Annotated in this window: 174 protein-coding genes, 1 tRNA gene and 1 pseudogene (1 of these 176 running past the window's edge); 142 read left to right on the forward strand and 34 right to left on the reverse strand. The window is 55.0% G+C overall.

Annotation, left to right across the window (positions count from 1 at the left end; translation table 11 throughout):
* From A2V21_311430 to A2V21_311490, 13 genes are all read left to right on the forward strand, one after another.
* Positions 1-999, forward strand: the end of a protein-coding gene (locus A2V21_311430; protein OIJ74820.1) for a chemotaxis protein CheA. It extends 1,161 nt beyond the left edge of the window; 999 of the gene's 2,160 nt are visible here — the last part of the coding sequence; its start codon lies off the left edge, out of view; the stop codon is at positions 997-999.
* A gap of 101 nt (positions 1,000-1,100) precedes the next feature.
* Complete coding sequence (locus A2V21_311435; GenBank protein ID OIJ74821.1) at positions 1,101-2,774, forward strand: hypothetical protein; 1,674 nt, start codon at positions 1,101-1,103, stop codon at positions 2,772-2,774.
* Between the two features lie 9 nt (positions 2,775-2,783).
* Entirely contained in the window at positions 2,784-3,278 is a 495-nt protein-coding gene (locus A2V21_311440) for a chemotaxis protein CheW (GenBank protein OIJ74822.1), read from the forward strand.
* A gap of 11 nt (positions 3,279-3,289) precedes the next feature.
* Positions 3,290-4,168, forward strand: coding sequence for a chemotaxis protein CheR (locus A2V21_311445; GenBank protein OIJ74823.1), 879 nt, complete (start codon positions 3,290-3,292; stop codon positions 4,166-4,168).
* Between the two features lie 15 nt (positions 4,169-4,183).
* The gene (locus A2V21_311450; GenBank protein ID OIJ74824.1) at positions 4,184-5,080 is read left to right on the forward strand and encodes a hypothetical protein; all 897 of its coding nucleotides are present in this window, start codon (positions 4,184-4,186) and stop codon (positions 5,078-5,080) included.
* Between the two features lie 50 nt (positions 5,081-5,130).
* Positions 5,131-5,568 (forward strand): hypothetical protein, encoded by a 438-nt coding sequence (locus A2V21_311455; protein OIJ75167.1) that lies wholly within the window; start codon positions 5,131-5,133, stop codon positions 5,566-5,568.
* Entirely contained in the window at positions 5,552-6,625 is a 1,074-nt protein-coding gene (locus A2V21_311460) for a chemotaxis response regulator protein-glutamate methylesterase (protein OIJ74825.1), read from the forward strand. Before A2V21_311455 ends, A2V21_311460 begins: the two co-directional genes overlap by 17 nt.
* Before the next feature lie 141 nt (positions 6,626-6,766).
* Entirely contained in the window at positions 6,767-7,921 is a 1,155-nt protein-coding gene (locus A2V21_311465) for a hypothetical protein (GenBank protein OIJ74826.1), read from the forward strand.
* A gap of 11 nt (positions 7,922-7,932) precedes the next feature.
* Positions 7,933-8,562: a hypothetical protein gene (locus A2V21_311470; GenBank protein ID OIJ74827.1), complete on the forward strand. Its 630-nt coding sequence runs from the start codon at positions 7,933-7,935 to the stop codon at positions 8,560-8,562.
* Between the two features lie 79 nt (positions 8,563-8,641).
* Complete coding sequence (locus A2V21_311475) at positions 8,642-9,274, forward strand: cation transporter (GenBank protein OIJ74828.1); 633 nt, start codon at positions 8,642-8,644, stop codon at positions 9,272-9,274.
* Between the two features lie 8 nt (positions 9,275-9,282).
* Positions 9,283-11,163 (forward strand): ABC transporter ATP-binding protein, encoded by a 1,881-nt coding sequence (locus A2V21_311480; protein ID OIJ74829.1) that lies wholly within the window; start codon positions 9,283-9,285, stop codon positions 11,161-11,163.
* A gap of 336 nt (positions 11,164-11,499) precedes the next feature.
* Positions 11,500-13,482: a hypothetical protein gene (locus tag A2V21_311485; protein ID OIJ74830.1), complete on the forward strand. Its 1,983-nt coding sequence runs from the start codon at positions 11,500-11,502 to the stop codon at positions 13,480-13,482.
* 220 nt (positions 13,483-13,702) lie between these two features.
* Positions 13,703-14,410, forward strand: a complete 708-nt coding sequence (locus A2V21_311490) for a hypothetical protein (protein ID OIJ74831.1) — start codon at positions 13,703-13,705, stop codon at positions 14,408-14,410.
* Positions 14,411-14,495: 85 nt separating this feature from the next.
* Here A2V21_311490 and A2V21_311495 read toward each other — a convergent pair whose 3' ends face one another.
* Positions 14,496-17,189 carry a peptidase M1 gene (locus A2V21_311495; GenBank protein OIJ74832.1) on the reverse strand — a complete coding sequence of 898 codons (2,694 nt, stop codon included), beginning with the start codon at positions 17,187-17,189 and terminating at the stop codon, positions 14,496-14,498.
* Positions 17,190-17,417: 228 nt separating this feature from the next.
* On the opposite strand from A2V21_311495, the gene A2V21_311500 reads away from it, so the two are divergent.
* From A2V21_311500 to A2V21_311770, 55 genes are all read left to right on the forward strand, one after another.
* Positions 17,418-18,911 carry a hypothetical protein gene (locus A2V21_311500; GenBank protein OIJ74833.1) on the forward strand — a complete coding sequence of 498 codons (1,494 nt, stop codon included), beginning with the start codon at positions 17,418-17,420 and terminating at the stop codon, positions 18,909-18,911.
* Between the two features lie 633 nt (positions 18,912-19,544).
* A complete protein-coding gene (locus A2V21_311505) occupies positions 19,545-22,313 on the forward strand; it encodes a hypothetical protein (GenBank protein OIJ74834.1) in 2,769 nt (922 codons plus the stop codon).
* Positions 22,314-22,328: 15 nt separating this feature from the next.
* Entirely contained in the window at positions 22,329-23,327 is a 999-nt protein-coding gene (locus A2V21_311510) for an NAD-dependent dehydratase (protein OIJ74835.1), read from the forward strand.
* Positions 23,308-24,483, forward strand: a complete 1,176-nt coding sequence (locus A2V21_311515) for a hypothetical protein (GenBank protein OIJ74836.1) — start codon at positions 23,308-23,310, stop codon at positions 24,481-24,483. Before A2V21_311510 ends, A2V21_311515 begins: the two co-directional genes overlap by 20 nt.
* A 10-nt stretch (positions 24,484-24,493) precedes the next feature.
* Complete coding sequence (locus tag A2V21_311520) at positions 24,494-25,147, forward strand: hypothetical protein (GenBank protein OIJ74837.1); 654 nt, start codon at positions 24,494-24,496, stop codon at positions 25,145-25,147.
* Positions 25,144-26,175, forward strand: coding sequence for an N-acetylneuraminate synthase (locus A2V21_311525; GenBank protein OIJ74838.1), 1,032 nt, complete (start codon positions 25,144-25,146; stop codon positions 26,173-26,175). The genes A2V21_311520 and A2V21_311525 overlap by 4 nt, the downstream gene beginning before the upstream one ends.
* Complete coding sequence (locus tag A2V21_311530; protein ID OIJ74839.1) at positions 26,172-27,347, forward strand: UDP-N-acetyl-D-glucosamine 2-epimerase, UDP-hydrolysing; 1,176 nt, start codon at positions 26,172-26,174, stop codon at positions 27,345-27,347. The genes A2V21_311525 and A2V21_311530 overlap by 4 nt, the downstream gene beginning before the upstream one ends.
* A gap of 18 nt (positions 27,348-27,365) precedes the next feature.
* Positions 27,366-28,460, forward strand: a complete 1,095-nt coding sequence (locus tag A2V21_311535; GenBank protein ID OIJ74840.1) for a hypothetical protein — start codon at positions 27,366-27,368, stop codon at positions 28,458-28,460.
* Positions 28,453-29,202, forward strand: coding sequence for a hypothetical protein (locus A2V21_311540; protein ID OIJ74841.1), 750 nt, complete (start codon positions 28,453-28,455; stop codon positions 29,200-29,202). Before A2V21_311535 ends, A2V21_311540 begins: the two co-directional genes overlap by 8 nt.
* Complete coding sequence (locus A2V21_311545; protein OIJ74842.1) at positions 29,202-30,170, forward strand: hypothetical protein; 969 nt, start codon at positions 29,202-29,204, stop codon at positions 30,168-30,170. Before A2V21_311540 ends, A2V21_311545 begins: the two co-directional genes overlap by 1 nt.
* Complete coding sequence (locus tag A2V21_311550) at positions 30,163-30,861, forward strand: hypothetical protein (GenBank protein ID OIJ75168.1); 699 nt, start codon at positions 30,163-30,165, stop codon at positions 30,859-30,861. The genes A2V21_311545 and A2V21_311550 overlap by 8 nt, the downstream gene beginning before the upstream one ends.
* Complete coding sequence (locus A2V21_311555; protein ID OIJ74843.1) at positions 30,854-31,705, forward strand: imidazole glycerol phosphate synthase cyclase subunit; 852 nt, start codon at positions 30,854-30,856, stop codon at positions 31,703-31,705. Before A2V21_311550 ends, A2V21_311555 begins: the two co-directional genes overlap by 8 nt.
* Positions 31,702-32,376, forward strand: coding sequence for an imidazole glycerol phosphate synthase, glutamine amidotransferase subunit (locus A2V21_311560; GenBank protein OIJ75169.1), 675 nt, complete (start codon positions 31,702-31,704; stop codon positions 32,374-32,376). The genes A2V21_311555 and A2V21_311560 overlap by 4 nt, the downstream gene beginning before the upstream one ends.
* The gene (locus A2V21_311565) at positions 32,373-33,635 is read left to right on the forward strand and encodes an LPS biosynthesis protein (protein ID OIJ74844.1); all 1,263 of its coding nucleotides are present in this window, start codon (positions 32,373-32,375) and stop codon (positions 33,633-33,635) included. The genes A2V21_311560 and A2V21_311565 overlap by 4 nt, the downstream gene beginning before the upstream one ends.
* Positions 33,610-34,599, forward strand: coding sequence for a hypothetical protein (locus A2V21_311570; protein ID OIJ74845.1), 990 nt, complete (start codon positions 33,610-33,612; stop codon positions 34,597-34,599). Before A2V21_311565 ends, A2V21_311570 begins: the two co-directional genes overlap by 26 nt.
* Positions 34,596-35,324, forward strand: coding sequence for a cytidylyltransferase (locus A2V21_311575; GenBank protein ID OIJ74846.1), 729 nt, complete (start codon positions 34,596-34,598; stop codon positions 35,322-35,324). Before A2V21_311570 ends, A2V21_311575 begins: the two co-directional genes overlap by 4 nt.
* 90 nt (positions 35,325-35,414) lie before the next feature.
* Positions 35,415-36,437: a hypothetical protein gene (locus A2V21_311580; GenBank protein ID OIJ74847.1), complete on the forward strand. Its 1,023-nt coding sequence runs from the start codon at positions 35,415-35,417 to the stop codon at positions 36,435-36,437.
* Positions 36,434-36,994 (forward strand): hypothetical protein, encoded by a 561-nt coding sequence (locus tag A2V21_311585; GenBank protein ID OIJ74848.1) that lies wholly within the window; start codon positions 36,434-36,436, stop codon positions 36,992-36,994. The genes A2V21_311580 and A2V21_311585 overlap by 4 nt, the downstream gene beginning before the upstream one ends.
* 6 nt (positions 36,995-37,000) lie before the next feature.
* Positions 37,001-38,095, forward strand: a complete 1,095-nt coding sequence (locus A2V21_311590; GenBank protein OIJ74849.1) for a hypothetical protein — start codon at positions 37,001-37,003, stop codon at positions 38,093-38,095.
* Position 38,096: 1 nt separating this feature from the next.
* On the forward strand, positions 38,097-40,013 hold the full coding sequence (locus A2V21_311595) for a hypothetical protein (protein OIJ74850.1): 1,917 nt from the start codon (positions 38,097-38,099) through the stop codon (positions 40,011-40,013).
* Positions 40,010-41,539: a hypothetical protein gene (locus tag A2V21_311600; GenBank protein ID OIJ74851.1), complete on the forward strand. Its 1,530-nt coding sequence runs from the start codon at positions 40,010-40,012 to the stop codon at positions 41,537-41,539. The genes A2V21_311595 and A2V21_311600 overlap by 4 nt, the downstream gene beginning before the upstream one ends.
* On the forward strand, positions 41,536-42,312 hold the full coding sequence (locus A2V21_311605) for a hypothetical protein (protein OIJ74852.1): 777 nt from the start codon (positions 41,536-41,538) through the stop codon (positions 42,310-42,312). The genes A2V21_311600 and A2V21_311605 overlap by 4 nt, the downstream gene beginning before the upstream one ends.
* Positions 42,302-42,994 carry a hypothetical protein gene (locus A2V21_311610; protein ID OIJ74853.1) on the forward strand — a complete coding sequence of 231 codons (693 nt, stop codon included), beginning with the start codon at positions 42,302-42,304 and terminating at the stop codon, positions 42,992-42,994. Before A2V21_311605 ends, A2V21_311610 begins: the two co-directional genes overlap by 11 nt.
* On the forward strand, positions 42,987-44,036 hold the full coding sequence (locus tag A2V21_311615; GenBank protein ID OIJ74854.1) for a hypothetical protein: 1,050 nt from the start codon (positions 42,987-42,989) through the stop codon (positions 44,034-44,036). Before A2V21_311610 ends, A2V21_311615 begins: the two co-directional genes overlap by 8 nt.
* 7 nt (positions 44,037-44,043) lie before the next feature.
* Positions 44,044-44,985 (forward strand): hypothetical protein, encoded by a 942-nt coding sequence (locus A2V21_311620; GenBank protein ID OIJ74855.1) that lies wholly within the window; start codon positions 44,044-44,046, stop codon positions 44,983-44,985.
* Entirely contained in the window at positions 44,985-46,715 is a 1,731-nt protein-coding gene (locus tag A2V21_311625) for a hypothetical protein (protein OIJ74856.1), read from the forward strand. Before A2V21_311620 ends, A2V21_311625 begins: the two co-directional genes overlap by 1 nt.
* Positions 46,716-46,854: 139 nt before the next feature.
* Entirely contained in the window at positions 46,855-47,646 is a 792-nt protein-coding gene (locus A2V21_311630; protein OIJ74857.1) for a 2,4-dihydroxyhept-2-ene-1,7-dioic acid aldolase, read from the forward strand.
* A gap of 2 nt (positions 47,647-47,648) precedes the next feature.
* Positions 47,649-48,614 (forward strand): hypothetical protein, encoded by a 966-nt coding sequence (locus tag A2V21_311635; protein ID OIJ75170.1) that lies wholly within the window; start codon positions 47,649-47,651, stop codon positions 48,612-48,614.
* Complete coding sequence (locus A2V21_311640; protein OIJ74858.1) at positions 48,611-49,288, forward strand: hypothetical protein; 678 nt, start codon at positions 48,611-48,613, stop codon at positions 49,286-49,288. Before A2V21_311635 ends, A2V21_311640 begins: the two co-directional genes overlap by 4 nt.
* On the forward strand, positions 49,273-50,196 hold the full coding sequence (locus tag A2V21_311645; GenBank protein ID OIJ74859.1) for an NAD-dependent epimerase: 924 nt from the start codon (positions 49,273-49,275) through the stop codon (positions 50,194-50,196). The genes A2V21_311640 and A2V21_311645 overlap by 16 nt, the downstream gene beginning before the upstream one ends.
* Positions 50,197-50,206: 10 nt before the next feature.
* Positions 50,207-51,340 carry an aminotransferase gene (locus A2V21_311650; protein ID OIJ74860.1) on the forward strand — a complete coding sequence of 378 codons (1,134 nt, stop codon included), beginning with the start codon at positions 50,207-50,209 and terminating at the stop codon, positions 51,338-51,340.
* On the forward strand, positions 51,337-52,110 hold the full coding sequence (locus tag A2V21_311655; GenBank protein ID OIJ74861.1) for a glucose-1-phosphate cytidylyltransferase: 774 nt from the start codon (positions 51,337-51,339) through the stop codon (positions 52,108-52,110). The genes A2V21_311650 and A2V21_311655 overlap by 4 nt, the downstream gene beginning before the upstream one ends.
* Positions 52,111-52,133: 23 nt before the next feature.
* Positions 52,134-53,231: a CDP-glucose 4,6-dehydratase gene (locus A2V21_311660; protein OIJ75171.1), complete on the forward strand. Its 1,098-nt coding sequence runs from the start codon at positions 52,134-52,136 to the stop codon at positions 53,229-53,231.
* Positions 53,228-53,680 (forward strand): dTDP-4-dehydrorhamnose 3,5-epimerase, encoded by a 453-nt coding sequence (locus A2V21_311665; protein OIJ74862.1) that lies wholly within the window; start codon positions 53,228-53,230, stop codon positions 53,678-53,680. The genes A2V21_311660 and A2V21_311665 overlap by 4 nt, the downstream gene beginning before the upstream one ends.
* On the forward strand, positions 53,667-54,614 hold the full coding sequence (locus tag A2V21_311670) for a hypothetical protein (protein OIJ74863.1): 948 nt from the start codon (positions 53,667-53,669) through the stop codon (positions 54,612-54,614). Before A2V21_311665 ends, A2V21_311670 begins: the two co-directional genes overlap by 14 nt.
* Positions 54,604-55,578: a hypothetical protein gene (locus A2V21_311675; GenBank protein ID OIJ74864.1), complete on the forward strand. Its 975-nt coding sequence runs from the start codon at positions 54,604-54,606 to the stop codon at positions 55,576-55,578. Before A2V21_311670 ends, A2V21_311675 begins: the two co-directional genes overlap by 11 nt.
* 6 nt (positions 55,579-55,584) lie before the next feature.
* A complete protein-coding gene (locus A2V21_311680; protein ID OIJ74865.1) occupies positions 55,585-56,691 on the forward strand; it encodes a hypothetical protein in 1,107 nt (368 codons plus the stop codon).
* A 1-nt stretch (position 56,692) separates the two neighbouring features.
* On the forward strand, positions 56,693-57,667 hold the full coding sequence (locus A2V21_311685) for a hypothetical protein (GenBank protein ID OIJ74866.1): 975 nt from the start codon (positions 56,693-56,695) through the stop codon (positions 57,665-57,667).
* Positions 57,668-57,686: 19 nt separating this feature from the next.
* Positions 57,687-58,841, forward strand: coding sequence for an NAD-dependent dehydratase (locus A2V21_311690; protein ID OIJ75173.1), 1,155 nt, complete (start codon positions 57,687-57,689; stop codon positions 58,839-58,841).
* Positions 58,838-59,794, forward strand: coding sequence for a hypothetical protein (locus tag A2V21_311695; protein ID OIJ75172.1), 957 nt, complete (start codon positions 58,838-58,840; stop codon positions 59,792-59,794). The genes A2V21_311690 and A2V21_311695 overlap by 4 nt, the downstream gene beginning before the upstream one ends.
* A gap of 3 nt (positions 59,795-59,797) precedes the next feature.
* The gene (locus A2V21_311700; GenBank protein ID OIJ74867.1) at positions 59,798-60,886 is read left to right on the forward strand and encodes a hypothetical protein; all 1,089 of its coding nucleotides are present in this window, start codon (positions 59,798-59,800) and stop codon (positions 60,884-60,886) included.
* A gap of 95 nt (positions 60,887-60,981) precedes the next feature.
* Positions 60,982-62,187 carry a hypothetical protein gene (locus tag A2V21_311705; GenBank protein ID OIJ74868.1) on the forward strand — a complete coding sequence of 402 codons (1,206 nt, stop codon included), beginning with the start codon at positions 60,982-60,984 and terminating at the stop codon, positions 62,185-62,187.
* Entirely contained in the window at positions 62,184-62,813 is a 630-nt protein-coding gene (locus A2V21_311710) for a hypothetical protein (protein ID OIJ74869.1), read from the forward strand. The genes A2V21_311705 and A2V21_311710 overlap by 4 nt, the downstream gene beginning before the upstream one ends.
* Positions 62,810-64,030, forward strand: a complete 1,221-nt coding sequence (locus tag A2V21_311715) for a hypothetical protein (protein OIJ74870.1) — start codon at positions 62,810-62,812, stop codon at positions 64,028-64,030. Before A2V21_311710 ends, A2V21_311715 begins: the two co-directional genes overlap by 4 nt.
* Positions 64,008-65,450 carry a hypothetical protein gene (locus tag A2V21_311720; protein OIJ74871.1) on the forward strand — a complete coding sequence of 481 codons (1,443 nt, stop codon included), beginning with the start codon at positions 64,008-64,010 and terminating at the stop codon, positions 65,448-65,450. Before A2V21_311715 ends, A2V21_311720 begins: the two co-directional genes overlap by 23 nt.
* Before the next feature lie 16 nt (positions 65,451-65,466).
* A complete protein-coding gene (locus A2V21_311725) occupies positions 65,467-66,930 on the forward strand; it encodes a hypothetical protein (GenBank protein OIJ75174.1) in 1,464 nt (487 codons plus the stop codon).
* A gap of 1 nt (position 66,931) precedes the next feature.
* Positions 66,932-68,089 carry a hypothetical protein gene (locus tag A2V21_311730; protein ID OIJ74872.1) on the forward strand — a complete coding sequence of 386 codons (1,158 nt, stop codon included), beginning with the start codon at positions 66,932-66,934 and terminating at the stop codon, positions 68,087-68,089.
* The gene (locus A2V21_311735; protein OIJ74873.1) at positions 68,089-69,072 is read left to right on the forward strand and encodes a hypothetical protein; all 984 of its coding nucleotides are present in this window, start codon (positions 68,089-68,091) and stop codon (positions 69,070-69,072) included. The genes A2V21_311730 and A2V21_311735 overlap by 1 nt, the downstream gene beginning before the upstream one ends.
* The gene (locus A2V21_311740) at positions 69,069-71,060 is read left to right on the forward strand and encodes a UDP-N-acetylglucosamine 4,6-dehydratase (protein ID OIJ74874.1); all 1,992 of its coding nucleotides are present in this window, start codon (positions 69,069-69,071) and stop codon (positions 71,058-71,060) included. Before A2V21_311735 ends, A2V21_311740 begins: the two co-directional genes overlap by 4 nt.
* Positions 71,061-71,966 (forward strand): hypothetical protein, encoded by a 906-nt coding sequence (locus A2V21_311745; GenBank protein OIJ74875.1) that lies wholly within the window; start codon positions 71,061-71,063, stop codon positions 71,964-71,966.
* 525 nt (positions 71,967-72,491) lie between these two features.
* On the forward strand, positions 72,492-73,274 hold the full coding sequence (locus A2V21_311750) for a hypothetical protein (GenBank protein OIJ74876.1): 783 nt from the start codon (positions 72,492-72,494) through the stop codon (positions 73,272-73,274).
* Entirely contained in the window at positions 73,274-74,842 is a 1,569-nt protein-coding gene (locus A2V21_311755; protein ID OIJ74877.1) for a hypothetical protein, read from the forward strand. Before A2V21_311750 ends, A2V21_311755 begins: the two co-directional genes overlap by 1 nt.
* Entirely contained in the window at positions 74,839-76,638 is a 1,800-nt protein-coding gene (locus A2V21_311760; GenBank protein OIJ74878.1) for a hypothetical protein, read from the forward strand. Before A2V21_311755 ends, A2V21_311760 begins: the two co-directional genes overlap by 4 nt.
* Positions 76,619-77,539: a hypothetical protein gene (locus A2V21_311765; protein OIJ74879.1), complete on the forward strand. Its 921-nt coding sequence runs from the start codon at positions 76,619-76,621 to the stop codon at positions 77,537-77,539. The genes A2V21_311760 and A2V21_311765 overlap by 20 nt, the downstream gene beginning before the upstream one ends.
* On the forward strand, positions 77,536-78,675 hold the full coding sequence (locus A2V21_311770; GenBank protein OIJ74880.1) for a hypothetical protein: 1,140 nt from the start codon (positions 77,536-77,538) through the stop codon (positions 78,673-78,675). Before A2V21_311765 ends, A2V21_311770 begins: the two co-directional genes overlap by 4 nt.
* Before the next feature lie 171 nt (positions 78,676-78,846).
* On the opposite strand, the gene A2V21_311775 is transcribed toward A2V21_311770, so the two are convergent.
* Positions 78,847-79,026 (reverse strand): hypothetical protein, encoded by a 180-nt coding sequence (locus A2V21_311775; GenBank protein OIJ74881.1) that lies wholly within the window; start codon positions 79,024-79,026, stop codon positions 78,847-78,849.
* A 225-nt stretch (positions 79,027-79,251) separates the two neighbouring features.
* Here A2V21_311775 and A2V21_311780 point away from each other — a divergent pair, with 225 nt between their 5' ends.
* The 22 genes from A2V21_311780 to A2V21_311885 all read left to right on the forward strand — a co-directional run bounded on the left by A2V21_311780 (position 79,252) and on the right by A2V21_311885 (position 96,179).
* On the forward strand, positions 79,252-80,703 hold the full coding sequence (locus A2V21_311780; GenBank protein OIJ74882.1) for a hypothetical protein: 1,452 nt from the start codon (positions 79,252-79,254) through the stop codon (positions 80,701-80,703).
* Positions 80,700-82,088, forward strand: a complete 1,389-nt coding sequence (locus tag A2V21_311785; GenBank protein OIJ74883.1) for a hypothetical protein — start codon at positions 80,700-80,702, stop codon at positions 82,086-82,088. The genes A2V21_311780 and A2V21_311785 overlap by 4 nt, the downstream gene beginning before the upstream one ends.
* A gap of 347 nt (positions 82,089-82,435) precedes the next feature.
* Positions 82,436-82,651 carry a gas vesicle synthesis protein GvpA gene (locus tag A2V21_311790; GenBank protein OIJ74884.1) on the forward strand — a complete coding sequence of 72 codons (216 nt, stop codon included), beginning with the start codon at positions 82,436-82,438 and terminating at the stop codon, positions 82,649-82,651.
* A gap of 108 nt (positions 82,652-82,759) precedes the next feature.
* The gene (locus A2V21_311795) at positions 82,760-83,383 is read left to right on the forward strand and encodes a hypothetical protein (protein OIJ74885.1); all 624 of its coding nucleotides are present in this window, start codon (positions 82,760-82,762) and stop codon (positions 83,381-83,383) included.
* 52 nt (positions 83,384-83,435) lie between these two features.
* Entirely contained in the window at positions 83,436-83,921 is a 486-nt protein-coding gene (locus A2V21_311800) for a hypothetical protein (protein OIJ74886.1), read from the forward strand.
* A 52-nt stretch (positions 83,922-83,973) separates the two neighbouring features.
* Positions 83,974-84,975 carry a gas vesicle protein GvpN gene (locus A2V21_311805; protein OIJ74887.1) on the forward strand — a complete coding sequence of 334 codons (1,002 nt, stop codon included), beginning with the start codon at positions 83,974-83,976 and terminating at the stop codon, positions 84,973-84,975.
* A complete protein-coding gene (locus tag A2V21_311810) occupies positions 84,972-85,271 on the forward strand; it encodes a hypothetical protein (protein ID OIJ74888.1) in 300 nt (99 codons plus the stop codon). Before A2V21_311805 ends, A2V21_311810 begins: the two co-directional genes overlap by 4 nt.
* The gene (locus A2V21_311815; GenBank protein ID OIJ74889.1) at positions 85,272-86,018 is read left to right on the forward strand and encodes a hypothetical protein; all 747 of its coding nucleotides are present in this window, start codon (positions 85,272-85,274) and stop codon (positions 86,016-86,018) included.
* Between the two features lie 13 nt (positions 86,019-86,031).
* Positions 86,032-86,562 (forward strand): heat-shock protein Hsp20, encoded by a 531-nt coding sequence (locus A2V21_311820; GenBank protein OIJ74890.1) that lies wholly within the window; start codon positions 86,032-86,034, stop codon positions 86,560-86,562.
* Positions 86,559-88,706 carry an AAA family ATPase gene (locus A2V21_311825; GenBank protein ID OIJ74891.1) on the forward strand — a complete coding sequence of 716 codons (2,148 nt, stop codon included), beginning with the start codon at positions 86,559-86,561 and terminating at the stop codon, positions 88,704-88,706. The genes A2V21_311820 and A2V21_311825 overlap by 4 nt, the downstream gene beginning before the upstream one ends.
* 8 nt (positions 88,707-88,714) lie before the next feature.
* Positions 88,715-88,966, forward strand: coding sequence for a gas vesicle protein GvpG (locus tag A2V21_311830; protein ID OIJ74892.1), 252 nt, complete (start codon positions 88,715-88,717; stop codon positions 88,964-88,966).
* A gap of 13 nt (positions 88,967-88,979) precedes the next feature.
* A complete protein-coding gene (locus tag A2V21_311835; protein OIJ74893.1) occupies positions 88,980-89,243 on the forward strand; it encodes a hypothetical protein in 264 nt (87 codons plus the stop codon).
* Between the two features lie 10 nt (positions 89,244-89,253).
* Positions 89,254-89,619, forward strand: a complete 366-nt coding sequence (locus A2V21_311840; GenBank protein ID OIJ74894.1) for a gas vesicle protein GVPa — start codon at positions 89,254-89,256, stop codon at positions 89,617-89,619.
* Positions 89,616-90,644: a hypothetical protein gene (locus A2V21_311845; protein OIJ74895.1), complete on the forward strand. Its 1,029-nt coding sequence runs from the start codon at positions 89,616-89,618 to the stop codon at positions 90,642-90,644. The genes A2V21_311840 and A2V21_311845 overlap by 4 nt, the downstream gene beginning before the upstream one ends.
* Positions 90,645-90,667: 23 nt before the next feature.
* Entirely contained in the window at positions 90,668-90,994 is a 327-nt protein-coding gene (locus A2V21_311850) for a gas vesicle K (protein OIJ74896.1), read from the forward strand.
* Positions 90,978-91,766: a hypothetical protein gene (locus A2V21_311855; protein ID OIJ74897.1), complete on the forward strand. Its 789-nt coding sequence runs from the start codon at positions 90,978-90,980 to the stop codon at positions 91,764-91,766. The genes A2V21_311850 and A2V21_311855 overlap by 17 nt, the downstream gene beginning before the upstream one ends.
* Positions 91,767-91,773: 7 nt before the next feature.
* Positions 91,774-92,022 (forward strand): gas vesicle protein GvpM, encoded by a 249-nt coding sequence (locus tag A2V21_311860; protein OIJ74898.1) that lies wholly within the window; start codon positions 91,774-91,776, stop codon positions 92,020-92,022.
* A complete protein-coding gene (locus A2V21_311865; GenBank protein ID OIJ74899.1) occupies positions 92,007-93,791 on the forward strand; it encodes a hypothetical protein in 1,785 nt (594 codons plus the stop codon). The genes A2V21_311860 and A2V21_311865 overlap by 16 nt, the downstream gene beginning before the upstream one ends.
* Before the next feature lie 15 nt (positions 93,792-93,806).
* Positions 93,807-94,196 carry a hypothetical protein gene (locus A2V21_311870; protein OIJ74900.1) on the forward strand — a complete coding sequence of 130 codons (390 nt, stop codon included), beginning with the start codon at positions 93,807-93,809 and terminating at the stop codon, positions 94,194-94,196.
* Between the two features lie 22 nt (positions 94,197-94,218).
* Positions 94,219-94,599 carry a hypothetical protein gene (locus tag A2V21_311875; protein ID OIJ74901.1) on the forward strand — a complete coding sequence of 127 codons (381 nt, stop codon included), beginning with the start codon at positions 94,219-94,221 and terminating at the stop codon, positions 94,597-94,599.
* Between the two features lie 8 nt (positions 94,600-94,607).
* Positions 94,608-95,288, forward strand: coding sequence for a hypothetical protein (locus A2V21_311880; GenBank protein OIJ74902.1), 681 nt, complete (start codon positions 94,608-94,610; stop codon positions 95,286-95,288).
* 525 nt (positions 95,289-95,813) lie between these two features.
* Entirely contained in the window at positions 95,814-96,179 is a 366-nt protein-coding gene (locus A2V21_311885) for a hypothetical protein (GenBank protein OIJ74903.1), read from the forward strand.
* A gap of 35 nt (positions 96,180-96,214) precedes the next feature.
* Here the strand turns inward: A2V21_311885 and A2V21_311890 are convergent, their stop codons facing one another.
* The 8 genes from A2V21_311890 to A2V21_311925 all read right to left on the reverse strand — a co-directional run bounded on the left by A2V21_311890 (position 96,215) and on the right by A2V21_311925 (position 106,900).
* The gene (locus A2V21_311890; GenBank protein ID OIJ74904.1) at positions 96,215-97,141 is read right to left on the reverse strand and encodes a hypothetical protein; all 927 of its coding nucleotides are present in this window, start codon (positions 97,139-97,141) and stop codon (positions 96,215-96,217) included.
* A gap of 131 nt (positions 97,142-97,272) precedes the next feature.
* Positions 97,273-99,210, reverse strand: a complete 1,938-nt coding sequence (locus A2V21_311895; GenBank protein ID OIJ75175.1) for a UDP-N-acetylglucosamine 4,6-dehydratase — start codon at positions 99,208-99,210, stop codon at positions 97,273-97,275.
* A gap of 1,137 nt (positions 99,211-100,347) precedes the next feature.
* Positions 100,348-101,031: a hypothetical protein gene (locus A2V21_311900; GenBank protein OIJ75176.1), complete on the reverse strand. Its 684-nt coding sequence runs from the start codon at positions 101,029-101,031 to the stop codon at positions 100,348-100,350.
* Between the two features lie 200 nt (positions 101,032-101,231).
* Positions 101,232-102,458 (reverse strand): hypothetical protein, encoded by a 1,227-nt coding sequence (locus A2V21_311905; protein OIJ74905.1) that lies wholly within the window; start codon positions 102,456-102,458, stop codon positions 101,232-101,234.
* Positions 102,458-104,041, reverse strand: a complete 1,584-nt coding sequence (locus tag A2V21_311910) for a hypothetical protein (protein OIJ74906.1) — start codon at positions 104,039-104,041, stop codon at positions 102,458-102,460. The genes A2V21_311905 and A2V21_311910 overlap by 1 nt, the downstream gene beginning before the upstream one ends.
* Complete coding sequence (locus A2V21_311915) at positions 104,041-104,700, reverse strand: transferase (protein OIJ74907.1); 660 nt, start codon at positions 104,698-104,700, stop codon at positions 104,041-104,043. Before A2V21_311915 ends, A2V21_311910 begins: the two co-directional genes overlap by 1 nt.
* Positions 104,690-105,769: an oxidoreductase gene (locus A2V21_311920; protein ID OIJ74908.1), complete on the reverse strand. Its 1,080-nt coding sequence runs from the start codon at positions 105,767-105,769 to the stop codon at positions 104,690-104,692. The genes A2V21_311915 and A2V21_311920 overlap by 11 nt, the downstream gene beginning before the upstream one ends.
* Positions 105,770-105,778: 9 nt before the next feature.
* On the reverse strand, positions 105,779-106,900 hold the full coding sequence (locus A2V21_311925) for an erythromycin biosynthesis sensory transduction protein eryC1 (protein ID OIJ74909.1): 1,122 nt from the start codon (positions 106,898-106,900) through the stop codon (positions 105,779-105,781).
* A gap of 1,493 nt (positions 106,901-108,393) precedes the next feature.
* Here A2V21_311925 and A2V21_311930 point away from each other — a divergent pair.
* The 30 genes from A2V21_311930 to A2V21_312075 all read left to right on the forward strand — a co-directional run bounded on the left by A2V21_311930 (position 108,394) and on the right by A2V21_312075 (position 148,091).
* The gene (locus A2V21_311930) at positions 108,394-111,177 is read left to right on the forward strand and encodes a hypothetical protein (protein OIJ74910.1); all 2,784 of its coding nucleotides are present in this window, start codon (positions 108,394-108,396) and stop codon (positions 111,175-111,177) included.
* A 304-nt stretch (positions 111,178-111,481) separates the two neighbouring features.
* Positions 111,482-112,810 carry a hypothetical protein gene (locus A2V21_311935; GenBank protein ID OIJ74911.1) on the forward strand — a complete coding sequence of 443 codons (1,329 nt, stop codon included), beginning with the start codon at positions 111,482-111,484 and terminating at the stop codon, positions 112,808-112,810.
* 3 nt (positions 112,811-112,813) lie between these two features.
* Positions 112,814-114,007, forward strand: a complete 1,194-nt coding sequence (locus A2V21_311940) for a hypothetical protein (protein OIJ74912.1) — start codon at positions 112,814-112,816, stop codon at positions 114,005-114,007.
* A gap of 105 nt (positions 114,008-114,112) precedes the next feature.
* A complete protein-coding gene (locus tag A2V21_311945) occupies positions 114,113-114,979 on the forward strand; it encodes a hypothetical protein (protein OIJ74913.1) in 867 nt (288 codons plus the stop codon).
* 86 nt (positions 114,980-115,065) lie between these two features.
* A complete protein-coding gene (locus A2V21_311950) occupies positions 115,066-116,022 on the forward strand; it encodes a glycosyl transferase family 2 (protein OIJ74914.1) in 957 nt (318 codons plus the stop codon).
* Positions 116,019-117,470: a hypothetical protein gene (locus tag A2V21_311955; GenBank protein OIJ74915.1), complete on the forward strand. Its 1,452-nt coding sequence runs from the start codon at positions 116,019-116,021 to the stop codon at positions 117,468-117,470. The genes A2V21_311950 and A2V21_311955 overlap by 4 nt, the downstream gene beginning before the upstream one ends.
* Positions 117,467-118,660: a hypothetical protein gene (locus A2V21_311960; protein OIJ74916.1), complete on the forward strand. Its 1,194-nt coding sequence runs from the start codon at positions 117,467-117,469 to the stop codon at positions 118,658-118,660. The genes A2V21_311955 and A2V21_311960 overlap by 4 nt, the downstream gene beginning before the upstream one ends.
* A 141-nt stretch (positions 118,661-118,801) precedes the next feature.
* A complete protein-coding gene (locus tag A2V21_311965; GenBank protein ID OIJ74917.1) occupies positions 118,802-119,791 on the forward strand; it encodes a UDP-glucose 4-epimerase in 990 nt (329 codons plus the stop codon).
* Between the two features lie 10 nt (positions 119,792-119,801).
* Positions 119,802-120,617, forward strand: coding sequence for a hypothetical protein (locus A2V21_311970; GenBank protein ID OIJ74918.1), 816 nt, complete (start codon positions 119,802-119,804; stop codon positions 120,615-120,617).
* Positions 120,618-120,815: 198 nt separating this feature from the next.
* Positions 120,816-122,957 (forward strand): hypothetical protein, encoded by a 2,142-nt coding sequence (locus A2V21_311975; protein OIJ74919.1) that lies wholly within the window; start codon positions 120,816-120,818, stop codon positions 122,955-122,957.
* Positions 122,945-124,006: a hypothetical protein gene (locus tag A2V21_311980; protein OIJ74920.1), complete on the forward strand. Its 1,062-nt coding sequence runs from the start codon at positions 122,945-122,947 to the stop codon at positions 124,004-124,006. The genes A2V21_311975 and A2V21_311980 overlap by 13 nt, the downstream gene beginning before the upstream one ends.
* Positions 124,007-124,015: 9 nt before the next feature.
* On the forward strand, positions 124,016-124,930 hold the full coding sequence (locus A2V21_311985) for a hypothetical protein (protein ID OIJ74921.1): 915 nt from the start codon (positions 124,016-124,018) through the stop codon (positions 124,928-124,930).
* A 10-nt stretch (positions 124,931-124,940) separates the two neighbouring features.
* On the forward strand, positions 124,941-126,326 hold the full coding sequence (locus tag A2V21_311990) for a hypothetical protein (protein ID OIJ75177.1): 1,386 nt from the start codon (positions 124,941-124,943) through the stop codon (positions 126,324-126,326).
* A 27-nt stretch (positions 126,327-126,353) separates the two neighbouring features.
* Positions 126,354-127,472 carry a hypothetical protein gene (locus A2V21_311995; GenBank protein OIJ74922.1) on the forward strand — a complete coding sequence of 373 codons (1,119 nt, stop codon included), beginning with the start codon at positions 126,354-126,356 and terminating at the stop codon, positions 127,470-127,472.
* A gap of 17 nt (positions 127,473-127,489) precedes the next feature.
* Complete coding sequence (locus A2V21_312000; GenBank protein ID OIJ74923.1) at positions 127,490-130,168, forward strand: hypothetical protein; 2,679 nt, start codon at positions 127,490-127,492, stop codon at positions 130,166-130,168.
* Between the two features lie 11 nt (positions 130,169-130,179).
* Positions 130,180-131,421, forward strand: a complete 1,242-nt coding sequence (locus A2V21_312005; GenBank protein ID OIJ74924.1) for a hypothetical protein — start codon at positions 130,180-130,182, stop codon at positions 131,419-131,421.
* Positions 131,415-132,323 carry a hypothetical protein gene (locus A2V21_312010; protein OIJ74925.1) on the forward strand — a complete coding sequence of 303 codons (909 nt, stop codon included), beginning with the start codon at positions 131,415-131,417 and terminating at the stop codon, positions 132,321-132,323. The genes A2V21_312005 and A2V21_312010 overlap by 7 nt, the downstream gene beginning before the upstream one ends.
* The gene (locus tag A2V21_312015) at positions 132,308-133,351 is read left to right on the forward strand and encodes a hypothetical protein (GenBank protein ID OIJ74926.1); all 1,044 of its coding nucleotides are present in this window, start codon (positions 132,308-132,310) and stop codon (positions 133,349-133,351) included. Before A2V21_312010 ends, A2V21_312015 begins: the two co-directional genes overlap by 16 nt.
* Complete coding sequence (locus A2V21_312020; protein OIJ74927.1) at positions 133,342-134,484, forward strand: hypothetical protein; 1,143 nt, start codon at positions 133,342-133,344, stop codon at positions 134,482-134,484. Before A2V21_312015 ends, A2V21_312020 begins: the two co-directional genes overlap by 10 nt.
* Positions 134,484-135,425, forward strand: a complete 942-nt coding sequence (locus tag A2V21_312025; GenBank protein ID OIJ74928.1) for a hypothetical protein — start codon at positions 134,484-134,486, stop codon at positions 135,423-135,425. The genes A2V21_312020 and A2V21_312025 overlap by 1 nt, the downstream gene beginning before the upstream one ends.
* Before the next feature lie 7 nt (positions 135,426-135,432).
* Positions 135,433-136,992 carry a hypothetical protein gene (locus tag A2V21_312030; protein ID OIJ74929.1) on the forward strand — a complete coding sequence of 520 codons (1,560 nt, stop codon included), beginning with the start codon at positions 135,433-135,435 and terminating at the stop codon, positions 136,990-136,992.
* Positions 136,973-137,383 (forward strand): hypothetical protein, encoded by a 411-nt coding sequence (locus tag A2V21_312035; GenBank protein OIJ74930.1) that lies wholly within the window; start codon positions 136,973-136,975, stop codon positions 137,381-137,383. The genes A2V21_312030 and A2V21_312035 overlap by 20 nt, the downstream gene beginning before the upstream one ends.
* Before the next feature lie 85 nt (positions 137,384-137,468).
* Positions 137,469-138,392 carry a hypothetical protein gene (locus A2V21_312040; protein OIJ74931.1) on the forward strand — a complete coding sequence of 308 codons (924 nt, stop codon included), beginning with the start codon at positions 137,469-137,471 and terminating at the stop codon, positions 138,390-138,392.
* Between the two features lie 43 nt (positions 138,393-138,435).
* Entirely contained in the window at positions 138,436-139,959 is a 1,524-nt protein-coding gene (locus A2V21_312045; protein ID OIJ74932.1) for a hypothetical protein, read from the forward strand.
* Positions 139,960-140,054: 95 nt separating this feature from the next.
* A complete protein-coding gene (locus A2V21_312050) occupies positions 140,055-141,503 on the forward strand; it encodes a hypothetical protein (GenBank protein OIJ74933.1) in 1,449 nt (482 codons plus the stop codon).
* A gap of 26 nt (positions 141,504-141,529) precedes the next feature.
* On the forward strand, positions 141,530-142,810 hold the full coding sequence (locus A2V21_312055) for a hypothetical protein (GenBank protein OIJ74934.1): 1,281 nt from the start codon (positions 141,530-141,532) through the stop codon (positions 142,808-142,810).
* Between the two features lie 57 nt (positions 142,811-142,867).
* Positions 142,868-144,034: a hypothetical protein gene (locus tag A2V21_312060; protein OIJ74935.1), complete on the forward strand. Its 1,167-nt coding sequence runs from the start codon at positions 142,868-142,870 to the stop codon at positions 144,032-144,034.
* Positions 144,031-145,443: a hypothetical protein gene (locus A2V21_312065; protein OIJ74936.1), complete on the forward strand. Its 1,413-nt coding sequence runs from the start codon at positions 144,031-144,033 to the stop codon at positions 145,441-145,443. The genes A2V21_312060 and A2V21_312065 overlap by 4 nt, the downstream gene beginning before the upstream one ends.
* Positions 145,444-145,513: 70 nt before the next feature.
* Positions 145,514-146,938: a hypothetical protein gene (locus A2V21_312070; protein OIJ74937.1), complete on the forward strand. Its 1,425-nt coding sequence runs from the start codon at positions 145,514-145,516 to the stop codon at positions 146,936-146,938.
* 28 nt (positions 146,939-146,966) lie between these two features.
* Complete coding sequence (locus tag A2V21_312075) at positions 146,967-148,091, forward strand: hypothetical protein (GenBank protein OIJ74938.1); 1,125 nt, start codon at positions 146,967-146,969, stop codon at positions 148,089-148,091.
* 197 nt (positions 148,092-148,288) lie between these two features.
* Here A2V21_312075 and A2V21_312080 read toward each other — a convergent pair whose 3' ends face one another.
* Positions 148,289-150,652 (reverse strand): hypothetical protein, encoded by a 2,364-nt coding sequence (locus A2V21_312080; GenBank protein OIJ74939.1) that lies wholly within the window; start codon positions 150,650-150,652, stop codon positions 148,289-148,291.
* A 536-nt stretch (positions 150,653-151,188) separates the two neighbouring features.
* On the opposite strand from A2V21_312080, the gene A2V21_312085 reads away from it, so the two are divergent.
* The gene (locus A2V21_312085; GenBank protein OIJ74940.1) at positions 151,189-151,380 is read left to right on the forward strand and encodes a hypothetical protein; all 192 of its coding nucleotides are present in this window, start codon (positions 151,189-151,191) and stop codon (positions 151,378-151,380) included.
* Between the two features lie 95 nt (positions 151,381-151,475).
* Here the strand turns inward: A2V21_312085 and A2V21_312090 are convergent.
* The 3 genes from A2V21_312090 to A2V21_312100 all read right to left on the reverse strand — a co-directional run bounded on the left by A2V21_312090 (position 151,476) and on the right by A2V21_312100 (position 154,638).
* Positions 151,476-151,551, reverse strand: a tRNA-Glu gene (locus A2V21_312090).
* A 67-nt stretch (positions 151,552-151,618) separates the two neighbouring features.
* Positions 151,619-152,500 carry a hypothetical protein gene (locus A2V21_312095; GenBank protein ID OIJ74941.1) on the reverse strand — a complete coding sequence of 294 codons (882 nt, stop codon included), beginning with the start codon at positions 152,498-152,500 and terminating at the stop codon, positions 151,619-151,621.
* Positions 152,501-152,550: 50 nt separating this feature from the next.
* Positions 152,551-154,638: a hypothetical protein gene (locus A2V21_312100; GenBank protein ID OIJ74942.1), complete on the reverse strand. Its 2,088-nt coding sequence runs from the start codon at positions 154,636-154,638 to the stop codon at positions 152,551-152,553.
* A 116-nt stretch (positions 154,639-154,754) separates the two neighbouring features.
* Here A2V21_312100 and A2V21_312105 point away from each other — a divergent pair, with 116 nt between their 5' ends.
* The 4 genes from A2V21_312105 to A2V21_312120 all read left to right on the forward strand — a co-directional run bounded on the left by A2V21_312105 (position 154,755) and on the right by A2V21_312120 (position 156,953).
* The gene (locus A2V21_312105) at positions 154,755-154,943 is read left to right on the forward strand and encodes a hypothetical protein (protein OIJ74943.1); all 189 of its coding nucleotides are present in this window, start codon (positions 154,755-154,757) and stop codon (positions 154,941-154,943) included.
* 356 nt (positions 154,944-155,299) lie between these two features.
* Positions 155,300-156,199 carry a hypothetical protein gene (locus tag A2V21_312110; GenBank protein OIJ74944.1) on the forward strand — a complete coding sequence of 300 codons (900 nt, stop codon included), beginning with the start codon at positions 155,300-155,302 and terminating at the stop codon, positions 156,197-156,199.
* A gap of 115 nt (positions 156,200-156,314) precedes the next feature.
* Positions 156,315-156,611 carry a hypothetical protein gene (locus A2V21_312115; GenBank protein ID OIJ74945.1) on the forward strand — a complete coding sequence of 99 codons (297 nt, stop codon included), beginning with the start codon at positions 156,315-156,317 and terminating at the stop codon, positions 156,609-156,611.
* 36 nt (positions 156,612-156,647) lie between these two features.
* On the forward strand, positions 156,648-156,953 hold the full coding sequence (locus A2V21_312120; GenBank protein ID OIJ74946.1) for a hypothetical protein: 306 nt from the start codon (positions 156,648-156,650) through the stop codon (positions 156,951-156,953).
* On the opposite strand, the gene A2V21_312125 is transcribed toward A2V21_312120, so the two are convergent.
* The 4 genes from A2V21_312125 to A2V21_312140 form a co-directional block, all read right to left on the reverse strand.
* Positions 156,950-157,618: a hypothetical protein gene (locus A2V21_312125; protein ID OIJ74947.1), complete on the reverse strand. Its 669-nt coding sequence runs from the start codon at positions 157,616-157,618 to the stop codon at positions 156,950-156,952. The two genes, A2V21_312120 and A2V21_312125, sit on opposite strands and share 4 nt — an antisense overlap.
* Positions 157,619-158,026: 408 nt before the next feature.
* Positions 158,027-159,112 carry a hypothetical protein gene (locus A2V21_312130; protein ID OIJ74948.1) on the reverse strand — a complete coding sequence of 362 codons (1,086 nt, stop codon included), beginning with the start codon at positions 159,110-159,112 and terminating at the stop codon, positions 158,027-158,029.
* A gap of 426 nt (positions 159,113-159,538) precedes the next feature.
* A complete protein-coding gene (locus A2V21_312135; protein OIJ74949.1) occupies positions 159,539-160,888 on the reverse strand; it encodes a hypothetical protein in 1,350 nt (449 codons plus the stop codon).
* A 335-nt stretch (positions 160,889-161,223) separates the two neighbouring features.
* Positions 161,224-162,102 carry a hypothetical protein gene (locus tag A2V21_312140; protein ID OIJ75178.1) on the reverse strand — a complete coding sequence of 293 codons (879 nt, stop codon included), beginning with the start codon at positions 162,100-162,102 and terminating at the stop codon, positions 161,224-161,226.
* A 413-nt stretch (positions 162,103-162,515) separates the two neighbouring features.
* Between A2V21_312140 and A2V21_312145 the strand changes: the two genes are divergently transcribed.
* The 4 genes from A2V21_312145 to A2V21_312160 all read left to right on the forward strand — a co-directional run bounded on the left by A2V21_312145 (position 162,516) and on the right by A2V21_312160 (position 171,259).
* A complete protein-coding gene (locus A2V21_312145; GenBank protein OIJ74950.1) occupies positions 162,516-163,625 on the forward strand; it encodes a hypothetical protein in 1,110 nt (369 codons plus the stop codon).
* A 165-nt stretch (positions 163,626-163,790) separates the two neighbouring features.
* Positions 163,791-165,479 (forward strand): hypothetical protein, encoded by a 1,689-nt coding sequence (locus A2V21_312150; GenBank protein OIJ74951.1) that lies wholly within the window; start codon positions 163,791-163,793, stop codon positions 165,477-165,479.
* 1,267 nt (positions 165,480-166,746) lie between these two features.
* Complete coding sequence (locus tag A2V21_312155) at positions 166,747-170,718, forward strand: hypothetical protein (protein ID OIJ74952.1); 3,972 nt, start codon at positions 166,747-166,749, stop codon at positions 170,716-170,718.
* A gap of 151 nt (positions 170,719-170,869) precedes the next feature.
* Positions 170,870-171,259 carry a hypothetical protein gene (locus tag A2V21_312160; protein ID OIJ74953.1) on the forward strand — a complete coding sequence of 130 codons (390 nt, stop codon included), beginning with the start codon at positions 170,870-170,872 and terminating at the stop codon, positions 171,257-171,259.
* Between the two features lie 589 nt (positions 171,260-171,848).
* On the opposite strand, the gene A2V21_312165 is transcribed toward A2V21_312160, so the two are convergent.
* Entirely contained in the window at positions 171,849-172,082 is a 234-nt protein-coding gene (locus A2V21_312165; GenBank protein OIJ74954.1) for a redox-active disulfide protein 2, read from the reverse strand.
* A 9-nt stretch (positions 172,083-172,091) separates the two neighbouring features.
* Complete coding sequence (locus A2V21_312170; GenBank protein OIJ74955.1) at positions 172,092-173,393, reverse strand: permease; 1,302 nt, start codon at positions 173,391-173,393, stop codon at positions 172,092-172,094.
* A gap of 140 nt (positions 173,394-173,533) precedes the next feature.
* On the opposite strand from A2V21_312170, the gene A2V21_312175 reads away from it, so the two are divergent.
* The 12 genes from A2V21_312175 to A2V21_312230 all read left to right on the forward strand — a co-directional run bounded on the left by A2V21_312175 (position 173,534) and on the right by A2V21_312230 (position 182,985).
* On the forward strand, positions 173,534-173,887 hold the full coding sequence (locus A2V21_312175; protein ID OIJ74956.1) for a hypothetical protein: 354 nt from the start codon (positions 173,534-173,536) through the stop codon (positions 173,885-173,887).
* 158 nt (positions 173,888-174,045) lie between these two features.
* Positions 174,046-174,615: a hypothetical protein gene (locus A2V21_312180; protein OIJ74957.1), complete on the forward strand. Its 570-nt coding sequence runs from the start codon at positions 174,046-174,048 to the stop codon at positions 174,613-174,615.
* 30 nt (positions 174,616-174,645) lie between these two features.
* Positions 174,646-175,119, forward strand: a complete 474-nt coding sequence (locus tag A2V21_312185; GenBank protein ID OIJ74958.1) for a hypothetical protein — start codon at positions 174,646-174,648, stop codon at positions 175,117-175,119.
* Positions 175,109-175,621 carry a hypothetical protein gene (locus A2V21_312190; protein OIJ74959.1) on the forward strand — a complete coding sequence of 171 codons (513 nt, stop codon included), beginning with the start codon at positions 175,109-175,111 and terminating at the stop codon, positions 175,619-175,621. Before A2V21_312185 ends, A2V21_312190 begins: the two co-directional genes overlap by 11 nt.
* Before the next feature lie 18 nt (positions 175,622-175,639).
* Positions 175,640-176,110, forward strand: a complete 471-nt coding sequence (locus tag A2V21_312195; GenBank protein ID OIJ74960.1) for a hypothetical protein — start codon at positions 175,640-175,642, stop codon at positions 176,108-176,110.
* Between the two features lie 195 nt (positions 176,111-176,305).
* Positions 176,306-177,013, forward strand: a complete 708-nt coding sequence (locus tag A2V21_312200) for an ABC transporter (GenBank protein OIJ74961.1) — start codon at positions 176,306-176,308, stop codon at positions 177,011-177,013.
* A complete protein-coding gene (locus A2V21_312205) occupies positions 177,006-178,244 on the forward strand; it encodes an ABC transporter substrate-binding protein (protein OIJ74962.1) in 1,239 nt (412 codons plus the stop codon). The genes A2V21_312200 and A2V21_312205 overlap by 8 nt, the downstream gene beginning before the upstream one ends.
* A 7-nt stretch (positions 178,245-178,251) precedes the next feature.
* A complete protein-coding gene (locus tag A2V21_312210) occupies positions 178,252-178,983 on the forward strand; it encodes an outer membrane lipoprotein-sorting protein (GenBank protein OIJ74963.1) in 732 nt (243 codons plus the stop codon).
* Positions 178,984-178,988: 5 nt separating this feature from the next.
* Entirely contained in the window at positions 178,989-179,951 is a 963-nt protein-coding gene (locus tag A2V21_312215; GenBank protein ID OIJ74964.1) for a hypothetical protein, read from the forward strand.
* Positions 179,941-180,654: a hypothetical protein gene (locus A2V21_312220; GenBank protein ID OIJ74965.1), complete on the forward strand. Its 714-nt coding sequence runs from the start codon at positions 179,941-179,943 to the stop codon at positions 180,652-180,654. The genes A2V21_312215 and A2V21_312220 overlap by 11 nt, the downstream gene beginning before the upstream one ends.
* Entirely contained in the window at positions 180,627-181,946 is a 1,320-nt protein-coding gene (locus A2V21_312225; protein ID OIJ74966.1) for a hypothetical protein, read from the forward strand. The genes A2V21_312220 and A2V21_312225 overlap by 28 nt, the downstream gene beginning before the upstream one ends.
* A gap of 535 nt (positions 181,947-182,481) precedes the next feature.
* A complete protein-coding gene (locus A2V21_312230) occupies positions 182,482-182,985 on the forward strand; it encodes a hypothetical protein (GenBank protein ID OIJ74967.1) in 504 nt (167 codons plus the stop codon).
* Positions 182,986-183,072: 87 nt separating this feature from the next.
* Here A2V21_312230 and A2V21_312235 read toward each other — a convergent pair whose 3' ends face one another.
* The 12 genes and pseudogenes from A2V21_312235 to A2V21_312290 form a co-directional block, all read right to left on the reverse strand.
* A complete protein-coding gene (locus tag A2V21_312235; GenBank protein OIJ75179.1) occupies positions 183,073-183,633 on the reverse strand; it encodes a hypothetical protein in 561 nt (186 codons plus the stop codon).
* Between the two features lie 73 nt (positions 183,634-183,706).
* The gene (locus A2V21_312240; protein OIJ74968.1) at positions 183,707-183,913 is read right to left on the reverse strand and encodes a hypothetical protein; all 207 of its coding nucleotides are present in this window, start codon (positions 183,911-183,913) and stop codon (positions 183,707-183,709) included.
* A 247-nt stretch (positions 183,914-184,160) separates the two neighbouring features.
* Complete coding sequence (locus A2V21_312245) at positions 184,161-185,543, reverse strand: hypothetical protein (GenBank protein OIJ75180.1); 1,383 nt, start codon at positions 185,541-185,543, stop codon at positions 184,161-184,163.
* 251 nt (positions 185,544-185,794) lie between these two features.
* Positions 185,795-186,514: an ABC transporter gene (locus A2V21_312250; protein OIJ74969.1), complete on the reverse strand. Its 720-nt coding sequence runs from the start codon at positions 186,512-186,514 to the stop codon at positions 185,795-185,797.
* The gene (locus A2V21_312255) at positions 186,514-187,647 is read right to left on the reverse strand and encodes an ABC transporter permease (GenBank protein OIJ74970.1); all 1,134 of its coding nucleotides are present in this window, start codon (positions 187,645-187,647) and stop codon (positions 186,514-186,516) included. The genes A2V21_312250 and A2V21_312255 overlap by 1 nt, the downstream gene beginning before the upstream one ends.
* Complete coding sequence (locus tag A2V21_312260) at positions 187,644-188,810, reverse strand: hypothetical protein (protein OIJ74971.1); 1,167 nt, start codon at positions 188,808-188,810, stop codon at positions 187,644-187,646. The genes A2V21_312255 and A2V21_312260 overlap by 4 nt, the downstream gene beginning before the upstream one ends.
* A 136-nt stretch (positions 188,811-188,946) precedes the next feature.
* Positions 188,947-189,423 carry a hypothetical protein gene (locus A2V21_312265; protein OIJ74972.1) on the reverse strand — a complete coding sequence of 159 codons (477 nt, stop codon included), beginning with the start codon at positions 189,421-189,423 and terminating at the stop codon, positions 188,947-188,949.
* Between the two features lie 607 nt (positions 189,424-190,030).
* Positions 190,031-190,297 (reverse strand): annotated as a pseudogene (locus A2V21_312270) (transposase).
* A 133-nt stretch (positions 190,298-190,430) separates the two neighbouring features.
* Positions 190,431-190,907 carry a hypothetical protein gene (locus A2V21_312275; protein ID OIJ74973.1) on the reverse strand — a complete coding sequence of 159 codons (477 nt, stop codon included), beginning with the start codon at positions 190,905-190,907 and terminating at the stop codon, positions 190,431-190,433.
* 247 nt (positions 190,908-191,154) lie between these two features.
* Positions 191,155-191,502, reverse strand: a complete 348-nt coding sequence (locus A2V21_312280; protein OIJ74974.1) for a hypothetical protein — start codon at positions 191,500-191,502, stop codon at positions 191,155-191,157.
* A 123-nt stretch (positions 191,503-191,625) separates the two neighbouring features.
* Positions 191,626-191,880: a hypothetical protein gene (locus A2V21_312285; GenBank protein OIJ74975.1), complete on the reverse strand. Its 255-nt coding sequence runs from the start codon at positions 191,878-191,880 to the stop codon at positions 191,626-191,628.
* Entirely contained in the window at positions 191,873-192,844 is a 972-nt protein-coding gene (locus A2V21_312290; protein ID OIJ74976.1) for a hypothetical protein, read from the reverse strand. The genes A2V21_312285 and A2V21_312290 overlap by 8 nt, the downstream gene beginning before the upstream one ends.
* Positions 192,845-193,437: 593 nt before the next feature.
* Between A2V21_312290 and A2V21_312295 the strand changes: the two genes are divergently transcribed.
* Positions 193,438-193,821, forward strand: coding sequence for a hypothetical protein (locus A2V21_312295; protein OIJ74977.1), 384 nt, complete (start codon positions 193,438-193,440; stop codon positions 193,819-193,821).
* A 273-nt stretch (positions 193,822-194,094) separates the two neighbouring features.
* On the opposite strand, the gene A2V21_312300 is transcribed toward A2V21_312295, so the two are convergent.
* Entirely contained in the window at positions 194,095-194,964 is an 870-nt protein-coding gene (locus A2V21_312300; protein ID OIJ74978.1) for a hypothetical protein, read from the reverse strand.
* The gene (locus tag A2V21_312305) at positions 194,961-195,797 is read right to left on the reverse strand and encodes a hypothetical protein (protein OIJ74979.1); all 837 of its coding nucleotides are present in this window, start codon (positions 195,795-195,797) and stop codon (positions 194,961-194,963) included. The genes A2V21_312300 and A2V21_312305 overlap by 4 nt, the downstream gene beginning before the upstream one ends.
* Positions 195,798-196,206 lie beyond the last annotated feature (409 nt).

Genomic DNA, 196,206 nt, shown 5'->3' on the forward strand with positions numbered 1-196,206 from the left:
AGGGGGAGCGCCATGAAGGTCAGGATGGTGCCAATAGGCGATACATTCAGCCGCTTCAGAAGGGTCGTGAGGGACATAAGCCGCGACCTCGGCAAGGAGATAGAACTTGTGATATCCGGCGCGGACACGGAGCTCGACAAGAACGTGATCGAGAAGATAAGCGACCCGCTAATGCACCTGGTAAGGAACGCCGCGGACCACGGCATTGAAACGCCTCAGGAAAGAGGGGAGCGTGGCAAGAAGCCGTCCGGGACAATATGCCTTAACGCGTGTCATGACGCCGGGAGCATAGTAATAGAGGTCATCGATGACGGAAAGGGGTTCGATAGGGAGAAGATAGCCGCCAAGGCCGCCTCCCTCGGGCTCATCACCCCCGGCCAGCAGCTCACAGATTCCGAGGTATATAAGCTCATATTCGAGCCAGGCTTCTCGACCGCCGCCGAGGTCACGAAGTTCTCCGGCAGGGGGGTCGGCATGGACGTCGTAAGGAAGAACATAGAGGCCCTCCGTGGCACTATAGACATGGAGAGCAGCCTGGACGCAGGGACTACTGTCAGGATCCGCCTCCCGCTTACAATGGCGATAATAGACGGCTTCATGGTCGGCATCGGGGATTCCCCTTACATAATCCCGCTCGACATGGTCGTCGAGTGCATGGAGCTTTCGGAAGAGGACAGAAAGGCAGCTGGAAAGAGGAACTACATAAACCTCCGTGGCGAGGTTCTGCCATTCGTAAGGCTACGCGAGTTTTTTAACCAGTCCGGGGATTCGGCGAAGTACGAGAATATCGTCATAGTGCAGTACTCAGGGCACAAGATCGGGCTTGTGGTCGATGAGCTTTTTGGCGAGGTGCAAACGGTCATCAAGTCCCTTGGCAGGGCCTACAGGGAAGTCAAAGGCATCTCCGGGGCGACGATACTCGGCAACGGCAGGGTGGCGCTCATACTCGATGTGCCAAGGCTGATCCAATCCATAGAGGCGCTGCGGCTTTCAGCCTGACCCGGCGAGCCGTATGGGTCCTGAGAGAGCTGTTTGATTGTTTTTTAATATGGCTGTGGAACGATAACAAGTCTGGTTAACAAAAAAGTGGGGGTTTTCCAATGGGGTTTTTCAGGGATATGAAAACTAAGTCGAAGCTCTTCGTGAGCTTTGCGGTAGTGGTGGTCATTATCGTGGGATTTGGGGCGCTTAGCGTGAACCGCATCACCGATACCAGGGACAGCATGCATTCCATGTATGCCAACAGGCTCGTCCCGGCCATCGACCTGGGTGAGATAGGTCGGAACCTGTACGGCATAGCCAGGACGGCGCTGCGTATCTCGATGGAAAAGGACCAGGGCAAGAGGCAGGAATTCTTCAACAACACTGAGAGCAGCAAAAAAGAGATAGAGAGGCTTATTGAGAAGATATCAGCCGTGGAGATGGCCCCTGAGGAGAGGCAGGTCCTGGATGAGTTCAGGGGCGCGTGGCAGCAGTATATCGCTGTTACTATGGATACGTATAACTTCGCGGTACAGGGCAAGCTTGAGGAGGCTAAAAACAACGCCTTTGTCGTAGTGCCGCCCAAGTTCAAGGTCACAGACGAAAAGCTCAGGATGCTTATAGAGATTCAGGACAAGGTCGGCCAGGAGCTTTACAATAAGGCAAGCAGCAACGCTGTTTTTACGAGGAACACGGTGATCGCCGCTGCCGTGCTGGCCATAGCCGTCGCCGTAACCTTTGTCTTTTTGCTTACCGGTATCATAGCCAGGCCTATCGTAGAGGTGACCTCTCTTGCCAACAGGCTCTCCCAGGGCGATCTTACGGTTGACGTGCACGTCAGGGGCAGAGACGAGATAGGCCAGCTTACGGAAGCCTTCAGGAATATGGTCGTGAAGCTCCGCGAGGTTGTCACCAACGTAAGGGCGGTCTCTGATAACGTTGCCTCCGGCGCGCAGGAGCTCTCAGGCGGCGCCCACCAGATATCCCAGGGCGCAACCGAGCAGGCGGCATCTATCGAAGAGACTTCTTCTTCCATGGAGCAGATGACCGCGAACATAAGGCAGAACTCTGATAATGCCCAGCAGACCGAGAAGATAGCCCATAAGTCCGCCGCTGACGCGAAGGAGAGCGGTCAGGCGGTGACCGAGACGGTTAGCGCGATGAAGGAGATAGCCTCGAAGATATCGATAATCGAGGAGATAGCCAGGCAGACGAACCTTTTGGCCTTGAACGCCGCTATCGAGGCCGCCAGGGCCGGCGAGCACGGCAAGGGCTTCGCGGTCGTTGCCTCCGAGGTGAGAAAGCTCGCCGAGAGGAGCCAGACAGCCGCCGGGGAGATCAGTAACCTTTCCGCGTCGAGCGTTGGGATAGCTGAAAAGGCCGGCGAGATGCTCGCCAAGCTTGTGCCGGACATACAGAAGACCTCTGAGCTGGTGCAGGAGATAACGGCCGCGAGCGCCGAGCAGAACTCAGGCGCGGAGCAGATAAACAAGGCGTTGCAGCAGCTCGACCAGGTCATCCAGCAGAACGCGAGCGGCGCCGAGGAGCTTGCGTCTACCTCGGAGGAGCTCTCCTCGCAGTCCGAGCAGCTCCAGACGACGATAGCGTTTTTCAAGATAGCCGAATCGGAAGGCGCGAGGAAGGTAGTGCCGATGGTGAAGGCGAGGCCCCAGGCCAGGGTGAGGGCCCATCAGGCGCACGCCAGGCCGGTGAAGGCTGTGGCCAACGGCGGCGTCAAGATAGACCTCGGCGCTGGCAGGGACGACGAAGACGGCGAGTTCGTCAAATACTGAGCGGGAGGCATGAGTATGGCTGAAGTATCCGAGAGCATGCAGTACCTCACGTTCAGGTTGGACGACGAGGTCTTCGCAACCGACATAACGCAGGTAAGGGAGGTCCTTGATTTTACCGCGGTGACCAGGGTTCCGAGGACGCCTGATTTCATGCGTGGGGTTATAAACCTTCGGGGCAGCGTGGTGCCTGTGGTGGACATGCGCCTCAAGTTCGGGATGAGCAGGACCGAGCAGACTGTTAACACATGCATCGTCATAGTTGAGATAAAGGTAGACGGCGAGGCACTGGTGCTTGGCGCGCTGGCCGACTCTGTCCAGGAGGTCATAGAGCTTGAGCCTTCCCAGATAGAGCCTGCGCCGAGGATAGGGACAAGGCTCGATACCGGGTTCATAAAGGGCATGGGCAGGAAGGACGAGCAGTTCATAATCATCCTGGATATCGACAGGATATTCTCGGCGGATGAGCTGGCAGACTTTGGCGGCACGACCGCCCAGAGCGCGTAACGGAATAACTTATGGAATGCGCGGCAGACCTTCATGGTCATGAACTCTTTCAGGCTCCGGGCCTCAAAAGGCTCTCTGACGATGATTTCCAGCGCTTAAGCTCTTTTATCCATAAAGAGCTCGGTATAAAGATGCCGCCGGCGAAAAAGGCGCTCCTGGAATCGAGGCTTCAGAAGCGCCTGCGCGCCCTCGGGCTAAAGGGCTTTACAGAGTACTGCGACCTGCTTTTCAGCCCTGAGGGGCTCTCTCGCGAGCTGGTCCAGATGCTCGACCTGGTCACCACCAACAAGACCGATTTTTTCAGGGAGTCGCATCATTTTGATTTTCTCTCCCGCACCGTCCTGCCGGTGATCATCTCCGAGACGGGCCCTTTCGTCTCGGTCTGGAGCGCGGGGTGCTCAACAGGCGAGGAACCCTATACCATATCGATGGTCATGAGCGATTTCGCCTCAAGCCAACCTTCGATCGGCCTCGATTTCTCGGTCCTGGCTACCGATATTTCCACGAGGGTCCTTGAATATGCCTGCAAAGGCGTCTACAAGGAGGAGCGGATAGCGCCTGTGCCTGAGGCCGTGAAAAGGCGGTATTTCCTGAGGAGCAAAGACAGCTCCAGAGAGCTTGTGAGGGTCTGTCCTGAGATAAGGGGGAAGGCCAGGTTCACGAGGCTCAATCTGATGGACGAGACCTTTCCCATCGAGGGAAGGCTCGACATCATTTTCTGCAGGAACGTTATAATCTATTTCAACAAGGAGACGCAGGAGCGGCTCTTCAGCAAATTCTGTGAATACCTAAGGCCCGGAGGCTATCTTTTTCTGGGCCATTCAGAGACGCTCTCAGGGCTTGGGCTGCCGCTCAAGAAGGTGGCGGCGTCCGTTTACGTAAGATACTGATTCAAGGAGGAATAGATGGAAAACCTCTCGGATAAGGAGCTTCTGGAGGTAATAAGGCAGAGGCTCGAGGCCAAGGACAGGGCCTATGAGGAACTAAGGGATTTGACCGGCAAGCTCGAGGATCTCAACACCAAGCTGGTTGAATCCGAGAGGGTCAAGTCGAGCTTCCTTTCGAATATCAGAAACGAGATCAACAACCCGCTCACCTCTGTGCTTGCCATCTCTGAGCTTATTATCTCCGGTGATGACGAGCCCGACTACGCGACAGTCAGGTCCATAATAGGGCTTATACACAAAGAGGCGTTCAACCTGAACTTCCAGCTGAGGAACATCTTCGCCGCGGCCGAGCTCGAGGCCGGCGAGGCTGTCCCGGGTTTTTCCGGCGTGGACGTCGAATCTATCCTGAACGACGTTGCCGCCACCTTTGCGCATAGGGCTTCTGAGAGGAAGGTCGCCGTAAGGGTCATGCCGGGCGAGCTCTCCGGGGGTGTTTTCAGGACCGACGCGGAGATGCTGCACAGGGCTGTCTCAAACCTTCTTTCCAACGCCATCGAGTACAGTCCTGAGGGCGGCGCGGTGGTGATAGATGTGGCGAGAGAAGAGGGTTGCCTCAGTATCTCGGTAGCCGACCAGGGGCCCGGGATAGAGCGCTCCAAGCACAGCTCTATTTTTTCGAGGTTCAAACAGCTTGACAGCGGCTCGACCAAGCGCCACTGCGGACACGGCCTGGGCTTGAGCATCGTAAAGGCCACGGCAGATCTCCTCGGTGGTTCCATCGAGGTCGAAAGCGACATCGGAGAAGGCGCGCGTTTTGTCTTAAGGGTGCCTGAGGCGGACGCTGACATGTCAGCCGGGGCGATATCGATGGACGGGGCCGAGTTCTTTATCCCAGCCGAGGCCGAAAGGTTCTGACATTGCTTCAGGCAGCCACCATACAGCCGAATTATTACCTTTATCCAGGCATGCTCTTTGCCGAGCCAGGGAGCCACAGCGTCACCACCGTCCTCGGCTCCTGCGTCTCGGTCTGCGTCTGGGACCCGTGTGTATGCATGGGGGGGATCAACCATTATCTCCTGCCGTTCTGGAACGGAGACGGCCTCAAGGTGCCGAGGTACGGCAATATCGCCATCCCGATGCTTATAGAAAGGCTCCTTGATCTCGGGTGCCGCAAGGCCCGGATGAAGGCGAAGGTCTTCGGGGGAGGGAAGGTGCTTGAGAACTCCGGCGTAATGAACATCGGCGAGAAAAATATCCTGTTCGCGCAGAACGCCCTTCAGGAAGCCGGCATACCGATAATAGGCATGGACGTAGGAGGCACCCAGGGCAGGAAGATAACCTTCCTTACCGCCACCGGAGAGGTCTACGTCAGGAAGATAGGCAGGAATGACGACAAACGGTAAGATAAAGGTCCTCGTAGTCGACGATTCAGCGGTAGTGCGCAAGGTGCTCGCGAAGATAATATCAGCCGAGCCTGACCTCGAGGTCATAGGCACGGCCGCCGACCCGTATCTGGCCGCTGAGAAGATCGCCCATGAGCTTCCGGACGTAATGACCCTCGACGTCGAGATGCCTCGCATGGACGGGATCACTTTTTTGCAGAGGATAATGGAGCAGCACCCTATAGCCTCGGTCGTGATATCGAGCCTCGCTGAAAGCGGCTCGGAGACCGCGCACAAGGCCTTGGAGTGCGGGGCCGTAGAGATAATCCAGAAGCCGCAGCTCGGCACAAGGGAGTACCTCGAGGAATCTGGCATCATCATATGCGACGCGATAAGGGCGGCGGCCATGGCAAAGCTCAGGAAAGCGCACGCGCCGCTGCAGATAACACGCAAGCTCAACGCTGACGCCGTGCTCGCGAAGACGAAGCCGACGAAGGCGATGCTCCGCACGACAGAGAAGGTCATCGTGCTCGGCGCTTCGACCGGCGGGACTGAAGCTATAAGCGAGTTTCTCATGTCCATGCCCCTTGATTCGCCTGGTATCGTCATCGTCCAGCACATGCCAGAGCAGTTCACCGCCTCTTTCGCGAAAAGGCTCAATGACCAATGCGCCATCACCGTAAAAGAGGCGCAGGACGACGACACCGTCATAAGGGGCAGGGCGCTTATCGCGCCGGGGAACAGGCACATGCTCCTTAAAAGGAGCGGCGCGCGCTATTATGTCGAGATAAAAGACGGCCCGCTTGTCTCCAGGCACAGGCCTTCTGTAGACGTCCTTTTCCGCTCCGCGGCCATGTACGCCGGGAAGAACGCCGTCGGCGTGATACTTACCGGCATGGGCGACGATGGGGCCAAAGGCATGCTCGAGATGAAGGACGCCGGCGCATTCAACATAGCGCAGGACGAGCAGACCTCTGTGGTCTACGGCATGCCGAAAGAGGCTGTAAAGGCCGGGGCCGTTGACTGCGTGCTTCCGCTCGGTGAGATAGCCGCGCGGGCCCTCAGGGAATGCGCTTGAAGGCCCTTTGAATATTTCCACGTCCTATCGGTCCGTCCTCTCCTCTATCCTGCTTTAGTATTTGCTTGGGAAAAAGAAATCCTATATATTTATATATTGGTCAAAGTGCTTCATTGCTTTCACAATGTCCAAGGAGCCCTATTGCTCAGGATATTTGTTTTTACGCTCGCTATCGCCTTGCTGCCTCTTAAGGCACAGGCGCAGGAGAGCCTTCAGATCCTCTATACCGGCGCCATAAAGGGAGAGCTTGAGCCGTGCGGCTGTTCCCCGGAGACCCAATCCGGCGGGCTGGCAAGGCTTTCCGGCTTTCTCATGGAAGAAGGCGGCAGTCTAAAGCCCTTTATACTTATAGACGCGGGAAACTCGCTCGCTGAGGATACCGCCCAGGGGAGGCTCAAATCAGAGGCCCTCTTAAGGTCTTTCGCGGTAATGGGTTATGACGCTCTGGCCTTCTTTAAAAGCGCCGCCGTGCCGCCTGCTTCCCTCAATGTGCGTCCAGGCAAGAACGCTATCACCGATATCCCTGGGCAGCGCAGGTCTATTGAGACCAGGCGCGGTGAGATCAGGGTAAATATAAGCGCAGACCCAAAGGGGCTTAAAAAGGGGCCGCTGAACGTCCTTTTAACGGAGAAGCCTGTAACCGGGTTAAAGAACGTAAGTGGTTGGGACGTAGTGATCACCTCTTCCGGCGAGCTCCTGGACGAGCCTGTAAGGATAGAAGGATCTATTATCATCTCAGGCTATCCCAAGGGCGAGAAGCTCGGGGTGCTTAAGCTTTCTCTCGACAGCCATGGAAAGGTATCCGGCTTTAGCCACAGGTGGCAGCCCCTCGGCAAAGAGGTGAAAGAAGACGCGCGCGTGCGCGCCATACTCAAGGAATACGATACAAAGGTGGCAGCGCTTCTGGTTGAAAAAGAAAAAGAGGCCGCAAGCCTTGGGCCGTATCTCGGGGAGGCGGCGTGCGTTGAATGCCACGAGCCATTTTCCGAGAGCTGGAAGGCTACCAGGCACGCCAGGGCCTTCGAGACCCTGGAGAGGGTAGGCAAGTCAAAAGACCCCGAGTGCGTAGTATGTCATACTACCGGTTTCGGTGAGGCAGGCGGCTTCTACAGCAAGAAGGCCACGCCCGGGCTTGCCGATGTGCAGTGCGAGGTATGCCATGGCCCCGGAAAAGATCATGTCCGGGAGGGGAAGGCAACGATGGCTGTCGACAGATCATTATGCCTCAGGTGCCATACCGCGGCCACCAGCCCTTTTTTTGACTATGAAAGCTATCGTGAGAGGATAAAACATTGAGGAGAACGCATATGGCCAAAAAAATATTTCTGTTGCTTGTGGCAATCGCCCTGTTCCTGCCCGTTGCCTCTTTTGCCGCTGAAGAACCTGCTTTAAAGGGGGCCTTTACGCGCGTTCATGGTAAGGCGTTCAAGTTTGACGGGAAGACGGTAGAGGTCATGGAGTTCATGAGTTTTTTTTGCGGCGGCTGCTATAAATTCGAGAGCTCTGTCCCGGTGATAAAGGGTAACTTCCCTAAAAAGATAAAATGGAAGATAGTCCCGGTCAATTGGGGCGATTCTTCGCCAAAACCCGCCGAGGCTTTCTTTCTCGCTGAAGAGGCCGGGAAAGGGGAGGAGATGAAGAAGGCCCTCTTTAACGCCTACTTTGTCCAGAGGAGGGATATAGGCTCTTTCGAGGTGCTCGAATCGTTAGCCGCCGAGCTGGGGCTCGGATTTGACTTCAGCCGCAAATTGAGGGGCGGAGAGAAATCCGCTGAGGCCAGGAAGGCGTTGGAGATGGCAAGGGAATACAGGGTGGAAGGGACCCCCACCATTGTAATAGCCGGCAATCTGATGACAAACCCGCATGAGACGGGAGATAACCTTGACGCGTTCAGGAAAAACGCTATTACCATCATAAAGAGCATCCTGGAGAAATAAGCCGAAGAAGGCGCCGGTAGCGTATTAAAGGGCTGCAAAGCCTGAGGATCAAGGAACGTATCAAACGAAGGTGAAAAAAATGGCGGACTGCTGCGATGACAAGGCCTGTGAGATAGAGGCTTTAAGGGGTAGGCAGGGCTCGGTGCTAAAGGCGGTGCTGGCCATCAATGTGGTCATGTTCCTGGCCGAATCGGCGGCAGGGCTGATCGCTGCTTCTACCGCCCTTCTGGCCGACTCCCTCGACATGCTTGGCGACTCGCTCGTATACGGGTTCAGCCTCTATGTTATCGGCAGGGGCGCCAGGTGGCAGGGCGTGTCGGCTTTGCTCAAAGGCGCCATTATGGCGGGTTTCGGTCTTTTTGTCCTTGGGGAGGCGGCCTACAAGGCGCTTTACCCCGTCCTGCCATCAGCCGTCATCATAGGCTGGGTCGGCGCGTTAGCGCTATTCGCCAATACCGTCTGCCTGGGCCTGCTGTGGAGGCACCGCTCCGATGATATCAATATGCATTCGGTCTGGCTCTGCTCACGGAACGACATCATCGCCAATGTATCTGTCATCGCGACGGCCCCAGCCGTGTGGCTCTCAGGGTCGCGCTGGCCGGATATTATCGTAGGGGTTTTGATAGCTTTTATCTTCCTCCGTTCATCCATTTTTGTGACCTTCAGGGCCGTAAGACATCTCAATGATAAGTCCGTGAAGCATGAAGGCTGACCTTTTACATGGCTTTGCTCAACCTTAAAAAAGTGACCATGGGCTTCGGAAGCCCGTTGCTCATCGACGGGGCCGACCTGCAGGTCGAAAGCGGCGAGCGGCTCTGCCTCGTCGGGCGGAACGGCTCTGGTAAATCGACCCTTATGAAGCTCATAAGCGGGGTTCTTTTGCCAGACGGAGGCGATATCACGCGCGCCCCTGGGCTTAAGGTCACGATGCTGCCGCAGGAGGTCCCCGGCGAGCTTAACGGGAGCGTTTTCGATTGCGTAACCGGCGGGCTCGGCGATGTCCATAGGCTCGTCGCAAGGTATCATTCGGCTGTGAAGGCGCTGGAAGGCGGCGGGGAGAAGGCGATAGCCGAGCTGGAGCGGGTACATCATGAGCTGGAGAGCAAAGGCGGCTGGCATGCCAACCAGCGGGTCGAAGGCGTATTATCAAGGCTCAAGCTCCCGGCTGACGCGGAGTTCTCACAGCTGTCCGGCGGATACAAAAGAAGGGCTCTCCTCGGCAGGGCGCTCGTGGCTGAACCTGACCTCCTTCTCCTGGATGAGCCGACAAACCACCTCGATATCGAATCTATAAACTGGCTCGAGGAGTTCCTTCTCGGGTACTGGGGGACTATTTTATTCATCACGCACGACAGGATGCTCGCTAAAAAGCTCGCTACCAGGATAATCGAGCTCGACAGGGGCAGGCTCATGAACTGGCAGTGCGGCTACGCCGATTACCTTGAGCGAAAAGAGTCGCTGCTGCATTCAGAGGCAAGGCAGAACGCCCTTTTCGACAAGAAGCTTGCCGAGGAAGAGGCTTGGGTGCGCCAGGGTATCAAGGCCCGCAGGACCCGGAACGAAGGCCGGGTCAGGGCGCTTGAGGAGATGCGCAGGCTACGCGTTGAGCGTAGAGAGCTTGAGGGCACGGCAAGGATAAGGTCGCAGGAGGCCGAGTTTTCAGGAAAGCTCGTAATAGAGGCCAAGGGGATAGGCTTTTCATACGAAGGCAGCGCCGCCGGTCCGGCTATAAAAGACTTTTCAACGCTCATTATGAGGGGTGACAAGATCGGCATCATAGGCCCGAACGGCTCTGGCAAGACGACTCTTTTAAAGCTCCTTCTGGGAAAGCTTGCCCCGGCTTCAGGGAGCGTCCGCCTTGGCACCCGCCTTGAGGTAGCCTATTTTGACCAGCACAGGTCGGTCCTCGACGAGGAAAGGACGGTCCAGGAGAATATAGGGGATGGCAACAGCCAGATAATGATAGACGGCGAGGCGCGCCATGTCATAGGTTATCTACAGGATTTTCTCTTCTCGCCTGACAGGGCTCGGACCCCGGTCAAGGCGCTCTCAGGCGGGGAGAGGAACAGGCTTATGCTCGCGAAACTTTTCGCCAGGCCATCAAACCTCCTTGTAATGGACGAGCCAACGAACGACCTCGACGTCGAAACCCTCGACCTTCTCGAAGACCTCCTTGTGGAATATCAGGGGACGGTCCTCCTTGTAAGCCATGACAGGACGTTTTTGAATAACGTGGTAACGAGCACGATAGTATTCGAAAGAGGCGATTTGAACGAATATATAGGCGGATATGACGACTGGCTTCGCCAGAGGCCGGCGGAGTCGGACGCAGGCGGCGTAAAGAACGTCAAAAAGGAAAAGCCTAAGAAGGAACGGGGCGCTAAGCTGAGTTTTAAGGAAGAGAGGGAACTAAGCGAGCTGCCTGAGAGGATAGAGGCCATCGAGGCCGAGGAGCAGGCCCTTTACAAAGAGATGTCCGATCCTGCCTTCTACAGGCAGGGCGTCCAAACACAGGCCTCTGCCAAGGTGCGCATGGAAGAGATAGAGGAGCTCCTTAAGGCCTTATATCTGAGATGGGAGGAGCTTGAGGCCGTAAAATAATGACCGGTGGCCCATCTCTGGCGTATCTATAAATGAAAGATGTAAAAACAAGCACAAGCCTTTAACCGCTAAAGCCTGCCAAACCTTCCTGCCAATCCTCTTTTTCAACATAATCTGTATTCACCTTTGCCATCGCCATATGGTATTATCTCATGCTTTTAACAGGCATGAAATAAGTCCATCTGCTTCGTTGTCATCGTCGCGGCAGAAGCGGCGTACCAAAGAAGTACGCCTCATTCATCAAACGGCGAGAATCGCCTCGCATATGGTTTTTAGAGCAGCCTGAACAAAATCTGTGTTTTTTAACAACCCGTTAAATCCTGAAAGGCGAAATAGATGTACCTCAAGACACTCAACCAGCTGCAGCTCAAGGCGGCTACCTTCGGCAACGGCCCCCTGCTAATACTCGCCGGGGCAGGCTCCGGAAAGACAAAGGTCCTTACCTCGAGGATAGCTCATCTGGTACTCAACAAAAAAGTGCCGGCAGGCTCTATCCTCGCAGTCACCTTCACGAACAAGGCCGCGCGTGAGATAAAAGAGCGCATCGAGAAGCTTATAGGTGAAAGGACGGAGGATATCTGGGCCGGGACCTTCCATACGATAGGGCTTAGGATAATAAGGGAAGAGGTGAAGCTCCTGGGCCTTGATGCGAATTTTACAATCTATGACGAGGAAGAGCAGACGCTTCTCGTGAACTACGTGATGTCGGAGCTATCCATCAGCAACAAGGACCTGCCGTACAAGAGTGTCGTCTGGGAGATAAACCTCGCGAAGAACAACTGCCTTACCCCTGACGAGTATGCCAGGCGTGGGGAATCTGACCTGAGGGATGTGGTCGTCCCCGTCTACAGGGCCTACGAGAAGAAGCTGAAATCGATGAACGCCGTCGACTTCGGGGACCTTATCTGCAAGCCGATCCAGCTTCTGCAGTCCGACCCCGAGGTCCTCAAAAAATACCAGTCAAAGTTCGCCCACATACTCGTCGACGAATATCAGGACACCAATAAGTCCCAGTACATACTTACAAAACTCCTCGCGTCAGGGCAGATGAACCTTTGCGCCGTGGGCGACCCGGACCAGTCCATCTACGGGTGGAGGGGGGCGAGCATCGAGAACATCCTCAAGTTCAGGGAGGACTACCCGCACTCGGCCACGATAAAGCTGGAGCAGAACTACCGTTCGACAGGCAACATCCTCGGGGCGGCAAACTCGGTGATAACGAACAACGAGGACAGGATAGAAAAAAACCTCTGGACCGATAACCACGATGGGGAGCCGGTCTTCTTCGAGGAGTGCCTGAACGAATACGAGGAGGCCCGCTTTGCGGTCAGGCAGATAGCGAAGGCCATATCCGCGGACCCGAAGGTCAAGTACAAGGACTTTACCGTCCTTTACAGGACAAATACGCAGTCGAGGACATTCGAGGAATTGTTCTTCGAGGAAGGCATCCCTTATACGGTGGTCGGCGGTTTCAGGTTCTTTGACAGGAGGGAGATAAAGGACACGCTCGCCTACTTGAAGGCCATCGTCAACCCGGATGACTCCCTCAACTTCCTTCGCATCGTGAACGTGCCGCCGAGGGGCATCGGCAAGGCCACCATCGAGAAGGCTCACCGGCTGAGCGCAGCCCAGGACCTCTCGCTCTACGAGGCCTTCAGGAAAGGGAGGCGTGACGGTATCTTCTCCGAGAGCGTAAACGATTTTATCGGGACGTTCGAGATACTCCGTCAGGAGGCCTCTGAGATGCCTCTATATGAGTTCGCGTCAAGGGTCCTTGACCTCACCGGCTATACGGACTTCTGGGCGAGCAAAAAGACCGAAGAGGCCGATATCCGCGTAAAGAACCTTGATAGCCTTATAGCGGCGATAAAGAAATACGAGACAGGCCACCCGAAGGCGGTTCTTGCGGACTACCTGAACCTTGTCTCGCTCATGAGCGACGCCGACCAGTTCGAGGACAAGCACAACAGGGTCACCATGATGACGATACATTGCGCCAAGGGGCTTGAGTTCCCGGTCGTGTTCATGGCTGGCATGGAAGAGGGGCTCTTCCCCCATAAAAGGAGCATCGACGAGGAGACGGTCGAGGAGGAGAGGAGGCTCTGCTACGTCGGGATGACGCGCGCCAGAAAGCGCCTATTCCTGCTTTCCGCAAAGAATCGGAGCTCTGGCAAGGAGACCTCGCTGCAGCTCCCGTCGAGGTTTATCTCCGAGATAGACCCGCTCTTCATTAAAAAGAAGGAATTCGCCCCTGCCGGGACAGCGAGGGACCATATAGAGAGCATAAGAAGGCTCCTGAACCCGGCGGAAGGGTCGTGAAGGGCCTTAAGGCGCACTACGTCTGGAAGGCGTGACAACGTACTCTTTTTCTGAGATAATAATCTTTTTGGCACTCCGGAGCATTATCCCGCCGCCTGGCTTTTGAAGCCAGGCGAGCGATACAAATAGAAAAGTACTTCGAGGTGAAGCCCCCCGCCCGGGGTGCTTCAAGTCACCGTATGTGAACGAAGGAGGAAAGAAAGTGCCGGTAAATATTGTTATGGAAGGTATTACCGATCTAAGGGAAAAAGGCGCGGTCAAGGACGGCGAGCGCCAGGCGCTGGACAGGAGGCTCTTCATGCAGCTTCAGGTCTTCAGCGGATGCCGCGATACATCGGCTGTAGCAAAGACCCTGCGGGGGAGCGGGATCGATTCCGTGCTCTATGAGGACATCAACGACCCTCAGGGGGTAGCGCTCCTTACCATGAGCGAGGACCCCGATTTCTTTGTAACAACGCTCCGCCAGTTCCTCAACGGCAGGGAGTTCGCCGCTTTAGGGCTTAACTATGAGTACGCCATGCTCGGACGGACCTACGCCCTCGGCCATGAAGAGAACCTTGAGGACTGGCTTGTGCACCGTTCGAAGAGGGTGGTGACCAACCCGGCCTGGAAGTGGGCTGTCTGGTATCCGCTTCGCAGGAGCGGTGAGTTCGCCCTTCTCTCGCCTAAGGAGCAGGGGGAGATACTGATGGAGCACGGCATGATAGGGCGCGCTTTCGGGAAGGCCGACCTCGGCCACGACATCCGCCTTTCGTGCTTCGGCCTCGACAGGAACGACAACGACTTCGTCATAGGGCTCATAGGCAAGGAGCTTCATCCGTTGTCCGCCCTTGTCCAGGCCATGCGCAAGACCAGGCAGACCTCGACATATATACAGGAGATGGGGCCGTTCTTCGCTGGAAAGGCTGTCTGGCAGACCGGGGGTTGATCCCCTTTTCCGGTATTTCATGGATTGACAATAAAAAAGGGCCGGAAAAACCGGCCCTTTTTTATTATATGTTTTTATTCAGGCGTTATTTTTTTCCCCTGAGGTATATCTCGGCCTGGCCGTGGATGGTGGCGCATGCCTCTTTGGAGATAAGGCGGACGATCCTTTCCAGCGCCGATGTGACCTCCTCGCGGAGATGCGGCTTCAAGCTCTTTACATGCTGGAAGGTGTTCAGGAGGCGGCTGGCGGTCGTCGCGTTTACAGGCGCGAGGCTTACTACGGTATCCGCCGCCCATTTTATCCCCCTGTCGGTCCAGACCATCTTGTTGTTGGCGGCCATGGAGAGGAAGAGCGCCCGGCACCAGGTCGGCTGATTGACATCAAAGCTGCCGCGCCGCCTCTCGACCTCGATCATCTCAAATACATCCTCCCTTGTGCCGCTTGAGACCACCCGAAGGTAGTTGGCGTACCCGCTTAAATGCTTGTGCCAGCCCTTGTAGACTTCTTCAAGCACGCCCCTGCGTGAAGGCTCGGAGGAGCGGTTGAGGGCCGTCAGAGCGGCGACACGTTCGCTCGCGGTGGAGGCTGTATGGAAATAATCGAGTATAAGGCTGTGGCTCTCCCTGGAATCGTCTATCGTGATTAGCTCAAGGAGGACGTTCTTGAGCATGCGGTCCTCTATCCCGACTTTTGGCCCGTCCTTCTGTGAACTGCCTGTCGGAGCCTTCGCGTGTAGCCTCCTGAATTCAAGGAGCATTTCATCCCTGTATCTCGCGTTTACCGCTGACATGAGCCGTTCCCGGGCTGCTACCAGCTCCTGGTACCACGCGGAAAAGCTCCGGTCGACGGGCTGTTCTTCAACACGCAGGAAATATGCCTTCAATGAGGTCGGCAGGCTTCTGTCCCTCAGGAACTCACCGAATACGGCCAGCCATTCTTCGCTTATGGTCGAATCCGGGGTCTTAAGGAGTCTCACGCGTTCCAGGTCGGTAAGTTTTCTCATCGCGTCGACCCGGTTATAGGCGTTGGGGTCGTATCTTGCCTGCATCGACAATGTCGCTGTATCGGCGTTCGTATGCTGGAATGTCCCGTAAAAAGAGGAGTCGCGGTTCATTGAGGCGAAGGCAGGAGGCGCTGGAAGCTCTTCATAGACGATCTCCTCTTCTTCCTCCTTCATGGTGAAGATTTTTTTGGTTCCTGCCATGTCGCGCCCCTTTTTGTCGACCAGCGCGAGGCTCAAGGGCAGGCAGAAAGGCTCCATTCCCTGGGGCAGCTCCTGGCGTAGCTTTACGCGGAAACGTCTTCCGTCAGCCTCTGTCCTGGCAGAGAGCTTCGGGTAACCTATCCTGTATAGCCATCCGCTCTTGAACTGCCTTAAAGATACCCCTGAGACCTCCTCAAAGCACGCGAAGAACTCTTCCGTATTGGCGTTGCCACCCCGATAGCGTTCGAAATAAAGGCTCTTGCCGGCCTTGAAGGCCGCTTCCCCGATAATGAGGCGGAGCATCCTTATGACCTCCGCGGCCTTGACGTAGGTGACCCCGTCTATCAATTCCTCAGGGTCGTTGAAGCCGTCCCTCACGATGCGGCCGAAGTGGCCAGCGTCCTCGATGGCCAGCGGGCCGAGCAGAGGAGCCCTGATGGAATCCACCTGAAAGAGCCTCGCGAATGACGGGTCGAAGACCTCGGCCATGAACTGCCTCTCCACATCCACCGTATAGGCCTCGTTCAGCCAGACGTCAAAGGGTGTTTCCATGGTCGTATCGCTGCCGCACTGGTTGTGCTCGAATTCATGTACTATCACTGCATGCGCGTAGAGAAGGGTCGTATCGAGCGTGTGCTCGGTTATAAGGGCGGCGTCGGTCACGATGGTGGTGTTGCCGAGGTTCTCCATGCCGCCGAAGTTGGATTTTGTCATGCAGATCGTGCGGTAGGTGTCAAAAGGATATTCATAGCCCTGTTTCTTTTCGATCCAGAGCACCGATTCTTTGAGTATCTCCATCGGTATGCGGGCGTACTCGGTTGAGCCGGGCGGGACAAGGTATTCGAGACGGACCGTGCGCCCTGATGGATAGGTGACACTGTCGGCAAGGCTATCCCATGTGCCGGCGCACACAAAGAAGAGATACGGGGCCATCGGCACAGGGTTTCTATATGTGATGACCTGGCGCGCGGGGTCTGCCGGCTTAACCACTGGCTTCCCGTCCGGGTTTGAGGCGCGGTCCACGTTGCCGTTGCTTATGAGGTGGGTGTAGCGGCTGTCCGCTTCGATGGTAGTCGTCATGGTGCATTTGGCGCGGCAATCGTCGAAGATAGGCATGATGCGCTGAAAGCCCCACTGCTGGCACTGGGATATATACTGCTGAGGCGCGCCCTGGGGGGTCGTATCTTTGTATATGCCCTCAAGGATGTGCTCGGATGGGACGCACCTTGTAACCGTCCTTACGAAAAATCTCTGTCCGGAAGCTACCCTGCGGGGGAGCTTTATGGCGAGCTTGTTATTCTCGCGCGTGTATTCAAAGGCGAGAGGTTCTCCCTTTTTTTCCTCCGGCCCTTTGAGCCATTCGACGCTTTTGATCTCAAGGTCGCTGGCGTCGAGCTCTATCCTGTCGAGCCCTTCCACGGCCGTCATCTGAAGGCAGTTCGCGGCTTCGACCTCTTCCCCCAGAAAGTTTATGTAAATAGTAAGGTGCTCAAGCCTTACCGGAAGCTCCCCGAAGTCCTCTCTGGCGTATTTGAACTCTCTGGCAGATGTCTTGTCACTGGTCTCTGTTTTCACGGTCTCATGCCTTCCTTTTACAAGATGAGGTGATGTCGTTCGATGGGGCTTATTGCCGCGCACCATAATTATAACCATATTTAGAGAAAAGGGGAGGGGTTTTAAAGCAGTTATATTAAGCCTGTATGTCTAAAAACAGAGATAGCGCCATTTGTATAAAATCCGGATTCAATTATACTTATTCAAGAATCTCCTTCCGTTAGAGGATAAAAAGGAGCAGGTATAAGATTGAAAAAACCAGGGCAGTTCCTCTTCGCCCTTGCCATCGTTACCTCCTTCGCGTCGAGCGCGTTCGCCGGGTTTCCCGCCTCGTCCCATGTCCCTGTCGGAAGCTGGGTATATCCCGCGCTCGAAAGGCTCGAGGCAGAGGGCTTCATAAAGAGCGCTCTGCTCTCCAGTAGGCCGCTTACAAGGTCGGAGGCCTCGCGTCTTGTCGCCGAGGCCGAGGAGAACATGAGGGATGCCGATCCCGGCGTGCGCTCGCTCATCCTGAGGCTAAGGGCCTTTCTCGGCGGTGAAATGGAGGAGGAGAAGACGACCTATGTAAGGCCGCTCGCCTCGGCAAGGGGTTCTTACGCCTATGCCTCCGGCGCGCCGCATACACTCAACTACAACAACAGGGGCAAGGATATCGAGAGCGGCTCAAACTTCACAGCCGGGTTCGAATTAGACGGCAGGATAGCGCGCAATTATTCCTTCTACCTTAGCCCCCAGCTCCGGCACCCGGATGCCGGAAGCCCCGGAGAAGAGACAACAGCAGAGCTGCTTGAGGGTTATTTCTCTTTGACCTTCAGCAATATCGAGCTGACCATCGGGAGGGAGAGCATGTGGTGGGGCCCGGGCGACCACGGGGCGCTTCTTATCAGCTCCAACGCCAAGCCCTTCGACATGTTAAGGCTTGCAAACACAGAGCCTGTTAAATTGCCATGGATACTGGGAAGGCTTGGCCCCTTCAGGGGCACCCTCTTCCTTACACGGCTCGAGAAGGCGAGGGACCTTGCCAACCCATATCTCGCAGGGCTGAGATTCGATTTCAAGCCCTTCCCGTCGCTTTCTGTCGGCCTATCCAGGGTAGCCATGTTCGGCGGGGGTGGGCGAGCGGTGGACCTCGGAACGGTCAAGGACGCCTTTTTCAACCCCAACGAGGATTCGGTCTCTGACCCGAACAACCAGCTTGCCGCTGTTGATCTGAAGCTCATCGTCCCATGGAGTTTTCAGCCGTTCGTTGTATACGGGGAGGTAGGCGGGGAGGACGAGGCAGGTTATCTGCCTACAGACCTGGGATACATCGCTGGCATCTATCTACCGCGCCTGGCCGGGATTGCGTGGCTGGCGCTCCGAGGAGAGTACGCGGACAACTATATCAATGACAGCCCTGGCGTCTGGTATTCACACGGCGTCTACACGGACGGATACAGGTACAAGGGGGAGATAATAGGCCACCACATGGGCTCTGACGCGCGGGACCTGTACATAGAGGCCTCGTTGGACGCGGGGCGCGCCGGCGCCTTCACCCTCGCCGTTGATTCCGAGACAGCCGGGGCCGCCGGAGAGGTAAAGAGAAGGAACGGCTCTGCGATCCTCGCGTGGGAAAAGCCCTTCGCGGCAGGCCCCGCCATCTCCGCCGGTTACGCCTTCGACAGAAGGGAGAACGTGGACGGCGTCGATGGGAGCGACAGCGAGTCGCATCTGCTATGGGCCGCCTTTGAGCACAGGTTCTGAGGCTCAGCCTCTCTTTGGCATCACAGTATTTTTTCCCTCCCGTACCCCGCTCACCATGCGTATTCAGAAAAAACTTGCATTTCAAAATACGATGTTGTATGTTTGACATGTATCGTGGTAAGTAGAAATTAGAATAGTGCTTCATCCAGAGATATTCCAGCGGACCTACTTTCTCATCCTGCTTTCTCATCCTGCGTATTCATCCTGCTACATCCTCATTCTTCTTCCATCTTCATCCTGCTGCATCCTGCTACATCCTCATTCTTCTTCCAGACCACGACGCATGAATCCTATTTGAGCAATTGGCTTTTAGGATAACACCGGAAAAAAACATTGCCGAAATATTCAGGCCCAGACAGGCCTGAACGACCAAGCTGGACTAAAGTCCAGGGTATTCGGGAGCCGGGTTATGTAAGGGCTCCCACCGGGCGGGCGATTTTTCACCCAGTGCATAGAGCGCTGGGTCATCCGACCGGCTGGATAACTTCTACGTCTGAGCAGAGGAAGGTTTAAGTATATGCCTTCGATTTGTTTTAGGGGTTGAGTTAGGGGTTGAGGTTGGCAAGACTCACAAAATCAGTTCTATTCCTGTTTTTCGCTCTCCTTTTGAGTTTCGAATGCCTCGCGGATGATATGGGCGGCCTCGCCGGTGGCGCGGCCGCGCCGGACGGGCTTACCCCGGAAGGCGTCGAGGCCATCAGGAACGACCCGCAGTTCAAGGATATAAAGCCTGAAGAGGTGGGGGAAGGCAAGGCGCTCCTCAAGTCCAAAGAGGTCAAGGCGCCCGAGCCCGGCAAGCCGCAGGCCGCGCCCGGGGCACCTGAGGCGGCCAAGCCAGCTTCACTCTTCGAAAGATACCTCTCTGATTCGTCTGCCCTCGATGTATCAACGGCGCTCAAGCCTTTCGGTTATGAGCTCTTCCAGAACACTCAAGTAAACTCAGCCAATGACCTTCCGGTGGCCTCCGATTACGTCGTCGGCCCCGGCGACGAGGTCAATGTGCTGGTCTGGGGAAGGATTAACGGCCAGTATAGCCTGACTGTCAGCAGGGAAGGCGCCATCCAGTTTCCGAACATAGGCCCCATAAAAGTTAGCGGACTTACGTTCGAGGAGATGAAGAAGGTCATCTCCAGGCGGGTCAAGAACATCATAGGCACCGAGTTAAGCATCACCATGGGGAGCCTGAGGAGCATACAGGTCTTTGTCCTTGGCGAGGTGGCTCGTCCCGGGGCCTATTCCGTAAACGCCATGTCAACGCTTACGGGCGCGCTCATGGTCTCAGGCGGTCCTACGGGGATCGGCTCATTAAGGAAGGCCGAGCTCAAGCGGGCCGGCAAGACCGTCGCGAAAATGGACTTGTACGACCTCCTGATGAACGGTGACAAATCAGGGGACTTGAGGCTCCATAACGGCGACGTCGTATTCGTTCCCACTGTCGGCCCGCTTGTAGGAGTAGCCGGAAATGTGAAGAGGCCGGCGGTCTACGAGCTTAATGGACCATCCAACCTTGCTGGCGTACTCGCCCTCGCGGGGGGTATAACCCCGGCGGCATACACTCAGAGGATAGAGGTAGAAAGGCTGGAGGGGAACAGGAAACGGATAGTCGTCGACATAAACGCCAATGACACCGGGGCCGCGCTCGCCTTCAGGCTGCAGGACGGCGACCTCGTCAAGATAACCGCGATAAACGAGAAGGATGTAAACGCCATCTTCCTCAGGGGAAACGTGAAGAGGCCGGGCAAGTACGAGCTTAAAAAGGGGATGAGGCTCAGCGATATCCTCAGGGGGACAAACGACCTCGCCGCCGAGACCCACCTCGAGTACGGGTTCATAAAGAGGCTCAGGCCACCCACGATGGAGCCTGAGCTGATACCCTTCAGCCTGACCGGGCTATTTTCAGGCACCGGCGAAAACCCGGCGCTCGAGCCGCTCGATTCCATATATGTCTTCTCTAAGTGGTTCTTCAAGGAAAAGCCCAGGGTCACGATAGAAGGAGAGGTCAGGTGCAGTACCGACAACGGGCTTGTGCCGGTTTCCTCCGGCGCCGCTCCGGAAAAGAAAGGCAAGACGGACGGGAAAACATACAGCTCCTGCAGCTTCGAGCTGCAGGAGAACCTCACCGTCAAGGATCTCGTCCTCCTGGCTGGCGGTGTGACTCGCGAGGCCTCTTTCAGGGAGTTCGAGCTGTACAGGACCGACCCCGTGACCAGAGAGGTGAAGGTAATCATGCTCGACCTTGGCAAGGCGCTCGGGGCCGATGGCACGAACAACGTAAGACTCATGGAGCAGGACCGAATTGTGGTCCACTCGGTGCGGGAGAAATCCCCGAGGCAGTTCATCAGCATAAAGGGGGACGTAAACAGGCCGGGAGAGTACGAATACGCCTCTAACTGGAGGGTGAACGACCTGGTCTTCGCAGCCGGCAACCTGCTCGAGTCGGCCTATCTCGATGAGGCCGAGCTTTCCTCGGGCGTGGTCGACGGCGGCAAGAGCTATGAAATAAAGTACCGCAGGATAAACCTGGGAAAGGCGATGGAGGGAGACCCGGCGCACAACGTACAGCTCAAGCCGCACGACACCCTCTTCGTGAAGCGCATACCCGACTGGAAAAGCGAGATGTACGTGACCCTGTCGGGAGAGGTGGCGTTCCCTGGGCAGTACGTCATCAGGAAGGGCGAGACCCTTAGCTCACTCATCCAGAGGGCTGGCGGGCTCACCGGAAACGCCTATCTCAACGGCGCTGTCTTTACCAGGGAATCGGTAAGGGAGCTCCAGCAGAAGAACATAGACGAGGCCATAAACCGGTTCGAGCAGAAGCTGTTGGTAGAGTCGGCGAATTCAGTCAAGACCGCACTTACGCCGGAGGAGGCGAAGCAGGTGGAAAGCACGGCCCAGCAGAGGACGGCGCTCATCGCGAACCTCAGGACCGCGAAGGCGTCCGGCAGGATAAGCATCAAGTTCGACTCCGCTGAAAGGCTCAGAGGGTCGGTTTACGACATCGCGCTCGAAGGCGGGGACAGGCTCCATGTCCCGGACAGGCCTGAGCAGGTGCAGGTGATAGGCTCCGTCCACAACCAGACGGCCTTCGTATACGACCCCGAGGCTAGCGTGTCATCGTACATAAGGAAGACCGGTGGAATGACGGCCGACGCCGACAAGAAGGGCGTCTATATCCTTCAGGTGGACGGCACCGCGGTGAGCGGTAGTTCCGGGCTAAGGTGGGACAGCGCCACCAGGAGCTGGACGACAAACGCCCTGATGGCCAGGAAGCTGGACCCGGGAGACACGGTAGTCGTCCCCGAGAAGCTCGACAGGATAGCCTGGCTCAGGGAGACGAAGGACTTGACCCAGATACTGTATCAGATAGCGGTCACGGCAGGGGTCTTGTTGTTGGCGTTCTGATAAAAGGGTTCTCAGATGGAACTATCGAAGAAAAAGGCGCTTGTGACCGGGGCATGCGGCTTCATAGGAAGCCACCTGGTCGAAAGGCTCATCGAGGAAGGCTCCGAGGTAAGGGCGTTCGTCTGCTATAACTCCTTCAACTCATGGGGCTGGCTCGACTCTCTGCCTGAGAAGCTCGTTAAGGATGTCGATGTCTTCGCAGGCGATATAAGGGACCCCAATGGGGTGAGGAAGGCCGTGGAAGGTTCGGACGTGGTATTCCACCTCGCGGCGCTCATAGGCATACCGTTCAGCTATCATTCCCCTGACAGCTACATAGACACCAACATCAAGGGCACCCTGAATGTGCTCCAGGCAGCCAGGCATTGCTCGGTTGAAAAGGTCCTCGTGACATCCACCTCCGAGGTTTACGGCACTGCCCGCTACACTCCTATCGACGAATCCCACCCAAGGCAGGGGCAGTCTCCTTATTCGGCTACGAAGATAGCCGCCGATTTTCTCGCCGAGTCATTCGTGAGGAGCTTCGGCCAGGAGATTGTCATAGTAAGACCTTTCAATACATACGGCCCGAGGCAGTCGGCCCGCGCGGTAATACCCACCATCATCACCCAGCTGCTTTCAGGTGAAAAGGAGATAAAGCTCGGCTCTCTTTGCCCTACAAGGGACTTTGTTTATGTAAAGGACACGGTCGAGGGCTTTTTGAGGATCGCAGGGGCTGACGTGCATCCTGGCGAGGAAATAAACATCGCGACACAGAATGAGATTTCCATCGGCGCTCTTGTGGCCCTTCTGATAGAGCTCACCGATTCAAAGGCCGCCGTAGTTTCGGACGCCGAGAGGCTGAGGCCGGCTGAGAGCGAGGTCGAAAGGCTCCTGGGCAGCAATGAAAAGCTCAGGAGGCTTACCGGATGGGCCCCTGGGGTCTCACTTCGAGATGGACTCAGCGAGACCATAGAGTGGTTCTCTGACGCCAGGAACCGGAGAGGCTACAAGCATGGGATATACAATATCTAACCAACCCGTGGAAAAGGCCATTCCCCTTTCGGAGCCGGAGATCTCAGGCAACGAATGGAAGTATGTAAGGGAATGCCTGGATACGGGCTGGGTCTCCTCGTCGGGGGGTTACGTTACGCGCTTCGAGGAGATGGTGGCAGGGTACGTAGGGGGTGTGGCGGTTGCAACCGTCAACGGCACTGCGGCGCTCCATGTCAGCATGACCGCCCTGGGGGTTTGTAACGGCGACGAAGTCATAGTGCCGGCCCTTACTTTCATAGCGCCTGTAAACGCGGTGAGGTACTGCGGCGCGTCCCCCGTCTTTATGGACTGCGACCCCGATACCCTGTGCATGGACACAGCGAAGCTGGCCGAATTCCTGCATGAGGAGTGCTGCCAGGCTCATGATGGTCTCACTTACAACAGGTCTACCAACAGGCGCGTCAAGGCCGTTGTCGCTGTGCACGTCTGCGGCCACCCGGCCAGGATGGATGAGATAGCGAGCCTCTGCGCCGCCGGCAACATACATATCATCGAGGACGCAACCGAGAGCCTCGGGTCGGAATTCATAGGCAGCAAGACAGGGTCGTTCGGCTCTGTCGGGTGCTTCTCCTTCAACGGCAACAAGATATTAACCTGTGGCGGCGGTGGGATGGTGGTAACAGCTGACCGGCTCTTCGCCGGGCGGATAAGGCACCTTACCACCCAGGCGAAGAGCGACCCTTTTGAGTACGAGCACGACGAGGTCGGATACAACTACAGGCTTACAAACGTCCAGGCCGCCATCGGCGTGGCACAGATGGAGAGGATCGACGAGTTCGTCGCGACAAAACGGGCCAACGCATATCTTTACAGGGATGCGCTATCCGGCCTGGACCAGGTCCGATTACTCTGGGAGGGGCCGGGGGTCAGGAGCAATTTCTGGTTCTACACACTGAAGACGGCGAAGCTCCACAAGGCGGGCCTCATAAGCCACCTTCTGTCAGAGGGCATACAGGTAAGGCCGCTCTGGAAGCCGGTGAATTCACTTGGGATGTACACGGAGTTCCAATCGTACCGGGTTGAGCGCGCAGTCGAGGCCTACGAGAGCTGCCTGAACCTGCCCTGCAGCTTAAGCCTCACGCCAGAGGATATCTACCGCGTAACAGGGGCGATAAAGGATTACTTCAAAGGATGACCGTATCGATATGAATTTTCTTTTTCTTGCCAAGAACAGGCCCTTTGCAGGTGAAGCCGCAGAGCTTTTGAGGCTCAATTCGCCAGGCTCGGAGATAGTTTTCGGCGAAAGGGGGGAGGAGTTCCCTGCACGCCTCCTCGACATGGGGTTTGACTATACGTTCTCGTACATCTCTCCATGGGTCGTACCCGAAGCAGTACTCAGGAACACCAGGGCCGCGGCACTGAACTTCCACCCTGGCCCCCCTGAGTACCCGGGGACCGGCTGCACCAATTTCGCCATCTACAATTGTGAGAGGGAATACGGGATAACCGTGCACCACATGGAAAAGAGCGTGGATACAGGCGGGATAGTCCATGTGGAGCGTTTTCCAATATTCAAGGCCGACACCGTCCACTCGGTGACACAGAGGGCATACGCCCATCTGTACACCGCCTTCATCAGGATATCGGGGAGGATCCTCTCTGGACAGCCTTTGCCGGAAAGCGGCGAGAGGTGGAAGAGGAAACCCTACACGAGGAAGGAGCTCGAGGAGCTTTGCCGTATTACCAGGGATATGCCTGACGATGAGATAAAAAGAAGGATAAAGGCGACCAGCTATCCGGGGATGCCAGGGGCGTACATGGAGCTTGGCGGTGTTGCCTGCCAGCTGAAGGTCACATGATGGCCGTGGTTGCGTATAAGACGTTCATAATAGCCGAGGCCGGGGTCAACCACAACGGCAGCGTCGAGACGGCGCTTGAGCTTGTGGACGCCGCAGCCAGGGCAGGGGCCGACGCGGTCAAGTTCCAGACGTTCAGGGCCGCGGAGCTCGCCTCTCCTTCCGCTAAGAAGGCTGACTACCAGAGAAGGAATACCGGGGCGGGGGGGCAGTTGGAGATGCTAAGAAGGCTCGAGCTGGACAGGAAGGCGCATCTGAAGATCATGAGACGATGCGGCAGGAAGGGCATAAAATTCCTTTCGACGCCCTTTGACCTCGATAGCATAGACCTCCTCGCAGGCCTCGGCCTCGATATTTTCAAGGTCCCGTCCGGGGAGATAACGAACCTGCCGTACCTGAGAAAGATCGCTTCACTCGGCAGGCCAGTGTTTCTTTCAACAGGTATGGCCTCGCTCGGCGAGATAGAGGCGGCCATGGGCGTGCTGACGCGCGCCATCCCGAAGGAGAATATAACGGTCCTCCATTGCAACACAGGCTATCCAACGCCATTTGAGGACGTGAACTTGAGGGCCATGCTGACGATCAGGGAGGCCTTTCAGGTGAGGGTAGGCTATTCAGACCATACGCCAGGCACTGAAGCCGCCATAGCCGCCGTGGCGCTTGGCGCGGAGGTCATAGAGAAGCACCTGACCCTCGACAGGTCGATGGAAGGACCTGATCACATGGCCTCCATCGAGCCAGGCGAGTTCGGCTCGATGGTGCGGGCCATAAGGAATATCGAGAAGGCGATGGGGAGCCCGGTGAAGGGCCCTACACCTTCAGAGAAGGAGAACATCAACGCCGCGCGCAAGGGCATAGTCGCCTCCAGGCGGATAAGCGCCGGCGAGATATTTTCCGAGGCCAATCTCGCCGTTAAAAGGCCGCAAACGGGCTTAAGCCCGATGCTATGGGACCTCGTGGTGGGCAAACGCGCCAACAGGGGCTTTGAAAAGGACGAGCCGGTGGAGCTTCCGGGACTGGTGAGAAGATGAGGAAGATAGCAGTCATCACTGGGACCAGGGCCGATTATGGACTCCTTTACTGGATGATCAGGGGAATACAGGAGGATGACGACCTTGAGCTTCAGCTCATAGTAACGGGTATGCACCTGTCCCCGGAGTTCGGCCTTACGGTAAGGGAAATAGAGGGCGACGGCTTCCCGGTGGCCGAGAGGGTAGAGATGCTGCTCTCCTCTGACACCGAATATGCCATCTCAGCTTCAATGGCAATTGGCATGGCGGGCTTCGCGAAGGCGTACGACAGGCTCAGGCCTGACATAATAGTCATCCTTGGCGACAGGTTCGAATCGCTTTCGGCGGCAGCGGCTGCCGTGCCCTTCAGGATACCTGTAGCCCACATACACGGCGGAGAGTCGACAGAGGGGGCGATGGACGAGCAGATCCGCCACGCCATAACAAAGCTGAGCCATGTCCACTTTACATCGACGGAGAAGTACAGGATGAGGGTAGTACAGATGGGAGAGGCCGGCAACAGGGTCTTTAATTTTGGCGCTCCCGGTCTCGAAAATATCCGGAGGCTCCGCCTGCTCGATAAGGACGAGCTCGCCTCCGATCTCGGCCTTCCCGCAAACAGGCGACTGGGCATCGTCACCTTCCACCCTGCAACCCTTGACCCTCACTCAGCTGGTAAGCAGGTAAGCGAACTGCTAAGCGCCCTTATACGGTTCGACTCGGTATTCTGGGTCCTGACCATGCCTAACGCTGACACCGGCGGAAGGGTAATAATGGACATGTTCCGCGAGTTCGAGGCCGAAAACCCTGGCTTTGCCAGATGCTTCAGCTCGCTTGGGCGGCTTAAATACCTCTCTGCCATGAGGCACGCCTCCGTGATGGCCGGCAATTCCTCAAGCGCTCTCATAGAGGCGCCGAGCTTTGAGCTTCCGGCGGTCAATATCGGCGACAGGCAGGCCGGGAGGATAAGGGGGGCTAACGTGATAGAGGCGGAGCCATCGGCGCCCTCTATCAGCGGCGCCATAGAGAGGGCGCTCTCGACCGGCTTCAGGCTCTCGCTCAAGGGCTCCCTCAACCCTTACGGGGCCGGTGAGGCGAGCGAAAAGATCCTTGAAGTCCTCAAGGGCGTTCCCCTGGAGGGGCTTGTGAGGAAGAGCTTCAACGATATCTCCCAGCAGTGGAGCGCGGTGTAGAAAAGGGGTTTTAAGACCATGAAAAAAACAAGGCTCAAGTCCCTTCTCGCCGGCCCTGGCGAGACGGTAAAGCAGGCCATGCAGAGGATGACCGAGGCTGGCGAGAAGATAATCTTCGTCGTGGACAGGGCAGGCGCGCTCCTCGGCACGGTAACGGACGGGGACATCAGAAGGAGCATCATAAACGGCCTGGACATCTCGGCCCCTGTAAGCGGGGTGATGAAAGCGGCTTTCATCTCAATAGACGACGGCACACCATGCCTCAGGAAGAAGGCAAAGGAGCTGATGAAGAAGCACTTCATCGAATATGTTCCCGTGCTCGACGGCAAGCGCAGGGTGGTGGATATGGTCTCCTGGATAGAGTTCTTCAACGGCAACGGGAACGGAAACGGAAATGGGTGCGATAGGCAGGACACCCCAATAGTAATAATGGCCGGGGGCAAGGGCACGAGGCTCGACCCTTTCACCAGGATACTGCCAAAGCCACTCATCCCGCTTGGCGACAAGCCCATAATAGAGCACATCATGGACAGGTTCCACGAGAAGGGCTTCTACAGGTTCATGCTCGTCCTCAACTACAAGAAGGAGATGATAAGGATGTACTTCGGGGAGAACAGGCATCCTTATGAAATAGACTTCATAGACGAAGACGAGTTCTGCGGCACCGCCGGCGGATTGCACCTGTTGAGGGACAGGCTCCAGGGCACGTTCATAGTCACCAACTGCGACACCATACTTGAGGCCGACTACAGGGAGTTTTTCAGATGGCACAGGGACAAATGCAACCTCATGACCATAATCGGCTCCCACAGGGAGGTCGTCATACCGTACGGCGTCCTGCAGATGAGCAAAGGCTTGTTCGTGGACATACGGGAGAAGCCGAAGTTCGACCTTTTCATCAACACAGGCACCTACGTGGTGGAACCGGAGATACTGGGGCTTCTCAAGGGCGGCGCGTTCATCAATATGGACGAGCTTATCTCTTTGGCGAAGGACAGGTATTCTGACAGGGTAAGCGTTTTTCCCCACTGGGGAGGATGGTTCGACATAGGGCAGTGGGACGAGTACAGGCTAAGCGTTAAGCACCTCGAAGGCAGGGAGGGCGATGTATAAGGGGCTTTTCTCATGCGAGGGGAAGGTCGCGCTCATAACTGGCGGTAACGGCCTCATAGGAAGAGAGCTGGCGAGGGGGCTCGCCGAGCACGGGGCCAGGGTGGTTGTCGGCGACCTCGAAAGGCGCAGGCAAAGCGCTGCCGGGTTCGTAAGACTCGACATAGGCTCCGAGCGCTCGGTCGCCTCGGCGCTTGCCAGGGTGGCCGGGAAGTACGGCGCGGTCGATATCCTCGTGAACTGCGCCTACCCGAGGACGCGGGATTGGGGCGCGAAGTTAGAGGATATCCCCTTCTCATCGTGGAAGGAGAACGTTAATGACCATCTTGGCGGATATTTCCTCACATGCAGGCTGGCGGCAGAGCTCATGCGCAGGCGCGGCGGGGGCAGCATCATAAACCTGGGCTCCATATACGGGGTCGCGGCCCCGGATTTCTCGATATACGAGGGCACAGGGATGACCATGCCGGCCGCGTACTCCGCGATAAAGGCAGGGCTCTTAGGGCTCACAAGGTACATGGCTTCGTACTATGGCAGTTTTAACGTCAGGGCGAACTGCGTCTCCCCGGGCGGCGTCTTGGACGGCCAGCCCCGGAGGTTCGTAAAAAAATACTGCTCCAAGGTGCCGCAGGGCAGGATGGCCTCGCCGGGAGATATCGTAGGGGCGGTGGTATTCCTGGCCTCAGAAGCATCGTCATACGTGACGGGGCAGAACATAGTGGTCGACGGAGGGTTTACGATCTGATGCTCAACGCGCTCGTGGTCGGATACGGCTCAGCCGGCAAGAGGCACCTGCGAAACCTGCTCAGGCTGGAGTGCATAGGAGGGGTGGCGGTCTGCACCGGCATGCCAGGCGCTGAGAGCGACCCGAGGGTGAGGTTCATAAGCTCGCTTGGTGAGGCGGAATCCAGGGGTTCGATTGAAAATGGGTTTGACTTCGCCATCGTCGCCAATGAGACGGGCAGGCACATGGAGACCGCGATAGAGCTTGCTGGAAGGGGCATCGATCTCCTGATAGAGAAGCCGCTGTCTAATAGCCTCGATGGGGTCGAAGTCCTCGAGGACGCGGTCAGGCAGAGGGGGCTTAAGGTGGGAGTCGCGTACAACTTCAGATTTCTGGGAGCGCTCGGCAGGGTAAAGGAGGAGCTTCGAAAGAAGACTATCGGCGAGGCGCTCTTCGCGAGGATAGAGGCCGGCCAGTACCTCCCTGCGTGGAGACCGGGACGAGACTACAGGCGCTCCTACAGCGCGAGCAGGGCAAGGGGCGGAGGGGTGACGCTGGATCTCTCCCATGAGATCGATTACATGCGCTATCTCTTCGGGGAGCCGGTCGAGTGGAAGGTCATCAGGTCAAAGGCTGGCTCCCTCGACATTGACTCCGAGGACGTCTTCGAGGGCGTTTACAGGTTCACGAACGGCTTTGTCTGCAGCGTCCATCTCGACTACCTCCGCAGCGAGAAGAGGAGGATGATAAGCATAACAGGGAGTAACGGAGCGATCGAGTGCGACCTGGCTGGCGCGCGTCTGAGAGCTGTGAGGGAGGGCCGGAGCGAGGATATGGGCACGCCGGCGATCTTTGACCTTGAGCAGTCCTACATGGACGAGCTCGTCCATTTCATCGGTTCCGTTGACAACGGCAGGAACCCAGGGCCGGGCCTCGAGGACGGCATAGCCGCGCTCAGGCTCATTGAGGACTCTCATGTACATGGCTAAAAAGGTGCTTTGCGTAATACCGGCCAGGAGCGGCTCGAAGGGGCTTCCGGGGAAGAATATAAAAGAGCTTATGGGCAAGCCCCTGCTGGCCTACTCGATAGAGCACGCGAAGGCCTCGAAGTACATAGACAGGATCGTCGTCTCTACAGACGGCCTGGAGATAGCCGGGGTGGCCTTGAGGCACGGGGCCGAGGTGCCTTTCTTGCGCCCCAATGAACTCGCCGGAGACCAGAGCAGCACGATAGACGCGCTACTTCATGCGGTAGAAGAGGTCGAGGGGAGCGGATACGGCTTTGACTACCTGGTGCTACTGCACGTTACGACACCGCTCCGAAGCGCTGAGGACGTGGACGCCTGCATAGAGCTCCTCGCCGGGACCAACGCCGAGAGCGTTTTCTCAGTGACCGAGGCGCACAGGAACCCCTACTTCAACATGGTCGAGGTAAGTGACGGGAGGGTCAGCCTGGTAAAACCCGGTAACTTCGTCTCAAGGCAGACTGCTCCGCGGGTATTCGACATGAACTCTTCCATATACGTCTGGAAGAAGGACGCGCTCAAGGAGAAGAAGGCCGTGATCCTTGACAAGACCGCCATCTACATGATGCCGAGGGAGAGGTCTATAGACATCGACGACGGACTGGACTTCAGGATCGCCGAGATGATCCTCAAGGAGGGCGCGGAGGTTGCCTAAGATAGTAAGGATTATACCGAGGCTTGACATAAAAGGGCCGAACCTGGTCAAGGGGATACACCTTGAAGGATTAAGGGTGCTTGGCAGGCCGGAGTCCTTCGCGAGGCATTATTACGAGAACGGGGCTGATGAGATCATATACATCGACGTTGTGGCGAGCCTGTATGAGAGGAACAGCCTTAAGGATATTATCTCCAGGACCGCCAGAGAGGCATTCATACCGATCACGGTCGGCGGCGGTCTGAGGACTTTGAGCGACATCAGGGAAGCTCTGAGAGCTGGCGCGGACAAGGTATCGCTTAATACGGCTGCCATAAGAAACCCGCTCATAGTAAGGGAAGCGGCGAGGATGTTCGGCTCTTCGACAATAGTGTTGTCGATCGAAGCTATAAGGCATTCAGACGGGCGCTACTTCGCCTATACCGATAATGGCAGGGAGTTTTCCGGACAGGAGGCGCTGGCCTGGGCCAGGAGGGCGGAAGAGCTTGGCGCGGGAGAGATACTGTTGACCTCGATCGATAGAGAGGGCACGGGGGCAGGGTTCGACATTGAGCTTACGCGTTTGATCTCGGAGGCTGTTTCTATACCTGTGGTCGCCTGCGGAGGCGCCGGCGGCCCCTGCGATATAGCCGATGTAATAACCGAAGGGAAAGCTGACGCGGTGGCGATAGCGTCGGTCCTGCACTACGAATATATAGATAACGCGAATATGAGGGAACCGGCAGGCGTTGAGGGCAATACAGAGTTCCTTAAGAGCAATAAGGGGTTTTCGAAAATAAAGCATTCCGGTCTCATGGAGATAAAAGGGCTTCTTGCTTCGAAGGGGATAGAATGCAGGATATGACCGCATCAATCAACAGGCCAAAGGTCGCGATAGTCGATTTCGGGCTCGGGAACCTCTTCAGCGTAAAGCTGGCATGCGAGACGGCTGGATTGGACCATGAAATAACCAACGACCGACGCGTCATAGAGAGATCTGACGCGATGATATTGCCGGGTGTGGGCGCCTTTGGCGAGGCTATGGCAACACTTGAAAGCCACGGCCTCGTGACTTGCATAATGGATTTTATAGCCAGCGGAAGGGCGTTTTTAGGCATCTGCCTCGGCATGCAGCTTTTGATGAGCGAAAGCGAGGAGTTCGGCAGGCATAAGGGTATCGGGTTTATAGACGGCCGGGTAGTCAGGTTTAACAACTTGAACGGAGAGGAGCTGGTAAAGGTGCCGCAGATCGGGTGGAACAGGATCTTTAGCGAAGGACAAAGGTGGGAAGAGACACATTTGAACGGCATACCCGATGGGGCATACATGTACTTTGTCCACTCCTATTACGCGATACCGTCCGACCCTCGCAACGTCCTGTCAGTTACTGATTACGGAGGGCGGCGGTATTGCTCTGGCGTCTCAAAGGACAACGTGACCGCGTTTCAGTTTCATCCGGAAAAGAGCGGGGTCCAGGGGATCAAGATATATACCAACTGGGCATTGAACATAAAGAGGCAAATGGAAGCGATATGAGATTGGAAGCAAGATACGGACTCCCTTCAGAGGTGAAGTTCTGCAATAGGTGTGTCATCTCCAACCAGAGGCCTGCCTCGAGCATCGAGTTCAGGCATACTCCGGATAAAAAGCACAGGACCATGCACTTCGATGACGAGGGCATCTGCGACGCCTGCAGGGTAGCCGAGGTGAAGGAACAGACCGATTGGCAGAGCAGGGAAGAGGAATTGTTGAGGCTCCTGGACAGGCACAGGAAGACCGATGGGAGGTATGATTGCATCGTGCCCGGCAGCGGAGGCAAGGACAGCGTCTATGCCGCGCATGTGCTGAAGTATAAATACGGCATGAACCCCCTTACGGTTACCTGGCCCCCGATACTCTACACGGATTACGGTCACAGCAACTTCAAGAACTGGATAGAGGTCGGGGGCTTTGACAACCTGACCTTCAAGCAAAACGGCAAGGTCATGCGCTTACTTACAAGGCTCTCTATCGAGAATCTGCTGCATCCTTTTCAGACATTTATTCTCGGGCAGAAGAACCTGGCGCCGAAGCTCGCCGCCCTCTATAGGATCCCGCTTGTCATCTATGGCGAGAATGAGGCTGAATACGGGAACCCTATAGCGGACAACTCGAACTCTATTCGTGACAAGTCCTATTACACCATGAAAAACCTTGGAGAAGTCTGCCTGGGCGGGGTCCCCATGCCCAGGCTTGTAGATGATTACGGCCTCAGGCTATCAGAGCTGATGGCGTTCATGCCTGTTGAGGCCGCGGAGATAGAGAAGGTCAATTTAGAGGTCCATTATCTTGGATACTACCTCAAGTGGGTGCCGCAGGAGTGCTACTACTATGCCGTTGAGCATACGAACTTCCAGGCGAGGCCTTTCAGGACACAGGGCACATACAGCAAATACAACAGTATCGACGATAAAATCGACGACCTCCATTATTATACCACCTATATTAAATTCGGCATCGGCAGGGCAACATACGATGCCTCGCAGGAAATAAGGAACCGGCATCTGACACGCGATGAAGGGGTCGCGCTGGTTAAAAGGTTCGACGGGGAATTCCCGGACAGGTATTTCAAGGAAGTCATGGACTATATCGGGATGAAGCCTGAGAGGTTTTTAGAGCTGTGCGACACTTTCAGGTCGCCTCATCTCTGGAAAAAGACCGGAGGCGAATGGCGCCTGAGGCACACGGTCTGGGGCGGGGGCACGGACGATTATGACGAAAAGGGGTCTTATGAAAAACGTGGTCATACAGGCTGACTCGAACTTCCACAACATAGCGGGCGCTCAAACGCCGGGCGACGGCGCATACGCGGAGTACCGCAGGAAGTGGAGGGAGTGGCCGGAGCGGTTTTTCGTTGGGGACTTTCCGCTATTCATAGACGTCGAGGTCTCAAGCGGCTGCAACCTCAAATGCCCGTTCTGCGCTCATACGCACAAAAGGGGCGCGGTCGCGGCGGGGCTCATGGACCGAGTGGTCTTCGGGAGGATAATCGACGAGGGCGCGGAGAACGGGCTCTACGGGGTAAAGTTCAACATAAGGGGAGAGCCGCTAACGCACACGGAGGTAGCCGGGTTCGCGGCTTACGCCAAGCGCAAGGGCATGAGGGACGTATACTTCAACACGAACGCGATGCTTTTGACCGAAGAGGTCTCGCGCGCCCTCATAGACGCCGGCCTTGACAGGATCTCGGTATCTTTCGAGGGCTACAGCAAGGATGTTTACGAGAGTTACAGGGTCGGCGCCGAGTTCGACACGGTAGTGAGGAACGTAGAGGCCCTCCAGGGACTTAAAAAGAGGCTCAACGTCTCGCACCCGAAGGTAAGGGTGCAGACCGTGCTCTTGCCCGAGCTTGAGGGGCAGGTCGACGGCTACAGGGCCTTTTGGGAAGGAAGGGCGGACGAGGTCGCGTTCATCGACTACCAGGAGATGGGATTTAAGAGGAAGGGAGTGGAGTACCCATGGGCGTGCCCTCAGCTCTGGCAGAGGATGGCCGTATTCTGGGACGGCACCATACTGCCGTGCAACCACGACTTCGAGGCGCTGAACTCGCTCGGCAATGTGAACTCCACGTCCATAAGGCGGGCATGGCATTCCCCGGAGCTTAACAGGATGAGGGAGGCGCACAGGGCCGGGCTCGCCCACAGGATAGCCGCCTGCGACGGGTGCTACCTGAGGGACAGCGAGACCATCAAATTAAAGACTTTGGAGAAGGCAAGATGATAGTGGCCATCCTGATCGGGAGGAAGGGCAGCAAGGGGCTGCCGGATAAAAACGTCTACCCCATCCTCGGCAGGCCGTCCGCATATTATCCCATGATGGCCGCGAAGGGCTGCAAGCAAATAGACCGGCTGTACATCTCAACGGATGACGAGCTCCTGATGGAGCTTGGGGTCAAATGCGGCGCTGAGATAATACAAAGGCCGCAGGAGCTCTGCACCGACCAGGCCCTTGGCGAGCACGTATTTGTCCATGCCTATAACCACGTAAAGGCCGCTGCCGGCGGGGTTGAGATAGCGGTCCTTCTTATGTGCAACGCCGTGACCGTCTCGCCTAAGATACTCTCCGAGGGCATAACGGCCCTGAGGGAAAACCCCGAGCTCGACTCAGCTGTGACGGTATCGAGGTACAACATGTGGAGTCCCTTGAGGGCCCGGAAGGTCGGCCCCGACGGGCTGCTGCACCCCTTTGTGCCGTTCGAGCTCTTCGGGGACCCGGCCAAGCTCAACTGCGACAGGGACTCGCAGGGTGACGTCTGGTTCGCGGACATGGGCGCTTCAATAGTGCGTGGCAGGTGCCTGGAGCGCCTGGACGAGGGGCTCCTGCCGCAGAAGTGGATGGGAAGGAAGATATACCCTCTCAGGCAGTGGGGAGGGCTCGATGTCGATTTCGAGTGGCAGATACCCCAGGCCGAGTTCTGGCTCAGGAAGAACTGGTCCGGTTTATAGGGCGGGAAAGGAGTCTGCGTGCCGCGACTTAAAAAACACCTTGAGCGCTTATACAGGGTGAACCTCGATCATAGGTCGAGGAGGGGATATATGCGCCTGGATATGAACGAGGGCCTGCCCGGGCTTCCGGAGGGTGTCGTGAAGGAGGCGCTTTGCGGGATGGACGGTGAGTTCCTCTCATCATATCCGGAGTACGGGGAGTTCATCGGCAAGATCTCCTGTCATAACGGCATCGCGCCAGAGAATATCTGCCTGTCGAACGGCTCTGACGCGGCGATAAAGTACATATTCGACGCGTTCGTCTCGTCAGGCGACCGAGTCCTTCTGACAGACCCGTCATTCGCGATGTATAAGGTCTACTGCGAAATGACAGGAGCCGAGACGGTTACCGCAGAGTACGCCGGTTTCAGCTTTCCCATAGAGAATTTCATGGAGAAGCTCTCAGAAGGGGTCAGCATGGCGGTGGTCGTCAACCCGAATAACCCTTCGGGTTCCGTGATCGGAGAGGGCGACCTCGACATGATAATCGCTCTGGCCGAGAAGAACGACACGCTCCTGGTGATAGACGAGGCGTACTTTTACTTCCACCCGGAAACGGCGATCTCAAAGGCGGCTGTCAGCAAGAACGTTATCGTGCTGAGGACCTTCTCAAAGCTTTGCTCCATGGCGGCCCTGAGGCTCGGATATGCCGCTGCCTGCCCTGAGATAATAGATGGGCTCAGGCGGGTGAGGCCCACCTTTGACGTCAACGCCGTTGCCGTGAGGCTCGCGGATCGCATACTGGACGAGCCGGGTCTGATACCAGGGCTTGTGCGCTCGGCGGAGCTGGGCAAAGAGTATCTCCTCGAACGGCTCTCTTCGAAGGGGATAGAGTGCAGGGGAGGGCGCGCCAACTTCGTACTTATAAGGTGTCCCGGCATGGTCGGGCCACTCATGAAGGCCCTCGAAGAGAGAAAGATACTGGTCGGAGGCGGCTTCAAACAGCCATTCCTCCGGGATTATATAAGGGTGACGGTCGGGGACGCCGGGCTCATGGAGACGTTCTGCCGCGAGTTCCTCGAAGTCTGGGAGGCGGCCTCAGCTCCGTTCTGTAAAAAGGCGGTATGCGAATGAAAGACATTTTTCTGGAGGCCGCAGGCATATACCTCAGGCCGCCACGGGAGGAGGACCTCGAAGGGGACTGGTACGGCTGGCTTAACGACATGGCCGTCACCAGGTTCCAGAACAAGGGCATCTTCCCCAATACGAGGGAGAAGCAGAGGGAGTACTACAACTTTGTCATGGGCAGCAAGAACGACGTGGTATTCGCCATCGTCGAGAAGGAAGGCGACAGGCACATAGGCTCGGTGGGCCTCCACAAAATAGACTGGGTCCACAGGAGCGCGGAGCTGGGCATAGTCATAGGCGAGCGTGGCTCCTGGGGCAAGGGCTATGGCAAGGCCGCATGGGGCCTTATAACCGGGTACGGGTTCAATGTCCTCAACCTGCACCGGATCTACGCCATAGTGATGGAGGGCAACCTTGGCTCGGTCAGGTGCGCGGAGGAGAACGGGTTCAGGAAGGAAGGCGAGATAAGGGACTTCTTCTACAAGAACGGCGCGTATCACAGGGTCCTTTACTTCAACGCCATCAGGGAAGACTTCGAGAGAAAGGATGGCCGGAGGCCATAGAGGAATATGACGGAATTCGCCAAGCCATTGCGCATAGCGGAAGAGATCGTGATGGTCGACGGGCTGTGGAGGAGCGGGAAGGCCATCCTCGGGCCTGTGCTCGGGTGCTTTGAGAGGGTCGAGAGGCAGAGGCTGGAGCACGTCTATGAGTATCTGTGCACGATGCACATGAACGGGAAGATCGACACGGCAGCCGCCGTGACGCTCATGAGGATCTTCTCGGACCTGGCTGTCTACAACACCATGATCTCAAGGGAGGCAAACCTGAGGTTCTTCGACGAGACCGGCCTTTTCAACAACCCTGGTTCTCTTAAGTACATAGCGAGGCTTTTCCGCGACGACGGGGACGCGGTGATGGAGAGGATCAAGAGTGAAAGGCCGATACTTCAGCTGATGACCCACATGATCTTCCCCGGGGTGGACCTTGCCTTCAAGGCCTTCGGTAAAAGGCTCAAGGTCATAGAGATGGCTCGCCACCCGCTGTACATGATCGAGGGCTGGCATGGTTACATCGACAGATGCGGGAGCGACCCCCGCGAGTTCACGCTCTGGATAGAGCACGCCGGCAAGCGCATGCCATGGTTCGCGTCCGGGTGGGAAGAGCGGTTCATGAGTTTGGGAAAGGTAGACAGGGTAATCCATTCGATAAAGTGGTTCATGGACAGAAGCGATGAGGTCATGAACGCGCTCGGCCCGGCTGAAAGGGCGCAGGTGCTCGTTATCCCGTTCGAGAGGTTCGTCATAGACCCATATCCGTACCTGGTCGAGATCGAGTCCTTCCTCGGGACAAGGGCTACCCCGGCTGTCGAGAAGGCCCTCAGGAGGCAGAAATGCCCGAGGAAGCATATTTCAGAAGGCAGGGCTCACAGCAGGTGGGGCGGGAAACCGCCTCAAATGGACGACATCGATGACTACAGGAGGCGCGCACGGTTCGTAGGAGACAACGCCAGCGGCGAGGCCCTCGACGCGCTCGAAGAGATGTCGCTGAGATACGAGGAGAGATTCGGCCTCAAAAGGCAATCCCCGTGGAACCTGGTCAGGGGATCTTCCCTCGCTGAGGCCGCGCCAGTCCGCATGAATCTCGGGGGGTCAAAGGGTTAGGATGAGGGAAGAAGCCAAGGAAAAGACGCTGCTGGTCCTGCTCGAGAACGGGGCTGAATATGAGGAGTTCCGGAAGGCAGAGACAGGCTACGGCGGCTACAGGTTGGTAGTCTGCGCCCTGAACCCGTTCGCGGCGCATTACTGCGAGCAGGAGGGCATACCCTTCATCATGCCGGAGGAGTGTTTCACCGGCGACGATGCCGCATACCAGGAAGAGTCCGAGGCAAGGATAAAGAATCTTGTTGAACTGCTGAACAGGTACTGTTCGGAGAGGTCGGTAAAGGAGACGGGTTTCCCGCTGGAGATGGGAAATTATTTTTTCCTGCAGCTTTACGTCGTGATCGGCAGCCTGCATTTCAAATGCTATCTCGTAAGCAAGGTCGTGGAATGGGTGCGTCCCGATCTCATCGTCTCATTCGTGGCCGATGGACCGGGCGGCCTTTTTCTCGGCTTCAGGTCAAACCCGCTTGTGAATGCCTTTCACGGTCTCTTGCTCAACTCTCCATATAAGGACAGATGCATATTTATAAAGTACGCCATGCCCAGTAAGGACGGGGTAGGAACTGGGCTTGTGACAAGGGTTAGAAGCGCGGCCAGGGCCGCGCTTACGAAGGCCGCCCCTTTGCACAGGTATTATTATCTCAGGCGAAACGGGATAGACCCCTTCGCGGGGCTTCTGAGACTCAAGAAAAAAAGGGCGCTGGTCGTCGGCTCGCTATACAACTGGAAGCATGTGCTCGGCAGAGCGCCAGTAGCCGGGAACGTCCGGGTGAGCTGGCGAGGCGCCGAGGATATCCCCGGGAAAGGTGGCGGCCAGGACAGGGACATCTTCAGGGAATGGCTCGGCTGGGAGAACGAGTTCCTCGGCTTCGATCTTTCCCCGCTCTTGTCCGAGCAGATGAGGATGATCGAGGCTACCTTTGAAGAGCTGATGAGGTCGACCCAGCGAGAGCTCAGCGAGATGAAAAAGGTCGACATAGTCCTTTCATCCGCCTTCTCGTACCCGAGGCAGAACCATCTGGCGAGCGTGGCCAAGTTCCTGGGTAAGCCCGTTGTCCTCTACCAGCACGGCGAGATGAACCTTTACAGGGACGCCCTCTTTACCAGCGCAACCGAGTTGCTTTACTCCGACTATTATCTTTCTTTCGGGGAGGGTGTCAACGGCAAGTATTCGGGCTACGAGGGCACTCACAGATATTTCAAGAAGGCGGTGGCTGTGGGCTCAGCCTCTTTAGACAGGCTCAAGGGCCCCTGCGGCCCCGGGAGCTACATCCTTTACGCCACTGGCAAATACCTTCTCAACTCCCACCCGTTCATATTCACGACCGGGATAGACAGCAGGCTATACAGGGCTCAGAAGGCGATACTCTCCTACCTTGAAAGGCTTCTTGCGGAAAAGGGGCAGGAGGCCGTCTGGAAGCTCAACAACACGCCTGTCCACAGCGAGGTGCCGCTCAGGGCCCACGGGGTAAGGACGGTTCACTTCGAGAAGAGCTTCGTGGAGCTATTGAGGGACGCAAGGGCGGTTATACTCGACGCGCCAGCCACGACCTGCCTTGAGGTATGCGTCACCGAAAAGCCGCTATTTGTGCTCATGAACAGGAGCAGGTGGCTGCCAGAGGCCGAGAGCCTCATTAAGAGAAGGGCGGTGGTAGCCTATACGCCTGAGGAGCTGGTCGAGAAGATCGACCGTTACATCACGCAAGGCGCTTACGAGGCCGACCTCCGCGACAGGGAGTTCATCAAACGGTACGGGACCCACCTGGACGACGGCGGGTCTGCCGCGAGGTCGACGGAGTTCATAAGGTCGATATTGGAGGCGAGGTCGGCTGTCGAGGAGGCCGGTAGCGATTGCCTCGAAGGGAAGCTGGAGGCCGGGGCTGCCGCGCTCTGTGCCGGCAACCGGAGGAGACCTTGATAAGGGCAAGGTATTTCAGCAAATTCACCAACAACCTTATCGGCCTTATAAACGGGGGGGTAAGCGCTGTTATAGTGCCCAAGTCGCTCGGGCCAGCCGGTTACGGAGATTTCAACTTTCTCAGGGACAGCTTCGAGGGCATGGTCAACACGATAGACCTCAACTCATCCAACGCGCACTTCGTCTACACGTCGCGCTTGAGCGACAGCAGGAGGGTCAACCTCTTCCAATTCTACATAACAATGCTGGTTGGCGTGCTCCTCATCACGCTGGTGACCGCGCTGTACGTCACAGGTAAAACGGGGCTTTTCTGGCCAGGCCAGGAGACAGCCTACATCTACGCCGGGGCGGTCTTCTGCTATCTGAGCTATCTCGCCACGAACCTGACCAACCTCTCTGACAGCAAGGGGCTGACGGTAGTAACCGAGAGGTACAGGCGAGTCTTCTCGCTTGCCGCCATGGCGGTCCTCATCGCGCTCTTTCTCGTGAGCTGGCTCGACCTCAGGGCCTATTTCATCTACGTAATGGCCATGCAGGCCTTGATGACAGTTACCTTCGCGTTCATCCTAAGGAGAAGTGGGGCATTCGACTTCCGTCTGAGGAAGATGACACTGGATGAGTTGAAGGAGGTCTCAGGGCACTTTTACAGGTACTCGGCCCCGCTGGTGGTCGTCCTCTTCGTCGGCTTCGCCATTAATTACTTCGACAGGTGGTTCCTGCAGCTGATAGGCGGGTCGGTAACACAGGGTTATTACAGCCTGAGCCTAAGGCTGGCAACGGTGAGTATCCTTTTCACGAGCGCCATGACGCCTATATTCATGCAGACCGTGGCGAAGGCCCACGCCCAGGGCGAAAGCGCCAAGATAAGCGCGATATTCCGCAAAATAGGCGTCTTTTATTTTACCGCTGCCTTCATCTCCATCTTCTTCTCGTTCCATTCGAGGGAGGTCGTCGAGCTTATCGGCGGAGCCGCATACTCGGGCGCCGTCGTTCCAATGACCGTGATGATGCTGTATCCCATACACCAGACCTACGGACGTTTCTGCGGAGCGGTCCTGCTCTCGACTGAAAGGACTGACCTCTACAGGAACATAACCGTATTCACCTCGCTCGCCGGAGTGCCCTTGAGCTTCATACTGCTCGCGCCGGAGTCGTATTTCGGGTTAGACCTTGGCGCCACAGGCCTGGCCCTCAAGACAGTCGCCGTGCAGGCCTTGAGCGTTAACCTGATGCTCTTCGCGGCATGCAGGATAACGGGGCAGCCTTTTATGGCCTTCTTTTCGCGGCAGGCAGCGGTCATCGCGCTCCTCGCTCTGCTTGGCTTCGCGTCCTCGGCGGCCGGGGCGGCACTCTTCGGCGCCCCTGGCAAGGCAGGCTCGGCGTTGCGGCTATTATCCTCTGGGTCGGTCTATCTGCCCTTGGCCCTCCTCCTCTGCCTTGCGTTTCCGGGCTTGCTGGGAGTTTCGAGGGAGGAGCTGAACGAATATTTCACGGCTTTTCTTAGGTACATCGGGAAGAGGGGTTGATCGAGATGAGAAAGCTATATTCACTAAACGCGCCATATGACGGACTGGGCCAGCAATTCAGGCTCACACCGCTTGAGGAATGGGGTGCTAACTACAGCGCCTTCGTTACCGGGATAGATTCCCGCGAGGACTACGAAAGGTTATTCAGCGGGTATGACGAAGGGAAGTACCACCGCGCCCTCCTCCATAGCCTGTACGGGCAGAGCAGTAAGATACTCGTGCTCGGGGCAGGCAACGGCTTAAGCGATTATGACTTCTACACGGCTTATCCTGATAAGGAGATAAGCCTGAGCGATATCTCCGACGGGGTCCTGAGGAAGATAAGCCCATTTTACGGGTTCAGGGCCATGAAGATAGATTCAAGGAATATAACGCTTCCAGACGGATCGCATGACCTCGTATATACGCTTGCCTCCGAGTACTTCTTCAGCGACAGCGATTACCTCAGGATGCTCTCCGAGGCGGCCAGGGTCTTGAAGCCCGGTGGCCATCTGCTGGTCTCCACGGTCTGCCTTGAGGAGCCCAGGAAGGCAACGCTCAAGGGCTCGGTCCTTGGCGTCATCTCCGAGAGGCCGCTACTGTGGGTGCTCGTGAATAAGTTAAGGGGTATAAACCTGAAATGGACCGGATATATACGTTCCCTCGACGACCATGCGGGGGTCTTAAGTCGCGTAGATGGGCTTAAGCTTGAAAGGGTGGAGCTGGATTACGGCTCTACCGGAGGGAAGCTCAAGTCAACGGCGTTCCTGCTGAGGAAGAGATATGGCTCGTAGAAAATCGGTCGCGGCCATAGTGCCGATGAAGGGGCACAGCGAGAGGGTGCCGTCAAAGAATGTGAGGGAGTTTTCCGGAAAGCCGCTGCTGTTCTGGGTCCTGAACGAGCTTGAAAGCGTCAAAGAGTTGAGCGGGATATATGTCGATACCGACAGCCCGGTTATAAAAGGGCTCGTGAGGGAGCACTTCGGCTCGGTCGAGATCATAGACAGGCCGCGGCGCATATGCGGTGACACGGTACCGATGAACAGCATAATAGCGCACGACATCTCAATCATAGAGGCGGATGTCTTCCTGCAGACGCATGTCACGAACCCGCTCGTAATGGCCGGCACCTTCAGCCGGGCGATCAAGGCCTATTTCGAGGCCGTGCGCGGGGAATATGATTCGCTCTTTTCGGTTGACATGCTTCGTTCGAGGCTCTACGACAGCTGGGCCAGGCCTCTGAACCACGATCCTGCTAACCTCATAAGGACGCAGGACCTCGAACCATTGTACGTAGAGAACTCCAATTTTTATATCTTCTCGAGAGAGGCCTTTGAAAGTACCTCTTCGAGGATAGGCCGGAGGCCTTACATGTACGTCGTGCCCAAGCTCGAGTCCATGGACATAGACGACGAGGACGATTTCAGGCTCGCCGAGAGTCTCTTCAGGCAGTCCGGCGGTGGCCGCCATGGCTAGCCCGCTCTTCAAAAGGTGCAGGGCCGACGGCGTGCCGGCCTTCAGGCTCAACGGTGTGCACCGTGAATACCGGGCCATCCTTATCGAGCGCATACGGAGCGGTAGTATTGCCCTCGACCAGGCTGGGCCGTGCCTTTGCGGCACCCTGAGATTCATGTCTGTCTCCGAGAAGGACAGGTTCGGGCTACCGTTCGCGAACAGGATATGCGTTGACTGCGGGCTTTTATCCGTCAACCCGAAGATCTCGGCAGGGTCGCTCCCCGCTTATTACGCGGATGTATATCATCCCCTCATATGCGGTGTGAGGCCCGGCGTGGTCATCGAGGACCTCGTGAACGAGGACCAGGGGTCGAGGATATTCTCTTTCATGGAGGGGCTCATCGTCCGGGGCCGGGCAAAGGTATGCGACGTCGGGGCAGCGAGCGGCTCCACTCTCCTCGGGTTCAGTGAGATAGCGCGCCTCAGAGGCATCAGCGCGGAGCTTTTCGCCTGCGAGTACGAGGAGAACTATCTCAGCCATGCCAGGCATAACGGGATAAACGCCGTAAGGGGAGGGGTTGAGTCGCTGGCTCAGTTCGGGACCAGGTTCGACATAATGATATTAAGCCATGTCTTTGAGCACTTCTACAATCCGCTTGAGGAACTCGGGCGCATCAGGGGGCTTCTTGCCGAAGGCGGGCTGCTTTACATAGAGCTCCCTGGCGTGATGGATATCTCCGGCTACGGCAACGACATACTCCAGTACCTCGTGCACGCGCATAACTACAACTTCAACCTTGACTCCTTAAGCGGCGTGCTCGCTATGGAGGGTTTTACGCTCGTAAAGGGGGACGAGACGGTACGGGCGGTCTTCAGGATGGGCGGGCGCGCCTCGCGCGCTCTCGCCAGGGACAATCACCGCAGGATAATAGAGTACCTTAACTACGCGGAGCAAAAGAGGGTGAGCCCTTCGGGGGTGAGGAGGCTCAAGCGCCTCGCCTGGGAATCATACTACAGGGCCGGGGCGCTTCTGTCGCCTTTCCCGGCAGCGAGGCAGGTTTGAAAATAATATGGACCGCATAGAGATAATAGAGCCGTCTTTGCTTGAGGACCGCTGGCGGCTCGGCCTGATCGACCGCTGGAAGCGGCTACTCGGCATTGAGGTAGGCTGGCATTACGATCTGGACATAATATGGATACTCAGATACCTGGAAGGGATCGGCCTAAAAAGGGGCTCGCTGGTCCTCGATGCCGGAGCTGGCAATGGGTTACTGCAGTTCATACTGGCCTCTCTCGGCTACAACGTGCTGAGCGTCGATTTCGCCGAGAGGGAGGCGCCGTTGGCCGCCTCCAGGATATTCAGGATAGAGCGCCGCGATGGCGCAAGGTCCACGACCGACAACCCGTATGCTGGCTTCATCAGGCACAGGCGGGCAGGCGGGATGAGCGCTGGGAGGGCCTTGAAAGGGCTCAGTAGCCCGGGCAGGGCGCTTGGGGCCGTATCGAAGGCCGTCTGGAGTAGAGTGGACCCCGCACTCCTGCGCGAGGTCTTTTCAAGGAAGAGGAGGTCCTACGGCAGCTTGACCTATGTGAAGAGCGATTTTACCGATATGCGTGAGTTTGAGGACGCCTCGATAGACTGCATCGTATCGGTTTCCGCCATTGAGCACAACCGCGTATCTGACATGAAGAAGTCAGTGGACGAGTTCACAAGAATATTGAAGCCCGGCTCGGCCATGCTCGTCACCACGAGCGCGGCCAGGCAGGACTGGTACTTCAAGGCCTGCGAGGGCTGGTGCCTGAGCTACCGGACGCTTAGCGAGGTATTTTCGATAGGCTGCTGCCTTTCCAACTTCGAGCGTTATGACGAGATATTTGAGAGCATAAGGGGCTCGCAAGTGTTAAGGCGCAGGGTATCGAGGCTTTATTCCACCAACGGCGACAACGGGCTGCCATGGGGCGTTTACGACCCCAAGTACCAACCCGTTGGCGTTCTCAAGAGGGCACGCTGATGGCTTACAGGCTTGAGATATACGGCGGCCGCGGGGCCGGGCAGGTAGAGGTGGACTGCCTCGGCCATCGCTTCAGGAAACCAGGGCCGGAAGAGCTGAAGGAATATATCGAGTTCTTCTCCGGCATCGTCGGGAAGAACCACCGGAGGCTCAAGTTCGTCGTCTCGGATACTCTTACGAGAGTAGAGGGAAGGACGTATTTCTTCGACAGGCTCTCCAGGTATCTCCAACTGCTCGAAATCGTGGAATCAGAGGAGAGGACGGTCGTAATAACGAACCTTGACAGGACGCTCCTCAAGGCACTTTCAAGGCAACTCCGTGAAAGGGGCGTTCCGCACAGGTCGTTTGGGCCTGGCGCGGCGAGCGAGGCTCAAAGGCTTCTGAGGTTCCCGCTCAGGGTCATATTCATGCTCTTTGGCGACATCGCCTCCATACTCATATCCGCCCTCTTCCAGGCAAGGCTTAAAGATGCCTGGTATCACAGCCTTATCCTGAGTTTTTACGACTACAGGTGCAGCCGGGACGGCTCCTACGTGGACGCCTATTTCCAGCCGCTGATAGAACATCTCATAAGGCAGGGCAGGAGCGTTGCCGTCCTCAGCACGCCAATAACGGCCGGCAGCCCAAAGAGGCTCCTGAAATACATGCGCGGCGTCCGGAAAGCCCTGAGAGAATTCGAGGGCCTTGCCAAGCCCTGCGAGGTCGTCTTCTACTACCGTCTCCTGAGGCCCGCTGGAGTGCTGATGGCTTATATGAGGGGGCTCTCGGGCCTCATAAGGCTTAGGGAGAAGGTTCATTACAGTGGGCGGGACATAACATTTCTCCTAAGCCTGTCGCTCTTCGAGGACTACCTTTCGTGCCAGTGGGCCTACGCCTGGAAGCAGTACTATCTTTTCAGGCGGCTTTTCAGGGCTTACGGCTTTGACAATGTCATCTACCCTTACGAGAACCATCCCTGGGAGAAGCTCCTTGTGACGGCCAGGAACGTGTCCGGGTCGAAGGCGAGGATAACGGCCTTCCAGCATACGAGCATATCTTTTAAGCTCCTGCAGTACTTTCCCGGCAGCCATGAAAGGTATTTACCTTTCTATCCTGACAGGATACTCGCCGCCGGAGATATACTCAGGGACGTAATGAACGAGGTGGGCTCTTACAGGGAAGGGCTTGTCCAGTCCGGCTGCGCTCTCAGGCACGATTACCTGTTCGGGGGCCGGAACGCCAAAATCAAAAAGGGGCCAACGTGGAAGATAGCGTACGCCTTCTCCTTCGACACGAAGGTCTATCCAGGCGTCATTGAGAGGCTCGCGGAGGCGCTAGGGGGGACCAGATACACGGTCTATCTGAAGATCCATCCGCTTGTGCCGGAGCAGGACGTGATAAGAACGGAACTTCCGGCCAACCTGGTGCCTGCCAAGAACATGAGATGGGAGGAGCTTTTCAGGGAGATAGACATACTCCTCTATGACGACAACTCCCTGGGGATAGAGGCGTTGAAGTACGGGGTAGAGGTGGCCTACTTCGGCCTGGCAGACGGGATATACAATTGCGACCGGCTGTTCAAATATGAAAGGGGCAAGACGGTAATAAACTCGGTAGAAGAGCTAAGGTCATTTGTAAGGGATTATTACGCCAGAGCGGGATGGTCCGAAGATCGGGACGAGTACTCGATGCGATACCTGCATAGCTACTTTCTGCCTATTACAGAGGAAAGGTTGGAGAAGTTCGCTTGAAATAGTAACAGTCAACCAGGGAAGCTTTCTCCAGTTGAACCACCGGCTGTCTGCAATTCCTCCTCGCGCCGTTTCCTGTCCTGAACCTCTCTTTCCGATACAACGCCGTTTCCCTGACACAAGGTTTAGAGATTTTCATATGAATGTAACGAAGGACAAAAGGCCAGGCCTCAAAGAGAGGCTCGCCTCAGGCGAGGTCGTCCTTGGCTCGTGGATAACGCTGGGGCACCCGGCCGTGGCAGAAATACTGGCCTCTGCCGGTTTTGACTGGCTCGCGGTGGATATGGAGCATTCCGCCATCACCATGCACCAGGCGCAGCAGCTTATCCAGGTAATCGAGTTAAGCGGGACGGTCCCACTCGTCAGAATAAGCGAGAATAATGAGTGCCTCATAAAGAGGGCCATGGACGCTGGCGCGCACGGGGTCATAGTGCCGATGGTCAACTCCGGGGAGGATGCCGCGAGGGCGGTAAGGGCGGTGCATTATCCGCCCTCAGGTACAAGGGGCGTCGGGCTTGCGCGGGCCCAGGGCTACGGGTTCGCCTTCAAGGAGTACAGGGAATGGCTCGCTGCGAATTCCATCGTGGTGGCGCAGATAGAGCACATAGACGCGGTTGAGAACCTCGAGGAGATCCTCTCAACCGATGGGGTCGACGCTTTCATCGTGGGGCCGTATGACCTTTCGGGCTCGCTCGGCAGGCCAGGCGAGTTCGACCACCCTGACGTCTTAAGCGCGCTTCAAAAGGTAAGGGAGACCGCGACGCGTATGGGGAGCGTGGCCGGGTTCCATGTCATACCACCTGATTGGACGGAGGTCGAAAGGAAGATAGCGGAAGGCTATAGGTTCATAGGTTTCAGTCTTGACACGCTTTTCCTCGGCACTACAAGCCGGGAGGGTCTCAAAAAGATAAGAGGGGACGGACAAAGATGATGATGAAGAAGGTGCTTATATCAACGACGTCATTCGGAAAGCACGACTATACGCCCGTAGATCTCCTTACACAGTCCGGCTTCGAGCCTGTCATGAACCCATACGGCAGGACGTTGAGGCGCGACGAGGTCATCGACCTCGCGTCAGGGGCCTCGGGCATCATCGCCGGGACAGAACCGCTGGATCGGACTGTACTTGAAAAGCTGCCAGGGCTGAGGATCATTTCGCGCTGCGGGGCCGGGCTCGATAATGTCGACATGGCCGCCGCGAGGAGGTTCGGGGTAGAGGTCTACAGCACGCCGTATGGCCCGACGCTCGCGGTTGCAGAGCTTACGGTCGCCCTCGCCCTCAACCTCATGAGGAGGGTAACCGAGATGGACCGCGAGATAAGGGCTGGCATGTGGCAGAAGATGATGGGGAGCCTCTTGAGCGGAAAGCGCCTTGGCATTTTAGGCTTCGGGAGGATCGGCAGGAAGGTGGCTGAGCTGATGCTGCCCTTCGGGGTCGATATCTTTTACTGCGACCCGTGCCGCGCAAAGGACGAGCCAGGCTGCAGGGCGGCTGGACTCAGGGAGCTATTGTCATGGGCAGAGATAGTCACGGTTCACGCGGCTCCGCCGGGTACGGCAAAGAGGGTGATCGGCAAGGCGGAGCTGGCCCTCATGAGGCAAGGCTCATGCCTCATAAACACCTCCAGGGGAGGCGTCGTGGATGAGGCGGCTCTTTACGAGGCGCTCATCGAGAAGCGCATCTCTGGCGCGGCCCTCGATGTCTTCGAGGAGGAGCCCTATTCGGGACGGCTGAGAGAGCTGAAGAACGTCATACTGACACCTCACATAGGTTCTTACGCGAAGGAGGCCAGGGTGGGCATGGAGCTTGCGGCTGTCAACAACCTGCTGGCAGGCTTCGGGGTAGGCGCGCCAGTTAACAGGCGTCAGAGCGCGGTGGCAGGAGGCTCGCCTATATGATCAAGGCGATCGTATTTGACTTCGACGGCGTGCTTGTCGAGTCCGCCGGGATAAAGACCAGGGCGGTCAGGGAGCTTTTCTCAGAGTGGCCCCACGCGGTGGAGGAGATGGTGGAGTATCATCTCGCGAACATGGGGGTGTCGAGGTACGAGAAGTTCAGGCACTTCTACGAGAACGTCCTTGGCGAGGAATATACCGAGGAGGCGGGCCTGGAGCTCGGCAGGAGATTCTCGAAACTGGTCTACCACGAGGTTTTAAGGGCCCCGTTAGTGGATGGTTCGGCCGAGATGCTCAGGGACAATCACTGCGAGTACCTCATGTTCATAGCCTCCGGCACGCCACATGAAGAGCTTAACGATATCGTGGCGGCAAGAGGGCTACATGCTTATTTCAGGGGTGTCTTCGGGAGCCCGAAGAAAAAAGCGGAGATACTCCGCTCGATAATTGCCGGGCACGGGCTCTTTGGGAACGAGGTCGTCTTCGTGGGCGACGCTACCACCGACATGAGGGCCGCGAAGCAGGCTGGGACGTATTTCATAGCGAGGGTGTCTGGCGCTGAAAGCGCGCTCCTCTACGAGAGACACCGGGTACGGGACATGACAGGGCTGGTCGATGCGGTAAGGGCTCTCGACGCGCAGTGGCCCTATAAGGAGGCGGTATGGAAAAGGCGGTAGTTTTCGGCGGGGCCGGGTTCCTCGGAAGCCATGTGGCCGACGAGCTGACCAGGGCCGGGTATGACGTAGTCATATTCGACAAGCGGTATTCCCAATACCTTCAGCAAGGGCAGACCATGCTGGTGGGGGACATCCTGGACGCCGGGCAGATCAGGGACGCGGTGAAGGGCGCTCAATACGTCTATAACTTTGCGGGGCTGGCTGACATAGAGGAGTGCAAGGCGAGGCCCATAGACACGATAAAGCTCAACATACTCGGCAACTCGATGATACTCGACGCGGCCCGCTCCGAGAGGATCGAGAGGTTCGTCTTCGCGAGCACCATGTACGTCTACAGCGACGCGGGGGCCTTCTACAGGGTGAGCAAGCAGGCGTGTGAGCTGATAATCGAGGACTACAGCCGTTTGCACGCGCTGCCGTACACGATCCTCCGGTACGGCTCACTGTACGGCGAACGCTCAGACAGCAGAAATAGCGTCTATCGAATAATCAGGGAGGCCCTCACAGAGGAGAAGATCACTTACTACGGCACCGGTGAGGAGGAAAGGGAGTTCCTTCATGTGAAGGACGCGGCCAGGACGAGCGTGGAGGTCCTCGGGGGCGCGTTCAGGAACGAGTGCGTCATCGTCACCGGACAGAAGGTTATGAAGTACCGGGAGTTCCTCGAGATGATATCCGAGATGCTCAAGGGGAAGGTGACGATCGAGTACCGGCAGAAGAAGCTCGACACCCACTACAGGATAACGCCGTACACCTTCGACCCCAAGTTCGCCAAGAAGATGTCGCCGGAGCAGCATGTCGACCTCGGCCAGGGGCTGATACACTGCATGAATCAGATCTACAACGAGCTAAACGAGGAGAGGAAGTCATCGTTGAGGATAGCCCTCGGGGGCAATGACTTCTGCTGACGGAGAGACTATGCCTGAAAGAATCAGACTGTCGAGGTCATCCGTGGGGGAGCTTGAGAAGACGGCTCTCTCCGGTGTCATCGACCAGGACTACCTGGGGATGGGGAGCTTCGTGAGGGAGTTCGAGGAGGCGATCGGTGAATGGTTGAGCGCAGGCACCCAGGCGGTATGCGTAAGCTCCGGTACGGCGGCGTTGCACCTCGCCACAGAGGCGTGCGTGCCTCCCGGCGCAGAGGTGCTCGTGCAGTCACTCACCTTCGTGGCGAGCTTCCAGGCGATAAGCGCGGCCGGTGCCGTTCCGGTGCCATGCGAGGTCGACCCCGCCACATGCACCGTTGACATCAAGGACGCCGAGAGAAAACTGACTGGAAGGACGAGGGCCATCATGCCGGTACATTACGCAGGCAGGCCAGGCGAACTCGAAGAAGTCTACAGGTTCGCGCAAAGGCACGGGTTGCGCGTCATCGAGGACGCCGCCCACGCCTTCGGAAGCGTCTACAAGGGGAGGAAGATCGGATCCTTCGGCGACATCGTCTGCTTCAGCTTTGACGGGATCAAGAACATAACCTCAGGTGAGGGCGGTGCCGTTGTGACGGCAGACGCCGAGGTGGCAAGCCGCGTGAAGGACGCGAGGCTGCTTGGGGTCAGAAACGACAGCGAGAAAAGATACCGGGGGGCGCGCAGCTGGGAGTTTGACGTGGCGCGACAGGGCTACAGGTACCATATGAGCAACCTGTTCGCCGCCATCGGCGCTGTCCAGCTCAAAAGGCTCGATGGCGAGTTCGCTCCGGCGCGCCAGAGGCTCGCGAGGGCCTATCACGAGGCGCTCCGCTGGATTCCCTGGATAGCCCTCTTCCCCGACGATTATGCGGAGATCGTTCCGCATATCTTCCCTGTGAGGGTCCTCGGCGGAAGGAGGGATTCGCTCCGTGAGCATCTGGCGAATTGCGGGGTGGAAAGCGGGGTCCATTATTACCCCAACCACCTGCTGAGCTTCTACGGGGGCAGGGCCGGTGAGCTTCCTGTGACTGAGAGGCTCTTTGGCGAGCTTCTCTCCCTCCCCCTTCACCCGGGGCTCACCGAAGCCCAGCAGGGGAGCGTGATAGAGGGTATAAAGGAATTTTATTCGGCGAGGCGGCCATGAAGACAGTCATACTTGCAGGGGGGCTTGGCACGAGGCTTAGCGAGGAGACGGTAATAAAGCCCAAGCCTATAGTGGAGATCGGTGGCAGGCCGATACTCTGGCATATCATGAGCATATACTCTGCCCACGGCTTCAATGAGTTCGTAATCGCCCTGGGCTATAAGGGAGGCATGATAAAGGAATACTTCCTCAACTACTATTACCACCATAGCGACATCACCGTAGACTTGAGGACCGGCAAGATAGAGGCTGGAGGCAACGGACGGAAGGATTGGGTCGTTCAACTCGTCGACACCGGCGCGAACTCCATGACCGGGGGACGGCTCTGGAGGCTCAGGGACCGGCTCGGCGATGGTACGTTCATGCTCACGTACGGGGACGGTGTCGGAAACGTTGACATCGCGAGACTGGTCGAGTTCCACAGGTCCCATGGCAGGCTTGCCACGATAACCGTGGTAAGGCCGTCGGCCAGGTTCGGCGAGGTCAGGTTCAACGGAAATCTCGACGAGATCACTGATTTCAAGGAGAAGCCGCAGACAGGCGAAGGCTGGATAAACGGCGGGTTCTTCGTATTCGAGCCTGGGGTCTTCGACTACCTTGGCGGGGACGATGCCGTACTTGAGGGCGACCCGCTTGAGAACCTCGCCAGGGACAGGCAGCTCATGGCCTTCAGGCACGAGGGCTTCTGGCAGTGCATGGACACGCTCAGGGACAAGCAGCTGCTGGAGAGGTCGTGGGAGAGCGGAAAGGCAGGGTGGAAGGTATGGTGACGGCGCTTGGTCATGGCCCTGCAATTTTCAAAGGCAGCTACAGTGGCAGGAGGGTCCTTATAACAGGCCACACCGGGTTCAAGGGCTCGTGGCTTACCATATGGCTTTCTTCGCTCGGGGCCAGGGTGGCCGGGTATTCGGCCTACCTGCCATCTGAGCCGTCCAACTTCTCGGTCTGCGGCCTCAGGCGCAGGACCGAGAGCTTTGAGGGCGACGTCCGGGACATCGAAAGGCTTTCAAGGGTCTTCGACGAGTTCCGGCCCGAGGTCGTCTTCCATCTCGCCGCTCAGCCTATCGTAAGGAGGTCCTACGCCGACCCCAAGCTCACATTCGATACCAACGTGGGCGGCACGGTTAACGTGCTCGAATGCATACGGCGGTCCGGGTCGGTCATGGCCGCAGTCATAGTCACCAGTGATAAATGCTACGAGAACCTCGAGTGCGTGTGGGGCTACAGGGAGAACGACAGGCTCGGGGGTTCCGACCCATACAGCGCCTCAAAGGCCTGTGCCGAGATCGCCGCGAGCGCGTATGCCAGGTCGTTTAAGTCGGAGTTTCCAAGGGTTTCGACGGCAAGGGCCGGCAACGTGATAGGCGGCGGGGATTGGGCGGAGTCACGGATCATACCGGACTGTGTAAGGGCGTGGTCCGTTGGAAGGGAGGCCATTGTGAGGAACCCTGCCTCGACCAGGCCATGGCAGCACGTCTTGGAGCCCTTGAGCGGCTATCTCTGGCTCGGGGCCAATCTCCTCTGCTCTGCCAGGTTCCACGGCGAGGCCTTCAACTTCGGTCCTGACCAGAAGGTCAACAAGTCGGTATCCGAGCTGATCGAGCTCTTCTTGAGCTCGTGGGGCAGGGCGGGCTGGGGGCATGAACGGGCGGAGGCTGGGGGTAAGGAGTGCAAGCTGCTCAAGCTCTCATGCGACAAGTCCTTACACGAGCTCAACTGGCGCGCAGTGCTCTCATTCGAGGAGACTGTCAGGCTCACGGCCGAGTGGTACAGGTCGTACTACTCCGGGGCAGAAGACATGTACGAAGTTACGGCTGGGCAGATAGAGCGTTACGTCGGGGAGGCCGCGAGGCAGGGCCTTACATGGGCCATGCAAGAGGAGCTCGCATGATCGAGGGGCTAAGGACCGAACTCCTCGGCCAGTTCGCCGACCACAGGGGCAGGGTCATGCACATGCTTAGAAACGATTCTCCCATGTTCGAGGGCTTTGGCGAGATCTACTTCTCGATAGTGAACCCGGGCAAGGTGAAGGCGTGGAAAAGGCACCTCAGGATGACCCAGCACTTTGCGGTCCCTGTAGGGAGGATAAGGCTCGTCGTCTACGACGGACGTGAGGGCTCGCCCACCTTCGGCTCAATCGAGGTCATCGAAACGGGCGAGGTCGATTACATGCTCATTCGGATACCGCCGCTACTCTGGTACGGCTTCATGGGCATATCCAGCGGCCCGGCCCTCATCGCCAACTGCACGGACATCCCGCACAGCCCTGAGGAGTCTGAAAGGATGGATATGGATAGCGCAATGATCGAATACGATTGGGGGTCGGATGACCATGAATAAAGAGTTCCCCAGGGTAAGCGTGATCATGAACTGCCTGAACGGGCAGGAGTACCTTAGGGAGGCTATAGACAGCGTCTACGCCCAGACCTATGGCTCATGGGAGATAGTCTTCTGGGACAACGCCTCCACCGACGGGAGCGCGGACATCGCCAGGGGTTATGACGGAAGGCTCAGGTACTTCCGTAACCCCTTAACCGAGCCTCTCGGCAAAGCCAGGAACAGGGCGATCAAGGCCTCCAGGGGCGAGTTCATCGCCTTCCTCGACTGCGACGACCTCTGGATGGCAGAGAAGCTTGAAAGGCAGGTGCCGCTGTTCGACAGGGACCCAGGGGTGGGGCTTGTCTACTCGGACACGGTCTTTTTTAACTCCAGGGGCGACGAGCGGCGTATATACGAGAAGGACAAGCCGCCGAAGGGGCGTATCTTCAGTGAACTCCTTACGGATTATTTCCTCTCCATGGAGACGGTCATCCTCAGGAGGAAGGCGCTTGAAGGGCTCGGCGAATGGTTTGACGAAAGGCTTAGCATGAACGAGGAGGCCGACCTCTTTACCAGGATAGCCCATGGCTGGGAGGCGGATTACGTCGATGAGCCGCTCGCGAAGTGGCGGGTCCATCCGGGGAGCCTTACATGGACAAAAAAAGAGCTTTTCGCCGTGGAGTCCCAGATGGTGATCGAGAAATACCTGAGGATATTCCCGGGCTTCGAGAGGGAGTACGGAGAAGAGGTCGACAGGGTGAGGCTCAGGATAACAAAACAGAGGTTCATGAACCAATGGGAGAAGGGGGACACCGGGCTCAGGGGCTCGCTCAGGGGCTACATAAGGAAGGACCCCAAGGCGCTCGCTCTTTACATGGCCTCGTTCCTGCCATACAGGGCTGCAGGAAAGTTCATCGGATACTACAGGAGGTACCGGGGCCATGTTGAGCCTTGAAGAAATATTCGAGGGCAGGGATGTGGCCTTCTTCGGTTACGCCAGAACGGCCCTGGAGTACGGCTACAGGTACCTCGGGCTAAAGGCCGGGGACGAGGTCCTGTATCCCGACCTCATATGCGATGTCGCGATGGTCCCATGCAGGCGGCTCGGGCTCAATGTCGGCTTCTACAGGATAAACGACTCACTGGAGACTGACATCGCGGATCTCGAAAGGCAGGTGACAGGCAGCACCAGGGCCATCCTGGCTGTACACTACTTCGGCTTCCCGCAAAGGCGACTCGATTCTCTCAAGGGGCTTTGCAGGAGGCGCGGTCTTTACCTTATAGAGGACAACGCCCATAGCTTCTTAAGCAGCCCAGGTGGGAGATTCCTCGGCTTCACCGGCGACATTTCTATTTACAGCTTCAGAAAGACCGTGCCGGTCGTAAACGGCGCGGCACTGCTGGTGAACCGGCACTTCAATGGCGGAGACGACACGTGGGATGTGAAGCTTGCAGGCGAGATGCTCCCGCCGGAGAAGAGAATTAGGAGGATAAGGGGGCGTCTTAAATTGTTTGAGGCGAAATACCGTGTTCCACTGAGCAGGCTCCGGAGGACGGGGCTCCATGTGCTCCCGCACGGCGCTACCGAATACGAAACACTTGACTACAAGGCCGACGAGTGGAGCATGTCGGTGCTCCGGGATTACCCCTACGCCAGGGAGATAACAAGAAGAAGGGACAATTTCCGCAGATGGGTAGACAGGCTCACCCCGCTTGGCCTTGTCCCTGTCAAGGAGCTCGAAAGCGGCACGGTGCCCATGTGCTGCCCCATGTACTCAAGCGAACGGGACCGCTGGCTTGAGCGCTATCTCGGGAAGGGCTACAGGGTAAGCCCCTGGCCGACGCTTCCGAGAGAAGTGAGCAGGAAGGGTGGGGGCGCGGTTGATATCTGGAAGAGGCTAATAACATTCCCGGTTTGAGGTGAGATGACTTTACGAATAGAGATATACGAGGCCCCCGAGGCCTTTCTCGCCTTGAGGGAGCGCTGGCGAGGGATAGCCGAAGGTGAAGGGCAGCTCTTCTCCGGCCCAGAATGGCACTGGGCCTGGTGGAAGGCCTTCGGCGGCAGGGCGTTGTTCTACGCGGGCTTTGACGGCGGCCGCCTCGTCGGGGTCTGGCCGTTCTGCCTGAGACGGGCCTCGTTCAAGGATTTTTACGGGAGAATAGCCGAGACATTATCTGGCAGGAGCGCTGATTACGGCTTGCCGGCGATAGAAAAGGGCTTTGAGGCGACGTTCGTAAGATCGGTCATAGAGGACCTGATGGAGAAGGCAGGCAGAAGGACGCTCATCGAATTCCCTCACCTGCCATTGGGCCATCCTTCTACTTCCGCCTTGGCGTCGTACATCCGGGAAAGCGGGATGAGGACAGTAGAATCAGAGACGGTCTGCCCGGTGCTCGAGTTCGGGGCTGACAGTGCCTCCACCGAAAGGTCATGGAAGAGGACGCATCGCGCGGACCTCAGAAGGCAGAGGAGGAGACTTGAGGAGATAGGTACGTTGAGACTCAATATCCCCGGCGGGAAGGAGGAGGCTGTCGAGCTTCTGCCATCTTTTTTCAGCATGCATACCGCTGAGTGGAGGGCGCGCAGGTTCAACCTCAAGTTCCTCGACCACAGGATGAGGGATTTTTGCGGGAACCTCGTTGATGGCCTATATGGCAAGGGGCTCCACTTCTCGTTTTTATCATGCGGCGCGGAAGTAATAAGCATGCACCTGGGCTTTCTCTCCCATGGCTGGCTTCTGTGGTATATGCCTGCCTATGACACCGCCTTTGAGAAATACTCTCCGGGCAAGGTCCACCTGCACATGCTGACAGAGCTTGGGCAAAGGCAGGGATGGAAGGGTATCGATTTTCTTCAGGGCGACGAGGCCTACAAGCTACAGTGGAGCAACGGCAGGGTCGAGACAAGCTCCTTCACTTGCTCCAGGGCATGGTCGATCCAGTATTCCTGGCTCATCTGGGCTAAGCCATGGCTCATAGATAACTTCGGGGAGATCTACAGGCGACTTAAGTCCGCAGGAGTGTCCTGAGATGGTCATGCCGGCAGCTGCCAGAGTTGTGAATGGAGGGCTCACGATAATAAGCAGGGTGCGCCCGGTCCCGAAGGGCTACGCGATACTCCTCTACCACAGGCTCCACGAGGACGATTCGGTTGATGCCCCGTTCCTGTCAATAGGCGCCACTGTTTTCTCTTCGCAGATGGAATGGCTGAAAGAGAGGGCGGCGGTGGTAACCCTCTCCGAGCTGGTCTCGATGGTAAAGGCGCGGAAAAATCCGGATAAGCTCTACGCGGCGCTCACCTTTGACGACGGCTACCAGGACGTTTTACGGGTCGGTCTTCCGCTTTTCAGGAGGCACTCTGTGCCGGTGACCTTTTTCATCTCCACCTCGTTCATCGACGACCACTCAAGGATGTCGTGGTGGGATACGCTCCAAGGCGCGGGCATAGGCGCGCGCCAGATATCCAGGGCCTCGGAGAAGATAAAGTACTCCGGTCTTCCGGTAGAAGACGCCCTCGTTGGGCGCGGGCCTTCCCTCGGCAGCTCTGCTCATAACGGCTTTGCCAGCTGGGATGAGCTGCGTGCCGCCGCTGGAAGCGGGTATGTGGAAGTAGGCGGCCATACGGTGACCCACCCGGTGCTCTCAAGGGGCGGGCTCTACGAAGTACGGGAGTGCAAGGCGAGGCTGGAAGATGAGCTTGGAAAAAGAACGAGGTTTTTCGCCTACCCGTTCGGTGGGGTGAGGGACGTGTCGGCACGGGCGGCTGAGTGCGTAAGAAGCGCCGGGTTCGAGGCGGCCGTGACGACCTTCGGCGGCTTCAACAAGCCAGGAGATGACGCCTTCCTTCTGAGGAGGATAAAGTTCATGGGCCATGGCCTGGGAGATTTCGCGGTAAGCGTCAGCACCGGGGATATAAAGAGGCATATCAACAGAGCATACGCGGCTTTGACCGCGCTGCGGGGGCCGGGCCTGGGTTCTGGAAAAAAGACCGAGGATGGAAGGTAAGGGAAGGGAAGGAGGACTGATGAAGGTATTGATACTTGGAGGAGACGGGTATCTCGGCTGGCCGACCGCAATGGCGTTCGCGGCAAGGGGGCATGAGGTCTCCGTCATAGACAACTACTTCAGGCGAAGGATCGCTATAGAGACGCGCTCAGAGGCGCTCCTGCCAAACCCGTGCCTCATCGAGAGGACCGAGATATTCCATTCGCTCACAGGCTTCAAGGTGCGCTCCGAGATAGGCGACTGCACCGATTACAGGACCCTTTCAAGGGTCTTTAGAGACGCAAGGCCGGATGCCGTCGTGCACTACGCGGAGCAGCCCTCGGCGCCTTACTCGATGATAAACCACGAGTGCGCGAGCAGGACGCTTAATAACAACCTGAACAGCACCCTCAACCTGATATGGGCCGTACTTGAGCACGCGCCAGAGTGCCACATAATAAAGCTCGGCACCATGGGCGAGTACGGAACACCGAACATAGACATTGAGGAAGGCTGGATAGATATAGAGCACAACGGCAGGAAGGACAGGTTCCTCTACCCAAGACAGGCCGGAAGCCTCTATCACACCACGAAGGTGCTCGATACAGACCTCCTGTACTTTTATACGCGCATATATGGCATCCGGGTGACCGATCTCATGCAGGGGCCGGTCTACGGGATCGCGACACCGGAATCGGAGCTTGGCGACAGGCTCATGCCGAACTTCCACTACGACGACATCTTCGGGACAGTTGTGAACAGGTTCCTTGTCCAGGCCGCTGCCGGGGTCCCGCTCACCGTCTACGGCAAGGGCGGCCAGACCCGCGGGTACATAAATTTGAATGACACCATCCAGTGTGTGGAGCTTTCGATGCTGAACCCTCCAAAGAAGGGGGAGCTTCGCATATTCAACCAGTTCACGGAGAAGTTCACCGTAAACGAGCTGGCCTCAAAGGTGAAAGAGGCTGGCAGGCGCCTGGGGCTCAAGGTGAACGTGACCCGGATAGAGAACCCGAGGCAGGAAAAGGAAGAGCACTATTATAACGTCAGGCACGACGGCCTCTTTAAGCTCAGGCTAAAACCCAACTACATGACAGAAGAGCTGCTCGCAGGCATTTTGGAGAAGATCATAAAGCACAGGACGCGTATAGACGAGCGCAAGCTCATGCCGAGGGTAAGATGGAAGGCGGCTTGAAGTGGCTTATAACAGGCGGGTGCGGCTTTATCGGCTCAAGTCTCGTAGCGAGACTTCTTGAGACTGGCGGGGCAAGCGCGATAAGGGTGCTCGACAACATCTCCACCGGCACCATGGAAGCGCTCGATGAGGCGCGCGGCGCTCTCGATGCCGCGACAGTTGAGTTTGTAAAGGCAGACGTAGGCGACCCGGACGCCTGCCGGGAGAGCGCGAAGGGCATGGACATCGTCGTCCACCTCGCGGCCTCTACAGGCGTTCCGCGCTCGGTCGATGACCCAAGGAAGGATATGGAGAGCAACGTAGTAGGGACCTTCAACATGCTGGAGGCGGCAAGGGAAATGGGCGCTGGGGCCTTCGTCTTCGCCTCGTCGAGCGCGCCGCTCGGGGCCCAGGACCCTCCGATGCACGAAGAAAGGGCATGCCGTCCGATGTCGCCGTACGGGGCCGGCAAGCTCGCCGGCGAGGGCTACTGCTCCGCCTTTTTCTGGGCCTACGGCCTCAAGACCGTATCTCTCAGGTTCGGGAACGTCTACGGGCCGCGCTCGGCACACAAGACGAGCGTTGTGGCGCGTTTTTTCAGGCAGGCTCTCACCGGTGAGGAGATCGTCATCTACGGGGACGGCGAGCATACCAGGGACTTCATATACGTAGACGATCTCGTAAGCGCGGTCGTCCTCTCAGCCGGATCTGGCGCCGGCGGAGAGCTCTTTCAGATCGCTACATCCAGAGAGACGAGCATTAACGAGATAGCCTTCAAGGTGAGGGGGATCGTCGAGAGCGGGACTGGAATGAGAGTTGGCCTGAGGCACGAGCGCGGCCTGCAGGGCGAGATGAAAAGGAACTATTCGGACATCTCGAAGGCCAGGCGGCTCTTGGGATTTTCACCGCAGGTCGATATCGACGATGGGCTAAGGAGGACATTTGAATATTTCAAACGCCACGAGCTCAGGTGATCCATGGGTTTAAGGGTGCTCTGTATAGTCTCGATACTGCCGCCATATCCTGGCGGCGCCGCGGTCTGTTTCGGTAACATTTTGCAGGAGCTGGCCCACGGCCATGAAGATGACCTGGAAAGTGTTGTCGTTCTTACAGAGAAGGGCTGCCTGCGTGACTACGGCGGCGCTGTGAGAGTTCACGACAGGCTCTTCAGGTACGATTCAACCGGACTCAACAACAGGAGCTTTTTCAAGCAGCTCCTCAATTACCTCATAATCCTTTTCTACATCCTCTTCGCGAGAAAGGAGATGGTCCATATACACGCGAGGTACGTCTACGCCAGATACATAGGCAGGGTAGTGTGGCTCGCGCTCCTGGTAACGCGCGCGAAGGTGGTCGTCGACATCCGTGACAGGTTCTACACGAACTTCGGCTTTGGCCATAACTTCCTGGTCTGTTCGAGGGAGCTTGAGGAGTTCTACGGCTGGATAGGAAAAAAGGAGTTCCTGCCCATACCGATGAGCTTCCCTGAATTGAGAAAAGATATCGAGATGGGACATCGGGTCGCATACATCGGGGCGATAGTCGAGAACAAAGGCGTAATCGAGCTCCTCGACGGCTATGCGCAATATCTCAAGGAGTCGAAAGACCCGTTGGAGCTCCACATATGGGGGCAGAACACCCTGGGTGGAAGATTTGAGGAGAAGGCCAGGATGTGCGGGGCCGTCTACCACGGCGCGGCCGCTCCCGGGGAGGTCTTCGACAGGATACTTGAGTCCAAGGCGGTCATACTCCCGTCGAGCTCAGAAGGGATGCCGAGGGTGCTCCTTGAGACGATCTGCTGCAAAAGGGCCTTCATATGCCATTCCAGCGTAAAGTCGCTGGCAAGTCTTCTCCCGGAGGGGTTCGTCTTGAAAGAGATAACCCCACGGGAGATAAAGAGGGCGTTTTTTGAGGTCGAGGCGCACAAAGGGGAGGTCTGCTGCCAATACGACCTGCTCTCGCATTCGCGCGCGCTCGTTGCCTCAGGGCTTATCGGCTTTTACAAAAGGGTGCTTTCAAAGGAATGGAAACAAAAGGAAAGATACTCGATCAAGCTGACGGAATAAACTTCACCCTGGTAATCCTCTTCATAGTAACCGTCTTCCTGGCCTCCTCCGTCAAGATCGCTATGATGAACACCACATCTCTGGTGGCGATGGTGATGTTCGTCGTATTCATCATGAACAGCCTCTTAAGGGGCAGGTTTACTCTCGCGAACCACCAGGTGCAGAAGGGGATGTGCGCCCTGTTTATCTGGGCGGCTGTCTCGCTTTTCCTCAGTAAGATCGACCCCGCCAAGGCCTTTCCCTCTGACGTGTACTCATACGCCTGGGCCAGCGGCCTGTCCTCGCCTGGGATGCGGGGCTATTCCTTCCTCATAAGGCTCTTCCTCTCGATGATGGCGATCAACTTCATAATAGACGCGGTCAACACCGAGAGGCGTTTTTTCAAGGCCCTTAACTTTTTTCTGCTCTTCTATTTCGCGGTCTGCCTGTATGTGCTGGCCCAATACCTGCTTCTTGTGCTCTTGGGGGTGCAGATAGGAGAGCTGAGGCCGTCCGCCATGGAGACACTGACGCGCACCGGGGGCTATATAGGCGAATCGAGCAACCTTGCCGGGCTGCTCGTAAGCGGTTTTTTCCTGACCGTGGCCTTTGCCGCCAGGAGGCACGCCAGGATATGGTTCCCGAGGTGGGTCCTCATGGCCATGTGCGCCGCGGCAATCGTCGGCATCATCTCGACTTACTCGGCCGCCTGGATACTCTCGGCCATGTTGGCGGCAGCTGTCGCAGGCGCTAAATACCTGGGGAGGAAAGAGCTATCCGTAATCGCCGTCTGCGCCATTGCAGTGGTGGCGGTCTTCCACGCCGAGATATACGAGACAGTATTCAGGAAGACGTTCATCCAGTTCTCCTATATCAACGTGAGGAGCGCTTCCTGGACGGCAGGGCTCGCGATATTCCTTGATAACATTCAGACCGGGGTGGGGATAGGGCAGAGCGTCTTTTTTGCTCCCACCTATCTCAGGGACATAGCCGTAAACTACTTCATCGTGCCGGAGACCTTCCTTAGCCTCTTCCTCGCCTCCCGCTTCCCGCCCATGAACACATACATACAATGGATGGCGGAGACAGGCACGGTCGGGCTCGCATTGCTCATATACGTCTTTTACCTCGTATACCGCTCAGGGGCGCGGATTTCAAGGCCAGAGCATACGCTAATAGTCAAATTCGGGCTGGGGGCCGCGCTCATGGCAACCGTCGTGGCCGCCAACGCGGCCCCTGATTACCTTTACGTGGGCTTCTTGAACTTTCTTGCCTCCATGTATGTGGCGGGTGGACGGTTATTCGCCCGGGAGTCGTCATGAAGGGCGCCAGGCGCTTTAAGCTCGCGTTAGTGGCGGTGGCTGCGGTGATATTCCTGCTCGTGTACCACAGGGCGGTGTTTGATCTGCCGGCGAGGGCGCTCTTTGTCGATACCGGTCCCGGCACAGGCAACGATGCCATAGTCTGCCTTTCGGGGGCTGAGACCGAAAGAGTCGAGCACTGTCTGGAACTGTACAGGAAGGGGCTCGCCGGGGTCGTGGTCGTCACCGGCGGAGGTCTGGAAAAGGGACTTGTCTTTTACCGGGAGGGAAGGTCCCTTGCCTCCATTTCGAGGGACTGGCTTTCAAGCCACGGCGTGCCAGAAGGGAGCATCACGACGATAGAGGAGGGGACGAGCACCTATGAAGAGGCGCTCGCGGTCCGTGAGTTCGCTGTTGCGAAGGGGCTCAAGTCCATCGTGGTAGTAAGCTCGCCGTACCACATGAGGAGGGTCTCTCTGGTCTTCAGGAACGTTTTCGGCGGAAGCGGCGTCTCTCTTGGCTTCTCCCCGGCGAGGCCCTTTGATGAGGGGCTCTCTGGTTGGTGGAAGGAAGAAGGCCTGGTGGCTAACGTATGCCTGGAATACATGAAGCTGATCGTCTACGCGGCGAAGGGGTACCTGTTTTGAGGCGGGCCGCGTTTTTTTCAAGGGCGGTTGCCATGTCCGGCGCCTCGGCTCTTCAGGCCCTGGCACACGTACTGCTTGAGAGGTTCTTCCCTGTGAGGGGGGAGATACGGAGGCTGCTGGTCATACAGCTTGGTCAGATAGGCGATTATGTCCTTACAGAGCCTTTCCTGAGGGCCGTAAAAGATGGTGGCAGGGGCGAGGTAACGGTGGCGGTGCTCCTCGATTCGATAAACGCCGACCTGTGCGCCGCCAGTGGGGTGGCCGACGAGGTCATAACCTATAACTCAAGGAAGTATACCAGGGGCACTGAGAGCTTCTTTCCTGCCGCTGAGCTCGGCAGAGCCCGTTATGATGCGGCCGTATGGCTGAGGGGCGACATGAAGGCATTCGCCTGGCTACTGAAAAGACGGCTCAGGTTCGTGAGCGCGGCCAAGTACCCGCTTCCGCTCAGGCGCTCCTGGTCCCCCGTTATTACCGGAAAGCCGGCGCAAGGCAGGTCCATGCACTATGCCGAATGCCTTGAAGACCTCTTCGGGCAGCTCTTCCCCGGCAGGCCCGGCATCTCCCGCGTCAACGCGGCGAGTCATCGCGAAGCGGCGTGCGAAAGGGTCTTCGTTCACATCGGATCGGGCAACGCCCTCAGAAGATGGCCGGCCGTGAGATACGCGGAACTGTGCAGGATGCTCCTCGAACGGGACGGCGCTACAAGGATAACCCTCGTCGGTTCAGGGGCCGACGATGCCGTGGCGCTGCCAATAATGGATGCGCTTGTCGAGTACGGCGGCAGGGTCGAGAACCTGTGCGGCAGGATCGAGCTTACCGGGCTTAAGGGTCTCCTTTCAACAGGGGCGCTCTATATAGGTTTAGACAGCGGCCCGATGCACATAGCGGCCTCCGCCGGGATACCGATAGTAGCCATGATGGGCCCCCAGTCGCCCAAGGTATTCAGGCCATTGGGGACGCAGGATATTAACGTCGTCTACAAGGATTTTTTCTGTTCTCCATGCTGGCAGTTCTATTGCCTTCATAGAGCAAACGGGGCTGGGGCGTGCGTGCTGGCGATCTCGGCCGGCGAGGTCTTCAGGGCGGCTTCCAGTATCCTCGAAAGCAAGGACGCCGGAGGGGCGACGGACGGTGATGAACTGATATCAAAGCGCGTCGGCGGTTCGCTGAGGCCGCGAAGGAGGGGAAAGAGTGAAGGTGCTGCTTCTTTATAACGTCTATTCCGACGAGCTTGGATCGAGCAGGCCGCCGTTGGGAACGGGCTACCTTGCGGAAGCGCTTGAGGCCGCCGGAGTCGATTATGACGTTATCGATATGAAACTGGGGTATTCGGAGAAGGACGTGATCGAGAGGATCGGCCGGGGAAGATACGATTGCGTTGGGGTAAGTGTCTACACGGTCGGGCACAAGAAGTTCTTCGCCCTGTTGAAGACTGTGAAGGAGAGCTATCCGTCGGTCACCACCGTCGCTGGCGGGCCGCACATAACGATACTCGGCGCTCAGGTCCTCGAGGAGTACCCTGAGATCGACCTCGCCTTTGCCGGAGAGGCCGAGCAGTCCTTTGTGAGCTTCTGCAAGGGAGAGGAACTGAGGCGCATACCAGGGCTTATCTACAGGGACGGCGGAAAAGTCGTCTCCGGCATGCCTTTTGAGAGGCCAACAGGCCTCGACAGCATCAGGTGGCCCAGGTACGGAAAATTCGAGCTCCACAGGTACGCCAACGAGATAGGCGTCATCACCTCACGCGGCTGCCCGTACCCGTGCATATTTTGCTCGGTAGGCCTCACGCTAGGGAAAAAGGTAAGGGTGCGCTCCATACATGGCATAGGCGACGAGCTTGAATACTGGTACGGCAGGGGGAAGAGGATATTCAACTTTCTCGACGACAACTTTACCTTCTACAGGGAAAGGGTCTTCGATCTGTGCGACGAGATCGAGAGCAGGGGCCTCAAGGGGCTTACACTCAGGGCGTCCAACGGCATAAGGGCTGACCGTGTCGACAGGGAGATGCTCTTAAAGATGAAGCAGGCGGGTTTCAGGAGCTTCGGCATAGGCGTGGAGGCCGGCAACGACAAGGTCCTCAAGGCCCTCAGGAAGGGCGAGAGCATGGAGCAGATAGAGAACGCTATTAAGTTGAGCTGCGAGCTTGGCTTCGAGGTCTCGCTCTTTTTCGTCTACGGCACGCCGGGCGAGACCATGGGGGACATAGAAGACTCGATAAGGGTCGCCAGGAAGTACCCGGTCCTGAAGGCCGATTTTTATAACCTCATACCCTTTCCCGGCACCGAGCTATGGAAATGGGTGGAGGAGAAGAGGGCCTGGACCGGAGAGCCGATGGAGCTTTTGGACAGCATGGACAAGAACTTGAGGTTCTCCAGGGGCACGGGAAAGCCGTTCTTCACGACAGCAGAGCTCGGTACGGAAGACAGGCTTGCGCTTGCGGAAAGGCTGAGGGAGACGACCCTCGACATACAGAAGAAGGGTGTGGAGCGCATCTTCAAAAGGTACGGGGCGCTAAAGTACCCGCTGGCCTATCTCGCCTCCACCATCTTCTTTCAGAGGCTTTTTTTCAACAACAACCTCATAAGGAAGCTCTCGGATAAGGTGCGGTACCGTGGCGCGGGGGCCGCTTAATGAGAAGGAGAGCAGGATGAGGATACTTCTTTTGAACCCGCCCTTTCTGCCGAGGTATTCGCGCTTTTCAAGGAGCCCGGCGGTCACAAAGAGCGGGACGATATATTACCCGATCTGGCATGCGTACGCGGCAGGGCTTCTTGAGAGGGCAGGGCACGAGGTGATGCTCGTGGACGCGCCGGCAAGAGGGCTCAGCAGGGAGGAGTGCTACAGGCTGGCCGGTGAGTTCATGCCTGAGATGACGGTAGTCTATACGTCGACCCCAAGCATCTACAACGACGTCGAGGTGGCTTCCTGCGTCAAGGAGCGCCTGCCAGGCACCTTTACAGTCTTGACCGGTCCCCACGTCTCTGCCCTTCCTGAGGAATCGCTGGCGCTCGACCAGAGGGTGGACGCGGTTGCGCGCCTCGAATACGACCTTACGCTCGTTGACCTAGCCGCAAGGCTTCTTGATGGAAGCCACGCCGCCACGCAGGGCCTTACGTTGAGGGTGGACGGCTCGATACGCTCAAACCTGGACAGGCCGTATTTGCAGGATATGGACTCGTTGCCCTTCGTCTCAGAGGTCTACAAGAGGCATTTGAGGATAGAAGATTATTTCTACGCGCATTGCAGATATCCGGTCGTCTCCATCTTCACGAGCAGGGGGTGCAACGCGAGGTGTGTTTACTGCGTCTACCCTCAGCAGGCCTTTGGCAGAAGGCAGAGGCAGAGGAGCCCGGAGAGCATCGTGGCAGAGTTCGAGTACATAGAAAAGGAGCTGCCTCAGGCGAGGGAGGTCCTCATAGATGACGACACCTTCTCCGTAAGCCAGGAGCACACGTTAGAGTTTTGCGAGCTGATGGCCAAAAAGCGGATAAGGCTGCCGTGGACGGTCGAGTGCCGCGCCAACCTGGGCTTTGAGACCATGCGGGCCATGAAGAGGGCCGGTTGCAGGCTCATCGTCGCAGGCTTCGAGAGCGCCGACGACACGGTCCTGAGGAAGATGAGGAAGGGAGTTACAGTTGAGCGCATGCGGCGTTTCTCCCAGGACGCGAAGAGGGCTGGCGTAATGCTCCACGCCTGCTTCATGGCAGGGAACATGGGGGAGACCAGGGAGACGTTGATGAAGTCGCTGGCGTTCGCGAAGGAGCTTGGCGCGGACACCTGCCAGTTCTTCCCCCTGATGGTCTATCCCGGGACCGAGGCTTACAGGTGGGCCGAGGAGAATAGCTATCTGACCACGAGGGACTTTAGAGAGTGGCTTACCCCGGAGGGCCTTCACAACTGCGTGGTGAGCACGCCTGAGCTTGCCGCCCGTGACCTTGTTGATTTCTGCGACCGCGCCAGGCGGAGCTATTACCTCGGGCCAAAGTACATCATGTACAAGCTCAAGCAGGGCATGAGAGACCCTCAGGAGCTAAAGAAGACGATCAAATCCGCCAGGATCTTCGCCAGGTATCTTTTCAGGAGAGCGGGGGGCCGGGCAGAGGGAGGGTAAGATGTTTGAGCTGATCTTCTGGGCCGGTCTTTCGGTCCTGGTCTACGCGTACATCGGGTATCCGGCTGTCCTTTTCGTCCTCAGCCGGGCGCTCAAGAGTGAAATGCCGACAGAGGGCGCCCCGGCTGCTGGCCTTCCTACTGTAGCCGTCCTCATAGCCGCTTACAACGAGGAGAGGAATATAAGGGCGAAGATAGAAAACGCGCTCGCAATGGAGTACCCGGGGAGCCTGCTCAATGTCTGGGTCGCCTCCGACGGCTCGACCGATTCCACAAACGCGATAGCGAGGTCTATGGCCGCGGAAGACCCAAGGCTACATCTGATCGAGTTCCCGCGCACCGGGAAGTCCGGGGTCTTAAACATGGCCATGCGCCCTATAAAGAGCGAGATAGTCCTCTTTACCGACGCGAACACGGAATGCGCAAGGGACTCTCTCCGGCTCATCGTGAGGCGTTTTGCCGACCGGCGTGTCGGATGCGTATGCGGGAGGCTCGTCTACAGGAACCCCGGCGGGATAGTCAGCGGAAAGGGCGAGAGCGCCTACTGGAGGTACGAGACCGCAATAAAGAGGCTTGAAAGCCGGCTCGGCTACATCTCCGGGGCGAACGGCGCGCTCTACGCCATCAGGCGGCGTCTCTTCGAGCCGCTGCCGGCCGGGACCATCAACGACGACTTCATTATCTCCATGAGGGTCGTGGCCAGCGGTTACATGAGCGTATACGAGGTGGGCGCGGTCGCTTACGAGGATGTCGCGATGAACGCCGCGGGGGAGTTCATGAGGCACGTACGGGACGGGGCAGGGCACTATATAGCCGTCTGGCATCTCGCTTCCCTCCTCAATCCGCTGCTTGGCTTGAGGGCCTTCATCTACTGGTCGCACAGGGTCTTCAGGTGGGCAGCTCCATTTATCCTCCCGGCCCTTTTCATCATGAACGCCTTCCTTCTCGACAGCGCGCTATACAGATGGACCTTCGCGCTCCAGGCCGCTTTTTACGGGGCCGCGGCGCTTGGGCTCATTGGCCTGCAAAGAAGAGGGCTGCCTTTTCTTGTCCACGCGCCGTTTTATTTCTGCAACCTCAACCTTGCGCTCTTCATCGGCTTCTTGAAGGCCGTATCCGGCAGGCAGAGGATGACATGGGAAAGGACTGAGAGGGCTTGATGGTCTTTCTTTATGCCGTTATAGGACTTCTGGGCGGCGCTGCCGGCGCGGCGCTTGTATACAGGTTTGGCCGTGCCTTCGGTCTTGTGGATATGCCTAATGAACGGAGTTCCCATACAGAGCCCACGCCGAGGGGCGCAGGCCTCGGCATAGCTGCCGCGTCTGTTGCCGCCGCGAGCCTCCAGGGTGAGCCGCTCCTTGCCTTCGCGCTTGCCTCTGTCGGGGGGCTTGGCCTTGTCGAGGACATGGCCGGCCTGTCCATTAAGGTCCGCCTTCCGGCGCATCTTGCCCTGTCGCTCTTGCTCGCTATATCTGCCCTCGGCCTGCCGGAAACGTTCCCGGGGCTCGGGGTAGTGATCTTCTGGGTGGTATTCCTCGCCGGCACAGCTAACTTCTACAACTTCATGGACGGCATTAACGGCATGGCAGGCCTCATGGGTGTAGCTGCCTTTGGGATGCTGGCCCTCTACGCCTATCTTGCCGGCGCGGGCCTCTTCGCGCTGGCGCTTGTCCCCATCTTCGCCTGCCTGGGCTTTCTGCCGTTCAACCTCCCCAGGGCGCGGGTCTTTATGGGGGATACCGGCAGCCTGTCGCTGGGCTTCCTCTTCGCCGCCCTCGTCATGAGGATGTCTGCCGGAACAGGGTCGTTCATGGGCATGGCGGCCTTCCTGGGCATCTTCTATGCCGACGCCATTATCACCATAGCCGTAAGGCTTGTGAAGGGCGATAACATCTTCATGGCACACAGGGGCCACCTCTATCAGTACATCTCCAACGAGCTTGGCGTGGCGCACTGGAAGGTCTCTTTAGGCTACGCCAGCGCGCAGGCGGCCCTCGGCGCGGCGGCGCTGTTGTCGTTGCCGGGCGGGGGCGCGCTCCGTCTTGCCGCCGCGTTCGCGCTCCTCGCGGCGGTTGTCTACAAGTCGATAAAGTGCCTGCCCTCGAAGGGCAGGGCAATCCAGAAAACAGAAGGTAATCTATGAAAAAGAAGGTCCTGAGTATCCTCACCCCGAGCCCTGCCAAAAGGCTCTCATTTTTCTTCATGACGGACGTACTGGCGCTGGCCGCGACCCTGTATCTTTCGTTCCAGCTTAGATTCGACTTCGCCATGGACGCAGAGCGCTGGCGCGTCTTTCTCTACGCGCTCCCGTTCTTTATCGTGGCCAAGCTATTCGTCTTCGGCTCGTTCAGGGTCTACAGGATGACATGGAGGTATGTGGGGTTAGAGGACATGCTGAGGATACTCAGCGCGGTAGCCGTCGCTGAGCTTGTCCTGATGGTAATAATGCTGCTGCTCCTGCCAGAGATGCCAGGACTTAGCCGGCGGCTGCATCCGGGCGCGCCGACTCTACCCAGGTCGATCTTCCTCATAGACGGGGCGCTCTCGATACTCTTCTTCTCCGGGCTCAGGATATCGAAGAGGGTGGTACTCGACATACTGCACAAGAACCTGAAGAGGAGGAACTGCAGGAAGACCCTGATAATAGGGGCAGGGGACACGGGCGAGATGATACTGAGGGATATCCTCAGGCAGAAGAGGCCGGAGTTCTGCCCAGTGGGCTTCATAGACAATGACAGAAATAAGATAGGCTGTTCCATCCACGGCCTAAGGGTGCTCAGCGGCATGGAAAGCTTGAAGGAGGTCATAACTGTCCACAAGGTAGAGCTGGTCATAATAGCCATCCCGACGCTCGGCCGCAAGGAGCTCAAGGCCATCTTCGACACCGCCAGGGAGCTCGTCGATTCCATAAAGATAGTCCCAAGGATATACGACTTCCACCAGCCGACCATAAACCTCAAGAGCCTTGAGGAGATAAAGATCGAGGACCTCATCGGCAGGCAGGCTGTTGAGATAGACCGAGAGAGCGTTACCAGGTTCATAAGGAAAAAAGTGGTCCTCGTAACCGGCGCGGGAGGGTCGATTGGCTCGGAGATAGTCCGGCAGGTGGCCGCCTACCAGCCAGAAAGGGTCGTCCTGTTCGACATCGATGAGACCGAGCTCCACAACATGGAGATGGCGCTGAGGAGAGCATATCCGAGGTATTTCAGGGCAAGGAAGAACGTCCCTGGAGTGGCGGCGATGAACACGCCTGAAAAGTTCGCTTTCGTTGTCGGCGACGTCAGGAACCGGGAGAGGGTAAATGCGGTCATGAGGGCATACAGGCCGGATATAGTCTATCACGCCGCGGCCTACAAGCATGTGCCGATGATGGAGTCCAACCCGGAGGAGGCCGTCAGGGTCAATATGTTCGGGACCTACGAGATGGCCAGCGCCGCCGTCGCTCACGTGGTGAAGAAGTTCGTCATGATCTCCAGCGACAAGGCCGTGAGGCCGACGAGCGTGATGGGCGCGACCAAGAGGATGGCGGAGAACATATGCCGCTCCTTCGGAGGCGGCGATACTTCCTTCGTCTCTGTTCGCTTCGGCAACGTCCTCGGAAGCCGCGGAAGCGTGCTGCCACTTTTCATGGACCAGCTGAGGGCCGGCGGCCCGCTCACGGTCACCGACAAGGAGGTCAAGAGATACTTCATGACAATACCGGAGGCGACCTCGCTGGTGCTGCAGGCTTCTGTTATAGGCAGGTGCGGTGAGATACTCGTCCTCGACATGGGCAAGCCTGTGAGGATCGCCGAGCTCGCCGAGGAGCTTATAAGGCTTAACGGCCTCGAACCCTACAGGGACATAGATATCGAGTTCGTGGGCCTGAGGCCGGGCGAGAAGCTCTATGAGGAAATATTCACGAACGAGGAGATACAGGGCGCGAGCGCCCACGAAAAGATATTCATGGCCAGGAACACGAGGCGGCATCAGCTCGGCGAAATAGAGCGGATACTTGGCGAGTTCGAGGACGGTATGGAAATGGACGGCTCGGGCGAGACGTTGAGGATGCTTCTCAGAAAATACGTTGAGCATATGGCCGAGGGGAAGGGGCACCTGAGGCCCGCGTCTTCACAAGGAGGTATCTACTAAATGGGATCGGAAGGGAAGGCTCTCGAAAAAGAGATAAACCTCGTCGATTACTGGCAGGTGATATGGGCGAGGAAGCTCTTGATAATCATGGTCGCGGCCGTCTTGACGGCCGTGACCGCCATTTACTCGCTTACGATAGAAGACATCTACCAGGCCAGGGCGGTAATAATGCCGGTGAACCGGAGGGCCGACGCCAACTCCGGCCTCTCCACGCTCGCGCAGCAGTTCGGAGGGCTCTCTCTGCCGGCATCGGCGTCTTCATCCGAGATACTTAGCCTCCTTAAGTCAAATCAGCTCCGCGAGCGCGCCATTAACGAGTATGGACTTATGCGGGAGCTCTTTCCCGTGAAGCCTGACGGAGAGAGGGCGGCTGGCTACACCGGATTGATCAAGGCAGCCATGGCCGCGGTGAGACCTGGAGCGAAGGCGGGCATGGGGAGCGCCCCAACTGTCTGGGACGGCATAAGAAAGCTCGATTCCATGCTGACGATAAATTTCGATATAAAGGAGAACACGATAACCGTAACATCGAGGCACACCGACCCCAGGGTAGCGGCAAAGGTCGTGGAGAGCATGCTGGCAGCGCTAATGGACCACATGAGCGGCGAGGCGAAAAGGATAGCCAGGATAAACAAGAAGTACCTCGAAAACCAGCTCTACTCTACCGCGGACCCTATCATCAGGCAGAAGATATACAACCTCATAGCACAGCAGATAGAGACGTCGATGATGTCGGAGATGAAGGAGAACTTCGCCTTCACTATGATAGACTCTCCAAGGGAGCCTGACAGGAAGGTATTCCCGGACAGGAAGAAGATAGTCAAGATAGGCTCGCTCATTTCTTTATTTACCGGGATATCTTTCGGATTCCTGGTCGAGTACAGGGGCAGGCGCAAGTCGCTTTAGACTCTACTGTCTGTCATGGGGAGGGTTAAAAAATAAGGGGCCGCTCCAATCCGCGCTGCCCCTTATATTATGGCGGAGCGAGGTGGATTCTATCGTTCCTTGCTTGCGTTCTACCGGGATTAGAATTATGGTTATAAACTTGATGGTCCGTTTGAATAAAAAGCTGTAACGTGCCATTCTGTCGGTTTTTTTTAAAATCCTAGTGGTCTTTTTCTAATCTTGGCCCCATTCGTCTATTCCTTCCTTTTCTCCCCTTAAATCAATGCATGCGGCATGGTCATCCCGCCTTATTGTCTGGAAAAATATGTTGTTTTCTGTTATCTTCGCACCCTATTTAGGATCGATCCCCTTGATAATGCCTATAGCGCCGATATGAGCTTGAAGTCTTACCCGTCATCTTTGAGGAGCAGGTCAGGATGGTCAGAGCTGCTTGAACTGAAAAGGACGTTCGAGCCGCACGTCCATCAGATAGAGCCTACAAACAGCTGCCCCTATTCGTGTATTATGTGTCCGAGGCCCGCCCGCATGGAGCGTGAGGTCGGGTTTATGGATATCGAACTCTTCCACAAGATAATCGATGAGATATCCGGTTTTTCAGAGCCGGTCCGAAAAAAGGAGATAGAGCTTTTCCATTTCGGAGAATCGCTCCTCCACCCTCTGATCGACGAGATGGCCGGATATGCCTCCGGTAAAGGCCTGAATATCACCCTTTCCGTAAACGCCCCGGAGCTTTCCCCCCGGCTGCTGGATAGGCTTGCCGCAAGCGGCCCATGCAGGATCATAATATCGTTCGACGGGTACGACGAAGAAAGCTATAGGGAGATACGCGGGAAGGGCGCGGATTATGAATTGGCCTTGGCAAACCTTGAATATGCCGCGGGCCTTGTAAGATCTGTCCTTGCCGGCACAAAGATCTCCGTCAGGATAATACGCCTCAACAGGAACAACCCGCGGATAGAGGACTTCAGGCGCCATTGGGAGTCCCTTGGGCTTCCGGTAGAGGTGCGCGAGTTCTTCCCGTGGACTGAAAAAGAGCTTACATCCCTTGGTCTGGTCCAGAAATACCCGCCTTTCATGCCCTGTCCCTTTCCCTGGCAATATCTTGTCGTGCAATGGGACGGCACCGTCGTGCCGTGCTGCAGGGATTACAACGGCGTCAATCCCATGGGTAATGTCAGGAGCTTATCCCTTAAGGAGATATGGAACAGCGCGCTGTACGCTGACTTCAGGAGGCAGCACCGCACCGGAGAGTATGGCGGCAACGCTTTTTGCAGTGAATGCATGAATATTTTTTACACAGAGGGATAGTGCTGGAGTCTGTTTTACAGAGGGGAGTCGCCCCTGAAGCGTCTGTCAGGGAGACCGTTTGCGAGGTCTTTGAGAAGGCCGTTCGTCACCATGGGGCAAATCCGCTCATAATCTTCGACGACGGCAGCTCTTTGAGCTACTCTGATGCCGGTGCTCTTGCGGCAGATATCGCGGGGCGATTGCAAGGCGTTGGCGTTGGCAAGGGCGACAGGGTACTCTCGGTTTCCGCCGCATCTGCTGAAGCGGCGCTCGTATTCTGGGCATGTATGCTTATTGGCGCGGTCTTCATCCCGGTGGACGGCCGCATACAGCCCGATAAGCTCTCCAAGGTCTTCAAAAGCACAGCCCCAAAAATAGTCTTCACAGGCCATGGATGGGCAGGCGCGTTTTCGGGTGTCAAGGTCGTCTCGTATTCCGCGGAGAGCGGCGTGGCGCATGGATCCCGGTTTCACGAGTTCCTTGATGAGAGTGGCTCTGATTACCGTCCGGAGCCCGTCTCGCCAGCGGACGACGCGGTAGTCCTTTTCACCTCCGGCACCTCTGGCGAGCCAAACGGTATTGTGCTCTCTCATGGCGCGCTTTCCGGAAGCGCGCGCCTGATGGCCGAGACCTATCAGTGGGGGCCCGAAGACAGGGTCTTCTCTATCGGGGATTTTCATACCATGAGCGGGTTGAGAAACACGTGTGTCGCGACATTCTACCCCGGGGCCTCTTTCATAATCGCTCCCCAGGACTTAAGGGCAAGCGGCCCTGCATGCTCGGTCCTCATGGAAAGACTTGGCGCGACAATATTATGCGCTGTCCCGGCCTTCCTCGCCCAGTTCACCAGATTCCAGGAGAAGATATCAGGCGGGTTTGCAAAAAGCCTCAGGTTTGTCATGTGCACGGGGACTCTCCTTACGCCCTCTATCGTTGAATCTTTTGAAGAGCGCTACAAAAGGAGAGTGTTGAATTATTACGGCCTGACAGAGACATCCGGGCTTTGCATAGGCGTTATTCCGGGGATGAAAAGGGAATACCCGGGCTCAATCGGCGTGCCTCTCGGCTGTTCGGTCATGATTGCCGGGCCTGACGGCAGGGAAGCTGCTCCAGGAGCCGCGGGAGAGCTTTTCATACGGACTGAGAACATCATGAGCGGCTATTATAACGACCCGTCCTTGACGGAGAAGGCTATCGTTGGCGGCTGGTTCAGGACAAAGGATTTCTGCCGCCAGGAGCCTGATGGCTCGATAGAGCTTCTGGGGCGCGTTGATGACGCCTTCAAGGACCTGAGGGGAGAGCTTGTGCACCCATCCGAGATAGAGTCGGTCCTTGAGGCTTCTCCCCTTGCGCTCGAGGCTGCGGTCTGCGGCTTTGAAGCGGAAGACGGCCGCCCCGCGTCGGCGGCTTTCGTAGTCGCCAGTGAGAACGGGGTAGATGAAAAGGGGCTTGCAAGCGAATTGCGCCGCCAGGCGTTCGCCGCGCTTGGCCCTTACAGGACACCCGCTATTTTCATGGTCGTTGACTCGCTCCCAAGGGGGACGAACGGAAAGATACTTAGAAGAAAACTGAGGGAGACACTGCCATGAGCCGTATCGTATCTGTCTTTGAAAACGCTGAAACAGTGAAGCCGGGAAAGCCCATGATGGTGACATCCGGCGGCGAGCTCACGTACGGAGCGCTCCTTGAGCGCACGGCGAGGCTTACGGGACTGTTAAGAAAAGACGGCATATCAGCGGGCGACAGGGCTATAGTGTCGAGCAGGGATGACATCGAGGCCGTTTGCGCCTTCATAGGACTCGCGCGTAACGGCATAGCCGCCGTGATGCTCGACGCGCGCTTGCCTTCCCCGGAATGGTCTGCTCTCGCGGAGGCGGCGAAGGCGAGATGCGCCTTTGTCGATGCTGATATCATTGGGCGGGCAGAAAAGACCACAGCTGTGTATGGGTTCGCCAAGACGGTCACAAAGGCCGGCATGCTTGGCAGGCTGCTTAAAAGGGAGAGGGCCGAGTACCCATCGTTCCTAGAAGGAATAGAGCCTGCCGACCCGCCAGGCGAGGTCGATGGAAGTCTCGACGCGTACATAATGTTCACTTCAGGGACGACCTCGCGCCCCAAGGGTGTAAGAATAAGCCATAAGGCCCTTTTTTCCCATCTCGGCACCCTTTCAAGGCAATTCGGCCTATGCGATGGGTCAAGGATACTGAACGTCCTGCCGCTAAACCATGCGGACGGTTTCGTCCAGGGACCACTGGCTGCCCTCTATAATCGCGCCACCGTATACAGGCCGATGGAATTCAGCATACAAAGGCTTACGGAACTCATGGACGCTGTCTACAGGGACCGGATAACCCACTTCGTCGCTGTCCCAGCGATGCTCTCGCTCATCCACAGGCTCGGCCAGGGCTCTGAGGAGAGCTTTACCACGGGGGACTTGCTGGCCGTCATCTCCACCGCCGGGTATCTTGAAAAAGAGCTCTGGGAGGGGTTCGAAAATAAGTTCATGGTCAGGGTGTCGAATGTCTACGGGCTTACGGAGACCGTGGCAGGAGGGCTTTTCAGCGGCCCCGGAGACGCTGACCGCCGTGTAGGGACGGTTGGAAGGCCTGTGGACTGCGAGGCTATGATAGTCATCGAAGACGGCTCTCCCGCACCGGACGGGGAGCCTGGCGAGCTGCTTTTAAGGGGTGATAACGTCATGACCGGATATTTCGAGGATGACGAGGCAACAGGCCATGCGCTAAAGGACGGCTGGCTTCGCACAGGCGATATCGCGGTAGGGGAAGACGGTTTCTTCAGGATAGCCGGGAGGAAGAAGAACATCATCATCACCGGCGGACTGAATGTCCAGCCGGAGGAGGTTACCGAGGCCCTAAAGTCCCACGCCGATGTCCTGGAAGCGGTCACCTTCGGCGTCGAGGACAATACCTGGGGAGAGCTGGTGGCCTCCTGCGTAGTCCTCTCGCCCGGCGCGCGCGTTGGCCCTCCCGAGCTTGCTGATTGGTGCCGGGCAAGGGTGGCGCACTACAAGGTGCCCCATCGCATACATGTCTTTCAGGAACTTCCGAAGGGGCCTTCAGGCAAGGTGATCGTACCGGTGGCAAAGAAGATGGCCATGGAAGCCGGTTCGTCGGAGAAGACGTCCGGCAATTCGATCAGAGAGAAGGTATTGGGCGCCGCCGCGTCCACCTTCAAGGCGCCGGTCCATGAACTCTCAGAGTACTCGACCGCAGCGGATGTGGCGGGCTGGGACTCGCTTGCCCACCTTCAGTTCGTGGTTGCCCTTGAAGAGGCCTTTGATATAAGGCTGGAATCGGCTGACATAATCAGGATCGAGTCTATAGGCGAGGCTGAAAGGATTGTAGGTGAGAAGCTCTCGGTCTGAGGCGCGCCCGCTCCTGTGCGCGCCGCCGCTATATGTATGGTTCATCGTCGCTGCCATGCTGGCAGCTCTTTTTTTCGCAAGCCTGCCAGCCTTCAACCGCTATAACGTCGATGAAATTGGATTTTCTGAGGCCTCTGCCGGCAGACTCGGCTCTTTTCGGGGAAGGCATGGGGAAAAAGGCTTGAGGGTGCTCGCCATCGGCAGCTCTCTTATGGGAAAGGCGGTCTTTTTTGACGGCAGGATGGAGGCGCTGGCCAAGAGGCAGGGGCTCACGGGGATCGAGTTCATGCGCATCAGCCGTCCCGACGGCGACCTCTCTACCTTCATGCCGCTTTTGAGCGATATGGCGGAGGCCGCGCCGGATATTATCCTGATCGAATCAGACAGCGTTTTCTACGACCGGCATATGGTCAAGAACGCCTTTGCAAGGGAGTACATGAGTTTTCTAAAGGCCATGCTCATGGAAAGCCTCAAGTCAAAGAGGCCGGTATTCCCCAAGCCGGAACAGGTCTTCATTGAAAATGACTTCGACCTTCCCGTAAAGTCTCGCCTGAACAAGGTGTCGCTCGACGAGACCCTCCTTAAATGGGATCAGAGGTCTTTGGCCGATATCGAAGAGATAGCCCCTTTTTTTAGCGATTTAGCGCGTAGAGGCATCAAGGCCGTGCTGGTCAGCATACCAAGGCATCCGGAGTTTGAGAGGCTGGCGGGAGGCCATGGCCCGGAGACCGCTGTGCTCCAAAAGAGGCTTGAGCGTTATTACGGCGTTAAATCGATAAGCTTTCAAGGTGAGGCCGGGGCTGAATGCTACTCGGACCATGCCCATCTCAACGGAGAAGGGCGCTTGAGATTTTCACTCTGGCTTATAGAGGTGCTTAAAGGGGGCAGAGGCGTAGTATGAACCTGGTCTCTGTTCAGATGCTCGGCTGGATAGCGGCGACGGTCGTCATCTTTTGGGCCGCTCCGCGTAGTCTTCAGCCCTATGTAGTTGCCGCTTCAAGCGCCCTTTTGCTTCTGTTCTTCTCGCCTGTCTCTCTCGCGGTGCTCTCTGTTTTTACCGTTCTTGGCTATGTCCCGATGAAATACGGGCGGCGATCGGCGGCAGGGGCGCTGGCAGCCGGCGGCGCCGTTGCGGCAATATTTCTATGGTTCAAGTCAGGGACCGCTTTTGGCGGGCCGCTTGTGCCGCTGGGGTTCGGGTTTTATACGCTGAGAGCCCTTCATTACTCGCTGGACTCAATAAAACGAACGCTCCCGCCGCATACCTTCGGGCAGTTTTTAAGCTACATGTTCTTTCTCCCGACCGTTATCGCCGGTCCCATAAACAGGTTTCAGGATTTTCACAGGGAGCTGTCGCGAAGGAGGTTTGACAGGGGGCTTTTTTCAAATGGATGCGAAAGGATCCTCTATGGTTTTTTTAAGGTCGTCGTGCTCGGCAACTACGAGGTCTCTCATATATTGCGCCTCAGGATCGAGGCCATGGAAGCGCGCCATGAGGTCCTTGCCTCATACCTTGACTGCGTCAGATACGGGCTCAACCTGTATTTTCAGTTCTCCGGATACTCGGATTTGGCCATCGGCTTTTCGATGCTCCTCGGCTTCAGGATAGCCGAAAACTTCAATTACCCTTTTCTCGCGCGGAACATAGGCGAGTTCTGGAAAAGATGGCACATAACGCTTTCGAGCTGGTGCAGGGATTATGTCTACAAGATGGCCCTTTCCGCGAGCAGGCGGCCATGGGCCGCGGTAATGGCCTCAATGCTTGTTCTCGGGCTCTGGCACGAGCTGTCTCCAAGGTATCTTGCCTGGGGGGTCTATCACGGCGCGGGCATAGCGGTATGGCAGGGCTTCCAGAAGGTGAAGCAGGGTATTCCGGATATTCCGATGATGAGTTTTGCAGGATGGAAGTACATAGCGGATGGAGCTTCTTATCTGCTGACTATTAACTTCGTGATACTCGGCTTTGCTATAACCAAGGAGCCTGACCTGGCTTCAGGGCTTAATGTGCTTGGAAAAATACTTTTTTTCTGGATTTGAGGCATGTACGGGTTCTTAAGAAAGTTTTTACCAAAAGCCACAGCAGATGCCCTCATCATCTTCTGGTACATACTGCTTATATTCCTTGTGATAGCGCTTTCTCATGGCGGACACGGCGAGTTCAGGTATCTTAATATATGAACGTTGGACTTCACCCGGTTTTGTAGACAGTTATTCTTTGCCTGAAGAAGCCATCTCGACGTCGTAAGGGCTGACATGTCCGAGGTGGCTGTGACGCCTGGTCCTATTGTAGAAGATCTCGATATAGTCGAAGAGGTCGGCTTTCGCCTCCTCCCTGGAGAAAAGAAAAGATATTTTAGGCACTGGATGCGCCACGGCAGGAAAGAGCAACCCCGGTCATTGGGAATGCCAGCGGCTCGTAAGGACAGCTGAAGTTCCCCTTTGCAAAACATCTCCAAAAGGATATAATGTGTTCAATCTCATATAAGCCGTATTTTGCTGGTTTCCACTTCACGTTATTTCCAACACCTCATCCATTGCCGCTACTCCAGTTGACAAAGAAAATCCAAACCGGCGTACAGCGGCACACACCCTTATTCCGATAGTTTTATAAAATTGATCTCCGCAGTACAAAAGCTGAGCGCCGTATCAGAAGCCTCCTCCGACGGCATAATGGTAATCGGCCGCGACATGAGGGTCCTCTGGGCCAACCATGTATTTGAGAAGTGGGTGGGGCTCAACGACCTCAAGGGCGTGCCGTGCCATTCCGTTTACAGGAACGAGAACACCTGCAGCGGGTGTCCCGCAAAGGAAGCACTGGGCGGAAAAGGACCCCGGAAAGGTGGTGTCGTCTCATTCCGGAACGCCTCAGGGGAGGAGCTTTACGTGGAGGTTACAGCCGCGCCGGTCAGGGACAGGAAAGGTGAACTGGCCGGGATAGCTGAAGTCGCCAGAGAAATCACAAGGGAAGTGGCCCTTGAATCCAGGCTCAATGAAAGCCGGGAGCGGCTCAGGACGATAATAGACGCGATAGGGGACGGCATCTCCGTAATTGACAGAGATTACACGATAGACCGCGTCAACATGTCGCTGCTAAGGATGTTCAAAAAAAAGGATTTTGCCGAGGTCAGGGGTAGGAAGTGCTTTTCAGAGTACTTCAGGAATGAAAGGGTCTGCAGCCATTGCCATGCGGAAAGCACGTTTGAGAGCGGCACTCCGGCTCACTTCAAGAGCATCTTGCATGACGGGGAGGAGAAGGTAGTCCTTGATATCTCCATATTCCCCATGATGGACCGGGAAAACAGGATTGTAAATGTCATCGAGTATTTCAGGGATATAACCGGAACGGTCAACCTTGAGGAGCAGGTCCTCCATTCCGAGCGCCTCGCCGCCATAGGTGAACTGGCAGCGGGGATAGCCCATGAGCTCAGAAACCCCCTCGGCAACATAAGCGCCTCTATCCAGCACTGTTTCAAACAGCACGGGCAAGGTCTTCCGGAAAATATAAAGAACCACCTTTCCATGATACTCAGGAACTCCGAGAACGCCGACAGGATCATTCAGGAGCTTCTGGATTTCTCGAAACCCTCCGATTTTGCCGCATTCAGGCTCGGGCGGGTGGAAAAGGTGCTGGAGAAGGCCTGCGCCCTCGCCATGAGCCGGTGCGCCAGGCAGAAGGTAACGGTCCGGGTAAAACTCCAGCGTAATCTGCCGCTGCTGCTTATAGACGAGAAAGGCCTTGAGGGCTGTTTCCTGAACTTCATCATAAATGCCCTTGACGCAATGCCCCAGGGGGGCGGGATGACCGTAAAGGCGTTCCTTGACCCGCGAATCAGAGAACTCGCGGTCGCGTTTGAGGACACCGGGGTCGGGATACCTGAAGAGCAACGCGGCCGGATATTCGACCCTTTTTTCACGACAAAATCAAACGGCACTGGTCTTGGCCTTTCCATAGCCCATAACGTGATAAACAACCACAATGGCAGGATAGAGGTAAAAAGCGCAGCAGGCAAGGGTACGAAGATAACAATCTTCCTTCCTGTCCCGGAGGAGTGCGGCAAAAGATGAGCGATAGAAAAAATCTGATATTCATAGTCGATGATAACAAGGACATGCGCCTGATCCTTTCCGATGTCCTGCGTTCAGAGGGGTACGAAGTATGCGTATGCAGCAGCCCTAAGACCTGTCTCAAGGAGTTCGAGACCATGCGCCCCTCGCTTGTCCTGCTCGATTTTAAACTGCCCGAGATGGACGGGCTCGAACTCCTCAAGGAGCTTAAGGCAAGGGACGAGGACCTTATGGTCGTAATGCTTACGGCCTATGGCGAGATCAAGAGCGCGGTCCAGGCAATGAAGCTCGGCGCCTTCGATTACGTTACAAAGCCCTTCAATAACGAGGAACTGGTGCTGATAATCAGGAATGCGCTCAAGACCGGCAGCCTTGCAAGGGAGGTGGCCAGCCTCAAGACCAGGCTCGAGCAGTGCCGTCCTTATCCTGAGGGAGTGATGAGCGACTCTCCTCAGTTCAGGCAGGTCCTGAACCAGGTTTTTCTAATAGCCCCAACGGATGTCACCGTAATCCTGCAGGGAGAGAGCGGCACCGGCAAAGAGCTTCTCGCCAGGATGATCCACGATAACAGCTCGAGAAGAAATAAGCCCTTTGTGGCCATCGACTGCGGTGCGCTGCCTGAGACCCTGGCGGAAAGCGAGCTTTTCGGCTACGAGAAAGGCGCCTTTTCAGGGGCGGATGCAAGGAAAGAGGGCCAGTTCGAGCTGGCAAACGGAGGGACCCTTTTCCTGGACGAGATAACGAACCTTTCCGAATCGGTGCAATCGAAACTCCTGCGGGTGCTCCAGGACCGCAAGGTCCATCTTCTTGGCGGCAAAAGGGATTTCGAGTTGGACGTCAGGATAATGGCGGCCACTAACGTGGACTTCCTCTCCGAGGTGAATGCCGGCAGGTTCAGAAACGACCTTTACCACAGGCTAAACGAGTTCAACATCCATATACCGGCCCTAAGGGACAGGGGCGAGGACGTTCCAGCGCTGGCAAGCTATTTCCTCGGACTTGCCGCAAAGGAGTTCCGGAAGGAGGTGAAGGAGTTTTCCTGCGAGGCCATGGAGGTCCTCCTCAATTATAATTGGCCCGGCAATATCCGCGAGCTCCGCAATGCCATCCGGAGGGCCGCGCTTCTTGAGGGTTCGGACCAGATAACGCCCGCTGCCCTGCCTCCCGAAATCGTGAAAAAGACGATGAGTCTTGAATGCAAAGAGCTGCTCGGGACCGGCACATCCCTGAATAAGATAACAAGGACGCTTTCAAGGAATGTCGAGCGGGATATAATCTCAAAAGCCCTTTCTGAGACTAAAAACAATAAGACCAGGGCAGCCAAGATGCTTGGGATCGACAGGATGACCCTGTATTCGAAGATGAAATTACTTGGACTCGGATAGGACTGTAAGGGCGGCCTTATAGTATGTAGAGACTGCTCTACGCTTCCGGGCTTCCCGGACAGCCACGCCCTCGATTTAAAATAAAAGAAGGCCCCGAAAATCAGTTGATCTTGTGAAAATTTGTCTTTCCCCCCTCCCTGGCTTTTCTGGCACGGTTGTTGCTCTTACCTATCTTCAAATCAATCAACATGACAATCACCGAATAAGGCGGGCGGCGCCTGAGTAAAGGCGCCGTGATTCAAACCTGCCTGAAGTACGAAAGCAAGCTGCCGGATTTGTCGGGTCGTTGGTCAAAGCGCGGCCTTACACAGCGGCAGGATCTCAAACCGGAAAGGAGGTGAAAGATCATGGCAGTCGAGAAAACGATGGCGTCTTCAAGCCTCGTGGAAGTGGTAGACCGCATCCTTGACAAGGGGATAGTCATAGATGCCTGGGCCAGGGTTTCCCTGGTAGGCATCGAGCTCCTTGCAATCGAGGCAAGGGTGGTATGCTCCTCCGTCGAGACCTTCCTCAAGTACGCTGAGGCGATAGGTCTCACGGCAACAGAGTCAGCCACTGCCTGACGGCGATGATCTTGGCATCCTTGGGGTTTAGAGGGCGCCCCTTGACCCCCTCTACCGAGAGCGCCTCAAGCATGCCCCGGATCATCCCGCGAAGAAAAGGGAAGGGATATGGACCATTCAGAGTCTGTGATGGAAGCCGGGCTTCAGATAGTAAGGTCTTTCGAGAAAAGCGCCGCCGCTCTGATAGATCTTGTAAAGGAAACCGCTGGCTGCCTTGAGGAGGAGTGCTCGGAGCAGGATGCTATGCTGAGAGAGCTCAGGGACAAGCTGTCGAGAGAGGGGCTGAGAAAGAAGGACTTCGACGCCATCATGGGCCGCTTGCAGACCAGGGCCGGAGAACTCCGGGGAGAGATAAAGACTGCGATCGAGGCCTTTTTGAGGGAAGAAGGGGAGTTCGTGCGTTTTCTCGAGTCAATGGTGAACGGGACTTCAGAGACAACAGGGTATCTCGGCAGCGAAAGGCTCCCCAAGCTCAGGGAATGCGAGCACAGGGTGGCTGCTGTCCTTATGGAGCTTCAGATAGAGCAGGCTACATTAAATGGCGAGCTTAAACGGCTCCTCTCGATAAGAGAGGGCGTTAGCATAAAGGATTTCAAGTTTTCGGTCAGGACGCTAAAGCTCAGGCAGGATGAGAGCCGGGGCGCGATGGGCAGGGTGATCGAGGACTTCTACAGGGCCAGGCAGGATGTACTGGCCCGCTGGCAGGCCGTGTTCAGCGCCTGCAATGGATGATCATGCCGCTAAACTCCCCGGCGATTACCCGGGTAAAGACCAGGAGGATGCCATGTCCATATTAGATGATTTCAGGTCGATGACTCACGAAATATCCGCTGCCTACGACATCAGGGCCGGTGAGCTCGCTTCCATCAAGCGGCACATCCGCACCATGCTCGGCGACCTCAGGCGCACCCGGAGGGAAGAGTCCCGGAAGCTTGCCGCCGAGCGCAGGAAAGAGGTCGCACACATAAAAAAGCAGGTTGAAGGCATCAAGAAGGAGACCGCCAATTCCCTCAGGGACTTCAGGAAGACCACCCTTTCCGGCATCAAAATGGAGACCGAGGACCGCAAGGGTGAGGTGATCGACATGCTCGGGAGCTTCAGGAAGGATTTCATCGATGGATTCAGGAAAGAGATGGAGGGTATGACATCCGCCTGGGGGGACCTGGTACAGGGCCTCAGGGCCAAGAGAAACCAGGTGAGAACCGGGCAGAACCTGCCTGAGGCGAAGTCGGGAAAAAGGAAAAGGCATGTGGCAAATCGCGCCGCCTGATCCTGTTACATGAACCGGTCCCAAGGACCTGAAAGATCATGGAGACAAACGCATGCAAGATGAATTCACGACGGTGCTTGAGCCCCGGAAGATGCCCGATTTCGTTGAGACACCTTACATAAACGAGGTCACCGAGCGGGCCCTCGGCTATGTAAGGGCGGGCTTCCCGGTGCACTTCAGGGGCGTATCCGGAGCAGGAAAAACCACTCTGGCCATGCACCTTGCCGCAAAGATCGGCAGGCCCGTGGTGATCCTCCACGGCGACGAGGAGCACTCCACCTCTGCCCTCGTGGGAGGCGAGCAGGGCTACAGGATGAGAAGGGTGGTGGACAACTTCATCCATTCGGTCCTCAAGACAGAGGAGAGCTTCCAGAAGACATGGGTGGACAGCCGCCTCACCCTCGCCTGCAAATGCGGTTTCACGCTTGTGTATGACGAGTTTACGCGCTCAAGGCCGGAGACGAACAATATCCTGCTCTCCATTCTTCAGGAGAGGGTCCTCGACCTGCCTGCCACGCGTGATGGATATGTAAAGGTCAGTCCCCAGTTCTCAGCCATATTCACCAGCAACCCGGAGGAGTACGCGGGTGTGTACAGGAGCCAGGACGCGCTCAGGGACAGGATGGTCACGCTTGACCTGGAGCACCCCGATAGGGAGACCGAGGTAGCGGTCACTATGGCGAAATCCGGGTTGCCCAAGGCTCAAGCCGAGCGGATTGTGGCGGTAGTGAGGGACTTGAGGGAGTCAGGAAAATGCGAGTTCGCGCCCACTGTCAGGGGTTGCATCATTATAGCGAAGACCCTGAGGATCAGGGGCGGTTCGGCCGACTCCGGTTGCGCGTCGTTCAGGGAGATCTGTGCCGACGTCCTTTCCTCCGAGTCCAGCCGGGTGGGCTCTATCGGGAACACCAGGAAAGTCAGGAAGCTCGTAGGCGAGCTCATTGACAGGCACTGCGCCAAGGCGTCCCTGAAAGACCCGGGCCGCAAGGGGGCCGGTGAAAATGACGGCGCGGGAGCAGGCCTGCGCTTGACGGCGATAAAGGGGGTTTCATGAAAAAGCAGATAGCCGGCCTCTCCAGCATGAGGACATGCCGGAAGGTGAAGATAAGGTCGGCCATCGGGTCTTCCACCGGAGGCTATCTGGACCTGTACATCATGGACCTCGAGAGTAGAAGGTTCCAAAAGGAGCTCCTGACAGTGGAGAAACGGAAGCGCTGGCTGGAGTCCGAGCTCAAGCGTCTCGGGAAAGAGCAGGAGCGCGTAAAGAAGGAGATGCCCCGGAGCAGCCCCCGGCCTTCAAGAACAAAGCCCCAGGGCAAGGCCCTGAAGACGATGATAATGGATTATTAGATGGAGGAAGGCAGTTATCTGTATTGCATCATCGGGACCGGACAGGCGAGGAACTTCGGCCCTGTCGGCATAGGCGGCTGCAACGACGAGGTCTCGACCATAAGTTATGGAGACGTATCGTGCGTTATCAGCCGCTCCCCTCTCAAGGAATACGCCCTCTCCAGGGAGAACCTGCTCTGCCATCAGAGGGTGATAGAGACGGTGATGAAAGACTACACGGTCCTGCCGGTAAGGTTCTCGACCATATCGGCGAGCCCGGAGGATATAAGAGGTCTCCTCAGAAAAAGACTCCCGGAGTTCAGCGGCCTTTTGAAGCAGATGGACGGAAAGGTGGAACTGGGCCTCAAGGTCATCTGGAAGGAGATGGGGCTTATATACGGCGAGGTCCAGGAAGACCCGGAGATAAAGCGGGTCAAAGAGGATTTGGAGGGCAGGCGCGGCGGGACGCTTTATGAAAAGATAGGCCTTGGCAGGTCGGTAGAGGAAGCCCTTGGCAGGAAGAGGGACGACGAGGCCGATTCAATCGTCTCGGCCTTTAAAGGGCTGTATTCGGATATGAAGAGGAACAAGACCCACGGCGAGAGCATGTTACTGAACGCGGCCTTCCTGGTCGACAGGGCCTCAACAGGCGGGTTCGACGCCATAGTGCAGGACCTCGACCGGCAAATTGGCGGGAGGGTATTGCTCAAGTACGTGGGGCCTGTGCCCATATTCAATTTCGTCAACATTGTTGTCGAATGGAACTGAGAGGAGGACGGCAATGCCTGCACAAAAGAAAAAGAAGAGTACCGGGCCCGATGAGGCCCTCTTTGATTTCGGCAAGACTGCAATAGGAGGGCTCTTCAAGGGGCTTTCAGAGCTTGTAGACCTCGCCTCCAAGGCTGCGGAGAAGGGGCAGGCCATAAGTCGCGAGGGCGAGATAAAGGGCCTTGGAAAGGATGTGAAGGGGGTCTACGGGTTCTCGGTAAGGACCCTTGCCGGAAAGCCCGTTGTAGAGCACTTCGGAAATATAAAAGAGACGCCAGAGGGGCCGGTTGTGGAAGAGGCGAGGGAGCCGCTGGTCGATATCTTCGACGAGGGCGACCATCTTATAGTGATAGCCGAAGTCCCAGGGGTTGAAAAGGAGGACATAAAGGTCGAACTGAAGGACGACCTCCTCTCGATAAGGGCGGACGGCAAGGAAAGGAAGTACCGTAAAGATATAGAGCTTCCCTCCAAGGTGGACCCATCCACGAGGACGACCATATACAGGAACGGCATTGTGGAAGTAAAGGCAGGCAAGGTCAAGTGAGAATCTCAACGGCATTGCATCTGCGCGTTAGCGAGGCGGGGGCAAAAGACGTGGGCAGGGGCATGGCAAGGCTCGACCCGGCTGATATGGAGAAGCTCGGCGTGGAGGTGGGGGACATAGTCTGGGTCGAAGGCAAACGGAGGACGGCCGCCAAGGTGGTCCCTGCGCATGCCGAGAACAGGGGAAAGGGAATAGTGCAGGTGGACGGAGTGATCAGGCAGAACGCTCAGGCCGGCCTGGATGAGAAGGTCGCGGTCAGCAAGGCCTCGTACAAGCCCGCCCAGAAGGTCGTGCTTGCGCCCATAACTTATCTAAGGACAGTCCCCAAAGATACGCGTTTCATCTCCGGGCTACTTGACGGTCTGCCAGTAGTCGAGGGAGACAAGATCAGGACGAGCCTCTTTGGCACGCGGAACAGGGATTTCAATGTGGAGAGCGTCTCTCCCGGCGAAACTGTAATCATAAACTCCAGGACCGCTGTCGAAGTGAAGGGCGGGGAAAAGAAAGCGGCCGAAAGGGCGCGGGTCACTTATGAGGACATAGGCGGGCTCAAGAAGGAGATAAGGAAGATAAGGGAGATGATAGAGCTGCCCTTGAAGCACCCTCAGGTCTTCGAAAGGCTCGGGATCGACGCTCCCAAGGGCGTATTCCTGCACGGGCCGCCCGGCTGCGGGAAGACCCTCATAGCCAGGGCCGTTGCGAACGAGACTGACGCGTACTTCACCACCATCAGCGGCCCGGAGGTGATTCACAAGTTCTACGGCGAGAGCGAGGCCAACCTGCGCAAGATCTTCGAGAGCGCCACTGCGAACGCGCCGGCTATTATCTTCATAGACGAAATAGACTCTGTCGCCCCGAAGCGTTCTGACATGGGCGGGGAGAAGCAGGTCGAGAGAAGGGTCGTGGCCCAGCTCCTTACCCTTATGGACGGGCTTGAGAGCAGGGGGCAGGTCATAGTCATAGGCGCTACCAACCTCCCGAACATGGTGGACCCGGCATTGAGAAGGCCGGGCAGGTTTGACAGGGAGATAGAGATAAGCATACCTGACAGGAACGGCAGGCTTGAGATACTCACCATACATACGAGGGGCATGCCTCTCGCGTCCGATGTGGACCTTGAAAAACTCTCCCAGATAACCCACGGCTTTATCGGGGCGGACCTCGAAGCCCTCTGCCGCGAAGCTGCGATGACTACCTTGAGAAAGATCTTCCCTTCGATTGACCTTCATACAGAGGACCTGCCTTACGAGACCCTGAGGAGCCTCGAAGTCACCATGGACGATTTTCTCGAGGCTATGAAAGATATTGAGCCTTCCGCAATGAGGGAGGTATTCGTCGAGATACCTGACGCCAGGTGGTCTGACGTGGGCGGCATGGAGGAGGTGAAGCAGGCGCTCAAGGAGGCGGTTGAGTGGCCGCTCAAGAGCCCGGAGATATTCCGGTACGCGGGCGCGAGGCCGTCGAAAGGCATTCTCCTCTGCGGGCCCCCGGGGACCGGCAAGACGCTCCTTGCAAGGGCGCTCGCCACCGAAAGCGAGGTGAACTTCATCTCTATCAAGGGCCCGGAGCTTATCTCCAAGTGGGTGGGGGAGAGCGAAAGGGGGGTGAGGGAGATATTCCATAAGGCCCGGCTCGCCTCTCCGTGCATAGTCTTCTTCGACGAGATAGACTCCCTTGCGCCGAGGAGAGGTGCGGGGGACTCCCATGTGGCCGAGAGGGTCATAAGCCAGATGCTCACGGAAATGGACGGGATAGAAGAGCTTAAGGGCGTTGTAGTGTTCGCGGCCACCAACAGGATAGATATGCTGGACACGGCGCTTCTGAGGCCGGGAAGGTTCGACCAGATATTCCATATTCCCATGCCGGATGAGACGACCAGGCGCGGGATACTGAAGGTCCATACCGTTAAAAAGCCCCTCTCAGGCGACGTGGACCTCGATGAGATCGCCAGGTCCACGGAAGGCTTTACAGGTTCTGAGCTCGAAGGTGTATGCAGGGAGGCCTCGCTCTCGGCCATCCGGTCTTATCTGGCCGGAGGTGCGGCAGAGCCCGGGCGTGAAGCCTCTTACGCCTCTCTCTCGGTTACAATGGCCCAGATGAAGAAAGCGGTCGAGATGATGAAGAAAAGGAAGAAGGGGGAATAGAGGATAGCATGGGTTTCCTGTTGGACGACATTATACTCTTCCCCGTCAAGGGTGTTGCCTGGATAGGGCAGCGGCTCAAGCAGGCGGCAGACGATGAGATGCTCGATAGCTCGAAGGTGCAGGGTGAGCTGATGGAGCTTCAGATCCAGTTTGAGCTCGGCGCCATATCGGAAGAGGAGTACGCCAGGAGGGAAGGCGAACTCCTCGAGAGACTTGAAGAGATTAAAAGGCTTAAAGAACGGGCCTCGGGAGGCGAATGAACCGGAGAGAAACATGCCCATAAGCTTAAGCGAGATAATAATCAAGACGAGGAAGGAACTGCAAAGCATCACAGGCCTCGATGCCTCATCCACCGTAAAGACCGTGAGGGATGAGAAGGGCTGGCACATCTTCGTAGAGATGGTCGAGAAGCACTCCATCCCGGACGGTATGGATATCCTCGCCACCTATGAGGCTATCCTGGACCTCGATGGCAATCTGACGGAGTTCAGGCGCAGGGGCTTGCGCAAGCGCATGGACACGGCGGTAACGGAATAGGGGCAATGGCATGACGGTAAAGGCCGCGCATACAGAGTATACGATTCTGGATGTCGTTGACAGGATCCTCGACAAAGGGCTTGCCATAAACGCCGACATCTCCATCTCGATAGCGGGCACCGAACTGCTTGGGATAAAGATCCGGGCGGCGCTGGCGTCTTTTGAGACTGCCGCGAAGTACGGGCTTGAGTTCCCGAGCGGGGTTGAGCGGGGCAGCCCGGCCTGGCAGGATGCAGGGGTTTTGAAGGAGAGCTGTCCCGGCTGCGGCAAAAAGCAACCGGCCAGGGAACTCCTGGAGCAGCGCTGCCCCTGGTGCGGCTGGATGAGCGCGAGCGCAAAGGAGCGCGAAACGTCCTTGATAATGGAGCTGAAATGAAAGCCCCGGTATTCTTTATTCATGGGATCGTAAGGGGGACCGGGGGCACAGCCCAACTTCCCGTTTTGAATTCTGCGGAAGTCCGCGCCCTGAACTATCGGGATATGGCCTGCCTGATCTCAGGCCCGTTCCCTGCCGGTCCGGCTGAGGGCACAAGTGCTCTCGCCGATATGCTTACAATGCACCATTCCGTCCTCGAGCAGGCGATGGATAGGGCACGGGCGGTCCTGCCTGTCAAGATGGGGGCGAAGTTCACGTCAGACGGGCAGGTAGTGGACTTGATGGAGAGGGCATACACGGAATTCTCAAAGAGGCTCGATGTCCTCGAAGACAGGATCGAGGCGGATCTTACGGCGTATTGGCAGGATCTGGACGGGATGATAAAGGGGATAGCCGCAGTGGACGGGGAGATAACACTGCTCAGGGAAAGGATACAGGGCAGGCCGGCCAATGAGACGCTTGAAGAGAGGATCAGGGTCGGATCGGCCATAAAGGACAGGGTCGAGAAAAGGCGCGTGAAGGCGCAGTCTCTTATCCTGGAGAGGCTCGGTAAAGAGGTCTGCAGGTCCAGGGTGCTGGAGCTTGCGGATGACAGGATTGTCCTGAGCTGCGCCTTGCTGATAGATCGGAAAAAGTTGCAGGGCTTCGAGAAAGCCCTGGATGAGGTCAACTCCATCCTGGAAGAGAAGGTCCGGCTGAGGTATGTCTCTCCCCTGCCGCCGTACTCTTTTGCCATGCTGGAAGTGAAAGAGGCGGAGTATGAAGAGGTGCTCAGGGCGAAAAGCCTTTTCGGGCTCGGGGACGAGTTCACCCCTGCGGACATAAAGCAGGCATACCATAACATGGCCCTCGAACTCCATCCTGACAGCGACCAGGACAATGCGGCCCTCAATGCCGGGTTCGAGGACGTTAAAAAGGCATACGAGGCGCTGAGGAACTTCTGCCAAAGCGGCAGATGCTCTTTCAGGCAAGGCGGTCTCCAGAGCTTCCTTTATATAGAAACCAGAGGCCAGGAGGCGGCCTGAGTGAAAGGCAGACGGTTGAAGACATGCCGATTGAGTTGAACGAAAAGAATATAAAAAAAGGGGTGCTGTCCCTTGTTCTGGCGCTCGTCGATATCCTGAGAGATGTACTTAAGCACCAGGCCGTAAGGAGAATGGAAGGCGGAAGGCTCTCCGGAGAAGAGGTCGAGAGGCTCGGCAGGGCGCTTAAGGACATCGACACAGCGGTCGAGGAGCTTAAAGAGGAACTCGGCATAATGGACGCTGTCCGGTCGGTCAGGGAAGGTCTTGACGGGGCTGTTGGCGAGGCGCTGGGAGCAGCCTTCGCGCAGGCGGAAATGAAGGGGAGCAATGCATATGCAGAAAAGGCCTGAGGAAAAAAAATATCCTCAGGGGAGCGCCTATCTTTACTGTGTTACCAGGGGCGAGGGCAGCCTGGCCGCCGGGATCCGGGGAATAGAGGCGGGAGAGATAAAAAGGGTCAGGGCCGGGGACCTCTCGGCCTTTGTCCAGGAGCCGTCGTTCATGCAGGGGCTTCCTGACAAGGCCCTGCTGGAGGAATGGATAGTCATCCACCACAGGACCATCGAGGCTGTTATCCTGGGCTTCGGGGCGGCCTTGCCATTCGGCTTCGGAAAGGTGCTGGCAGGCGAGGATGGAAAGTCTCCCGATGAGTTCCTGCTGGGGTGGCTCGCTGCGAATTATGAAGACCTGAAAGAGAAGCTGGACAGGGTCGAAGGAAGGGACGAGTACGGAGTACAGGTCTTCTGGGATGCACAGGCCGTTGCGCAAATGGTCTCATCCGGCCCGGAGATAAAAAAGATGGTTGATGAAGTGGCCTGGTGTTCGGAAGGGACGGCTTATCTTCAAGGCGAAAGGCTCAAGCGTGCGGTCCAGCACGCTATGGCCGAACTTGCGGGCAGCTATTTTGCAGAGATATATAGGGGCCTCGGCCCCTATTCCGACAGGATAAAGGTCGAACAGGTAAAAAAAGCAGCCGAAGGCAGGCAGATGATAGTGAACGTCTCATGCCTGGTAAGGCGGGAGAGCGCAGACGCGCTTGGAGAGTACCTCGGCAAGGTCGAAACCGAGCGCGGAGCGCAGGTGAGGTTTACCGGACCCTGGCCCCCGTACTCTTTTGTTTGAGGCCGCAATGATACCCGAAAACAGGCTTGAGTTTACGCTTTCTGACGCGCTTGACAGGCTCCTTGACAAAGGGCTGGTGATAAACGCGGATGTCATAATAACAGTCGCCGGAATCCCCCTTGTGGCTGTCGCATTGAGGGCGGCTATATCGGGAATGGAGACCATGCTCGAATACGGAATGATGAGGGATTGGGACAGGAGCATAAGGGGTATTTGCCCTGAAGACCACATGGAGGGAGCATGGCAAAAGCGGTAGGCATAGACCTTGGCACGACCTTTTCGGTCGCCGCATTCCTGGATGGGCAGGGAAGGCCTGTGGTCATCCCCGGCCCTGGCGGCAACAGGTTTACGCCCTCTGTGGTGGCGATACTCGAAAACGGGCAGAGGATAGCAGGTGCGCAGGCAAAGGACCGTGCTCTGATAGACCCTGAAAGAACGGTATTCTCGGTAAAGAGGAAGATGGGCAGAAGGACTTACCTTGAGCTTGCCGGCTCTGAGGTGATCGCGCAGATAAAAAGGCGCATGGGATCGGACTTCAGGGTCAGCATCGGGGACAGGGAGTACACCCCTGAGGAGATATCTGCGGTGATTTTAAGGAAGCTCAAGGAGGATGCCGAACGGTATCTCGGAGCCGAGGTCAGGAAGGCGGTTGTAAGCGTGCCTGCCTATTTCAATATAACCCAGCGCCAGGCGACCCTGGACGCCGGGGCAATAGCAGGTCTTGATGTGATGAGGATAATAGACGAGCCAACGGCCGCTGCGCTTGCATACGGGGCTGACCTGGCCGGGGCCGAGACAATCATGGTCTGGGACCTTGGCGGCGGCACCTTTGACGTCTCGGTACTGGAGCTGGGGGACGGGGTCTTCGAGGTGAAGGGCGTTTGCGGTGATAACTGGCTTGGCGGAGACGATTATGACTCCAGGCTGGCCGGGCTAATAGCCGAGGGAATAGAAAAGGAACATGGGGTTGACCCGAGGAAAGACGGCTCGGCGAATATCATGCTCAGGGAGCTTGCGGAGCAATGCAAGATGGAGCTTTCAAAAAAGACGGAGACGCGGGTAACTTTTGATTTTCCCGTACTCGGAAAGAAACTCCGCTGGGAGAGGACCATCTCCAGGCAGGAGTTCGAGCGCCTCACTTCGGATCTCGTGGAAAGAATGGCCGGCCCAGCTGAGAAGGCATTGAGGGACGCTGGGCTTGCTCCAGGCGACATAGACAGGGTGCTTATGGTGGGCGGCTCGACCAGGATGCCGCAGGTAAGGAAGGCGGTTGAAAGGCTCATGGGGAAGGGGCCATGTTTCGGGGTTAACCCCGACGAGGCAGTCGCGATGGGGGCGGCGATACAGGCCGGGATACTCCTCGGGCAGGTCAAGAGGAAGGTGCTTATTGACGTCATCCCTATATCGATCGGCGTGGAGACCGAAGGCGGGGTCTTCACCAGGCTGATTGAAAGGAATACCTCGATACCGGCCGCCAAAAGCCGGATTTTCACCAATTCATTCGATAACCAGGCCTCGATGGATATACATGTGCTCCAGGGTGAGAGGGCCATGGCCGCGGACAATATAACCATGGACAGTTTCGAGCTTGATGGGATATCGCCGGCCCTGAGGGGCGAGTCGCTCGTGGAGGTCAGGTTCGAGATAAACGCTAACGGGGTGCTAAATGTATCCGCAACCGACCTGCGCAGCGAAAAAAGCTCTTCGATCAGGGTCAGCCCGCGGTTCTACGGACTTCCGAAAGAAGAGATAGAGCGCATGCTGAGGGAGGCAGAGGAGCATGAGGACCATGACCGTATCGGGCGTGCAAGGGCCGAAGCGGCCATAGCCGCGGCGAACATGGTATCTGCGGCGAGACTGCAGGCAGGGGAGGCAGCCGCCTCTGGTGAGATTACAGCCCTTGCGGACGCGCTCGAAGCGGCACTGGGAGAGAAGGACGCCCCTGAGATAGAAAGGCTGTCAGCGGAACTTAAGCGGCTCATGGAGAGCCTGCCCGGCTGGCGCGCTATGGCAGGGAACTACTGAGACGGGTGCACGAGGATGGCGCTACGCAGCATACCACCGAGGACTTCGCTTGACAAGGTCAGGAGGAAAACGGAAGTAGAGGACGCCCCCCGGCGGGAAGCGGTGCGTAAACCCCGGGAATGGATCTACGAGACCCGGCCCAATTTCAAGAGAGTAAGCGAGCCGCTTGTGGATGTATTCAAAGAGGCCGAGGTCGTCAAGATCATAATAGACCTGAGCGGTTTCAGTCGCGGCGACATAGACATAGAAATCAAAAAGGACAGATACGTCATAAGCGCAAAGAAGGGAGACAACACGTTCAGCAAGGAGATAGTCTTCCCCAGGGACGTGGATATTTCCCGTACAGAGGAAAGGTTCAAAAACGGCCTGCTTGAGATTATGCTGCCGAGGAAATCGCCGTCTTGAGGATCTGTCCGAAGGAGGATATATGAGGAGGACCTCTCGCATCCTCGTAATAGGCGAGGAAAGGAGCAGGCGCGGCGAGCTGAGCGAGGCGCTTGAGAAAGAAGGGTTCAGCGTTGATGCATTTAAGTGCGCTGAAAAGGGAATAAGGGCCGCAGGCAGGAGCAGGCCGGACCTTGTGATAATAACCCTCAAAACACCGCTGTCCAGCGGTATGGACGCCCTCGGCAGGCTCAAGAGGGCTAATCCCGGCCTGAAGGTGATACTCATGACAAAGGCCGGCTCGATAATGACCGCGAAAAGGGCCATGATGATGGGCGCAGACGACTACATAACCAGACCGCTTGATGTGGAACACATAAAGAACGTAGTACGGGGCCGTCCCGTCCTCTGGGGCAAGGCATAGGGCGCCCGATGAGAAGGCTCCTGTACGCTCCCGTCATTCATATGAGCGCGGACCTGGGCGAGATCTCCTCTAAAGTGTCTGAAAAGGGCATCGCGCATATCGGAGAAGGCCTCTGGGCAGCGCACATGAAGACAGTGGACGGCTTCTGGTTCGTGCTGGCTGATTTTTTCGGGCGTATTGAGGCGAAAGGGCTCAAGATATACCAGGACGGGATGCTGGCCAACGGTGATATTGGCCGGAGGATAGTCGATGATGCTGTAAGGAAAGGCAGCAGGAATTTCGAGATAATAGCGGACCTCATGAAACGGGGCGCCCTGCTTGTCAAGACAGAGGACATCGGCCTATTGAAAAGGGAAAGAGACCTCCTGCACTCGCTCGGACGGGCCCGCACTTTCGGAGAGAGATTAATAAATTTCCTGAAATACAGGCTGGCAAGGAATGGGCTGCTCAGGGCCAGGGACAGGTTCATGGCTGAAAGGATCGACAAAACCCTGGCCGTCGGTGAGACAGGGGTCCTCTTCGTAGGGGCCTATCATGATGTCAGGCGCTGGCTGCCTGCGGATATAGAGGTGATAGAGATAAAGGACAGGGAAAAGGTCCGGGACTACCACAGGAAGTTCATCTCATGCAGAAGGGGCCTGGAGCCTCTCAAAAAGTACCTGCTCTCTCCTGTCCAGGTCAGAGTCTGACTGCTCTCTTGCACGCCGGCGAGATCGGCATCCGGGACCGCTGAACTATATTTAAAGGAGAGGCTTGAAAATTAAATAATAAAAAGGAAGGGGGTCGGCCTTTAAGACAACCCCCTTTAAATTATTTCAGAAAAAATTTGGCTGCCTGATCTGGACTATTTAGAAAAAACGTGGTTTCATATGCTGCTGAAATATTTGGACTTTTTCCTGATCTGAATTTGTATTTGACCGCTTAATCCAGAGAAAAATACGATTTTGGTTTTTTTATGATTTCTGCCATTAGAATCACATATCATATTAATTTTCCTATGTATTTTGGTTAAAAAGGAATCTGTTTTTTTGTTTTGGGAGTTTACTTTAGAACTCTTGTCCGAAAACGATGCTAACTGATTGATTTACAAGTCTATCCCACCATTTGATACTTGTGTATCTTTTTGTGGACGAGCCCCGTATTTATTCCTAATTCAACCTCGAAGTGCAACGAAGGGAGCAGCTACTTCGATTGGTTTTCTGAAGCCAAGGCATTTGGGCCTGTTGTTGATTAAGAACTCGATTCTGGCGATCTGTTCGTCGCTAAGGCAGTTTTCAATCGAACGGGAGAGACCGATTGTGAAACCTGAATCCGCGCGCGCCCTCTGGATATTCGCCATTATACTTGCCGTGGCCGGCTCGGCTATACCGAGTCCGAGCGGAAGATTTTTCTTTAGCGTGGTTGCCGCGCTGGTTGCTCTGCCACCCGCAATCTTTGGGGCGGGCCGGGCCCGTCTTGGCGGTACGATTGCCTGTATTTTTTCACTGGTGCAGCACGGACAAATTGAAATGAGAGCACGCGCAGCTTGGACAGAGCGAAGCGAATCCCAAATTACTCACGAAGTCCGGGTATGTTTTTAGATGGTACATGCGGCACCTCAACCATTGAACTTTAGTTATCCTCTGCGCCAGTGTACCTGCGCATACTCGATGAAGATCGCAAGTATTACGCCCGCGAACATGGATATGACGAGGCTTAAAAAGACGATATGTTTCTTTTTGGGCCTTATTCTTACGTCAGGTGGCCTTGGAGGGTCGATCACCTTGAAGGCGAAGTTCTCCTTCATCTCCGCCATCATTGAGATCTCTATCTGCTGCGTGAGAAGGTTGTATAGCTTCTGCCTGATGATAGGGTCCTCGGTCGTCTTTAGCAGGTTTTCAAGATGCCTCGCGTTTGCACCGGCCATCTTCTTCGACTCTTCGCTCATGTGCTCGACAAGCTCGGCAAGGAAGTAGTTGACGAGCGCAGAGGCTAGTTCAGGGTCGCGGAACTCGGCTGACAGGGTTATCGTGTTGGAAGCGAGGTTGTTCTTGACCGACATGACGCCTTCAAGCATTCTGAGGGCGTCCCACATCGATGGGCCGTCTGAGCCCGCGCTGTCCTGAGTGCCATTGCCCCTGCTCATGGTCCCCGAAGACAGGGTCGGGGACGGGACCCCTTCCGCCCTCTTCCATGCCTTTTTATCTTCATCCCACTGATCGGGGAAAAGGACCGGAAGGAGGCTGTATTTCCTGGTCACCCTTTCCCTGAGCACATTGGAATTAAGCAGGTTTATGATCTCGGATGAGCTTGCCGAACTGGGAAGCGATATGCCCACGATGCCGCCGAACTGCTGCGCCATTGCGGCCAATCCTTCTCCACCCTGTTGGTCGGCTATGGGCGAAATGATGGCCTTTGCCTGATAGACGTCCTTTATGAACAGGCTGTAAACCGAGGTCGTGAGAACAGACGCCGCGACTGTAAAGATTATCAGGAGCTTTCTTTTCCAGGCGGCGCGCAGATAGTCGGTAAGATATATCTCGTCGGGGGTGCGATCCTTCATTTTTTCCTTCTTTCTTCTATTCTGGTTTTTAATCCATCAGGATCAAAAAGCGAAAACACGCCCCTGTAGGATTCGTTTTAGCAGGCTGTAAAGCAATCCATGGACGGTAGACGGACTTTTTCAACATCCTGTCAGATTTTTTCCATGCATGTTTTCTGCGATATTTCGAACTGCTTTACATATTTTCTGAGCGTATCCGTTATCTTCTGATGGTCGGTAAAGGGCCCGCTTACTGTCGACTCGAATTCTTCAAGTATCGACTCTATCTCATGCATCGAATAGCTTTCAGAGCTTTTGGCCACGAATATCTTCTCGTGATCGGTCGCCACCGTCCCCTCTTCGGCCGTAAGGAGATTTTCGAAGAGGTTCTCGCCAGGCCTGAGCCCTATGAAGTTTATGTCCACGTCTTTATAAGGTTGAAGCCCGTTGAGCCTTATAAGCTCCTCTGCCAGGGAAAGGATGCTGACCGGTTCCCCCATGTCGAGCACGAGCACGTCTTCGGCTTTACCTATCACCGAGGCCTGAAGGACGAGCGAGACAGCTTCGGGTATGGTCATGAAGTACCTTTTCATGTCCCTGTGAGTAACGGTAAGGGGGCCGCCGTTTCTAAGCTGCTCCATAAAAAGGGGCAGGATGCTACCCCTGCTCCCGAGCACGTTGCCGAACCGGACCGAGACGAAAACAGTGCCCCTGCCGTTTGAGGCCTTGCAGATATGCTCGGCTATCCTTTTGGTCGCCCCCATGACGCTTGTAGGCCTGACTGCCTTGTCAGTGGAGATGAGTATGAATTTCTCAACCCCGCATTCTATGGCCGTCTTTGCCACTATGTGAGAACCAAGGATATTGACCTTCACGGCCTCGGCAGGGTTATACTCCATCATGGGCACGTGCTTGTAGGCGGCCGAATGGAAGACTATGTCTGCCCTGTAGGTCCTGAAAGCCCTGGCAACGCTTTCCCGGTCCCTGATGTCACCGACTATGAACGAGACCCTATCGTTCAGGCTGCATCCAGCCCTGCTACGGAAGAAATGCGGATACGCCCTTTTCAGATGGACCTCCATGTCATGGAGCGCTGTCTCGTTATTGTCCAGCAGCACCACCTTTTCCGGGTCGAAGGCACATATCTGCCTCACCAGCTCCGAGCCTATGGAGCCTCCTGCGCCTGTTACAAAGATGCTCTTCCTGGCCAGGAGCTGCCTGTTGTTGTCACAGTCCACTTTTACCGTCTGGCGGCCCAAAAGATCTTCAACCCTGATCTCCTCAAGGCTTTTTAGCGAGACTTCGGGCCTGTTGAAGTCATAGATGCGCGGTATGGTCTTCACATTCTTCACCTTCGCCTCTCTGGCGGCTTCGTATATTTTTCTCAGCACCCTGAAATTAAGGGAGGGGATGGCTATGATGATAGTCTCGACGCGGTGCTGGCGCACAAAGGCCTTAAGGCTTTCTATCTTGCCCAGGATCCTCACCCCGTGTATGTATGTGCCTACCAGCTTCTCGTCATCGTCAAGGAACCCCACGGGATGGAAAATGGAAAAATTCTGCTTTATCATGTCCCGCAGTATCAGTTCCCCCATGTTGCCCGCACCCAGTATCAGGGTTTTTTCCCCGTATTTGGCCTGCCTCTTCCTGCCTATCACCTCCAGAAAGACCCTCTTCGAGACCCTGAGTGTGGCGGTGAGGATGACGAACAGGACGCCATCTATCAGAAATATGCCCCTTGGGAACTCCTTAAAGCCGGACAGGTCGATGAAGAGCGCAGGTAGAAGGACGTAAACCAAGGCTATTATGGCCAGCTGCGCTACTGCGGAAGCCGTTACTATGTCGTATAAGTCCCTTACGCCCACATATCTCCATGTTATCCTGTAGATATTGGACCATGTGAACACTATAAGGCGAAGTACCGCGAAAAACGGCAGCGAAACGGCGAAAAGCCCTGAGTACCCGGGTGGGAAAACAAAATCAAAACGGAAAAGGAATGCGAGGTAAAGGGAAAGTATCGTCGTCAAAACGTCCAATACGATGAACAGCAAAACCTTTTTGAACCTGGAAGGCTGGAGAAGATTTTTAATGAAGCCTCCACGCTGGTTCGTGGTCTGGCCGGCCAGGATGTAAAAGGAAGAGAAAAAAACAACGAAAGGCGCTATCACCAATATCTGGAGAACTATGCTGCCAAGATAATAGGCGGCCATGGATAAGGCCCCGAATATGAGCTGGATCGAGGCGTAAAGGAGAGCTACCTTCCAGTGGGCAAGCCCCGATCTGTTGCACAGGCGCTGATAGAGATGGCTCCTGTGCGGGGTCAGAAGGTTTCTCCCTTTTTTGATCCTGAGGGCGATGGTAATGAGCGCGTCGGCGTAGAATGGGCTGAGGAACATGGCAAGGCAAAGGAGCGCCTCAGGGCCGGAGGAGAGCAAAAAGGCGAGAGCGGCGAAAATCGCCCCGAGAAAGAGGCTGCCTGTATCACCGAGGAAGACCCTTGCTCTGGGGATATTGAAGGGCAGGAAGCCCAGGCATCCGGCGGCCACTGCAATGGCCATCAAAGCGATATCCGGCCTTCCTGCGAAGGAGTAGGAGAAAAAGGAGAGTAGGCCAAATGCAATGGCCCCGGTAAGCCCCGCGATCCCGTTTATGCCGTCCATGAAGTTGTAGAAGTTAGCCGTGCCCGCGATAAAGACTATCCAGAAGGCGGCCGTGACCGCCGCCTGGAAATGGGCAGGAGGGCCGGACCAAAGGAAAACTATCAGTGAAGATAGCGCCAGGTGTACGAAAAGCCGAGGCTTTGACGAAAGCGAGAAGCGGTCTTCAAGAAGGCCGAAGAGACCGAAGGCCCCGCCCGTGAGCGCAATCGGCCAATTGTCCAAAACCAGGACAGAGGCGAGAGCAAAAAACGCCCATATACCGATTCCGGCGCCCCTTGGGGTAGGCACCGAGTGGGAGCTTCTCTCATTTGGCACATCCACGAGCGCGAGTCTGCGCCCGAGCCGGTATATCGTGGCACTCCCAAGCAATCCTGAAAAAAAACCGCCGACGCTGAGAGTTATGGCTGTCAACATGGATAGGCCTCTATATTTTTAAACGCGCAGATCCCATAATTCATATGTCCTCTCCGATTTTTTAGCAGTGGGTGAGGAGGCTTGAATTCCGCATCCCTCATTCTTCTCCCCGAGGAAGGATGACCGATGCCCCGCAGCTTACTGTGGGGTAGTTCATTTATGGTGGTTAGCTCTCGTTCTTAAAAACAGATCTACTTCCCTTTCCACGCCATCCTGGAAGCTTAATGGCGCGTAGCCGAAGTCCCTGGAGGCATCGGTTATGTCTACGTCCTTGTTCTCGCTGAGCCTGAGTATCTGCTCATCGGATACAGGGAACCTCCCCGCTACGGTTCTGACAGCCCTGGCGACACAAAGGGACGCGCCTATGGGTATATGCACTCTGGCGACCCTTTTGCCGAGCTTTCGCGCAGTTATATCGATAAGCTCGTTATATGCCAGGGATGATGGGCCTCCGATGTTGTAGCTCTTTTTTGCGGTCTCCGGCGTATCCACGGCTCTGATCACTGCCCCCACGACGTCGTCTATGTAGACTGGCTGCACAAGATTGTTTCCCTTGCCGAAGACAGGGAAAAGCGGGTACCTGTAAAGAAAAGAGATGAGCCGGAAGATGTTCCTGTCCTTGGCCGTCCCATAGACCATCGTGGGACGAAGGATCGTGTAGGGGACCGATGAGTTTTTTATCAGCCCCTCAGCCGTTCTTTTGTCCTCTGCGGAGCGGCTCGGAAGTCCTGTATATATGCCGGTGGATCCTATGTAGATAATCCTTTTGAGGCTTGCCCTGGCCTCTCTTGTTGCTTTAAGGATATTCTCGGCATAGACTATGTACGAGGCGTTGATGATGATTTCCGCGTTACTTATAGCGGGTTTTATCGTTTCGCTATCCTCCAGGTCACCATTGAAGACCCTTATCCCGCTCCTGGCAAGAGCGCCTGATGCGCCAGCCCTTCTTACAAAGGCCGAAACGCTGTGGCCGAGCCACCTGAGCCTTTCGGCAAGGATTGATCCTATGTTGCCTGAAGCTCCCAAAACGAGTATTTTCATCGGGGCCGGACCGCCTCATTTATGACCTCCTCCATCTTGTCCGCGGATAGGCGCCTGGAGTAGCGCTCCTCGACGTAGCGCCTGCCGTGTGCGCCGAGCCGCCTTCCCAGCTCCCGGTCGTTGTAAAGAGTAGTTACGGCCTCGGCCAGCCGGGCCGGGTCTTCAGGCTCTACACATACTCCTGCCTCGGCCTCATCCAGAATGCCCTTCGATTCACCCCTGCCAGCCAGGACGACGGGAAGCGAGCACGCCATGTAGCAGAACATCTTTACAAGGATGACCCCGTCGCAAAAAGGCAGATCCCTTAGCGTGGCAAGGCCAGCATGTGAATGGCCGAGGAACCTCGCGAGGGCCTCCACGGGCTGGTCACTGATGAAATGGATGTTATCGAGCCCGAGCCTTTCAGCTTCCGTCTTTAGTTCCCTTTTTTTTACGCCTTCCCCGATGAAGACGAATGCGATATCCCTTTGCCCCGATAAAAGTGAAGCGGCCCTTGCCACGAAGGCGGTGCCATGCTGGACCCCGATCACCCCGGCATAGACGATTATGAATTTTCCGGCAAGCCCGAGGCTTTCGTAGGGGTTCGGGCCACGCTCGGCAAGGTCAAAGACATCCGTATTAACACCATTGGTAACGAGATTGACCTTCCATTCGGGGACTTTCCTTGAAATAAGGCTTTTCAGTATTCCCCTGGTCACGACCGTTACGCGGTCGCTTTTGCCGTAAAAAAACAGCTCCAGCCTTGTAAGGGCCCTGGTGAGGAAAGACTCTTTCATCTCTCCAAGGTCTACCGCGGCTTGCGGCCAGAGGTCCCTGACGTCGAGGATAAGAGGCCTTCTCATCAAGAGTTTGAACGCAAGACCGGTTGCGCCCAGGAAAAGCGGCGGCATGGTCAGCAGGATAACATCAGGCCTTTTTACGAAGAGAAGGCCGAGGAGCGCGCAGAAAGCGAATGAGAGATGGTTGACCAGCCGCGATGTCGGCGTTTTTCCGGGGCTTGCGTACACGTATGTCCTTATGACGTCGGCCCCCATATGCTTCTCCCTGCATACGACCATGCCCCTGTAGCGTTCTTGAACCACTCCCGCCGGGTGGTTAGGAAGCGCCGTTATGACCTGGACGGCGTGCCCTTTTCGCTTAAAGAACCGGACGAACTCGCATGCCCGCTCCGGGGCGGCACCGGTCTCTGGCGGATAGTATTGGGTTATAAAAAGGATGTTCATTACGCAAGCGCAGGGTGTTCTTTCTTTTTCCGGAGCGACTCAAGAACCCGGAGCTGGACCTTCGTGGACTCTCTCCTTTTTTGCTGTTCCAGTACTATGTCGTTAAGCTCCCGGCATATCGTCTCGCCTGTGGCGTCGTCCGCCTCACCGCGTTTTATGAGAGGGTAGACGACCTCCGGCAGGTAAACATAGGCGGCGAACATCTTTTTGAAGCCGCTCAGTTCCTTCCTGACTATGCCAGGCAGGTCCAGCACCGAGTCGCAGAAGTCATGGAAAGGGGTTTCGTCGTTGAAGTCGCCCGTTATGAAATTCCCCTTGAGGCTCATGTCGTGGATGGCGGTCTTCCTGTACGGGAACAGAAGGAAGGCCGTCACCGAGTCCGGGTCTGCCCTCCTGTTGAGGGAAACCGTGTCAAAAAGCGTTTTTTTCGTTTCGTGCGGTATGCCTATGAGATTGTATGCGGAGGACCTTATGCATACGTCCCTCAGGTTCCTGAAGGCGGTTATTATCTGCTCGTCGCTCATCTTCCGGCCAAGGACCTTCTCACGAAGTTCAGGGTTGCCGTGCTCTATGCCGATGGATACGGCCGTGCACCCCATCTCCTCAAGCAGGCGCGTCTTTGGCGCCGTCAACCCGTCAGGCCTGGTGGTTATGAAGAACGGCAGGCCTATCTCCTTTTTGTAGGCGTCCGAGAACTCCTTTATCCTGTCTTCCTGGAAAAGCAGGAACGTCTCGTCAACGAACCTGATGATGTCGAGGTCGTGCCTTTGCTTGAGATACTTGAGGTCGCTTATTACCCTGGACAAGCTCCTTTTCCTGTTGTACCGCCCCTGTCCACTTGTCTTTTTCTGCATGAACTCGTTTATGCAGTAGGTGCACCTGTAGGGGCACCCCCTCTGCATCTCGTAGCTCGCTATCCTGTATACCCCCGTAAGATATGGCTGGTAGAAGTACCTTTCGTCGAAGATATCCATGTCAGGGCAGGGGTTCTCATCCAGGTCCGAAAGCGGCGGCGGGTCGTTCTTTATTATCCCTTGTCCCGTCCTTACGGACAGCCCCGGTATCCTGTTATAGTCCCTTCCGGCCTCCATCATCGCAAGGAGACTTATGAACGGCTCTTCGCCGTCGCCATTGCAGGCGATATGGAAGCATCTGTGTGATGAGAGCATCTCTTCGGCCGCCACATGGGCGTGCGGCCCCCCCACGACGACGGGTATCTTCGAGTATTCTCCCTCAAGCGAGTTCAGCAGGTCCCGGCCAAGCTCGAAAAACTGCGTCATAAGCGACATGGCAATCACATCGGGCCCGAAAGACTTGACCTTGCCGCGAAAATCCTCGGCCACCTCGTCGAAGGTCTTTTCCCTGAGGTCCATGAGCTTTTCAAAATCAGTCTTGATGTACTGGCCCTGCCTGACGGACTCCTGGGTGGTGTTCACGTATCCCTTCCGGTTTATCCTGTAGAAGGTAGTGTCGAAAAGGGCCACCTCATGGCCGTTTTTCTTGGCAAGGGCCGATAGTATCGATATGCCGAGCGGCACCCAGTTCGCGTTCGTGTTGCACGGCCATACAAAAAGCACTTTCATCAGAGGAGCCCTCCGTCCGATCCGGCCTGCGCCAGCTCCATCAGGTGGCCGTATGATTTTATCGTGAGGATGCTTTTGATGAACCTTGCCGGGTTGCCGCCAACGACCTGGCAGTCGGGCACGTTTTTTGTGACCACGCTCCCGGCCCCCACAAGAGCGCATTTGCCGATAACAACGCCGGGAAGAAGGGTGCTGTTCGCTCCAATTATGGCATTTTTTTTCACATGGGCGCCCTGCAGGTCCTTTTTCGCGTCGGGGGAGAAGGGGTACTTGGCATTCGTGATGACCACGTTGGGTCCTATCCAGCACTCGTCGTCCAGGATAGTGAACTCAGGGACGAACACCTGCGTGTGAATCCTTACGCCATTGCCTATCTTTACGCGGTGCTCGATGACGGAAAGCGTCCCTACATTCACGTTATCGCCTATCTCGTTCAGTTCCCTGATATTCGCCTTGTTCCCGGTCCGGAAGTTCTCGCCTATCCTGTTGCCCGCATAGATGACCGTATGGGACCTTATGACGGCGTTTGCGCCTATCACGGTTGCAAGCTCTCCGCTCGCAAACCCATCCGGGGGGGAGCCTATTATGGCATAGTCCTCGATCTTGCAGCCGGGCCCCAGCTTCACGTTCGGGTAGAGTATCGCCTTTTCACTTATCATTGTTCACCCCCAGGCGGCACATTCTGGGCGTAAACCGCAGGAACACTTCCTTGCCGGTCTCCGCCGATTCGTAGATTGCGTTTATCAGCTCCACGGACTTGCGTCCCTCAAGCCCATCTATCAAGGCTTTCCGTTTGCTCCTGAGGCTTCCTATTACATTCAGGAAAAACTCGGTATGGTTCCACGCCTGGCCTTCAGGCACTCCGGAGTGCCTTTCCCAAACATCATTGTCCATGTCGTCTGGCTCACTGAAGCTCCATATCTTTAGCTCGTTCATGAAAAAACCGCCGACCTCAACGGCCCCTTTCTCTCCCAGGATGCCGATGGAGCCTTCGAGGTCCTTCGGACGGGTGGCTGTCGTGGCCTCGATGACACCGAGCGCGCCGTTTTTGAACCTGAGCACTGCCACACCCGTGTCCTCGGCCTCTATGCTTACGAGTCGGGAGGCGGTCTTTGCCATCACGCTTTCGACCTCACCCATCATCCATATCAGCATGTCTATATGGTGGCTCGCCTGGTTCGTCAGTACCCCTCCGTCAAGCGCCCATGTCCCGCGCCAGGGTTTCTGGTCGTAGTAGGACTGGTCTCTGCACCACCTGACCCTTACAGAGCCTATGACGAGCTTACCGAACCTGCCTTTGTCAAGGGCTTCCTTGGTCTTGCGTATGGGAGGATTGAAGCGGTTTTGCTGAACCACGAAGATCTTGAGGCCCCTTTTATCGCATTCCTCCAGTACGCGGTCTATCTGTTCGAGCCTGAGCGCAAGCGGCTTTTCCACGACGAAATGCCTGTTGAAGCACGTAAGCTCCATTATGTTTTTCGCATGGATGCCCGAAGGCGTAAGGATGACGAGCACGTGCGGGTCGGCCTCTTTTATCATCTCATCCAGGCTTGAGAACGGGCGAACGGGATATCTCCCGGCAAAGGCTTCGAGAGCCGCTGGATCCTTGTCATACACCCCCGACACCTCGGCCTCGCTGATTCTGCCTATGGCGGCCATGTGCTTGTTGGCTATGGCGCCGCATCCGACGAATGCGAACTTTATCTTATCCCCAGGTCTTATAACCATCCTGCCCCCTTAATAAGCCCCGGCCAGCGAGCCTGCCGCGTTCTTAAGCTCAGTTATGACGTATTGCGCCTGTTCATCGGTCATGTCCGCGTATATGGGAAGGCTTAGTATCTCGTCCTTGAGCGAATACGCGACGGGACAGTCCTCTGGTTTATAGTTCAGATGCGCGTAAGCCTTGAGCATCGGGAGGGGGATTGGATAATGCACCCCTGTGGATATGCCTTTGCCCTGCAAGGCTTTCCTTACGGCCTCTCTATACTTTATGCGGATGACATAGAGATGATATGCGTGCTCAACCCCGGGAAGGACCGCGGGTGTTATGGCGATATCCTTAAGCCCTTCATCGTAGACCCTTGCGATCTCGGCCCTTCTTTTAGTCCATCTTTCGAGATGCCTGAGCTTCACGTCGAGGACTGCGGCCTGAAGGCCGTCGAGCCTGCTGTTCACTCCCTCGAATACATGGTCGTACTTGTCGATTCTCCCATGGTTGGCGTACATCCGCGCCTTGAGCGCCAGAGCGTCGTCATTGGTGACTATCGCGCCGGCATCCCCATACGCGCCGAGGTTCTTTCCCGGGAAGAAACTGAAGCACGCAAGGTTACCGAGGGTTCCGACGGGACGGCCCCTGTACCTTGCCCCGTGGGCCTGGGCAGCGTCTTCAATGACATACAGGCCGTGTCTGCAGGCTATATCGGATATTCGGTCCATCTCTGCCGGCTGTCCGTAGAGATGTACGGGTATGACCGCCTTGGTCCTGTCCGTGATAGCGCTTTCAAGCCTTTCCACGTCTATGTTGTAGGTCTTTTTGTCGCAGTCCGCAAACACGGGCCTTGCGCCGCAAAGCGTTATCGCCTCGGAAGTGGCTATGAAGGAATTCGCCGCCGTTATTACCTCGTCCCCGGTGCCTATGCCGAGCGCCTTCATGGCGATGAAAAGCGCGTCCGTGCCGTTGCCGACACTTATGCAGCTGGCCGCGCCGACATACCTTGCGAAGTTCGTCTCGAAGGACTTGACGAATCTGCCCCCGATGAACGAGGCGGTCGTTATCACTTCCCTTATGGTCTGGTCTATTTCGCTTGAGATGCTCAGGTATTGGGCCTTGAGGTCTACGAAATCTATTTTCCTCGTCATCGCGCTCAATCTCCCGGGCATGGGGTTTTTGCAAACCTCAGGGTTTGCGGCTTTAATACCTTTTAAAAATCCATGGCTGAATGAGCCTTGTATCACGCTAACGATTTTGAATATTCGTTTTTAAAGCGCTTGAAGCCAGGCTTTTCGAGAAATAACAGGGATGTTTGTCTGTTGGAAAGGTGAGGTGCGGGAAAATACTTGAGAGAAGTGGTGCCGGGATGCCCGTTCTTCCCAAACTGATGAAGCGACCGCTCAGGATCCCTTAAGATCCGAAAAAATGATCCGTTCGCGCGTTGATCTTAAATCCATTTGTGTTTATAAGGAGCGGCATGAATGCCTGCCTTTTAAAAAGCCGCGCGCGGCCTAAGACTCCTCTTTTCTGCTTTTGATGGACTGGTTTTCTCTGGGTATATGCTCTGGTTGGGTGACAAGGTTGGGTACGACCATACATATTAAACAGAAAACGGAATCATTTGTCAACTGGTTGCTGTTTAAAAAAGAAAGTAAATAGGTTTTAATGAGAGCTTGAGCCCCACTTTGAGGGAAAACCCCCCCGAGGGCAAGAACAGGCGAAACGGCAAGGCCTCGAAGACCATGAAGTCCGGGCACGGGGCCTTTGAGCTCGAAGTCCAGAGGGAAAGGAACTCCACCGTTGGCTGAACAATCTCGTTTAATATGGCAGAGAATATATGGCAGAGAACCAAATGGATGTCTCATAATGGGATCTAAATCCCATGCCTTCCAGGTCTATACTACCGCATAATCGGAGAACATTGCCGCACAACCGCCCAAAGCCGCATTGAGGTAAAGATTATGTTTTGTCAGTTTAACAAATACAGAAAGCTCTCTGTGAACAGGCGAAGAGGCTCTGCATTTGCGTGAAGTAATCGGGCGGATATGTACGCGTACAAGGCATGAAACAGGTGAACTCCTGGGGTCACATTGCCTGTCTGGCCGCGAAAACCACCGATCAAAACTTTGGGCCACCGGCTTTAGGGCGGTTGGTTCAGTTTGCCATCTGGTTTATTAATCAATACTTGACAAAAAAATCCGAATAGGTATAGTTGTAATAACTTCCGTACACTTCAGGAAACTCACCCAGCCGCAACCAAAAACGGAAAACTCCCAATCATCATAGGCACGAAGGCGGACTTTCAAAGCAGCCCCGGAATGGTTTTTTACGCCTTTTTTGCCAAGGATTTATCCACTCTGGCAGCCGAACAGAAATCTCAGCCACGGCCGTTTTTTGGCGGATTACGCCCGCTCTAAAGCAAATTCACCTTTGAAACTCATTATTGATTCTTTTAACGCAGTTAAGCTCTTATGTAGCCGTAAGCGCTATATTTTCGGCGCAACATGTGACTTGGCCGCGCGCTGTTCGTCAAAATCCGCATGGAAGGACAGTATTTCTGAAGATTAAAGGTATATCGCCATATGACCGTGGCAGAATATTTTCACGGGTGGCTTCTTCGCGGATGAGAGTACTATCTACCATGGTTTTTTTTCTGCTTTCGCTCTGTATGAGAACAGCCGCCGCTGATGAGAATCGCTGCGTATTGCCCCAGGGCCTGACCGGCTTTCAGTCGGAAGTGCTTACGAAAGACGAGTGCGAAAAGGTCTCCTCGGAGATAATGAAAAAAGAAAGGGCGCAAGCAGAGATTTTAAATAAGCTCGGCGGAAAGACAAAGGCCGTGGTAGAACCTGCCGAAATATCTTCGGCTGTAGAGGCCCGGGAAACTACCGACGTCCAATCTTCAGTTCCACAGCCGTCTTTGTTCGACAGATACATCTCGGCAACTCAGAAGTGGGACGTGCAGGCCTCCTCCCTCAAGCCTTTCGGCTACGATATATTCACCACTGGCTCGGCCTCGCAGCAGAATCTGCCCGTGTCGCAGGATTATGTTATAGGGCCCGGTGACGAGATACAGGTGCTCCTGTGGGGCAGGGTCACCGGACAGTACAGCCTTTCCGTAAACAGGGACGGTACGATTCAGTTCCCGAACGTCGGCCCTCTGACGGTTTCCGGCATGACTTTCGAGAAGATGAAGTCATATCTCTCCTCCAAGGCCGGTAAAATCGTCGGCACGCAGATAAGTGTCACCATGGGCAGGCTCAGAAGCATTCAGGTCTTTGTCCTCGGGGAAGTAAAAAGGCCCGGCGCCTACGAGATAAGCGCTATGTCGACTGTCACAAACGCTCTCATGGCTTCCGGAGGGGCTTCAGGTATAGGGTCGCTTCGGCGAGTTGATCTGAAAAGGGGCAACATGACCGTAGCGTCGATAGATTTCTATGAACTTCTCACAAGCGGCGACAAGAGCTCTGATCTAAGGCTCCACGACTCCGACGTTGTGTTCGTCAATGTCGTTGGTCCGATAGTGGGAATAGCGGGAAATGTCAAGAGGCCCGCGGTATATGAGCTGAAGGAATCGACAGACCTTGCAGCCGCCCTCAGGCTTGCCGGAGGGACCATTCCCACCGCCTTTACCCAGAGGCTGCAGGTCGAAAGGGTGCAGGACAACCTCAAGAAGGTCGTCATTGACATAGATGCCTCGCAAGAGGCAGCCGCGAGGTCTTTCATTCTCCTTGATGGAGACTTTATCAAGGTGTTCCCGGTGGTGGACAGGGACTCCAACGCCGTCTACCTCGAGGGGAACGTAAAAAGGCCCGGCAAATACGAGCTTAAGAAAGGGATGCGTGTCAGGGACATAATAAAGGACGAGAGGGATCTCCTTGAGGAATCGGCCCTTGATTATGCCATTGTGAAAAGGTTTTCAGCTCCGGCCATGAACGCCGTAATGCTCATGCCGTTCAATCCTGGCGCCCTTTTCAGCGGTTCTGAAAAAGACGATATCTCGCTTATGCCTGGAGACGTCATACAGATATTCTCCAGATGGGCTTTCATGGACAAGTCGACCGTGAGCATCTTCGGCGAGGTCAGGTGCGATAAGTTGAACGGCGGGCAGGACGCGGGGGGATGCTATTTCGAGCTCGAAAACAGATTGACTGTAAAAGACCTTGTCCATAAGGCGGGCGGCCTTACGAAAGACGCGTCCCTGGAGTGGTTAGAAATATACAGGACGGACAAGCGGAACAAGGAGGTCACCCTCATCAAGCTGAGCCTGGGGAGCGCCCTTTCAGGGGACAATCGGGACAATATCATGCTTGAGGACATGGACAGGGTCGTGGTCCATTCGGTCCGGGAGACTACCCCTCAGAGCTATGTCACACTGCACGGCGCGTTGAACAGGCCTGGCAAATATCCTTATGCCTCCAACATGACTGTAAAGGACATGGTTTTTGCCGCCGGAGGTGTTCACGAATCGGCGTATCTCGAAGACGCGGAGCTTGCCATCGGCACGGTGGCTGATTCGAGGAACTACGTATTCGAGTACAGGAAGATAGATCTTTCCAAGGCTCTTGCCGGGGACCCTGAGCACAATCTGCCCGTGCCGCCTTACGCAAGTCTTTTCGTCATGCAGGTACGCAACTGGCAGTCCGAACTGTTCGTGGAGCTTAAGGGAGAGTTCGTCAACCCCGGCAACTACAGGATAAAAAGGGGAGAGAAGCTAAGCTCGGTCATCAAGAGGGCCGGCGGTTTTACCACAAGGGCATACCTCAAGGGCGCCGTGTTCACCAGGGAGTCCATAAGGGACTTTCAGCAGAAAAACATCGACGAGGCGGCAAGCAGGCTGGAAAAGGTTCTTCTGTCCTCGGCGCCTTCGGAAATTGAGGGCGCCATGGGCCCGGAGGCCGCGAAGCAGGCTCAGGCGGCCATAGAGCAGAAAAAGGCGTTGATCGCGCAGATGAGGGCCTCAAGGGCCGAGGGCAGGATAGGCATAACGCTTGAGGAACACCTTGAAGGCACGCCCTATGATTTCGAGTTTGAGGACAAGGACGTTCTTACGGTGCCCAGCAGGCCAAGCCAGGTGCAGGTCATGGGCTCGGTTTATAACCAGCTCGCTTTCCTTTACACCCCGGATGCGACTGTGGAGGGCTACCTCAAGAAAGCTGGCGGCACGACCGCCAATGCGGACGAGGATGCGATATTCATCTTGAAGGTGGACGGTACCGCGGTGAGCAAGAAAGAAAGCAGTTGGGATTCGGGCAGCAAAAGCTGGTTCTCTGGCGGTTTCATGTCCGCGAAGCTCAACCCCGGGGACACGATAATAGTGCCGGAGAAGCTCGATAAAATCCATTGGCTCCGCGAGATAAAGGATTTAACCCAGATACTCTACCAGATAGCAGTGACGGCGGGTGTATTGATAGTGGTTTTCTGATGTTTCAGGTACTGCCCGGCAAGGGATGAACCGAAGCAAGCGTTAGACCGGCAGCAAGGTTAAAAGGCGGCACTCCTCCAGGAAAACTCATCTCCGATTCCAGCCAAGTCCTGTCAGACCTTTTTCAACTCGAAAACACTCCAAGCGATCAGGGGCTCAGTCATAGCGTTTCGAATCCGCTCCCGAGTTAGCATTGCGAAACAGGTGCCGGGTCCAGTTCTCATGTGATCCGCCGAGGCGCTCAGGGTTTTGCGTGAAGACAAAACGAATCGTAAGCAAAAGGGTAGCTTTGGCTAAAGTCCTGTTGATATCGCCTCCTTTTTACCGCCTGATGGGGAGCCATTATAACGGCATCCACCTGGGACTTTGCTACATAGCCTCTGTGTTGAATAAAAAAGGCTACGACACAAAGATATATAACGCGGATTTTCTTGACAGCGTGACATATTCGAACCAGAAGGAGCTTTTTGACAACTTCGATGTCTATATCAAGATACTGAACGACCCTGCCCAACCCGTCTGGCAAGAGGTCGCTGACATGATAAGAAAAGCAAGTCCAGAGTACATAGGCATCCAGATGTACACCGGCACATTCAAAAGCGCCCAGATGGTAGCGTCCATCGCCAAGTCCCTGAACCCTGAGGTCAAGATAGTCGTAGGCGGCACGCACCCTTCGCTCGACCCGCTCGGCACTATAAAGTGCGAGCACTATGACTATGTGATAAGGGGGGAAGGCGAATACACCTTTACGGAGATACTCGAAGGCAAAGACCGTGGAGGCATCAAAGGTCTAACCTTCAGGGATGATAACGGCAAGATAGTGAGCAATCCTCCCAGGGACTTTATTGACGACCTGGATTCGCTTCCCTTCCCCGCGAGGGATAGGCTTTTCAACGGCAATGGGAACACCGATACCGGGGCAATCATCACCGGCCGGGGCTGCCCGTTCCAGTGCTCATACTGCGCCAGCCCAGAGCTTTCAAACAAGAAGACGAGATACAGAAGCGTTGAGAACGTCCTTTCCGAGCTTGAATTCATGACAAAGCGCCTCAATATCTCTCTTGTCCGCTTTCAGGACGACACATTCACTCTTAACAAGAGCCGCACCTCCGAGATATGCGAGGGGATACTGAGAAAGGGGCTCGCCTTCCAGTGGGTTTGCGACACCAGGGTAGACAGGATTGACAGGGAACTTTTGAAGCTGATGAAGCGTGCCGGGTGCATAAGAGTAAAGATAGGCGTGGAGTCCGGCAGCGACGAGATCCTCAAGAAGGTGAGAAAAGGCGTGACCGTGGAAAGAATAAGAAGGGGGGTAGGGGTCATAAAGGAGGCCGGCATACCGCTTACCATATATCTGATGATCGGCTTTCCGGGGGAGACCGACGAGGACGTAAAAAAGACGATACGCTTCGCACGGGAGATAGACGCCGACTACAACAGCTTAAGTGTCGTAGCGCCGTACTACGGTACCGGAATTTACAAGAATCTTGTAAAGGATGGCTTCGAGTTCGCCAAAAACAACTGGGAATATTTCTTCCACCAGAGCAGGGCCATGATTATGAACACGAAGATATCAAGGCAGGTGATCGACGAGTTTTTCGGGCTGAACGAGAGGAACAAGGAAAGGGTCTGAGTCATGAAGATACCGATACTGCGTCTCGCCTATGACGAAGAGGACATAAGATACATAAAGGGCGAGATAGAAAAGGTACTTCGCAGCAACTATCTCACCATGTCCGGCCGGGTCAGAGAGTTCGAGTCAAGGTTCGCCGCTTACTGCGGGACCGGATACGCCATAGGGACGAACACCGGTACCAGCTCGATAGAGATAATACTCAGGGCCATAGGGGTAGAAGACTCTACCGTCATAGTCCCTTCAAATACCTATATGGCGACCCCGCTTGCCGTGATCAAAGCCGGGGGGCGGGTGATATTCGCGGATTGTCGCCGGGAGAACCTTCAAATAGACCCGCAGGACATCGAAATGAAGATTCGTCCAGATACCAAGGGCGTCATAGTGGTGCACATAGGCGGCATTATCACGCCTCTTTTTGGAAGGATAAAGGAGATATGCAGGAAGAAAGGGCTATTTCTCATCGAAGACGCCGCTCACGCACACGGAGCGTCCATAGACGGGAAAAAGGCCGGATCTCTTGGCCAGGCAGGCTCGTTCTCGTTTTATCCCACGAAAGTAATGACCACGGCCGAGGGCGGCATGATAACGACGGACGACGAGGAGATATTGAAGAAGGCGCGCATTCTGAGGGAGCATGGCAAGGGAGATCCGGCTTACAACATCCATGTGGAGATTGGGGACAACTGGAGGTTCAGCGAGCTTCACGCCGTGCTCGGCATCCAGCAGATGATGAAGGCGGACCGGATATTGAACGAGCGAAGAGAAATCGCCCGGTTGTATACGGCGCTTCTCAGAGACATGGAAGGCGTTAGGCTCCTTGAGGTTCCGTCAAACATAGAGCCGTCGTATTACAAATACATAGCCTTCTTAGAGGGCGGGATTGACAGAGGCGAGCTAAAGGAGATGATGAGGTCCGAATACGATATCTTCATGCCCGGAGAGGTTTACTCTGATGCATGCCACAGCCAGCCGGTTTTCAAAAAATATCCGGGAAAGGCCATGAACACGGAAGATGTCTTTCCTAATACCGACTTCGTATGCGCCAGGCATATCTGTCTGCCGCTATATCCGGGCTTGAGCGCTAACGAGGTCGAGTATGTGGCCGTGTCTTTGAGGAAGTGCGTTGGCAAGCTTGCCGGCAACCGCAAGGCAAGGGGTCTGAGACTTCGGCGTGGCGCGCATCTGGAAAAATAAATAGACAAATGGCCTGCGCGGAAAAACAGCTCCTCGCAATTGGCGACCAAAGTTTTTTTCTTCATTTTATTCAAGAAATTTTCGGCTAACAGTGAGGGATTCGCGATGAAGGTCTTTGTCACAGGGTGCAGCGGATTTATCGGAAGCCACGTTGTAGACGTGTTATTGGAGGGAGGCTACGAGGTGACGGGCCTGGATGTCAAGCCCCCGCACAGGGATGGCTTCAGGCATGTCAGCGGGTCCATGCTCGACAGGCATCTGCTCAATCGCCTGGTCAAGGGGAACGATGCGATATTTCATATCGCGGGTTTTTCGAATATCGACTTCGTCAAGGAGAGCCCCGTTGAAGCAATAGAGCTGAGCATACTTTCCACCGCGTATCTTCTGGACGCGTGCAGGAGATACGCGCCACATGCGCGCTTTATTTACGCAAGCTCCGTGTATGCTTTCGACAGAGGCGGCCACCTGTACACGACCTCAAAGGCGTCTTCCGAGAAGATCATAGAGGACTTCAATACACTTTACGGTATCCCTTATACATTGCTCAGGTATGCAACCGTATACGGACCGCGAAGCCGCGAGGCGGACGCGGTATGGCTGTTCGTAAAAAGCGCCGTAGAGGGAAGGCCGATAGAGATACACGGCGGGGGCGACCAGAGGCGAAACTTCACACATGTGAGGGATTTGGCCGAAGGGAGCGTTAAAGCCCTTGAGACGGAGGAGGCGAGGAACAGGACCCTTGTAATAGCCAATCACCGAAGCGTTTCGATAGTCGAGTTGGCGGAGTTGGTCAGAGAGATAGTAAACCCTGCCGTTCAGATAACCCTTGCCGGCCCGAAACGCGACAGAGACTACCACGGAGCAATAAGCGCTATCGAAGAATCGCAGCGGATACTCGGCTGGAGGTGCAGGATACCGATAGAAGAAGGGATAAGAGAGCTTTCGGAAAGAAGGGAATGCCTCAAAATATGAATTACCAATGGCGTATAAGCTTGCACTGATTTTTCGTTAAGAAAAGCCCCGCAGTTTAGCGCGTCAACTCTTTTTGGTGGTATATCATGTACAGGGAAAAACGGATATCACTTGTCATACCGGCATACAACGAAGCGAGGTTGATCGGGCCTACACTCGAAAGGGTCCCCGGGATAATAGACAAGATCTATGTCGTCGATGACTGCAGTCCGGACAATCAGAACGAGGTCGTTCTGCGATACGCGGAGAAAGACCCGAGGATAGAGCTTCTTAAGCACGAGGTTAACCAGGGGCCCGGCGGAGCCATCATAACCGGGTATCTGCGCTCCGCGAAGGACGGATTTGACATCTCCATCGTGGTCGGCGGGGATAATCAGATGCCGCTTGAGGAAGTAGAGCGTTTTTTGAACCCGTTGATAGACGGCAGGGCGGACTATACCAAGGGGAACCGCTTCCTGCTCCTTCAGGTAGACGACACGCTCAAAAAGATGCCCAGGACGAGGCTATTTGGAAACTGGCTGATCACGTCTCTTACAAAGATAGCATCGGGCTACTACAAGACCATGGACGTGGTAGATGGGTACACTGGCATCACAAGGGAAGCGATCCTGATGATCAACTGGTCAAACGCGTGGAGGGGCTACGGATATCCCATGGACTTCCTGATACGCCTGAACGCATACGGTTTCAGGATAATTGATATCCCGAGGACGGCCATCTACCTGCCTGGCGAGAGGCAATCCCAGATAAAGGGCTTGAATTATGCGCTAAAGGTCGCGCCCATGCTGGTGCGCAATTTTTTCTGGAGACTGAACTTCAGGTACATATACAGGGACTTCCATCCGCTGGTGTTTTTCTATTACTTCTCGTTACTGCTTTTGCCGGCCGGCGTTCTGTTCGGGTTGTACCTCGTGGCAAAGCAGTTTGTCTTCCAAACCGGGGTCTCCGGCCCGCAGGCCATATTCTGCGCCATGCTGGTCATCATGGGTTTTCAGAGTTTGCTTTTTGCGATGCTCTTTGACATGCAGGAAGGCCATAAATGAGCAAGCACGCGAAGACCAAGGCCTTGATAATAAACCCTGTGTGGGATACCCGCGGAAATGGCACCGGTTGCAGGAGCAATACGCGCTGGCCCCACATAAGGAAGGACAAATACCTGCTTTTTCCGATATACCTGGCGTACGCGGCTGCGGTCCTTGAAAGGGAAGGGGTAAGGGTAAAGGTCGTAGATGCGGTGGCTGAGGAGTTGGGGCTCCGCCAGCTGGTGAAACAGGCAAAGGCAGAGGCTCCTGAGTATTGCTTCATCGAATCGTCCACTCCGACAATAGACCAGGATCTTAAAAGTTCTATGTCGATAAAGGAAGCTACTGGCTCAAGAGTATTCCTGATAGGGGCGCACCCGACGGTTTTCCACAGGGAGCTGATGAAGGAAAACCCCTGGCTTGACGGAGTGGTAAGGGGGGAGTTCGAGCTTACCATGAGGGACATAGTGTGCGGGCTCGAGTATCCCCTCATAGCGGGCCTGACATATCGTGACGGGACAGAGGTCAATGCGAACCCGGACAGGAGCCCCATAGAGAATCTTGACGACATGCCGTTTCCAGCCTGGCATCAGTTCGTCCTTAAGAAGTACGAAAGCCACCTGTACGTGAGACCTTCCGCCATGGTCATTCCGACGAGGGGGTGCCCTTTCCAGTGCACCTATTGCCTGTGGCCTCAGGTCCTCTACGGCCACAGGCAGAGGAGGAGGTCCCCGGGCAATGTCTGCGACGAGATCGAGATGCTTATAGGGCTTTACGGGGTGAAGCACATACGTTTTGACGACGACACCTTCGCGCTCAACAAGCAGTATGTCATCGGATGCTGCGACGAGATGATAAAACGCGGCCTTCACAGGAAGATCACATGGAACTGCTTCGGCCATATCACGCAGCCGGACCATGAGATGTATGAGCGCATGTCTGAGGCCGGGTGCACGAAGATAGCCGTGGGAGTGGAATCCGGGTCCGAAAGGATATTAAAGGTGATAAACAAGCCGATAGACCTGGAAAAGGCAAGGCAGGTGGTCAGGAGTTGCCGCAGGGCCGGGATTGAGATCTATTGCGACTTCATGATCGGGTTCCCTTACGAGACCGAGCAGGACATAAGAAAGAGCATGGATCTGGCCATAGAGCTCGACCCTGACTACATACAGGTCAGCTACGCCGTGCCGTACCCTGGCACGAAGATGCACAGCGATGGCGTGCGGGAGAAGTTCCTGAAATATCCGGCCGACTGGGAAAGGTACTCGTCCTGCGAAACAATGATAGACACGGGGACCATCGATGCGAAGAGGCTTGAGCAGATGTATGTCGAGTTCTGGCGCAGGTTCTATCTGAGGCCGGCCTTCATCATGAGGAACGCGAAGAAGGCGCTATCCTCTGCAGACAACATGAAGAAGGTTTCCAGAGGGGCTGTCTCGTTCTTCAACCGCTTCATGAGGCGGCAATGAAGATATGTATTGTCATGTGCTGGGGATTCGAGAAGCTCGACGGCAGCAACCTTCGGGTCTACTTCCTTTTGAATGAGCTTATCGGCAGGAACCACGATGTCACAGTGGTCCATTCGACAGAGGAGCAGGCCGAGTACACCCGAAGGCACTTCGGGTGCCGGTCGATCGGCGTGGGGCTGAAGATAAACCGCTGGGATACCGTCAAGGAGAAGATGAAAAGCTACTACCGCTTCGTCATGGCTGCTCGAAGCGCCGTTTCCGTGATCGACTGCGATGTTATCTTCGGGATAAGCCTCATAAATTCCATGGTTGTTGTGTCAAAGAAGGATGCCGGAAAAAGGATCATGTACGTGGATTTCATGAGTCGGTACTTCCAGTACGGATACCCGGATGGCCTTAAGAACAAGATGGCCTTCAGAATGGGCAAAGCCCTGGAGGAGCGGACGATACGAAAGGCCGACAAGGTGCTGATGATAACCGGCGCGTTAAGGAACCTGGTGGACGGCAGGTATCACGAGAAGATCGAGATAGTGCCGGATGGCGCTGATACGGAACTGTTTAGGCCAGGGCTCAACTCGGGCGTTATCAGGAAGGAATACAACCTGAAAGACGAGTACATAATCGGGTACCAGGGCGGGATAGAGCCGCATGACGGGCTTCAGTTCCTTGCCCGGACCGCGCCCGCTATCCTCAAGGAGGCCCCGGCCACAAAGTTCCTGGTGGCGGGAAGGGGTTCGTACCTCGACAGGATAAAGCAGACCGTGAAAGACAACGGCACGCAGAGGAGCTGGATATTCACGGGGTGGGTGGATTTCAAGAAGATACCTTACTTCATGGCGGCGACAAACCTTAATGTGGTGCCAATACCCAGGCATCCTGCCACCCTCGGCGTCATTACCTTCAGGCTGCTGGAGAGCATGGCAGCCGGCGTTAGCGTCGTAGCGAGCGACCTTCCGGGCATCAGGGAGGTCGCCGACGAGACCATGATCGACTTCACGCATCCTGAAGATACCGCTCGGTTTGCCAATGACGTCCTGAGGGTGATGGGCAAGAGAGAAGAGGAGCTTGAGAGGCAAAGGGCGGCGGCGAGAAAAAGGGTCGAGCGGCTCGACTGGCGAAGGGTGGCGGAGAAAGACGCGGATTTCGTAGAGGGCAAAAAGCCCGGGTGCTGTAACCCGCAGATGTTTTAACGCAAGATATTCAGTGAAACTCTGAAAGATTCTCGGTTGATGACATCGCGAGGTCTGGAGACAGGGCAATCTCAAAGTCGATTTGCCTGGAAGCGAGAATTGGTTCTCTCGCTTCCGTTTATCGAAGAAGGAGGGTGGCGGATGAAGGCGTTGGTGACGGGAGGGGCCGGGTTCATCGGCTCCCACGTGGCGGAGGAGCTATTGAGGAAAAAAATAGATTGCGTTGTGCTGGACGACCTCAGCGGAGGCTTCAAGGAGAATGTCCCTGACGGAGCGGAGTTCGTTTGCGGTTCCATACTCGATGAAGGGCTGGTAAACCGCCTTTTCGCCGAGCACCGATTCGACTACGTTTACCACCTTGCGGCCTATGCCGCCGAGGGGCTCAGCCACTTCATCAAGCGGTTCAATTACCAGAACAACCTTCTGGGAAGCGTGAATATCATAAACGCGTCCGTCAACTTCGGGGCGAAGTGTCTCGTCTTCACATCGTCCATCGCCGTGTACGGCAAAAACCAGCTCCCGATGAGCGAGGATCTGACGCCTACGCCCGAGGACCCTTACGGGATAGCGAAATACGCGGTAGAGCAGGAGCTGAAGGTGTCGAAAGAGATGTTCGGCCTCGATTACATAATCTTCAGGCCCCACAACGTGTACGGCGAAAGGCAGAACACGGGCGACAGGTACAGAAATGTCATCGGGATATTCATGAACCAGATAACGCAGGGAAGTCCAGTTACGGTCTTCGGGGACGGCGAGCAGACAAGGGCCTTCAGCTATGTGGGCGACGTGGCCCCGGTGATAGCGGCTTCGGCCTTTAAGCCCGAGTGCTACGGTCATGTGTTCAATATCGGCGCCGACGAGGTCTACACGGTAAACGAGCTTGCGAAAGAGGTGTTCAGGGCCATCGGGACAAAAACCTCGATAGATTACCTGGCCGAGAGGAAAGAGGTCAAGCACGCGTACTCCGACCATAGGAAGGTAAGGGAGTTCTTCGGGGACCGGAAAAGGACCGCACTGAGGGAAGGGCTCGCGAAGATGGCCGGATGGGTCAAGGAGGCGGGATGCAGGGAGAGCCCCAGGTTCGAGAACATCGAGATAAGGATGAACCTCCCCGAAGTCTGGACACTGTAGGCGGACATCCATGAGGAGCGCCCGGAGCGGCAAAAAGATAGGGCTCATGATCCCGTGCTATAACGTTGAGCCTTTCATTGCGGACGTGCTGCGCGGGATACCGGAAGGCGTCTACGAAAGGCTGGAGACGCTTCTTGTCATAGACAACCACAGCGAGGACAGGACAAGAGAGGCCGTGCTGCGTACTCGCAGCGAGATGTCCCGCGGAAGGATCAGGCTTCTTTGCAACAGGAGGAACCTCGATCTCGGAGGGAGCTACAAGGCAGGATTCGACTACTTCATAGGCAACTCATTCGACTATCTCATCGTGGTCCACGGCCGTGGCCAGGGACAGGCCGGCGTGGACGCGGAGAACTTCATAAGGATCATCGATTCGGGAGACCTCTTCGATTTCATGGGGTGCAGCAGGTTCCTCAACAGAAGCGAGCTTACAAACTATCCGGCTCTAAGGAGGTACGGCAATTACCTGGTGATAGGGCTTCAGCGCCTGGCGACCGGCAAAGGGATGTCGGATCCCGGCACGGGCCATTTCTGCGTGAATCTGAAGACGCTGGCCACGATCCCGTACCGTAACCTTACCAGCAAGAGGCATTTTAATAATGAGCTTCAGATGAGCCTTGCGCTTAAAGGAGCGGTGATGAGGGAGGTCCCCCACGTGTGGCATGCGTTCTCCTACGAAAAGGCGAAGTTCAACATCTGGACGCTCGGGTTCGACATAGTGGGTTCGCTTACGAAGTTCTATCTCACAAAAAAGGGGCTCGCGAGGTTCAGGGAGTTTTCAGGGGAACAAGATGCCGTTAAAAATCCGGAAGACGACATCATCTGACAGGTTGCGTAAAAACGCAACCTGTTAAGCAATCCATGGGCGATTGCCCCTGGGTGCTCGCCGTCTCACGAAGTGATAAGGCGAGCTATGCAAAAGCAATTTTTCCTGCCGGGCAGAACGGAGTTCTGCCATTCACTTCGGCCAAGTCGTTGCTGAAAAAGCCATGGATGGACTTTTTCAGCATCCTGCTAAGAGACTATGAATAAACGCTTTCTCATAATCCTTTTCGGCGGCGGGGTCCTTGTGAGCGGGGCATACTTCTATTTCTTCTTCAAGGAGAACCATTTCGCCATGGCCGCATTTCCAGCGACACTGAGGTTGCAGTACGCCCTTTACGCGGCGCTTTTTTTCCTTGCCGGAGAATTCGTCCGCGTAAAGAACTCCCAGATACTCGTCGGCCTGATAGCACCGAACAGGTTCGCAGACCTTTTCCGGGCGCAGGCGTTCGGGTCGCTCTTTAACGTGTTCATGCCTTTCCGCACAGGAGAGCTTGTGAGGGCATATGTGCTCGGAAGGATGCTGACCTGCAGCAGGACCTCCATTTTAATGACCATAGTTGTGGAAAGGATGGCGGACCTCCTCGTGCTCGTCTTTTTCCTCTCCGGCCTCCTGGCCTTCAACTCGCTGTTTCTCAAGATGGCCTTTTTGAACTCCCCGTCATTTTATCTGCTCTACGCCTACCTGCTGGCGCTTTTCCTCGCGGCCTTGGTCGTTCTTTACCTCATGGCCTCGCAGAACCGCTATCTGCTGAGAGCAATATACAGGTCCACTGTCCTTTTCAATGACGCAATCAGAGACCGGCTGAGGTACGCATTGTGGGGAAGCATCTGCTCAGTACGCACAATATTCCTGAAGGCAAGGCTGGGCAGGTATGTCGCTCAGGCGGCCGCCATGTGGCTACTGTACGTCTCCGGGGCCTTTTTCGCGGTCAAGGCCTTCTATCTTTTTGAGCCGTGGCAGGCCCTTTTCCTTTCGTTCTCAAGCTTCCTGTGCCTGGCCGTCCCGTCGGGGCCGGGCTTCCTTGGGACATTCAACTATTATTTTCTTGAGATCCTTCGCCCTGTCACAGGGGGGGGAGGGGCCGAAAGCCATGTCGTGTTCACTTTTTTTATATGGGGCCTGATCGTCATGACGCCTGTTACATCGGGCGGGATTTTTCTTTTATTGTACAAGAGGCAGAAATCGCCATTCGACCGAAACGACCTCTACCTCAACAAGCTCATGAGACATGACAACATATCTTCCGACTTAAGCCACTTCCTGGACGAATATTTTTCCCAGAACATGATCTACAGCATAGTCACAGGGTTCGAGACCGAAGGGGCCTCGAAGGTGATGACGGTCTTCAAGGGAGGCTCGAACGCGGTGACGCTCTTGATGTGTGGCCAGGACAGGGACAAGTTCGTCCGCAAAATAGCGTTGCCCCAATACGAGGGAAAACTGAGGGCGCAGTACCAGTGGCTCCGGTCCTACGACCTTCCTGAGTTCCCCAAGCCTCTTTCCTGCTCGAAGAACGAGAGGTTTTACTGCTACGACCTCAAGTACTACGGCGAGTACGCGCCGTTTTTCGATTACATTCACAAGAACCCGCTTGCCAGTTCCGTAAAGGTGCTCGAATCGATACTCGATTTCATGAACAGGAGGGTCTATCTGAACGGCAGGCAGGTACGGTCTGAAAAGACGATGAGCGAATACATAAGCCGCAAGGCAGTGGGCAAGGTCATGGATGTTGCCGCCATGAGCCCCGTAATGCGAAGGCTCCTAAGCTTCGAACAGATAGAGATAAACGGGATCCTTTACGACAACTTTCATTCGATCCTTCGCAAGATCATGGACTCAAAGGAGATTTTAGAGGAGCTTTCGAGCTTTCGCGAATGCCAGATACACGGAGACCTAACGGTAGATAACATAATCGTAAATGACGGCAGGTTCATACTTCTTGACCCTAATGACGAGAACGCGGTCTCCGACCCGATGGTTGACATAGCGAAGCTGTACCAGTCGCTGCACTCAGGGTATGAGTTCCTCTGCGATATAAACGAGGTAAGGGTCGACGGCCATAGGATAAGCTTCAAGGAGCAGCTATCGAACAGGTACCAGAACCTTTTCCACAGCCTCGACCGGAAGATGAGAAGAGAACTGGCGCCGAAGGACTACAGGTCGCTATTTTTTCATGAGGGCGTACACTACTGCAGGATGCTGCCTTACAAGGCAAGGCAGAACGAGCATACGCTTCCGCTTTTCTATTCGGTAGGTGTGCGCCTTTTCAACGAATACTATGCGCAGTGCACGAAAGAAAAAAACTCTGAAAAGGTCGAGGGGCTGAGATGGGCACATTGATAGTGCCTTGCGCAGGGCGCTCAACGAGGTTTCCCATGGTCAGGCCGAAGTGGATGCTCACCTATCCCGACGGCAAGCTCATGGCGGAAAAGGCGGTGGAAGGCCTTAGTCTGCCTTTCGCTGCAAGGGTGATCGTGACCGTGGTAGATGAACACTGCCGTAGATACTCGGCTGATAAGGTGGCTGCCCAGGCCTTCGGCGGCAAGGCCGAGGTCTGCGTCCTCGACGGGTTTACCCGGTCGCAGAGCGAGACGATTGCGATGACGATAAGGAAGATGGGGGTAAGCGGCCCGCTTGTGGCGAAGGACTCTGACGGATTCGTGAAAGTGGGCATTGAAAGGCCGGGCAACTTCCTGGTCGGCGTGGATATAAGGAAAAGACGTGAGGTAAGGGACGTGGGCTCGAAGAGCTTTATAGTCCTCGACGGGGACAGGCGCGTTGCCGACATAGTGGAGAAGTCGGCAAGCTCGAACATTATCTGCACAGGGGTCTACGGGTTTGAATCCGCCGAGGGTTTTCTTGATGTTTACGATGAGATAGACGGCTCATGGCAGGGCAAAGGCGAGATATATCTCAGCCATGTAGTCTCGCGCCTTATACGCAGAAAAAGCGCCTTCGCGTTCCTTGAAGCGGAGGACTACGAGGACTGGGGGCTTCTCTGCGACTGGTACAGGGTCTTGAGGCGCAAAAGGACTTACTTCATAGACGTGGACGGGGTCATCTTCAGGAACAAGGGGAAGTACGGGCTGGACAACTGGGACGGCGAGGACGAGCCCCTTGCAAATAACATCTCGGTCATCAAGGGATGGGCCGAGCAGGGCGCGCAGATAGTCGTGTGCACCTCAAGGCCGGAGAGGTACAGGGAGAAGCTCGAAGCCTCTCTTAAAAGGCACGGGATAAGCTGGCACTCCATCGTCATGGGCTGCAATCACGCTCAAAGGGTAATCGTAAACGACTTCGCAAGGACAAACCCGTACCCTTCTTGCTCGGCCGTAAGCATCCCGCGCGACGGCGATGAGCTTGATAAGTACGCCTTGTCTGAAGAATAGGAGGAGGAGTTGGGCGGCAGGCAGCCGGTAACGTACGCATACCTGGAGACAACGAACTTCTGCAACATCGACTGCAGGTTCTGCAACAGAAGGGATGTCGTCAGGCAGCCCAGGCACATGGGCCTCAAGGAGTGGGATATCGTGCTCGATAAACTGTCCTCGGAGCCGATCAGGGAGGCCAAGCTAATGGGCCTCGGAGAGCCGTTCCTGCATCCTGAGTTTCATAAGATATGCCGCAGGTTCAAGGAGACTTTCCCGGAGGCCTTTACCATCACAGCGACCAATTGCCAGCATGGATTGAACGGCAACTTCATCAAGGCGCTGCCTTTCATAGGGCTGCTCTATCTTTCGGTGGACGGGCATGCTGAAAACTACGAGAGGGAAAGAAGGGGCGCGAGATGGGCCAGGTTGCTGAGGTTCCTGGACGGGCTCTCAGCCGTCGACAGGGGGCAGACGCGCATGGCAATAAACTTCGTAGTTACCGACAGGAACTGCCGGGACATAGAGAAGATCAATCTCCTTGTGCGCGAGAGGTATCCCTGGATCGAGGAGGTCAGGCTGAATATAGCCCAGTGGTGGGGCGAGGGGCAGGACATAAGGGTGGAGTTCACAGAGAATCTTTATGAGACCCTGATCAGGTACAAAACAAACGTGAAAGGCAAGGCGCCCTGGGATTTTCACGATTGCTTCTGGCCCAGAAGCGGCTTCTACATGGACGTGAACGGAGACGTGAGGATATGCTGCCTGAATACGTCGTCGAGCCCGGTGGGCAACATATTCAGGTCTTCACTCGACGAGCTGCTCGGCTCGCCTAAGAGGCTTCAGGTGGCCGAGGAATGCAGGCTGGACAGCCCTGGCGTCCACTGCAGGAGGTGCGACTACAAGAAGCTTTCAAGCGTGCTTGAAAGGATCTTCAGAGAGTGAGCGCATGCGCATGAAGATACTTCTTATCGTTCTCGACAAGGGATCTTACGTCAATTTCTTTCCGCTCGCGGCGGCTTATCTCGCCTCCGCGGCCAGGATGCGCGGTTACAGGGACATAACCATATACAACCAGGAGGTCTATCACTATCCGGACGAGGCCATAAAAGACTTTCTCGATAAGGAGCGGTTCGACGTGCTGGGGGTCGGGATATACGGCTACCAGCAGTACATAAAGGCCGTCAGCTTCCTCGCCCAAGTCAACGCGTCGAAGCACAGGCCGACGGTTGTTCTAGGAGGCCACGGCCCCACGGCCGCCCCCGAATACTTCATCAGGAAGCTGGAGGCCGACATCGCTGTCCTTGGCGAAGGGGAGACGGTTTTTTGCAACCTTCTCGACGCGCTTTCGTCCAAAAGGCCTCTTGAAGGGGTCAAGGGCATAGCCTACCGCTATGGGGTTGAAGTCAGGGTCAACGAGAGGGAGAAGCTCGTAACAGAGCTCGACTCGGTCCCGTTCCCGGCATGGGACCTCTTCCCCATGGAGCACTACGTCCTTGAGAGGCACATAGCCGCTTCCCACACGGACAGGTGCTTCCCTGTGCTTGCAAGCAGGGGATGCGTCTACCGGTGCAACTTCTGCTACAGGATGGACACCGGCTACAGGCTGAGGAGCGTTGAGAACGTGATGGAGGAGATAAAGAAGCTCAGGAAGGACTACAACGTTACCCATATAACGTTTGCCGACGAGAATCTCATGGTATCTGAAAAGCACATACTCAGGTTCGTGGAGGGCATCGGGAAACATGGGCTGGAGTTCGGATGGAACTGCATGGGCAGGCTCAAGGTGGCAAGGCCGCATATCCTCAAGAGGGTGAAGGAGGCCGGCTGCGTTTACATAAACTACGGCGTCGAATCCCTCGACCAGAAGGTCCTCGACATGATGAACAAGAAACAGACTGTTGAGGAGGCGTATCAGGGCGTGGAGAACACTATAAAGGCAGGCATGCACCCGGGGCTGAACATTATCTGGGGCAGCCCCGGGGATACGGCGGAATCGCTAAGGAAAGGGGTGGATTTCCTCAACAGGTACAATACCGGCATACAGCTCAGGACCATAAAGCCAGTGACCCCGTATCCGGGGACCGCGCTCTTCAAGCTTGCGGTTGAAAGGGGGCTTCTTAAAGACGCGGAGGACTTCTACTCGAAGTACGTCAACTCCGACAGGATGACCGCGAATTTCACGGACATACCTGACGAGGAGTTCTACAGGCTCCTTTTCGAGGCGAACAGGACGGTCATAAACAATTATTATGGCAAGCTCGACGCCAACGCGGTCGAGGGCTTCAGGAGATGCTACTTCGAGCACGATACCTCATTCAGAGGCCCCAGGCACAGGTAAATAGACATTTTCTGAACGGAGGTTTAAATGAGCAGGAGCAAACCCTGGCTTGATTCTGTGGTAAGGGTCCCTAACGCAGTTGTGGAGAGGCACTCAAACAAGGCCCGGCTGGACAAGAGCGAGAGGCTGACGCGGTTTGCAGAAGGGTTTTTCGGAAGGTTCATAAGCTCGATAACGCAGGAAGACATCCTGTGCTACCCTGAAACGACAGGGCTTGTGCAGAGGCTTGCTGCCCATCACGGGCTGAAGGAGCGCAACTTTTTTCTCGTGCCCGGCGTTGACGCTGCGATAAAGGCATTTTTCGAATCATACGTATCTCCCGGAGGCGAGGTCATAATAACCGAGCCGTGTTTCCCGATGTACAGGGTGTACAGCGATCTTTTCAACGCCAGGGCCGTAAAGGTCCCCTATGTTACGAGGGACACGCTGGACTTCTCCAGGCTCCTTGATTCGATAAACAGGGATACCGCGCTTTTGGCCATCGCGAATCCCAATAGCCCCCTGGGCGACTTCATAGAGATAGGCGTTCTTGAGTCGGCCGTCAGGAAATGCGGCGGCTACGGGATACCCGTGCTGATAGACGAAGCGTACCGCGAATACGCGCCAGATTCGGCCATAGGCCTTATAGAGAGATACGACAATGTAGCCATAGCCCGGACATTCTCAAAGGCCTTCGGCGGGGCAGGGCTCAGGGCAGGATATCTGGCAGGAAGCTTCAAGATCATCGATGAGCTGTCGAAATGGCGCCTTCTGTACGAGATCAACCAGGTCGCGGTCAAGTTCGCCTCTTACATGCTCGACAACATGACCGAGGTCATCGATTACGCGGAGAAGACCATAAAAGAGCGCGAGCTTCTCGTCTCTCTGCTTGAGGGAGCGGGTTATGACGTGATCCCGTCGAAAACGAATTGGTTGCATATGCACGGCAGAGATGAGAACGACAAGGTCCTTGACGTGCTGAAAAGACACAATGTCCTTTTCAAGACGGACTCGAGGATACCGGTTGACCGCAGGGACTGGATACGCCTGACCGTAGGCCCGGATCTGTCAAAAACACGGTTTATGACTGAGATATTGGCTGGCGTTAATGGGCGAGCAAAAGGGACGCGCAAACTGGGAGACTTCAAACGCAGTATCAAGGCATGACTATCATGAACGGACATATGAGAGGCAAGACGCCTTATATTACCGCCCACAGGTTATTCATCAGCATTACGGGCACCGTGGCGCTCGTCTATCTGTTCAGGGAGCCCATCTTCTTCGGAAAGGCCCTTATCGGGCCTGAGATATGGAGCCAGGGGATTGCGGTGAACGACTTTGCCTTCGGCTCTCTGAAAAACGGGGTCCTTCCTTTGTGGCGCAGCGAGATCGACCTCGGCTATCCTATTATGGCGGAGCCAGCCTTTTCATACTGGCTCCATCCGATAAACATCCTTTTTCTGTTCCTGCCCGCCTATACGGCTGTCAATTATCTCCTGGTCGCGCACTACGCCATGAGCCTTTTTTTCATGTACTTTTTCGCCCTCGCTATCGGGATAGGCCGCATAGGGTCTTACATGGCTGCGGTTGTATATACGTTTTCCTCCGTCATGGTGAGCCAGTCCGACCAGTATTGCATTTCCCCCGCGATGGCGTGGCTGCCGCTTATCCTTCTTTTAATAAACACGGCTTATAAAAGACGCGATGCCAGGTTCTTTGCCGCCGCCGGGGCAGTCTACGGGTTCCAGTTCTTTCAGGGCCATGTGCAATTCTGGAGCTACACATTCCTGATGGCAGCTTTATTTATCGTCTATAAGGCGGCATCCATGGACGGTGGCCGCTCGGAAAGCAAGTGGGGCGAGGCTGTTTTTGCCGCCAGGGGGCTTGCGTTGGTTCTAGGGGCCGGGATAGGAATTGCGGCAATAAAATTCCTGCCGCTACTTGAGCTTTCAGGCCAGGGAGGCCGGGTTGAAAGCTCCGCCGGAGGGTTGGACTTTCTAACGTCGTCATATTACAGCATGAAACTTTCCGATCTGCCCCTGCTGGTATTTCCTGACCTATACGGAGCGCATCTGACCGAGGGCTTCGAGGGGTTCAACTCGGAATACAGCGCAGAAAGGTACTGCTATATAGGGGTTGCGGCCCTGATTTTTGCCGCAACCGCGATTATGTCCGGTAAAAACGGGCACAAAAAGTTTTTTGGGTATGCCGCGGCTTTTTCCCTGATTTTCGCGATGGGGCGAGACCTGCCCTTCTATTTTTTTCAGTTTCATCTTGTCCCGGGCTTCGGAAACTTCCAGATACCGCTTAGGTATCTGTACCTGTTCAGCTTCTCCGGGGCCGTTCTTGCCGGCATATGCATCGGCGCGGCCACGGACGGTTGTCAAGAGGGTCAAAAGGATAAAACAGCGAGGCTGGCAGGTCATCTTACGTTATTTTTGATGGCCACGGCCACGGCGATTATGCTTGCAGGATGGCTGCTGGCGCCTTACGCCGCGGAATTAAACAGATTCATGGGCCAAATTTCCAGCTCTTATGAGACCGGGCTTAAAATGTTCGCCACGGCACCCGTGGAGTCGCTATATTCCAGGAGCTTTTACAGGCAGATTGCGCCCCGGTTCCTTTTATCCTCGCAATTCCTCGTCCTTGTTCTGCCGGCGGCTGCCTATTTTCTCATGCGGCACAGGAAAAGGATCGCCGGGGACAGGCGCCTTATTTTAGTCGTTCACGCGGGTGCGGTCATGACCGCCCTGTGGATACTGCTCCGTTCGGGTTCGTTCCCGGAGAGGCTGGTGAACGAGCGCATCGGCAGGCAGCTTATAATGCTCGCCTCCGTGTTGGTTTGCCTTTACCTCTGGAAAAAGGGCGTTTTAAAAAGCGCCGCTTTCGGATACCTGATGATTTTAATTGTACTATTAGACCTCATAGGGCAGAACGGCAGGTATGTAAATACAATTGACAGTGAATTCTACAGTACCTATCCGAAGACAGCCATGTTCATAAAAAAAGACGGTTCTCTTTTCAGGGTAAATTACGCCATAGGGGATGAATACATGAAAAGGCACCGGATACAGTCTTATAGGCTGGATGACGGGGCGTACTATAAATGGAGGGAGACACTTGCTACGTCCTTTGTGTACGGAGGGATAAATATATGGAAGGGCGCGGACGGCAAGCCCTCCATAGGCATACAGAGGCAGAACGATTTCCACCATGCGTTTGAACGGGGCTACATGGAGGGGAGCCCTTCCGGGTCAGCGATATCGGCCCTCTCGCTGCTCAACGTCAAATACCTTGTGAGGACCGGGGAGCTCGACTCTAATGACTTGAAGCTGGTCTACAGCCGGCCGGACGGCGTTAAGGTCTACGAAAACAAACAGGTCATGCCGAGGGCTTTTACCGTAGACGGTTCCGTAGTGCTTGCGAAGGAAAAAGTCCTTGAGTTCATGAAGGGAGGGCTTTTCGACCCTCGATCGGTCGTTATATTAGAAGAGCCAGCCGGAACGAATCCAGAGAAGCACGGCGAAGGACAGCCCTGCGCCATGCCGGTAATCACCGCTTATTCGCAATCAAGGGTGACTCTGGAGACGGCGTGCGAAAGGCCGGGTTTTTTGGTCATGAGCGATTCGTATTACCCGGGGTGGAAGGCCTATATAGACGGGAACGAGACGAAGATATACCGGGCGAACTATGTCATGCGCTCTGTATCAGTGCCCGTGGGAGCCCACAAGGTCGAGTTCAAGTATGAACCAGAGGTATTCAGGGCCGGGGCCGTCATTTCAGCCGTAACGCTTGTGGCGCTTGTGTTATATCTTTCGCAGCCGTTCATCAGGCGCAAACACAGAGCGGCGCGCGCCGCATAGAGGACTTTTGGATGAGACACGCTGCAAGGGGCCTGGGGAACGGAAAAGCCATATGCCTCATCGGGCATGAGTTTTACGGAAATGTCCGTTCCGGAAATGGCTCTTTCGCCATAGCGCTGGCAGAGGGGCTGCTCGGGGAAGGCTACGGGATAACCTTCATAACGCCTTGTGCTGAAGGGCTTAAGCGCCATGAGATGTCGGGGAGGCTCGAGATTATCCGTGTACCTGTCCCGGGCAGTTCTTTTCTTGACAGGATGATACCGAACGTCCTCGACAACAGATGGATGTTCGCCTTGAAGATGAAGGTCTTCGCAAGGCGCCTGGAGCTTTCGCCTTTCTCGCTGGTCCACGTGCTTGACGTAAACGACTCTCATTTTGTGGACGACAGGATCAAAAAGACGGGCATACCGCTGGTTGTCTCCGTAAACGACTATTACTGCTTCGAGGGTGGCAGCGTCTTCAATTTCCCGTACAAGACCGGCCACGTGCTTATGAGGGCCATCCATTACAGGGCCCAGTACCTTCTCAACAGGGCTGCGCTTCGAAGGTTTGATTTCATCGTGTCCAACACAAGATATCTTAAAAACAAGCTCCTGGAGCATTACAGGTTGCCTGAATACAGGGTTTCAGTGATACACAGGGGCAAGGACGTAGATCGTTACCTCGCTGCTGAAGGCAAATACCTGAGCGCAAGGGTGCTGTTCATCGGCTCAAACATGGAGAGAAAAGGCGTGCTCGACCTTATACTGGCATCCAGAAAGGTCGTCGCGAGGAAAACAGGCGTCAAGTTCGTCATCGTCGGCAAAATAGGCGTCAAGCTCGGCACGCAGATATCAAGGCTCATCGAAAGGGACGGTCTCAAGGATAATTTCATCTTCCACGACTACCTTGCGCCGGAAGAAGTAAGGCGCGAGCTGTCCGTGGCAAGCGTTTTCGTCCTTCCGGCCCACATCGAGAACCTTGCGCAATCAATCCTTGAGGCCATGGCCTCGAAGACGCCCGTGGTCGTAACCGACGTCGGAGGCAACAGCGAGGCCGTAAACGGGCAGTGCGGAGTCCTGGTCAAGAAGAACGACATCGAGGCGATCTCGGACGCTGTCTTGAGGATAATAGATGCCCCTGGGCTAGCAAAAGAAATGGGAGAGGCTGGCTACAGGAACATAGTTGAGAATTTTTCAGTAAAAAAGATGATAGGGCATTACGTAAGCCTGTACGAAAGGGCGTTTGCCGGAAGAGACCGGTCAGCGTGCTGAATGGCATTTTGAAGATGGCTGTGTCAAAGGTGAAGGTCGGAAGGTTAAAGCGGGTTTTCTTGCTGAACGTCAACAGACTGAGGAGGCACTATTACCCCTATCTCAGGAGGAAGACGCCGCTTTTTTCGCACATAAACATCCAGACCACCTCTTACTGCACGAGGAGGTGCAGCTTTTGCGCCCTGGGCGACCCTGCAAGGGCGCGCATCAAACACAAGATGGACGAGGGGCTTTTCCGAAAGATTATTGACGATCTTGAGGGCCTCGATTATTCGGGCAGGGTCAGCCTTTTTGAGATAAACGAGCCGCTTTCTGATGAAAGGATATGCGCCTTTGTCGGATACGTGAAAAAGAAGCTCCCGAAGGCTTTCCAGTTCCTCAACACCAACGGGGACCTTCTAACGCTTGAGCTCCTCGACGGGCTTTTCACAAACGGGCTGGACCACCTGATAATGTCGTGCTATGACGACCGGGTTCTGCAAAAGTCAAAGGAGCTTGTAGCCAGGAGGAGATACTACTGCACTGTGCAGGACAAAGGGAAGGACCAGTTCTTCTTCCATGACAACCGGGGAGGGCACGTAAAAGGCCTGTTCATGCTACGGCCCGTGGTCAATATGTTCTGCGAGCGCGTATACAAGCAGCTTTACATAAAGCCGGACGGCAAGGTGGTCTCCTGCGTGGCCGATCATGACGATGTTAACTATATGGGCAATGTCGGTGATTCGTCCGTGAAGGACATCTGGTTTTCCGAAAAATTCGAGGAGATAAGGGAAAAGCTCAGAAGAGGAGACAGGGCGTTTTCACCCCTTTGCGTAAACTGCAATTATGCAGGTGAAGGCGGGATATACCGCGTGCCAAAGCTAAGGCGCTTATTGAAAAGGATCGGGTGTCAGTCGCGGTGAAAAAGGTCAATGTCGCGATAGTCGGGACAGGCGGGTTTGCCGGGGAGCACGCAAGGGCGTTGACGGGCGATGCTCGTTCGGCGGTGGCCGGGGTCTACGGGAGCGACCCGGAAAGAAGAAACGAGTTCGCCCGTAGATACGGCGTCAAAAGCTATTCCTCGTTCGAGGAATGCCTGAACGACAATGAGGTGTCCTTCGTGGACATTGTGTGCCGCCATAACGAGCACGCCAGATACGGGATCATGGCGGCCGAGGCAGGGAAGAACGTCATAGTGGAAAAGCCCATCGACATAGAGCTTGAGGCCGCCAGAAGGCTTGTAGATGTTTGCGCGAAGAAAGGGGTAAGGCTCTATGTGATAAGCCAGTTCCGCTACAGCCAGGCGCTGAGGAAGATAAAAAAAGAGATTGAGGCTGGCAGTTTCGGCAGGGTTTACGCCATGAACCTTTCCATGAACTGGCACAGGCCGCAGGCCTACTACGACAGCTCCGGGGGCTGGCGTAAAAGGCCGGACCTTGCTGGAGGAGGGGTGCTCATGATGCAGTGCATTCACTGGATAGACGTCTTGCTGTGGCTCGGAGGGGAAGCAGAGGGGCTTGGCTGCGAGATGCGCACGGTATCTCACCAAATAGGAGTGGAAGACACAGCCTCAGGGCAGATACTGTTCAAGGGAGGAGCCGTCGCATCTTTCCAGGCCTCGACCTCAGCCAGCTCAAGGCAGCCGGACAGGCTCGAGGTGTACGGCACAAAGGGGGCTGCCGCGGTACAGAACAACCGCATCGTACAATGGAGCTTTGGGGCCGACGCAAAGGGGAGCAGGGCGCGCTGGCTGGCGGTTTCTCTCATTTATTCAATGATGCCGTGGAGGAAGGGCCTGCTCGGGGACCAGCTCCTGGATATCATCTCAAACAGGGCCGAGCCTAACGGCAAAGAGGCCTTGAAGGCCCTCGAGGTGATAATCGATCTTTACAGGTGCGCCAAAAGAATTCAGTGCAGTGACGCGGACTCTCAGGTGCTCAAGTGTTTTTAGAAGGGATAATAAACAGAAGGTTCGGCGGAACGCTTCTGAAAGGCCTGGCCAGGCTGGGGGCGTACAACACGGTACGCAGACAGTTCATAAGGTGCTCCAGGTTTGAGAGCCGCAGGGCCTTTGGGAAGATAGCGAAGGATTATGTGCTTGCGCCCCCGTCGAACATCGTCTTTGAGCCGACGTACAGATGCAATCTCAGGTGCTCGATGTGCTATCAGGAGAGGAACGCTGATTTGACCTCAAACGAGCTGAGCATCGAGGAGATCAAAAGCATATTCGCGTCACGCGTAAAAGGGGTTAGAAAGGTAAGCCTCATCGGAGGCGAGGTCTTCATGAGGAAGGACGTCTTCGAGATGATCGGTTTTTTCGACTCAATGAAAGTCCCTGTGCATATAACCACAAACGGTACGCTGTTAAATGAGGAGGTTTGCGGGAAGCTCTCAATGCTATCCAACATACAGGCTATCGGTGTCTCTATCGACGGTCCCGAGGATCTGCATAACAGGATGCGAAACTGGGACCATGCCTTTGAGCGCGCCGCACGCGGCATAAAGCTTGCGCGCAAACGCTTTTTCGTGTTCATGGTCGCGGTGATCTCTGATGAGAACATCAGGCGGCTTTCCGAGATAGTTGATACCGCTCACGGCCTCGGCCTTGACAACCTCATACTCGAATTCGAGCGGAAGTACACGGGCCAGGACCTCAGGGAAGCGTCCGAAGTCCTGGGATTCCCTGAGTCGGATTTCAAGCTGAGGATAAGCGAGTCGAAAGACGCGGGCTATCCGTTTGCGCTTCTCATGGAGGGGATTAAGGCCGCAGAGGAAAGGGCCGGAAGTCTGGGGATGAGGATATTCTACCTGCCGGATGATTTCACCTCCTCAGCCGAAACGCACTACTCAAAAAACAACAGGTCCAAGGGAAGTTGTTTTTGCAGGTCTATATTCAAGGGCAGGATAGATTCGAGAGGCAACGTCTTTCATTGCTACGCCATCCGCAGAAGCTTCGGCAGCGTCCTTGAAAAGCCTCTATACGATATATGGAACTCTCCCGAATATACCGGCTTCAGGAGGAGGCTAATGGATAATAACCTCCTTTCGCTTTGCGAGACATGCCTGTACATGGAGCGGATATGATGGAAGAGCTGATTGGCCGTCTGACCATATATTCGTCCGGGTTCATCTTTAACATAGCTGTCGCGCTTATCGTTAATTCAGTGGCGATAATCATCTTCGCAAAGAGGTTTCAGGCGATCCTGGCGCAGCTGGGCCAGCCCATCTCGTCTGTACATTCCTTTCTCATCACGAACACCGTGCAGCTTGCGGCGTATGTGGCGCCGCTCGGGACAGGGGCCTTAATCTCAAAACCGATGATGACGTACTTCTACAGCAAGGTCCCTGTCAGAAAGACCGTGCTGGCGGTCATTTTCGAGCAGATTTATACCCTGTACTGGGACCTGTTCCTGCTCTTATCGATACTCCTGTTCGCGGGAGGGGCGTTCCTTGAGGGAGTAAGGACGGTAACCATCGCAGCCTGGCTTTCAATACTCGGCATATTTACGCTATCGATGACCCAATATGAGAAGGCGCTCCTTTATATCATAGACAAAGGCGAAGGGGCTCCACGGTTTTTCAGGAAAGCCATGGCAAAGTTTGGCGTGTCGGAAAGGAAGGACGTCGAGTCGCTCAAGCAGAGCCTAAGGGCATTTCTCGACAACGGTTTTTTGATCCGCTATTCGCTGTACATTGTCTCCGTCATTTTGATTCTCCCGCTTACGCTATACTTCACTGGCAGGAGCTGCGGCGTTGAGCTGATGTACTCCTCGGCGTTCATAGGCTATTGGAGTTCGATGATACTCGGCAGGCTCTCCGGGCTACCGGGCGGGATCGGGGTAAGGGATGTCAGTATGGGTGCCTTTCTTGTGTACTTGCAGGTACCAGCAGCTGATGCGGCCGTTATAACGCTTCTCAACCGGCTCGTCGTGACCTTCCAGTACGTCGTCGTCGGAGGTCCTCTTCTAACCAGGGCCATGAGGGACGTCGCGGTGATCGAGCTTATGAAAAGGCATAAAGGATGATTTTCTTATGGGCATGAGCTTGTGCTTGAAGAGCGCCCCGGGGCTTTCGCTTGCGGTTGTGGTCGTTATCGCACTGGGGGCAAGGCTTCTTCTTCTTTACGGCTTTGACGTGGTAGCGCCTGACGGGGTCGTCCTTATAGAGATGGCAAAGACATTCGCCGCAGGAGACTTCTTCACCGTAGACGTGCCGGAGCACCACCATGAGCCTTTGTATCCTGCTTTGATCTTCGCTGTCTCGGCATTGACTCCACTGGATTACGTAAGAAGCGGCCAGCTGGTCTCGCTCGCCTCAGCAGTAGCCACGATATATCTTGTCTACATGCTCGCTAAAAGGCTCTACGGACAGAAAACAGGCATCTATTCGGCTCTCATATTGTCGCTGGTGCCCCTGCACGCGCTCTCATCCGTGACGGTTCTCAAGGAATCTTTTTATACGCTCATGGCCGTGGCAGTAATCTATTCATGCGCGCTTGCGATAGAGAGAAGAGGCAGGGCATATTTTTTTCTGACCGGCCTGTTCCTGGGGCTTTCTTACCTTGTGCGTTTTGACGGCATTTTGCTTCTATTGTCGATTCCTTTCCTCTATTACGCTATCGACTCAGGGGCTTTGCGGGCAAATTTGTTATCCATGTTCGTTTTGATTTTTGCCGCATTAACTCTCTACGCGGCTTATGCCGCGGTCCTGTACATTCAGACCGGAGAGATTACGATAAGCAAGAAGCTAAATTATTATGTAACCCCCGTTGCGGCGCCCGAGGCCGCGAAAGAAAAGCTTATCAGGGATTACGGCTATATAGAAGGCGAAGAGATAATAAAGAGCGGATCTCAGTGGAGGGCGTTTTTGACAAAAAGAACGGAGGGCTTGTACAAGGCCGTGCACTACATTCTGCCTGCTGTCTTTCCTGTGCTTCTGATGCTTTTTGCCGGAGCAGGGATCGGGGCCGGGGCTGGTAAAAAAGAGATGCTGCTTCTCTTGATCCCTGTGATCTATGCGTTCGTCTTTCCGTTTATGAAGTATCCGACAGATAACAGGTATTTTCTGTGCGTAACGCCGTTTTTTTCCGTTTTTGCCGGCAGGGGCCTTGCGCTCCTTCAGAATGGATTGGCGCAGAGACATAGGCATCTGCCCGGGGTTTTTATGATTATTTTTCTAATTGTCTTTGCGCCATGGGCAGTCAAGCCGATGTTTGACGGAAAGACCTACAGGGATGAGCTGCTCCAAAAGGAGGTCGGTCTGTTCATACGGGGAATTGAGCAGAAGGAAAGAATTAAGATCGTCTCGCCATTGCCGGTCGTTTCATTCTATGCTGGAGCCAGGCTTTTTTATCTTGGGCCTCTGAAAAAAGAAGGCGAGATAATTGGTCTGCTGAGAGATACAGGGGCTGATTACGCCGTCTTGGATGACATAAGAGCCGTTGAACGCCTCCTGAAAGAATCAAAGAAAAAGCAATCTGCTCTCGGAATAGAAAAAATAAAAGAGTTTTCCGGAGGCGGCATCCAGGTGATCGTCTTGAAGGTGCGCCGATGCATGGAAAAAGGAGGATACGGTGAGATTCAGGCTTGCTGATTTTCCGAGTGCCTCAAACCAGAGCGTCCCGCTAAACAAGATGAACAGGCTTGCGAGGAAGGTACGCGAGCTTTTCATCGAAGGGGAGATATGCGTATGTTGCGGGACGAAGATAAGGGCTTATTTTTTCAGATCCGAGCATACGCTCAGCATGAGGCAGTGCCATGTCGAATGCAGCGGGTGCAGGTGCGTTTTCCATTTCCTGTGCTATCTGGAGGCAGTGGGCGCAAGTAAGGGGGATGGGGCCGTTTACAGGTGGCCGAAGGGGGGTCAAGGAGAGTGTCATGTTGCGCCTTGCCCCAAGTGCAAAAAAAAGGACGCCTGCATGATCGTGCTGGAGGGTGCAAAAAAACCGTTTGCGAAAGACGAGACCGTTCGCGCCGGGGTTTGATATGGCAAGAGAGGGGCTGACTGGATCGCGAACAGATGACCTGGGCTTATTAAGCTCCATAGCCCATGGTGACGCGGAACAACCGATGGTGAACGGCACGCCAATCCTTGAAAGGGCTTTTTCCCACATAGAGATAGGCATCCACAAATATTGTAACAGCAAATGCCCTTTCTGCCCGCATGGCCAGGAGGAAAGCTCATCCATGCCCAAGGGGGCGATGTCCGAAGAACTTTACCTGAAGGTGCTCGGAGACCTTAAGGAGATGGGATTTTGCGGGCGGATCTCGTTCCACCTGATGAACGAGCCCCTTTTGAGCAAGAACCTCGTGAGGTTTGTAAGGCTTGCCAGGGAATATTGTAATGACGCCTGCATACTCATAATCACCAACGGGAGCGTCCTTTCATACAGGTATCTCGTGGAGCTTTTTGAGAACGGCGCCGACAGGATAGCGATCAACCATTATTCAAAGGCGAGAAAGCGGCTGGTATTCCCACTGATCAATGCGCTTGCGTCTGTCGTAAAGATGAGCCGTCGAAACGCCGTATTGCATCGATGGTCGAGCGTTGTCTTCCTTGGGACTTATTATTTGCTCACGCTTGACGACACGTCAAAAAAATACTTAAGGATATTCTTCAGGCTGGAGAGCGAGCGCATGGCCCGCGTCTCTTTTTCCATTACGAGGTTTTACACGAATTACACGAACCGGGCAGGCAATCTCAAGACAAAAGTGCTTAAGGAGCCGTTAAAGGAATTCTGTATCTATCCGTTCGTGCAGATGTACATAACCTATGACGGCAAGGCCGTTATCTGCAGCGCGGATTACTTTCACAAGGAGGTCGTGGGAGACGTCGAAACGAGTTCGCTCCTGGAGATATGGAACAGCCGGCGCTACAAGATGATACGCTCAAAATTGTTCCGGGGCGACAGAGGCGGCCTTATATGCGAACAATGCGACACTTTTTTTCTGTACGAGCCCGATCTCTATTATCCGGTGCCGGGCGACAGATGAGGAAGGACTGGCCGGAGAGTTAATTCGGAGAGCTGATACTGAAATGGCGAGGATACTGCTCACGGCTACACGCTCGTTTTACAGGCCAACGAACGCGAATTTTCATTACGGTCTGCTTGCGCTCGCTAGCTACATAAAAAAGAACTCCGGCCATCATGTCGAGATCCTCGACGGGTCCATCCATACCTACGGGGAGTATCTGGGTCTGCTTGAGCAAAAGGCCCGCTCGTCGGATATAGTGGGCTTTTCGATGATGACGCCTCAAGTGGGGGACACTTGCAGGAGCATGCTCCATCTCAGGGACAAGGGACTCAGGCCATTCATCGTCGTGGGCGGGCATCATGTCACGCTCTATCCGGGCCAGACCGTACAATCCGACCTGATAGATTTCGCCGTGGCCGGCGACGGCGAAAAGAGTCTCCTGGCGCTCTGTAATGCCCTCGATTCAGGCGGAAGTACGGACAACATTGCAAATGTGCTCACCAGGTCCAATGCGACAGAGATGCTCAAAAAGCCGTTCGAGACGCTTCCTTATGAGGAGCTTTATGACGCCGACTACGGCGTCATAGACCCTGGCATTATGAAGGCGATGAAAAAGCAGTTTTGCTACCTGACCGGGCGCGGGTGCATGTTCAAATGCACGTTTTGCTACAACAGCGCCATAGGAAACAGGTGGAGGGGCAAGACGGCCGATGTTGTCCTCGATGAGGTCGGACGCCTTTACGAGAAGTACCGCTTCGAGAAGCTCTATTTCAGGGACGAGTACTTCTTCGCTGACAGGGACCGCGTGGCAAGGATACTTTCGGGTCTTGCCGTGAAAAATTATCCGTTTACATGGATCACCACATGCAGGGCCAGCGACTTCAGGAGCAAGATAGACAGGGAGATAATAGATCTTCTGATAGCCAGCAAATGCGAGGAGTTGAGGTTCGGGGCAGAGTCCGGTTCTGACAGGTGCCTCAAGTTCCTCAAAAAAGGGATCACGGTGGAGGACACCCTGAGGGCCGCAAGGGTCTGCGCCGAGATAGGCATACGCGGATCCTTTTCGTTCCTCTCCGGATATCCGACCGAGACGAGCGAGGACAGGATACAGACCGTAAGGCTTATCGGCAAGATAAAGAAGATAGACAAGAGGCATATTATCCTCGGGCCTTTCGCCTACTACATATATCCAGGCGGCAAGCTCTACGAAATGATAGCCGGGAACAGTGAATGGAGCATGAAGTTCCCTGAGTCTTTCGAGGGCTGGGCGCGGTCCAAATACGGGAATATGTTCGAGCAGCAGTCGGAGCCGGAAAAGTTCGCATGGCTCGATGAGCCGGATTTTGTCAAATACTTCTGGTATATCATCTTCTTCCGCTACATAGACGACCACTTCAGAGGATTCGGCTGTGTAAAATCGGCCCTTCTGAAGTTGGCGCTAAGCCCCTGGCTTATATCCACCAGGATTAGATGGCGGCTTTTGAGATTCGGGAAGCTTTACGACTACCGCCTCTACGAATGGCTCGACATGCGACGGCGCTCGGTAAAAAAGCATCTGCAATCCTTGCTTAAGACGTTTAAATAGGACAAGCCGGGCCTCTGCGGAAATCGCGACCATTTGACTTCTCAACCAACGCATCCAGAATCCTCTCCTCGCTCAAACTGACTGGAGACTGTTTCATGAGGTCGGGCGAAACACTTTTCAAGAACACGACCTATCTTCTGATATCCACCACCATCCAGAAGGCTGTGGGGCTAGTCCTTACTGTCGTTCTGGCAAGGTATCTCGGCGCCGATGGGTACGGACGGTATTCCTTCATCCTGGCCTTTGTGATAATGGCCGACACCGTACTGTGCTACGGGGTCGACGTCCTGATGGTAAGGGAGATAGCCAGGGAAAGGAGCAAGGGTGAGCCTATACTGATGAACGTACTGACGCTCAGGGCCCTTCTTGTCCCGGTATTCATCGGCATTGTAGCCGGGTGGATGTTATTGTCCGACAAGGCGTGGGAGATCAAGGTCTTGGTGCTGCTCCTCTCCATGTTCCACCTTTTTTATTCGTTCAACAAGACAATATGCTCATTTTTCGGCGGCTATGAGCGGCTCGAATACGTGACCATGCTCGACATAGCCTACAGCGTGTTGAAGAGTTCCTTTATCATAGCCGCCGTCTACCTCGACCTGGGGCTGGGCTATATTGTCGCGGGCATCTCGGTTTCGTATTTTCTCGTCTTTGCCTTCGGGGCCGCGATCTACCGCTCAAGGTTTTTTCCTCTGGCCTTCAGGATGGACTGGGGGTGGCTGCGTCAGAACCTGAACAGCTCGTTTTGGTTTGTCCTATCCGTCATCGTCTTCGGGTATTACTGGAAGGTAGACCAGCTTATTATCTCGGATCTCCTTCCCTACGAGAAGGTCGGCATATACAGCGCGGCCTTCCTTTTCATAGACCTGTCTATAGCCTTCTCCCTTGCCTACTTCTCGTCGGTCTATCCGCTGATATCAAGGATCTACCATGAGGACAGCGGCCATTTCGAGCTCATATGCAGAAAGAGCAACAAGTTCTTCCTGATCATTGGCGTCCCGATTCCATTCATCGGCCTTTTTATCATAGACGGGCTGATACCGCTTATCTACGGGAGGTCTTTCATTGAAACCGGGCAGATCGTGAAGATATTCCTCTTCACGATACCTTTCGTGTTCTTAAAATCTTTTATGATCCGGATAGCCTATTCGACGGGCAGGGAGAGAAGCCTTTTTTTCGTCACCCTTGTTGCCATCGGCTTGAAGATAGGCCTGAATTACCTCCTGGTAGAGGGGTTCGGGATAGTCGCCGCCGCGCTCGTAATGCTTGCCGTCGAGATACTGTACACCCTTCTTATAAAGGCCTTCTGTTTTCCCTCAGAGGATTTTTTGGTCAAAAGCATTCTGTCATATGCTTATAAGCCGTTGCTTTCATCAGTCGTCATGATGACTGGCTTATTCATCCTCCATGGCTACGGCATCGTCATAACGTGCCTTGCAGGTGTCACGCTGTACATCCTTGCACTATTTTTGCTTAAGGCCATAGATGAAGACGAATGGTTCGTGATCTCCGCCAAATTCAACAGTTTGCTGAGGAGCAGGAATTGAGTTTTTTCGTTAAACTCTCGTTCTTGATGCTGGGGCTCACCTATGACGCGCAGTTCCTGCAGATTTCCCAGGGACTGTTCGTCTATGACGTTCTTTTTTTCGGGATGATGGCCTTTTATATCGCCGGTACCGGGTTCAAGGTCAAGGTGATGATACCCAGGCCGTGGCTATATTTATCGGGCCTTTTCATACTGGCCCATCTGACCACGATCATCGTCACGTTTGTCATCGGATATCCCAACCTCGACATGGAGACGGTTATTTTCATCAAGTTCCTATACCTGTTCTCGCTCATGGTGTTCGCTAGCCTGATTGTTGATGATAGGCTCGTGGAAGACGCCTTCTGGTATTTTGCCGTCGGCGTTATTGCGGTAGCCGCCTTCGGGCTATACCAGGTCTCTCACGCCACAGGAGGACACCTGCTGGCCGGGCATTATTACCGCATCGCGCACCATGACGAGGGCCTGCTTAACGCCAATACCCTTACTATACAGACAAGCATAGGCGGCACGATAGTCCTCATGTTTTTCATTAAGGAGAGGTCGGTTCTCAAAAAATGGGGCGTCTATCTTCCGGCATTTCTTTTCCTTATGGGCGTGACTTTTTTCACCTTCTCGAAAGGCGGTTGGACGGGTTTTGCCCTGGGCACAGTAGTCTCATTGGCGCTGTGCGTCAAGAGGATTGGTTTTTTGAGGCTTGGCGCGTCATGCCTCGTCTTGGCGGCGACCGTATACTTTGCGCTTGTCAAAATCCCCTTTTTGGAATATCTACCGGCGGCGGTAGGGCACCGTCTCTCGGAAGGGCAGATGACTGGGAGCTTCCAAAGGGTGGATTATTTTTATGATGTTTTCGTTCTTTTGTTCATGGAGCCTGTGGTAGTGCTCCTTAGCGGGGCCGGGTTTAAGAATTACACATACATGGTTCACGAAAAATATCAGTTTTTCGCTCCGGGCGACAATCCGCATAATCTCTTGTCCTATCTTTTCTTCGGCACCGGGTTTACCGGCGCTTTTCTTGTGATCGCCCTTTTCGCATCGATATTATGGACTGTTTTCAAGTGCAGAAGGGCCTGTGTAAGGCTGGAGGGCCGAGGCGGGCAAAGGGCCCTGTACGTGAATATGTTCATCTCCTGGCTGATCGTATCGATATGGTTTTCACTCATATCAGCTTACCCGATCTTCCATCATACCTTCTGGGTGTTCACGGGAATTGCGGGAAGATACATGCACGACCTTATTAAGATGAAGCAGTCATCGCCTAACGCGTCTCGCGGGGCTGAATCGGGCCTTGGGCCCGTGACAAGGTAATTACGGATTTGCGGATTTCAGGGCTGTTTGCGCGCACACTGGCGGAGGAAGAGACGGATGAGAGTAGCCTATTTTTCTAACGGGGAGACGATACATGACCAGAGGTTCTTTGATATGTTCGCCGGCTCCGGAATCGAGCTTCACATAGTGTCTTTCCAGAGAGGGCTTCAAGAAGTGAGAATGAAAAACAGGCTGCCTGAGATCATGGGGGCGCAGCTGCATAACCTGCCGCTTGAAAGTTTTACCGGGTCATCAGCAATAGATAACTTCCTGAACATGGTCAGGGCTGTTGTTTATTCAAGAAGGGTGGTGCGCAAAATAAGGCCAGCTGTCGTCCTGGCCTGTCATATCATCGATAAATACGGATTCATTGCCGCTCTGGCAAATGCCAGGCCGCTGGTGTTGCTGCCCGGCGGGACGGACGTGCAGATAAGCGCGAGAAAATCAAAGCTCAGGAGGTTTTTTATCCAATTCGCCGTAAGGCGATCCGAGATAATACTTGCTGATGCCGAGATAATCAAGAAGGAGGTCCTTGACCTTGTCCCTGAATATCCCGGGGAGAAGATTAAGGTCACGCTGCTTCCCGGCGTGGACCTTGATAATTTCAACCCTTCCGTTCCAAAGGCGGAAATAGTGAAAGAGCTTGGCTGGGAGGGAAAGAAGATCCTAATCATGACGAGGTCGCTGATAGACATTGTATACGGGGTTGAATATTTTCTTGAAGCACTTGTCCAGGTCACGAGGGACTTTCCGGATGTCAGGGTGATATTCTGCGGCGACGGCCCCTACAGGCAGGCTCATATGGAGTTTTTGAAGAGGCACAATATCGACGGATACGCCTACTTCGCCGGACACGTAGAGAATGGCACTCTTGCCGCGTTCCTTAACGCCGCTGACATATACGTCTCAAGCTCGCTTAGCGATGGGACTCCCCTTTCGCTGCTTGAGGCCATGGCCTGCGCCCTTCCGGTGGTAGTCACCGACGTGCCTGCGGTGATGGAGTGGATAAAAGATGGGGATAATGGATACGTCGTCCCTCGCAGAGACCCCGATGCGCTCGCAAAAAAGATCGTGGAGCTTCTGCGCGATGACATGCTTCGCGGCCAGATGGCGCAGAAGAACTTCAGGATAGCCGTTGAGCGGATCGACATAGAAAAGAACTTTGAGAGATTGATGCAGACCCTTTGCGATTCTATCTCCGAACGGGAAGGAAGAGGGATATGAAGATAGCGCTCGCGAATCCTGTAGAGTCAAACAACAGGCAGGGTAACGTAATAGGCTATCCGAACATGGGGCTGCTGTCCCTCATAAGTTACATCCGCGAAAAGATGAAGGACAAGGTGAGCGTAGAATACATAGAGACAATGTCATTTGACATGCACATCCGGATGGTTGAGAAGATCAGGCCGGATGTCTATGGCATCTCCTTCGCCTCCCACACTCTCACATACAAGAAAAACCCGTACGCCCTTATCAACGAGGTCAAAAACAGGTTTCCTGATATCCCCGTCATCTGCGGGGGTACTCACCCGACCGCCATGCCCGAGGACGTCCTCGAAAAGTCGAGGGCCGACATCGTGTGCATAGGTGAGGGAGAGGAGACGCTAGTGGAGATAATTTCCTACTTCCGGGGCGAAATATCCTCGCTTGGCGACATAAACGGGATAGCCTACCGGGAAAACGGCCGTATCGTAAGGACGGCTAAAAGGAAGTTCTGCGATATAAACAAACTGCCCATGCCGGCATGGGACATGATAGATATTCAGCGTTATTCGGGCCCGCATCTAAGGAAGTCCGGAGGGTACGCCACCTGCGTTCTTTCGAGCAGGGGATGCCCTTTCAACTGCGTCTACTGCTCAAACCCGATCTGGAGGACTGACAAGCCATGGTTCAGGATGAAAGACCCGAAGCTCGTTGTCCAGGAGATAGGCTACCTGTACGACAGGGGCGTGCGCGAGATATACATCCGCGCCGACGAGCTCAACCCGAATATGTCGTGGTGCCTCAAGCTGTGCAACGAGATAAGGAAGGCGGGCTGGAAGGACCTTTACTTCCAGTGCAATCTCCGGGTGGACACGATAAACGACGAGCTTGCCTCGGCGCTCGCTGATATCAATTGCTGGCTCGTGTACCTCGGCATAGAGAGCGTGAACCAGCGCGTGATAGACGGCATCGACAAACGGTACAAGGTCGATAAGATACCGGATGTCTGCAGGCTCCTCAAGAGATACGGTATCCAGATATTCGGCTATATGATGCTCTATCAGGTATGGGAGGAGAACAACGAGCTCAGGTGGGAGACGCCCGCAGAGGTCAACAATACCTTGAAAACGGCATGGAGGCTTTCAAAGGAGGGCCTTCTCGATTATATCTCCTGGCAGTTCGCAACGCCCATGCCAGGGGCGCGCCTGTGGGACATCGCCGTCAGACACGACCTGATGAAGAAGGAGATGAAGGGCGTGTGGGACATCAATATGCGCATCCCCGGCGTAAGCGAAAGGACGATGACGCGCCAGAGGCTACTGGGTTTCCTGATGCAGGGGTATTTCGCTTTCAGAAAAGGACGCATAAACTGGCGCATGTGGAAGAGGATACTAAGGAAGATGTCGTATATAGTGAGGTCGCTCAAATAAGGGGCGCTTATTTCTCCCCCCTCCCGTGAAGAGTGCTTCGGCGGGGTAGTTCATTTATAAGGTGACGGACATGAAAGTATCCCTGTTTGACGCGGGCCAGGGTCCGCAGAGCTTCAATACCTTCGGTAAATCCTACTGGACCTCCATGCCCCATTACGGGCTTTGCGCCCTGTCCGCCTCGGCCAAGGGCGCAGGCCACTCGGTCTGCCTGATAGACGTAAGGCAGGTAAACGGCTACGGCGAGCTTGAAAGGGTGATAGCAGGTCAAGAACCAGACGTCGTCGGGCTGAGCATGCGAACCTGCGACGAGCTGTTCCTTTCCGACATCGCGGCGCGGATAAAAAAGATAAACCCTAAGACCTTCGTCGTCGTAGGAGGCGTACACGTCGGGATAGCCTGGGACAGGCTGCAGAAAGACCCGAACTACGACTACCTGGTGGCAGGGGAGGGCGAGGGGACTTTCCCGAAGCTCCTGTCACATCTTTCCGACGGAGCCCGGAGGGGGCTTAACTTCATAAGCGAGAAGGTCATAAGGGGCGAGCCTATGGTAATGGACTCCCTTCCTTTCGTGGACAGGGAATTGTATCCGTTTGCGGAATGCGTAAAACACCCGAATTATCCGGGGCTCCTGCCTGCCCCCATGATAACGATGATATCGAGCAGAGGATGCCCGTACGGATGCAGGTACTGCGCCCCTTCGGAGAGGTCGAGCGACGATGCGCTTTTCGGAAGAAAATTGAAGTACGCCTCTGTGGACAGGGTGATCGATGAGCTCAAATACCTCAGGGAAAAATACGCATTCAGGTCTATAAAGTTCTACGACTACACATTCACGATAAACAAGGGCTGGGTAGAGGAGTTCTGCCGCAAATACCGGGATAACGGCTTTGACCAGAGGTTCGCCATACAGACGCGCGCCGATCTTATCGTGAAGAACCAGGACCTTATCCGCGACCTCAGCGAGGCAGGGCTAAAGATAGCCATCGTCGGCTACGAATCCGGGAGCAACAGTGTCCTTGAATCGCTCGGAAAAAAGATCACCGCCGAGCAGAACCTGGCCGCCGCAGAGATACTCAGGAAGTACAAGGTGGTGAATGTGGCCAATTTTATGCTTGGCACGCCGTTCGAGAGCAGGCAGGACGTGGACATGACTGTAAGGCACGTGCGAAAGATGAAGCCGGATATCGTTTCCGTCTCTTTCTACACGCCCATCGAAGGCACCGCCTTGTACGACTACGTAACCGAGCACGGGCTTTCCCTTGTGAACTCACCGGATGAGATGTACACTTATGCGCCTGACTACAGAAGGATCAAGGGGATTGATTACAACTACCTCAGGAAGGCCTCGATAAAGATGCTCTCAGGCAGGTTCCCTGTGCCTTTCCTGGGCTATCTCGCCTTCCTTTTGTACGTAAAGACTAAAAAGCACGTGGTGGTGCGCGAATACCTGACCCGTGCCTACACAATGTATTTGGATTTCGTGAGCGGTAGATAAGCTTCATCCGCGAAAACAGGTTAAAGGTATGGGAAAGATAAAGCTCCTCCATGTCGCTCCGTCTCTTAACAAGGGCGGGCAGGAAAAACAGTTATTCGAGCTTGTAAGGAGGCTGGATAGTCAAAGCTACGACATCATGGTGGTGAGCCTTTCCGAAGGCTGCTTCTGGACGAAAGAGATATCGAGATACGCCAGGTGCGTGGAGATCGAAAGAAAAGGACGCATCGAGCTACGGAGGCTGTCCAGGCTTGTAAGCCTCATAAGGGATTTCAGGCCCGATATCATACAGTGCTGGAGTTACTCGGCGATTGCCTACGGCATAAGCGGCGCTCTTTTAGCCTCGGTCCCCATAAAGATAATAACCATAAGGGGCAAGGAGAGGTGCAAAAGCGCCGTTTATCTGGCGAATAATGCGTTGTACAGGCTGAGCGACCTTGTGATATACAACTCGGCCGAGGCCCTGATGTACGAAAAAAGGCTTTACCGCCTGCCAGAGCGCAGAGCAAAGGTCATCTATAACGGGATCGATTGGACTGAGTTCGACCCCGTTATTGAGGACAGGTCCAGTGTTCTTGGCTTTCCAGTGCCCGAAGGCCAAAGCGTCATAGGCACTGTGGCGAGCCTTACAGGGAGAAAGAACCTTAAGATGTTCCTCGAGGCCGCCAAGGAGGTGCTTACGCGGGCCGAAGGCCTCGTCTTTGTCCTGGCAGGCTCAGGTGACAGGGAAAAAGAGTTGAAAGATTACTCTATGTCTCTGGGCCTGGAACGCGCGGTGCGCTTCATCGGGCGAAGGGACGACGTCCCGAAACTTTTGAAGTGCTTCGACGCCTTCTGGCTGACCTCGATGGAAGAGGGCACCCCGAACTCGATACTTGAGGCTATGGCCGCCGGGGTGCCGGTAGTAGCGACCGATGTAGGAGGGAATAGCGAGATAATAGAGCACGGCGCCAACGGCTTTCTGGTCCCGTTGAACGACATTAAGCGTATGGCGGATCATACAATGCAGGTCCTGATAAAAGGGCCGGAACGGGAAAAAATCACTGCAAATGCCAGAAGGACGGTTCGCATGAGGTTTGACATGGCAAGGATGGTGGAGGATTACGACAGCACCTATCGCGCCCTCTATGGGGGTAATCCGTGCAGGCTTCGGTAGCGATGCGCCTGTTGCGTTTTTTGAAAAGCTCCTGCCTTGCGCTGGCCGTCGTCCTTTCGGCCTGGGGCTGGTGCCATGCCGACGCGGATATACTGGTGGGCGGCTCCGTGTACGATGATAAGGAACCCCCTGTCTGCTAAGCCCATCCCTCCAAACCCGGCGCTCAAGAACATAGTAGCCGGGCAGTATCCTTCCGATCAGAACACTAAAGGCTCCGGCTTGCCGATAAAATATCCCTGTGCATAGTCGACGCCAAGTTTTTTTATGATCTTGAGCGTCTCCTCGCTCTCCACGAATTCGGCAACGCTCTTTATCCCCATGCCTCTCGCCACGTCGGCGATGGCCTTGACGAAGAGCTGGTTGTTCCTGTTGTGTCCGAGGTCTCGTATGAAAGTGCCGTCTATCTTGATGTAGTCAACATCCAATTCTTTCAGATAGGTAAAGGACGTGAAGCCTACGCCGAAATCGTCGAGTGAGAAACGGCATCCGATCGATTTCAGCGCCTTGACGAATTTAGCGGCCCGTTCGATGTCAATGACCGCCGCCGTCTCAGTGATCTCGAAGACTATGCGGTCGGGGTCGGCCCCCGTTTTGGATATGGCCGACCTTATGAACAGGGGAAACTCATCATCCATCAGATCCTTTCCAGACAGGTTTATGCTAAAAGTTTTGCCTTTACGGCCTTCCGCTGACATTAGTTCCAGAGTTTTTCTTATTATCTGCTTGTCGACGGCGCCTATTATATCAAACCTTTCAGCCACCTCGATAAAGGCGCCCGGCAGAAGTATGCTTCCGTCTTCGTCACGCATCCTCGCGAGCGACTCATAGTGGATGACCTTATCGTCCTTCAGATCAAGGATGGGCTGAGCCCATACCTCGAAGCGGTCGTCTTCAAGGGCCTTTAGTATTCGCTCTTTCCACTTGAGCCTTGAGTGGATGTCTTCCAGGATATGGTCTTCCTCGCGATAGAGGTGGCACCGGTTGCGCCCAAGCTCCTTGGCCCGGTACATGGCCGCGTCAACTTTTGTGAAGAGTTCGCTCACGGTTGACCCGTGGACGGGATAGATGACCATGCCAAGGCTTACGGACAAACGGAAAGGGATGTTTCCTGACCGGAATCCCTCTATTTGTTCCCTTATTTTCTCGGCCGTAACGATACCCTTCTTTTCATCGATTGACGGCAGGTAGATCGCGAATTCGTCTCCGCCAAGCCGCCCCAGTATGGATTCTTCGTCATGAAGGGCTTTCTTAAGCAGCCTGGATACGCTTCTCAGTATTTCGTCTCCGAGGCCATGGCCGTACGAATCGTTTATGGATTTGAAGTGGTCGATGTCAAGCATCATCAAAACTCCGGGCTCCTTGTCTTCATGACTGCTTAAAAGCCGCTCGGCAAAAAGGTATATGAAACGCGATCTGTTCAGAAGGTCGGTCATCTCGTCATGAAAGGCGAGATATTTGATCTTTTCCTCCGAGGCTCTTTTTTCAGTGATGTCCTCCTGTACAGTTAGGTAATTTATAATATTTCCGTCCTGGTCCTTGACCGGGCTTATGACCGTATTGCACCAGTAATGCCTGCTGTATCTTGTTTTGTTTTTAAGCACACCGCGCCACGTCAAGCCCCTTTTGATGGTCCCCCACAACTCCTGGTACAGGGAATCGGGGGTCTCCCCTGAAGAAAGGATGCGGGGCGTCTGGCCCAGAGCCTCCTGCCGGGTGTAGCCTGTGACCTGCTCGAAAACGGGATTTACGTATTCGATGACTCCGTCGCAGTCCGTTATGAACACAATGTTGCTGCTCTGCTCTATCGCCGTGGAAAGCTTTTTGATCTCGATCATCGCCTGCCGCTGCTCCGTGACGTCGATGCCGTAAATATTTACATAGCCGCTGTTCGCCACCGGCGAGAATACCATCGAGAATATCCGGTCTTTATTCTTTAACTCTATCATTTTATTTTTTTGAGAGTCGTAGATGCCCTTGACAGTCTGCTTCAAGGCCTCCGGCACTGACTGCCCTGCCTCGCAGCCCCATTCATTCAGCAAAGGGGCGCTCGCACCATTCCCGTACAGCACCGTCCCATCAACCGCGATGCGCAACACCGGGTTCGGATTCTCCGAAGGAAACTTCGCCAGAACCTTTATCTCCTCTTCCGCCCGCTTGCGTTCCGCGATCTCGGTGCGCAAAGCCTCGTTGGACAGCTCCAGTTCGCCCGTCTGTGTCTCAAGACGGGCATTGACGATGCGAAGCTCCTCCGGGCTCGGCATCGATAGGGCCTTTGGAATAAGCGGCCACAGCAGCACGGCTGTGATGACGGAGGACACGGCTGTAACGGCCTTTATGTAACCGTCAAGCCAGTAAACCGGCGTCCATACGGTCCAGACGCTCATCAGGTGAGTCGTCCCGCACGCCAGGATGAAAATGCCGAACATGACGAACATCCACCGGAAGGCCAGGTTCCTGCGGGTGCATACGAAGTAAACCAGCGCAAGGGGAATGGAGTAGTATGATATCACGATGAGGAGGTCCGAGACCACGTGAAGCCAGAGCAGGCCCGGTTTCCACAAGTAGCAGTGTCCATGAGGCATAAATCCGTCATCGCCGAAAAATTGACTCGCGAAATCAACATATGCTCTCAGATTGTCCACGCGCCACTCCGAATACATTTTTAACCAGCCCTGTTTATCCGGCGGACAATAGTCGGAGGCGACGGGAGAAAATATCGTAACTGACAGGTTTTTCGGGATGAGTGGGTCGCCGGAGGTTTTATTTCAAAGGATAAACGGGATGAGGCTTTTCTGAAAAAAGTATACATATGAGGGGCCTGAATTTCAATGGATTTTATCGTAAGCCCCCCAAAATAAAAAAGCGCAGGGTGTGTTCCCCGCGCTTTTATTCTGTATCTTCACGTCCCAGCGAACAGAAGTTGACAACGGCTATTACTGGGAAGGCGAAGAGGCCATAAGACGCTGCAAGCAGAATGGACACCTGGCCTCCTTATGCTGAAAGAAATTGACCTGCCGCTTCAATTTGAGACATTTGTCTCCTATCGCGGGGACAGTCCGGGGACACGGTTTTGGGGGTGTTTAAAAAGGTAAGTTATTTGATTCCGAAGAGAAAAATGGGGTGGACGAGGGGATTCGAACCTGGGGTCACGGAATTATTCCGGATATTGATAGCAGCCCTTGTTTTTATCGGTCCGGATAAGCTTCCGGAAATTGCGAGGATGCTCTGGAGAACTTTCGCGGAACTCAAGCGCATAACCGATGGAATAATCTTTCTGTCGAGTGCTTGAGGCATGCTGTGGCGGTGCTCGAACAAAAGCGGTTACAATTTGGTGACACTGGAAAAGAAAAAGGGGCTGCGCATAGCGAAACCCCTTGATTTAACTGGCGGTCCTACGGGGATTCGAACCCCGGTTTTAGCCTTGAGAGGGCCACGTCCTAGGCCTCTAGACGATAGGACCAAAGAAATAATATCACGAAACGATACAATATCGGATGTCCTGTTGTCAACCGGTTTTTAACCTATTTTTACTCTCCGGACACTTTTATCGCCTGTATGAAAAGCTCGGTCGAGGCCTTGAAGCGCTCTATGGCACGCTGCCTGTCCCCCGAACCAAGCGACCTTTGCGCCTCTTCCCTGGCCGAGAGCGCCGCGTCCATGAGCCCTCCGGTCTTCTGTTCGCCGGATTTTACCATGAGTGAGGCAAGGTATTCATAGGTGTCGTTCTTTTTAAGCTCATAGGTTATCAGCTCTTGCTGGTCGGCTGGTCTTTTCTTCGGGAACGTTATTATCTCGCCTTGCGAACGCTTATACTCCTTTATGGCCGAGGTGGCAAGCGCGTAGGCGGTGTTCATCTCGCTAATCGCTCCGTCAAGGTCGCCGCTGGCGGATTTTTTTACCGATGACGCGTAAAGCTTTCTGCCCTCGGCAAGCTTTTCTGCCTGGAGACCTTCAGCCCCTGCCATGAGCCTTTCGGCGGTCCTCATGAATATCTCCACCTCTGCCTTGGCCTTCCGGAGCCGCTCCTCTTTCCTCTCGATATCCTTTACGCCCCTGGCATCGGCCTCCTCCACAAGGACAAGCTCCCTTATCGTGAGGTCTTTGGAGAGCATGATGGCGTTGACGGCGGCCTCGACCGCGTCGGAGAGGCCTTGTGCCGCCGCATCGTATTCGCCTGCGTTGTAATCCTTTGCCCCTTGGTCGGCAGCCGCGTCAGCCAGCGCCATGAGCGACTCCGCCTGCTTTGACGACCCTTCAGCTACTATCTTCCTGGCGGCGTTCAGAAGCTCTATAGACCTTTTCATCTTGAGCTCGGTCTTCTTCTGAGCGCTGACTTCGCCGGGTTGCGCCTGTAACGTATGCTGGAAGGCGAAGAGCAGGGCCAATGAAATGATGATGATTTTAAGCATGGATACCTCCTTTTTTTTGCGATCCCGGAGGTGTACGTCAAAGGTGCCTGTCAGAAAACGTGTTTGAGCGTGCGCTTGCCCTCGAAGAGCCCCTTTTCTACACGGCCATCGGTAAAGACGAGGTAGCTGAAGTCCGTGAAATAACGGACCCTTCTTGCCGCTTCCATCATCGCGTCCCTGTCGCTGCCGCCTGTCATAAGGGCAAGGGTCTTGGAGGGGTCATGGGGGTTTTTAACCGCGAGTACCAGCGTGGAGCCTTCCGACGGGAAGGTTTTGCCTCCGATTTCAAAGGAGCTCCCGGTTATCCGCGCCTGCCTTGAGAAGTACTGGCCCGTAAGCCAATAGAGCCTGTTCTCTCCCGGCCCGCCCAGGATAAAGAGGGAGTGGTCCTTTAAATAATCTTTACGTCCTATTTCAGCGTCAGTCGTTATCTCCAGCTCGAAGTCCTTTGAGACGAGGTCCGCCGCCCGGAGGTACTTGTCATAGGGCTTGCTGCTGTTCGGAAGGACTATGACAGCCTCCTTGTCGCCAAGTAGGCCGGCGAGCGTCGGCGGTATCTCTTCGTCTGAGAGTACGCGGAAGATCCGGTAGTCCGGGTCGACTTCAATCGAAAGCGGGGCGGCTTCGAGGTCGACCGTGAACTCCTGTGCTTCATCTTTCATCCTGAACGTCTTCCAGGTCTCGCCGGAGGCGGTCTTTACAAGGACAGGAAGGTCGATTACATACGCTGGCGATGACTGCCTCAAGGCTAAGGTAACCGCATAACCCTTATCCGTCTTTTCAGACCTCGCCTTCTCAAGGGTGAGCCGTGGCCCGCCAACGCGGTCGAGCCACTGGACGAAAAACCACCCGAGGTCACGTCCAGTAGCGCCTTCAAAGGCCCTTCGTATATCCGCCCAGGACGCGCGCTTAAAGGTGTTCTCCGAGTAGAACCTCCTGAGGCCTTCCCCGAACTGCTCCTTTCCGATGGTCCTCTCGAGCATGTTGAAGACCATGACGCCTTTATTATAACCGACCGCCCTCGACGCGGTGCTTGTGGCGTCGGTAAAATCCTTGAGGGCTATCTCACCGCCGTCCTTGGTGAAGTTCTTGTAGCCCCGGAGCTTGGCCGCCATGAATTCTCTTGCCTTCACAGGCCCTTTCTCGGCATCGAACCTGTAGTCGGCGATGAATGTGGTAAGGGCCTCGGCCCAGTTGCCGAGTGATGAGTCTATGAATACGGAGTTGCCAAGCCAGTTGTGCGCTATCTCATGGCCTAGCGAGATATCCGGTATGAACGGGAGCCTTATTACCGAAGAGCCCAGGAGCGTGAAAGACGGCATGCCGTAGCCAGTCGGCATGAAGTTCTCGACCACGGCGAACTTTTTAAAGGGGTACGGGCCTATGATCGACTGGAAGGCGTCCAGGTGCCCCTTTGATTTCTCGATATACGTCCTTGACAGTGGCTCATCTTTTTGAAAGAAGAAGGTGTAGATGTCTATGCCCTTGTAGCTCTCTTTTTCTACGAAGTACCTGCCTGCTATGAGGTCGACCCCGTCAACGGGCCTCCATTCCTTCCATGTCTCCACTACGATAGAGCCTTTTGTCACGCTTGAGGCGAGATCACCTTCCATTACTGAAGAATATCCGGCTGGCAGGGTCACCTCGGCCTCGAAGATCACGAGAGAGCCTTCTTCCTGAGGGAACCAGGTCGCGGAAGAGGGGAGATAGACCCCTTCCTCACCGATGACGCCGTCGTTCACATAGGCCACGCCACGCTTGAAGCCCTCCGCCGCCTCACGCGGCGTCTGGAACTTCCCGCGAAAGCCAATGGAAAGCCTTTTCCCGGCCCTGGGCATCTTGATGGTGATCTCGTTGAGGCCGTTATCGATCTTTTTTACCTCTGTTTTGAGTCCTACGCCGTCCGCTTCGGCCCGGAGTGTTTCTGAGCCGGACCGGAGCAGCAGCCTGACCTCAGAGGCGTCCCTGCCGAGGGTTATATTGTCGGTTCCTTCGATAGTCCCGGAGGCGATATCTACCGATACCTTTATAGAATGGCGGGACGCTTCATCGGCAAGGCCTTCGCCCTGTACATCCGCCGACGATAAGAGCGCGAAAAGCGCGGCAAGCAGTACATTAAAGATGATATGCCTTTTCATGTTGTGATAAGGATACCACATCCGGAAAACAAGGTCTATGGCTCGGCATGGTATGTACTTTTTCTCTGATATACTAAAATAAGAGCCGCAAACAAAAAAACTCAAGGAGAGGGAAAATGGCAAGGAAGATGAACTTGAATGAGTTCGTTTCCTTCGAAGAAGGACTTTCCAGCCAGAAAGCGGCTCTTGAGGAGCAGGTGGGAGGCGCAGAAGGTCCGTCCCCGATACCGCAAGGCGTCTATTATGTGGTGAGCGATGCAAGAGTACTTCTCTTAAGCGTAAAGTCCTGTAGCCTTTCGCAATAGCCATGCTCCGCCCGGAGTCTCTCCGGGCGGAGCCTCCAGCCTTTCAAAAACCCCGTTACGCGCCTTGTAATATAACAACTGAAACCAATCGGTGTTAAAGCGTTTTACATGGCGCGCCGCAAGCTTAAAATAACTCGCGGGCAGGAAGCCGGCGGCTTTTTATGTGTTAAAATCAATTATCAAAGTTGATCGTGTCAGCAAGTCCGCTGCATGTCTTCCGGCCGAAAGCGCAGTCCCTCTTCCGTACCGATTCCGTAAAAAAGAATTTACCCGCTATGAAGCCGTAGATCTTTTTGTGGAGCGACTTTCTTTTTTGTATTCCGTGCTCACTAAACCATTATGAAAGGAGCAATGGGATGAAAAGGTTTATCGCTTTTACAATCGTGGTGTCAGCGGTCTTTATCTCTTTTGAAGCGAGTGCTGTCGTGAACACGTACGAGGTGGGTGACGCCGCCGGGGGGATCGCCACAACGAGGCATAACCTCGGGTCGACCGGCAGGTACACGAGGACGGGGAGCACGACGGAGATTTGCGTATTCTGCCATACGCCCCATCACACGAACACAGAAAACGACATCAGGCCTTTGTGGAACAGGGCCTCGCCCAACCTCGCGGCCTATACGGCATACGGCACGACCCTTGCCGGCACCACTATAGCCACAAGCGACATCGGCTCCACGACCCTTGCCTGCCTGAGCTGCCATGACGGGGTATCGACCTTCGACAACCTTGCAAACGCGCCGGGCAAGAACGGTGTTACCCTGAACGGTACGTCGGACATGGGCTGGACATTTTTCGACGCCATAGGGGTCACTCAGGACTTCATGACAGCCCAGCGCCTTAATATAGGTGCTGACCTCTCAAACGACCACCCGGTCTCGGTCCCTTACAGGGAGCTTGTAGCCGGGCTCAGGCCGATTGAAAGCGTCATAGCTGCCATAGACCTTACCACCGATATCGGGGTGAGCGCTCTTTCATTCGACCAGGGCAACCTCCAGCGGAACCTGTGGGCGGTCAAGGGCTACATATCCGACACCGCGAGCATCCAGGACCTGCTGCGCGAGCACAACGGCGTATTCAGGGTCGAGTGCTCTTCGTGCCACGACCCGCACTTCAATAATAAGTCGTGGAACGAGATCGACAATACCTATTCTACGGTAGTAGCCGAGCAGGAGCTTGAATCTAACGGACTGTTCATTAGAAGGGTCGGCGGCAACTCCGGCTCCGGCCTTTGCAGGACCTGTCATAACAAGTAAGAGGAGGCGCTTTTACGGTCGGTTTCTTTTTTCCCTGGCAAAAATCTGATTATTGTCATTGATGTAACTGCCGCGGGATGGTTAGATCCAGGGAAAAATACCGGGGAGGGGCTTGATGGAGCTGATAGACCTGTTCGAGAGGACCGAGTTTGCCGCTGAGTTCGTGCCGCGCATACTGAGGGTAAGGCCTGAGTACAAGGTGCCCCTTATCTGCATGGAGCCGGGCCAGGAGATAAAGCCGCACCAGAGCGGGGCTGGCGTATTCTATTTCGTGAGCGGCAGCGGTATTATGACCGTCGAGGGGAAGGAAAATGAAGTCAGGGCAGGGAAGATGGTATTCGTCGAAAAAGGCGAGTCCCGCGGCATAAGGGCTGTTGAAAAGCTGGTTGCCTTTGCCGTGCATATGGGTTAAATAACAGGCCGCTCAAAAAGGCCAATCCGCGCCGTTTTGACCTTTTTAGGCAGCCTGGTTTTTGTGGCTCTCAGTAACCAGTTAATCCGAGGGGGTTGGCGATGTCGCCAACCCCCCATTTTTTATAAGGAAGCTCTGAGCAGTGGCGGCGGTATTGATTTTTCGCTTTCTTATAATACGGGAAGGGTATTCACATATATGGCGCTCGAAACGCAAGGGAGGGGTAGGCCCTTTTCAGCTACAATCACTTTTGCGGTAAAGGAGGTGGCTGAAAAGGGCCTACATTTTCTGGCTTTCTCGGAGTTGCCAGTGCGGAGAGTCTTAAAAGTCCCCCGGCCTTAGAAGTTTATACCCAGGTAAAGGGACGCAGTCGAATAGCTGTTCTTTATGTCCGGTTCGCCGCTGGCGATAGTGTAGCGGTAATCTACGCCAACGCTCATCAGGTTGTTTATGACGTACTCCACCCCGGCTCCAACGTGATAGCCGATGTCCAGATAGGTGGTGTCGTCAGACGGCGGTGAGTTGACCATGAACGCGAGGCCCGCCGGTATTATCCAGGGCCTTACCTTGCCGCCGGCGATGTTGTCGAACCTGTACTTGGGGGCGACTACCACGATAAGCTCGGAGACGGTGACCTCTTTGGTATTGTGCGTGCCGACACCGTCGAGCTCAAGGAGCGTCGTGGTGGTCTGCGTCACCACGTTCTTCGAGTAGCTGGCGTAGTCGAGCATGACCTCGCCGAGGAGGGTGCCAGGTCCGAGGTTTTTCACCATCGCCAGGTCGAGCCCGGCGCTCACGTTCCACCCGCTGGTGTCGTCATTTTCACCCTCTCCGAAGACGTTGAGGGTATCGGTGAATATCTGGCCGCCTCTGTCGTTAGCGAAATTTGACTTACCGTACCTGAAGAAGACCTGATTGTCGCCTGCGTTTCCAATACTTGCCAGTGGACCTGTTATGAATAGGATAGCGAAAAACAGTACAAAGAACGAAAACGGTTTTTTCAGCATTACGACCTCCAACAGGGATGTGGTTGCAATACGATTCCCGGATAGCCGCCACCCGGACGACGCACCGGGGCCTCAGCTCTTGCCTCCTTTCTTTTGTTTTGCTTGTGCCTTATTAAGACTGCAATAGGGGTGCCAGATAGTATTATCTTGTAAATACAAGAGGTTATGTCAAAGGCCGGTTTGTGGGGGGATGCGGCAGGATTGTAACAGGCAGGGCAGGGACGCTCTGTCTGGTCTATTGTTTTGCTGTTAAAAATCGAAGGTGTGAGCAAAGATGACGCATGAGGCATCTTTGTCTCATGATGAGGGGTGCAATAAGGGTTGGAGAGCCCAGGCGTGGTTTGAACGTTGTTTGTGAAGGCTTTTTTTCGAAGGATGGGACGCGGACCGGCTTTTTTCAGAAGCCTGTCAGTTCTTTTGCGCTGCTTTCGCCACCGCGGACCTGTAATCGATAGGGAGCTGGATGAGCACCCTGGTCCCCTTGCCGGGCTTGCTTTTTATCACTATCTCACCCTTCAGGTCCATCAAGATCCCGTAGCTTACCGAAAGGCCCAGTCCGGTACCCTTGCCTATGGGCTTGGTGGTGAAGAATGGCTCGAATATCCTTTTCAGGTTCGCTTCCGTGATGCCAGGGCCGTTGTCGCTTATGGAGACGCAGGCGAAGTTGTCCTGCACATAGGTGGCCACCTCTACCTGCCCATTCTCATCGACCGCCTCGACAGCGTTCTTGATGAGGTTCAAAAGGACCTGGCGGAACCTGTACGGGTCTGTCATGAGCGTCGGCAGGCCTGCGGAGAGGGCCCTGGTGATCGTCACCGACTGCCTCGCGCCCTTTATTATGAACTCGACTGTTTTTGATACGAGCGTGTTCAGGTCGGTCTCCATCAGGCAGATCATGCCTTTTTGGGAGAAATCGAGCAGGTCCTGGTTTATCATCCTGCACCTGGCTATCTCCCCGTTCATATCCGCCAGATATTCATGTATAGCCTCACGCTGTTCTCTTTTTCCGTGCAATTCCGACAGAGAGCGTTCGATCTCCTTTGAGATGAGAGATATGGTGCCAAGCGGTGTATTAAGCTCATGGGCAACACCTGCCGCCAGCTGCCCGATGGCCGCCATCTTCTCCAGCTGCGCCATCAGGTCGTCCTCCTGGACGACGACAGGCCTTTTGGTCACATCCATCACCATCTCGACGACATCGGATGGCGACCCGGTCGAGCCCGGCAATGGTATCGCCGTCACTTCGTACTTCTTCTGCCCTTCAGAGGTGAGGGTGGAGAACTCGTAGCGCACAACCGTGCCGTTCTCTATCGCCCTGGCCGTAGGGCAGATGTTGCAGAAGCCGCTGCCAAAGACCTGGGTCCTGTAGCACTGGCGCCTTTCGCCAGCCTTGTTTGCTGCGAACCATTCCCTGGCCTTGTGGTTCATCCAGCGGACCCGGTGCTCTGAATCGATCATGAAGAACGCTATGGGTAGATTATCCGGAAAGTCCATTCTCTCTCGTCCCATGTTATTTTAGATAATTAAGACCTTTTTGGTCTGAAATATATTTCAAAAAAAAGGCCTGCTGCCCTCATTCTCTTTTTATTTATCTGATAATAATACTACGGTCAGAAGCAGAGTACAAGGAGAAAACCGCCATCAGGTAGGTGTAGCGCGGCCTGCCTGTTGACCGCTTTTAATGGTGGTTGGAAGAATTTGGTGATCGGTGGACTAAGCCCACCCTTGTATTGCTGAAATGGGATTACTTTTCAAGTCTCGCAATATGGCAATCCGTCCTTGGATTGCCTGGCAGGCTGTTTTTCAACACCCTGCTAAAGATATAACAAAGGGGTTGCGGATTTCTCCGTAACCCCTTTGTTATATTCCAGCAACTGCGCTAGCCGCCTCAAACAGGCTGCCCATGTGAGGACTGCGGGCTCAGTTTACGGTAAGGCCTTTGGGGCTTGAAGGGACCGGGTTTGAGGATGTGCCTCCGAATTCATAGGCTCCCCTGTCCCAGTTACCATCCTGTCCCCTCGATACATTATCCATGTCGAAGTTATAGGGGGCGGAAAGAGTGGCGCCGCCCGCAGTAGCTGTAGAGAGCTTGTAGTTTTTCCCTGAGTAGTTTACGAACGGGTTGGAGGAGGAGACCTGCGCATTGGACTCGCTATGGCTGTTACTGTTAAACCAGTTATAATTATGGCTCCCGTTTATGATCCGCGGATTGGCGTTGTACCAGATATTGTTCTGAACAACTACATCCGAAAGATGAGAGATGATCGGGAAGATCGAAGCGGCGTCCGAGGGGTTAGAGTCGGTGATGTTGACGAAGGTGTTATTGAAGATACGGACGGTTTTGACATACATCCATGAATGGTTCCAACCCCCTATTACCCCGTCGTTGGCAGTGTTACCCCAGTTCTTGGTCCACTCAAAGATGTTGCCGTAAATGTAGATATTGCTCGAAGTGCTTGCGGCGGCTGAAGATACAACACCGCCGAATATGAGCCCGCCGGTGCTTTTCCAGTCGAGGATATAGTTATAGCGGACCGTGACGTTACTGACCTGTCTGGAGGAGAATAGCTCGGAGTGATTGGACGAGCTCCAGTTGACGCCGTTACGCTCTATCCTGTTATATTCAAAGGTAATGTTAGACCAGTTGATAGGATAGAAGATGGTCCTCGCGGAATCGTGGAGCCAGCAATACTGGACGAGAAGGTCGCTGCCGCCGGATATTGCGTAGATTAGGTCGCCTGTGGCCGTGAGTCCTGAGACCTGGCCGGTTGTGCCGAGATTGTTGAAGTATATCTCCGCGTGGCGTATCCTTATGCCCGTAACGTTGTTTATGGTTATCACTTTCCCGAGGCCTGATGCCGCGGTAGCGATCTTGAACCCATGCCCCGAGGTAAAGGAGCCAGGCCCGCCTCCAACCTTGCCGTCTATATCGTAGTACCCTTTACTGAAGACAAGAGAGCCGAATGTGGCGGTCCCGGCATAGGCCGAGCTCCATCCGGTGTCGGTGCCGTGATCCGCAGCGGTCGCTTTTTTTATGTAGATATAGGTAGAACCGGACTGGGCATCATTGAATGTACGGCCGCCATAAGACCCCGCGGCTATGTAATAGGTGTCGCCACGCACGAGAGTGGCGGGTAACTGCCCGTAGGCATTGGACCAGCTGGACCCGTTTCCAGATGCGCCGGACCTTACATACTGGACAGCCGCATCGGCAAGTCCAGGTATGGCCCCCAAAAGCATTAGCGCCAGTACGATAAAGCCTTTCTTCATGTCAACCTCCTTACAGGTGCTGAAACTGTAATGAGAGGATATATCAGGTAATCTCCAAAAAATGTGACCTAAATCACCATGTTACATCGCATACTTAGGATTGGGTCAATGAATGTGATTTAGCCTTCCTTCTTATGGTCTCCCGGTTAGGCCCTGTCAATCTGACGAGCATGAAACCCCTGGATGCGGCGCTGCCCTTGATCGTGAGATTCCCCGGCGTCAAAATGAATAAGAGGCGCACCAGCGCCTGTCAATGCCTGAGACAAGGTTTTCTTGAAGAGGGGTCGAACAGTTGTTTCTTCGGATACCATGGACTAAAGCCAGGGTAATCTTTCTCAGATGCCGTTATTCGTATTTTCCCGGAAGATTTTAGGTAATAAGACGCGGGGCCGGAGTCTTGATAACTGCTCTGCCGCGGTATATTGAGCAAAAGTACCGCTTACCGGCTTATCGAAACGCTTGATAGAGGCCCAGAGATACCCGAAGAGCGTGAGGAGACTTCCGACTATAAAAGGACGTTCGATCAGCCTGTAGAAAGTCGAGGCGAGCTGAAAAAGAGGATGGTAACCAAGCTGATAGTGCATTATGCCGCTCTTGAAGCGCGCCTTTAGTAACCCTGCGCTCCCTGATACGCGCCTGTGGTGATGTATTCCCAGCGCGTGAAAAGCCTTTACTTCCCAGCCTTTCATCCGCGCCATTGTCTCAGCGACTGAGTCTTCGCCGCCGAACCTTATGGGGACGAACCCGCCGATATCTTCGAAGCATTCCCTTCGGAAAAGCTGAACAGCCCCGGCAATGCTGTTAAGCCCCGATATCTGCTTCCTGAACTTCTTGCCCACCAGTTCAAGTATGACGCCGCCCGCTATCCCAAGCTTTTTCTCAATCTTAAATCTCTTGATTACACGCTCATAATAATCCGGCGCAAAGGATACGTCTGCGTCCAGGTTGCCGACATATCCGTAATCCCTGACAGAGAGGGCCATGTATCCAGCTTTGAAGGCTATGACCTTTGAGGCGAAATCGCGCCCTTGTCCAGGCGGCAGCTTGACAAGTTTTATGAAATGGTATTCGGCAGCGTACCTTTCGACTATCTTATCCGTATTGTCGGACGAACGGTCGCTCACGATTATCCACTCTGCCGGAAGAAGCGTCTGAGAGATCACGGACCCTATGCACTTCTCTATATAGGATTCCTCGTTGTGGGCGGGTGTTATGAGGACGTACTTTTGTGTCGGTACGTATTCAGGACAAAGGCTCTCATCGGCAGGCGCGGCTTCTTGTTTTTCAACCGCCCGCCCTTTGGACATGAAAAGCTTATCTGAGATACGGTCGGCCACTATCCTGTTAATCTCCTGATTGTATGGACATATCCAAGATAAGTATACCAGACTTTTTCCTGACCACCAGGCAGGTCTCACAGCGGTTCTGGCTATGTTTTTATTGCTCGTGTCAGGCCATTTGCAAGACAGGTATTATAATAACAGAAGAGGTTCGGGGAGAAAGGCCGCGTGAGATGCTTCACTGTTGGTGGGTTTTACATGGCCCATATCTTACATTGAGAGCTTCTTCTATAAACCCCGCCGCGTTTATTAGAGATCAATCAAATGTTCATGGAAGATAGAAAAGCATGGCGCCTGAAAATATTATAAGAAGGGTCCCCATAACCGCCTGGTTTTCCATTTTGATCGCAGGGTATCTGACTTTTGGTCTATGGCCTTTTTCCGTAAGGGTCGATAATGGCGCTCTCCTTTCTGGCCACGGCCTGGAGCTAAGAGGCAAGGCAAGCGCCGGTTCATGCGCAAACGCGGGAGACTTTCCATTTAAAGACGGATTTACCATGGCAATGTCCCTTCTCCCCTATGACGAGCCTGCTGGAAAACTGGCTGATATTATCTCTTTCCATGACCGCGAAGGCCGCTGGCTGCTCCGGCTCATACAGTGGAAACAGGCCATTATTGTAAAAGTGAGGGACGGCTCACGTATCCTGGAATACGGCATCCCAGGCGCTTTATCCGCGGGTAATGAGGCTATGCTTGCTGTTACATCGCTCCGCTCAAGCGTTAATATTTACATTAATGGAAGGGAACGGGGCTCGCTTGACCGGTCATCTCTTCTTTCCGCCGGACCGGAATGCTTTTCAATCGGTAATTCCCCGGAAGGACGGAATCCGTGGGAGGGAAGACTTTCCTTTCTTGCCTTCTTCAGCGGCAACGCCGTGGAACGGGGTATGGATGAGGCGTGGATGACGGCCGGCCCAGGAGGGCCGGATACTATCGCGGCCTACCCATTTAACGAAAGTTCAGGACACATTGCGATGAACATGTCCTCGGACTCGATGCATATTGTGATCCCGTCATTTTTCAGGGCATTTAAAAGGGAGCTGTTGTCATCAGGTTTTAATGAAATAGAACAAGAGCGCTTCGACATCGCTGACGTGGTCGTAAACCTGCTCGGTTTTATGCCTTTCGGCTTTTTTGTTTTGGCGGTTTTGTCGGACAGGATGCCGTTTTTTTGGCGATTTTTCAGCGCGGTTGCGGCCGGCGGTATATTAAGTTTCTCGATAGAGTCGATCCAGCTCTGGCTTCCCGATCGGCATTCATCCCTTTCAGACCTCGTCTTGAACACAGCCGGGACAACAGCGGGTGTTCTGGTCTTTATGATCTATTCGCGAGCCAAATCGTTTATCAGCAATTCATCCGCTCATGAGAATGTTCAAGGGAAGCAGGCCGGCCCTTAATGAATTAAGCGTAAAGTTTTTTTTAATGGGGCCCGATATAGACATATGCGGATATGGTAATGGCGGGCTGTCAATTAAAGATATTTGAAAACTCATATTTCCAGTCTGCCGCGCCCTTTTGTCCATACCGTACAAAATCTTAACTCGGCAAGGAGGATTCTCAGGATGTTCAAGAACATGACTGTCACCGCGCGTATGGGTCTGCTGGTCGGCTTAACAGCGCTATTCGCGGTCTTGATAGTGCTCGTAGGCTACTTCAGCGCCGTGCGCCTCACTTCGATGCTGAGCGACATGGGTTCCAGCGGCGTGCTTGCGACGCGCTATCTGTCAAAGACCCAGGACGCCATGTGGCAGCTCCGCTACGGGATATCGCAGTACATAGCGGTCCCCGATCCTGCTTCGAGAAGGAAGATAATCGAGGACGGGCCGAAGTACTATGCGATAATAGACGAGAACCTCGATCTTTATTCCAGGGGCAAGCTCACTGACGATGCCAGGGCCGTCCTGAGCGAGATGACGGCGGCATATAACCAATATAAAGAGGCGCGTCCGAGGTGGTTCGATCTCATGGAGGCCGGCAAGGCCGAAGAGGCCGCCGAGTTCCGATCGAAGACCATATTCATCTCCGGCGGGCAATCCGTAAGCGCCCTTGCGAAGCTCATAGACCTGCAGACGAAACGGAGCGACGCCATAACGAGCATCTCGGCCTCCGAGGCAAGAAAGGCGAAACTGCAGATAGCCGCAGCCGGCATATTCCTTATCATATCCTCCCTCCTTATCGGCCTGTGGATCTCGCGCACGCTCCTTAAAAAGCTCGGCGGAGAGCCGGACTACGCCATGGAGGTCGCGCACAGGGTTGCGGACGGGGACCTTACGATGAACGTAGCCGTTAGGGATGACGACAGATCGAGCCTGCTCTATGGCATGAAGAACATGGTCGAGAGGCTCAAATCCATCATTGAGGAGGTAAGGGCCGCTGCGGACTCGGTTGCCTCGGCCAGCATCGAGTTGACCGCGAACTCCGAGCAGATGGCACACGGCATGGCGGAACAGGCCATGAAGACCTCACAGGTCTCGACCGCCTCCGACCAGATGACCGCGACCGTCATCGAGGTGGCCAGGAACATCTCGGACGCGACCGAAAAGGTGAAGGACGCCAACGTGACCGCCAAAAAAAGCGAGGAGAGGGTCACCAGGACCATAGAGGGGCTGAACGACATCACGGCAAGCGTCATGCAGACCTCCGAGGTCGTCGCCAAGCTCGGTCAAAGCTCCGGCGAGATAGGCAACATAGTGGAGGTCATCAACGACATAGCCGACCAGACGAACCTCCTGGCCCTGAACGCCGCGATAGAGGCGGCGAGGGCCGGCGACCAGGGCAGGGGTTTTGCTGTAGTCGCTGATGAGGTAAGAAAGCTCGCGGAAAAGACGGTGAGGGCGACCAAGGAGATAGGCTCGATGATAGCTGCGATACAGCGAGACACGGAGAGGGCTGTCGAGTCCATGGAATCCGGCAAGCAGGCCGTCACGGCCGGCAAGGAGCTCGCCAGGGAGGCCGGGGAGTCGCTTTCCGCGATACTCGCGAACGTGAACGGACTGACGGATATGATGCAGCAGATAACCGCAGCGTCGGAAGAGCAGACAGCGGTAGTGGACCATATAAACCGCGACATCGAAGGCGTGGCGATTACGACCAATGACGCGGCGTCAGCCTCAAAGCACGTGACCGACGCCGCCGGCGACCTGTCGCAACTTGCCAACCGCCTGCAGGGCATTGTCTCGGAGTTCAGGGTGCAGCAGCGGGCTTCTGGCAAAGGCTTGTCGCGCGAGGACGCAGGTAGATCGGCGGCCTGAGGTCATTTCAATGGCTTTGGGGCCGTTACAGCCTGAACCGCCGGTCAGGCAAGATAGGCAGGCGTCCAAAAAAGAATGCACAGTCTGCTCATAGGGGCGTTGAGGCTTGTCAGAATGATGAATGGGAGGGCCTTGGTGGTAGAAATGCCACAAGCGCCGCCATGAAGGTGATAAACGACGCGAGGGCGGTCACGGAGCCTGGACCAACAGGCTCACGGCGGCCCTCACTAACCTCCAGGTCACATACCTTAATTTCCAGGCAGCCGAATCAAGGATAAGGGACGCTGTTTTCTTATTCGAGACCGCCCAGTACACCAGGAACCAGGTAATGGTACAGGCAGGCACGTCGGTGCTTGCACAGGCGAATTCGCTGCCGAAGAATGTTTTGTCGCTATTGAGTTGATTAGGAATAATTAGGATTGGCTCTGAGTGGCCAATCAGCGCGGGTGGGCTGTGCCCACCAAATCCGGCTGAAATAAAAAGGGGGTTGGCTAAATAGCCAACCCCCTTGTCTATTGTAAAATTGGCTGGGGGCTATGATTCAATAGTTATTTATATCCAATTATTTTTCGAATCCGGTCGATTTAGTTGAACAAAATAGATATGTATTTCGAGTTCATATTCATACTCTTAAACTGAGCTTGTTTACTTCGAGAGGTGCGATACAAGGGCAGAGGCAAAGAGGGCTATTTTCGAGTACGTCGAGCCGCTATACAACCGCATCAGGCGGCGCTCGTCGCCTGGATACCGCTCGCCTCACGTGTTCGAACAGGCAAATGTAGACTGAACCACTACCGCCTTTCAGGCGGCAGGTTCTTTAGTTTGTCGGCTGAAAGCCCGACTGAAATCTCCCCCTTTTCTAAAGGGGGACTAAGGGGGATTATAAACAATTCAAAGATAATCTCCCCTGACCCCTCTTTAGGAAAGAGGGGTCAGGAATATCCATAGACGCACTGGAAGTCTTCGCCTGTAAGGCGAGGGATTTCAGGTCCCATTGTGAGACATTAACCGTGTGTCCGGGGAAGACCGCCCCCAAACCTTGTCGGAATAGTTTACGAATTGCCGAATCATGTTACACCTTCCTGCATGAATGAGGGCCCCTTATTAGAGCAAAGTACTTGTTAATACAATAAGTTATGTAAATGGAGCGAAACTTGCTTCTTTCTCTATAGAAGGGCTTTTTTTTCGCCTGCCGGGCCAATTCGATCGGCAGGCATTCAGATGGGAGGAATATATAGTGAAAAGGAAACTGGCATATCTATTATTGATGGGGGCGGTCCTCTCAGGCGCGCCGGCCAAAGAGGCCGTGGCGGCAGACAAATACTGGGTCTGCGGTTCGAGCTGGTGGGACTTTTCGAACTGCTGGTCATCGACCCCGGGCGGACCCGGCGGGGCCGGGCAGCCTGCGCCAGGGGATGATGCCTACCTGACCCAGAACACGGCATCTGACAAAACCGTTTATTATTACAATACCCTGTACCCGAACCCGGGAGACACGCTTGGCTACCTGACCATAGACTCCACCGGCGCTGGGATGATGACCCTTTCGCAGATTTATAACTTCAACCTGTCTTCTTCCGTCGAATTAGTCGGAGATTCAGGCAGAGGCACCCATACTCAAAGCACAGGGACGAATACAACACCATATCTTTATCTCGGCTACGGTAACGTCTCCAACGGCGCCTATAACCTAAGCGGCTCAGGGGCGTTGTCAGCCGGTTATGAGTATATCGGCTTCTACGGCACAGGCACATTCAACCAGACCGGCGGAACGAATACAGTGGGCGCGTCAACCATTGTCGGATCTGAAAACTACGGCTCCGGCACATACACGCACTCCGGGGGCACACACCTGACCGGGAACCTTGTTCTCGGATCCAACCCAGACTCCAACGGCGTCTATAACCTAAGCGGCACCGGGAGCCTCTCAGCCACTAATGAGTACATCGGCAACTCCGGCACCGGCGCGTTCAACCAGACCGGCGGCACGAATACTGTGGGCACGGCAACCATTGTCGGCTCTAGCGGCTCCGGCACATACACGCACTCAGGGGGCACCCACCAGACCGGAAACCTTTATCTCGGTTATTATTCCGGCTCCAACGGCGTCTATAACCTAAGCGGCACCGGGGCACTGTCAGCCACTAATGAGTACATCGGCAACTCCGGCACCGGCGCGTTCAACCAGACCGGCGGAACGAATACGGCATCTTCGGCAACCGTTGTCGGAAAAGAAAGCTCAGGCTCCGGCACATACACACACTCAGGGGGCACACACCAGACCGGGAGCCTTTATCTCGGTTATTCGTCCGGCTCCAACGGCGCCTATAACCTAAGCGGTACCGGGGCGCTGTCATCCGGTGGTGAGTTTATCGGCTACAACGGCACAGGCGCGTTCAACCAGACCGGCGGCTCGAATACGGTAGCATCGTCAAGCATTGTCGGACGTTACAGCTCCGGCACATACACACACTCAGGGGGCACACACCAGACCGGCACCCTTTATCTCGGTTATTCGTCCGGCTCCAACGGCGTCTATAACTTAAGCGGTACAGGTACTCTCACGGCCACATCCGAGTACATCGGCTACAGCGGCACCGGCGCGGTCAACCAGACCGGCGGCACGAATACGGCAGCATTGTCAACCTATGTCGGATATAACGGCTCCGGCACATACACGCACTCAGGGGGCACACACCAGACCGGGAACCTTGCACTCGGCTACCAGAACGGCTCCAACGGCGTCTATAACCTAAGCGGCACGGGGGCGCTGTCAGCCGGTTATGAGTATATCGGCTACAACGGCACCGGCGCGTTCAACCAGACCGGCGGCTCGAATACGGTAGCATCGGTAAGCATTGTCGGGTATTACAGCTCAGGCACATACACGCACTCAGGGGGCACACACCAGACCGGGATCCTGACGCTCGGAGGATCATCCGGCGCCAACGGCGCCTATAACTTAAGCGGCGCAGGGAGCCTCTCAGCCACTAATGAGTACATCGGAAACTCCGGCACAGGCGCGTTCAACCAGACCGGCGGTTCAAATACGGTCGCATCGGCAACCATTGTCGGATATAGCAGCTCCAGCACATACACGCACTCAGGGGGCACACACCAGACCGGAAACCTTATACTCGGCTACCAGAACGGCTCCAACAGCGCCTATAACCTAAGCGGTACCGGGGCGCTGTCAGCTAATAATGAGTACATCGGCCGCTACGGCACAGGCGCATTCAACCAGACCGGCGGAACGAATACGGCAGCAGTAACAACCTATGTCGGATATTACAGCACCAGCTCCGGCACATACACGCACTCAGGGGGCACGCACCAGACCGGCACCCTTTATCTCGGTAATTCGTCCGGCTCCAACGGCACCTATAACTTAAGCGGCACAGGAAACCTCTCAGCCGTTGAGGAGTACATCGGCTACAGCGGCACCGGCGCGTTCAACCAGACCGGCGGCACGAACAACGGCGCGGTAATCATCGGCGCTCTCGGCGCCTATGACCTCTCCGGCGGCGCCTACAACGGCAACATGGAGAATAACGGCTCCTTCACCTACTCCGGCGGCGCGTTCAACGGAAACTTCACCAACAACGGGGCGGCCAGCATAGGCTCATCCCTTACCGTAAGCGGCGCCGTGGTCAACAACACGGAGATAATCCTCTCAACCGGCATATCTTTGACCGGCAGCACGATAGAGAATAACGGCTCGATGAGCTTCGCGGGAGGCTCGATAAACGGCGGCCTTACAAACAACGTCTACCTGTCAGGCTATGGCACAATAGGGGGGACGGGCGGCTTCATCAATAACGGCCTTTTTGCCCAGTCGGGCGGCATGACGACCATCTCGAACACGGGGGCAAACGCCAACTACGGCAACATGGACCTTCTCGCGAGCAACCAGTTCAAGATAAACGGCACGACCCTCGATAACATGGGCACCATAAACATGAACGGCGCACTATTGAGCGGCACGGGCACGCTCACCAACGCCGCCGGCGGGGTCCTCTCCGGCAGGGGCACGGTCTCGACCTACTTTTCAAATGACGGCATAGTGGAGCTTGCGAGCGGCACACTCAACTTCACAAAGACGTTCACGAACAGCGGCCTTATAAACCTCGCCGGGACCTCCGCCAACGTCGCGGGCGGGGCCATAACGAATACCGGCACTATCGACGGCAGGGGCAACATAGGGAACGCTATAAACAACACCGGGGTCATAGAGGCCACCGGTGGCACCCTTTCATTGAGCGGGGCCGTCACCAACGCCGCGGGCGGCACCATAGCGGCCACCTCAGGCAACAAGGTCCTCGCGATGAACGGACTGGCCGCCAATAACGGTCTCATAAGCCTCGCGGGCGGCACCTTTGACACGAATAACAAGACCATGACCAACGACGGCCAGATTACGGGCTATGGCACTTTGAGGACCGGCGGCCTTACAAACAACGGCGACATGACCCTGACGGGAGGCGCCGCCACCGTAAACGGCCCGGTCACGAATGCCGCTTCGGGCAAGATAGAGGCGGCCCACAGCCCCGCAGTCTTCACGGGCGACGTGACCAACTGGGGGCTCTTCAAGACCACCAACGCCACCGTCACCTTCGCCGGGAGCTATACCGAGAACGGCACATACATAAGCGACCCGTCCGACAACTACTTCAACGACCTTATCATAGGCTCAGGCGGCTACCTCGTAGGCGGGGCAGGCGACAACTTCTTCGTCGGCAACGACTTCTTGAACGGCAGCGCCCAGAACGCCAGCTGGGACACTGCCCTGGCCTATCTCGAATTTATTAACGGGGCAGACCTCCTCCACGACTTCACACTCGCGGGCGCGGACCTGGGGGCCATCATGGGCGGCTATGCGGACAACTTCGCCTGGGGCACGATGAACCTTGCCGCAGGCAACCTCCTGGCCCTCGCCGACGGCAACTCAACCAACGGCGGCGCCCTCTACTTAACCGAGATACTCGGCCTCGACATAACTGGCGCTGACGTAAACAATGTTACCGGCAACGGCTTCAACATCTACTATATGGCGAATGTCTCAGGCAACTCGTACCTGAACGGCTCCACGTACTCGCTGCTCGGAGGGGGCTGGCTCACGCCCGTATTCGAGCCTGCCTCGGCCCCTGTGCCGGAGCCTTCCACCTTCGTCCTCATCGCGGGCGGCGGCCTGGGCCTTCTCGCCCTGAGGCGGCGCATGAACAGAAGAAAAACCGCCTGATATCCGCCTGATTCAGGTGAAAATCGGCTGTTTCGCCAAGGGCAGACCATCAGGGCCTGCCCTTAGGCTTTTGCGCTTCGGATTTTTCAAGGTTGAATTTCCGAGACGGATGTCGTAAAAGGAATTTAAAATACCCGGAGGTTACCGAGAGATGAAACTCAGGTCAGTTAAAGCGCTGTTAATAGCCGCTTTGCCAGTAATAGCCCTTTCAGGGTGCGATAATAAGGGGACGGCCAAGGACGGACTCGAATTCAAGACGGAATATCAGGCCGTGCTGATGGATAACGGGCAGGCGTACTTCGGGAAGCTCAACCGGTCAGGCGGCGAATTCATTCAATTGAACGATGTCTTCTACATCCAGAACAGGGTTGACCAGGAGACAAAGGCGGTCTCAAGCATACTCGTAAAGAGGGGGCAGGAGTGGCATGCCCCGGACACCATGTTCATAAACAGGAAGCATGTGGTGATAATAGAGCCTGTGACCGAGAACTCTAAAGTGACCCAGCTTATAAAGGAAGCCAAGATAAAAGAGGAAAAGTAGGGGCTTTGCCATCAAGGCATAGCCGTATTACCCAGGCATCCCACCAGGATAATTTTTTTTGCAGGTTAGCAGCTTTAAAATCCACTGGCTCTAATATACAAGGGTGGGCTCTGTCAAAGCCTGCCTGTACAGCCATGTTACAAATACTTCTAACCATCCGTTAAATGGATCAAGGGGTTACAGTAAATACTGTAACCCCTTGATTTGTTATCAAAAAATTGGCTGCCTGATCTGGACTATTTAGAAAAAAATGTGGCTCCGTATATAGGTGAAATATTTAGACTTTTTCCTGATATGGATATTTATATGAGAGCTTGATTCAGGGAATTGTGCGATTTTGAGTATTTTGCAATTTTCAGCCTTCAGAATCACATATCGCTTTGATTTTCTTGTATATTCCAGGTTGGAAGGGCGGCTGTTTTTTCTTTTTAGGAGTTTACTTTAGAACTCATGTCTTAAAATGATGCTAAGTGATTGATTTGCAAGTCTATATAATCCTTTTTTGCTAAATGCTTTAGAACCTGTTTTAAGCCTATCCGGGAGTATACATAAAATGCCGCGAAAAAATTGCAATTTCCAGGTTTGCTTTTTACATTAACAGCAGTTTTACTTCTTGCGGAGTGAGCACCTTCCCTGCCGCTTTGACAACACCGTCGATTGCGAGCGCCGGGGTCATCATCACGCCGAACGAGATGATCCTGTTGACATCGGTTATCTTCTCGATCTCGTAATCGATGCCAAGCTCTTTTGCGGCAAGCTCCGCAGACTCGGTCAGCTTCTTGCACTTAGGGCATCCTGTGCCGAGTATCTGTATTTTTTTCATCATTTCCTCCTATTCGAAAAAAGCCCCGTAAAACATGCCTGTGACTGTAGCCATGGCCACGGTCAGCAGAACAAAAACAATTGTCTTTTTTGTCCCGAGTATGCTCCTGATGACAAGCATGCTCGGCAGGCTTAGGGAAGGACCCGCAAGCAGCAGCGCCAGCGCGGGGCCCTTGCCCATGCCGGCCCCGATGAGCCCCTGAAGTATTGGTATTTCGGTCAGGGTGGCGAAATACATGAACGCGCCCAGGAACGAGGCTATGAAGTTTGCCGAGAGCGAATTACCCCCTACGGCCCAGCTTACCCAACTGGAGGGTATCAGGCCCTCATGGCCCGGCCTGCCGAGAAGCGCCCCTGAAATTAACACTCCGAGCAGCAGCAGCGGCAATATCTGCTTGGCAAAGCCCCATGTGGCGCTGAACCATTCTCCCAGTTCGTTTTTCTGCGTGCTGATGATGGCGGACAAGCCTAAAAGTCCTGTCACAAAGACAGTCGTCGGGCTTCCATAAAAAAGAGGCGTAAGCACTACGGCCGGCGCCGCCATGAGGAGCATCCTTGCGGGCGTGAGGCCGAACCAGGCCACGAGCGATAACGCGAGCCCGACCGACAGGGCTCCGGTTATAAGCCACTTAGCCGAATAGACATCGTACCAGAAGCCCGAGGAAGCATCAGCCTTTCCCCAATTAGCGAATACCAGTATTCCTATCATGAGGCCGAAGTAAACGGCATTCTGCCATAACGGCCTTGTTGCTTCCGGCTCAGGCATCAGCGCCTGGGCGTCTGCCTTCCCGGCCTCCTCTTTTCTGAATATGAAGTGCATCAGCAGGCCTATAATAACGCTGAAGAGTATCGCTCCGATCGCTCGTGCCAGGCCCATTTCAAAGCCGAGCACCCTCGCGGTAAGGATAATCGCAAGCACATTTATAGCTGGCCCGGAATAAAGGAAGGCTGTGGCTGGCCCGAGCCCAGCTCCCATCCTGTAAATACCCGCGAAAAGGGGCAGGACGGTGCATGAGCATACGGCAAGTATGGTGCCTGAAATGGAGGCGACCCCGTACGAGAGCACCTTGTTAGCCCTGGCTCCGAAATACTTCATCACCGAGGCCTGGCTTACGAACACCGCTATCGCCCCGGCAATGAAAAAGGCCGGTACGAGGCACAGCAACACATGCTCCTGGGCGTACCACTTGGCCAGGTGAAAGGCCTCAAGGACCGAGTTGTCAAACCTTGACGACCCGACCGGCAGGAAGTAAAAAGCCGCGAACACTGCGACGATGGCCGCCAGGTATTTCCATTCGTTTTTCCAGTCCATGAGTACTCCTTGTTTCCCGTTAGGGCCGTTCAAGACCGGGATATCGGGATGTTGAACGTCTGACTTATAGGATTATTATAATTCGTTATTTAGCGAAATGTCAATTGACAATTCGATATAAATCGAAGTATCATATTGATATGAAATCGACCATGTCTCTTTTAAAAGCTGTAGCCGATGACAAGAGGGTTCGTATTCTGTTTGCCCTTTGTCCAAATGAACTCTGTGTTTGCCAGATCACGGCTGTTTTGGGGCTGGCCCCCTCGACCGTTTCAAGGCACCTTTCGATTTTGCACGAGGCCGGGCTGGTAACCATGAGAAAACGCGGTAAATGGGTCTATTACAGTCTTTCAGGCCGTGACGCTCCGAAAAACGTCCGTGAGCTGCTTAAATGGGTCAAGGCCTCCGCCAAGGATTCCGAAGAGGTCCGTCGAGACGTGAAAAAGCTGAAGAAAATAATTTCGGTCCCCCCGGAGGAATTATGTCAGATTTGAAAAATACGAAGCTCCTGTTCTCTTAGGGGTCGATAACCGTTAGCTAGGAGATTCCTTTTAGTTTTTTTTAGGATATCTCGCGCGTTGCCGCAAGGTTGTTCATTTAATTCGGTCGCTTCAGAACGGAACAAAAACAGAGATCATGCGTAATAATATCGATGACATTCGAGCACGACCATATCCTTATAAGGAGATTCAAGGAAGGCGACAAGTTCTCCTTTGAAGAACTCGTCCGTAAATATCACGGCAGGATATATAACCTCTGCAGATATATGCTCAATAATTCAAAGGATGCGGAAGACGCCACCCAGGATTCCTTTCTCAAGTCTTTCCGGAACTTTGAAAAATTCGACCCTGCCTTCCCGTTTTCGACCTGGCTTTACCGTATAGCCGTAAATACCTGCATCGATTACAGAAGAAAGCCTTTTTTTCTGTCATTCCTGAAAAAATCCAAAGAGGGCGAGGAATCGGAATACGACCATCCCTCGGCCCTTCCTTCCCCTGAGAAATCATATGAATCAAAAGAACTCGGTCTTCAGATAGATGCCGGGCTCAGGTCGCTATCACCCAAACTGCGCGCCGCGATAGTCTTGAAGGAGGTCGAAGGGTTATCTTATGAAGAGATAGCCGGGGTCCTGGATGTTTCCATAGGGACCGTTAAATCCCGTATCTCCAGGGCCAGAGAGGAACTGAAAAAAAATCTGGCAGGCTTCAGGGAACAAAAATAGGTCCCCATCGTATTGCATACAGGAGGTTATATGTATTGCACTGAAGCAACAAGACTTCTTTCAGAATACCTTGACGGAGAAATATCTCCTAACGAGAGGGAATCGCTTGAGAGTCATTTGAATGAATGCGCGAGCTGCTCAATCGAGTATCAAGCGCTTTTGAAAATCCATGAGTCCTTTAAGACAAGAAGATTCCATGCGCCCTCCGATCTGGACATGCGCATAATCAAAAGCCTGCCTGAGAGAAAAGCGGTCGGAGAAGAAGAGGGTCTCTGGTCGATTCACCCTGTATTTACAAGGTTTGCCGGGGCATTTACTTTGATAGTGTTGATAGCGGCCGGGGCGATATCAGGCAGCTTTCTCTCTAAAAGCCTTATAACCAACGCGAACTCATTGGAAAACGGCTTCGCGACCGCCTCCCTTTCTCTCGAGGTTTTTGAGCCGGCGCCACGCGACTCCGCAATCGGCGCGGACCTTTTGATGGAGGGCTCAAATGAAAAGTAAACTCCTTAAATTTATATTCATCGCTTCCCTGGCCTTGAATGTCTCGGTTCTTGCCGCCGCCGGATACGTTTACTACAGGCATTCCTCCGGCTACTGGGTGACTCCTTTCGGGGACGTCGTAAAAAAAGACCACTTTCTCTTTGAGGAGCTTTCCCTTAGGCCGGAGCAGGCGTCCATGATGAAAGAGAGAGCGACCGCATTCCGCGCGGAGATAGACGGGAGAAGGAAGGAAATACTGGAGAGGAGAAAGGAATTGTTCGCTCTCCTTCGCGAGGAAAACGCCGATCCCGCAAGGATCGAAGCCGCGATCTTCGACATAAGCGGAATGCAGAAAGAGATGCAAAGACGGGTGGCGGCCCATATTCTTGAAGTGAAGGCGTTGCTTGACAAAGACCAGCGGCATGGTTTTTTAAATCTGCTTGAAAGGTCAATGAAAAAAGGCGGGCATCCAGGGTGCTCATCCGATGAGCAAAATTATCATAGACAACATTTTGAGCAGTAATCTGAAAGGGGAAACTCAATGAAAAGAGCGATATTAACCGCGGCCATAATCGGTCTTCTTGCGGCAACTTCGTCATTTGCTTTGGATCATTCACAGATGCACGAGATGATGATGAAAGAGGGCGGGCCCAAAGAGGATACCAGGACCGAGTTAAAGATACCCGAGCCCACGAAGGTGATGCATAAAGGGATAATGCGGAGCCACCTGGACGCCGTAAGCGATATTGCCGCGGCCCTGGCGGCAAATGAGAGGGAAAAGGCCGCTAAAATCGCGAAGGACAGCCTTGGCTGGAACGAGTCGCAGGAAAAAATGTGCTCCGTTTTCGGCGAGTCAGCAGGGAAGGAGTTTCTGGACTATGGCAAGGCTATGCACACAAAGGCCGATGAGCTTGCGGAGGCTGCCAGGGCAGGAAACAGAGACAAGGCATTTGCAGACCTTTCCAGGCTGATTAAAAACTGTAATGCCTGCCATGAAAGGTACAGGCACTGAGGAATCATAAATACACGGCAGGCCGAAAAAGCCTGTTTGTATTCAGCATCTCAGGGTTGCTGTCGGAGTATGCAAAGCAGTGTTTTTTTTACGAAAGATTAAAATTGAGATATATTTAGACTGTCAAATCCAATTATTAATGGCAGGCGTGACCTTCAAGGTAAGTGAATACATAACGCTTCCAAGGGAAAAAATATGTCTTTGATAGTGGCTGAAAATATACATAAGGACTACCAGGTCGGTGAGATAAGGGTCGAGGCGTTGAAGGGGGTCAGCTTCGAGATAGAGCCTTCTTCCTTTGTTTCCTTCGTTGGTCCTTCGGGTAGCGGGAAGACGACCCTGTTGAACCTTATCGGTTGCCTGGACAAGCCTACGGGCGGCAAGTTGAAGGTCTCGGATACGGATGTCTTAAGTCTCGATCGGAAACAGAGCGCATTTTTTAGAGGATCTAATATCGGATTCATCTTTCAGGATTTCAATCTCATACCCGTCCTTACGGTTTACGAAAATATCGAATATCCGCTTCTAATGGTGCAAAACATCCCCGCCGGAGAGAGAAAAAAACGGGTTACGGCCCTTTTGGACGCAGTTGGAATGTCCGAGCAGAGGGATAAGTATCCCGATCAGATCTCGGGAGGACAAAAGCAGAGGGTGGCTGTCGCGAGGGCCCTTGTCACAAACCCGAAGCTTGTCCTTGCCGACGAGCCTACCGCCAATCTGGACCACAAAACAGCCTACATGGTCATTGCGCTCATGAAAAAGATGAGGGATGAGCTCAGGACCACGTTCATCTTTTCCACCCACGACCAAAAGATAGTGGGAGAAGCTGAGATATTGTATTCACTGGAGGACGGAGAACTGAAGGGGAAGGACGTTAAAAAGGGTGGTGCACGGAATGCGTAATCTCTTCAAGATAGCCGTAAGGAACCTCCTGAGGTATAAAAGAAGGACGATGCTGACGGCCTCGCTGATAACCGTCGGAGTTGTTTTCGTCCTCGTATTTATTTCCGTATCAGGGTCGTTTAAAAACATGATGATAGGGCAGATAACCGATTCGATGCTCGGCCACATGCAGGTTCACAGGAAAGGCTATGTGGCATCCATAGAAAACCTGCCGCTGACCATGAATTTAATGCCTGAAGAGTTTGAAAGGCTGGAGGCTGTGCTCGATAGCCAGCCCGAAATCGAGGCCTACTCTCCAAGAATAAGGTTCGGAGGCGGGTTCAGCAATTTCGCCGAGACGACAAACATAAGGCTCAACGCGGTATTCCCGGAAAAGGAATTCAGGACGGTCCCTCTGCTTTCCTCAAGAATCGTAAATGGTGAGAAAAATATTAAACAGGGTGAGATCATTGTTCCTGAACTCCTGGCGAAGGGGATGAATGTAAATATCGGAGATATGGTAGTTGTAGTTACGACCAATAAGGACGGCTCTGTAAACGGAAAACAGTTTAAGATCGGAGGAATCCTTCAGAGCGCCACAGGGCCCGGCGGCAGGGACGGCTACATACATATCGAGGATGCCCGTGAACTTCTCAGGATGGATGAAATGGAGATAAGCGAGGTAGCTGTCAGGCTTAAAGACTTCGGCAGGTTGAACAAGTTCAGTGAAAAGCTGAGCGCCGTGCTTTCGAAAGACCTGAATTCTCAGGGTAAGCCAGTATTCGAGGTGCATACATGGGAAACGCTCTCGCCCTTCTATAATATAGCTAGGATGATAGATTTAATGACGTTTTTTATCAAGCTGATGCTCATAGCCATTGTCCTGATAAGTATAATGAACGTCATGATAATGGCCGTATATGAAAGGATACGGGAGATAGGGACCATAGCCGCCATAGGCACGCTCCCGGGCAAGATACTTTCCATGTTCGTGATAGAAGGTTTCTGCCTCGGTGTCGCGGGCGCCGTTATCGGGAATATTGTGGGGGTTTCGATCGTCCTTATCCTCAATCTGCTGGAAATCACCTTTGATTTCGGTCAGCAAACGGGGCTGCTCCTTGTCGCTGAAATAACCCCATACGATCTTCTGTTCATATCCGTAACAGTAATAGTCGTCTCAGTCATAGCGAGCCTTCAGCCTGCGTTCAAGGCGTCACGGATGGAGCCGATAGACGCGCTCCGCCACGTATAGGAGACTTATGCACAGATTTATTTTGGCTTTTCTTATCGTCCTGTTTTACGCTTTCGAAGCCTTCGCGGTGGATGGTGCGGTCTTATTAGAGCAGATCGACAGGAACCTGAACCCCGAGTCCTACGAGTCGTACCGGAAGCTCATCAACATAGAACCTGACGGTCGGAGGAAGGAATATACGCTCTTTACCATGAAAAAGGGCCTCGACAAAACCGCCTTCGTCTTCCTTGCCCCTGCGAGCGAAAAGGGCAGGAGCGCCCTGCGGCTGGGGGACAATATGTGGCTTTATATCCCGAACGTGGGCAAACCCATCAGGACGACCAGCCTGCAGTCCGTAGTGGGAGGCGTTTTCAATAACTCCGACATACTTCAGCTCGATTACAATGTGGAATACACGGTGGAGAAGGTGGAGGAGGAAGATGGCAATTACCTTCTCCATCTCAAGGCAAAGACCAGAACGGTAGCCTATGACAGGCTCAAGATGTGGGTTGACAAGGAAAAGAAGGTGCCGACCAGGATTGATTGCCTGACGGAAGCCTCGATGCTCATCAAGACACTGTACTTTAAAGACATAAAGGACTTCGGAGCGGGAATAGTAAGGCCCGCGGTCATTGAGACTGAAAGCCCTTTGTACAAGGGATACAAATCGGCAATGGTATTGGCGCGGATAAAGAAACGGGATTTTAAAGACGAGGTCTTCACCCTTACGTTCATGCCCAGGCTTGAGACCTTGAGATAGTTTGAATGGATACAGTAGCGGTAAGCGGGCTCAAAAAGAGCTATGACGGATTTACGGCTGTTGACGGCGTCAGCTTCTCCATTGGGAGAGGGGAAATTTTCGGCCTTCTCGGCCCGAATGGCGCCGGGAAGACAACGACCATAAAAATGCTTTCAGGACTGTCCAGGTCGTCTTCGGGTGATGTTAAGATAATGGGCCGCGACGTGGTCAGGAAAACTCTCGAAGTCAAAAGGCTCATCGGCGTGGTCCCTGAAACATCAAACCTCTATCCCGAGCTCACCAGCCTTGAGAACCTTGTTTTCGCCGGGAGGCTCTATGGAATGAAAACCGCTGAAGCCAGGGCAAAGGCAGAGGAGCTGCTCAGGGTTTTCGGCCTCGAAGAGAAAAGAAATGCCCCCTTCGGGAGCCTGTCAGGCGGGATGAAAAGGCGGCTCACGGTGGCGGCATCGCTGATCCACGAGCCGCCGGTATTATTTCTTGATGAGCCTACGACGGGGCTTGATGTAATGAGCGCAAGGGGCTTGAGAGAGATAATACAATCCCTGAAGGGCAGAGGAACTACGATACTCCTTACTACGCACTATATAGATGAGGCGGACAGGCTGTGTGACCGGGTTGGCATTATCGTCAAAGGTAAAATAATAGCCATTGACACTCCTGACGGGTTGAAGAAGTCTATCGCGGCAAAAAAGGCCGTCGATATCAAGATCGTTGCACCCGGCCCTGAAGTGGAGGATAGATTAAGGCTTCTTGCAGGCAACGCGTATGAGGTTGAGAGAAGAGAACGTTTTTACAGATTTCATGTCGGTAACATAAACTCCTTTCTGGCGGAGTTTTCAGCCCTTGCGCGGGACAACGGCCTTGAGATAGAGTCTATCGATACAGTCACCCCATCTCTGGAAGACGCTTTCGTGGAGATAACTGGTTTGCACAGGGAAGTTATGGTCGAAGAGAAGCATGCGCATTGAGACCGTAAACGCCACAAGGGCCGCCTATTATATCGCTCTCAAGGATATGAAGGCCTATTACTTCAAGCCTCCGAATATAAGCTGGGGAATACTTTTCCCCCTCGCGTTCCTCTTGGCCTTTTATGTCAGAAATCCCGGGGACTTTTCTGGAATGCTGCCGGGTTTCCTTGCGTTAAGTCTCCTGTTCGCCACAACCTCGATGGAGGCGATAACCATCACTTTTGAGAGGATGACAGGCGCGCTGGAGCGGTTGATGCTCTATCCGGTCTCTACCCTGACCGTCATATCCGGAAAGATAGCAGGCGGGGCGTTTTTCGGGCTTTTCCTTTTTTTCGAAGTAAAGGTAAGCAGCCCCGTACTGTTCTTTGTGTCGGTAATTATTTCTTCTATCGCGTTCGCGGCCCTCGGCGCGTTCGTTTCCGTTTCGGTAAGGCAGGTCTTCGAGGCCCAGACGCTGGCAAACCTTTTCAGATTTCCTATGATATTTCTAAGCGGCGTTTTCATCCCGGTCCACGACCTGCCGTCCTCGGTCAGGCCAGTTGCCTATTTAATGCCACTTACTTACAGCATTGACAGCGTCAGGGCCTCGCTGGGTTATCAGCCGGAGGTTCTATCCCCGGCGGCAAGCCTTGCGGTTCTTTTGTTTTTCATTTTTATACTCCTCGGGTCGTCCGTATGGATACTCAAGCGCAGGATGTCATGAAATTTATCCTTTCCATTACTTTATGGCTCAGCGTTTTTTTGTCCCCCGCAATTTCTTTCTCCGAAGAGTATACCTTCGAGATACCTGAGATAGAGAAAAAACCGTACAGCATAGGAGGCTTTATCGAGGCGAGGCCGGCGCTTTTCGGTCTGGACAAGGCCGCGTCCCTTTATAAATTGAGGTTCTACGGACGCGACGAAGGGGCCACTACTTATGAGTACAACGCGAGGCTCCAATTGGACTTCTCAGCCGGGCGCGGACCCGTAAGCCTCTTTGCGAGGACGAATACAGATTATAAAAAATCCTATCTTGGCGAATCGCAGGGGACTATTTTCTACGAAGCATACCTTTCGCTTCAGCCCGCATCCGGTCTCTCTATTGAAATTGGAAAGAAGGCGCTCAGGTGGGGCAAGGGTTACGCATGGAACCCGGTAGCCTTTGTGGACAGGCCCAAAGACCCTGATGACCCGGAACTCAACCTGGAGGGTTTTACAGCCGCTTCCGTTGAGTATATAAAGAGCTTTACCGGTCCCCTCAAGACAGCTTCGGTGACCGCTGTCCTTGTACCTGTCTACAGCGGAGTGAACGATGGTTTCGGGGATGAAGGTTTGAATTTCGCCGGCAAACTCTATCTCCTACTCTATGACACCGACATAGACCTGATTGTACTTGCCGGGGACAGCAAGGCAACGAGTTACGGGTTCGATTTCGCCACAAATATAAGCACGAACTTCGAGGTGCATGGAGAGCTTGCCATTATAAACGATTTCAGAAGTGCCGTGCTGGATCGCAGCGGCAACACCTCCGAGTCCAGGCATGATTCGTTGAGCTACCTTCTTGGCATCAGATACCTGACCGAGCGGGAGACGACATACATCATCGAATACTACCACAACGGGACCGGATTCACCGCTGCCGAGATGAGGGATTATTTTTCCTTCATAGATGACGGATACGAGACTTTTCTATCAACCGGAAACGACAGTCTTTTAAGAAAAGCCTTTTCGGTCACTGATAAAAATTACGGCAGGATAAATCCCATGAGAGATTACCTGTATGTCCGGGTCAGCCAGAAGGACCCCTTTGACAGACTCTACTGGACCCCTGCGATTACATCCATTGTAAACCTGAGCGACATGAGCTATTCGATATCTCCGGAGGTAATGTACGCTGGAGTTACAGACCTTGAGCTCAGGCTAAAGGCTTCTTTCATATCAGGCGGCCGCCTGAGCGAATACGGGGAGAAGCAAAACGACTACAGGGTCGAGTTCAGGGCGAGATATTATTTTTAGCTATCTAACTCAGGGGGCTCAAGAGATCATTATCATCGTCAACCTGCGGGGCAAGGCAAAGTGCGGCATAAAAAATCCCGCGCGGGAAAGAAGTGAGTTGAGAGTGAAAACGGTAACTTATTAATTCAAAAAGGAAAATCTTGGTGCCGGAGGCGGGGGTCGAACCCTCACGGGATTGCTGGGGGGACATCGACACACATGGTTTTGCCATCCTTGATCAAAATTCGCGCCATGTTTCCTGAAATCAAATCTTTTCTGATGGACCATGACACCATGCTGGCCCATCGACCACAGTGGGGCAGGAGCAAAAGCGTGATTTGTCTGGATTGAACAGCACGGAGGCTGCATTGTATGACGACCTGCATTAGGACCGATTGGGTACTCAGCTGCGACTTGAGCAGGAGAGAATCGGGTTTGCATGGGTTAAAACGGCCCTGAAAAAATTATAGACAGACCTCAGCAGGCAAATGAAGTGTAAAAGCCACTACGGATTTTCAAAATTGCATTCTCTTGCAAAGCGTTCAGGCTTTTTTGTATGTATAGTTTACGATATTCCAGACTCAACGCCAATATCGCTGAAACCTCCAAAGACCTCGGGGAGGATATGGGCAAGTGGCTGAGGCAAAATGGGCAAAGTGTAGGATATTCTGAAGGCGGTATAGGTGGCAGTGTGCACGGTGGGGTAGGTTTGAGCATACTCGGGAACGGTGGAGGAATCAAAGGAAGCGCTGATGGCAAAATAGGGAGAAGATCGGTCGAAGATGAATCGATCAATCTCCTTACTTCAGGATACGATAAGCTTATACGTCAGTCTGTGTCGGAAGCCAGAGACAAGGGACTTAACAGGGAAGAAACGGAAAAATACGTAGCTGGCAAAATAGGGGATTTTACGCAAGGTCTCTATGATCAGGCGAGAAACGCGAAGTCTCTCGATTACGGGGCGAGTGCACCGGTAGGCGCGGCTAAACGTATACTCGACAAGGTAGATAAAAAATTTCATTCGATAGATGTGGAAGAAATTCAGAAGAAACCGGATTAGAGTCGGCCAGATCCTCCTCATCTCACTCTTTCGGAATTTGCACGGAAAGGAGCGAAACAAAACCGAATCCGGGATATGTGTGGGAGATTAATGTGTTTCGATTTTATAAACTATCTCATTCAGAGTTGCTCCTGACATGCTCTCGCGAACTCTTTCTTGAAGAACAACCCCTCCTAGCGATTCTGCAATCTTTCGGCTTGGGATATTGTTTTGGTCAACCGGGTAGATGAAATATGAAAAAACAAGATTGTCCTTTGCCCATTTTGTCATATATCGTATGGCTTCTCTACCTAACTTTTTTCCATGGGCGCTCTTTTTGATCCATATTCCAAGCTCAGGGGTTTGGGTGTTTTTATTTCCGTGAAGGGCACATATACCTATAAATTCTCCGTTGTCAATTTTTGTGATTGCAAAAACCATTTCAGACCCAGCTGCCATATTTTTTCTGCATGTCTCGATAAATTCGTGGGTCTGTGCAATATCGCTAAGGGGTTTTGGTATCATATAACGCGTTATGTCTTCAGTAAATTCATGGAATATGTCTTTAGCATGTTCTATAGAAATAGGCGATAAAATTACCCTATCCCCTTCAATTATCGTTGTGAGAAAGTCTAACGATGCAATACATTTTGCTTTAAGTGATCTCATATCTGGATTGTAAACAGCCAATAGGATAGCCATTCGACTGCCATTCATTGCTTTTTAGATGCCCTTTGACTTTTTAAAAATTGTCTTTACGATGACCGATTCCGCCTGGCAAATCCATATCTTTCCCAACGTCTCTTCCAAAACCGATCCCGATTTGATGATGCTCTGCCGCTTCACCGGTATCTACACTCCTTCTTTTTTTATTTACTATAATAAGGATGGCCATAAATACAAACCAAAGTCCCACAATTATAAGACCGGCTATCATATCCTCCGACATGTTCCTTTCCCCCTTTCTTTGCCACCAATCAATATGCCGCGCTTTTGGTAAGGCTCCAGCTCATACATATGTATTATAATAGGCCGGTGTTAACACCTTTTCAAGCATTTTGGCCAAGCCTTTGTAAACCTCCCTTTTTTAGTGCCGCGTAATAATGGGGTTTTCCATGGGTTATTTTGACGCCAGGTACTCGGTAGGCGTCAGGTTTTCAAGCGACTCATGGGGCCGCTCTTTATAGTGGATCAGGCTACCGGGCTGACCGCCACACTGACGCTTCCCAGCCACCGCCCAGGGCCTTGTAGACCTCAACCAGGCTCACGAGCTGGGTACGCTGGGTGCGGGTCAGGTCGAGCTCGGCCGCGAAGCGCTGCCGCTGCGCGTCAAGCACCTCCAGATAGGTCGCGAGCCCGTTGGTGTAACGAATCTCGGCGAGCCCGACGGCACGCCCGAGCGCCGCGACGAGGGTCTCTTGTTCGGCGCGGACCTCACGGGCCCTGCGGTACGCCACTAGCGCGTCCTCCACCTCCCGGAACGCTTGCTGGATCGTCTGCTCGTACCGGATCAGCGCTTGCTCGCGCCGGGCTTCTGTGGCCGAGAGGCGCGCCCGGTTCCGCCCCGCGTTAAAGATCGGCAGGGTGATGCGCGGCCCGAGCTGCCAGATGCGCGCGGATCCCGTGAAGAGATTGGCGAGATCCGCGCTCTCCACGCCGAACACGCCGGTGAGCGTGATTTGGGGGAAGAAGGCGGCCTTCGCCTCCCCGATTCGCGCATTCGCCGCGACGAGCGCCTGCTCCGCCTGCCGGAGGTCGGGCCGCCGCTCGAGGAGCGAGGAAGGGAGCCCCGCCGGAATCGACGGAGGAAGCGTCTGCTCGGTCAGCATCCGCTCGCGGGCCACGGGGCCGGGATTCCGGCCGAGAAGGGTGCTCAGCCGGTTCTCCGCCTGTGCGATGCGCCGGTTGAGATCGGGCAGTACGGCCGCGGCAGCCGCGACTTCGCCCTCCGCCCGGCGGAGGTCCAGTTCGGGGGTCAACCCCTCGCGGTGTCCCAGTTCGATAATCCGTAGCGACTCGCGCCGAGAGGCGAGCGTGCGGGCCGCGATCAGGTGTTCCCGGTCCAGCGCGAGGAGCTCGAAGTAGGTCTGAGCGACATCGCTGATGAGCGTGGTGAGGACGGTCCGGCGCGCCTCCTCGCCGGCGAGGAGCTCGGCCCGAGCGGCTTCCGTCGCGCGGCGCAGGCGGCCCCAGAAGTCGAGCTCGAAGGCCAGATCGCCACGGGTCGTCCAGAAGTCAGACTCCGGATCCACGCCAGCCGGGACTGGGACCGGCCCCACTTCGGAGATGCGTCGCCGCTCAAAGCCTCCGCCCGCGTCCACCGTCGGGAACTGGGCCGAGCGCGCTACCCCGAGCTGGGCACGGGTTTCGCTCACGCGGGCGACCGCGAGCCGGAGGTCCTTGTTCTCCGCGAGGGCAGCGCGGAGGAGCGAGCGCAGAGACTCGTCCTGGAACAGATCCCACCAGTCGAGGTCGGCGAGCGACCCGGCGTCATCGGCGGGCGTGCGCCATGTCTCCGGGAGGGGCACGGCAGGCCGCTCGTAGTCGGGACCCAGGGCGCAGCCGACCAGCGCGACCATCGTCAGGAGCGAAGCAAGCACTCGGTGGATCACGGTCGGACCTCCTCAGCCTGAAAACCCAGGTGCAGGGCGGCGAGGAACAGGCCGACCAGAACAGTCAGGGTAAGGGCAACACCGCTCACATAGGCCATTGGTCCCCTCATTCTTGTCCAGAACAGATCATGATGTTGAGCCATTCAATCTTCGCGTCCCGGATCAAGCGCTCCGGCGCTTGATATAGTAAGTGATATTGGCTCCTGACCTTCCACACGCTATGCCCTCGCCGAATCCCCATCGTCTACCAGTTGTCCGTCTCGCAATCGCAAAATCCGGTCGAGGTGGCCGATGATCTTTTCATCGTGGGTTACGGCGATGATCGCCGCGTGCTGCTCGACCGCGAGCTGGCGAAGAAGCTCCATCACGATTCCGGCCCTTTCGGAGTCGAGTGCCGCAGTCGGCTCGTCGGCGAGAATAATCCGCGGCCGATTGGCCAATGCCCGAGCGATCGCCACACGCTGCGCCTCGCCGCCGGAGAGGTGGGCTGGCATGGCGTGTTTGCGATGGCCGACTTGCAGGTACTCAAGCAGATCGACCGCGCGCCGCTTTGCCTCGCCCTTCGGACAGCCCGCCAAGTGAAGGACCAACGCGACATTGTCGGTGCTGTCAAGGAACGGCAGCAAGTTGTGGAACTGGAAGATGAAGCCAATCTTCTCCAGTCTCAGCCGGCGTAAGTCAGGGCGCTGCCATTGGCTATCATAGACGACCTCTCGGTCGAGCCTCATCCATCCCTCCGATGGCTCTACGATGCAGCCGATCACATTGAGTAGCGTGCTCTTGCCGGAACCACTCGGTCCCAGCAGCCCGACCACCTCACCGGCTCCCACGCTGAGCGTCACGTCGCGCAGGGCATCGACGCGCGCCTCGCCTTCGCCGTAATGCTTGGAGACGCCGCGCAACTCGACCAGCGGGTCAGTGAAGGTCGCCGTCTCCATCAGCCGACCAACGCGCGGGCCGGATCGACCCGCACCGCCGCGCGAACAGCCAGAACGGTCGCCAGCAGGCAGACGACGACCACCACGCCGAACAGTATGCCGAGGTCGGGCGGCTCCAGGACGACACGCCGCGGGAACCGGTCCTTCGCCGCCGAGACAAGGGCGGCGCCCGCAATGAACCCGACCACACCCATCAGTAGGGCCTGCTGAAGGATCATGCCGATGATGGTGCGGTCCGGCATGCCGATGAGCTTCAACGTGGCGATCTCGCGCAGCTTATCCATGGTCAGCGTGTAGATGATCAGAGCGATGATCACGGCCGAGACGACGGTCAGGACGCCCATGAACAGGCCGAGTTGGTGACGCGCGTGTTCGATGACGACGGTGGCCAGAATCGCCTCCTGTTCACCCCCGCTGAGCACGGACAGGTGCTTCCAGCGACGAACATCGACCTCCACCGCCTCGACCGGGATGTTGGGCGAGACGCGCGCCACAACGGCGTTGACGATATTCGTGTTCGTTCGCTGGGCACCGCGCGCGGTCTCCCGCCGGGCTTCCGCCGGTGTGAGATCGAACTGCAGGTCCTGGGCGTCGCGCAGCGTCATGTAGATCACGGGATCCGCAGAAGCCGTGACGCTCCCCTGGGTGAGTCCGACGACAGTGTAGACGTCTCGACCGAGCTCCAGCCTGTCCCCGAGCGTAAGGCCGGTCTTGCGATCGGCGATCAACTCGTAATGACTGCGGGTGATGTTCCGCCCAGCGGCCAGGTTTACGGGTCCGCCGGGTCGCCCCGGCTCAAAGCCGACGACCTCCAACTTCAGACGCCGGCCGTCGCGCTCGATCTGCACGGGTTGGAGGGTAACCGAGCCGGCCGTAACGATGCCGTCGATGCGCGCGATCATCTCGCGCGTGTCTCCGGGGATCCGGGACGACTCGGCGAACGGCCCGTGGGTGTCGGCCTGAACCACCCAGAGGTCCGCTTGGATCGACCTGGGCAGAGCCAACGCGTCTGCCAACATTCCGCGGTAGATCCCGGCCATCGTCATCACCACGCCAAGCAGCAGACTCAGGCCCAGACAGGTCATGACAAAGCGCACTGGCTTGTGGCGAATATCGCGGAAGGCGAGGTTCATGGCCGCTCTCCTGGGCGGTTCACAGTGACCGCCCGCCCGGTCCTCAGCCCCGCGTGGGGCCGGACGATGATCTCGGCGCCCGGGGGTAGCCCATCGACGATCTCAAGGCGATCGTCCAGCGTGCGTTGGCCGAACTTGACGGCGCGCTGGGCAAGGTGGCCGTCTTCAACCGTCCAGACGACACCGTTTCGTCCCTCCATGCCGGATACAGCGATCTGCGGCACAAGACGCGCCTCGGCGAGTGCGCTGACCGTGATCACGACCTCGGCCTGCTCGCCGAGATGGAACTCGGCGGGACATTCGTCGCACCGGACATAGACCCGGCGCTCCTCGTTGACCCGGTCGCTCTCAATATCGATCCGCGCGACCCGTCCCGAGAACCGGCGGTCGGCCAGGGAGCGGAGTGTCACCTCGGCGCGCTGACCAACGCTTATCCGTCCCGCCTTCGCCTCATCGATATAGGCGAGCACCCAGACGGTCTTTGGGTCAACCAAGGCGAAGAGCTGCTCGCCCGGGGCCAGCATCGACCCCAATTCGCGATTGCGCGAGATCACGATGGCATCGTACGGCGCATAGAGCGCGTACTTCGCCAGGCGCGTTTCCTCGAACGCGGCCTGAGCCTTTGCCTGTTCTAGGTTGGCGCGTGCCACCTCCACGGCGCTTTGAGCCTGTGCCAAATCGGCGCGCGCCATGTCGTGTGCCGCTTGCGCATCCTGCGAGGCTTCGATCGACACACCGCCCCCTTCGACTAGCTCCCGGCGCCGCTTATTGGCCTGTGCCTTCTGCGTCAAGTTCGCTTGCGCGCGCTCGATCGTCGCGGTGGCTTGGCGGATCGCTGATTCGGCTTGCGCGACCACGGCCTTCGCCTGCGCGACGCGGGCCTTCTGCTCACGGCTGTCGAGGCGTGCCAGCAACGTCCCGCGGGCGATCCGATCGCCGTAATCCGCGTGCAGTTCGATGAGTGTGCCGGCCACCTCGAAGCCCACCCGCGACACGACCCGCGCTTCGACCGTCCCTAAGCCAAAGACCTGAATTGACACATCCCGTTCCGTCTCAACGACCTGTACGCTGACCGGCTGGAACAGAAATAGCCATGCGCCGCCCGCCAGACCTGCGGTGACTAGGACCAAGACGGCCAATTGTACGAAGCGGTAACGTGTCATCGGTGCTCCCAGCTTGTTGAAATCTTAAGCGGCGCTCTTCTGTGGTACGCTCCCTCGAGGCAACCAGTCAATTCGGCCGCCGCCATGAGCCGAAGCGCGCCATTACGTATAAGAAACGGCAGGACTTGCGACTGCGTCATGGCTCTCCTGCTTTCCGGCGTTTCCGCTTCACACCCACTGTTGTTTGTCTGATAGGCACGTTATGCAGGTCATCAAAGAGGTGCACAAACTCCCCAGGCGCGGCTTGGCGCAGTCGTCCTTTCCATCGAACAAACACCCGCCTCAACTCGGTGCGCAGAGTCGACAGTTCGTCAATCTCCTGATCCAGGTCAACGAGTTTCTGCTGGAGGAAATCCAGGACTGTGCGACATGGGGGACTTCCCGCGCGGTAACTTCGAAAGATTTCGGCCAGCTCATGAAGCGTAAAACCTGCGCGCTTAGCCGTGGGCACCCACTTGAGGTACTGGACATCTCGTGCAGTCCAGAGGCGGTATCCGGCGGGAGAGCGCTCTGCCTTCGGCACGATTCCGATTCGCTCGTAGTAGCGGATACTGTCGGGTCCAACGCCGACGATCCGAGCAAGTTGGCTGACGGTTAATTTCTGAGGCGACATGCTTGACCTCCTTATATATTAAAATTATACACCTTGGAACCGTATCTAATGTCAAGATAATATTGAGCCGACGACGGTTTGAGAGAGAGATAGCCTTCGTACATGGTCGTCTTCCATGCGTTGCCCAGGTAGGAGTTTTGGTAATCCCTGTCCTTTTGTTGCCATAACTAGATGAAAACGCGAGTGTGGCCAAATCGAAACAACAATAAAAAAGTAGCTGTCAGGAATATCTAAGCGATATTGTTCAGTAACGCTGGGCTCAGTGATCATGTTGTCAGACTGGGTGGGGGCTCAGGGCTGCGGTTCGGCAGACGCTTCTTGCCTTTACGCCTCATGTTCAGCTTAAGGGCGCAATATACTCGGTACACGCGCCTATGGTTCCATCTGTTGCCTTGCCTACGGAGGATCGGAAACAATTTGCCAAATCCGTAACGGGGGTACTTAGTGACCAGTTTCTGCAGGGCCGCTATAACTGTCTCGTCCCTTGTCGCGTCAGGCTCGTAATTGTAGACCGTACGGCTTATACCGAATGCCCTGCAGGCCAAACGGATGCTCACCCCGTGCGCTTGCCTCGTGAAGTCTACCAGGTCACGCCTCTCCGTCGGCCTTAGAGCTTTTTTTCGATAGCGTCCTTCATTACGCGGTTCTCAAGGCTCAGATCGGCGTACATCTGCTTGAGCCGACTATTCTCCTCAAGAACCTCCTTCATTCAGCGAATGTCAGAAACTTCCATTCCGCCGTACTTCGACTTCCAGTTGTAGTAGTTGTTCTCGCTAACTCCGTGCTCGCGGCAGACGTCCTTGACGGTACGTCCTCCTCCCACCTGCTTCAGCACCGCCACAATCTGCGACTCGGTAAATCTCGACTTCCTCATGCCGAAGTCCTCCTTTCGCATACATATGGTATGCCGGAAAACTCCATTTTTCAACGGTACTATTATAAGGGAGGGTTACACCTTAATGAGGGCCTCAAACTGAGCGATAGCAGAGCGGCTTTTAGCATAATAATTAGAGCCGCTCCGGGCAATCAGCGTTAAATTCGCACACCCGGCATTTCCTTGTGGTTGGAGTCCCCTTTGGAGCCATACTCCTCTCAAGATGTTCCTGCATCGTCTGATAGACGCGCATAAGGGAGTCCCTAAGCTGAGTGGTGTTCTTCACCAGGAATCTCTGGTTGGGATAATGTATCTCGGCCTTGCCAGCTCCAACGGCGTTCATCTCTGCGGCGGCCTGCAGTATATCCCCCTGGAACGGCCTATGCCTCGCTGTGTAGCTCTTAACCTCGATGACCTTGCCCTTTAAAACCACATCAGGCTTGGCGACCATCCCTGTAGCCAGATCAACATATTTTTTACCTTTGCCCTTGAGGTCTGAATCCTTAACCCAGCCGGATATGCCGACATGAGAACGCCTTTTCAAAAGAATGATCCAAGACCCCAGTATTATAGTAAAAACAGCCAGTAAAATAAAACCAAGAGCAAACATATAGAGCCCCCTGTTTTAAGGAAGAACACCAGATACGTCTGAGCTTTGATAACCGAATCAACCGCTTCCCCTTTTGTCCGGTGGTAATCAAGGCCTCTCTTGATAGCCTTATTGAATTTAGGTTTTCTGCCGGTCGTCTTATAGATGTACCACTGGCGAGGGCAAAAAGACCATTGCTTAAGGTCCGTAGCGCTGATCTTGAGATTGGTCTTATTCATATTCCAGCCCATTGTTCTCTTTACCACGGTCACTTTTTCCTACGCACCCGTTCCACTTTTAAGGCCTTAATAAAACGCTCTCCGGCGAGCATCATAAGCCTTTCAAGCTCCCTGCAGTTGCTGACGGCTTTTTCCACGACCACTGCCATATCCTCGGGTACGTAAATAGATGTGTTTCTGTCCTTCGTGCCGATATGAAGCGTATGAACCGGGTGTCCTTTACCGCTTGCGCAGGCATTGCAGTTTGAGCGCACGCAGGTGTTCTTTCTGAGCCCGAATGACCCCTTTGCAACAGGCCAGAGTTTCTGTACCTCGTTCATGAACCAATGCATCACCTGATCCGGTGTTTCTATTTTCATATAAACATTATCATACATATACAAAGTGGCCTGTCAAGGCTATTTTGCGAACCGATGGACTAACTGCTCATGGGCTTAATGGATTGAATCACGGCAGGGGAGTGGAGACAGGGTAATCTCGGGTATTTTTTTGAGGGAGGGTCAGAAATCAAGGTCTTCCAGCTTGGATATTTTACTCCTGAGTTTCAGATCCTCCTCGGTCGGCTGCCGTTTGGCGGTAAAGGCATTATTATCGAAGCCCTTTATATAGCTGTAGATAGCCAACCGTATGAATCCGCATTTCTTTTTCTTTGACATCAGGACAGGTATTATTTCAGCGTCTATGGGATTCAAGCTTGAAAAAGTTATCTTGACGGTCAGCTTTTTAGGAGTCTTTCCGCCGTCCGTTTCAGTCATGCCTTCTCAAACTCCCTGCGAATTTGACGTAGCCTCTGACATTGGCTATCTGGCTTTCAGGAACAAAGGCCGTGTGCTTGTAAAAATCAAGGTAACTTTTTAGAGCCTCTGCGCCGCCGCCGGTAATTAGAATTCGGTCTATTCCGGCGCCGTCTTTCCAGAGGACTCTCGCTGTAGATTCTATCTCCCTGGCAAAGCTGTCGAGCCGCGGCCTGACTAAATCAGCCACTTCCTTCTTCTCCCCATATACTTTGACATAGCCGTCCATCAAGACCTTTTCGACCTCGTAGACCTCTTTTTTTACGCCGTAACCGCTGTAGATATCCCGTGCGATATCCTGATAGACCGAGGACATTCCTCCTTCGCTGGTGTCAAGTAGATTCCTGACCAGATCGAGGTCCTCCACGGTCACATAGTCTGTGGTGTAAAAGCCGATATCGATAATGCCGATACGGCCGCTTATGAGCTCCTTGTCTCTCACAACCCCGTTATCGTCCAGGAAGAAATCGAAGTAACTGCCGAGAGGCTGGAGAGTGACCTTGACGGAGAGTTCCGGGTGGACCATTTTTTTTATGAGATCGACAAGCTTGACTCTGCATGAACGGTAGTGGGTCACCGGCAGACCAGTTGCGACTACGATATTCTCGGGCGCATGCGTGTTTGAGTAGACGCCCGCGAGCCTAAGAGAGTGATAAAGCAGGCAGCGGTATGTGGAGGTCTCCATCCAGTCCTTTTCGCGCGCCAGATAGACCCTGTCCGCGTATTTAACCGCGCTTTCTCCAATCAGGTATCTCCGGTTATCGAGAAAAACCGTCTCATGCTCGAAAGCAGGGTTTTTCAACCCTGAGACCTTTAGCGCCGCTTCATCGCAAGGCCCAATAACTGATGGGAATATATGGATGCCGTTATCTGAAAACACCTTGCAAAAACCGAAGCCTAAGTCTATCCCGATGATCTTTTTCATACCCCTCCTTTTCGATTCGCTATTATAACATTTATCTTCAGTAATTCTTCCGCCCCCAGCGCATCGATTTATAAATGTATTACTTCGAAAGGGGCAATATTTTGCCCCTTTCATTCAAAAAAAGTGAGACTAGCTTCGAAATGGGCAAAATTTTGCCCCTGAGTCGGAATTCCACATGAAAATCAGAAGTTCCACTCGTAAAAAATACCTTAGTGCCGCATCCAGTTATCAAAACGATAAGGGATTGGAGGGGAACTTTGGATTCAAGCCCCTCTCTAATATTTCAGTTTCGCTGACTGTCTGGGAGGGTTTTTAAAATTATTCGAGGTAATACATACTTGGAGATCAAATCTCCATCAAGAGTTGCATATGGCAACTCTAACGTTTCAGTAGGCCTGGCCGAAACCGCTTTTTTGAAAGATTATTCTCAAAAAGTGGTAGTGCGACCAAAAGCTCGCTGAAACATATTTGCAAGGACATAACATATAAAGATTTATATGTTGACCGTATAAAAATTTGCAGGAACAGCATGAAAACTGATTTACAGTCTCCTTTCAGCGCGTTCTTTCTAATCATCTTTCATGGAGGACGATATGGAAAACGAGAAAGTTACGGAACTGGTTCGAAGTGTGACGGAGTTTGACGAGTCCTTGCGGCGGGCGTTTGTGGAAGGCCTTTTTAAAGCGTTTGGAGAAAAAGAGCGGTCCAGCTTGGTTCAATGGGTTTGTCATTGCGCCTATCCGAAGACCAAATGGATCAAGGTGGAGAGATGGATGGAAGGGCAGTTCAGGCGGGACATGAATAAGACTCCCAGTAGGGTAGCCTCCACAGCCGTCAATTATTTCAGGATCAACTCAAAGATGATGCCGTTTCTCATAAAGATGGCGCAGAGGATTAAAATGAGGATAAGAACAAGGCGGCGCAGGCATCCGGAGGAATTCGTAGATTTGAAGTTCAAAGGGCAGGAGGAGGCATAACCAGCGCCCCCTTCGGTGGTTTGGTGCGTTTGGTGCTTTTTGGCGGTTCATACGATTTGGCGGCTCAGTGGATTTGTCGGTAGTCATGGTTTTTTTTGCCAAGTATGTTCTGAAAAAGCCGCCCGGGCGATTGAGGGCAGATGAGACGCAAATATAAAGAAAGGCTTTCAGCGTAGGCTGTGATTGGATTATTATGAATCGGGTATACTGTAGAATGGATAGTAACCGGCTTAGCCCGGAGTCTGTTGAAGCAGACACATGCATCAGGATGTCTTAATAAGTGACGAGTTCAGCAATCTGAGGGCGGAGTTCTTCAATCACGGTTTTGAAAGGGGCCAGCCCTGGAACCAACGGACCAAGCCACTGGTCCCAAGTCTTCTCTACATACGCGAGCATTGTTGCCTGAAAGAAGTCCTCAGAGCTCTTGAAGGCAACGCTCCGCACGGCGCATTTCTCCATGAGGAAAGGTGCAAAGCCGGAGAAATCCATTTGGTCCTTGTAAGAACCCAAGATGCGCCAGAGGTCATAATAATCGCGCGCGCGAGAACGGCTCCATCCACGTTCGTCAAGTTTCTCGATATGTTGAAGTATCGCGCGTAGTTTCTCAGCTACAATCTCTTCCAGCGCGTATACTCGGACCTGCGTATCAAACGGCTCACCGTACTCATGGATGACCTTCCGCTCCTGCACGGGCTTGAGCACTTTCTCGTCCACCGCAGTCTCTATTATTACACGCGTGTGAGGTTGTTTTTGCCATGGAAAACGGGCTCGGATCGTGAAGGCTTCCTGACCTCCCGGATGCGGATCCTTCTCGGTGTACCGTTCACACACGATCTCGACGGGGGCATACTCGTCCAGCATCTTCGCCGCGACCTCGCAGGCCTTTTGTACGGCATCTTTCATCGCGTCACCTGTGGGCACGTCTCCCACGCCGGAGAAGTCCAGGTCTTCAGAGAAGCGATAATCCCCGAAGTAGCACTTTTTGAGAGCTGTTCCACCCTTGAACACGAGTGTTTCTCGGAGCGAACCTACCTGGCTTATGCCGGCGAGAATCCATGAAAGGAGATAATCCCTTTCGAGAACCTCCCAGGGGGTGCCGAGCCGTTTCCGTACCTCTTGCAAGCGGGTATGAAGCGGTTTCATGCCTTGACCTTTCCTGGCAGGTTCTCTTGGATCATCCACCTCTTGTTGTATGGGCCCTTGCGAGGTCCCGTCGGGTCGAGCTTCCGGTATCCCTTGATTGGGACATGCAGGAGAGGCTTAAGATGGCCTGGTTCAATGCCCTGCATTTCTAGCACCCACCCCAAACGCTTAGCAGTAGCGGCATCTAGCTTCAGGGCGTATTCAATAACCCGTTCGAGGTTCAAATCGGTGCCCCGCACTTCGAACGCATGTAAAACTTCTGCGAAGTCACCACAGTACTGTGGCATGGACAACCCGTCAAGCAACGTGCGTTCGGGGTCGGTGATAGCAACGCGGGCCTCTCCGATCCAGATGCTCTCGATCCCGAAGAAGCGTTCCGGCTTTGCTTGGATAAATTGGTAGACCGTGTCGCCGACCGGATATCCCTTTTTAACTTCTATTGCCTTTTCGCCTCTGGAACGGGGTATCGAAGCCTCCGTAGTGGTAAGTATAAAAACCCGGCGCGACACCAGCTCTGTAAGTCCATGATAGTGCAATGCCGACCAGTGGCTGATAGCGGCAGGGTCGACTAAGGCCATGGCTATCTCGAACTCGTGGGCAGGCGTTGCGCCTGGAACCGAGGACGAGAGAGCATAGAGTCCCTTGTGTAGGCGGACCAGCCAACCCGACCTCGTCAGGTAATGAAGCGCCTGGCGGAGGTAGCCCTCCGTCAGCCCTACAGCGGGTGCGAGTTCACGGGCTCTCTGCGTAGTGAATATGCGGTCGCCTTCGGCGGACAGCTTTCTGATCAGTTCGATCCCGAGCCTCGTATGAATTAGCTTCTTTTCAGACATTGTTCGTCTTTCTCTAACAAATGCCATATTAAGTCTATGATGTTGCTGGTTGGTTTTGTAGAAATGATACTGCAATTGTTCGTTACTGTCAAACGATATCATAACTAAATCTACTACTTAGAAAATGTAGTTTACATGGGGATTGCATTATCTGCCTCTTGCTGCTCCCCCGCATGCACTTCGCAATGCGTTGTTTTGTGAGCATTGCGTTTTTTTAAGTCTCATCTTTTTCTCAGTTAAAAAGTAATACAAGTTAGAGACCCTGGAAAATATTTCGGCTGAAAGAGGAGGTCTAACTTGAACGACATAACTGTCAAAAATCAGAGCCCTGTAGCCTTATTTGATGAAGGGCTGACCTGTTTTAAAAAAGGTGAGAATCGTAAGGCCCTGGAATATTTTCAGATGGCGC

It is taken from the genome of Deltaproteobacteria bacterium GWC2_55_46 (genome assembly GCA_001595385.3).
Lineage (GTDB): Bacteria > Desulfobacterota > GWC2-55-46 > GWC2-55-46 > GWC2-55-46 > UBA5799.

Coding starts and splice junctions, on each gene's coding strand:
- A2V21_311435 (OIJ74821.1), top strand. CDS start 1,101: ATGGGGTTTTTCAGGGATATGAAAACTAAGTCGAAGCTCTTCGTGAGC.
- A2V21_311440 (OIJ74822.1), top strand. CDS start 2,784: ATGAGTATGGCTGAAGTATCCGAGAGCATGCAGTACCTCACGTTCAGG.
- A2V21_311445 (OIJ74823.1), top strand. CDS start 3,290: ATGGAATGCGCGGCAGACCTTCATGGTCATGAACTCTTTCAGGCTCCG.
- A2V21_311450 (OIJ74824.1), top strand. CDS start 4,184: ATGGAAAACCTCTCGGATAAGGAGCTTCTGGAGGTAATAAGGCAGAGG.
- A2V21_311455 (OIJ75167.1), top strand. CDS start 5,131: ATGCTCTTTGCCGAGCCAGGGAGCCACAGCGTCACCACCGTCCTCGGC.
- A2V21_311460 (OIJ74825.1), top strand. CDS start 5,552: ATGACGACAAACGGTAAGATAAAGGTCCTCGTAGTCGACGATTCAGCG.
- A2V21_311470 (OIJ74827.1), top strand. CDS start 7,933: ATGGCCAAAAAAATATTTCTGTTGCTTGTGGCAATCGCCCTGTTCCTG.
- A2V21_311475 (OIJ74828.1), top strand. CDS start 8,642: ATGGCGGACTGCTGCGATGACAAGGCCTGTGAGATAGAGGCTTTAAGG.
- A2V21_311480 (OIJ74829.1), top strand. CDS start 9,283: ATGGCTTTGCTCAACCTTAAAAAAGTGACCATGGGCTTCGGAAGCCCG.
- A2V21_311485 (OIJ74830.1), top strand. CDS start 11,500: ATGTACCTCAAGACACTCAACCAGCTGCAGCTCAAGGCGGCTACCTTC.
- A2V21_311490 (OIJ74831.1), top strand. CDS start 13,703: ATGGAAGGTATTACCGATCTAAGGGAAAAAGGCGCGGTCAAGGACGGC.
- A2V21_311505 (OIJ74834.1), top strand. CDS start 19,545: ATGGGCGGCCTCGCCGGTGGCGCGGCCGCGCCGGACGGGCTTACCCCG.
- A2V21_311510 (OIJ74835.1), top strand. CDS start 22,329: ATGGAACTATCGAAGAAAAAGGCGCTTGTGACCGGGGCATGCGGCTTC.
- A2V21_311515 (OIJ74836.1), top strand. CDS start 23,308: ATGGGATATACAATATCTAACCAACCCGTGGAAAAGGCCATTCCCCTT.
- A2V21_311520 (OIJ74837.1), top strand. CDS start 24,494: ATGAATTTTCTTTTTCTTGCCAAGAACAGGCCCTTTGCAGGTGAAGCC.
- A2V21_311525 (OIJ74838.1), top strand. CDS start 25,144: ATGATGGCCGTGGTTGCGTATAAGACGTTCATAATAGCCGAGGCCGGG.
- A2V21_311530 (OIJ74839.1), top strand. CDS start 26,172: ATGAGGAAGATAGCAGTCATCACTGGGACCAGGGCCGATTATGGACTC.
- A2V21_311535 (OIJ74840.1), top strand. CDS start 27,366: ATGAAAAAAACAAGGCTCAAGTCCCTTCTCGCCGGCCCTGGCGAGACG.
- A2V21_311540 (OIJ74841.1), top strand. CDS start 28,453: ATGTATAAGGGGCTTTTCTCATGCGAGGGGAAGGTCGCGCTCATAACT.
- A2V21_311545 (OIJ74842.1), top strand. CDS start 29,202: ATGCTCAACGCGCTCGTGGTCGGATACGGCTCAGCCGGCAAGAGGCAC.
- A2V21_311550 (OIJ75168.1), top strand. CDS start 30,163: ATGGCTAAAAAGGTGCTTTGCGTAATACCGGCCAGGAGCGGCTCGAAG.
- A2V21_311560 (OIJ75169.1), top strand. CDS start 31,702: ATGACCGCATCAATCAACAGGCCAAAGGTCGCGATAGTCGATTTCGGG.
- A2V21_311565 (OIJ74844.1), top strand. CDS start 32,373: ATGAGATTGGAAGCAAGATACGGACTCCCTTCAGAGGTGAAGTTCTGC.
- A2V21_311570 (OIJ74845.1), top strand. CDS start 33,610: ATGAAAAACGTGGTCATACAGGCTGACTCGAACTTCCACAACATAGCG.
- A2V21_311575 (OIJ74846.1), top strand. CDS start 34,596: ATGATAGTGGCCATCCTGATCGGGAGGAAGGGCAGCAAGGGGCTGCCG.
- A2V21_311580 (OIJ74847.1), top strand. CDS start 35,415: ATGCGCCTGGATATGAACGAGGGCCTGCCCGGGCTTCCGGAGGGTGTC.
- A2V21_311585 (OIJ74848.1), top strand. CDS start 36,434: ATGAAAGACATTTTTCTGGAGGCCGCAGGCATATACCTCAGGCCGCCA.
- A2V21_311590 (OIJ74849.1), top strand. CDS start 37,001: ATGACGGAATTCGCCAAGCCATTGCGCATAGCGGAAGAGATCGTGATG.
- A2V21_311595 (OIJ74850.1), top strand. CDS start 38,097: ATGAGGGAAGAAGCCAAGGAAAAGACGCTGCTGGTCCTGCTCGAGAAC.
- A2V21_311610 (OIJ74853.1), top strand. CDS start 42,302: ATGGCTCGTAGAAAATCGGTCGCGGCCATAGTGCCGATGAAGGGGCAC.
- A2V21_311615 (OIJ74854.1), top strand. CDS start 42,987: ATGGCTAGCCCGCTCTTCAAAAGGTGCAGGGCCGACGGCGTGCCGGCC.
- A2V21_311620 (OIJ74855.1), top strand. CDS start 44,044: ATGGACCGCATAGAGATAATAGAGCCGTCTTTGCTTGAGGACCGCTGG.
- A2V21_311625 (OIJ74856.1), top strand. CDS start 44,985: ATGGCTTACAGGCTTGAGATATACGGCGGCCGCGGGGCCGGGCAGGTA.
- A2V21_311630 (OIJ74857.1), top strand. CDS start 46,855: ATGAATGTAACGAAGGACAAAAGGCCAGGCCTCAAAGAGAGGCTCGCC.
- A2V21_311635 (OIJ75170.1), top strand. CDS start 47,649: ATGAAGAAGGTGCTTATATCAACGACGTCATTCGGAAAGCACGACTAT.
- A2V21_311640 (OIJ74858.1), top strand. CDS start 48,611: ATGATCAAGGCGATCGTATTTGACTTCGACGGCGTGCTTGTCGAGTCC.
- A2V21_311645 (OIJ74859.1), top strand. CDS start 49,273: ATGGAAAAGGCGGTAGTTTTCGGCGGGGCCGGGTTCCTCGGAAGCCAT.
- A2V21_311650 (OIJ74860.1), top strand. CDS start 50,207: ATGCCTGAAAGAATCAGACTGTCGAGGTCATCCGTGGGGGAGCTTGAG.
- A2V21_311655 (OIJ74861.1), top strand. CDS start 51,337: ATGAAGACAGTCATACTTGCAGGGGGGCTTGGCACGAGGCTTAGCGAG.
- A2V21_311665 (OIJ74862.1), top strand. CDS start 53,228: ATGATCGAGGGGCTAAGGACCGAACTCCTCGGCCAGTTCGCCGACCAC.
- A2V21_311670 (OIJ74863.1), top strand. CDS start 53,667: ATGACCATGAATAAAGAGTTCCCCAGGGTAAGCGTGATCATGAACTGC.
- A2V21_311680 (OIJ74865.1), top strand. CDS start 55,585: ATGACTTTACGAATAGAGATATACGAGGCCCCCGAGGCCTTTCTCGCC.
- A2V21_311685 (OIJ74866.1), top strand. CDS start 56,693: ATGGTCATGCCGGCAGCTGCCAGAGTTGTGAATGGAGGGCTCACGATA.
- A2V21_311690 (OIJ75173.1), top strand. CDS start 57,687: ATGAAGGTATTGATACTTGGAGGAGACGGGTATCTCGGCTGGCCGACC.
- A2V21_311700 (OIJ74867.1), top strand. CDS start 59,798: ATGGGTTTAAGGGTGCTCTGTATAGTCTCGATACTGCCGCCATATCCT.
- A2V21_311705 (OIJ74868.1), top strand. CDS start 60,982: ATGTTCGTCGTATTCATCATGAACAGCCTCTTAAGGGGCAGGTTTACT.
- A2V21_311710 (OIJ74869.1), top strand. CDS start 62,184: ATGAAGGGCGCCAGGCGCTTTAAGCTCGCGTTAGTGGCGGTGGCTGCG.
- A2V21_311725 (OIJ75174.1), top strand. CDS start 65,467: ATGAGGATACTTCTTTTGAACCCGCCCTTTCTGCCGAGGTATTCGCGC.
- A2V21_311730 (OIJ74872.1), top strand. CDS start 66,932: ATGTTTGAGCTGATCTTCTGGGCCGGTCTTTCGGTCCTGGTCTACGCG.
- A2V21_311735 (OIJ74873.1), top strand. CDS start 68,089: ATGGTCTTTCTTTATGCCGTTATAGGACTTCTGGGCGGCGCTGCCGGC.
- A2V21_311740 (OIJ74874.1), top strand. CDS start 69,069: ATGAAAAAGAAGGTCCTGAGTATCCTCACCCCGAGCCCTGCCAAAAGG.
- A2V21_311745 (OIJ74875.1), top strand. CDS start 71,061: ATGGGATCGGAAGGGAAGGCTCTCGAAAAAGAGATAAACCTCGTCGAT.
- A2V21_311750 (OIJ74876.1), top strand. CDS start 72,492: ATGGAGCGTGAGGTCGGGTTTATGGATATCGAACTCTTCCACAAGATA.
- A2V21_311760 (OIJ74878.1), top strand. CDS start 74,839: ATGAGCCGTATCGTATCTGTCTTTGAAAACGCTGAAACAGTGAAGCCG.
- A2V21_311770 (OIJ74880.1), top strand. CDS start 77,536: ATGAACCTGGTCTCTGTTCAGATGCTCGGCTGGATAGCGGCGACGGTC.
- A2V21_311785 (OIJ74883.1), top strand. CDS start 80,700: ATGAGCGATAGAAAAAATCTGATATTCATAGTCGATGATAACAAGGAC.
- A2V21_311790 (OIJ74884.1), top strand. CDS start 82,436: ATGGCAGTCGAGAAAACGATGGCGTCTTCAAGCCTCGTGGAAGTGGTA.
- A2V21_311795 (OIJ74885.1), top strand. CDS start 82,760: ATGGACCATTCAGAGTCTGTGATGGAAGCCGGGCTTCAGATAGTAAGG.
- A2V21_311800 (OIJ74886.1), top strand. CDS start 83,436: ATGTCCATATTAGATGATTTCAGGTCGATGACTCACGAAATATCCGCT.
- A2V21_311805 (OIJ74887.1), top strand. CDS start 83,974: ATGCAAGATGAATTCACGACGGTGCTTGAGCCCCGGAAGATGCCCGAT.
- A2V21_311810 (OIJ74888.1), top strand. CDS start 84,972: ATGAAAAAGCAGATAGCCGGCCTCTCCAGCATGAGGACATGCCGGAAG.
- A2V21_311815 (OIJ74889.1), top strand. CDS start 85,272: ATGGAGGAAGGCAGTTATCTGTATTGCATCATCGGGACCGGACAGGCG.
- A2V21_311820 (OIJ74890.1), top strand. CDS start 86,032: ATGCCTGCACAAAAGAAAAAGAAGAGTACCGGGCCCGATGAGGCCCTC.
- A2V21_311830 (OIJ74892.1), top strand. CDS start 88,715: ATGGGTTTCCTGTTGGACGACATTATACTCTTCCCCGTCAAGGGTGTT.
- A2V21_311835 (OIJ74893.1), top strand. CDS start 88,980: ATGCCCATAAGCTTAAGCGAGATAATAATCAAGACGAGGAAGGAACTG.
- A2V21_311840 (OIJ74894.1), top strand. CDS start 89,254: ATGACGGTAAAGGCCGCGCATACAGAGTATACGATTCTGGATGTCGTT.
- A2V21_311845 (OIJ74895.1), top strand. CDS start 89,616: ATGAAAGCCCCGGTATTCTTTATTCATGGGATCGTAAGGGGGACCGGG.
- A2V21_311850 (OIJ74896.1), top strand. CDS start 90,668: ATGCCGATTGAGTTGAACGAAAAGAATATAAAAAAAGGGGTGCTGTCC.
- A2V21_311855 (OIJ74897.1), top strand. CDS start 90,978: ATGCAGAAAAGGCCTGAGGAAAAAAAATATCCTCAGGGGAGCGCCTAT.
- A2V21_311860 (OIJ74898.1), top strand. CDS start 91,774: ATGATACCCGAAAACAGGCTTGAGTTTACGCTTTCTGACGCGCTTGAC.
- A2V21_311865 (OIJ74899.1), top strand. CDS start 92,007: ATGGCAAAAGCGGTAGGCATAGACCTTGGCACGACCTTTTCGGTCGCC.
- A2V21_311870 (OIJ74900.1), top strand. CDS start 93,807: ATGGCGCTACGCAGCATACCACCGAGGACTTCGCTTGACAAGGTCAGG.
- A2V21_311875 (OIJ74901.1), top strand. CDS start 94,219: ATGAGGAGGACCTCTCGCATCCTCGTAATAGGCGAGGAAAGGAGCAGG.
- A2V21_311880 (OIJ74902.1), top strand. CDS start 94,608: ATGAGAAGGCTCCTGTACGCTCCCGTCATTCATATGAGCGCGGACCTG.
- A2V21_311890 (OIJ74904.1), bottom strand. CDS start 97,141: ATGAAGGATCGCACCCCCGACGAGATATATCTTACCGACTATCTGCGC.
- A2V21_311905 (OIJ74905.1), bottom strand. CDS start 102,458: ATGAACATCCTTTTTATAACCCAATACTATCCGCCAGAGACCGGTGCC.
- A2V21_311910 (OIJ74906.1), bottom strand. CDS start 104,041: ATGAAAGTGCTTTTTGTATGGCCGTGCAACACGAACGCGAACTGGGTG.
- A2V21_311915 (OIJ74907.1), bottom strand. CDS start 104,700: ATGATAAGTGAAAAGGCGATACTCTACCCGAACGTGAAGCTGGGGCCC.
- A2V21_311920 (OIJ74908.1), bottom strand. CDS start 105,769: ATGGTTATAAGACCTGGGGATAAGATAAAGTTCGCATTCGTCGGATGC.
- A2V21_311925 (OIJ74909.1), bottom strand. CDS start 106,900: ATGACGAGGAAAATAGATTTCGTAGACCTCAAGGCCCAATACCTGAGC.
- A2V21_311930 (OIJ74910.1), top strand. CDS start 108,394: ATGGTTTTTTTTCTGCTTTCGCTCTGTATGAGAACAGCCGCCGCTGAT.
- A2V21_311940 (OIJ74912.1), top strand. CDS start 112,814: ATGAAGATACCGATACTGCGTCTCGCCTATGACGAAGAGGACATAAGA.
- A2V21_311945 (OIJ74913.1), top strand. CDS start 114,113: ATGAAGGTCTTTGTCACAGGGTGCAGCGGATTTATCGGAAGCCACGTT.
- A2V21_311950 (OIJ74914.1), top strand. CDS start 115,066: ATGTACAGGGAAAAACGGATATCACTTGTCATACCGGCATACAACGAA.
- A2V21_311955 (OIJ74915.1), top strand. CDS start 116,019: ATGAGCAAGCACGCGAAGACCAAGGCCTTGATAATAAACCCTGTGTGG.
- A2V21_311960 (OIJ74916.1), top strand. CDS start 117,467: ATGAAGATATGTATTGTCATGTGCTGGGGATTCGAGAAGCTCGACGGC.
- A2V21_311965 (OIJ74917.1), top strand. CDS start 118,802: ATGAAGGCGTTGGTGACGGGAGGGGCCGGGTTCATCGGCTCCCACGTG.
- A2V21_311970 (OIJ74918.1), top strand. CDS start 119,802: ATGAGGAGCGCCCGGAGCGGCAAAAAGATAGGGCTCATGATCCCGTGC.
- A2V21_311975 (OIJ74919.1), top strand. CDS start 120,816: ATGAATAAACGCTTTCTCATAATCCTTTTCGGCGGCGGGGTCCTTGTG.
- A2V21_311980 (OIJ74920.1), top strand. CDS start 122,945: ATGGGCACATTGATAGTGCCTTGCGCAGGGCGCTCAACGAGGTTTCCC.
- A2V21_311990 (OIJ75177.1), top strand. CDS start 124,941: ATGAAGATACTTCTTATCGTTCTCGACAAGGGATCTTACGTCAATTTC.
- A2V21_311995 (OIJ74922.1), top strand. CDS start 126,354: ATGAGCAGGAGCAAACCCTGGCTTGATTCTGTGGTAAGGGTCCCTAAC.
- A2V21_312000 (OIJ74923.1), top strand. CDS start 127,490: ATGAGAGGCAAGACGCCTTATATTACCGCCCACAGGTTATTCATCAGC.
- A2V21_312005 (OIJ74924.1), top strand. CDS start 130,180: ATGAGACACGCTGCAAGGGGCCTGGGGAACGGAAAAGCCATATGCCTC.
- A2V21_312025 (OIJ74928.1), top strand. CDS start 134,484: ATGGAAGAGCTGATTGGCCGTCTGACCATATATTCGTCCGGGTTCATC.
- A2V21_312030 (OIJ74929.1), top strand. CDS start 135,433: ATGGGCATGAGCTTGTGCTTGAAGAGCGCCCCGGGGCTTTCGCTTGCG.
- A2V21_312040 (OIJ74931.1), top strand. CDS start 137,469: ATGGTGAACGGCACGCCAATCCTTGAAAGGGCTTTTTCCCACATAGAG.
- A2V21_312045 (OIJ74932.1), top strand. CDS start 138,436: ATGGCGAGGATACTGCTCACGGCTACACGCTCGTTTTACAGGCCAACG.
- A2V21_312050 (OIJ74933.1), top strand. CDS start 140,055: ATGAGGTCGGGCGAAACACTTTTCAAGAACACGACCTATCTTCTGATA.
- A2V21_312055 (OIJ74934.1), top strand. CDS start 141,530: ATGCTGGGGCTCACCTATGACGCGCAGTTCCTGCAGATTTCCCAGGGA.
- A2V21_312060 (OIJ74935.1), top strand. CDS start 142,868: ATGAGAGTAGCCTATTTTTCTAACGGGGAGACGATACATGACCAGAGG.
- A2V21_312065 (OIJ74936.1), top strand. CDS start 144,031: ATGAAGATAGCGCTCGCGAATCCTGTAGAGTCAAACAACAGGCAGGGT.
- A2V21_312070 (OIJ74937.1), top strand. CDS start 145,514: ATGAAAGTATCCCTGTTTGACGCGGGCCAGGGTCCGCAGAGCTTCAAT.
- A2V21_312075 (OIJ74938.1), top strand. CDS start 146,967: ATGGGAAAGATAAAGCTCCTCCATGTCGCTCCGTCTCTTAACAAGGGC.
- A2V21_312095 (OIJ74941.1), bottom strand. CDS start 152,500: ATGCTTAAAATCATCATCATTTCATTGGCCCTGCTCTTCGCCTTCCAG.
- A2V21_312100 (OIJ74942.1), bottom strand. CDS start 154,638: ATGAAAAGGCATATCATCTTTAATGTACTGCTTGCCGCGCTTTTCGCG.
- A2V21_312105 (OIJ74943.1), top strand. CDS start 154,755: ATGGCAAGGAAGATGAACTTGAATGAGTTCGTTTCCTTCGAAGAAGGA.
- A2V21_312110 (OIJ74944.1), top strand. CDS start 155,300: ATGAAAAGGTTTATCGCTTTTACAATCGTGGTGTCAGCGGTCTTTATC.
- A2V21_312115 (OIJ74945.1), top strand. CDS start 156,315: ATGGAGCTGATAGACCTGTTCGAGAGGACCGAGTTTGCCGCTGAGTTC.
- A2V21_312125 (OIJ74947.1), bottom strand. CDS start 157,618: ATGCTGAAAAAACCGTTTTCGTTCTTTGTACTGTTTTTCGCTATCCTA.
- A2V21_312130 (OIJ74948.1), bottom strand. CDS start 159,112: ATGGACTTTCCGGATAATCTACCCATAGCGTTCTTCATGATCGATTCA.
- A2V21_312135 (OIJ74949.1), bottom strand. CDS start 160,888: ATGAAGAAAGGCTTTATCGTACTGGCGCTAATGCTTTTGGGGGCCATA.
- A2V21_312145 (OIJ74950.1), top strand. CDS start 162,516: ATGGCGCCTGAAAATATTATAAGAAGGGTCCCCATAACCGCCTGGTTT.
- A2V21_312150 (OIJ74951.1), top strand. CDS start 163,791: ATGTTCAAGAACATGACTGTCACCGCGCGTATGGGTCTGCTGGTCGGC.
- A2V21_312155 (OIJ74952.1), top strand. CDS start 166,747: ATGGGGGCGGTCCTCTCAGGCGCGCCGGCCAAAGAGGCCGTGGCGGCA.
- A2V21_312160 (OIJ74953.1), top strand. CDS start 170,870: ATGAAACTCAGGTCAGTTAAAGCGCTGTTAATAGCCGCTTTGCCAGTA.
- A2V21_312165 (OIJ74954.1), bottom strand. CDS start 172,082: ATGAAAAAAATACAGATACTCGGCACAGGATGCCCTAAGTGCAAGAAG.
- A2V21_312170 (OIJ74955.1), bottom strand. CDS start 173,393: ATGGACTGGAAAAACGAATGGAAATACCTGGCGGCCATCGTCGCAGTG.
- A2V21_312175 (OIJ74956.1), top strand. CDS start 173,534: ATGAAATCGACCATGTCTCTTTTAAAAGCTGTAGCCGATGACAAGAGG.
- A2V21_312180 (OIJ74957.1), top strand. CDS start 174,046: ATGACATTCGAGCACGACCATATCCTTATAAGGAGATTCAAGGAAGGC.
- A2V21_312185 (OIJ74958.1), top strand. CDS start 174,646: ATGTATTGCACTGAAGCAACAAGACTTCTTTCAGAATACCTTGACGGA.
- A2V21_312190 (OIJ74959.1), top strand. CDS start 175,109: ATGAAAAGTAAACTCCTTAAATTTATATTCATCGCTTCCCTGGCCTTG.
- A2V21_312195 (OIJ74960.1), top strand. CDS start 175,640: ATGAAAAGAGCGATATTAACCGCGGCCATAATCGGTCTTCTTGCGGCA.
- A2V21_312200 (OIJ74961.1), top strand. CDS start 176,306: ATGTCTTTGATAGTGGCTGAAAATATACATAAGGACTACCAGGTCGGT.
- A2V21_312205 (OIJ74962.1), top strand. CDS start 177,006: ATGCGTAATCTCTTCAAGATAGCCGTAAGGAACCTCCTGAGGTATAAA.
- A2V21_312210 (OIJ74963.1), top strand. CDS start 178,252: ATGCACAGATTTATTTTGGCTTTTCTTATCGTCCTGTTTTACGCTTTC.
- A2V21_312215 (OIJ74964.1), top strand. CDS start 178,989: ATGGATACAGTAGCGGTAAGCGGGCTCAAAAAGAGCTATGACGGATTT.
- A2V21_312220 (OIJ74965.1), top strand. CDS start 179,941: ATGCGCATTGAGACCGTAAACGCCACAAGGGCCGCCTATTATATCGCT.
- A2V21_312225 (OIJ74966.1), top strand. CDS start 180,627: ATGGATACTCAAGCGCAGGATGTCATGAAATTTATCCTTTCCATTACT.
- A2V21_312230 (OIJ74967.1), top strand. CDS start 182,482: ATGTATAGTTTACGATATTCCAGACTCAACGCCAATATCGCTGAAACC.
- A2V21_312235 (OIJ75179.1), bottom strand. CDS start 183,633: ATGAGATCACTTAAAGCAAAATGTATTGCATCGTTAGACTTTCTCACA.
- A2V21_312240 (OIJ74968.1), bottom strand. CDS start 183,913: ATGTCGGAGGATATGATAGCCGGTCTTATAATTGTGGGACTTTGGTTT.
- A2V21_312245 (OIJ75180.1), bottom strand. CDS start 185,543: ATGGTCGCGCTGGTCGGCTGCGCCCTGGGTCCCGACTACGAGCGGCCT.
- A2V21_312250 (OIJ74969.1), bottom strand. CDS start 186,514: ATGGAGACGGCGACCTTCACTGACCCGCTGGTCGAGTTGCGCGGCGTC.
- A2V21_312255 (OIJ74970.1), bottom strand. CDS start 187,647: ATGAACCTCGCCTTCCGCGATATTCGCCACAAGCCAGTGCGCTTTGTC.
- A2V21_312260 (OIJ74971.1), bottom strand. CDS start 188,810: ATGACACGTTACCGCTTCGTACAATTGGCCGTCTTGGTCCTAGTCACC.
- A2V21_312265 (OIJ74972.1), bottom strand. CDS start 189,423: ATGTCGCCTCAGAAATTAACCGTCAGCCAACTTGCTCGGATCGTCGGC.
- A2V21_312275 (OIJ74973.1), bottom strand. CDS start 190,907: ATGTTTGCTCTTGGTTTTATTTTACTGGCTGTTTTTACTATAATACTG.
- A2V21_312280 (OIJ74974.1), bottom strand. CDS start 191,502: ATGTATGATAATGTTTATATGAAAATAGAAACACCGGATCAGGTGATG.
- A2V21_312285 (OIJ74975.1), bottom strand. CDS start 191,880: ATGACTGAAACGGACGGCGGAAAGACTCCTAAAAAGCTGACCGTCAAG.
- A2V21_312290 (OIJ74976.1), bottom strand. CDS start 192,844: ATGAAAAAGATCATCGGGATAGACTTAGGCTTCGGTTTTTGCAAGGTG.
- A2V21_312295 (OIJ74977.1), top strand. CDS start 193,438: ATGGAAAACGAGAAAGTTACGGAACTGGTTCGAAGTGTGACGGAGTTT.
- A2V21_312300 (OIJ74978.1), bottom strand. CDS start 194,964: ATGAAACCGCTTCATACCCGCTTGCAAGAGGTACGGAAACGGCTCGGC.
- A2V21_312305 (OIJ74979.1), bottom strand. CDS start 195,797: ATGTCTGAAAAGAAGCTAATTCATACGAGGCTCGGGATCGAACTGATC.